Here is a 230,686-nt window from a genome sequence, read left to right as displayed (position 1 = left end):
TTTTCAGAAACAGGGATTTCAATTAAAGTCGTATCTCCCTGGTCCTCGATACTGTCTGGCAACATTTTTTCCAGCATGGCTTCATAGACTGGGGCTCCTTTTAGCAAATCCATGATAATGTAAGCAGTCAGAGTGACCATTCCCAGCGGCATGAGATTACGGATGTCACCAACCATCTCTGTGACCAGAATCATAGCTGTCAGTGGGGCCTTGGAAATTGCTCCAAAGTAGCCACTCATGCCCAGGATAATGAAAATCGGAAATTGCTCCTGAGAAATCAAACCTAGCTGCAGACAGACCGACCCTATTGCTCCGCCCAGCAGTGAACCCAGAGCAAGGATAGGCAGAAAAATGCCACCTGGCAAGCCGCTTCCGTAACTCAACATGCTCCAAACAAAACGCAGAACAAAAAACAAGAGCAAGGTTCCCACAGTGTAATGACTAGCAGTCAAGGATAGAATCAACTGATTGCCCCCGCCCAGCAAGTGAGGCAAGAAATAACCAATTGGAAGAATCAAGACAAAAGCCAGAATAGGATAATAAGCTTCTGAAATTCGAAACAAGCGACCCAAAAACTGATAAACCAGCTGAATGTTCAAAATGACTTTTTCATAAATATAGCCTGACAAGCCCAGCAGCAAGCCCGTGACTAAGTAGATCCAATACTGCTCCAGTCTCATGACCGGAATATTATCCGGCATGTCCAGCACTGGCGTCAGTCCAAACATGGAGAGCGAGACAAAATTAGCAACTAGACTGGCTGCCAGCGTAGAAACCCAGAAAAAGCGTGAAAAATGACGGTAAACTTCTTCTACTACGAAAAGCAGTCCTGCGATTGGTGCATTAAAAGCTGCTGCTAAGCCTGCCGCCGCACCGCTAGCAATGAGCGCTCTCTCCTCAGCAGCACTCAAATTCAGAAATTTAGAGACGCCTTTGCCGCTCATAGCGCCTAGCTGAATACTTGGCCCTTCTCGACCCAACATCAGACCGCTAGCAATGGCTAAAATCCCCAACACAAACTTCTTCCAGAGAACACTCCACCAAGAAAGCGACATCAGGCCCTTCAGCTCTGCTTCAACCTGCGGAATCCCTGATCCCTTGATATTTTTTTCCGACTTTACCCAGCGAGCGTTGAGAAAGACGATGAAAGCATAAAGGAACACCAAGGCCAGTAACCAAAGCAAAGACTGCTGACTCCAATGGTAGACATCCTGCACTAAATGAAAGATTTTTTCAATCAGAAATCGAAAAATGCCCACTACCAGTCCAGCAAAAATCCCAACTAAAACACCTCGCAAAACCTGGGAAATAATCGAATGAGTTGTGAAATTAAATTCTCTCTTGATGTCGTCCTCACGTGAGCTAGACTCTTTTGCCATTCCCAATCTCCTCTAAATAGTTACTTTATCACTATTCTAGCACAAAGCAGGCCTGATAAACAGATGAAATATAAATTTCTTATTTCAGTATTCTTTTTAAAGGCTCTATACAAAAAAGTCTGGAAATTTATTCCAGACTCATTTTCTTATTTTGCTTTCAAAGCTGCTTGAGTAATGTAGTTGTATGGTTTGTTGAAGTGTGGCAGGAAGAAAAGATCCAGCAAGGCCAATTTATCAATTGTAACCTTTTCCTGAATGGCCAATGAGAACATGTGAATACCCATAGACATATCTTCTCTAGAAACCATCTGAGCTCCAAGAACTACACGTGTGTCCTTATCATAGACAATCTTAATTGTAACATCATGATGCTCAACCTTTTCAAGGAAGGTTGGTTTTTGAGTATCTTTAAACTCAACTACAGCTGGGCTATAACCAAAGCGTTTTGCTTTCTCTTCAGTTAGACCAGTTGAAACCATCTTCAAACCAAAGATTTCGATGCCGTTAGAACCTTGAACACCGTTAGACTCCAATTCATGACCGCAAGCGTTGTGAGCTGCTACGATACCAGAGCGAAGGGCATTAGAAGCCAAGGCGATATAGTTTGTGTCGTTGATAGAATTATCGTAGACAGTCGCACAGTCACCGATTGCATAAACATCTTTGATGCTAGTTTCTTGTTTCTTATCCACCAAGAAAGCACCATTGTGGAATGTTTCCAACTTGCCAGCGCCAAGACCAGTGTTTGGTCGGAAACCAACCGCCAGAACAACCATATCTACATCATAGCTAGCCTTATCTGTTACAATGCGTTCTACCTTGTTTTCACCTTCAATAGCTTGAACAGTTTGGCCAAAGGCTAATTGAACACCATTGTCTTCAAGATTTTGACGCATCATTTCAGACAAGTCGTGGTCATAGTAACCCGCCAAGCAAGTATCCACAACGTCAATCAGAATCACTTCTTTACCAAGGCGTTTGAAGGCTTCTGCCAACTCAACCCCAATGTAGCCTGCTCCTACTACTGCCACACGTTCGATATGTTTGCTCTTGTCTTGCAATTTCTCGATAACATCAGCAGCATTTTGATACAATTTAACAAACTGCAAATTTTCCAAGGTTGACTTAAATTCCCGACTGTTAGGATCCATCTCAGCACCTTTAATCGGAGGCAGAATTGGCTGAGAACCTGTTGCCAAAATCAATTTGTCATATGACTCTACATGCTCTTTACCATCTACAATAGCTGTAACTTTTTTCGCATCATAATCAATTGACTCAACTGGTGAATTCATATAAACTTTTGCGCCTTTTGCTTCAAAAGTTTCTTTATCTGCATAAAAAAGTCCATCTGGCTTGCTGATTTGCTGTCCAATCCAAAGGGCCATTCCGCATGCCAAGAATGAAATGTTTGAGTTTTGGTCAAAAATAACTACTTCGTTTTCTGCACCATAATTGTCCAACATTGTATTAATACACGCTGTACCTGCGTGGTTTGCACCAACTACAACGATTTTACTCATAAGAATAGTCCTACCTTAATTTATAATTTACTAGAACAGTATATCATCTCCTGTGAGCGTTTACAAGAAATTTGCTCGAGATTTTCAAAAATTCTTATACAGCCTAAAAAGCTATACCACCGCTGTCTCATCGCTTCGAAAATACAGCTTTATGCGAAAGTTAATTTTCTGAAAATATAACAATTTTAAGATTGTGAAACCGGTATCTTTTTGATATAATAAGGTTAGAGAGGTTAATTTTAGAAAGGTTGTGATAATGTGGACTTTGCTTCTCGCTCACTCCATTTGATGGGGAGTACGATTTGCATATCTCTCTGTCATGAGCGAGCGGAAATACTCTTAGATGAGGCGGTCCAACTGCTTCATGTCTATAAAAATCGCTTCAGTGCCAATGATGAAAACTCAGAACTTATGACTATCAATCATCTGGCAGGAATTGAAAGCGTCTCAGTTCATCCAGAGCTTTTTGAGCTGATTGAGCTGGGAAAATATCACAGCCTAGTAGAAGGCAGCCACTTAAATATCACGATTGGCCCTCTCGTCCAGACCTGGCGGATAGGATTTTCAGACGCCCGTCTCCCAAGTACGGAGGAGATTCAGCAAGCTCTGAGTCTGACCGACACCAACTTGCTTGAGTTGAAGCCAGAAGATTGTAGTGTATTTTTGACTAAGAAAGACATGAAGCTGGATTTAGGTGCCTTGGCTAAAGGCTATATCGCTGATAAGATTAAGGACTATTTGCTGAGTCAGGGAGTGACTTCTGCTCTTATCAATCTTGGTGGCAATGTCCTAACGATCGGGCAAAATGCAGTCAGCCAGCGCGCCTGGCGAATTGGCATCCAAAATCCCAAGCTGTTACGCGGCAATCACTCAGCTATACTTGCTGTCACCAATCAGTCAGTGGTCACATCAGGAATCTACGAGCGAACCCTTACAGTTGAGGGGCAGAACTACCATCACATTCTGGATCGCAAAACAGGCTATCCTATCGAAAATCAATTAGCTAGTCTGACCATTGTTTCAGACAAGTCGGTAGATGGCGAAATCTGGACAACTCGTTTATTTGGCGAAAGTCCGACATCAATTCTGTCCCAGATTGAACAGCAAGCAGGGATTGAAGCCTTGATAATCACCCAAGACAGTCAGCTCTTCTGTAGCTCAGGCCTTTTAGAGCAGATAATTCCTGCATCTTAATTCAAAGATGAATTTGCTACAGCACTAAGCGGTACCTCTATCGCTCTAGCTTTTATAAACAATGCCCATTTAAAAACGCCCTCTCTTTCTTCTAGGTTTTACTTGCCTAAAGAAAAATAAATGCACTTACGAGGGATTTGTATCTTCATTTCAGAAAGGAAATTTTATGTTAAAACTTATTGCAATTGTTGGAACAAATTCTAAACGTTCTACAAACCGGCAACTTCTTCAATATATGTCTAAGCACTTTGCTGACAAGGCTGAAATCGAGCTGGTAGAGATTAAAGATATCCCAATGTTTAATAAACCTGCTGACAGGAACGTCCCTGAGTTGGTATCAGAAATTGCCGAAAAAATCGATGCAGCGGACGGGGTGCTCATTGGAACACCCGAGTATGACCACTCTATTCCAGCTGTGCTCATGAATGCTCTGGCTTGGCTTTCTTATGGTATCTATCCACTGCTGAACAAGCCAGTCATGATAACTGGTGCTTCTTATGGTACACTCGGCTCCTCTCGTGCCCAGTTGCAGCTCCGTCAAATTTTGAATGCTCCAGAAATCAAGGCGAATGTACTTCCAGATGAGTTCCTGCTTTCTCATTCTCTTCAAGCTTTTGACCCAAGCGGAGATTTGGTGGATCTTGATGTTGTCAAAAAATTGGATGCTATCTTTGATGACTTCCGTATCTTTGTCAAAATCACAGACAAATTGCGCAACGCTCAAGAATTGCTTCGCAAAGATGCTGAAGAATTTAATTGGGAAAAATTGTAAGATAGGAGACCGAAAGAATGAAATTTGTTGGAATTGTAGGATCAAACTACGAACAATCATATAACCGAAAATTATTGGAATTCATCCGTCGTCAGTTCAAAATTAAATTTGAATTGGAAGTCTTAGAAATCGATGAAGTCCCAATGTTTAACCAGGATAAAAAATGGGATGAAAGCTTCCAGTTGCGTTATTTGTATAACAAAATCACACGTGCAGACGGTGTCATCATCGCAACTCCTGAGCACAATCATACTATCAGCGCTCCTTTGAAGAGTGTCTTAGAATGGCTCTCTTATGAGGTTCATCCTTTCGAAAACAAGCCTGTCATGATTGTTGGTGCATCATACTACGACCAAGGAACTTCTCGCGCTCAAGTTCACCTGCGTAAAATCCTAGACGCCCCTGGTGTCAATGCTTACACTCTTCCAGGCAACGAATTCTTGCTGGGCAAAGCCAAGGAAGCTTTTGACAATGATGGCAATATCACCAACGAAGGAACTGTGAATTTCCTTGAAACATGCTTAGATAACTTTATCAAATATGTAGAGGTGGTTTCAAAATTGAAAAAACCAAAACCAATTGAACCTGAAGACTTAGACTGCGGAAAACCAATCGCTACGACAATTACAGAAGTTGATCCAGATGATCCAGAATGGGTGGAAAAAGTCGCAGCAATCACTGGCGCTGTTTCTGGTGATACTTATGTCAAACTCGACCATGGTATCTTGACCGTTAATCAAATTGATATGTTCTTGAAAGCTATGCCATTTGAATTGACATACGCTGACGATAACAATCAATTCCTCTACTACAATAACGCCCACCAAGATCCAGACACCATGTTTGCTAAACGTGTGCCACCTCAATCAGGTAGCCGCATGTCAACTGTTCATGGTTCTCTTCCACCAGCTCGGATGAAGAATGTAGAGTGGGTTATTGGAACACTTCGCAACGGAAATCAAGAATACGTACGTACAATCGTCCCAGGTTCACCTGCAGGCGTTATCAATACCCACAACTACCAAGCTATGTACTATCCTGACGGATCATACGCAGGTATCAATGAAATCGTCTTTAATTTCCAACCATGGCTCGACTGGTACTTAAAAGAAACTGGTCAACGTTTGGTTGGAGGCAGCGGACCATTTGCTCCTGCCGGAGGTCATGGAGACGCAGACGCTACTTCTGGTGCTTCTGATGCTGGAGGCGATGGAGGTCATGGAGACGGAGGAGCCGATGCGACATCAGGTGCTAGCGCTTAATTACCTTACAAACTAAAAAAGAATGGATGATAAGTCCATTCTTTTTTGCTTTATTTCATTTCCTTAAAAGCTGCCTCTGCATCAGTATTGCTGATAGCGCCAAACTGGATTTTCCCGATTTTCCCTTGACTGTCAATGAGGATTTCAGTTGGGATGCTACGAATCTGATAGGCTTGGAAAATTTTTCCTGAAGTGTCAAATAGAACTGGTACATCTTTATAACCTTGTTCTTGAAACCATTTTGGGAATTCCTCGGCAGATTTCTCTCCTTGAAGACCTGGTGCTACAACTGTCAAGATTTCGAAATCACGGTCCGTTTTACCAGCTAACTCGACCAATTCTGGCATACTTTTCTTACAAGGTCCACACCAAGAAGCCCAGAATTTTAGATAAACCTTCTTGCCTTTATAGTCAGAAAGTTTGACAGTTTTTCCATCCATAGACTGCAAAGTAAAGTCGGGAGCCTCTTGACCGACAGCTGCTTGGGTGACTGTACTTGTCTGAGCAGCCTCACTAGATGAACTGCTGGTTGTGGGCATAGTCATAGGCTTCTCTTCCTGTTCCGAGCAGGCTGCCAAAAAGGCCACAGCTGACACAGTTGCTAATAATGTAACGATTTTTTTCATATTTCTTTCTCCTTTTATCCAAAAAGTCCCGACAGGGTGTTGAGCTGTCCTAGCATCAGCAGAATTCCCATGAGAATAATCAGGGCTCCGCCGATTTTCTTCATCAGGCCCATATAAGGCTTGATTTTATTGAAATACTGCATAACAAAGCTAGATGCCAAAGCTAAGATTAAGAAAGGCAGGGCCATTCCTAAGGTGTAAATCAAGGTCAAAATTGCTCCCTGGAGTGCACCATTCCCACCCGAAGCTGCTAAGGCTAAAACTGAGCTGAGGATTGGTCCAATGCAAGGAGTCCAACCAAAGCTAAAGGTAATCCCTAGTAAGAAAGCAGACCAAAAATGATGTTTCTGACCGTTCTTTTTGAAAGTCAAGCTCTTTTGAATCTGTAACTGGCGAATATTAATAAGCTCCATCTGGTGCAAACCTAACAGAATGATGAGTCCGCCCATCACATAACGAAAGGTCGAACTGTAAATAATAGTTCCTAAAAATCCGGCTCCAAAGCCAAGCAAAAAGAAGACTGTTGAGATACCCACAATGAAAAAGAGTGTTCTAACCATTCCCTGCCAAGCAAGCTCTCGGCCGAATACTTTCAGGGTCTTGACCTCCTTGTCATCCAATAAAATGCCAATATAAACCGGCAATAAAGGAAAAATACAAGGGGAAAAGAAGGACAAAATACCCGCTAAAAAAACTGAAACAAAAAATAAAGGTGACTCCATTTACTCTCCTCTAACTCCTTACCTAGAATATTCATTCATTTATCATTATAAATGAATCTTATAGATTTTTCACAAATCCGCTACGGTAATTTTCTTGCAAACTCATGAGACTAGTAAAAGAGATAATTTCGCTTGATGAACAGCAAAACCTGTACATTTTTTCAAACAGTAAAAAGCCGGTAGGATTTTCTCCGGCTTTTTGCTGTTCGAAAACTTAATAGACCTAATCATCTGTAACTAGCGGTAAATAAAGACTAATCTTGGTGAATTTATCTGGTTCAGAATCGATTTCCATATGGTAGTCGTCTCCGAACTGCAATCTTAAGCGTTGATCGACATTTTTCAGACCAACCCCGCCTAAGCGAGGGAGAGTCATGTCCGTAGAGTCGCGGAGTTCAAAACCACGGCCGTTATCATAGATAGACAGTATCAGCTGCCCCTCTTCTGCTGCTGACGTCACCCGAATCATGCCTTGTCGGTCAATTTCCTTGATACCATGGTAGATGGCATTTTCAACCAAAGGCTGAAGTACCAGCTTGGGCAGTTTATAATCAGCTATAGATTCACCCTCTTCAATCTCATATTGGAGCTTATCGCCATAGCGCTGCTTCTGGATAAAGAGATACTGACGAACGTGATCAATCTCATCTTTAAGAGCAATCTGTTCATGTCCTTGATTGAGCGCCAAGCGGAAATATTGAGCGAGTGATTTTGTTACCTCAACAACACGTTTGCTGTCATTAAACTCAGCCATCCAGACAATCGTATCCAAGGTATTATAAAGGAAATGGGGGTTGATTTGAGCTGAGAGAGCTCGGAGCTCATAGCGGCGGACATTTTGTTCTTCAGTCTTAACAGCTTCCATTAGCTGTTCGATTTGATCCAGCATTTTATTGAACTGCTGAGCCAAGTCAACCAACTCTGGAGAACCCTTAGCTTCTGCACGCAGATTTGAGTCACCTGCCCCAATCTTCAGAATGACAGCCTGCAGATTCTGAAGAGGCTTAATCCACAAACGTAAGACAAACCAAATACCAGTCAAGCACAGCAGGAGTGCTAAAACGCCCATTCCCACAAATGAATAAAGCATCTGTGACTGAAGCATCTGCAATTGCTCTAAAGAGGCAACGCCAATTAAAGTCCAGTCGCTGTCTGCGATATCAATCTGATAGACAAAAGCCTCTTTCTGGTCTGCGTAACCATCCTTGACCGAGATATAGGGCTGCATAGCTTTCATTTCCTGACTGGAGGAGTAAACACTTTTCTTAGGATGATAGACAAATTCATGCTGGCTATTGACAATAAAACTAAAGCCTTTCTTCCCTAGCTGAAGCCGATCCAGATAGGCTTTGAGACTCTTATAGCCAATATCCAGACGCAAAACACCGAGATTCTGCCCTGCTTCATCCACCACTTCCTGAGTGACAGAAACAACCCACTTCTCCTTCTCTGATGACAGAGATTCCTTGCGAGCAGGAGTCAAGACAGGCATGGCTTTGGTATGAACAGCTTCCTGATACCAATTTTCATTCATCATATCAGAGGATGTCTGCATGCTGATTTGAGAATCTGTCGAGACCACGCGCCCGTCCTTGGTAACCAATACTGCCGACACCAAATCAGGATCTGTCTCAATAATGGTTTTCATCAAAGCCTGAACTGACGTTTCGCTACTTTCTTGATTCTGAGCAAATTTACGAATCGTTTCTTCCTTGCTCAGTGTGGAGGTAGTTTGTTTTAATTTCTGCAAATAGGAAGCTATGAACTGCCCGCTTTGCTCCATACTATTACGCGTCGTCCGCTCTGTCAGCTGCCTAATAGTCCCCGAGCTAGTCTGATAGTAGAGACTTCCAACAAACCCCAAGAGTAAAAGAACCAGCAGAAAAATATAGACAATCAACTGGATAAGAAGCGGATATCGTTTCATTTCTCCTCTCCTTTTTTAAACTGCCGAGGTGTCAGCCCGACCACCTGCTTGAAGCGCTGAGAAAAATAGTTCATATCTTCAAAACCTACCTGCTCTGCTATTTCATAAATCTTCAAATCTGTAGTTAAGAGTAAGAGTTTTGCTTTTTTCATCCGCTCTTGGATCAGATAATCTTGAAAGGGCAAGCCTAATTCCTTTTTGATAAGAACGCTGAGATAGGACGGACTAAACCCCAATTGGAAAGCCAAACTTTTCAGGCTTAATTCTGAATCAGCTAGACGCGCGTGAATAGCCTCTTCCAACTCAGAGCGCTGTCCCTGATCAACCAAGTTTTGAATCTGGGCTTTTTTTCGTTCCTTATCAAGCTTAGTCTGCACCTTGGCCAACATTTCCTCAACATCATCTTTGGAAAATGGCTTGAGAAGATAGTCATCTGCGCCTAGTTTAATGGCGGTCCGAGCATAGTCAAAATCATCATAGCCCGTCAGAAAAACGATATGGCACTTAGGAGCCTGGTCCCTGACTAGCTTGGCCAGTTCGAGGCCGTTCATCTGTGGCATGTTGATATCGGTCAGCAGGATATCAGCAGGATTTTCCTGAAATTTCTGCCAAGCTTCTCTTCCATTTTCAGCCTGGGCAATGACTTGCATGCCAAACTGTTCATAGTCTACCAAGGACGCAATCCCCTGTCTTACCAGATACTCATCCTCTACAATCATAATTGAATACACCAGATTCAACTCCTTATTTTTATTGGATTTATTATAGCAAATTTTCAATCAAAATGCTCTTAAACATAATCCAAAAGATAACCGTAGCCCTTCTCCTCCATCTCGGCTTTTGGAATGAACTTAATGGACAGACTATTGATGCAATAGCGCAAGCCTCCTTTGTCCTTAGGACCGTCTGTGAAAACATGGCCCAGATGGGAATTTCCAACCCGACTGCGAACTTCTGTCCGTGTCATATTGAAACTCTTGTCTTCTTTGTAAGTCGCAACATCTGGACTGATAGGACGTGTGAAACTCGGCCAACCGCAGCCTGAATCAAACTTATCCTTTGATGAAAAGAGAGGCTCGCCTGTCACCACATCCACATAGATACCAGCATCGAACTTATCCCAATAGCGATTAGAAAAAGCCCGCTCTGTGTCATTCTTTTGTGTGACTGCGTATTCTTCAGGAGAGAGCTTAGCCTTAATCTCTTCATCGCTAGGCTTAGGATAGCGACTAGCTTCAATAACAGGGTAGGCAGCTTGATTGACATCGATATGGCAATATCCATTAGGATTCTTTTTTAGGTAATCCTGATGATAATCTTCTGCTTTGATAAAGTTTTTCAGAGGTTCTTTTTCAACAGCTAAAGGCTTATCATATTTCTTAGCAACCTCATCAAAGACCTGGTTAATCGTATCTAGATCAGCTTCATCCTTATAATAAACACCTGTCCGGTACTGAGTACCCTGATCATTTCCCTGCTTGTTTTTAGAAGTTGGATCAATGATGCGGAAATAATGCAGCAGAATTTCTTTTAGCGAAATTTTCTTTACATTGTAAGTAATGTGAACAGTCTCAGCGTGACCAGTTTGAGAGACCAATTCATACTTGGTCGTGTCACCCTTACCATTTGCGTATCCCGACACTGCATCGATTACACCTGGCACACGAGAAAAGTACTCTTCTACTCCCCAGAAACAGCCACCAGCCAGATAAATCTCCTGCTTATCTTCTTCCTTGACGTCTTCTTGCTTTTGTTTGGCTACCGCTTCTGTCTTGCTCATAGAGGCTTTCTTGATCTGCTCAGGAGACGACTCCTTACCATTCCCTGCAATCACATAGACCAGTCCAAAGCAGACAAGCAAGCCAAGCAGAACCAGAAGAATCTTCCATTTACCTTCCATGTTTATTACTCCTTTCTACTTGATTTCTTTCAGTGTTTTCTCAATATCTTCCTTGCTCATATAGCCAATATGTGTCTTGGCAAGAGAGCCGTCGCTGCCTACGAAAAGAGCAGATGGATAAGAGCGAATACCGTATTCTTTCAGCAATTCTCCCTTAGTATCCATGAGAACTGGGAAGTCTTTGTAATCCAAAGATTTGTACCATTCCTTGAAATCATCAGCAGACTTTTCTCCATTAAAAGTCGGAGACACCACCGTCAGCACAACATAATCTTTTCCTGACTGCTCCTTAGCCAGATCATTAGTATCACCAAGTGTAGATAGACAGATAGAGCACCAAGAAGCCCAAAACTTTAAATACACTTTCTTGCCTTTGAAATCAGACAGCTTGTAGGTCTTGCCATCTACTCCTTGCAGACTAAAGTCTTTGGCCATCTTGGTAGATTGCTCAGAATCAGCTTTTGTTTCCATATTGCTTTTATCACTTTTAGAAACTTCCGAGTTCATCTTCTGATTTGAACAGGCTCCCAAAAAGCCGACACAAAGCAGACTGATAGTCAATATTGATAACTTCTTCATCGTTTTCTTTCCTTTCAAAATAAGGAGAAAGCCGACAAAACTGACGACTTTCTTTCCTATGGTGGAATTCTTATTTGTCAGATGACATTTCGGATGAATCTTTCATGTCATCCTTCATGCTCGAATCGCTTGATTTCATATCATCTTTCATGTCAGACTTACTGTCGGACATCATAGAAGAGTCCTTCATGTCATCCTTTTTCATTTTATCATCAGACATGCTGGAGTCTTTCATATCCTCTTTCTTCATATCCTCTTTCTTCATGTCGTCTTTTTTCATGTCGTCTTTCTTCATCATGCTGCTGTCATCCGTCTTCTTCATATCAGAATCTGACTTTTGATTAGAGCAGGCAGCTAGGACAAAGATACTAAGTGCAGCGATTGTAAGTGTAGTGATTTTTTTCATGATGTGTCTCCTTTAATTATATAATTTTTATCCAAATAATGATGCTAAAACGTTTAGATTTCCAAGCATCAGCAAAATTCCCATGAGAATGATGAGTGCTCCGCCGATTTTCTTAAGCGTTCCCATATAAGGTTTGAGTTTTGCAAAGCGCTGTAATACCCAGCCAGAAGCCAAAGCCATTGCTAGAAATGGAAGCGCTAATCCAAGTGTATAAACCAACATAAGCAAGCCTCCCTGAAGAGCGCCGTTACCTCCAGAAGCTGCAATTGCTAAAACAGAACTCAGAACAGGTCCCACACAGGGCGTCCAACCAAAGCTAAAGGTAATCCCCAAGAGAAAAGCGTTAAGAAAGTCACTTCTTTTACTATTCTTTTTAAGTTGGATGCTCTTTTGCTTTTGCAGTTGCTGGATATTGATGATCCCCATCTGGTGGATTCCCAGTAGAATGACAAACCCGCCCAAAAAGTAGCGAAACCAAGGGGCATAGAGAACTTGCCCTAGAGCGCCAGCTCCATAGCCCAAAACTAAGAATACAGTTGATAAGCCAGCTATAAAGCAGAGAGTCTTAGCTAGACCATACCAGGAAATATCTTTTCCCATAAACCGAACCGTTTTCGGCTGATCCGAATCCAGCAAAATCCCCACATAGACTGGCATAAGTGGTAAAATACAGGGCGAGAAAAAAGATAGAATCCCCGCCAGAAAAACAGAAATAAAGAACAAAAAACTTGTTGCCATTTCAAAAACCTCTCTATCAATTTCTGACTCTAGTATAAAATAAAAATCCCCCTAAAAATAGGGAGATAGATTTGAAAAAACTTGAATTTGATGTTATATTGCTTGAGATTTCTGGATTTGGCAAAAACATCCACCACATTGTGGCGTATGTCATCTATTAGCTTTCTATCTCAAAGCGCTCACTCTTCTGCTTATTTGGCAAAAAGAGAGAAAGTAGGATTCCAACTAGAGCTGGCACCAACCAAGGCAGGGAAGTCTGAGCAAACGGAAGGGCATTTACAATATCACTTACCTTTGTAATATTGAACTGCTGCCCAAGAATGCCCGCAAAGGAAATCACAGTCACTGCTGCTACTGTCAATTGCATACCGATTTTGGATAGTGGCAAGAATTTATTGACAATGACAATCAGTACGATAACAATGGTAATTGGATAGAGAATTTGCAAGACTGGAACAGAATATTGGATAATGGCATTGAGGCCAAGATTGGCAATCGCAAATCCAATCAAAGTAAAGACAGTTGCGTAAACTTTATAAGATACCTTAGGGAAAGTTTTATGGAAGAATTCCCCAGTCGATACAATAAGTCCCGCAGTTGTTGTAAAACAAGTCACAGTAACCATAGCTGCAAGGAAAATCTGTGCTGTAGGTCCAAAGATAGCCTGTGTCGCCTGCGATAGGACATAAACACCTGGATTGCCTTTGGCAATAATCTCGGCTGGAACTGGGAAATGATTGCCCAGAAAAGCCAAACCGATATACATGGCGCTAAAACCCAAGGCTACCATCAAACCAACAACCCAGATGGTTAAAACATATTCCTTTTTATTCTTGAAACCTAGCTGGTTAAGAGTTGTTACCGCAATGACACTGAAAGCCACAGAAGCCAAGGCATCCAAAGTGTTATAACCTTCCAAGAACCCTTGCCCAAAAGCTGACGCAGAATAAGCTTCCGCAGCCTGCTGAGGTGTCGTTGTTCCGTATTTCAAAGCTCCTAGAATGACTAAGATGATGATCAAAACTGCAAAAACCGGCGTCAGAATACGTCCAATTCGATCCAAAATCTTAGATGGATTCAAAGAAATCAGATAAGCAGCCGCAAAGTAAAGGGTCGTGAAAACAATCAACCCGATACCTGTCATATTTTTAGACAGCATAGGAGCGATACCAACTTCATAGGCCACCGTCGCAGTCCGCGGGATAGCAAAGAAGGGCCCGATTGACAGATACAAAGCTACAAGATAGACAATAGCAAACCAAGGCGCAATCTTCTGAGAAATCTCGTGGATATAGCCCTTAGGATTGAGCGTTCCAATAATCAAAGTCAGAACAGCAAGTCCAACCCCAGACAGAACAAATCCTGCAATAGCTGGCCAAAAATGCTGGCCAGATAATGTCCCAAGCGAGGGCGGAAAAATCAAGTTCCCAGCACCAAAAAATATTCCAAATAAGAGCAAGCCTGTCAAGGCACCTTTTTTAATCACAGGAATCTCCTTTAAATTTTTTCATGCCTTATCATTATATACGGAAATGGCCCGCTCCGCAAGACTTTTAACTTTTTCAGAATATTGATTCAAATCAAAAAAATATATGATTTAAATCGAATCATTTATCTGGAATTTTGAGCAAATTCCTCGCTTATTCACAGATTTTTTGGAGATTTTGAATGTTATAAAACGAAATAACGCTTTTTGTTTTAAATCGTATTCTGCTAACCCCACTATTACCTATATTTTAGATAGTTTCCTTTATTTAAACGGACACACTCTACTGTTGATTAATTCATGAAAAACGCAATCTTGTACTTCTCGATTCAAAACAAAATAAAAGAGATTTTTCAAGGTGAAAAGGTTGAGACATCCTATCTCAACCTTTTAAAAATGGCTATAAATCATTTAGCACTCTTTATACATCGCTAAATCTTCGGTACTTAATTTCGAATTCAAAAAAGTTCTTCTCTTGCAGCATATGGAAAATATCTCGATAAGCCTCCTCATCAAAGTGGTCTCCCAAATACAGGATTTCAAAGCTTAATCCTTCATATTCCAGAAAGGCATTGGTCGTTCGAAAGCCGTTATGCTTATAGAAATCCATACGTGCTTGACGTTGCTCTAAATTATCACATTCTTCATCGACACGTTCTACCTCAAGAACCATGGTCTTTTGATAAAACTCTGTCAGTTTATGAATAATTTCTCCCCCATAGCCATGGCTGCGAAGGTGCGGCATAATCGCAAAGAAGCTGACATAGAACATTTTTTCGTTATAAACTGCAAAAGCAAAACCAACAAATTCTTCCTCATTGTAGAAGGCAAAGAAATGAGACCGCTTATCGTTTGTATAACGGAGAAATTCGCTGATAGGCACCCATTCCTCTACAGGAAAAGCCTCGCGGTTTAAGGCCTCAACCTTATCCAAATCAGGAAATTCTGCTGTAATAATTTGACTAGTTAAAGACATTGCTACCTCACTTTGCTTAATATTCTAGCAGTTGTCAAAAAATTTAGCAAGCATTATCAAGCTTCTTCTGCTTTTTTAGAAAATTGACTCTGATAGAGGTCATAATAAAATCCTTTATCAGCCAAGAGGCTCTCATGATTACCTTGCTCGATAATCTGACCATCCTTGAGCACCAAAATCTTATCCGCTTCTTGAATGGTCGACAGTCGGTGGGCAATGACAAAACTGATCCGACCCTGCATGAGTGTCTTCATAGCTTTCTGAATCAGGAGCTCCAGCCGTGTATCGACAGACGAGGTCGCTTCATCCAAAATCAAAATCTTAGGATTAGACAAAAGAGCCCTCGCAATCGTAAGCAACTGCTTCTGACCAAGTGAGATATTGCTGGATTCTTGGTTCATTTCCATATTGTAGCCGCCTGGCAAGGTACGGATAAAATGGTCCACATTAGCTGCCTTTGCTGCCTCTACAATTTCTTCATCAGTGGCTTGCAGATTACCAAAACGAAGGTTTTCCTTGATAGTCCCTTCGTAAAGCCAAGCATCCTGCAGCACCATACCAAACTGTTTGCGATAGTCCTGACGGGACAGATGGCGAATGTCATGCCCATCCACAGTAATCGCGCCTTTGGTCACATCGTAGAAACGCATGAGCAAATTAATCAGCGTGGTCTTACCAGCACCAGTCGGACCTACAATGGCGACCATTTCTCCAGGTTTGACCTCCAGATTGAAATTCCGAATAAGCGGCTTGTCTGCTACATACTGGAAGTCCACATCCTTGAAGCTAACCTGACCTGTCAGATCTTGCTCCAGCTTTTCTGCCCTATCATTGACTTCGTCTGCTTCGTCCAGCACTTGGAAAATCCGGTCCAAAGAGGACTTGGCACTCTGTAGCTGACCTGCTAGCTGAGTTAGGTTTTGAATAGGCTGGTTAATCTGCCAGACATATTGAACAAAAGCCTGCATATTCCCGACTGTCAGGCGCCCAGCAATAACCTGAAGGCCACCCAGCAGAGCCAGCAAGAGGTAGGTCAGATCTGAAATAACATTCAAAACAGGCATCATCAAACCAGAAATAAAGCTGGCTTTAAAACCTACTTTCTGCAGGTTTTGCGTAATTTGACGAAAATCTTCCTGAGAGCTTTCTTCTCTGACATAGAGCTTCAAAATATTAAAACCAGTCAGATTTTCCTGAACAAAGCCATTCATAGCTCCCAGTGCATCTGCCTGCTGTTTAAAGTAAGGCTGGGATTTCTTCACGATAAAGCAAGCACTAAGGTAGGTAATCGGAATCGAAACAACCACAATTACTCCCAGTTGCAAATTGAGCACCAATACCATGACGATAACCAAGATCAGAGTGAAGACTGCATTGATAACCTGCAGAAAAGACTGCTGCAAGGCATTTGAAACAGCTTCGACATCGCTGGTAAAACGCCCTAGCAAGTCACCAAACTGATGCTTGTCAAAGTAAGAAACGGGGATACGATTAATCTTATGGCTAAGTTCATTGCGCAAGTCACGAATGGTAGCCTGCACTGCATTGGTCATAAAGAAATTAGAATAGTAAGAACCGATTTCATAAAAAATCGCCCGCACAAAATACAAGACCATGACCCAGCCAACATAGGACACATTAATCTGGGCACCAGCTACTCCCTTTGCCATATCCAGCAAATTATTTGTCAGTTCAGTAATGGCTAAACCTAAGACAAAGGGTTCGACGACACTCATAACGACGCTGAGGATTTTGAGGAAGATCGCAAAGGCGACTGCAAATTTATAAACTTTTAGGTAGCTCCACAGACGAGCAAAACTTGATGTGTTTTTCATGTCAGTCTCCTTTCTATTCCTCTGTCAAAGCTTGATTTTTCAGCTGTGAATCCGCAATTTCACGATAGATATCGTTGGTTTCCATCAACTCTTCATGCTTCCCGCGTCCAACGATTTCACCCTGATCCAAGACGATAATTTGGTCAGCGTCCATGATGGTTCCCACCCGTTGGGCTACAATCAGCACCGTTGCCTGACCTGTCACTTCCTTGAGGCGACGACGAAGCACCGCATCTGTCTTATAATCTAGAGCAGAAAAAGAGTCGTCGAAGATATAAATTTCCGGCTTTTTGACCACCGCGCGGGCGATAGAAAGCCGCTGCTTCTGCCCACCGGATAGATTGCTGCCTCCCTCAGCCAGATGAGTCTCAAAACGCTCTTCCCGACTCTCGATAAAGTCCTTGGCTTGAGCTACATCAGCCGCCTGACTCAGTTCCTCTTGGCTGGCTTCTTCCTTTCCGTAGCGTAGGTTCGCTGCGATAGTTCCAGTAAATAGCAGAGCCTTCTGCGGAATAAAGCCAATCTTCTGACGCAGTGCCTTCAGATTGTATTCACGGACGTCCACACCGTCCACTAAAATCTTACCTAGTGTTACATCGTAAAAGCGCGGAATCAGCTGTACCAGCGTAGACTTACCAGAACCAGTTGAACCGATAAAGGCAATAGTCTCACCCGGCTTAGCCTTGAAGGAAATATTATGCAGCACAGGACTCTCCGTCTCACCTGGATAAGCGAAGGTTACATTGTCGAACTCCAGATAACCCTGCGTCTCTGTCTCGGTTACACCATCTTCATTAGGATTGATTGAAATGGGCATGTCCATGACTTCCTTGAGCCGCTGGCTCGATACCGCCGTCCGAGGATACATAGTAAAGAGATTGGCCAGGAAGAGGAAGGATAGCAGGGCGTGAAAGCTGTATTCGATAAAGGCAACGAGATTTCCGATTTCAAGACTGCCGTCCCGCAAAGGATCTAGGGCAAACCAGACAATGGCCACAATCATCGCAATAATAATCTGCACAAAGAGCGGCTCAGTCAGACCAGTCAGCTTAAAGAGCTTATTGGAGTTTTGCGCATAGACCTCATTTTCGTCAGCAAAACGCTTCTCTTGAAATTCCTCTCTTGCAAAAGCTCGAATAACGCGCAGACCAGTCAGATTTTCCCTCACGTACTGGTTAATCTTATCAAGGGTCTTCTGCTGCTTTTCAGACAAGGGCTTGGTTTTAACCGCCACATAAATGACCACAACAGCCAAGAAAGGCACTGAAACAGCTACAATCCAGGCCAGAGATGGGCTGGTCAGAAAAATCATGAGAATACTGGACAGCATCATCATGGGAGTAATGACACCCATTTTCAGGGTTTGCTCTGCAAACTGCATGAGAACAAAAGCATCTGAAGTCAAGCGCGTGACCAAAGAAGACACTCCAATCTGCTCATATTCATGATGAGAATACTCTTGCAGCTTGGCATAGAGATCATTGCGCATATCCTGCACCATGGTCGTCGTTAGCTTTCCAGCCGCATAAGCCAAAACAATTCGCCCCAGCACTCCTAAGATAATAACGCCAAACATGACCCAAGCCCAGAAAAAGAGCCGATCTGTCTGCTTAGGATTGATTCCCTCATCAATCATCCGAGCCAGTACCGTTGGCAGACCTAGATTGACAATCACAAAAAAGATTGCCGCAACAAAGTCCAAGACCAGCCACTTAGGATATCTCTTCAAATAAGACCAAATGTATAACATAACTCCTCCTTCACCATCTATTCAAAAATAACTCACTATAAAGCACCCAAGTGCTTTTAAAACACAGAAAAGAGCGCGCAAATGCACGCTTTAATACAAATATTATAACAAAAATATGAAGTAGGGTAAAGGTCATTTCAGACTATTTTCTGCTTATCATCAGCCTCATAAATGACTGTCAGCAGCAAACTTCCTGAAAGCAGACTAGCAACTGTTTTAATTGCATGACTTATATAGAAAAACAAACCTAGTTTTCACTAGGTTCGTCATTTCTTATCTGCAAGAAGGTCTGAATCCAAGAGTAATTCAAGCTCTGCCCTAACATTTCAGACTTGCAACTTTGCAGACCATTTGACAGCTCAAACCAATCACTTCTGGTTTTCAAAGATTGATGTTCTGAAATCTTTAGTCTGATCAAGGTAAGCTTTGAAGACTGCTTTTTTAAGCTTGTGGACAGCACTGTCATGTTCTGGTTTATAGCCACTCCAAGAATACCAATTATCATTGGCATCTTTGAGAACAGCTTCATCCATCAAGGTTTGCAACTCCTCAACAGTACTTATAGTCTTAGTAGCAAAACTTGTCCATGGTTGTCTTGTATCATCAAATGTGACCTTGTTCAGGCTGTCGAACTTGTTTTTACGTTCTTCATACATAGCCTTCTTAAACTCAGTCCAATTATTAAACTGACCATTGAAGACCTTGCGTAAAACCAAGTCATCTGTTACCAGACCTCTGGTCTTACCATAGATACTGATTGTTTTTCCGTTTTGCTTAGCATCATCTTCATACTGATTAGAGATATAAGGAACCATACCATCTTTGAAACCTTTGGCTGCCAGAAGCTCATAAGCCATACGCCGTCCCATAAGATCTCCAGGCGTTCCTTTTTCACTGCTTAATGCAGAATAAATTGGAGAGAAGAGTTTAATCGTATGGTAGCCGTTTCTTTCTACATCACCATTTTTGTACTCACGCGCTGAAACAATATCATTTTCAATGAGACTGTCGAATGAGTTTAATTTTTGCGCATCCGCCATTGTAATATTTTTTATCACATTCGTTGCGTAAACATCATTTCCATCAGCATCTCGAACATATTTATTCTCGACTTTTCTCAGAGCGTTCACTTTCTGCACATCGGACAGACGGTTAACGATTGACATCCCTTCTAGGTACTCCAACATATAAATGACATCAAACATGTTATGAACATAATTTTTTAAATCATCCGCATTTTGGAAACGTTTAGTTGGATCCAGGACTTGCAAACGAGATTTTTCAGATGCATCATTCTTGTCATATTTGAGAATTGAATTGACCGTGATTGTCGCATCATCTGGATGGTCCGGTGCTTGCAACAAGCCCTTAGCGAAGAATTCTGGACCAAGTCCACTTCTTCTTCCATATCCGCCTAAATAGATTTCATTATCAGAATCATGCGTCATTTCATGGGTATAGGTAATGGCTCCGTCCTTGTCCAGCATCCGATAGCCCATGTAGTAAACACTATCACCAGTAGCATAGGCACCATGCTTATTGTGTACAACCTTGTTTCCAACCGGTCCAAAGAAATACTTCATAGCTGGATTAGAACTATCAAATTGTGCCTCCACTGTAGCCTTGTCGACAGTGGTATCATCTCCAAACTTATAGGCATCATAGACCAAGATATTTCGATAGAGCTTTTCACGGCCCTGCTCGTCTAATATTCTATACCAATAATCATAATGGTCGCGTTGACGTTTTGCAGTTTCCTGAGCATTATCCTCAACAAACTTATTAAGTTCTGCCCCTGCTCTGTGCTCATTATTTCTATATCTATCATAGGCGCCAAAGCCAAGACTGGATATAGTTGATATGACAAATACCGTTCTTTCAGGCATTGTAAGCAATGGCAGGACCATATTTCGGTATTTCCAAGTGTCGCTGGTAATTCGATCATAGACCCCGATAGAATACTTACTGCCAGCCTGCTCTTGTTTGACCCTCACCTCATCAATAGCTGATTTTTCTTCAACGATATAAGCCTTGGTTTGCTCTTTAAACCATTGATTATTTGTTTTGTTTGGTAAAAATACCTCTCGGTAATTGGCAAGCGTGCTGAACAAATCTTTTGTTGCATTATTATTTGCTAGGCTGATGCTATAAGCATCTACGTTGTTCTTGGCCAGAAGATTGTTAAAGCCAGATTTACCTAATTCAATGATCGTGTCTAGTGGTGATACGTTGCCCTTACCAAAGAAATCCATGTGGTACATGACTAAGTCTTTGATATTCACGTCACCATAGTTAAAGTTGTACCAGCGCTCTAAATAGGTCAAACCTAGAAGCAAGGCTTCCTTGTTGCGTTTGATTTTATCAACGACATAACCATTAATCGTTTGATTTTCACTGGCAATGACTGCATCAGCAGACAACAGTTTTTCCAATGTGTTTGCTAGATTTTCCTTCGTTTTGGCAAACTGCTCTTCTAAGTATAATTCCGTTAATGAAACTCCTGAAGAAATACCTAGGGTGTTTCTGATAGCATCTGACTGATAATCGACTGCTCTCAAATCAGGCAAAACTTCATTGACGATTGAACTATGATTTTGTAAGAATTGATTTGGCGTATAGATGAGACCTGTATCGCCCACGCGATATTCTGCTAACTTACTAAAGTCAGATTGGTAGGTAAGATCTAGCTTTTCAGATGAATGATCCTTATAGTGCAGCAAGAGCTTATTAGCTGCCTCTTTATGTGAAGCAATATCTGTAATCACTTCATTATCCTTCATCATGACTGCAGATAGGACTTCTTTTTTAAACAAAGCGCTATCTTCTTTTACCAGATTACCGTATTTGACAATGGTTGCCTTATTATAAAACGGCAGTAATTTTTCGATATTTTTATATGCTAAAGCTCGACTGGCTTGATAGTCTTCAACCTTAGAAAAATCACTTTCTTTATTAGTGCTAGTCAGTAGGGGTTCAACAATCGGTACAGAAAGAGGGTTGATTTCAGATTTCTTACTTGCGATTTGAGAAGGATCAATGATTGTGCCTCTCTCTTCGAGCGATTCCTTGGTGACAACCTCATCCTTTTCAAGAGTCACTTTGTAGACTCTGTTTTCTTTGTTACTATATGAGTCAGTTATTCTCATTCCTCGATAGTGATAACCACTAATCGCATTCCCGTTCATAACATTGACATCACTAAGAACATTGTGCAATCTTCCAGCACGACTCTCTTCGTTAGAGTCTCTATCCCACAAGTAGCCAGCCACACCAGCAACGCTTCCAAAGCGTTTCACATTATTAATGTTGCCCTCGGCATAACTATTGCTGATAAGTGCATCTTTCTCAACAAGACCTGCAAGGCCGCCGACAGTTTGGTTTGTACTATCCGCATTTGACGAGATGGTAATTGTAGCTTTTGATTTGTCGACCAGTGCATTGATGCCAGTCAGTTGACCTACTAATCCTCCGATATTGTATGGTGCCCTCGTTTCATAGGAGTTGATAATTCTTCCCTTGAAACTGCTGTTCGTAATTTTAGAATTATCAGCCTTCCACACCAAGCCACCAATGCCTCGTTCGCCAGCCAGAACACCGTCTACATGGACATTGTTAATCCTTGTTGCATTATTCGCTTCATTTGCAAGGGCCCCAATGTCAGATTTCCCTGAGATATTTACATCTTTAAGAGCCAGATTTTCTACAGTAGCAGCGCTTAAAGTATCAAATAAAGGCTTCTTCAAATTATAAATAGCATAATTTTTTCCGTCTTTGCTGCCAAAGAGCTTACCAGTAAATCTACCCTTTATATAACTGCTAGCTCCATTTTCTAGTTCGACCTCGTTGGCATTCAGACTAGCACCTAAATAATAGGTCCCTCCAAGATCATTATTTATAGCTTGGACCAAGTTACTAAAGGAAGTGAAGTTTGTGACTTCTCTCTCTGCCTTTTTTGCTAGATAGAAAGTAAAATTGTCCTCGTATTTATTGTCGACGTCCTGTTTTAATTTTTCAGCACTTGCTGTAATTTTATAAACCGGCTGACCATCTTTCGTGCTATCGACTATTGAAGAAATTGGCAAGAAGACATCTTTAAATTTAGAAGATTTTACTTTCACGAAATAATTCTCATGATTGCTTGGAATAGCATCTAGAGAAACGTGCTGTTTGTATTTTCCATCAGTTAGACTATACAACTCCACGTCAGATACATTTCTTAACTCGATATTCTTTTCGGGTTCTTGCTTCTGCTCTTTAGGCACTTGAGCTTTTTCAGTAGGATTTTCCGCTTCTGGCGTTGCTGGTTCGATGTTTCCAGTATACTCTTGAGGAGCTTCTACCTGCTCAGGCTCAACAATCGCTCCAGCTTGAGTTCCTGTGTACTCCGGCAATGGAGTAACTTGTTCAGGTGCTACTATTGCTCCTGCTTGAACGTCTGTATACTCTGGCAATGGAGTCACTTGTTCGGGTGCCACTACTGCACCGGATTGAACGCCTGTATATTCAGGCGATGGGGTGACTTGTTCAGGTTCAATTACCGCACCGGATTGCGTTCCTGTGTATTCAGGTAACGGTGTGACTTGTTCGGGGGCCACTACTGCACCGGCTTGAACTCCTGTATATTCAGGTAACGGTGTGACTTGTTCGGGTGCTACTACTGCACCTGTTTGAGTTCCCGTATACTCTGGCAATGAAGTCGTTTGTTCAGCTTCTACTATGGCCCCAGATTGGACGCCTGTGTACTCCGGCAATGAAGTCACTTGCGTGGGTTCGACAATTGCACCGGATTGCGTTCCTGTGTATTCTGGCAATGGAGCTACTTGTTCGGGTGACACTACCGCGCCTGCTTGAGTTCCTGTGTATTCAGGTAAGGGCGTCACTTGCTCAGGTTCTACTATCGCACCGGATTGGACACCTCCAATCTCCGGTTCAATTTGTTCAGGCTCAACGATGGCTCCAGATAGTGTACCTGAATACTCAGGCAAAGAAGCCACCTGCTCGGGCTCAACGATTGCACCAGATTGGACACCTGTGTACTCTGGTAAGGGAGCAACTTGCTCAGGTTGAACCAAGTTAGAAGTTACTGGTTTTTCGCTAGGCGCTTCAAGCTTTTTAGTACCTTTTCCCACTATTTTAGGAGACGCTTCCTCTATTTTAGTCGAAAGAACCTCTCTTGAAACTTCCTCATTATCTACCGTAAAAATTCGAACGACTTCAATTTTACGGCCTCGTTTGCCTTCTTGTTTTACTCTTACAGTACCTTCGGCTAAATCAGGATTCTCTTGTATTTGTTCTCCAAAGGCTATCTCAGTTTCAACGATCTCTTCTTTGTATAATAGTTCAGGCTTAGCTACTCGGCCAGACAAAACTTCATCTTGAGGCTCAATTGTATTGACGCCAAGCGTTTGATTTTTCAGCCCATTCTTATCAAAAGAAACAGAATAATCTAACTTCTTATTTTGGTTTAAAACTTCTTTATCTAGATTAGCATTTTGCTGACTATCAAGAATCTTATTGTCTAATAATTTTTTAATCGATTCATCTTTTATGTAGCCAACATAGGTATAGCCAGAGATTTCACTTGGTGACGGCAGACTATCCCCAGCCGACACTTGATATTCGGCATTATACTGTAGCAAGATCCCATTTTCCAGCGCATCGACAGATAGTATCAAGCCTCCTCCGACACCAGCACCCACCAAAACAGTCAAGAGGAACTTACTTTGAACCTTTCTTTTTGACACAACAAAAACAACTAATCCTATCGTCGTTAACAGACCAGCCGTCATCATAGTATTTGAATTGTTATTGTCGCCTGTATTCGGTAACGTTTTTGCTCCAACATTTGAATTTAACCTGTAGACAAGATAGTAAGTCTCCTCATTTCCTTCTGACATTTTAGGAAATCCACTTACAATCAACTCCTTTTCTTGCGGAGTTATTTCAGTATCTGTCACGTATTTATATTGTACATTCAACTTTTCCTGCGCTTGAACAGAGTCAACCCCAACGATAGACACAAAAAACAAACTAGAAATAGCAGCCGAAACAAGCCCGACAGCTAATTTCCTAAAAGCAAAACGGGTTTGCTTCTCCCCCAAAAACTTTTTCATTAAAATCCCTTTCAAATTATTCTAAAAAGAATAACAAATCCTTTAACTAGAGAATGAGCAACAGTAAGCCATTGCATTCATTCATCTGAATCCCACTAATAGTACAAACTAGAGCTTCCATATAACATATAAAAACAACGTATGTTTTTAAATTAAAATATAGAGCCTTTATCCCCCTAAATAATTGAAGTATCAAAAAAATCTACTCTTTTCTTGCAACACACTCCTTTAAGTATTCGGACATATTGGAATAAAGTTTTTTACATGAGCCATATTGCCATTCAAAGACAGAACCGTTAGTATCTAACAAAATTAGGATTCCATCAAATCCCAAATCTTCCAAAATAAACATATTTACTGGAAAGTCCGGATATATTTCACGTGCCTCTAGCGTTGATTTTACAACATTCAGATATTCCGGTCCGTTCAAACCTTGCCATTCTGTTCCAAAGAAATTTACTACTCCGAACTCTCTTAAATAATCAATATAGTCTGTAGAAAATTTTATTGTAAGCTTATTTTGAGCCTTTAAAATTTGTTCATCGTTCGCACCTTTGGTAGCTTCTAATCCTGAGATCAGTTTCAATTCATCGCTAATTTTTGACATTATATTTCTTCTCCTCTCATTTTCCAATAATTTGCTTTTTCTTTTGCAAAGGCACTTCTATCAATTTGTGATGTTTGTGGAGGTACTTCGTGTAATAGTCTGTAATTCCCCTTATGCTCATCATGAGTTAATTCAGCTAAAGGGGAATCTTGTTTCTGTCCTATGTGATGAAGCTCAACTGGCTTGCCATCCATTAATGGAGCTTTTCCCTCAAGCATACGCTCTTTATTAGTTTTTCCGAATTCATCCGTTATTTTATAGTCAATATCTATTCTTTGGAAACAGGCTCGGCCATTTACATCTTTTTCGATTACATTTAATCCTTTATAAACAGCCGCCTCTTCTTTCCAGCGGATATTATCAACAATACTCTCTGACCACCCTGTCTCAGTTTTTAACTCTTGCTTATCGTGCTGGTTAAGCGGAGTTTTTTCGTGAAGAGCTGACTCTTCACCTTTTAATTCAGATTCCCTATTTACTTCTAGCCTTTGATTAGGATTAAAAGAAGAATGCTCATTTTCTATTTTCGTCATACTATGCTTTAAATCAGACTGGTTTGTTCTTTCAATACTCATAATAAACCTCCCTGTTGTTTCCATTCTTCTAAACCAGCATCGTTATTTAGCTCGTGAACATATAGCTGTGTTAAAATTGCTTGAATAATATTTAATTGCTCTTGCTGAGTGATTGGTCCATCTACTAGCCCATTGAACTCATTAATGACTTCATCGGTAATAGTTCTTTTATCCTTACTCTTTTGATTTGCTTCTCGCGCCTTTTCTAACAGGCTCGGATAAAACTCCGAAATAATTGGAGCAACCTGAAGCATCTTTACCTCGTAAATAGCCTCATCAAGATACCTTAAAATTTTATGAATAGATTTGCCACTGATAGGAGCTCCAAACAAATCATCTCTTAGTTTTTCAATATCTATATTCTCTATCTTTTCATTTCCGGTCAAAAATTTACTGATTCTCAAATAAACATCTGAATAAAATTTTGATTCAGTCAGTGATTCTTGGCTATATCGATAACTTTCGAGACTGCTATCATACTTCTCCACCTTGCACAAGACCGGCTGAATCCATTCATTTTGATAAACAGCTGCAACACCTTTCGGTAATTTCGCCAATTCCAAAATTTGGTCATCATTTAGATTTGCAGATCTACCAACTAGATCTCGATCGGTGAAATCAGGAAGACGCATTACAATTTTAGTATTGGTATTACGGATAACAGATAAATCTAGAAGTCCTGGTGCTTGATCAGCTATAATAAAGCCTTCTCCATAAGTACGCATTTCTGCAATAGCATTAGCAAGCATCTCAACACTTTTTCCAAGAAGATTGCTTGATTCTGAAAACTGTTCAGTTGAAGTTCTTTTTAATAGGTTATGGGCCTCTTCCAAGACTGTAAGGTGACGAAGTGGAGAATCCATCTCTGCTTGAGACATTCTATATTCTTGCAATTTTAAGACTAATATTCCCATTATTAATGATTTAGCCTCACTAGAACCAATCCGACTTAGGTCTATAATCACATTTGAATCAAATAATTGCTGCTCAGATAGTTCATCTTGAGAAAAAATGATTCCATTTATACCATTTGTTAAAGATTCAATTCTAGTCAATAAAGAACCTTTATAAGCGCCTTTATTTTCGCTATCGTACTCACTTGAGTCAATAATTTCTTTTATATTTTCAGCAACATCTCCAAATGTTGGATAAATTGTACCATAAGAATTTCTTGATTGAATCAAGTCCCATCCACAATCCATGTACGACTTTTCAACTGCTTTTTTTAAGACCGTTGGCATAGCAGCATACATAGGCCAACATACATTGAAAATTTCAATTAAACGATCCAGATGTTCTAAAATATGAATTTCCTTAGAAAAACTAAAAGGGTTCAATCTGAGCAAAGGAGTTAATTTCGGATTCGTGCCATATACTGCTACATCCTTTTCCTGACCAAAGACATGTTTATACTCCCCTTTTGCAGGCTCTACAACAAGAAATTTGACATTATTTTCCCTTGCTTCGCTTAAAAGCTGGTAAATAGTATTACTCTTACCAGATCCTGTACTTCCTGTTATAAAAGCATGAGACGTTAAAGAATTCAAAGATAAATCTACCGGAACTCTTTCCTCGCGGTTCATATGAAAAATATTCCCTAAACGGATGTTTTGCTCAGATTTATCACTCAAATCATAAGAAACAATATTTCGACCAAATTCTGTACATTCTATAATAGGCAGACCTGGAATAGATTTTTGAGGAAAATTCAAAGAATAAGCTAATTCTTGACCAGACAAAGGAACAGTAGGAGTAACTAAAGATGGATAGACATAATAAGTCGCATCATTTTCTAAAACACTAGGATTCAATGCAAATATTGGATGTCGCAAATCCCTCAAATAGTGAACAATTTCTCGAGTATCGGCACTACTCTCTCCCATATCACCACGCCACAGATTAACGGATGATTTACTCATATAGGACTCTTCTCCCTGAGTCAGAGCTAGGTAAGTATGAGCGACATTATTAGCGATATTTTGGTCTTCGCTAAGTACATAAGCAGCAAACTCCCACATGCCCAGAGCAGTTCCTTTTTCAAATCGTTTCATCTGCTCATCCAAAACTGATAATGCATGATGAATATTGTGGTTCATAAAGAACTGATTAATCCCTTCATTCTTACCAACCGTAGCTGTTACATTTGAGGCACGAGCAAAATTTGCTCCGATGTTGGAACCAAAATTGACCGCCCGAGAAACTCCCGCAGTCTTTCCCAAAGTTTCAGAGATAGCTCTACCAGCAGTTTTAGTAACAGCTTTTCCTATTGTCTTAGCGAAGGTTTTACCAGTTGAATCGGAAACAGAAGAGCCTTTAGAAATAGAATGACTATAGTCAGCATGACCACCAAGCTCTACTTCACCTACAAAAGGGAGCTTTGCATTTCCGCTAGCAGATACTCCTCCTCCAAAAGAATCTGATGAACCTTTGTTGCTACCACTAGTATGACTACTGTTAGTTCCGTCAGTCTGACCACTTGAATCTGTCGTTGAATATCCGCTAGATTGTGTCTTCCCTAGGGATTGGTTAGTAGACTGACTTTGGCCGTGTTGAATCCCGGCACTAGCTCCAATATTAACTCCGAAAGTTGCCATAGAAGTCGTTGCATCAGATTCAGTGAAAGTGTAGCTAGTCTGCCATTTCTCGAAAGGAGCTAAAGCAGAATATAACTCAGAAAGCCGCAACTTGCGATTTTCTACATCCTGAATCGGACTCGCCAAAAGAATCAAGCTATAGTCTTGACTGGGTCCCTCAGGAATTATACCGTCAATCAATTTTTCAATTGTTTGGCTAATAAATTTTTCAGATTTCGCAGTTGGAAGGTTAGATACTGTTGCTACAGAATATGATTTTTGATTATTCAAGCAAGGTATACGCCCGCGACCAATCTCTTCTTTGACTGTTGAACCAGGAAAATTTCCTTTTATAGCTTCTAGAAGTCGCTTTTTATAATTGTCAACATTGACATTATCACTAGCATTCTCCGTATTAATTACAGCTAGAAAGACTTTTGTATCATTCTCTGTGCGATGAAAGAGCAGGGCAATATTACATCTCTCATTAGAAAGCACTTCATAGACATTTACTAATTTTTCTAGACTGTTTTCTCGCTTATCTGTAACCCATTTCGTTATATTAAAATAACGGACATTATATGCTGGATTGAAATCTTCGTTATATTCAGCAGAATTTTCCAAAGGAACATACAGCTCTTTTATCTGTTCTAAATAAGAGTTAAACACCTCAACGCCACATGACGCCAATAGTCTGCTAGTAAATTCCTCATCACTAATATCTGGTTGATCTGCAAGATATTTTTCCTTTTGTTCCTCTACATACTTTAGCTGCTCTGGACTCAAGGCGGATAATTTTGCTAATTTGTCTGCAGCTTTAGCTCCCGCTTTACTGATTAAATTTTTTATTCCCATAACTTTTCCCTCGAACTACATCTCCACTTATTTCCAAGATATCATCCGCTTGATTTCATTTACATAAGTTTTAATCTGCTTTTGCTGTTCTTCAAGGCTGTAAATTTCTTTAATAACCTTTTGAATTCTCTGATCCAATTCCTTAAGTTCCGGACTAAATTCAATAATGTTGCTTTTGATAAGACTTCCCAAATCCTGAATCCAATTGTTAAATTTACGTTCGTGTTCTGAGCGAATACTTTCACTGAATTCAGTAAATTTAGCTTTAAATTCTTTATTATAAGTATTAGTCAGACCTGAAATATTTATTTTATTTGATTTTAGTCGATAGTCACCAATTCTAAAAATGTAACTTAATTCATCTCTATTAAACTTCCCTAAATCAAATTGATTAAAATTTATTTCTTCGTAAGAAATAATGATTTCCGAAATAGCTTTTCTTTTCTCTGGCTGAATATCCAAATCGCCTGAAATAACCTTCTCCAATTCTTTTCGAACATCAGATGTAGCATTAACCCAAAATTCTTTTGAAAGTTGGTTGAAACGCTCCTTTGCTACAACCAAATTCTCACTGAACTGCTGCTTGATAACATTTAGCACTTCTGTTGAAGCCTGTTCTTCAAGCTTCCTTCGTCTATCTCCACTTAACTTATAATTATTAAATGAAGTCCCCATATCTCCAACGAATTTTGAAATACCGTTTAATTCTGAATGGTTATCAACAGCTATTTCTTGGGGATATTCAAGAGCTTTTTGTTCATAGAAATCCTTATACAAAGATTCTGCTTTTTCTTTTTTTAAATTCTGGGTCAAACTTTGTAAATAACTCAGCATTTCCTCAGGATATCGGCTAGTATAGTCTTCCCTTTCATGAGATATGCTTTTATCAATTGTTTCAAGAATTTCAGATTTTTGAGAATCGAGTTTATTCTGTAACTCTACCTTGCGACTACCCAATTCCTTATTTTTCTCTTCGATTTCTTTATCAGTAATACCAATCAATTGATTCAAAGTATCTCTAGCTTGCTGACACTTATCATAATGCGAATATTTATTTACAAAACTCTTGATTGCATCTTCAATTGTTAATAATCCACTATTAGCATAGATTATGTTAGAATTGGATTCTGCAGTCTCAACCATTGAAGAAATCATCTGCCTAGGGAGAATATTAAAATCAAACAATCTCTTGTAATAATCGTTTTCTGGATCTGAATATTTAGCTTTATAAGTATTGAATAATTCTGAGTAGAATTCTCCCTTAAGATTCCCATCCAATTTAGCCCCTAAACCAAGTATGGATGAAACATAAAATATCCCTTGAGCATACAGTTCGCGCGGTATCGATTGATTCATAATTTTTTGTTTAAAAGATTCTTTTTTAAATCTTCTCAAGCTAATATCTGCAGTTTCTGCTTTATTTACTACAATCATAGTAAAACGACTGTCTAAACCTGCAACTTTCTTTAACTTATCTTTTAAATTATCATTATCTGTACTGTCCATCGAACTGCTATCTGTCACAAAAATAGGAAGACCATTAGACATCCCTTTCATGGCCTTATCCAAAACATCTGAATGTTGTAAATTAGTAGAAGAATTTGAACCCGGAGTATCAAAAATAGCAATTTTATAATTTATATCATCCAGAGTACTTCTGCCAAAAGGTACTTCTATCTCAATCAAATCTCCTATTTCAGAATCTGAAATATCATTCAATTCCTCTAAAACTAAACGTACCTTTTCAATAATTGAAGCCGGCTTCTCCTCATCTAAAGCCTCTTTGATTGATGTTAATAATTCTTCCCCATCAGTCAAACCATCCACGACTAACTGATAATCTCGAAATTGAATTTTAGCATCTTTTCCTTTAAATGTAATCCTGATACTTGCCCTATCATCATGAGGTGTGGAAGATATTTTGTAAACTTTTGCTGTGACAGGTGTTTCAGCACTTGGTAATAATTCGGAACCAATTAAAGAATTAATAAACGTTGATTTACCGGCACTATAAGTTCCTAAAACACAAATTGGAACAATATCATTAGAAGCATCTGAAAACCTCTTTAATTGTTGCTGTATCTCGCCACTCTCATCCTCAATGTTTTTTGTTATTAAAGGATCTAATTTTTGAAAAATCCGATTTATTTCAGGCAAAACATCTCTAGCATTTTCTAGATAATTTTCTGATTTTTCGAGTTGAATATTCTCAAACTTAATATCCGTAACCAAACGTTCTAGTTCTTGATACTCATCATCACTACCTGAAAAACAGATAGACAGTACATCATCGGGATTAGAATATTCAGTAATTATCTGATTTATAATCTCATAAACTTTAAAAGGAAAAAATCCAATTTGATACTCACTACTAATCAGTTTGCTATTAGAATTACTATCTTCGTCAATAGATGTCCATGAATTCAGCTGATTATTCCAACGCTCAAATAAAACCCTTTTTTCATAAGGATTGCTGATGATTTTTATCTTATTCATAATATCTCCTAAATCGCAATAATCTGTCTAAATTATATCATAGAATCCTATTTTTTGTTAGCGTTTTAACATAAAAATGATTTTTGGATACAAAAAACCAAGTCTTTCGACTTGGTTGATTTCTATGATTGGAAACTCTATTATTTAAGAGTAACTGAAGCTCCAGCTTCTTCCAATTTAGCTTTAAGTTCTTCAGCTTCTGCTGCAGCAACGCCTTCTTTGATAACGTTTGGTGCACCATCAACAAGTTCTTTAGCTTCTTTAAGGCCAAGACCAGTGATTTCACGTACAACTTTGATAACGCCGACTTTCTTGTCGCCAGCAGCAGTCAATTCGATATCGAATGAATCTTTAGCAGCGGCAGCTTCACCAGCACCAGCAGCAGCTACAGCTACAGGAGCAGCTGCAGTTACACCAAATTCTTCTTCGATAGCTTTTACAAGGTCGTTCAATTCAAGGATTGAAGCTTCTTTAATTTCAGCAATAATGTTTTCAATGTTCAATGCCATTGTTATTTCCTCCAAATAATTTTTAAATTTATAATATTTTTTCGTAGCTAGGCCACGCTGCGTAGCTTAAGATTAAGCTGCGTCTTCTTTGTTGTCTGCAACTGCTTTGACAGCAAGTGCAACGTTGCGAACTGGCGCTTGAAGTACAGAAAGGAGCATAGAAAGAAGTCCTTCGCGGTTTGGAAGAGTTGCAAGTGCAAGAATCTCTTCTTTTGATGCGACAGCGCCTTCAATTGCACCACCTTTGATTTCAAGTGCATCAGCGTTCTTAGCAAAGTCGTTCAAGATTTTCGCTGGAGCAACAACATCTTCGTTAGAAAATGCTACTGCAGATGGTCCAACAAAAACAGATGCCAGGTCTTCAAGTCCAGCTTTTTCAGCTGCACGACGCAAGATTGAGTTTTTGATAACTTTGTACTCGACTTCGCTTCCACGAAGCTCACGACGAAGAACGGTATCTTGCTCAACAGTCAAACCACGAGCGTCAACAACGACGATAGATGCAGCAGCTTTCATTTTCTCAGCAACTGCGTCAACCAGTTCCGCTTTTTTAGCAATAATAGCTTCACTCATTTAGTGTTTCACCTCCGTAATTATTTTGCTTGGGGAATTTTCCAAAAGAAAAACGCGCCCAAACCTAGACACGAAAGTACAATACGCTTCTTTTTACATGATACGTTTTGTCCTCGGTAGGATCTTTATGAGTCGAGCTCCCCTACTGTCTTAGGCAGTTTTTTCAAACCATTGATAATTATAGCAAAAGAAAAAAAAGATTGCAAGCTTTTTATACAATCTTTTTAAATTTAGTCATTATTTTCTGCAAATCGCTTACTTGACTAATATCTACTTCTTTCCCTTAGTCGAAAGTCGAAAGTTTCGAGTTCAATATAATCAAAGTTCTCTCTTATATAATCAAATAAGGCATCTTTATGAGCATTCTGATTCATTCCAATAAACTTTCGCAACTCATCTGTCCGGAGTTCAGATTCACTGCCATCAAGGTACCATGCAGAAAAATGAACTCGTCTTACCTCACGAAAACGGGAAAGACGAAAAACAGACGCCTTCATAAATGCACCTATCTTAGAACATTCTGGTAGGTAGACAATATCAAATGTCCTGTAACAAATGAGATGATCGCCATGAACCAAAACTTGCAAATCTTTGTCAAGGTAGTCCGCATCGTTGAGATAGTCCCAGCTATCTTCAAGCTCAGGGTAACAACCTCTCAATTCCTGAATATTGCTGTTTAACAGAAGATTATTTTTTATCATTCTATAGATAGACTCGACTAAACTCATATGGATCCAAATAAAGAAAAGAATAAACATAAAATTATCACGAATCATATCTAGCCAAAATGATAATCCTTCTTTTAATGTATAATAAATAAAACTACACGAATATAAACCAAAGAAGATAGCACTTATTACTGGACCAATCATCATCAAAATTCTAGCTCTAAGCGGCGAAAACTCAAATCTTTTTCCCACTTCCCACAGTTCCTCCTAAACTCAATTCTTTATCTCCTTTTATATCGCATTCCCCCTCTTGTGTATGTAACTTTGTTTATCATAGAAAAAATTTATTCCAGTAGTTTTATGGCATATTAGGAAAAGTCTTTTTAAGTAGACTTCTGCTTTCTTCATCTGCAGGCAGCCATCCATCTTTGAAAACACGATCTTTTATCCAAAAACGATTATAGAAAAAAGTCCAAAAGAAATTAAAGGCTGTTCCAGTTGGCTTTAACAAATCTTCTGGAATGAAAAGCACAGCAATAACAAGCAAAGCGCAGAAAGAACCTAAAATAATACCAAAGTATTTCCAGTCCTTTCGAAAAAGCGGGACAAAAAAACTAAATAGTAACGTTGTAATAGAGTAGGATGGTGACAAGGTTTTGACTTTTCTTCCATCTGGTGACTGAATAGTAATCTTATTCATAACATCTCCTTTTGATTACATAATATACCAAATTAATTTAACAAACTTCGATAATTCTGTCAACTGTTTTGCTTAGATATTAGAGATTGATAGGCAATGAACATTAAAAAAGAGACTAGAAAGTTAGTCAAAGATCGTACTAAAGAACTGAAAGGAATTTAAACTTGGTTTAAATTAGACCTTTAAAGTGTAAAATCCAAATATTTTTTCAAAAAAATACAGCCCCAAGGCTGCATTTTAATCTACGTAATGTTCTTCCTTTTTATTAAACCAAGCGTACGGCAAACCAATGAGTAGGCCACCACCGATGAGGTTACCGATAAAGGTTACGCCCCAGTGGCGTAGGATATTTCCAATACCAAAATTTTGCACTTCCGCTGCTGCTGAGCTGAATTTCACGATAGCAAAGGAAGCAAAGTTGGCTGCCAAGTGTTCGTTAGTCAGGAATACAAACATATAAATGGCTGATATAACTAAGAAGAGCTTAGCTGTACTATCCTTGACCAGAACGAAAGAAAGAATAGCAATATTAACAAAGATATTGGCTAAGACTCCCTCGAGCAAAATCAGCTCATTAGATCGAGCAAGCTTCATCTGCACAACACCAGAAATGAAACTATCTTTGCTAAGTCCCGCATAAGCAGCCGAGTTAGCAAAGAGCCAGCCGGCAATCAAGGCGCCAATCAGATTGAAAAAGGTACAATAAAGCAAAATCACCAAAGCTTTTTTCCAGTCAATCTTCTTCAAAAAGGTACCAGCAGTCAGAAACATCATGTTGGAAGTCACCAACTCTGCATTTAGAAAGACAATGTAAGCCAATCCCCAAGCAAAGATGAAAGGAAAGAGAAAACGCCCAGTTCCTGGAACAATCTTATTCGTCAAATCTGCCGCAATAGCTCCAGCACCAGTACTAAATGTTAGGAAAGCCCCAGCAAAGATGGAACGGACGGCGTACTTGGCCTTGCTTGTATCAAACAAAGCTTCTTTCTTGCGGCAAGCTGCTTCAATTTTAGGGATAAATGTCGATTCAGGCATAAAAAATTCTCCTATTAATTTAAACTATGTATAGTATATCACAAAGTTCTTGCTTTTGATAGCGTTTTCGAGAACCTTTTTAAATTTTCTAAAAAAGGATTGAAAATTTATTTTCAATCCTTTAATCCTTTTGCTAACTGAGCAATATCTTCTGGCCGTGTTCGGCAGCAACCACCAAAAAGACGCACTCCTTGATTTTGCCAAAGTTTACTATTTTCCAGCAAGCTCCGCTCCTGCTCTGGATCGTCGTGCCAAGTCTTGGTCAAGCCATTATAAGTTTCGCCAGAATTTGGATAGGTCAGAAAAGGTTTGTTGCACACTTGTCCAAGCCCATCTAATAGCGGAGCAATTAAATGTGGAGCTGTACAGTTAAAACCAACTGCCAAGACTTGTGAACTTTCTTGAGCCAAGTTTCCTAATTCCTCAATCTTAGTGCCATCTGATATGGCATTCTCCGACTGGGCAACAAAGGACAAATAGGCCTCAGCCTGCGGAAATTCCTCAGCTAAAAGTCGGAGGATTGCTGCCGCTTCTGCCCCATTTGGAATGGTTTCAATAGCCAATAAATCACAGCCTACTTCTAACAAAGCTTGAATACGCGGACGGTGAAACTCTTGGAATTCTCCCTCGCTCAGCTGGTAGTCTCCCGTATACTCCGAACCATCAGCTAAATATGCAGCATAAGGCCCTACCGAGCCTGCAATCAGAGGATAGGGTCGCTGCTTTTGCTCTTCTGGAGATAATTCTTGCCAGACATTTTCGATTGCCTTTTGTGCTAAGAAGACTGTCTCTTTCAAAAGATCATAAGCCTTTTCAGGAGCCAGTCCTGCCTCAATAAATGCTGGAATGCTGGCCTGATAACTGGACGTAGTGATGATGTCACTGCCAGCTCTCACATAGCTTTCATGCACATCTTGAATAATCTGAGGCTGGTCTAATAGGTATTGAGCGGACCAAAGCTTACCAGATACATCATAACCCCGGCTTTCCAACTCTGTACCTAAGGCTCCATCTAAAATAATAATTTCTTGCTTGTCAAGCAAATCTTTAAATTTTCCCATGAAATACTCCTAAAATCTACGATTAAACATAAAAAGAGGTCTCCCTCTTTTTTTGTTGTCTTTATTAAAATCTATTCGCCCAAGCAGTATCCACGTCCAAGATATCTTGAGTAGTGTATTGCTGACGATAGGGATTGTAAACGATATAGCCAGCACCAGACTCAGAGAGTGGCGAATCAAAGCGAGTCAAATCATATTTTTCAATAATATAATTCAATTTAGCATTATAGCTAGTATCTGTCGCATAGACACCGGTTAGGGCAGCTGTTGCATCCTGATAGGTTGGCGCATTGCTCTTCCATGCACCTGCAAAATGGCCTTGCTTGAGCACTGCAACATAGTCTTGCAGAGATTCTACATAGCTAGGATATGAACGGAAACTATCGTTGATGGTGTAGGCATTTCCCTCTCCATCATCTTCCCAAGTCTCCATATTAGCAGATTGGCCATCATAGTGACCTTTGATACCGAAAAGGTTATAATGAGGTTCACCTGACAGACCAGACTGTCCTGAGCCACTTTCTAAAATAGCCTGGGCAATCATAACAGAAGCATAAAGATCATTGTCCTGTCCCAACTGACGCGCTGGCTCACCGATTTGTGAGATGAAGTAGTCTGTTTGATTCATAGGTTGCTGGTCGCTATTATTGGCACTAGCAGGATTAATATGCTTTGCCAAGACGAAGCCAACAGCAATTGTTGTTGTCATGATGAATAAAGCTGAAAGGATTCTCTTACCTTTTTTTGAAATTCTCTTTTTCACAGCACTTCTCCTGAATAAGATATTAATGATACCATTGTAACATACTAAAGATTAAAAAACACTATTGATAATTTACAAGTATATGACATTTTTCGTTTTATTTCAAAAAATCCAACTCGTTTTTTGAGTTGGATTTAATTCGTATTATTAAATTTTTGACAAAATCGCGTCCCAAGAAGCATCTAAGCCATCCTTGGTGACTGAGGAAAAAAGAATGAAATCATCATTTCTGTCAAAGTCCAGCTTTTTCTTAATAGCTGACTCGTGCTTATTCCATTTTCCGCGAGGGATTTTATCAGCTTTGGTCGCTACTAGAATAACTGGAATGTCATAATATTTCAGAAATTCATACATTTGCACATCATCTGCGCTCGGATCATGACGAAGATCAACAAGGCTGACAACCGCTCTGAGATTTTCACGACTGGTCAGATACTCCTCAATCATCCGGCCCCATTTTTCACGCTCTTTTTTGGAAACACGGGCATAGCCGTAACCTGGCACATCGACAAAACGCAGTTTATCATCAATGTTGAAAAAGTTTAGCAGCTGAGTTTTCCCAGGTTTTCCAGAAGTTCGCGCTAAATTCTTACGATTGAGAAGTGTGTTGATGAAGCTGGACTTTCCAACGTTTGATCGGCCAGCTAAGGCAATCTCTGGAATATCATCTTGAGGGTAGTGCGATTTATTGGCTGCACTCAGCAAAATCTCAGCATTGTGTGTATTGATTTCCATAAGCACCTCGTTAGGCAGTTTCTAGAATAGGCTTATCTGTTCCATCTACTGCTTCTTTGGTAATGCGGACAAGCTTGACATTTTCCTGACTTGGAACTTCAAACATGACATCCATCATAGTTTCTTCAATGATTGATCGAAGTCCGCGTGCACCTGTTTTACGTTCAATCGCTTTATTGGCAATCTCCTGCAGAGCATCTTCGTCAAATTCAAGCTTAACATCATCATAAGATAGAAGCGCCTGATACTGCTTAATAAGGGCGTTTCTAGGCTCTTTCAAAATCCGAACCAAATCATCAACTGTTAGTTGCTCCAGAGCAGCAAAAACAGGCAAACGACCAATCAACTCTGGGATAATCCCGAACTTTTGGACGTCTTCTGAGATAATTTCCTGCATATAGGAACTATCTTCGTCGATTGCTCGGTTGTTCTGACCGAAACCAATGATTTTCTCACCCAGACGCTGTTTTACGATTTCTTCGATACCGTCAAAAGCACCGCCAACAATGAAGAGAATGTTCTTAGTATCAACCTGAATCATTTCCTGCTGCGGATGCTTGCGTCCACCTTGCGGCGGTACGCTAGCTACTGTTCCTTCGATAATCTTCAGCAGAGCTTGCTGAACTCCTTCACCCGAAACATCACGGGTGATAGAGACATTTTCGCCTTTCTTAGCAATCTTGTCAATCTCATCGACATAGATAATCCCGCGCTCAGCACGCTCGATATTAAAGTCAGCCGCCTGCAAAAGCTTGAGAAGGATATTTTCAACATCTTCTCCGACATAACCAGCTTCAGTCAGAGCTGTTGCGTCCGCAATGGCGAAAGGCACATTAAGACTGCGAGCCAGAGTCTGCGCCAAGAAGGTTTTACCAGATCCGGTTGGGCCAATCATCAAAATATTTGACTTTTGCAGTTCCACATCTTCTTCTTCACGGCTGTCGTGGTAGTTAATACGCTTGTAGTGATTATAGACCGCTACTGCTAAGGCACGCTTAGCTCGGTCTTGCCCGATAACATAGTGGTTCAAGATATTCAGCAGCTCCTGAGGTTTTGGTACCTCAGATAGATCTGCCAGCACTTCCTCAGCTAGCTCTTCACGGATGATCTCCTGTGCCAGTTCCACACATTCATTACAGATAAAGGCATTGTTACCAGCAATAATCTTCTGCACCTCATCTTGATTCTTCCCACAGAAAGAACAAAAAACCATCATATCATCATTACGACTTGTAGGCATTGTTTACTCCAATTCTAAAATTCTAAATCTATTTATTTTCTTTCATACATGTTAAAAAAGTGTCATATAAAATGCATGAATGGAATTTACCAGATTTGTAAAAGCATTCAGCAAAAATAAAGCTGCCAGTCCAAACCGCTTTTTCCGAAAGGTTTGAACGGCACAAATAAGACAAATGACACATAAAAAGGCCGTAAAAAAACCAAAAATACTACGTTCCATTCTTACGAGTCCTTCCTTTGGTATCTTTTTATAGTGAAATCATAAGGATTCTTTTCATCTTTGGCATGAAATTCACTGCTAACTTCCTGATAAGGAGCCCAGTCAAATGTCTCAGGGAAATAGGTATCTCCTTCAAGTTTAGCAGCAATCTGAGTCTGAATCAATTCTTCCAAATACGGCTCAAAAGCTCTGATAATCTGCGCTCCGCCAATAATATACAAGTTTCTATCCTGCTTGTGGTACCAATCCAAGACATCTTCCACATCGCTGAACAGCAAGACATTTTCATTGTCAACTTGATAGTTCTTGTCCTTGCTCAAAATCAGGCTGATTCGATTTGGCAAAACGCGACGCTGCAGACCATCAAAGGTCACTCGGCCCATCAAAATAGCATGTCCAGTAGTCGTTGCCTTAAAATGCTGCAATTCTGCCGGGAGATGCCAAGGCATGACCTTGTCTTTTCCAATCAGACCATCCTCTGCCTGAGCCCAAATGGCAATAATCTTCTTTGTCATCCTTTTATCCTTTGTATTAGTAACTCTATTCTATCAAATTTGCTGTAAAAAGGCATGTTTAAAGTATGATTCAAGCAGAACTTTTGCAGAGGTTGGCCGTTTTCGCATACACTTATCAAAATCGTTAAATAGCCAAATCAAACTTCAGCTGAGGCTTAACGGGATCATAGTCTAATAACTCAAAATCCTCTGCTTTGATATCAAAGAAATTGGTCCCATCCGGCACATTTAACACGAGCCTAGGGTGACAGTCGCTAGGTTCCCGACGCAATAGCTCCTCCGCCTGCTCGAACTGATTGTCATAGATGTGCAAGTTATTGATAAAGTAAAAGAACTTGCCGACCTTCCAGCCGAAATGCTTGGCAATCATCATCTGCAGAGCCACATACTGCATAGCATTGATGTGGTGAGCAACTAACATATCATTTGAGCGCTGAGTCAGAGTCGCATCCAGATAAATGTCTCCATCTACACGCCGAACGTCAAACATGGTTTGAAAAGCGCATGGAAGCAGGCCGTCACTCTCTTCAAAAGCTTCATAATCCCAGAGAGAGATAATATTACGACGGTTCCAAGGATTGGCTTCCAACTGTTGGAGAATTTTATGGATAATATTATGCTTCTTGACCACAGCTCCGTAGCGCTGCCCGATAGTACACGTATCGCCAACTTCCCAGTCATTCCAATAGTGAACATTATACTTGTCGTTGAGCAGTTCCAGGCTATTGGACTGGTCTTGATAGATCCAAAGAACTTCCTTGATGGCAGATTTGATGGCAATAGGGCGCAGAGTCGTGATTGGGAATTCTCCCTTGCTCAAATCGTATTCCGCAAAAGAACCAGTGATATATTTGGAATTAGCCACATTTCCATCTTTGTAGCGCGGACGGGCATTTTCAGAAAAAACACCCTGCTCCATAATTTTTTTAATATTCTCTTTGAAAATCGTATCTGCTAGCGTCATGATTTCTCCTTCGTTCAGTGAGCTTTTTCTAGTATAGCAAATTTTCTATAAAAATTCTCCTACAGACCATTCTGCAGGAGAACAAATAAAGCATACTTGTAGAATTATTGTAATACCAATGAAGCTGCCCCGATAACGCCAGCATCATTTCCAAGAGTAGCCAAGGCCAACTTGGTTGAAGTACGAACCTGCGGGAAGCTATTCTCTTCATAAACCTTGCGAACGCCATCAAGTAAGAAATCACCTGCAGCTGACACACCACCACCAATAACAATTGTAGATGGATTGAGAATAGAGCCTATATTGGCACAGGCAATTCCTAGATAGCGCGCGAAATTGCGATACACAATCAGAGCCAGCTCATCGCCCTCTTTCGCTAAGTCAAAGACAACCTTTGCATTAACATCTTCACCGTTGTCAATCAGTTTTTTCAGCTCAGCATCACCAGCATATTCATCAGCATAGCGACGAGTCAGATTAACAATACCAGTCGCGGATGCAACAGTCTCTAGGCAGCCTTTCTTGCCACAGGTACACAGAATTGGCTGATCGAAGTCAACAGTGATGTGGCCCAACTCTCCTGCTGCTCCAGCAAGTCCATGCAAGAGCTTGCCTTCGGCAACAATTCCTCCGCCAACACCTGTACCTAGTGTCATGAAGACTACATCAGGCTGGTTTTCTCCAGCCCCCATCCAACGCTCGCCCAAAGCAGCAACGTTTGCGTCATTGTCGATATAGAAAGGAATCCCAGTCGCTTTTTCAATCTTATCCTTGACTGGCTGCAGCGTCTTCCAATTGAGGTTGTAAGCACCAATAACAGTGCCCTTTTCTCGGTCAACAACTCCTGGCGATCCCATACCAATTCCGATAAAATCCTCTGCTGAAAGCTGAAGCAAGTCCAAACGATGCAGGATTGACTCAATCATATCCTCTACGATGTGGCTACCTTCGTCCAAAACATTGGTTTTAATGGACCATTTTTCCTGAATTTCGCCCTCTGAAGTCAAAATAGCAAACTTAATAGATGTTCCACCAAGGTCAATTCCGATTATTTTTTTCGACATGATGTTCTCCTCTGTGTTTTATTTATCATCATTATATCAGATTTTTTCAATAAGGAAAAGGTTTGCATAAAGAAAAATGAAAATCGAATTCTTCTTTATTCCCAAAGTAAACTCACAAGTCTTTTGTATAATAATATCTTTCACCAGTATAGGGGTATTCTTTCAACGCGAACACTTCTGTATAGCCGTGCTTTTTATAAAAATCTGGGGCTTGAAACCGATACGTATCCACAAATGAATATTTGCATTTTCTTTCTCTGGCTTCTTGTTCAGCCCTACACAGTATTTTTGAGCCTATGCCTTGCCCTCGTAAATCCTCACTCACATACAAATATTCAATCTCCAGCCAATTACCAAAAGTTTCGGCCGCCATACCAGCCAGCAGATTTCCTTGTTCGTCTTCTACATAGATGTTAAGAGACTCACTTTTGGAGGGCTCCCTCTTAGAGTGATTGTAGGCCCTGATTAAGTTCCCCAATTCTTGTGACTTCTTTGAGTTGGTATTTTCTAATCTTAGTTTCATAGATGCCTCCGTTCCATCTCTAAAGGTTTTAGATTTACAATTTATGAAACTGTTCGGACTATATCTTCACCTTAAATATCCTTCTGACTTGCTCGCCATTGATTATGGTAATCCATCATCGTTTCATAAATATATTTTGGTTTCTCTTTTTTCAGTAACATAAGAGTAATTTCTAACGGTTCAGGAATACCAAACTTGTATTTTTTGTTCTTTCTAGAAGCAAGCCTACTTCTCTTCAAAACTGCAGGATCCACTGAATGAAAACAAATCGTCAAAATATGACTCTTATTGAATAATTGATATTTTGCATAATGTCGAATACGTTCAATTCTATAGTTTATCCTCTGGATTTCTTCCCAACTATAAAACGAAACTTCTCTAAAAAGAAGGGGGTTAAAGTAAAACCCCTGTTCCGTTAGACGAAGAAAACGTTTATCTCTAAACAAAAAAATCCATACTAAAATAGAGAGAAAATCAAAAACAATTGTACCTATCACTAAAAACATTTTTTCAATCACGGAAATATTGGAGTCGAATAATAGGTATCCATTTTTAGATGGTAATACAAGAACTGCAGTCATAAAGACAGCAAAAGCGCTCGCCAATATAGCTAAAATGAATATTTTCAACCTGCTCTGACTAAACACTATTTCTTTCATCCGTCTAACCCACTTAGGTATTCATAGCGCTCGTATTTTTCCAGCAGCTTGTCATTCTGCTCATCCAATTCTTGCTGGAGTTGAGACAGGCGAGCAAAGTCAGATCCATTCTCCTGCATAGCCGCTTCAATCTCAGAAATCCGCTCCTCAAGCGCCTCGATATCGGCCTCAATAGACTCCCACTCCTGCTTTTCAAAGTAGGTCATGCGCTTTTTCTCCTCGCGCACCTTGGTAGATTTTTCCTTTTCAGTCTTTTGAGAAATAGCAGAGCGTTCTGCCAGAAAGGCTTTTTCGTCTAAGTAATCTGTATAATTTCCGAAAAATTCTCTGATCACTCCATCCTCAAAAGCCAAAATCTTGCTGGCTACCTTGTCCAGGAAATAACGGTCATGGCTGACTGTAATAACTGGCCCGGAAAACCCTTGCAGAAAGTTCTCCAGTACCGTCAGAGTTGCAATATCCAAATCATTGGTTGGCTCGTCAAGAAGCAAGACATTCGGCTTTTCCAAAAGAAGCTTGAGCAGATAAAGGCGCTTTTTCTCTCCGCCAGATAGCTTTTCAATCAAAGTCCCATGAGTAGAACGAGGGAAGAGAAATTGCTCTAAGAGCTCTGCAATGGAAGTCGTTCCACTGCCAATCTTGACCTCCTCAGCCACTTCTTGCAGATAATTGATGACTCGCTTAGACTCATCCAAGCCCTCAATCTGTTGAGAGAAATAAGCCACTCGAACTGTCTCTCCGATAATGAGCTGACCAGCCTGAGGCTGAAGTTTACCGGCAATCAGATTGAGCAAGGTCGACTTACCAACACCGTTATCTCCGACAATCCCAATTCGGTCCTTGTTCTGGATTAAAAGACTAAATTGAGAGAGAATAAGCTTTTGGTCATAAGCAAAGTCTACATTTTGAAACTCGATAACCTTCTTACCGATACGGCTGGTTTCAAAGTTCATTTCCAGATTGCTGTCAGTCGTCTGGTCTGCCAAATCTTTCTTGAGGTCATGAAAACGATTGATCCGAGCCTGTTGCTTGGTTGCCCGAGCCTGAGGCTGCCGTCGCATCCAGGACAACTCCTGCTTGTATAGCTGCTGCTTCTTATGAAGCAAGGCCGCATCTCGCTCATCCTGATCTGCCTTGAGACGGACATAATCTTGATAATTTCCCTGGTATTCAATCAAGCGACCGCCATCCAGCTCAAAAATCCGTGTCGAAATATTATCCAAGAAATAGCGATCATGGGTGATGAAAAGCACGGTCTTCTTTGAATTTTTCAAGAAATGCGTCAGCCATTCAATGGTATCAATATCTAGGTGGTTGGTCGGCTCGTCCAGTAAGAGCAAATCTGCATCACCTAAGAGAACCTGAGCCAGCTGAACTCGGCGACGAAGGCCTCCTGATAGCTGACCAACCTTAAGTGACAGATTAGTCAGACCAAGCTTGGACAGAACCGTCTTGACCTGACTTTCGATTTCCCAAGCATGGAGCGAGTCCATCTCGGTCATAACCGCTTCTAGCCTAGACTGTTGACTTTCATCATAAGCCGTCAGGAGCAGCTCGTACTCTCGAATCAACTGCATTTCCCTTAAATCACTAGACAAGACAGTGTCAAGCACCGTCTGCTCCTCATCGAAATCAGGCTCCTGAGTCAGATAAGCAATCTTATAGCCCGTCTTAGCAGAAAAAGGGCTGACATCTCCGTCAAAGCCCGACTTGCCCGACAACACATCCAGCAGCGTTGTCTTGCCTGTTCCATTGACACCAATCAGACCAATCCGGTCTAGGTCATGAATGATAAAGGAAATATCCCGAAAAACAGTCTTATCTCCTACTGATTTGGTTAGCTTGTCAACGATAAAATCGCTCATTTTTTCTCCTTGATATAGGCGTAAATAGCCTCTAAGTCATTAGGCAAGTGGCCATCTACAATAGCATATTCCAACTCTTTCAAAATTTGGCCGAGTTTTGGTCCTGGCTTAAAATCAAACTCCCGCATCAGCATGCCACCATTGACTACCATTTCCTGCTTATTATGAATAGTTAAACTGGCATCAAGATTCCGAATGGCAGAGAAATCCACTGCCAAACCTTGCGCCTGTCGAAGCTCCTCTGCTTGTTGCAATAAGTCAATATCATAGTCATAGCAGTCTCGCTTGGTCAAGTCTCGTTCTGAGCGAATGGCCGCAATCTCAACCAAGTCTTCTACTTTCTTGGCAAATTCACGAGAAGTCTTCCATTTTTTTAGAAAGTCTTTAACATTTTGCACATCCAAAGCCAGTAAAAGTGCTGCCCAAGCCTGCTCAGATGCTGAAAAGCGAAAATCTGAAGCCAAGTCAAAGAGCCTTTCTAACTTAGCTCTGCTCCCCTTCAAATCTGGCAAAAATTCTATGGCACCGCTTGTCAAGAGTGCTTCTAAGCCCTTGCGCCAAAACGGAGCAAGCAAGAGCTTGTCAAACTCGATAAAAATTCGTTCGACTGAAATTTTTTCCAGCAAGGGAGCACAATCCTTCATAGCCGAGAAAGTATCTTGCTCCAGGTCAAAATCCAAGGCAGCCTGAAAACGAAAGCCCCGCATGATACGGAGAGCATCTTCATTAAAACGCTCTGCTGCCGTTCCAACTGCCCGCAAAATCCGATTTTCCAAGTCATCCAAGCCTTGGAAAAGATCGATGACTTGACCGTTTTCATCCAAAGCTAGGGCGTTGATGGTGAAATCGCGCCGCTTGAGATCTTCTTCCAAAGAACGCACAAAAGAAACCTTGCTGGGCCTGCGGTAGTCCACATAGACATCCTCAGTCCGGAAAGTCGTCACTTCATATTCACGGTTATTTTCCAGAACCAAGACGGTTCCATGCTCAATCCCCACATCAACCGTACGGTCAAAGATACGCTTGGTTTCCTCAGGATAGCTGGAGCTAGCGATATCCACATCGTGAATAGGTCGCTGCAAAAGGGCATCTCGAACAGAACCCCCAACGAAATAAGCTTCAAAGCCAGCCGCTTTTATCTTCTCTAATACTGGCAAAGCCTCCTGAAATTCAGAAGGCAGAGTTTCTAATCTCATAGTAAATGTTCCAATCCATAGACTAATTCTGAGCGTTTGACAATTTCTTTAATGGCAAGATTAACTCCTGTCATAAAGGAAGCGCGGTCATAGGAATCATGCCGCAGCGTCAATCCCTCTCCCTGGCTGCCAAAGATTACTTCTTGGTGGGCAACCAGACCTGGCAAGCGAACCGAATGGATACGCATGCCATCGAAATCGGCTCCGCGGGCGCCAACTATAGACTCTTCCTCATCAGCAGCTCCCTGCTGCTTGCTTGGTCTGACTTGGCTGATGAGCTCAGCTGTCTTGATAGCTGTTCCACTCGGTGCATCTTTTTTCTGGTCATGGTGCAGCTCAATGATTTCTACATTTGGGAAATACTTGGCTGCTTGAGCTGCGAACTGCATCAGCAAAACAGCCCCCAAGGCAAAGTTTGGTGCAATCAATCCACCTAGCTTCTTTTCCCTAGACAGTGTGATCAACTCTTGCAACTGCTCTGAAGTAAAACCTGTCGTTCCGACCACTGGGCAAAATCCCTGCTCCAGAGCAAAACGAGTATTGTCATAAGCTACTTTAGGGGTTGTAAAATCAACCCAGACATGGGCTTCCAGTCCAGCCAATTCTTCCTTGGCATTGAAGACAGGAACACCGGCCACTTCTTTTTCATTTGTAAAAGGATCCAGCAGCCCAACTAATTCTAGTTCAGGATCTTCTGTCACCATTTTATAGGCTGCTTGGCCCATTTTCCCCTTAAAACCAGCAATAATAACTTTGATACTCATGTTTTTCCTCCTTACAGAGACAAGCTCAGACTTTCAAGCAATCAGATCACAGGGATATAACCCAATGCAACACTGCCCTCACCCAAGTGCGTCCCGATGACGCTGCCAAAGGTTACGATAGGAACTTCACCAGTAATACCACTGTCTAGCAGATTCTGCTGAAGCTCAGCTGCTTTTTCTGGCGCATTCCCATGGATAACCATAATCTGATAAGCACCGCCCGCTGTTCTTTCTTGGACGAGTTCCAGCATACGCTTGGTAGCCTTCTTCTCCGTCCGAATCTTTTCAAAAACCTCTATCACACCATGATTGTTAAAATACAGAATAGGCTTGATACTGAGCAGATTTCCCAGAATAGCTGCACCGTTAGACAGGCGTCCTCCTTTGACCAAGTGATCCAAGTCGTCCACCATGATAAAGGCGCTGGTGCCATCAATCTGCTTTTGAACATTAGCTAAAATTGTTTCAAAATCTAGTCCTTCTTCTGCCCACTCTAGAGCAGATTGAACCATGATACCGAGCGGTGCACTGGTAATCTTAGAATCTGGAAAGGCAATTTGCAAACCATGAAACTCATCTTTCAGATACTGAATGTTTTGATAAAAACCAGAAATTCCGCTAGATAGAAAGAGTCCCAGAACATGGGTATAGCCTTTTCCGTCTAGAATAGTAAGAATCTCTTCTAGGTCCGCAATGCTAGGCTGACTGGTCTTGGGCAATTCATCTGACTGAGCCATTTTTTCATAAAATTCACTAGCTGTTAGGTTTCTGCCTTCGACATAAGTCTCACCAGCAATCACGACTGGAATATCCAAGACGAAAAGATTTTCATTCTCCAGTAGGGAAGCCGGCAGATAGGCCGATGAATCTGTGATAACCGCTAACTTCATGATTAAAACTCCAAATTAATGCCCGGCAAATCCAGAGCAATTTCTGTCACTTCATAAGTCAAGCGATTGAGCATAGTTAAGCACGGCCGAGCCAGCTCTTCTACCTCATCGTGGTCAAATTCACTCGGTTCCTCAATAAGACGACCGTGAATGTGGTTGGCTTGCGAAATGGTTCCGCTGATAACAAAATTCTCAAAAACAATCATAAAAGTCAAAATCACAATCAATGAAGTTGTATGGGCTTCGACATCTCTTTTGACCAATTGAAAATTCACATCAACCTTGGTTTCAGGTGTTCCATTTTCTTTTTCCCACTCAAAATTTCGGGCGTCAAAATGGTACTGACTAACAAATTCTTTTTCGCGCTGTATGTTCATTTTTATTCTCCTAAAAATATGCGATAGGCCCATTATACCATATATCGAGCGAAGTTTCCATGCTAAAATTTGCAGGCTGGAACACAAAAAAGAATCTCACTGACAAGCGAGATTCTTTTAGATATTATTTTTTAAGTGGTTTGCGCAGGTAACCAAAGATAATACCGCTGACTACTGCACCAATCAATACATATACCAAGTAAAGGATTGGATTATTTGTCAATCCAATAACGAAGATTCCTCCGTGAGGAGCCATGAGCTTGATACCAGACAAGCCTACAAGAGCACCTGTAAGAGCGGAACCGACGATAAAGCTTGGAATAGCACGAGCTGGGTCAGCAGCTCCAAAAGGAATAGCTCCTTCTGTGATGAAAGACAGTCCCATGACAATGTTTGTCAAACCTGAATCGCGTTCTTCTTCAGTGAATTTATGTTTGAACAAAAGAGTTGCAATAAATACTGCCAAAGGCGGAACCATACCTGCTGCCATAACTGCTGCCATAACTGGCGAACCACCAGTTGAAACAGTGCTTGCCAGTGTACTAGTACCAAATACATAAGCAGCCTTATTGACCGGTCCACCCATATCGACAGCCATCATACCACCGACTAAGAGACCAAGAAGGACAGCAGAGCTTCCGCTCAGACTTGCCAAGAAATCATTCAGGGCTGTATTGATTGCTGACATTGGAATATTGACCGCCAACATCACAAATCCAGTCACAAGAACGCCCAGAAGAGGCAAGAGCAAGATTGAACGGATACCTTCAAGTGAGCGAGGCAGACCTGCAAGAAGCTTACGAAGGAGAAGGATGATACCACCAGCTAAGAAGCCGCCTACCAAAGCTCCAAGGAAACCAGATGATACACCAACTAAATCAAGAGTTTTCTGACCGCCTTCAGCGTAAGCTACACCACCAAATGATGCACCGCTGCTCGCAATTGCTCCAGCTACAAAACCAGAAACCAGACCTGGCTTTTCAGCGATTGAGTATGCGATATAACCAGCTAATACTGGCAACATGAAGCCAAAGGCCGCTCCACCAATTGCTTTAAACTGCGCTGCAATCTCATGATAACTTCCCAGATTAGAAAGCTGATCTTTTGGTACACCTAAGATCTGATCCAGCAAGAATGCAATGGCAATCATAATACCACCACCAATAACGAATGGCAACATTTGGGAAACACCGCTCATCAAGTGCTTGTAAAAAGCGCCACCCAGACTAAGTTTCTCATTGCTGGATTCTGCAGCACCACCACCGTTAGCTGCCTTGTAAACCTCAGCATTTCCAGAAAGGGCCAGATTGATGAGTTCTTCTGTCTTACGAATACCATCTGCAACTGGACGATTGATCAACGGCTTGCCGTCAAAGCGATTCATCTCTACGGCCTTATCTGCCGCGATGATAACAGCTTTAGCTTTTTTAATATCTTCTGCTGTCAGCTTATTCCCAACACCACTAGCACCGTTGGTTTCAACCTTGATGCCGACACCCATTTCAGCTGCGACCTTTTGTAAGGCCTCTTGAGCCATGTAGGTATGTGCAATCCCAGTCGTACAAGCTGTTACAGCTACAAGGAATTCTCCTCCCTCATTGGCAGGTTCGACAACAGCAGGTTCTTCTGCTTTTTCCGAAGCTTGGTCAAAAAGCTCAATCACCTGATCAGGCGAAGTCACTTGACGCAGTTTATCCGCAAAGCCATCCTTCATCAGGTACTGGGACAATTCAGCTAAGGCAGCTAAGTGAGTATCGTTAGCACCTTCTGGAGCTGCAATCATGAAGAAAAGATCAGTTGGCTGGCCATCCAAACTTTCGTAATCTACGCCTTTATTTGACTTGGCAAAAAGTACAGTAGCTTCTTTCACTGCAGCATTTTTGCTGTGGGGCATAGCGATTCCGTCACCCAAACCTGTAGAAGTCAAGGCTTCACGAGCCAAAATCCCTTCTTTGAAAGTCTCAAAGTCTGTCACATAGCCATGATTCACTAGGCTCTGAATCATTTCTTCGATAACAGCTTTTTTCTCTGTTGCCTGCAAGTCTAGCAACATCACATCTTTTCTTAGTAAGTCTTGAATTTTCATATTTTTTCTACCTCTACTTTTTCATAGATTTCTTTTATATAATCAGCTGTCGCCAAATCATCTGAGAAGGTGGTCGCCGTTCCGCAGGCCACTCCCCATTTGAAGGCTTGAATAACATCACCAGAGCGGACAAACTCTCCGGTAAATCCAGCCACCATAGAGTCGCCAGCACCAACAGAATTTTTCACATTGCCCTTGATAGGTTTAGCGAAATAGGCACCCTCTCGAGTTACCAGCAAGGCACCGTCACCAGCCATGGAAATGATGACATGTTGGGCACCCTTGTCTAAGATTTGACGGGCATAACTCTCAATCTGATCCAAGCTTTCGAGCTTGACTCCGAAAATATCACCTAGTTCGTGGTTATTAGGTTTGACCAAGAGCGGCTCAAACTCTAATGAATCAAGCAACGTCTGGCCTTCAAAGTCACAGACGACTTGCGCTCCTGTCTTTCTGGTCAGGCCAATCAACTCCTTGTAGACAACATTTCCTAGATTTTTAGGACTGCTGCCTGCGAAGACTACCGTATCTTCTGAGGTCAGAGAAGAAAGGAACTTCTCAAGTTCTTCTAGTTTCTGACTGGAAATTTCTGGACCAGGTCCATTAATTTCTGTCTCAGCATCTGCTTTAATCTTGACATTGATACGAGTATCCTGCTCAACTTCTACAAAATGGCTTGAGATTCCTTCCTCTTCCAGAGTATCTGTGATGAACTTGCCAGTAAAACCACCGATAAAACCAGTCGCTGTATTCTCAATACCTAGACGTTTGAGAACTCGGCTAACGTTGATTCCCTTCCCGCCAGCGAATTTGTCGTCACTGTCCATCCGATTGACGCTTCCTATAAGGACCTTGTCCAGACGAACAATATAGTCGATGGAAGGGTTTAGTGTGACAGTATAAATCATACCTCAATCACCTCCGTTTTTTCTTTCAGCGCTTGAATCACTTCCGATTCATTTTGAATAGTAATAATGCTTGCTTTGGCAAGAGGAGCGACCTTGACAAAGGACGTCTGTCCTAGTTTAGAAAGATCAGCCAAGACATAAGTCTTCTTAGCATTCTCCAAAATCGCTCTTTTGACAGCTCCTTCCTCCATATCTGGAGTGGTAAAGAAGCCATCGTCAATGCCATTCATCCCAATAAAGGCCTTATCGAAATTCAACTGACCGATTTGATTTAGGGCAACACCGCCAATGCTGGCATCCGTTGAGCGCTTGACCTTTCCGCCGATAATGACTGTCGGGATATTACGCTCTACCAACTTGGTCGCATGGTGAATGGAGTTAGTGACGACTGTCACTCTAGGGTCATGCAGCTCATTAACTAAAAGCTCATTGGTTGTCCCCGCATCAATAAAAATCACATCATGCTCTTGAATCAAGCTTGCTGCCATCTTGGCAATAGCTGTCTTTTCTTGAATGCTTTTGATAGATTTTTCCTGATTACTCTCCTCTTCTTGTAGAAAATGAAGGCTCTCGGCTCCACCATGAACTCGTCGCAGTTTATGCTCGCTCTCCAGTTCATCCAAATCTCTTCTGATAGTTGATTCTGAAGTGTTTAAAGCATGTACTAGATAGTCTAAAGAGACAAATTTTTCTCTTATGACTGTCTCTAGAATAACTTGCTTTCTTTCCGACTTCAGCATAAAGCACCTCCTTTGAAATCGTTTACGATTATTATTATACCTCTTTAATTTTCAATGTCAGGCACTTTCTATCAAAAACTTTCATTTTCTATCTTTTTATCGAACAAAAAAGAGCTGGACTATATCCAACCCCTTTCATATCGTTGCATAGCTGCCAAATAAAAGGCAATTAGCTATTATTAATCAAGGATACAATATAGGCTGCCATGACAGGCAGAAACGTTCCAAGAAAAGTAAACACAACCAAAACCCAGAACCAGACTGATTTAAAAGCCTGTCGGTAAGTCCCTGGGAGCGAACGATTTGTGTCAATGTATTCCTTAAATTTTGGCCATTTCAAGATTAAGAGCAAAAGAAATACTGTACTGCCAGCGATTAGTAGGCCGTAAAAAACGATGTTAACAATAGGCTCTGGAGTTTTTTTTGAAAGAAAAGCTATACCTTCTGCTATGACAAAGTTATTGAGAGCATGAAAAATGATAGACCAGATAATCGAATACTCAAAAGCGATATAGCCAAAACCTAAACCAATCAAACTAGCAAAATAAAACTGATAAAGATTTTCATGAAAGAGACCAAACAAAATCGCAGTCAGAAGAATGGCAAAAATCTTTCCATGCTTCTCTAACGCTCTTAATCCAGCACCTCTGAAAATAATTTCCTCCGTAACCGGAGCCATCAAGGATGAATAAATCAACATGGTCAGTGTTTCAGAACCGCCGCCTCCTGATTCCATACTAGAAAGATCTAGATTGAAGAGTTGCATGATAGCATGCATGATCTGATTGACAACAGCTGTAAACATTTGGGCGAATAAAAGGAAGCAAATCATATAAAAGAAAACTTTAGGAGTCATCTTCCGCCCCTTGCGACGAAGGTCGTATTTAAAGAGCTGCTTACCCCGAGACACCGTAAAAGTAAGAACACCGAGACAGGAAGCTAGAATATAGGCTCCGCCGTCCTTTTCCATGAATTTGGTAACAATGTCTTGCGTCTTTTGAATGTCCATACCTTGTCCTGGCATGATGACAAAAAAAGCAACAAATACGTAAATGAAGACAGCAGCAAGCATAACCCATAAATAAGTGAAGCAAGTCGCTGAAAATCGTCCTAGATCTTTTTTAGGATTTAAAGGTTCGGGTATATAATACATAAAATCTCCTGTTTTAAGTTTACTCTTTACCCTTTCTGCTCAGCAAATACAAGGTCAAAAAGATTCCCTCATAAAGCAAAGCAAAAAGAATAAAGGCGTGCATGAAAAATTCTTCTGGTAGAATCCAAATGACTGGATCATTGGCTGGGTCAAACATCCAGGTATTGTCTCCGGCAAAGAGAACTTGATGAAAGAGTGTAAAAAAACTGTTAAAGCCAATCAGAAAGGCAAGTACACCTAAGGCAAGCGGCAAAAGACTAATCACCAGAAAAGCCCGTCTATAGAGACCTAAAAATCCCTTTTTGACTACTTTTTTGATAAAGAAAATCAAAGCCGGCAAAGTAACTAGAAAAATAGCTTGCGCCAAGTGAAAAAGATACTTGACCGCCTGAAAATGATGCAGACCTGCTGCTGACGAACGAAAATCCGTCATCGCCAGTTTCTGACTAAAAGGATTGGTCAGGTAATTCATCAAAATATTAAAATTATACTGAATGGTCTCTGCTTTCAAATACACCTTATCCGGCAAGTTGAAATAAGAAATCTCCATCGGGTATAAGAGCCAAGCCAGATAAATGGTTAACAAGATAGCTACTGCCAACAAGCACAAGATGCTGGCTGAAAATCTTAACTTATCACGCATCGAAGTCCCACTCCGCTAGACTGGACAAGACATGCGTTGGTTGGATCGGCAGATTGGGCACCTCTTCTGGCAGGGTAAAACCTGTCGTAACCAAGAGGGTCGGAATGCCGTTATCAATTCCCGCTCGAATATCTGTCAGATAGTTATCACCCACCATGATCACTTCTTCACGCGCCAACCCTAGATGCTCTATGGCTTTTTCCATGATGATAGCATTAGGCTTGCCGATAAAGGTCGGCTCAACCCGAGTGGCTGCTTCCAAGAGGGCATTGATAGCACCTGCTCCTGGCTGCAGACCTCGCTCAGTCGGAATATTGAGATCAGGATTGGTCCCGATAAAGTGCGCACCTTTTTGAATGGCTAGCGTTGCTATTGTCAACTTCTCATAGTCTACTTCCCAGTCAAGGCCCACTACTACATAGTCAGGATTTTCTGTGTCCTCTATATATCCAGCTTCTTCAATAGCATGTTTAAGCCCTACATCACCGATAACGTAAACTTTCTTGCCCAGATTTTTCTCCTGCATATAATCAATGGTAGCTAAAGTCGCTGTGTAAATAGTTTCAAGTGGCGTCTCAATATTGAAATTTGCAGCCAGCATGGTCTGCACTGCTTCTGGCGTGCGCGTGGTATTATTGGTCACGAAAAGGCAGGGAATCTTACGCTTCTGCAACTCATGCACAAAAGCTTCGCCAGCCGGAATCCGGCTCTTTCCCTTATAAATCGTCCCATCTAAATCAATTAAATATCCTTTATACGTCATTTCTACTCTTCCTAATTTTCTTGTTTAAACTCTTGCCAGGTCACCAAAGCCTGGGCATTGACTTCGCCGTCACTGGAAATTTGGTGATTGCTCTGCAGACCTTCTAGGTCATAGCTAGAAGCAATCATGCCGCCCGGTCGGACTTCCTTGACATACTTGAGATGGACTTTCTTGGGAATGTGTTTCATTAGGAAGTCTGCACCCATGACCTCAAAGATCCAATCCAGATACTTGCTGTTATTGACATGTCCGTTCATATCTAAGTCGTAAAAGCGTACATGGTAGTCCTTGCTGAAAGGATTTTCCAAGTCTGGATACTTAGGACCGCGCAGTAATTTCTTGGAAAACTCAGATTGATATGGCGCTACAATCTCCGGATCAACGGCACGAACCTTGCGGCTATCCCGATCCATAAGAACAAAAGTTGCCAGCATCTGGATAATGTCTTGACCCGCTTCATCAAAAATTGTAAAGCGACGGTAGCAAAAGAGCCGATTGTAGGTCAAAGCTTCTGTTTCAATAGTAATTTCTTCTGCAAATCGTGGCAGACGTGTCACATCAATATCATAGTCCGTGATAATCCAAACCAGATTATACTGCTCCAGCATATCCTTGTCGCTAACACCTAGCTCAATCGACTGCATCCCCGATACCTGCAAGGATAGCAGGATAACATCTGGCAGCTTGATATGGCCATTCATATCTGCCATATCAAAAGGAATTTTCATTTTCATTTGATAAGTTAAGCCCATGATTTACTCCAATATAAATTTCTCAGCAACCGTATCGCCCAAAAAGAGGCCTTGTTTGGTCATGCGCACGATATCTCTGTCCGGGACTAGCAAGCCTTGATCAGTCAGTTCAGACACAACAGCTCCGTAGTGGTCTTCAAAGGAAAGACCGAATTTTTCCTCAAAACGTTTTTTTGACACGCCTGATTTCTTGCGCAGTCCTAGAAACATCTCTTCTTCCATCTTTTCTTTCAGCGTCAGCATTTCTTCCTGCACACGGGCATTACCCGCTTCAACCGCCTGCAGATAATGGCGAATCGGCCCGTGGTTTTTATAGCGAACACCATCGACATAGCCAGACGCTCCCGCTCCAATACCATAATACTCCGCATTGTCCCAGTACATGAGATTGTGGCGGCTCTCAAAGCTTGGCTTGGAAAAGTTTGAAATCTCATAATGCTCGAAGCCGGCCTTTTCCAGCTCAGCTATAATGTAGTCAAACATCTCCGCTTCCAAATCTTCCTTGGGCAGAGGCAGTTTCCCTCGCCGCATCCGATTCATGAAGACCGTATGATTTTCCAAAATCAAGCTGTACAGACTCATGTGGGGAATGTCTAGGGCAATAGCCTTGGCTACATTGGTTTTCACATCTTCCATGGTCTGCTTGGGCAGGGCATAAATCAGGTCAATCGAGATATTATCAAAACCCGCTTTTTTGAGATTGGCAATATTATCAAAAATGTCCTTTTCCAAGTGACTGCGGCCAATTTGCTTAAGCATGCGGTCATTGAAAGTCTGTACACCCAGCGAAACACGATTGACAGGCGAGTCTTTAAGTACAGCAATCTTCTCTCGGTCCAAGTCCCCAGGATTGGCTTCAATGGTCAGCTCTTCTAGATAAGACAAGTCCAGCTTATCTGTCAGCTTTTCCAGCAAAAAGGCTAATTGAGGCGCCGATAGAGCCGTCGGAGTCCCACCACCGATATAGAGGGTACGAAGCTTTTTGATGTCGTAAGAATCATACTCCTCAATCAAATGCTCCAGATAACTATCTACCGGCTGATTTTTGATAAAAACCTTGGAAAAATCGCAGTAATAACAAATCTGAGTACAAAAAGGAATGTGCACATAAGCAGAAGTCGGTTTGGTTTGCATAGTACTTATTATACCACAGTTTTAAAGAGAGGACTTATTTGAATATTAAACAAAGAAAAAAAGAGTGAGCCTGCAATGACAAAAAATGTCCTCGCAAGCCACACCCTTTCCTATAATCTAAAAAATTGAAGATCTAAATCACTTCTTCCCCAACTCCTGCGTCCTCTTGTAGGCAGCTTGAACGGCATCCATGACCGTTCCTCGAAAGGCATTTTCTTCCAGACTGGCTACCCCAGCGATGGTCGAACCGGCCGGACTGCAGACCTGGTCTTTGAGCAGAGCAGGATGTTGCCCACTGACCTGACTTAGCTTAACAGCACCCAAGAGGGTCTGATTGGCTAGCTGCAGGGATATATCGCGACTGAGTCCTACTCGGACACCTGCATCCGCTAAAGCCTCTATAAAGAGATAGACGAAAGCTGGTCCACATCCAGCAAGTGCCGTGGCAGCATCCAGCTGTTTTTCCTCTAGTTTGACCAAAAGACCAGCCGAAGACAAAAGTTCACACAACAAGTCTTCATCCGCTTGATTCGCCTGCTGGGATAAAGCAAAGCTAATAACGCCCTCACCTACAGCTACCGGTGTATTAGGCATGATCCGAATCCAACGATGGTGGCTAGGCGCCCATTTTCCCAACGTTTCCAAGGTCAGCCCAGCAGCTATCGAAATCAGCAAAAGAGACTCTCGTTTTTCTAGAACTTCCTGATACTCAGCCAGCAAGTCAGCAAATTGAGCTGGTTTGATACCCAGAAAAATCACCTCTGCCTGAGCAAAAACTTCTTTATTACTGACCGGCTGACCACCAACTTCCGCAGCAATCTTTTCAGCCTTGAAACGACTGCGATTAGCCAGGAGTAATTCACTTCTAAATCTTTTATCTTGGGCAACTAGGCGAGCGAGACTGCCACCCATATTTCCCAGACCTATAATTCCAATTTTCATCATTATTTCCTCACTTGACCAGTCCCTTGGATGACGTATTTATAGCTGGTCAACTCTTTCAGTCCCATAGGACCTCTGGCATGCAGTTTTTGAGTAGAAATTCCCATCTCACAGCCAAGTCCAAATTGACCGCCATCTGTAAAGCGGGTTGAGGCATTGACATAAACTGCTGCGCTATCCACCTGCTCTGTGAAGTAAGCTGCCGCTGCCTCATTCTCCGTCACAATGGCGTCCGAGTGATGGGTGCTGTGAGCTTCAATATGCTCCACCGCTTCTTCCAGCGAGGAAACCAGCTTGACAGCTAAGATATAATCCAAAAATTCGGTATCAAAATCTTCCGATTTAGCTTGTGTTCCTGAGATATACTGAGCTGCTTTCTCATCCAAACGCAATTCAACAGACTTTTCTTGCGCAGCATCTCGATCTGTCACCAGCATCTTCTGCACACGTTGCAAAAATTCTGCTGCAATCTCTTCATGAACCAGTAGTACTTCCATGGCATTGCAGACAGAAGGGCGACTGGTCTTGGCATTCTCAATAATCGCCAAAGCCTTGTCTTGATCAGCATCCTTATCTACATAGACATGGACAATTCCAGTACCTGTCTCAATAACTGGCACTGTCGCATTTTCCACGACCGCCTGAATCAGTCCAGCACCTCCGCGAGGAATGAGTAAATCAAGATAGCCCTTGGCCTTCATCATAGCCTGAGCAGAAGCCCGACTGGTATCAGAAACCAACTGGATACAATCCGGCGAAATCTCCGTCTGAACCAAGCCTTCTTTCAAGGCTGTGACAATAGCTAGCGCTGTCTGATAGGCATCCTTGCCGCTTCTGAGGACGACTGCACTACCACTCTTTAGAGCCAGAGCCGCAGCGTCAGAGGTGACATTAGGCCGACTTTCGTAGATAATCCCAATCACGCCCATGGCCACCCGCTTCTTACTGATGACAAGGCCGTTATCAAGCTCGGTTCTTTCCAAGACTTGCCCTACGGGATCCTCTAAGTTAATCAGCTGACGAATACCCTCTGCCATGGCAGCGATGCGATCCTCGTCCAGATAGAGGCGATCCAGCATCACATCTGAAATCTTACCTTTAGCCGCTTCCATATCCAATTCATTGGCTGCTAAAATATCCGCACGAGAAAGCCAGAGCTGCTTTGCCATTTCTTCTAGAGCATGGTTTTTCTCAGCTGTTGTGGCCGTATTAATTGTCTTCTTGACCTTCTGAACCTTTTCAAAAATCGCTTGTGTTGAGGTCATCGCTTCTCCTTTCCTCGTCTTCTAAAATTCTGCAAATAAATCATTCAACTCCGGCGTCAAAGAGATCCAGTCATCCCGATGAATGACAACACCCTTAGGCTTATTGGACTTGAGCATATCTTTAAGAGCAGACTTGCCAAAACGCACGCGCCCTTTACCAAGAATAGCTCCACTGCCTTCTTCATAAACCGTCACCGTATCTTGATAGGCAAAGCTACCCGATACAGATACAAGACCAGACACCAACAAACTTTTTCCCTTATTTCTGAGAGCATCAGCTGCTCCTTGGTCTACATAGATTTCCCCTTGACTTTTAGCATAGAAAGCAAGCCATTGCTTCTGCGTTTTTAGACCCTTTTCCTGGGCTAAAAAGAGACTGCCATCCTTGGTTTCCTCCGCAGCTTCCTGCAGAGCATCGGTCTTGAGCGAGGAGCAGATATAGACCGGAACACCAGACATGGTTGCCAACGTTGCTGCCTTAATCTTTGTCAGCATGCCACCAGTTCCGTTGCTCGTTCCTGCACCGCCAGCCATATCAATCAGCTCAGAGCTGATCTTCTCAATCTTTTCAAGCCGGCGGGCATCTGGATTGTTAGAGGGATTGGCTGTGTAGAGTCCATCTACATCAGTCAAAAGCACCAAGAGGTCCGCCTGAACCATGGCTGCTACTTGCGCACTCAGTGTATCATTATCTCCGACCTTGAGCTCCTCGATGGCCACCGAGTCATTTTCATTGATGATAGGAATAGCGCCGCGATTCAGTAAGACAGATAAGGCTTGATGGGCATTCTTGTAACGCCGCTTATCTGCAAAATCATCCTGGGTCAAAAGAATCTGAGCAGAAATGATTTGCTTCAAAAGAAGATTAGTTGTATATTCCTCGAGGAGCAAGCCTTGTCCAACCGCAGCTGAAGCCTGTTTATCCGCCACCTTGGTCGGTCGCTTTTTAAAGCCCAGAGAAGAAAAACCTGCCGCAATAGCTCCTGATGAGACCAAGATTAACTCATGCCCCGCCTCATGGAGGAGTGCCAACTGCCGAGTAATTTCCTTTACCTTGGCGCGTGACAGACTGCCATCTGCGTTGGTCAATGACGAAGTCCCCACCTTAAATACGATTCGCTTTGCTTTCATTTCCTTTTCCTTCACTGCTAGATTGTCTTATTATACCACGATTTACAGAAAATAAAAACGACCGCGATTGAAGCGGTCAAAGGAAAATTTGTATTTTAATAATAAATGAACTTGCTATCTTTGTCGCAGCTTTTCCAAGGTTTCTTGGAAAATATCTGGTACTTCAGCTGTAAATTCCAGAACTTCACCAGTTCGAGGATGGGTGAAGCCCAGCGTTCGTGCGTGAAGAAACTGGCCGTGTCCTTTTAGGGTCTTGCGCGGTCCATAAACCTCATCTCCAGCCACAGGGTGTTCGATGTAGGCCATATGGACGCGAATCTGATGGGTTCGGCCTGTTTCCAGCTGAAGCTCAACCAAGCTATAGTCACCAAAACGTTCCAAGACTTGGAAACGCGTCAGAGCAGGCTTGCCTTTGGCTGTCACGGCCTGTTTCTTGCGGTCTTTTTCACTGCGCCCAATCGGTGCTTCAATCACTCCACGGTCATTAGACAGATTTCCATGAACAATAGCCCAATACTTGCGTAGGGATTTCTTATCCTTGAGCTCATCAGCCAGAGCCACATGGGCTTGGTCATTCTTAGCAATCATGAGAAGCCCAGAAGTGTCCTTGTCAATCCGATGGACAATCCCTGGTCTTAGGACTCCATTGATGCCAGACAGGTCTTTGATGTGATACATGAGCGCGTTGACTAGCGTACCGCTGGTATGACCCGCAGAAGGATGGACCACCATTCCTTGAGGTTTATTGACGACTGCCACGTCCTCATCTTGATAGACGATTTCTAGCGGAATATCCTCTGCCACATACTCAACCACTTCCGGCTCAGGCAGCTCATAGGAGATGACATCGCCTTCTTTGACAGCGTATTTGGCTTTTTTGGCTTGTCCATTGACCAAAATCCGGCCGTCCTTGATCTGCTCATTAGCCAAACTCCGCGATAAGTCTGTCAGCTCGGCAACCGCCTTGTCCAATCGCTGACCAGCTACCGAAGCCTCAATTCTTACTTCCATCTTTTTCTTCCTTCAAAATCATCAACAGTAAAATAGCTACACCAAAGGTTAGATACATATCCGCCACATTGAAAATAGCAAAATTGATAAAATCTAACTGAAACATATCCACAACAAAACCTTGACGTATCCGGTCGATAAAGTTCCCCAAACCGCCAGCAATCACCAAGGTCAGCCCAGCCAGCATCCACTTTGAGGCATGGAGGTGCTTGATGAGGTAGTAAACAGCTCCGCCGATAACCAGAAATGTCACCAATGTAAAGAGCCATTGTTGATTTTCTAGCATGGAGAAGGCTGCACCAGTATTCTGGAGATGGGTTAGGCTCACCAGACGAGGAATGAAACTCTTGACCTGCCCTAGCTTAAAATCGCTGACGATATACAACTTAACCAGCTGGTCCACAGCAATAAGAACCAAGACTGCAAAAGGAATAATAATTTTTCTTTTCATACTTTATTTTTTCTGTGCAAAATACTCTTTCATAACCGATACAAAGTCTTCCCCGACCTGAGTCAGCTCCACATCTTCACGCTTGACATAGACCATATGGTTGTCCAAGTTGTCACGAAGCTTGATGACAGTAATACCATTTACACTATTGCTGTCCAAAAAGCCAGACCCCGTCGCATAAGCATCGGTACGCTCCAAAATCCCATTCAAAGTCGCTCGGTCCGTCACATTAAACATCTGTGAGCTGGCACTGGTATCGACAAAATTCTCTGAATAATAGAGATACTCGTCCTTTTCCTGAGTGAAACGAACAGTTGGCAAGGCAGCTAAATCTTCCATGACCAGCTCATTCTTCTGAGTCAGAGGATGATCTTCCCGCAGGTAAATGTGGGTCTGAAAAGGAATCAACTCAATTACTTCCAAGCCTAGCTTTTCCACCCGCTGCATAATCCCCTTGGTATTTTGATTATTGAGGTAGATAATGCCAATTTCACTATGGCCCTGCGCTACTTCGTCCAAAATCTGCACGGTTGTTGACTCAAAAATTCGGAAATTCTTATACTCTGGATAGGTCTGAGAAAATTGTGTAATCAAAGGTGGCAGAAAATCATAGTGCTGGCTGGCAATAGAAAACTCATCCCGCTCCTCTTCAGGATTAGCATATTGATTTTGAAAAACATCAAAACCCTTGACCAAGTCTTGAGCCTTTTCATAAAACTCCATTCCTCGGCGTGTCAGAAAAGTCCCGCTGCTGGTCCGACGAAAAATCTTGAAACCCAGCTCTTTTTCCAGATCACGGACAGAGATAGACAGACTAGGCTGACTGACATACATTTTTTCCGCAGCTTCTCGAAAAGTCCCACTGTTAGCAATGGCGACCACATAACGCAATTGTTGAATATTCATAATATTTTCCTTCTTTACATATCGTCTCATTATACCATAAACCAAGGCAGAACAAAAGAAACCAACTGTAAGAAGCCAGTTTCTCCTTTTAAGTTAATGAGTAATCTGAGACAAATTTGCTATTTTTCTTTTAGATAGACAACCTCTGTCATCTCTTTGAAGCCTAGCTTTTTATAAAGTTTCAAAGCTCGGGTATTCTGCTTTTCTACGACAATCTGAAACTCCTGTCCATTGAGTTTATTCAAATCCTGCATACTTGCAAGCAAGAGATAACTTCCTAACCCCTGCCCTTGAAAATCTTGATTAACCGCCAAGCCAAAGAAATAATTAGTGCCAAAATCCGTATCAACCGACACAGAAGCTACAACTCTACCATCTTTCTTCAAGATGTAAAGCAGACTGGAACCACTGCTAACGGCTTCTCTGGCGTATTTCAAGGCAACATCTAGCGGTGTCTCAAAGACTTGGGACTGAAAGGCTGCAATCTCTTCAGCCAAGTCCAAACTCCCCTGCAAAACCTCAATCCCTTCTCTTTCTTCCAGAGGAAAAGCTTGAGCAGGCTGTGCCAGCCAAATTTCCGCTTCATCTGTTTGGTAATCAAATCTCCTAGCAAAATCGGGATGACCATTCAAAAAGACCAGCTCCGCTACATACTCAATCTCGGTCAAATCATACTGATCAGCTACTTTTGCAAAAGCAGCCAGAAGCAGATTAGCCACACCCTGACGGCGATACATCGGCAGAACATAGAGAGAAACCTCAGCTTGGCCAGGTTCATCCGCGTAGACTGATAAAAAGCCGATGGTCTGGCCATCCATCTCAGCCAAGAAGAAGGCTGGCATTTCAGGATCTGCATTATAATTATTATCCAGGTAGGGCAGTCTATATCCTCCGTCCACCTTATTACACTCTTGAACTAATTCAAACAATACTTGCTTTTCTTTCTCAGGCAATGCACTATAAATTCCTATTTGCATCCGTCTCACTTCCTTCCAGTATTTCTTTCTATTTTACTACAAAAACCTCGGTCAAGCCATTCAAAAAGGGGCTGGAAAAATCCAGCCCCAATGTCGCTAAGTGAATCGTTTTTTATTTTTCAACGTGGTCAGCAAGTTCTTCCTGGGCTTTTTTATTTGCCGCAGTAGCTTCTTCTTTCCATTTTTTCTTAGCAGCTTCATATTCTTTGGTCGTTACAACATCCTTCTGAAGCTGAGTCAGCTTGAAGTTGTAAGCTGAACCTTTGACACCAACTGGTGAGTAGGCCTTTGTAAATGGCACTGATTTAGTAACCGACGGCGTTGCCCCTTGTGAAACAGTCGGGATAATTAAGCCACTATCTAGCAACCAAGCTTCCGCTTCTGCATACTTTTCGTAACGCAGCTGCACATCGTTAGTTTCAGCATTGGCATCTTCCAGCATCTTAGTATATGTATCCAAGCCTAGCTCTTTAATCTTATCATTGTCTTGACCAGGTTCAAAACCAAAGTTTTGCAAGCTTCCACCGTTCTTGATATTAAGAGTGTCAAGGTAGGTAGATGGGTCTTGGTAGTCACCAGTCCAGCCACCAGTAGACATATCATAGTCTTTCTGAGCAGCAGAATTAGCAAAATAGGTGATATTATTAAGATCGTCTGTGCTCATCTTTTGCAGGTCAATGACGACATTTTCTGCTCCAAGAGCCGATTCGATAGACTGCTTAGTTGAGCTAGCCCATTGAACGCCAATCGTGCTAGACTGATCCACAGGCATATCTAAGTGAATTGGGAATTCAACTCCTTTAGCCTGCAAGGCTTGCTTAGCTTCTGCAAATTTCGCCTTAGCTTTTTCAGGATTGTAGTAAGGATCTTGAGCGTCAGAAAGATCAATTCCTTGCCATTGGCTACCATAGTTGACTAATTTTTCCCCAACAACGGTTCCAAAGTCCTTGTCGCCAATTTGAACAAAAGTAGGCGGCACTAAGGTGTTTCTCAAGACCTTAGTCGCTCCGTCTTCACCATTTCCTTGCGCACCATAAGATGTACGGTCAAAGGCAAAGTTAATAGCCTGACGGAAGTCCTTGTTCATGATTGCTTCGTTAGTAGCAGATTTTTGAGCGTCTGTTGTTTTAGAAGTATGATTGTAAGACTGACGGTTGTAGTTGAAATTATAGTAATAAGAAGTAGAATCCTGCGGGCTGTATACGATATTGTCCGCATATTTCTTCTTGACTGAAGCAAAGCCAGAGCTATTCGGATAGAGACGAGCCGTGCTGTAAACGCCATCGCTGAAGTTGCGAATCAGCGCTTCCTGATCATTTCCATCATAGTAGGTCAGTTTGATACTATCCAGAGTAACATTGTCTTTGTCATAGTAGTTTTGGTTCTTGACAAATTCCATCACAGACTTGGAAGTCAGAGACTTAAGCAAGTAAGGACCATTGTAGAGGATGCTAGATGGCTTGACTGAGCCAAAATTGCTTCCTTCTGCTTTCAGAAACTCTTCATTGACTGGAAAAAGAATCGTGCTGGTCGTTTTAGAGTTCCAATATGGCTCAGGGCGAGCCAGAGTGTATTGCAGAGTATGGTCGTCAATAGCCTTGACACCAACATTGTCAAAATTCTTATCTTCACCCTTGATATAAGCATCCAAGCCCTTCACAGAGTCCTGAACGAGATAAATAGCTTCAGAATTTTCATCCGCTGCATACTTCAAGCCAGTCACAAAGTCCTGAGCTTTTACTTCTGCATATTCTTCACCATCGGATGTGTACCATTTAGCATCATCACGCAGCTTATAAGTATAGGTCAGACCGTCCTTAGAAACTGTCCATGACTTCGCGATAGAGGGAACCAGATTTCCGTACTCGTCATTTTCAAAAAGTCCATCGACCAGGTTGGAAATGACATCATTTGTCGTTGCACGGTTTGTAGCAAGATAGTTCAAGCTGTCAGGGTCTGAACTATAAACGTAAGTATAATTATTTGTGCTAGATGAAGACTGGCTACAAGCCGTAAGCAATAGCCCGGCACTCAGTGCAACTCCAGTCGCAATCAGCCATTTAGATGCTTTCATGGATAGAACCTCCTTTGATGTTACATTTTATAACATGAACTATTATACCAAAAAGTGTATAAAAAGTAAATAGTAAACTGATGACAGACGAGTAAAATATTCAAGCCTACGTATTTTTAGAAAACTCGCAAAGCTCTCTGCTGCAGCATTCCTACAAATCTCCAAATAAAAAAGGAAGAATCCGCTTTTACTGCAAAGTTACTTTGGATTCTTCCTTTTTGTTATTTTATCAAGAATAAGTAAAACTGTGAGCTCTTCAACACTGCTCGCTCGTTCTTTTATTGCTTATAGTCTGCGAGAGGACAAGTCATACAGATAGACAGCCCCAAACAAGAACAAGGCACCCAACAAGACTAAGAACAAACTGCTGCTATCTCCTGTTTTAGGAAGCTGGCTAGCCTGTGTAGCCTGCTGACTTAGTTGCTGACGAGAACTTACAGGTTCAACAGAACGTAAACTCAACTGCGGAGGAGTTTGTTGGCCTGGAATCGTATTCTGCCCAGCTGCAGCAATCTGAACAAGCTCTTTGTAATAACCTTCTCCCATGCCGAATTCTCTATCTTGACTGTCAATCAAGGTCAAGGAAAGCACTGGACTGAACTGACCTTCTACTAAACCTTTCAAGTTGATCTCAACCGGATTGGTATCATTGGTTTTTTTAGAAATCAAAACAGTTTCACCAGAGATGGTATAGTCTTGACTTGGCAGGATGCTAAAATGCTGAGTATCCATCTTAAGGGCAAGACGGTAGTCATTTTTTTCTAAACCGTTTAGTCCACTCAGGGTAACGGTAGCTGTAAAAGGCTGATCTAGCTGAGCAGATGCAGGGATATTCACTTTGATATCCTTAACTGGATCGGTATAAAAGAGACCATGCCCGATAGGATAGGCTACCTCTGTCTCGGACATGATACCATCCTTGATACTCGGCACATTTACCGGTAACTTCCCAACATGATTTTGACCATTGAAAATAACTTCCACACCTGCTGGGATATTAGGACCGAAGGCATTGTCTGGCTTCAGAGACTCAGTTGGATCCATACCCTTGTTTCCATAAACTGCTACAATAGCCTTGGCATTAGGATAATTCGCTACATCATAAGGTTTGGAAATGCTCATGACAGCTGCCTGTTTTCCAGTTGCATTTGCATAGTCCACGACTTCTGTCGGTACTCTTGTCAACCAGAAATCGCTGGCCAGTTGAGATTGTCGTCCAATTTCAGAAATCAAGACTAGGTGAGTTGCTTGGTCAATCTTCCCTTTCAAATCTTCTAACTTGGTTGTTTTGCTGTAGTTTAGCGCTTCATATGTGACACCTGCTGGAATCACTCCGTCCGCTATCAGACGCTTGACACCCAGCTCTAGTCCAGGCACTTCATCGTCATAAGCAGCTAACAGCAAAATCCTGTCGCCAGATTTGACCTTAAAGGGCAGAACAGTATCATCGTTTTTAACTACGGTCACTGCACTAGCAGCGATTTTTCGTTCAGTATCTCTGTTTAACTCTGAGCCAACAGTTGCTTCAGCCTTAGCTTGGGTACGTTCAGATGGGTCAAAGTCTAAAATACCTCGTTTTTCTTTTAGATTCAAGATGCGAGTCACTGACTCATCCAATCTGCTGACTGGAATATCGCCTCTCTGAACCGCCTGCTCAATATCATTGATAATCTTATCGATTTTAGCTAAATCACTCTTGCTACGTAAGACGGTTGGCATCAGAACTACATCCACACCTGATTTGATAGCCATGATAGCCGCTTCAGATTCTCCGAAGTTTTTGGCAATCGCATCCATCCCCATAGCATCAGATACCACCACTCCCTTGTAGCCAAATTTCTTGCGAACAATGCCGGTAATAATGTCATCAGACAAGGTGGCAGGGATATAGATGGTTTCCCCAGTTTGTTTAGATATAACCGTGTCTTTTTCAATCTGAGGATATTGAATATGAGCAGTCATCAGCATATCAGCATTTTTGTCAATGGCAGCCTTGAAGGGCAGCAGCTCCAGCGCTTCTAATTCAGCATAGGACTTATCCACCAGAGGCAGGCCAGTGTGAGAATCCACCGCCGTATCACCATGCCCAGGGAAATGCTTAGCCGCTACTGCGACATTGTATTTCTGAATCCCCTCCATCATAGCCGTTCCCAAACGGGCAACCACCTTAGGATCTGAAGAGAAGGAACGCAAACCAATAACGGGATTCTGTGGATTATTATTTGTATCAAAAACAGGAGCAAAGTTGACATTCAAACCTAGAGCTGATAGCTCCCGTCCGATGATTTGACCTGCTTGATTAGCCAATTCCGGATCACGCGTCGCGCCAACTGCCATGTTGCCGGGAAGAGCTGTCCCGCTGCCCAAACGATAGACAATACCACCTTCTTGGTCAATAGCGAGCAAGAGCGGCAACTTACCATTATTAGCTTGGTTACCGATAGCTGCTTGCTGCAGGGCTTGCGTCAAGGCCAAGGTTTGAGCAGTTCCTTTCACATTCTCAGCAAAAAGAATAACTCCGCCAAAGTCGTATTTATCAACCGCTTCTGCAACCTCTTTATTAAGCTCCGTCATATCGGACTGGGCAGCTTGGCCCTCTTGCTGCCATTTTCTGAAGTCTGGCATCAGCATCTGGGTAATTTTCTGATGAAGCGTCATATCTGCCACAAGCTCCTGTACTCTCTTAGAAGCTGGTGGCGCATCAGTCGCCGCTTGACCTTGCGCCTGATTGGCATCTGAGGAAACTTCTGCAGACTGAGCGGTCGCTGGTTTGGCAGAATCTTCTACCAAATTACCAGTATTGGCTTCTTGGGTTGAAGCAGCCGTTTCAGTAGCTGCAACTTCCGAAGCATCAGAGACTGGCAAGGCTTTTGCGGCAATTTGACTATCCTGACTTGTCGTGCCACTAGCCCCTGCAACACTATCAGAAGAGTCCGTTACAACTGCTGCACTTGCTTGTTCAGACTGGTTAGCAGATTCTGGCGGCTGATTAACCGAATCTGCTTTTATGGCTCCCAATGGCCAAAAAACTAGTAATGATAAGGCAAGCGCCAATAGCAATTTATACCTTTTCATCATAGGCATTCTCCTTTCATCCCTATAATAATAGCACAAAAAACGATGTTTGTAAACGTTTACATATTATCTAATGATTGTTTGTTTTTATCACCAATTAGTAATACAATCTCTATAAAAATGAAATAGTATTACAATATTATAGAAATGTTACAGAGGTATAATTTTATAGAAATAACATAACCTAACTGTTAAAAACAAGATTCTTTTATCTTGTGCTAACAGTTGCATAGAAAGGATTTGCTATGAGACAAGAAAAGAACACCAAAGCAATGTTCAACAGCCGCTACTGGCTGGGGCTTTCCCTCGCTTCTGCTGCAACTTTGGCCGCTGCTTTGATTTCCACCGGAACAGTTCGAGCGGAGAACAAGTCAATCCCTGACTGGGCTTCTAGACGTGAAGTTGGTATTTACGATCCTAGTGTACCAGACATTGAGGACGACCCTACTATCTTTGATGATCCAGGACCTATCAAGGTTCCGGAAGCACCTAAGAATGATTATCCTAGCGTTATTGATGAAGAAACTGGTGAAAGGATTAGAAATAGAATCGTTCTTTACAAGGGTAAATACTATGCACTTGATCCTATTAGATCTATATACGAAGTTCGGGATGATCCAGGAGAACAAATTCCGACGAATCTAAAAAACTCCTTCTATACTAGCCCAACAGGTAAAGTCTATTATTTTGACGAAAAAGGACGAAGGGTCATCAATCTTTACAGTGTAGACGGCAAGCAATACTTCTTTGATTCTTACGGAGAAATGGTCAAAAACAGATTTGTTAGTTACTCTGAATATACTTATTACTTTGGAGAAGATGGGACACCTTATAAAAACGGACTTTATAAGATTGGCAAGTACTATTATTACTTTACCGAGTATAGCGATCTTTTGAGGCAAGGTTCTTTCGACTACAAAGGAAAGACCTATTATACTAATTGGCATGGCGTTGTCAATATAAAAGACGAAGAAGTTACACCATAACGAAAAATACCAGAAATGAGGACGTATGTCTTCGTTTCTGGTATTTATTTTATTCAAAATCACTCAAATAGAAAATTCATTTTTTATAAGCAGATGGTTATTGTTCTTTTGATTTTCTTACACTAATACCTAGTCCCAATCCAGCCAGAAGCAAACCAAGCCCCACAACACTATAGACTGCCTTTTCGCTACTTCCTGTTTTAGGAAGAGTCTGTTCAGATTTGGCCAAAAGTGTTGGTGCCTGAACATGGTAGACGGTAGATATAGGCATTGTAGTACGACGCTCAAGATAGAATTGATAACTATCTTTTATGATTTTATAGTAACGAGCTTCATTGACACTTTCAACAATCCATGAAGTGGTTCCTTTTGTTAGAGCATCAGCTAGGTTATTTTCGATATCAAGCACTCTGCCTTCTGTTGCAAAATTTTTGTAAATTCCCTCAATCGCTTTTACCGTTGCTACGGTTCTTTCTATACCAGCAGCTTTCAAAGCCGCAAGTGTATCAGCAACCGTTGGAATTGAAGGGTCTTCTTTCATTTCAGCATCTGTTAATAAAACGACGAATTTCTTATTTTTAGATGACTTAGACCAATCATAGGTCGAAATAATCTGGTTCAGGGCAGGAGTTGGTGTTTCTGGAGTATCTCCTCCACTCGCTATACGAATCGCAGCTAACGCTTTTTCGAGCTCAGCCGGATCAGTTGTAAAATAAGATGACCCAAACCGTGTTAGAACCGTATCTTCATCTTTGCTGCCAGAATTACGGCCGTAGACTTCATCGCTAAATGTTGCCAGACCAAAACGTGCTGTAATCCCCTCTTTAGTAATATTTCGCACAAATTCATTAATATTTGCACGAACAATATCAATTGTGCCACCCATGGATCCTGAACGGTCGACAACAAAGACAATATCAGCTGAACCTGCTTTTGTCACAGTTGGTGGCGTTGAGGTGTAGGTGATGGTTGTAGTCTTATCTACTCTCTCATACTGCGTATAGGGATTCCCATTTTCATCTGTGCCAGATAAAGTATTTTCAGTACGTCTAGTTATTGGCTCTGGCGCCTTATCAACCTTTGCCGGAGCCACTTCTGTCTTTGTAACATCAACGGTTGCCGTTTCTACATGGACTGTTTGATTGCCTTCTTGACTTTCTTTGACATCAACAGGCGATACATTTTTTGAGACATCGATCAAATCTCCTGGTTTCGCTGTAGATTCTTCAACAACAGGTTTCGTCGTATCAGCAGCAATTTCAGCACCAGCAGCTTCAATCGGAGAGCTTACTGCTTCAGTTTTTGCTATTCCACTTGAAGGTGGTGTGCTAATCTGATCTGCAAAAACATGCGAAGCTTGTGAAAAGGCAAATAGAAGAGTTGCTGATACTAATCCAACTTTCAATTTGTACAATGAAAAGCCTGGAAGTTTAAATGATTCTTTTTCCATAATTTCTCCTTATCTTTTTAGATTTAGAAACATGATTGCATCTATTTTATATAGAATAACATAAAAAAATAGGAACTGCAAGCGATTTCATATATTTATTAGTCTAAAAATTAAAATTTTAGAATATTATCAGAGTTTGTATGCTAAAATTGATGAGCATCATCATGAATCATTAAACAAATGCTTTATCATGCTGTCTCTAATAAGAAATCCCCATGCTCAATATCCGAGCATGGGGATTTCTTATTAATTATTTAGCGATTGGGTAAACAGAAACTTGTTTCTTATCGCGTCCTTTGCGTTCAAAGCGTACTACGCCTTCAACCTTTGCAAACAAAGTATCGTCTCCACCGCGTCCAACGTTGACACCTGCATGGATGTGAGTGCCGCGTTGACGGTAAAGAATAGAACCACCAGTTACGGTTTGACCGTCAGCTGCTTTAGCTCCCAGACGTTTCGCTTGTGAATCACGTCCGTTAGATGTGGAACCTCCACCTTTTTTGTGGGCGAATAATTGCAAGTTAGCAAGATTCATTTTTAACATAATGTTTTTCCTCCGTGTTAGTTTTCTGTGATAACTCTGGTTTGGACGAACTCAGATGAGTCCTCCGATAAGTTTGCCATTCCTAGGAAAAATGATTCAAAGAAAAGCTGAGTCATTTCTCTTTGGTGTGACGGTATATCCTGAGGAATTTCAACCTTCAGATAACCGCCTTCTATTTCGTTTAATTCTAAGTTTGGTTCGTAGCCTGCGAATTTCTCAACTGAATTGACAAAATTAATGGCGAGCGTCGAAACGGACGCACACACGACATCAAAGCCGTATTCACCACTCGCGGCGTGACCTGTGATTTCTGCACGCCTCAGTTCGCCATCTTCGGCTCTTTCAAAGACTGCTTGTATCATTTAATCTCCTTAAAATTAAGCGTTGATAGCGTTGATGACAACTTTTGTATATGGTTGACGGTGACCTTGTTTACGATGGCTGCCTTTTTTAGGTTTGTACTTGTAAGTAACAACCTTCTTTTGCTTGCCTTGTTTTTCAACAGTTCCGACAACAGAAGCTCCAGCAACAAGCGGAGTTCCTACAACAGTGTTTTCACCACCAACAAGAACAACTTCGTCAAAAGTAACGTCTTGACCAGCTTCAGCGTTCAACTTTTCAACGTAGATTGCTTGACCAACTTCAACTTTAACTTGTTTTCCGCCAGTTTTAATGATTGCGTATGTGCTCATTATGCACCTCCTATGATTTTTAGGGTTTCCCCGAATTTTGTGAAGACTCGCCTAGCATCGTGGGACGAACCACTTAAGAGAAGAGCTCTAAGTATAACAAAGAATAAACTAGGAATTGAGCCGAAGGCATAACTTGTGTTAGGCAAGGCGACAATGACGAAGTTTAAATTTGTTATACGACGAGCAACGATGATCGTGCGGTTGCACAGGAATGTGCATAGTCAACTCTATAAGTATAGCACTTCTGCAGCTCTTTAGCAAGCTTTTTCATCTCATGAAAACGGATTTTCAAGGATTATCTTTAAATTTTATCTACTAATGAACAAAGACTATTTCACCCTTACTATTTACATGAACGGAAATATTTGTTGGCGTTTCAAGATTTTCTTTTAAAAATTCTGCCTCATACTGTGTGGCATCGGAAATGTTCACTTTACGAGTCCCTTCTTTTGTTTCAACTACGAAGATAAGATTACTAAATATCTTTCTTCCATACCTACCAGTCGTAGTATGTATATCTATATCAATTAAGCGAACAATATCAGCGTGCACGTTTTGTTCTTTGAAATATTCATAAACATGTAGAGCTTCTATAGGTCTATGAACTTCATGAAAAACAAGAACAAGAATCGTAATTGGTAAACCAAAACCAAGAACTAATACAGATTTAACCGGGTTCTTTTGATATTCTTTGCTAATAAGAGCTTTCCAAGAACCTGCTTTTAATTTAGCAATATTTAAACCATAAAAAACAAGAAAAGTAATCAATACGGCTAACAAAGAATGCGAGAAGACACCTAACAAATATGATTCCCCTGGCACGTCTCTTAACAAAGCATTGTCATAGCCGTCTTTCCAAGAAAATGATTGAAGCAAGCCTCTCGAAAAATAATCCCAATATCCCATCTCAAACTCCATCTAGTATTAATTTTGTTACAAATCAGATAAATAGTATTTCTATTGTTATCCGCTAACTGCTTTATTAAATAATTATTAGTTCAGAAAATTTCTAAATATAACGCCGTACCCTATCTTGATAGGCTTGATAAGCCTTTCCGAATTTTTTAAGACACCAGCGCTCCTCAGAGTGGATAATCCAGTGGGCCGCAGTCTGAAAAATGACTAAAATTAGAAAGAAAATCATTGACTTAGTCAAAAAAGCTATTCCCCAAAAACAAACAAAGTAAGCTACATACATGGGATTACGGGAATAGCGATAAAGCCCCTTTGTATTCATGCCGTTTTCATCTGGTCTAGCGAAGTCCCTCATACTGATAGCACACAAAGCCAAACCAAGCAGGTAGATAGCCACTCCAGCATAAAAGTAAACAGAAAAATCAAACTTAATTTCAAGCAAAAAAGAAGTTATGAACAAGGCTAGATTGCTCAATTGATAAATCATATAAGCTATCTTTTCTTTTCCTTGGACTGGTGCAAAATAAGCCGCGCGAGACAAAGCGTTTTTGCCGAAATGACTCAATAAAGGAAAACGAATCAGCAAAAAAGGAATTAAGAGAAAAACAGCAAGCATCAACGTCACCTTCTCTCGCTTTTACAGCAGCCCCTCAATCAACTCGTCAACTTCATCAGTCTCTGCTTGTGGTGTGATTTCTGTAATCATGATGCCTGCAACGGCACGTTCTACCAAACCTTCAACATCTAGGTAAGTTTCGTACTTCTCAGCATTCTTGATTTTCGGATTAGTTTTAGGTCGGTCTGGAGCAAAAATAGTACAGCAGTCTTCAAATGGCTGGATAGAAATTTGGAAAGTATCAATTTTCTCTGCAATATCAATGATTTCCAGCTTGTCCATGGTCACGACAGGACGTATAACCGGTGTATTGGTTACAGCGTTAATAGCCTGCATACTCTCAATCGTTTGACTTGCCACCTGACCAAGACTTTCTCCGTTGATAATGACTTGAGCGCTCCGCTTCTCTCGAATCCGGTCCGTAATACGCATCATAAAGCGACGGGTCAGTGTCATGAGATAGGCTTCTGGAGCCTTGGCCTTGATTTCCTCCTGAATCTCTGTAAAAGGCACTTCGATAAACTGGATGTTGCCGCCAAACTTGGTTAATTTCCGAGTCAGATCCTGAGCTTTTTTCAACGCACCTGGACTGGTGTAAGGCGGACTTGCAAAGTGAACCGCCTCAATATCTACACCTCGCTTGAGAGCCAGATAACCCGCCACTGGTGAGTCAATCCCACCTGACAACATAAGCATTCCTTTTCCTGAAGTCCCGACTGGCAGGCCTCCAGCACCGCGAATCGTCTCATAAGAGATATAGGCCGCTTCTTCACGAATCTCGACCCGCAGCTCAATATCAGGCGATTTCATTTTGACCTGAACATTTGGAATGGCCTCGAAAACAGCATCCCCAAGTGTCTGGTTAAGCTCGCGGCTATCCAATTCAAAGCTGTGGTCACTGCGCTTGCTGGAAATCTTAAAGGTCATGCCCTCTTGATAGACTTCCTTCATGATGGTTTGGACAGCTTCGATTAGGGCTGGTACAGATTTTTCGATTTTGTAAGACGGCGAGAAATTCTGAATCCCAAAAATCTGCTTGAGCGACTCAGCGACCGGCTGATAGTCTGTTCCATGCAGATAGACATGGGTCCGGTCACGGTCAGCCTTGACATGGACCTGCGGATAGACTGACAAAACAGCCTGGATATTGCGTTTGAGCTTGTTGATAAAGCGCATGCGGTTCTTGCCCTTGGTTGAGAGTTCACCGTAGCGCACCATAATTTCTGAATATTGCATTGTTTACCTTACTTTTCTGGTTTTTTCGTAAATAATTTTAAAAGTTGTCAAAAACTGCTCCATCTGGCTCATATTGTTGTCAAGATCCAAACTGATACGAACAGCAGTTTGAGCGAGAGACTTTTCGACGCCCATAGCGATTAAAGTCCCCGCTGGCTTTCCAGCCTTAGAAGAACATGCGCTGGTAGTCGAGATATAGATCTCGTAGTCTTCAAATGCATGGACGACGACTTCACCCCGCACTCCCTTGATACCAAAGGTCAGTATATGAGGCGCAAAGTCTTCCAGCCCTGAGAAAATCATCACATCTGGATACTTCTGCAGTTCTTCAAGAAGAATCTTCTTCATCTGAGTCGTCCGCTGGGCAAATGATTCTTGCTTTTCCATGGACAAACGCAGTGCCTTGGCCGTCGCTGCAATGCCAGCTAAATTCTCCGTCGTTGAGCGCTTGTCTGACTCCTGACCACCGCCAGTCAAGAGGGGGCTGATTTTCTTGCCAGACTTGATATAGACAAATCCTACGCCCCGGACACCGTGAAATTTATGACTGGAAAATGTCGCAAAATCCACGCGATCCGTCAGATAAGAAGCTGTCGGAATCTTCGTAACAGCCTGTACAGCGTCCACATGAAAGGAAATAGTTGGTTTATCTGCTAGAAGTTCGGATATTTTCTGAATGGGCTGAATACTGCCGATTTCATTATTGACAGCCATGATAGAGATTAGAGTGGTATCTGGTCGAATCAACTCCGCTAGCTTGTCTACCTCAACAAAACCAGACTTATCGACTGGTGCAAAATCGACTTCAAATCCCTGACTCTGCAACCAGAGGGCTGATTCTTTAACCGCGGGATGCTCAATATTAGATACGATGATGTGTTTGCCAAAAGGAACCTTTTCAAAAGCAACTCCCTTTAGCACCCAGTTGTCCCCTTCTGTCCCTCCGGACGTAAAAAAAATCTCCGAAGAAGACTTGCCTAAAAGCTCTGCTATTTGCCTGCGTGAAGCTTCTAAGAGCCGGGTTGCCTGACTGCCTAAACTGTGCAGACTGGATGGATTTCCCCAGATTTTAGAAGCTACTTCTGTGTAAGCAGCCAAAGCCTCAGGATAAGGCTTGGTTGTCGCTGAATTATCTAAATAAATCATGTTCTTTCCTCTAAATTTCAATACTCCTATTGTAACACGAAAGAGAAACTGGAACAAGAAAGAAAAAGCCCTAAATTCTGTTAAAACTTAGGGCTAAACATCACCGGTCATAAAACTCATGCAATAAGCCAAAGAGTTCCTGTTGTTGAGCTAACAAGCTCTGACCGATGGTAGTAGATTTGATGAGGGTTCGTTCCTCTACATTTTCAATCACCTTTTTCAGGGAGGTTTGAGCAAAGGGCGATTCTACAACTTTCTGAGCGTTTTGGAAAGGCTGATGCGTCACTAGCTGGAAGCCATAGGAATTATTGAGCAGTGAATAGCCAGCCGTTCCAGTCTTCTTCTGATAGACCTTGCAGAGGCCACCATCAATGACAAAAAGCAGACCGCCGCCACGGATAGGTGACTCTCCCTTGCCCGTCTTAACCGGAGTATGGCCGTTGACCATCCTAGACTCTTGAGAAAAGAGGCCAAATTCTTCCAAAATCAGCTGACAGACTTTCTCAGAATTTCGATAAGAAAAATAAGAATTTTCCACTTCCTTGTGGGTGCCCTTATCTTCAATGAAATAGCGCTCCAAGGTAGTCATCTTTTCTTTGCCAAACAGGGGCGATAGCTTACCTTTCCAGCAATACCAAATCAAATCAGTCGACAAATCATCGCCCACTTCCTTGTCCTTGGCCGCCTGCCGAATATGATACTCAAAGAAATCCAGCAATTCCTTGCCTGCATAATGGGCTTGATTGAGAATGAAAGGCTGGAATTCTCCTGACGGCTCCAGAGGAATGCAGCCGTGAAAAAGCAAGTGCTGGTTGTAAATCTTATACATAGAGCCTTTGTTCATCAGAAGACTCATATGCTCTGCCATCTTAAGAGAACTTTGGAATGAGGCCAGCATACTGTCTACAGCTTGATTTTCTTCAGGTGTCAAAACTGACGGATTTTCCGGATTAACCGTTTGGAAGCAGGTATTAACCAGGGGATGCTTGGTATCGTCAATCGTAACACTTTCTTCCCAATAATCAATCTTGTCTAGCATCACATGGTCCTGCATCTGGAACTCAGGCCGTCGTCTGATGAGTTGATTTTCCAGCTTGAACTGGATAATCGCTAAGGCTTGGTGAACCTTTTCCAGCTGCAGAATTTCCTCATCTGAAAACTCCTGCTCTCTGCCTCCAAGAATGGGTCTAAACTTAGGATTAGACTGGTAAGTCTTGTCCGCAAAAAGAGTCAAGGAGCGCAGGTTTAAACCATAATCTTTCTCGATATCCCAGAGATAGCCATAGCGAGCTGCAATGCGCAGCACATTGAGCAAGCATGCCTTAGAGCCAAAAAATGCTCCCATCCAGATAATGTCGTGATTGCCCCACTGAATATCGAGCGAGTGAAAACGCTGCAGTTCATCCATGACCTGAGCACTGCCGGCTCCTCTGTCAAAAATATCTCCAACCACATGAAGATGGTCAATCAGCAACTGCCGAATACTTCGGGCCAAGCCTAGAATAAAAGGCACAGCTTCCCGCAATTCAATCACATAAGTCAGGATATTCTCAAAATAGGACTTTTTATCAGCCAAAGCCCTGTCACTATAGAGCAACTCCTCGATAATATAGGCATACTGGGGCGGCAAAGCCTTTCTGACCTTGGAACGACTGTATTTTGCACCTGCAAAAGCCAGCAAATTCAATAGCTGAGGAATGGTTTCCTGATACCAGTCTTGGCCTTTAGTTTCTTCCCCCAGCACTAGCTCAGGATAGGAAACCAGCGCTGACAGCCGATCCTTATGAGCTTCTGACAAGCTATCCCCAAAACAATCATTAATCTTCTCATTGAGGATACCTGCACAACTTCTCAGAATATAGTCAAAAGCAGCAAACTCCCCGTGAATGTCACTGATATACAGCTCCGTTCCTTTGGGCAGATTCAAAATTGCCTCTAGGTTGGTCAGCTCTGTAATGACCTTCTGGCGACTATCAAATTCTTTCAGTAAAATACGCTTATATTGCTCCATCTTCAGCCCTCACTCTATAACCGCTCTCTCAATCTTCTATCTCAATTTCTTCAAATGATCTTCAATCAAGAAAGCAGTCTCCTCAATTGATTTATCCGTGATATTGATGACATGAGCCCGATACTTTTTAAAGACTTCTTTTGAGTAGTCTAGCTCTTCGTATATCTTTTCCAGATCTGTGTAGCTGGTCGACTGGGTCAATCCCAGAGAATTCAAGCGATTACTGCGTATCTTAGACAGTTTTTCTGGCTCACATAAGAGGCCGATAATCCGCTCCGGATCAACCTTCTCCAAGACCTGAGGCAGAGGGACTTCTGGAATCAAAGGCAGGTTAGAAACCTTGTAGCCTTTATTAGCCAGATAAATACTGAGTGGCGTTTTGGATGTACGGGAGACGCCCAAGAGCACCAAATCCGAATCCAAAAATCCTTGCGGCGCCTTGCCATCATCGTATTTGACTGCAAACTCAATAGCGGAAATTTTATTAAAATACTCAGTGTCCAGCCGGTGCAGAGTACCCGGCACCTCTATAGGACTGGTGCCCGTCTTTTCTCTGATAATCTCAAAAAATGGGTGCATCAAATCCAAATAAGCAAGGCCATTGGCCTGACTGAACTCCCTAGCAGCTGCTGCCAAGCTGCCATCAACCAGTGTACTGATGACAAGGGCATCATCCTTGATGGCATCACGCAGAATTTCCAGCAATTCTTCTTCCTTGTTGATAAATGGAAAACGATAGCTGTTATTAAAAATAATATCTGGGTATTGGGCTGTCACCGCAGACAACAGCTTCTGCGAAGTCCCCCCCAAAGAATCTGAAATGCTGTAAACAATAATTTCTTTCTTCATGTTCATTCCTCTTATCTATTAACCTCAGCGCTTCTGGCCTCTTGAATAATATAATCCAGCAGGGCTGACTTGGTCACAGTTCCTAAAATTTTACGCTCATTATCCTTATCCACTACCGGCAGTGAATCAATCTCAAAATCCTGCAAAACTGCTGCCGCTTCCAAAACGTTCATATCCTTGTAGCAAGTTTTGATATGGGGCATTCGGGTCATGCAGACTGCTACGGGAGTGCTGTCAATGTTGGTATTGAGCGAAGCCCGCAGCAAATCCTTACGCGACAAAATCCCTAAGAGCAGCTTATGCTCATCAATGACATAGAGAACATCCGCATCATACATAAATAAGGTAATAATGGCATCTTGAATAAAAGAATCATGAGATACCAAAACAGGCGAAGTCATAATCTCTGCCACTTCCTTTCGAAAGGTATCGAAAAAGAAAAGCGTCTCTAAATCCGAGCCCGAGTACGTGTAACCAACTTTAGGCGTAGCCTTCAAAATCCCAACCAAGGTCAGAAAAGACAGGTCCGAGCGCAGGGTCGCCCGAGAAATATCGAGTAATTCAGAGATTTTCTCACCGCTGAGTGGCTGGTGTTCTTTTACAATTTCTACAATTTTCTTTTGCCGTTCACTTAATTTCAAATAGGTCTGACTCCTTCGTTCTTTATAATAGATGATTAGCCGAATTTCGCTTAAAATTTAGGAATTATTGCTCATATTTCATTTTTAAACATTTAAATAATCGTCATTTTGTAACACATTATAACAAAAAAAGAAAAATTGTCAATAAAATAGGATGCTTTTTTCTGTTGACAAATATATGTGATGTATATTACAATGTAATTGTCCTACAATATGACACATATTTCATAATTTTGGAGGTAAATATGGCGAAATGGATTTACTCCTTCGAGGAAGGATGTGCAGATGACAAGGCCCTGCTTGGCGGAAAAGGAGCCAACCTAGCTGAAATGACCAATTTGGAACTGCCTGTCCCTCCAGGTTTTACTATTACTACAGAAAGCTGTATTGAATATTTAGAAAGTCCTTATTTCTTTGAATCTTCTTTAAAAGAAGATGTTTTGAAAGCGGTTACTGAATTAGAAGGAAAAACAGGTAAATATTTCAGTGGCAACGACTCAGCCTTGCTCTTAGTGTCTGTTCGAAGCGGAGCCAAGTTTTCCATGCCGGGCATGATGGACACTATTCTCAATCTAGGTCTAAACGATTTAAGAACCCAGACTCTGGCTGAGCAGACCAACGCTGACTTTGCCTACAACTGCTATCGACGTCTGCTGCAAATGTTTGCTGATGTAGTTTATGGCATTTCCAAAGATGAGTTCGATGACCTCTTGGGCTATTTTGAAAAGAATGCTGGGAAACAGGCCAAGGATTTCACACTGGAAGAACATCAAGCATTAATTGAGCAATATAAGCAGCTTTATCGTGAGCATCATCAGGCCTTCCCGCAAAGCTCTAAAGAACAGCTTTATGCTGCTATCAAGGCGGTCTTCAAGTCTTGGAATAATCCCCGAGCTCAGGTCTACCGCAACTTGAATAATATTCCTCATGATTTGGGAACAGCGGTAAATGTCCAAGCCATGGTCTTTGGCAATAGCGACCAAGCCAGTGGTACAGGAGTCGTTTTCACGAGAAACCCTGCCAGCGGTGAGCATCAGTTATTTGGCGAATTTTTGCTCAATGCACAAGGAGAGGATGTCGTAGCTGGCATTCGAACACCTGAGCCTATCGCTGCACTTGAGACAGCTCTCCCTCAGGCCTATGCAGCCTTCCAAGACTATGCTAAGATTCTCGAAAACCACTATAAGGACATGCAAGATATCGAATTTACCATCGAAAAGGGTAAACTCTATATTCTCCAAACTAGAAACGGTAAACGGACTGCCAAGGCATCTTTGAAAATCGCCTTAGATCTGGTAGACGAGGGCATTATCAGCAAAAAAGAAGCTCTCCAGCGTGTATCTCCTGCTACGATTAGCCAGCTCATCCATCCTGTATTTGAAGAAAAAGCTCTGCAAGATGCTCCTTTCTTGGCTCAAGGACTGCCAGCCAGCCCTGGTGCTGCAACTGGCGAGATTGTCTTTACAGCTGAGCGCGCCAAAGACTACCACTCCTTGGGCAAAAAGGTCATTTTAGTACGGCAGGAAACTTCACCTGAAGACATTGAGGGCATGGTCGTCAGCCAAGCCATCGTAACCAGTCAGGGCGGCATGACTTCTCACGCAGCTGTCGTAGCTCGAGGAATGGGAACCTGCTGTGTGGCTGGATGTGGAGAGTTGAACATCAGCGAGGATAGCAAGACCGTTTCCTGCGGAAGTCTTGTCTTGACTGAAGGTGATGTCATTTCAGTTGACGGCAGCTCTGGGCGCATTTATAGCGGTGAGATTCCGACAGTTCTAGTCGAAAATGATCAAGAACTCCACCGCTTGCTTTCATGGGCAGATGAGTTCGCACAACTCAAAGTCCGTGCCAACGCAGAGACCGTTCAGGATCTGAAAACAGCTATTAAGTTTGGGGCAAAGGGCATTGGTCTGGCTCGTACCGAACACATGTTCTTTGGTCAAGAGAGGATTCTGGAAATGCGGCGCCTGATTCTAGCCGACAACGAATTGGAAACCAGATCCGCCCTCAAAAAACTACTGGAGTTCCAAGAAGAAGACTTCTATCAAATGTTCCAAGCAGTTCTGGACAAACCAATGATTATCCGTCTTTTGGATCCACCGATGCATGAATTTCTACCTAAAGATTCACAGGAAATCAAGGCTTTGGCTGACAAGCTGCACAAGTCACCAGAGAAACTGACTCGCCGCATTGAACAGCTACAAGAAAGCAATCCAATGCTAGGCCACCGCGGCTGCCGTCTGGGAATTACGCAACCAGAGATTTACAAGATGCAGGTCGAAGCCGTATTCAAGAGTGCTATCAAGCTGAGTCAAGAAGGATTGACCGTCAAGCCAGAAATCATGATTCCGCTGATTGCGGACAAGGCCGAGCTGGACTCTGTCAAAGCCTTTCTCACCCAACATATCAACAAACTCTTTAGGCATCAAGGTCTGGAGCCTTTCCCTTATGAAATTGGCACCATGATTGAACTTCCGCGCGCCTGTCTGGTTGCAGACCAGCTGGCTCAGGAAGCAGACTTCTTCAGCTTTGGTACTAACGATCTGACCCAGATGACCTACGGTTTCTCACGGGACGATATTGGAAAATTCATTGGCCACTACAAAGAGAAAGAAATCCTTCCTTTTGATCCTTTCCAAACTGTCGATCAAGACGGCGTTGGTGAATTGATGCGGATAGCTATCCGCAAAGGGCGTCAAGTCAAGCCTGAACTTCCTATCGGCATTTGTGGCGAGGTTGGTGGCGATCCAGCTTCCATCCCCTTCTTCCAGGAAATTGGTGTCACCTACGTTTCCTGCTCTCCTTATCGGGTTCCAGCAGCAAGACTGGCTGTCGCTCAAGCCGCACTCCAAGATGAGAAAGCTTAATTACTTTGCTATTCTAGCTCAAGAAGCTGCTCAACCTAAATTTGGGCAGCTTCTTTTCTTGACAGCAATCTTCTGTGTGCGTTTTCATAAATAAAAATTTGATTTTTTAAAGACATTTTCAGATAAAAAACGTATAATGAGAGATGAGAAATCATTGAAATTTTAAAAGGAGATTCTTGCAAGCATGGAAAACTATTCTCGTAGTAATAAAAATAAGACAAAATCATCTAAAAAACCTACTAAACAGCATATTAAAACCGGCCTTTCAGCTTTCCAGAAGACTATTGCAACGGTTGCCAGTATCTTATCTATCATCATTGCCAGCATCACGATTATGAATCTGACTGGCCAAAAGGATGAAAAATCAAAAACTGATACCAGCAGCTCTACTGCAACGACTACCATTATCAAGGAAATCGAAAAAGAAACAAGCAGCCCTGCTTCAACAACTGCAACTGATACAACTGCTTCTAGCAGCGATACAGCAGCGGTTGAGACTAGTGTATCTAGCTCTGCGGCAGATACAGCAGCAGGCGACACTACCGCTTCTAGCCAGAGCCAAGACACGGCAACCAACACTCAGACAGAAGCTTCAAACTAAGCAAGTAGAAAACGCCTAGCTCATTGAGCCAGGCGTTTTTTGTATTCATCAAGTAACCTTATTTGACTATCATTTCCGATACATCTTGACTTGAAGATAAAGGTCGTTGTAAGTCCCCAGCCATTTAGGGCCCAACTGCTCATAAACTTCCAGATGTTTCATCGTTTCCTCAGTCGGATAAAAAGCCTCATCTTCCTGAATTTCCTTAGGCAACATGGCCTTGGCAGGAAGATTTGGTGTCGAATAACCAACATAAAGGGCATTTTTATAAGCATTTTCCGGTCTCAGCATAAAGTTAATAAACTGATAGGCTGCTTTTTTATTTTTGACTGTTTTAGGAATGACAATATTATCAAACCAAAGATTACTGGCTTCTGTTGGCACGACATAGCGCAGGTCTTCATTGGCCTCCAGCATCTGACGAGCCTCACCAGAAAAGGTCACACCAATAGCTGCATTGTTCTGAATCATGTATCCCTTCATCTCATCAGCTACAATCGCCTTGATATTTGGCGTCAGAGTGTAGAGCTTATCAACAGCTTCCTGCAACTGATCTGCATCTTTGGAGTTAAGACTATGACCATCCGAGTTAAGACCAAGTCCCATGACTTCACGAGCTCCATCAATCATCATAATAGAGTTTTTGTATTCAGGTCGCCAGAGATCATTCCAATGCTCAGGAGCTTTATCAACCATTTTTTCATTGTAGACAATGCCCAGCGTTCCCCAAAAATAAGGAATTGAGTATTGATTTCCAGGATCGAAAGGCTGGTCTAAAAAGTCAGATCCGATGTTTTCCAAGCCTTTAATCTGGCTATGATCTAACTTCTCTACCAAGCCTTCTTTCATCATCTTGGCAATCATATATTCACTGGGAATAGCAATGTCGTAGGTTGTGCCGCCCTGCTTCACTTTTGTATACATGGCTTCATTGGAGTCAAAGGTATCGTACTGGATTTGGACACCAGTTTCCTTAGTAAACTCAGTCAGAAGTTCAGGATCGATATAGTCACCCCAGTTGTAAATGACCAGCTTATCGCTCTCCTTGCTCTGCGTCCGACTTTCAATCTGGTAACTGACACCCCACAAAACAAAGATAATCAGCAGAATCCCCGCTAAAAATGAATAGAGCTTTCTCATACAGTCTCCTCCTTCTCATGGGTGATAAAGTAATACCCAATTACCAAAGCAATGCTGAAGAGAAAGACCAAGGCTGACAGGGCATTGATTTCCAGAGAAATTCCCTGACGAGCGCGGGAGTATATCTCAACAGACAGAGTCGAGAAGCCATTGCCTGTAACGAAGAAGGTCACTGCAAAGTCATCTAGCGAGTAGGTAAAGGCCATGAAGTAGCCAGCGATGATGGCTGGAGTCAGATAAGGCAGCATGATTTCTTTCAGCATTTGCAATTGGCTGGCGCCTAAGTCATAGGCAGCCTTAATCATATCATCATTCATTTCCTTCAGACGCGGAAGAATCATCAGCACCACAATCGGAATGGAAAAGGCCACATGACTAGCCAGCACAGAAAGGAAGCCTAGCTGGAATTTAGCAGTAGTAAAGAGAATCAGAAAACTGGCCCCAATCATGACATCCGGTGCTACCATGAGGATATTGTTGATAGACAGAAAGGCATCCTGATATTTCTTGCGGGCTTGATAAATATAGATGGCTCCAAAAGTTCCAATCAGCGTCGCAATCAGTGATGACAGGAAAGCCAGAAAGAAAGTCTGAACCAAAATCAAAATCAGACGTGAATCCTCAAAGAGATTTTGAAAATGACTGAGACTGAATCCTGTAAAGCGATTCATGTCTTCCCCTGCATTAAAGGCATAAGCAATCAGGTAAAAGATGGGGATGTAGAGCACCAAAAAGACAAAGGCCAGATAGAGATTTGCAATTTTTTTCATCGCCCTCTCCTTTCCTTGGTCGCCCACATGGTAAAGAGCATAGCAACAATCAGTACCACTCCGATAGTAGAGCCCATGCCCCAGTTCTGAGTAGTCAGAAAGTGCTGCTCAATGGCAGTTCCCAGAGTAATTACTCGATTACCACCAATTAAGCGAGTCAGCATGAAGAGACTGAGACTAGGGATAAAGACTGACTGCACTCCACTTCTGACACCATTCAAAGACAAAGGGAAAACAACCCGACGGAAAGTCTCCCAGCGATTAGCTCCCAAGTCATAGCTGGCATTGATAAGATTAGGCTCCAAATCATCCAGAACGTTGAAAATAGGCAGAATCATAAAAGGCAGCTCGATGTAGCTAGCTACAAAGATAAATGAAAAATCCGTAAAGAGAATCTGCTGCGGTCCTATTCCGATAAAAGTCAGAAATTGATTAATTGAGCCATTCTGACCAAAAATACCAATGAAGGCATAAGCTTTAAGCAGGAGGTTGATCCAGGTCGGCAAGACAATCAGCATAAGCCAGAGCTGCTTGTGTTTCAACTGAGTCAAAAAGAATGCAGTCGGGTAGGAAATCAGCAGGGTTACGACAGTTATAATCCCTGCATAAAGAACCGAATTCAGACTCATCTTGAGATAGGTCCAGTTCTGCGATGTGAAGTAGGTCTGGTAATTTTCCAGCGTAAACTGGCCTTCAATGTTAAAGAAGGATTTCCAGATAATCATGACAACAGGTGCCAAGACAAAGAAGAAAATCCAGAGCAGGTAAGGCAAGAGAAAAAGATTAGAGGTTGTTTTCTTCATCGCGTTCCTCCTCAATAGCATTGATCAGACCCGCTTCCTGCTCTTCTACTTCAACATATTCTTCGATACGGGCATCGAACTCTTCTTCAGTTTCATTGAGACGCATGATATGGATATCTTCAGGCTCGAAGTGCAGGCCAATTTCTTCTCCGACAATGGCCTTGCGAGTCGAGTGAATCATCCATTCATTGCCCAGTTCATCATAAGCGATAATCTCATAGTGAACACCACGGAAAAGCTGGGTATCAACTTTAACCTGCAACTTGCCTTCTTCTGGAAGAGTAATCCGCAAATCCTCAGGCCGAATCACCACCTCAACAGCTTCATTTGGGCGCATCCCACCATCCACTGCTTCAAAGCGCTTGCCATTAAACTCAACCAGATAGTCCTCAATCATCTTTCCAGGCAGAATATTGGACTCGCCAATGAAGGTTGCAACAAAATGATTAATAGGCTCGTCATAAATATCGACAGGCGTCCCCGACTGAACAATCTCCCCATCATTCATAACGAAAATCCAGTCACTCATAGCCAAGGCTTCCTCTTGGTCGTGTGTGACAAAGACAAAGGTAATGCCCAGACGCTGCTGCAATTCCCGCAGCTCATACTGCATGTCCGTACGCAGCTTCAAATCCAGAGCAGACAGCGGCTCATCCAGCAAAACGACCCGTGGCTGATTAATGATTGCCCGCGCAATGGCTACACGCTGGCGCTGGCCGCCCGACAGTTTGCGAATAGAACGGCGCTCAAAACCTTCCAGCTGAACCATTTTCAGCACTTCTGCAACCCGCTCTTGAATTTCTTTTTTATCAACCTTGCGCAGACGCAGCGGAAAGGCAACATTTTCAAAAACATTCATATGCGGAAACAGTGCATAGGACTGAAAAACCGTGTGGACGTCTCTTTTATTAGTCGGAATATCATTGATGCGGACGCCATCAAGAAAAATATCGCCGTCTGTCGCGTCTAAAAGACCAGCAATGATGTTCAGAATCGTTGATTTTCCAGAGCCGGAAGAGCCCAGCAAAGTATAGAACTTTCCTTCTTCCAGCTCGAAATTAATATCTTTCAGAACGACAGTATTATTATCTTCAAAAACTTTTGAAACGTTTTTAAACTCGATGATTGGTTTTTTCAATTGTCATAAATTCCTTCTTTCTCGTATTAACAGATTAAGGGTTCTGTCAGACCGCTGCTACCTCGTGAGGGCTGTAAAGGCCCTTTATAAATTCCGTGTCGATAGGCTTTCACCCCCTTACTAAGTTGCAGCCAGCTGCAGTTCCTTATCCAGCATACTTCTACTGGAAATCATATCTGTCTTACAGAGATTCACCAATGATGCGGACTTCGCGCTCCAGAGTAATACCTGAATTTTCCCGCACCCTTTCAATCACATGAGCGATAAGATTTTCGTAATCTTGAGCCGTTCCTTTATCGACGTTAATCATAAAGCCGGCATGCTTCTCAGATACCTCTACACCACCGATCCGATGCCCCTTGAGTCCTGCTTCACTAATGAGCTGACCAGCAAAGTGACCCAAAGGACGCTTGAAAACAGAGCCACAGGATGGATATTCCAAAGGCTGCTTGAGCTCCCGCAGATGGGTTAAGCGCTCCATTTCCTGACGAATCGTTCTGTGAACACCAGGTGAAAGAGCAAACTTAGCAGAAATAACGATATCGCCCGTTTCCTGAACCAGTGAATGACGATAGCCAAACTTCATATCCCGAACGTCCAGCGTTTTGACTTGACCCTGAGGAGTCAGTACCTTGCAAGATACCAAGACATGAGCAATCTCGCCGCCATAAGCCCCAGCGTTCATAAAGACAGCTCCGCCAACGCTACCTGGAATACCACAGGCAAACTCAAAGCCAGTCAGACTGTTCTGCAAGGCGATATGGGTTGTCTGAATCAGATTAGCTCCAGCCTCTGCCTCAATCATATAGCCATCCACCGCTACATTGTTGAGCTTGTCAAACATAATCACGAAACCTCGGATACCACCATCTCGCACAATGATATTACTGGCATTTCCCAGCACCATCCAAGGAATGTCTTCTTGATTAGCAAAATTGACAATACGAGCCAACTCATAACGATTGCGAGGGAAAACTAAGAAATCAGCTGCACCTCCGACCTTTGTGTAGGTATATTGGCTCAAAGGCTCATTGAAGCGAATGTCGATTCCCTCTAATTCAGATTTTAATTTCTCTAGTTTTTGCATGATTTTCTCTCTTTTATGTAAACAAAATACACTCTATTATATCAAAAATCTATGGCATTTACGATAGATTACAAAGAAAAAGCTGAGAAAGGTCAGCTTTTTATTGATTATAATTGCCTAGTAGCAAAACGCTGTGTTTGACTAGAAAGGGCATTCCTGATGGCACCGAAAACTAGCTCACTCGCCAGAGCCTGTAATTCTAAATGATCCATAAAGTGAATTATCCTCCTTTAAGCTAGACCCATTATAGCACAGTTAGGTATAAAAAGATAGGGATATCAAATCCTTATTTTACAAAAAGAAAAAAGAGGTTCATAGAAAATGAACCGCACCCCAAAAGTTAGACAGAAAAAATCTAACTTTTGGGAGTCAGTACAAAAACCTCTTGATGATTTATTTTTCTACCCGGACACCCTCTGTGTCTACCTGAAGTCGGAAGATTTGCCCCTTGAAATTCTGTTTTTGCAAAAGCTGGTATATCTTTTCCGTCTTGTGCTTAGGCGAAAGGACCATAACAGTCGGCCCCGCTCCTGAGATATAGGTTGCATAAGAGCCGTTTTTTCTGGCCAAGAACTTAATATCTGAAAATTCCTTGATCAAAGGCTGACGGTATTTTTCGTGGAACAAATCAGACTCGATAGCCCGACCAGCAATTTTCATATCACCTTTTAAAAGAGCTGCAATCGCAACATTGGCAATGGAGCTAGCCGCAACAGCTTCCTTGTAAGAAAGCCGATTTGGTAAGACTTGGCGGCTCTCAACCGTCCGAAGCTCATAGTCTGGGATATAGGCGATGAAGTCTGCGTCCGGAAAGTCCGCTACCACAGCAGATACCTGATTTCTAGATGAGCTAGATACGACCAAATTACCATAAATAGCCGGCGCAACATTGTCAGGATGACCTTCAATCTTTGTAGCAATTTTTAGCTTCTGATAATCTGACAAATTAAGGTGAGCTAGCTGGTTGGCCAATTCAATCCCAGCCACAATGACTGAGCTAGAAGATCCAAGCCCGCGAGCCAATGGAATATCACTGGTCATTTTTAAACGACGCGGCTGAATATCTGGAGCCAACTGCAGCGCAATCTTAACCAGTAAATTACGCCGATCCTTAGGAATTCTCGGATTGAGGTCGTGCTCAATCACCCACTCCTGACTTTCTTCCAAGACTTCAATTTCCAGATATTTTGACAGGGCTACCCCAACGGAGTCAAAGCCAGGACCGATATTGGCACTGGTCGCTGGTACAATAATTTTCATCTTAATCTCCTAATACTTTGAAAGTATTGAGCAAGTCAAACTCAGCAACTTCTTTGAGCTTAGCAGTGACATTTTCCAGCTGTGTCTTGCTGACAGCATGGGTAATAATCACCACGCTAGCCTTCTCACCATCTGTACCTTCCTGCAGAATCTGCTTAAAGGAAATATCCTCAGCATTGAAAATCTCAGCCAAATGCAGAACTTGACCTTTAGAGTCAGGTGCCAAGATAGAGAAGTAATAGCTGCTCTTTACATCTTCTGGCTTAGCTAGCACAAGCTCACGGCTGAATTCATTAAAGGCCTTGCCAACTGTTCCATCATTCAAACGGCGACTGATGCGGACAATATCTGCCACAACACTAGTTGCAGTTGGTTTTTGACCAGCTCCCGGTCCGTAGTACATAGACTCTCCGATACCGATGGATTCGACAAAGACGGCGTTCATCACCCCATTAACACTAGCCAGCGGATGCGCTTTTGGCAGAAAAGTTGGAGCTACTTCTGCTGCAATTCCTGATGGCGTTTCTTCGATAGAACCTACCAGCTTGACTACATAGCCAAGGTCTTGAGCAACAGCCACATCTTCTGGTGTGATATGCCGAATTCCCTGATGACCCACATCTTCAAACTTAACATTCATACCAAAAGCGAACTGGCTGAGAATAACCATCTTGTAAGCCGCATCAATGCCATCTACATCATTGGTTGGGTCGCTTTCTGCAAAGCCAAGGCGTTGCGCTTCAGCAAGAGCGTCTTCATAAGACCACCCCTCTTCCACCATCTTGGTCATCATAAAGTTAGAGGTTCCATTGACCACACCCAAGATACGGGTAATTTTGTCAGAAGCTAATGAATTAACCAAGGTACGGAGGATTGGAATTCCGCCTGCAACAGCTGCTTCATAGTAGAGAGCCACATTTTGCTTTTGAGCAATTTCCAGCAACTCTGCTCCGTGAACAGCCAACAAGTCCTTATTGGCCGTTACTACATGTTTGCCAGCTTCAAGAGCACGAGTGATGAACGTTTTCGCTGGCTCAATCCGTCCCATCAATTCCACAACTATAGTAATCTCAGAATCGTTCAGAATTTCTTCAACATTTGTTACAAAATTAAAGTCATTTCCAGCTGCTAAAAGACGATCTTTTTCGGCATCATCTTTGACCAAGACTTTAGCAACCTCAATCTCTGAATAAGCCGCTTGAACGATTTTTTCTCCGTTTTCTTTCAGCAAAAAAGGCACACCGCTTGCCACTGTTCCAAAACCAAGTAAAGCTATTTTAATAGACATGAAGCACTCCTTGAAAATTTCTTGTATAAAAAATATTATAACAAAATTATATAAAAATGCCTACAAAACTACTTCTTTATTTGTTATAATAGATGTAAATTTCCGCAAGGAATTGTAATTTTTTAAAAAAAGGAGATATTATGACAGGAAAACACCGAGGAAATCGCATGCAGCAACGCAAAGCTAGAAAAAGAGCTATTTTGCTTTCTTTAACGAGTTTATTACTTTTTCTTGTCCTGATTGTAGGTGGCTTTTCTTTACTAGCCAAGCTGCAAAACTCGCACAATCAAAAAGAAGCTAATAACGTGTCAACGAACCAGGTCGATACTTCATCTAAAACTTCGTCAGCACCGACTCGGGAAAAAAAGACTGCTTCGGATGACAGCAGTAAAGACAAGGTCAAATGGGTCAAACAAGACCAGCCAGTTCAAGTTCCTATCTTGATGTATCATGCCATTCATGTCATGGATCCATCAGAAGCAGCTAATGCTGGTTTGATTGTAGATCCAGCTACATTTGAAAGCCATCTGAAAGCCTTGAAAGACGCAGGCTACTATCCACTAACACCAGAAGAAGCATACAAGGTACTGACGGAGAACGTCCTGCCAGAAAACAAAAAAGTCGTCTGGCTGACCTTTGATGACAGTTTAAAGGATTTCTATACTAATGCCTTTCCGCTTCTCCAGAAATATGACATGAAAGCAACAAATAATGTCATTACCGGATTTGTTCAAGCAGGGCGTGAAGATATGCTGACGCTAGATGAGATAAAGGAAATGAAGGAAAAAGGCATGTCCTTTGAAGACCATACCGTCAACCATCCTGACCTCTCAGCGACTGCAGAAGACCAACAAAAAATTGAGTTAAAAGACTCCAAGTCTTACTTAGACAAGGAACTGTCTCAAACCACAACAACTGTTGCCTATCCATCTGGACGATACAGTGATGCAACCTTGCAGATTGCTGAAAGCCTTGGCTATAAAATGGGACTGACAACCAATAACGGACTAGCTTCCTTATCTAATGGCTTGCTCACACTTAACCGAGTACGCGTTAATCCAACCACCACTGCAGAAGACCTGCTAAATGAAATCGCAACAAACTAATCTTAAAAAGCCTGCTTCACCTGAAGCAGGCTTTTTCTATTCCTATGATTATAGCTTCTTTCAAACACCAAAAAACACCAGCTCCAAAGAACTGGTGTAAAGGTTTATTTAGACTTGATATAGTTGATACCATCCGCTTTGGGAGCAACTGATTTACCAAAGAAAGCGGCTAAAACAATGATTGTCAACGCATAAGGCGCGATACGAAGATAAACCGCAGGTATATGAGCAAGGAAAGGAATCTGAGTAGAAACAACAGCTAGGGCTTGGGAAAGTCCAAAGAAAAGACTTGAAAGCATAGCACCTATCGGATTCCATTTACCAAAAATCATGGCAGCTAAAGCAATAAATCCAGGGCCGACAATAGTCGTAGCAGAGAAATTAACCGAAGCAGATTGAGCATACAAAGCTCCACCTACTCCTCCCAAAAATCCTGAAATCAACACTCCATAGTAACGCATGAGATAAACGTTAATCCCTAATGTATCGGCAGCTTGAGGATGTTCACCTACTGAGCGTAAGCGAAGCCCAAATTTCGTCTTAAACATGATGAACCAAGCTAAAAATGAGAATCCAACAGCTATGTAACCCATCAAGCTAGTATTCTTAAAGAAAATATCTCCAATAACAGGAATATTAGACAAAATCGGAAAATCAAATTTACCAAAGGATAAATCAATATTATTAGTTTGTCCTTTTCCATAAATAGCCTTCACAAGAAAGACAGCTAAAGCTGGCGCCAGCAAGTTCAGTACAGTACCGCTAACAACATGATCAGCACGAAAATTAATGGTTGCTACTGCATGAATCGCAGAAAAAATGAGACCAACTAAACCACCTGCGAGAAGAGAAAGCCAAATAGTCATTCCTCCTAAGCTTTCAGCGAAAGTCAGGTTAAAAACAACTCCTGTAAAAGCTCCCATGACCATGATGCCTTCCAAGCCAACATTAACAACACCAGCATGCTCAGAGTAAGCACCTCCAATACTGGTGAAAATGAGAGGAGCGGCATAGACCAGCATATTTGATACAAGTATTGTTAGAATAGCAACAATATTCATCTTTACTCTACTCCTTTCATTCGTTTTTTAGGTTTGATATATTTTTCAATAATGTAGTGAGCACTTACAAAGAAGATAATGGAAGCTGTTACAATATTGACAAGTTCTGGAGGAATAGTAGCTGTTGTCATACCAGGCGCACCAGTTTGCAATGTTCCAAGTAGAAACGCAGCAAAAATGATTCCGATAGGAGAGTTGCTAGCAAGAAGAGCAACTGCCATACCATTAAATCCAACAGCCAGAGATCCAGCTTGAACATAAACGTTCTGGAAAGTACCTATACCCTCAACTGCTCCTCCAATACCACAAAGAGCTCCAGAAATCACCATTGAAAGAATAATAGTACGTTTCGCCGACATCCCTGCATAATCTGAAGCATTTGGATTAAGACCTACTGAGCGAATTTCGAATCCAAGTGTGGTTTTCTTTATGATAAACCAAATTACAGCAACAGCAATCAAAGCAATGAAAATTCCAATATTCATACGTGACTTAGTAAGCTCTGTAAGAAAGTCTAGACGATAGCTAGCGTTTGCCGAAACAGGAATACTCGATTCGGAATCAACCATTAGTTTTTTAGGAAAATTCCGAATAATTTCATTTCCAGCAAAAAGAACAATATAGTTCATCATAATGGTAACAATAACTTCGCTTGTACCTAAAAATGCTCTTAACAAACCCGGAATTAAACCGATTAAACCACCGGCAACTGCTGCTACAAGGACAGTCAGCGGTAACATTGCAAAACGAGGAATGGTTGGAAAAGATAGGGCAAACCAAACAGCTGCAATCCAACCTGCCAAAGCTTGACCAGGTAAACCAACATTGAAAAAACCAGCACGACTAGCCACTGCAAACCCAAGAGCAATCAAAATTAGAGGCCCCATGGTTCGGAAAATTTCTCCAATATTTTTAATGGAACCAAAAGCTGTTTTGAACAACTCTTCATAACCCCACAAGGCATCATAACCAAAAATCCACATGATGATGGCGCCAAGTAAGATTCCTAAAAGAACTGAAATAAAAGGAATAGCAATTTGCTGTGTTTTTTTATCCATTAGAACCCTCCTTGATTTTTCCACCAGCCATGAGAATACCAAGTTCTTGCTTATTAGTTTCAGATGGCTTTACAATTCCTTGAATCTTTCCATCGTGAATAACAGCAATACGGTCTGATAAATTAAGAATTTCATCTAATTCAAAGCTGACAACAAGAACGGCTTTCCCTTTATCACGTTCAGAAATTAAGCGCTTATGAATATACTCAATCGCACCAACATCCAATCCGCGAGTAGGTTGACTGACAATTAATAGATCTGGATTACGATCAACTTCTCGAGCAATAATAGCTTTTTGTTGATTTCCCCCTGACAAAGCACCTGCTGGAACAAGTTCACTAGCTGCTCTAACGTCAAATTCTTCCATCAATTTACGGGCATATGAATTAATTTGATTATAATTCAAAACACCTTTGTTACTGAGCGGTTCTTTATAGTAAGTCTGGAGAGCAATATTTTCAGAAAGCATCATTTCAAGTACCAAACCATCACGATGACGATCCTCAGGTACATGACTTACTTGCATTTCTGTAATCTTTCGTGGAGAAAGTCCTACAACTTCCCTTCCTTTGATTTTAATACTTCCTGATTTTACTTTTCGAAGTCCTGTAATAGCCTGAATCAACTCACTCTGACCGTTACCGTCAATCCCAGCAACTCCTACGATTTCACCTGCATGAACATCAAGAGAAAGCTCTTTAACAGCTGGTACACCACGATTCTCATTCACTATCAAATCAGAAATTTGAAGTACAACGTCTTTCGGTTTAGCTTCTTCCTTTTCAGTAACAAAAGAAACCGAACGTCCAACCATCATTTCAGCCAAATCTTTATTTGAAACGCCCTCAATGCTAACAGTTTCAATTGATTTTCCACGGCGAATAACTGTGACACGATCCGCTACTGCTCGAATTTCATCTAGTTTATGAGTAATCAGGATAATAGATTTCCCTTCTTTAACAAGAGTTTTCATAATATCCATTAATTCCAAAATTTCAGCAGGGGTCAATACTGCCGTTGGCTCATCAAAGATCAAAATTTCGGCACCACGATAGAGGGTCTTCAGGATTTCTACACGTTGTTGGGCACCAACAGAAATATCTTCAACCTTAGCTGTTGGATCAACAGCTAAGCCATAGCGTTCTGATAATTCAAGGATATCTGCATTAGCTTTTTTCAAATCTAATACACCTTTATTCGTTATTTCGCTACCAAGAATAATGTTTTCAGCAACAGTAAATGCTTCAACCAACATAAAGTGCTGATGAACCATTCCTATTCCGAGAGCTGCAGCCCTAGAAGGAGAATCCAATTTTTCCGATTTTCCGTTGACAAAAATTTCTCCACTAGTTGGCTCTAAAAGACCAGCCAACATATTCATCAAGGTAGATTTCCCAGCTCCATTTTCACCAAGAAGTGCATGAATCTCACCTTTACGCAGTTGTAGGTTGATTTTGTCATTTGCGACAAATTCACCAAAAACTTTGGTTATCTCACGCATCTCAATGACATTTTCATGTGCCATTAGAGTATTCCTTTCTAGAAAATTATATTTTATTTCAGTAGAGCCTACTAATCAAGTTAGTAGGTTCTATTGAGACAAAATGTCTCAATACCCTAAAAAAGCAACCCAAGAAGGTTGGGTCGCTTCTGGATCTTTATTATTTTTCAGGTGCTTTTACACTACCATCAATAATCTGTTTCTTAGCATCTTCTACAGCTTTTTTAGCATCTTCAGATAGGTTAGAAGTTGTCAATTCAACTCCACCATCTTTCAAACCAAATGTAATTACTTTCCCACCCGGGAATTTACCATCAGCTGTTTGAGTAGCAATCTCTTGAACAGTTTTGCCAACTTGTTTTAAGCTGGAAGCAAGTACAAAGTTAGATTCCTTACCATCTTTAGACTTGTATTTACCTTCTTCAGCTTGATCACGATCGACACCGATTACCCAAACTTTTTCGTCTTCATTTTTCTTCTCATTCAAGTCTTTTGCTTCTTTAAAGACACCTGCTCCAGTACCACCAGCAGCTTGATAAACTACATCAGCTCCTGCGGCATATTGGGTTGCAGCAATAGTTCTTCCTTTTTCAGGATTATTAAAGTCTTCGGCATATTGAATATCAACTGAAATATCTTTGTTAACAGACTTCACTCCTGCTTCAAAGCCTTTTTCAAAACGAGTGATAACTTCGCCACGTGCCCCTCCAATAAAACCAACTTTGTTAGTCTTCGTAGTTTTTGCAGCAGCAACACCTGCAAGATAAGCAGCTTCATTATCAGCAAAAACAGCAGATGCTACATTCTTCTTGTCTTTGATAACAGAATCAATAATAACATAATTAATATCAGCATTTTCATCAGCAGCAGCTGTAACAGCAGGTGCTAATTTATAACCAACGCCATAAACTAATTTATAACCATTTGTAGCTGCTTGACTGAAGTTATTTGCAAAATCCGCTTCACTTGTAGACTGGTAGTAAGTAAAGCCTTTATCTTTAGAAAGACCGTTTTCTTTACCCCAAGCTTGCAAACCTTCCCATGCAGACTGGTTAAATGACTTATCATCAACACCACCAGTATCAGTTACGATAGCGGCCTTCAAATCAGTTTTCGCATCTGAAGAATCTGAGCGAGAAGCACGGTTTCCACATGCAGCAAGTCCGAATGCTGCGACAGTTGCTAGACCAAGACCTAGACATTGTTTTTTGTTCATTTCTGAACCTCCTAAATAAGATGTGCAACACAGTTGCAAGTTTGAATTTGGTCAGATGACCGATAACAGACTTATGTTAAATCTGTAAAAGAATATGGAAGTAATTCCTTGACCGTCATCACGACCGTCGATTTATCTTTAGCTACCAAGGTCACTTTTAGATCCTCAGCAAAAAATTCTGCCATTACTTGGCGGCAGGCACCACAGGGTGATATGGGTTTTTCCGTCTCACCGTAGACAATCAGCTCCTCAAAATCTAAAGCTCCTTCTGAAACTGCCTTAAATATAGCTGTCCGCTCTCCACAGTTGGTCAAGCCAAAACTGGCATTTTCAACATTAACGCCGGTAAATACTCGTCCGTCTTTAGCGACTAAAACCGCTCCGATGGGGAAATGAGAATAGGGAACATAAGCATTTTTGCTGGCTTGGACAGCCAAGTCAATCAACTCAGTAGTCGCCACTAGCTTCTTCTCCCTTCATAATTGCCACACCGGCTGAAGTTCCGATACGAGTCGCACCTGCTTCAATAAAGGCCAGCGCATCTTCATAAGAACGAGCACCGCCAGAAGCCTTGACGCCCATGTCAGGACCAACTGTTTTTCTCATAAGGGCAACATCTGCGACTGTCGCACCGCCAGTTGAAAATCCTGTAGAGGTCTTAACAAAATCAGCTCCAGCTTTCTGAGCTAATTGGCAGGCCTTAACCTTCTCCTCATCTGTCAGCAGGCAAGTTTCCAGAATTACCTTGACCAAGGTACCGTTAGCAGCTTCTACAACCGCACGGATGTCTCGCTCTACCAAATCATAATCTTTAGATTTCAGAGCACCGACATTGATGACCATATCCACTTCGCCCGCACCCTTTTGAATTGCGTCCTGCGTTTCAAAAGCTTTCACATCGGAAGTGTTGGCTCCTAAAGGAAAACCAATTGGCACACAAACCTTGACGTCTGAGTCTTTCAGCTGCTCCGCAGCAAACTCTATCCAGGTTGGATTGACACAGATACTGGCAAAATCATAAACTTTTGCTTCTTCAATTAACTTCAGAATCTGCTCTTCTGACGCTTCAGGTTTTAAAAGCGTATGGTCTATGTATTTGTTTAATTTCATGTTGGCTTCTCCTAGAATTAAGCAATAACCTCGATAATCTCGCTTACTGCAACGCTTTCATCACCTATTTTAACATTTTTTTGAAAATCTGTAACTAGTTCTTGAGAAATTTTTTCATTTGAATAAATTTTTGCGAAAACTTCTCCAATTTCAACCTTGTCTCCGACTTTCTTTTCGAAAACAATTCCTGTTTCATAATCCAAGTCGTCAGATTTAACTGCCCGTCCTGCTCCAAGTCTCATGGCAAAGAGGCCGAATTCCATAGCAGGCAGTTCAGTTATATAACCTGCCTGTTCTGCTTTCACATCTACAATATGAGCTGCACTTGATGGACGATAGAGATCTTCCAAGTCACCACCTTGAGCTACAACCATAGCTTCAAATTTCTTCAAAGCAGCACCGTTGGTCAGCTGTTCTCTTACTTCTTCCACCGTTTTCTCAACATCTGCCAGTCCGAGCATAATCTGAGCTAACTCACAAATGAAAGTTGTGATGTCTTCACGACCCCTGCCCTGCAAAATATCCAAGGCTTCCAAGATTTCAAGACGATTGCCAATGCTGGTTCCCAAAGGCTGACTCATATCTGTCAGAACAGCTACTGTTTTTCTGCCGACAGCCTTGCCCAAATCTACCATAGTACGTGCTAGTACACGAGCGTCATCAATATTTTTCATAAAGGCGCCTTCACCGACCGTCACATCCAGAAGGATACTGTCTGCACCAGCAGCAATTTTCTTACTCATAACAGAGCTAGCTATCAGCGGAATGGTATCAACAGTTGCTGTTACATCTCGCAAGGCATAGAGCAACTTATCCGCTAGCACCAACTGATCAGACTGACCGATAACGGACAAGCCGATTTCCTGCACCTGCTTGATAAAGTCTTGCTGACTGCGCTCTACCTGAAATCCCTTAATAGATTCTAATTTATCAATTGTTCCACCAGTATGACCCAGACCGCGGCCACTCATTTTAGCAACTGGCACACCGAAGCTAGCTACCAATGGTACCAAGACCAGAGTTACTTTATCACCAACACCGCCAGTAGAATGTTTATCTACTTTTATTCCCGCGATTTCTGACAGGTCAAACTGCTCTCCAGTTCCAACCATGGTCATGGTTAAATCCGAAATTTCCCGAGTCGTCATACCTTTAAAATAGACAGCCATTGCAAAGGCTGCCATCTGATAGTCGGGCACCGTCCCGTCCACATAACCCTCAATCAGCCACTGAATTTCCTGACTGGTTAGCTCCAGACCGTCTCTCTTCTTTTGGATAATATCTACAGCACGCATCCTATTTTTCGCTCCTTAGTATATAGTAGCCTTTGTCCTTCTTAACAATCTCACAATTACCGAAGATAGCTTCCATCTTCGTCTTGGCACTGGGCGCTCCTTGCTTCTTCTGAATCACAAGGGTTAAATCACCGCCTTCTGTCAAATGCTCATAGCTTCCGCTGATGACTTCGTGCACGACTTGCTTACCAGCACGAATCGGCGGATTACTGATAATATGGTCGAAAATGCCACTGACCTTTTCATAAACATTTGACTGGAAGATATGAGCAGATACCTGATTTCTCTCAGCATTCTTCTGAGCTAAGTCCAAGGCCCGCTGGTTGATATCTACCATGGTCGCAGCCACTCCGTACGCTTTGGCTAAAGTCAAACCTAGTGGCCCATAGCCGCAGCCAACATCCAAGACCCGTTCTCCAGCTTCAAAGTCCAAGACAGACAAAAGGACCCGACTGCCATAATCAATCATCTTTTTACTGAAGACACCAGCATCTGTCAAAAAAGTCAGCCGCTGTCCTAACAGTTCCACATTTAATTCATGAATATCGTGTTTGGCATCAGGATTTTCTGCAAAATACATTTTAGTCATACAACCATTTTATCATAATTTTCCTAGATTTGTAAATCGTTTTCATTTCTCCAAAAAGTATGTTATACTAAAGTCCATCATACAGGAGTAACTTATGACTAACGAATTTCTTCACTTTGAAAAAATCAGCCGCCATACTTGGCAAAACCTGCACCGCAAAACAACTCCGCCTCTGACCCAGGCCGAACTTAACTCTATCAAGAGTTTCAATGACAAGATTAGCCTGCAGGACGTGACAGACATTTACCTCCCCTTGACCAATCTCATTCAAATTTATAAACGTTCTAAGGAAGACTTGGCTTTTTCCAAGGGTATTTTTCTACAAAAGGAAAGCCGAAAACAGCCCTTTATCATCGGCGTTTCTGGCAGTGTGGCCGTTGGGAAATCCACCACTAGCCGTTTGCTGCAGATTCTGCTTTCTCGGACTTTTTCAAATGCGACAGTCGAGCTGGTTACCACAGACGGCTTCTTGTTTCCTAATCAAATTTTAGAAGCTAACGGCATTTTAAACCGCAAGGGTTTCCCAGAAAGCTATAATATGGAGCTGCTTCTTTCCTTTCTAGACAGCATAAAAAACGGTCAGAATTTCCAAATTCCCGTCTATTCGCATGAAACTTATGATATCGTCCCTCAGGAAATGCAAGAGGTAAAGGCTGCTGACTTTGTTATTGTCGAAGGCATCAATGTTTTCCAGAATCCTCAGAACGAGCGCCTCTATATGACAGACTTTTTTGACTTTTCTATCTATGTTGATGCAGAAGTCGAAAATATTGAAAACTGGTATCTGGATCGCTTTAAAAAAATGCTGACGCTGGCTGAAAACGACCCAAAAAACTACTACCACCGCTTCACCACGCAATCAGAAGAGGAAGTAGTAACCTTCGCCCATAATGTATGGAAAAGCATTAACCTTGTTAACCTGCTAGACTACATTGAGCCAACCCGCAATCGGGCAGAAATTATCCTGCATAAAGCCGGAAATCATGAAATTGATGAAATTTACTTAAAAAAATAAAAAAGCTTGTCAAATCCTAACTTTTCATATATAATTAGATAGTTAGTATTTTCAATGGAGGTGAAACAACTTGGCAAACATTAAATCAGCTATCAAACGCGCTGAATTGAACGTGAAACATAACGAAAAAAACTCAGCTCAAAAGTCAGCTATGCGTACTGCAATCAAAGCATTTGAAGCAAACCCATCTGAAGAACTTTTCCGTGCTGCTAGCTCAGCTATCGATAAAGCAGAAACAAAAGGTTTGATCCACAAAAACAAAGCAAGCCGCGATAAAGCACGCCTTTCAGCTAAACTTGCTAAATAATGCATACAAAGGGAGCTCTCAGGAGCTTTTTTTGTTTCTAACACAAAGGAGATAGGGATGAAAATAGCAATTATTGGTTATTCCGGTTCTGGCAAATCCACTTTAGCAACACAACTGTCCCACCACTACTCCATTCCCAAACTTCACATGGATAGATTGCAGTTCCAACCTGGCTGGAAGGATAGTGACCGTGATTGGATGAGTGAACAAATGGATAATTTTTTGTCAAAAAATACCGACTGGATTATTGATGGCAACTACTCTTGGTGTTTTTATGAACGTCGGCTGGCAGAAGCCGACCAAATCATCTTTCTGAACTTCTCTCGCTGGAACTGCCTCTATCGAGCTTTCAAACGCTATCTAAAATACCGCAATCGGACCAGAGAAAGCATGGCTCCCGGCTGCCCCGAAAAGTTTGACTGGGAGTTTATCTGCTGGGTTCTTTGGAATGGACGGCGTCAGACAGCACTGGCAAGATATAAGAAAATCCTACAAACTTTTCCTCATAAATTCTACGAATTAAGGAACCAAAAAGAACTGACCAACTTCTTACAGAAGCTAAAAACAAGCGAGCCCTAATGACTCACTTGTTTTTATTTGATTTCTTTTTCTGTGGGAAAAGAGGTAGGCCTAAAGAAGCTATTTTTTCAGCTGGAACCTTCATGCCGTCCTTAATCCACTTGGAGAGAACGGAAACAACTGCCGAACTCCAGAAGGAATTCATATAAGAGTTAGTCGTTTTCTTAGCATTGCGATTGCGTTTTTCCAAAAAGTCAAATACAGCCTGAGTCAGTAGCTTTTCAAAATTATAGTCGATGGCTAGGCTGATAACCCGAGCTTCTTTCTTAGCTTCCTTAAAAAGAAAAAGCCAAATTTGGTACATCTCCGTTTTAAAGTTAAACTCTTCCAATTTATCCGTAATACCTTGAACAGTGTTTTTAAAAATCTCTTCCAGAATCTGCTCTTTAGAGCTATAATTGCGGTAAAATGCAGCGCGGGAAACCCCTGCTCGCTCAACCAGCTCTGAAATCGTAATTTTTTTGAGTTCTTTCTTCTCCAACAGCTGCATGAGAGAGATTTCCAGAGACTCTCTCGTGATTTGATTGGATTCCTGATTGTATTTCTTTAAATTCGCGAGTGATTTTTCCGATATTTTCTTTTCCGACATAACAATTTCTTCCCTCTTGTCTCAGCTGACAGTTTCCGCTTTCTAGTAAGCATTCTTCATGTTATAATTGTAAAAAAAGACAGGTTTTTTGTCAATTTTTTTATTGTACATACTTGACAAAAAAGGAGAAAAATATGACTTGGAAAATTATAGCCGACTCTGGCTGTGACTTTCGTGAAATGGCAAACTTGGCTAAAGACACACAGTTTGAAAGTGTTCCCTTGACCATTCAAGTGGAAAATGAAATCTTTGTAGATAATAAGGAACTTGATATTGACCTGATGATGGAGAAGATGTATGCTTCTTCTGCTGCTTCAAAGTCTGCCTGCCCTAGTCCAGATGACTACCTCAAAAGCTTTGAGGGAGCCGACAAGATTTTTGTGGTGACTATCACTGGAACTCTATCTGGCAGCAATAATAGTGCACAGGTTGCTAAGAAAATCTTTTTAGAAGAACATCCTGATGCCCAGATTCATGTCATTGATAGTCTTTCTGCAGGCGGCGAGGTGGACTTACTTGTGACTAAACTCAATGAACTCATTCAGCAAGATCTCAGCTTTGATGAAGTCGTTGAAGTCATTAATCGCTATCAAGAGAAAACTAAGCTTCTCTTCGTTCTGGCAAAGGTGGATAACTTGGTCAAAAACGGCCGGCTTAGCAAACTTCTGGGAACCGTTGTCGGCTTGCTCAATATCCGCATGGTCGGTGAAGCCAGCCAGACTGGCACGCTAGAGCTTCTGCAAAAGGCACGCGGTCCGAAAAAGGCTCTTGCTTCTGCAATCGAAGAGCTACTCAAAGCTGGTTACAAGGGCGGCCGACTGATCATTGCTCACCGCAATAACCAAAAATTCTGCCAGCAATTTAGTCAACTAGTACAAGAAAAGTATCCCCAAGCTCAAATCGAAACGGTGCCGACTTCAGGCCTCTGCAGCTTCTATGCTGAGGAAGGCGGAATCTTAATGGGCTACGAAATTTAATAAGGTATCTAAAAAAAGTAAAGGATTAGGCTCAAATAATTGACCTAATCCTTTACTTTTTCGATTTAATTCGCTATAATAAAAACAAGTAAAGGAGTTGATATTATGGCCAGAGGACGAGGCGCAGCAAGCCCCCAAGACAAGGAAGCAAGTCTTCTCATTTCGAAAAAACTTAAAGAACTTCTCAAGGAAACAGGCAAAAAACAAGTCGAACTATCGCGTGAAACAGGCATTCCTGCTAGTACGTTGACTGGCTATATCAAAGGGACATCTCTGCCTATCGCTGCCAATCTAGAAAAGATTGCTGATTTTTTTGGTGTCGAGGTAGAAGAAATTGACCCTCGTTATCGCCTCATTGCAGACATCCCTCAGCAATTCCCTGAATTAAATCGTATTTATCAACAACTTGACCAAGACAGACAGGAGAAAGGATTAAAGCTACTAGAAGCTAGCCTGACTGAGCAAGAAACACAAGCCAGCTTAAAGGATGACTACTTCCCCTACTTGGTCTATGAGAATTACTATCTCTCTCAGCATAAGCCAGAACAAGCTGATTTAGTCTGGCTAGATAGAGAAATCGACTACGATATTGCCCTTTGGGTACGAACTGACTCGCTGGAACCCAAGTATCCGAGAGATTCCGTAGCCCTAATCAAGCAGACTCATTTCGAGCTTGCCGGTGCTATCTATGCTATTGACTATGACGGTCAAACCATTATAAAAAGGGTCTTCAACGATCCATCCGGTATCCGCCTGATTTCCCTTAATAAAAAATACAGTGATAAGTTTATCCCGCATGAGGAAGAACCTAAACTCATCGGTCGAGTTATGGCGACTTTCATGCCACTGGATGTAGAAAAAATAAAGAAAAACAAATAACAGTTCTGTACATTTGCAGAACTGTTATTTTTATGATTATCAGTCAAAAAATCAGAAAGCCTTTCGACTTCCTGATGCTCTTTTAATAAAATACTGCTAACTCTTCATTCAGCTTTTTCATGTAATGTTTGTGGACTATGTAAGACAACACAGCTAATCCTACTAGAACTAGAGCCACTATCGTATAAATTACCAGAGGCGCAAGAACATTGGATATAAAGAAGAGAAGAGTAATGACAATCACCATTCCTAAAATAAGAGCGATGGCTAGGAGAGTTTTCATCATATTGTTATCTCGGCTCATCAATTCTGTGACATTGGACCAATTAGTCACCAGATGCTTGTAGTCTCGGTAGTAACCCCAAGAACTCCACATTAGACTAATCAAGGCCCAAACAATCACCATGCCCAAGAAAGTCACTGGATGCATACCGGAAACAAGGCTGGTTATCAAAAGCAAGGTCAGAGGCAGGATAGACTGGACGGCAAAGAGTTGCCAAAACTTCAGATGAATATATTGCTTCAAATCAAAGGGTAAAACCTTGAGATAATCAAAATTTTCCCTTTCCAGAGAAATCCCAATAGCCGTAAGGTTGCTGCCACCTGAGTTTAGTGTTGCAATCAAAACAGCCAGAGCCATCATTGGCAAGAGGAAACGTGGTCCCAGATAAGGAGTTAAAGACAGGCCGCCTTGTATCATCCCCATACTGAAAATGACAATGTAAGGGAGAAAGGCCGACATAAAGATGGCCTGCATAATGACAGAACCCTCGCTCAGGAGCCTGATATTGTAGCGCCAGACAAACTTTTTGAGATTTTTTGCTTCAGCAATATTGATGTCATGCACGCGCTCCCGCTTTCCTACTGAAGAGCCTGTCATGAGAGCTGCCTCATAAAATTCTGGAATTACCTTGGTCTTTACGATGAAAAATAGAAGAGCCGCAACTGCCACCCATCCCAAAAATCCCAGCAAGGACGCTGTATGAAAAGGATGAAGAATAAAATCATAAAAGGCTTGAACTGGCGGGAAGAAAGCTTTAACCTCTGTACGATTTATAACGCTTCTGCTGTTCATTTGATTAATCATAAAATAGAGGAAAAAGGAGCCAACGGAAACAAGAGCCAGAATGACATTGGACAGGATGGTCTTGTACTTTCTGAAAAAGGCTGTCTTGGTAATAAAATGGACGGCAATTAAAATCAGAAAAGTGATGACTGAACTTAAAATGAAAATAGCAAGCAGAGCCAAGGGCAGCCCCAAGAAAGGATTACCACCTTGAAAAGCCAAAACCAAGAAATAACTAAACATAGGCAGAATGGCAATCAGCAAGGTCAGGATAACCGAAATGCTTTTGCCGACGATGATTTCTGCTTCGCTAAAAGCATAGGGACGATAAGACTGCAAGTCCTTGCTTTCATAAAAGACATTGTAAAAAACCAAAAAGCCCTGAGACATAGAAAAGAGAGCAAAAGCGGAAACCAAATTGGCGAAGAAACCAGGATTGCCAACCAGTTGGTTCAGGGAGCCCATCAAACCGAAAAGAAAGAGATAGACCAGTCCTAAAATCAGATACATGCGGATGGCCTTCAGCGATACATTGACCTTGCGCTCAGGATTCTTAGCTTGCATCTTGCGGTACTGCTGCAGCTGAGACGGCTGAATGGCGTAGAGGATGTTGATATCAACGAGTTTTTTTATAGCTTTAATGCGCATCAGGACTCACCTCTTCTCTACGGCCTGCCAGACCAAGATAAATGGTTTCAAGAGACTGTTCTGGATGTTGGCCTTTTAGTTCTTCAATCGTTCCGTAGAAAATCAATTTCCCTTTTTTGAGAATGGCTACCTTATCACAGAGCTGCTCTGCAACTTCCAAGACATGGGTTGAAAAGAGAACTGTATTTCCTTTATCTGCATGCTGGCGCATCATCTGCTTGAGGTCAAAAGCTGCCTGAGGATCAAGACCGGTCAACGGCTCATCCAGTACCCAAATATCCGGATCAGACAAAAGTGCCGCTATGACAAAGACTTTTTGTCTCATCCCGTGAGAGAATGAATCAATAACCTCATATCGATGAGAACCAAAGTCAAAAATATGTAGCAGATTTCCCAACCGCTCTTCGACTTCAGCATTTGTCATATCGTAAGAAGTCGCTACCAGTTCCCAGAACTCATTGGCAGTTAGGCGCAAAAATAAATCTGGTGAATCAGCTACATAGCCGATTTTTTTCTTGACTTCCAAGCGATTAGCAGATAATTCTTTCCCATCTACAAAAATCTGTCCACTGCTAGGATTGATAACGCTGACCAATGACTTAATAGTAGTAGATTTTCCGGCGCCATTGTGACCAATCAGCCCGACGATTTCTCCGCTTTGCAAGGTCAGATTCAGCTGATTGAGAGCTACCGTTCCTTCATAAACTTTAGTGACATCTTTAAATTCAATCATAAGAGAGCTCCTTTACCGATTTCTATACAGATTAGTATACTCTTTTTGCAGCTTTTTGTCTCAGATAAAAATGTTTCATTTTCAATTTTAAAAAGATTTTTCAAAATATAAAAGAGTTAAGTGTTTATGATAGTGAAAGACGCAAACGATTGCGCCTTTCTGCTTCTTTTGGTACAATAAAGCCAATCAGTGAGAATGAAGAGGAAAATTTATATGGAAAACCAAACCTTAATGCAGTATTTTGAATGGTATCTGCCAGATGACGGTCAGCATTGGAATCGATTAGCGGAAGATGCACCAAACTTAGCAGCGAAAGGAATTCGCAAAGTCTGGATGCCGCCAGCTTTCAAAGGAACGGGCTCTAATGACGTCGGCTATGGTGTATACGACCTTTTTGATTTGGGAGAGTTCGACCAAAAAGGGACCGTCCGCACCAAGTATGGATTGAAAGAAGAATACCTCCGAGCGATTGAAGCACTTAGCCAGAACGGTATCGAAGCTATTGCTGATGTGGTTCTCAATCACAAGGCCGCAGCAGACTATAAAGAGCGCTTTACCGTTGTTGAAGTTGATCCTAACGACCGCACAAAGGTCTTGTCAGAACCTTTCGAAATCAAAGGCTGGACTAAGTTTGTCTTCCCAGGCCGCAAAAAAGCCTATAATGACTTTGAATGGCACTGGTACCACTTCACCGGTACTGACTATGATGCCAAAAACAACAAGTCAGGTATTTTTCTCATCCAAGGGGACAATAAAGGTTGGGCAGATGATGAGCTGGTGGACAACGAGAATGGTAACTACGACTATCTGATGTATGCGGATATTGATTTCAAACATCCCGAAGTCATCCAAAATCTCTACGACTGGGCTCATTGGTTCATTGAAAGCACTGGTGTACATGGCTTTCGCTTAGATGCTGTCAAGCACATCGATTCTTTCTTTATGAAAAATTTCATCCGCGATATTACTGAAAAATACGGTGAAGATTTCTATGTTTTTGGGGAATTTTGGAATAGCGACGAAAAGGCCAATAATGATTATCTAGAAAATATTGACTACCGCTTTGACCTAGTCGATGTTAAACTTCATCATAATTTATTTGATGCCAGCAAATCTAGAGCAGACTATGACTTGCGAACTATTTTTGACCAAACACTAGCGAAAAATCACCCCGAATCGGCTGTAACCTTTGTAGACAATCACGATACTCAGAGAGGTCAGGCTCTGGAGTCTACAGTTGAAGAATGGTTCAAGCCTGCGGCCTATGCTCTCATACTTCTAAGAGAAGCTGGGTTACCATGTGTCTTTTATGGAGACTACTATGGCATTAGCGGAGAATTTGCCCAAGAGAGCTTTAAGGATGTGCTGGATAAACTCCTAGACATCCGTCTCAATCTAGCCTATGGTGAGCAGACCGACTACTTTGACGATGCAAACTGTATTGGCTGGACTCGCCAAGGTATGGACGATGGTCAGCCAATCGCTGTCCTTATCAGTAATGACCAAGCAGCCAGCAAATCCATGCTGGTCGGTCCAGAATGGGCTGGCAGAGAATTCAGTGACTATCTAGGCAACAACTCCCAAATCGTAACCATTGACGACCAAGGCTGGGGAGAATTTCCTGTGGAGGAAAAATCAGTTAGTGTCTGGAGTGTTAGATAAGTCACAGCAAACATATGGAAAAAAATAAGACCAGATTGGCCTTATTTTTTTCGTTCTTTCTTGGAATGTAGTAAGCCAACGGAAGCCAAAAGGCTAATGACTGCTGCTCCCAAGAATGATGAAGGTGCACTACCTGTATTTGGTAATGTGTGTTTCGACACTCGAGATAGAACCGGACTAGTCTCAGAGTTTTCAAGCCTTGCAGGACTCTTCTGAGCAGAAGTTTCTGTTCCCAAAGGTGTTTGACTTTGCGTTTTTGGCTTGTAAATATAAGTGCGAACGCCATTGGCATCTGATACAGAAACGAATCCATACTCCTCAATAGCCTTAGCATCTAGCAAACCAAATTCTGCTGCTGCTAAAGGTCTTCCTTCTACATCCACAAAGCGAGTGATTTCAATAGTCGGCTTGTCCTCAACCGGAGCATCTTTCGGCACTTCATGCACGCTGGCACGATAGACATGCGTGCGAATGCCGTCCTCGTCACTGCTGGATTGGAAGTCATAACCAGCGATAGTCTTAGACGCCACCAAACCACGTTCTGGATCTGATAATTCTTGACCTGATTCATTTACAAAGCGAGTCATTTCCATGACTGGGCGCTCTTCACTTGGAGCGTCTGACGGTATTTCATGCACGCTGGCGCGATAGACATGAGTACGAATGCCGTCCTCCTCAGTACTAGACTGGAAATCATAGCCAATGATAGTCTTAGATGCAACTAGACCACGTTCTGGATCTGATAATTCCTGACCTGATTCATCTACAAATCGGGTCATTGCCAAGATAGGCTTGTCTTCGCTTGGAGCATCTGTCGGTACTTCATGCACGCTGGCGCGATAGACATGCGTGCGAATACCATCCTCGTCTCTACTGGATTGGTAGTCGTAACCAGCGATAGTCTTAGACGCCACCAAACCACGTTCTGGATCTGATAATTCTTGACCTGATTCATCTACAAAACGGGTCATTTCTAAGACTGGCCGTTCTTCGCTTGGAGCGTCATTTGGAAGCTGGAACTGGATGAGTTCATACTCATAGACGATTTCTTTGGTTCTTCCTGCTTCATACTCTCCTGATTCAGCATCATAGGCAGTTAGCCGAGATTTATAAGTATAGAGCTTGTTATTATAGGAAATTAGAGGTTTAGGACTGACTGTGTATCTAGTCTTACCTGGCTTCTCATCCGTAATGGGGTTAGCAATAGCATTGCCCTGCTCGTCTTGGTACCGGACAAGAACCTTGCCCGATCCAGTCTCTCCCTCCCTGACTTTCTTAACATCTGAAAGTTTAAAGACGAAGCCTTCAGCTTTGACTGTTCTGAAAAGTTTATCTAGCTCACCTTGATCAGGTTTATAACCAATTGTTGTCTGTTGTCCACCAGGGATAGTTTCGTTTACAAATTTGAAGCCACCATCTGGTGTTTCAGCAATATTAGGAACTCCGGCAATATCAATCCTATAATCCCTATCAATATAATAGCGGGTCTTATCATTAGGTTTCAAAAGATATAGTCTATAGTGGAAGGTCTTGATATTATCTTTACCAAACCAAGGTCTCTCTAGAGAAGGATTTTTACCCAGCCAATCAATATATACCATAGGTTTTTCAAAGAGATTATATTTTTCCAAAATATTATCAACGTCGACACCCATTTTTCCTTTACTCAACCACCAATATTCATTGCCTATAGGATATATAGTGTTATAATCAAAAGAATAAAAATAGATGTGATTTGTAGCGACATTATCCCTTCCATCTACAAATGAAAGATTTTCTCCTTTCCATTTAGCGTATTCATCTCCAGCTTCCTTTCCACTGATAAGCAATTTTTGAAAGAAAGGGTTCATATAATAAATAGATTCTTCAGATCTTGCTTGAATTTGGAATAAATTAGGGTTAGTAAGAATAATCTGCTTAATCTCTTCCATAGACAATACTCTATTTTCTGACTCAGGTAAATACTTTCTAGAAAATGCCTCTTCAAATGTTAAACCTGAGTGTTCCCATACTTTCATCTGCAAAAATCTCTTTGTAGGAAAGGTTTCCTCGACAGTCAAATCCAATTCGGAACGAGGAATAATAGCTTTTGGTATCTTCGCTACTTCTTCTGGCCTTGGATTTGGATTAAATATAGACTTCCACTTATTCAAAAAGAAGAGGGCTGTATTATTTTGAATTAGCGATTGATCGTAATAAACTTCTCCTGAAGGAACTTCTTTAAAGTGTTCATCTCTGACTAGATTTAAATTTTCTACTTGTTTTAAGTCAATGTATTTAAAGGCACCATCTATCTTACGGATAGCATAAGCATGATCATACTTTTTAGCTTCTTCTTGTATTTGTTCGTTTGACTGCATCTCAGGCATGACAGATGTCATGGTTGCAGCCTTAGTTATCTCATCTCTCTCTCCCTTGGTATGATAGTCATAAAATTCCTGAGCTAATTGTTTGATTTCAGGCGTGACTTGGGCCGCCCCCTTCTCTCCTTCTTCTGAGATGGTCAGACCAGAAGCTTCCTCTGCTGGTGTATTTTTGATTGTGCCATCATTCGGCAGTTCTTGATTGACAGGAGGTGTCGTCTGGTTATTCTGGACTTGATTCCCCTCTGTTTCACTAGCTACTTCCTCAGCCTGCACAGCCACTGCCATGGTCCCAGCAAGCAGCAAGGACAGAGGAATTGGGACTAATTTCATTCCCATTTCTACTTTTTTCCCTAAAGTCTTTTTCATCTTCTTCTCCTTTTAATCTCCTATTTTAGATAATTTAAAAACTTTTTCCCATAGATTGACTAGTAATTCTTTGTGATAACGATTGGCAAGTTCTTTGGATCTTGCCGAAAACCCCCTCCATTCTTTTTCTCCAAATTGGCTAAATTGCTCCAGATAGGCAATATATTGATTAGCGTCATTTTGCGGTATCAGCCAGCCATTCTCTCCATGCTTAATATAAGCTCGATTGGCATAACGCACATCCAGACCTATCAGAGGCAAGCCATTGACCAGAGACTCATAGAGCGATGTCGCAAAGGCTTCCGATAAGGAGCTGCTAATATAGGCATCATAAGCTTGATAAGGCACCTGAGACTGATAGCCCTTAAAATGAACCATATCTTCCAAATCATTGAGCTGAACCACATCTTGCAGCATAGCCATGTCAGGACCATCTCCATAGATGTCAAGAGTAAACTGCCTATGGCCTTTAAATTTCAACAAAGCCATAATTTTCAGCAATAACAGAACGTTTTTCTCCTCAGACAAACGACTGACTGTCACCAAGTGAATCTCCTTAGGATCAAAGACCCTCTCTCTTGGATCTTGGACCACTTGATCTGCATAGGTGGTTGGAATAAAGAGCGCCTTTTCCCTCATCTCTTGAGGCAGATAAGCATCTTGGCCTTCCCCAACCAATATCAAAGTGTCTAATACATCCTGATCCAGCCAGCCCATCACCTTTTTATCTAACTCTTGCCCGAGGGCAATCATGTGATCCTGATGAAGGACGCGCGCTACATGAAAATCTTGTCCACGTCTCAAGAGAATATTTTCTGGAATATCCAGACGCTCCATTATCAGCCAGTCTTCTGGCTCAAGCTCCTCCTCAGCAAACTCCTGGACGCTTCGTCCCCCTAACTCTAAACCAAGAAAACGAACCTTGGTCCTATCAATGCCCAAGACTTCATAACTATCCAGCACAAGCTGTCTAGAAGAGGCATTAGCATATATATCTGTATCCGTTTCAGAAACCCACAATTCATAAGGAACTTTCATTTCTTCAAAAAGCTCAAATCGATTGCGGAGGGCTATGTCAATCCCAAACGCCCTAGAACGGATACAAGAATCCACACAAACTACTTTCATTTTCTCCCTTTTAACCTAAAGTAATTCTATATAATAATATCTCACAACTTACAATTTTATGCAAGCGTTTCAGATGATTTTTTAAAAATTTGATTTCTCACTCCACCAAACCACTTCTTAGATATGCATCCACCATACGCTCTGTCGCGACAACCGAATCAATATGGGTACGCTCATAAGAGTGGCTGGATTCGATACCAGCTCCTAGCAGGGCATGCTTAACTTCTGCTCCTGCGCTCATAGCTGCAGAGGCATCTGACCCGTAAAAGGGATAGATGTCCAGCTTGTAAGGAATGTCCTGCTCCTTGGCTAAATTTATCAAATGCTGGCGGAAGCCATAGTGATAAGGTCCTGATGCATCCTTGACACAGATGGAAACCGTATATTCATCCGTCTGCTGGTCATCACCCATAGCGCCCATATCAACCGCTAAGTACTCTACCGCTTGCGCCGGCAGACTGGAATTAGCCCCATGACCAACCTCTTCAAAAACACTGAAAGCAAAATGAGTCGTCACCGGCAGCTGAATATTTTCCTCTTTATAGATGCGCAAGAGATTGAGCAAAATAGCTGCGCTGACCTTGTCGTCCAGAAAGCGGGACTTGATAAAGCCTGACTCAGTAACTGTGGTACGCGGATCAAAGGAAATAAAATCCCCTACTTCGATTCCTAAATCCCGCGTTTCTTTCTCACTCGTCACCTTTTCATCCAAACGGACTTCCATATTGTCCTGAGTTCGCTCAACCGTTCCAGCATCTTTATAGACATGACAGGAAGTCTGGTGAACTAAGATAGTCCCATTGACGGTCTTGCCACTGCTAGCCACATGGACCAGACAGTTTTCTCCTTCAATCATGTTCCAAGGGAAACCGCCAATCCGATCCAACTTGAGACGACCATCTGGCTTAATCGCACGCACAATAGCTCCCAGGGTATCCACATGGGCGGTCACTACCCGATGCTGAGCATCATTTTCCCCCTTAACCACAACATGGACACCACCTTTATTGGTCCGAACAGGCTCATAGCCCAATCCTTCTAGCGTGTGTACCAAATAGTCTGCCACCTCAGCCGTAAAGCCTGTTGGGGAAGGGATAGCCGTTAATTCTTGTATATATTGAACAGTTTGATTCATGAATGTCTCCTCATCGTTTTTCTTTATTATAGCACAAAGAAAGCCTGAGCAAATAGATTTTCAGCATGCTTTTACTGATTAACAACAATAAAAACTCCTCAATTACTATCGCCGTACTCCTATTCTTTCTCCTCCTGGACTTCAATCTTTTGCAACTCCCAAAAGAAGAGATTGCCCAACAATCCTAAAAGAAAAAGCAAGAGAGGAATGGCATAAGGTGCTAGTGGATTATAAGATTCTCCAGCACTAATTTTCATCTGAGGGCCGTATGGAGCTATCAACTGATAATAATTAAGACCGCAAAACAAAATCGAAAAGAAAAAAATAGAAAAATAAAGCCGATAGAGATGCCCTAGTAGCTGTCCTTTGAATAAAAAAGTAACTTCCCCCATCAGTGTTGCAAAATTCATAACAGCAAGTACAAAATAAGCAATGACAACAGGAACTAAAAAAAGAAAAAGGTAAAGATAACCATAAGCAACCTTCGGCTCTGGCTCGATTCCCGAATAACCGTACAGATACACCAGTAGATACAAAACTAGGGGCAAAAAAGGAATCACCCTAAACTTCCTATTTTTCATCAACATCTCTCTTTAAACAAAGAAACTTTTTCTTATTTTATTATAACAAATCTTCTTTATAAAACAAGAATTCACTTTTATTTTCAAGTATTCATTGACTGTAAAATCAAGTTTAGCAAATATTAGCCACCGTAAAAACATCCATTTGAATGACTGCTTGCTTTAGAGTTTATAAATTTAACCGTCAGTACATTATCAAGGATAGATGATGACAAAGACAAGAAAAAATCATCTCAGCTAGCTGAGATGATTCGTTTGGCTAATATTAATTAGCTTTTTTGAAATGATAGACAAGAGCTGATAAAAGAATCAGAGCAAATCCTGCTGCTATCGCAAAGATAGATGTTTGACTGCCAGTTTTCGGCAAAACTTTTTTGCCAGCTGCTGATCCAGTAACATCTTTTCCATCTTTATCTGTCGAATTACCTGGGGTTCCATTTGTCGAACCGCCTGGTTTATCACCAGATGATGACGGTGGTGGTGTCGAACCTGAAGAAGGTGGTGGTGTACCTGGTCCTTGTGGACGTCTAGCTTCAAATGTCCATGTGCCTGTAAATTTGACATCTGCGCCTGCAATAGTTTTACTATCTGCATCATATTTGAGGAATTTCCAAGTACCATCACTTGCTTCAACAGTTTTCTTAGCTGGCTGAACCGCTTGAACGGCAGCACCGTCTGCATATTCAGTGGCATCATTTGGTAACAATGCTGTGACTTCTGCTGGCAAGCTACGGTTCGGATCTGCGCTTACAAATTCATAAGTTGCCTTATATTTCGGTGCTGGAGTGAAATTCCATTTACCGGTAAATTTAAGGTCTTTATCTGCAACAGTCTGGCTATTCGTTTCCGCATAGCCTTCAAAAGTCCATGTGCCTTCAGTAACTGTAACACTTGTTTTAGCAGGCTGCTTAGCGTCTACATTAGTACCACTAGTGTAGCGATTAGCATCTGCTGGAAGCAAATCTGTTACTTCTTTTGGCAGATTTGGATAGGCTGCATTGCTGCTGAGAAACTCATAGCTAACACCAAAGTCTTTATAAGTGTTTGTGAATACTGGATTATTTCCTTCGACGGTAGCTTCCAACTTGCCCTTGCTTGCGGTCACTGTGACAGTCACTGTATGTTCTGTACTGTCATAAGTCACTCCAGCTTCATTTCCAGCTACTTCCGTCAGCTTGTAAGTATAAGTGCCTTCTTTATCATAGTTGATTCCAAGGAACTTGATATTACCATTGGCATCGTTAGCTGCTTGAAGCTCCAAGTTATTTCCGCCAACCTCAGTTAGTTTGAAAGTATACTTTTCAGCTTCAAGTGCTTTACCATCCAGAACTTTCTTAGCGGTAATCGCTGCAGTTGCTGGCTCTAACTTGTATGTATTGGTAAAAGCATCACGGTCATAGGTAACCGCTGCTGTCTTAACGCCGTTGTTGTCTGTTACAGTAACAGTAACATTGATGTCTGAATTGGCATCGTTTGTCACACCTGGCAGATTACTTGCTCGTTCACGAATGACGTAGTTAAAGGTTCCTTCTTTTTTGAAACGAAGTTTCTTAAAGGTTACGGCACCAGCTTTATTAGTTACCGTTTGAACAACTTTGTCGTTGTCATCCTTATTAATCAAATCAAAAGTAAATTCACCATCTGCCAAATTGCGGCCAGTCAATTCCTTTTTGACTTTAAAGATAACTTCATCAGAACGGGTACCTTCGCCAACACCATCAAGAGTTGTCAAAGGCGCGAATGGACGTGCTAACAAATCAGGTAACTTTTGCCCATTAGATGTAACGGTTACATCGTTAAAGGCTTTTTTGGTCACCTTATCAACTGGCTCTGTCAAACGTGTCCGGTAGATAACATAAATACCTCTTCCACTCAAATCCCCAGCATTAACTGTGAAATGATTGGAGTCTGTAATTGAAACGACATCGCTTGGGTTAAAGGATTTACGTGTGCCAGAAGCACCTTCCCACTCAGTAAAGTAGTAACCTGTAATCCCTGAATCTTCATCCAGCTCTTGACCTTCTGGAATAGCGTCCTCAATGACAACTTGACCAAGATTTTGGACATCACGATTGACACGGATACGCCAGTTGACGTAGTTTGGATCCTTAGAATCCTGAACACCCCACTTGGAATACCCCTGAGGTTCTTCATCAACCTTGATACGCTTCAGCCTATAGGTTCTAGCACCTGGGAAATTAACTTCTTGCTCTTGATCATAAGGCATATTATCAGCCCAAACCACTGTGAAAGAAGATTGAATACGCTTGGTATCTGGCATTTTCGCAAAATACTCAGCATTTGTGACAGTAATGGTCGCTGTATTGGTAACAGGATCTGTCACCAACTTGGCAACAACAGTACCATCCGGTGCACTTATGTTTTCCTCCAAAGTTCGCTCAATTTTGAACTGTGATGGAACACGATAAACCATGGTATCACCATTATTTAATACTTTGCTATCTGCAAATGTATAGGTCGGAGCAATGTAAAATTTACCTTCACCGTAGCCTGTATCCTTTAAAGGATTAGTATTAATAGTGACATCTGTAGTTAGCTGATAATCACTTTCACCTAACTCTGCAGCAGAAACCCTAGGACTTGAGCTTAACAAGGGAAGAAAGGTTGATACCAAAAGCAGCAAAGTCATCAGAGCATGAGACACTTTATGATAAGTTTGTTTCACCTTGAATGCGGTCCTCCTTCTTTTTATATTTTATTTTAGACAAATGCTGGCAGGCACACCATCACCTGTCTACCCCCTCATTTTCAGCCGATTTTAAATCAAGATTTATTACCAAACTAAAAATGATAGTACTCGTATATGATAAGCAAATATGACATATACATATCAATTATAACATAAAAATTATAATTTACGCCCTGTAAACTATTATTTTTATTATCATTTTTCTATTCTTTGTCTACTATCGTTACAAAAAAGTCACAAAAAATTGTTTTATTCAGACTCGGATGGATTATTATTGATATATTAGAAATAAATGGCAGAAAAAATACCTAGACTTTTTTAGTCTAGGTATTTTTAAACATATACTGAAAACAACTTATTGCTTACTTATTAAAGATTGACTGTCTGAAGTCGTCTGTTTCACGAAGATAAGCATTATAAATCTTCTTCTTGAGCAGGTTGACCCAGCTGGCATCGACACGGCTTGTAGCATTGGCAATGTTGCTCACATCCTCTGCTACTGCTGCGTCCATCAGCCTTTGCATATCTGCATAAGAGCGAATGGTTACTTTCTTAGTACTGTTTGGATTTCTAAGCTCGTACTCAATGGTGATTGGCTTGAGCTTGGTCAGCTGATCAATCCGCTCTTTATACATAGCTTTCTTGAAGGCTACCCAAGAGTCATATTCACCCTTGAATACATTTTCCAAGACTTTCTGGTCTGTTATCAGACCAACATCTCTTCCGGACCATCCATCCCATGTTTTCTTACCTTCATCAAAGGCTTCCTTAGAGTACTTACCAGAAACATAAGGGACAAATCCTTCATGGTAGCCCTTGGCTGCCAGTAACTCGTAGGCTGTGCGGCGGAACATGACATCACCCGGCGCTCCATTTGGATTGCTCAAGGCTGAGTAGATTGGTGAGAAAAGGCTGAGACTGAGGTAGCCATTTCGGCCATATTTCCCACTATCCTTGTTCTCCCGACGAGTGATAACATCATTTTCAATCAGGGAGTTAAAGGTCTTCAGCTGCTTGATTTCTTCAGCAGTAAAGCTTCGCGTCTGGTTACCAGCATGAGTCTCCTTACCATACTTATCTGTAACATAGTAATTCTCCATCTTTCTGAACCACTGAAGCTTGGCATCATCACTCTGCTTCAGCATAGAGGTACCTTCTAGGTAATCTAGGGTGTAGATCATGTCAAACATACCATGAACATAGTGTTGCAGGTCTTCTGCATTTTGAACGCGTTCCTTGAAGTTATATGTGTGTAGACGCGTCTTAGAATCCTTGTCCACCTTGAAGAGGGTATTGAGTGTAATGGTTGCCTCATCTGCACTTGGAGTGGACTGCAGGAGTCCGCGAGCATAAAGCTCAGCTCCCAGACCTTCGCGGCGGCCATTGCCCTCAAAGTAAATGCCACCGTCAGAATTATGGGTCATTTCATGCGTGTAGACAGAGTTACCATAGTCTTCTAACAATTTAGCTGCATCAAAGTGGGTTACACTTCCTGTAGCATAGGCATTATAGCCCTTGCTAGGATACCACTTGCCGGCTGGTCCAAAGAATTCCTGCATAGCCAGTGATTTTTTGTCATTAGCTGGAGCCCAATATTTTTGACCATTCTTGTCAACCAATGAGAATCCATCGTAAACCAGAACAGAACGGAAGAGCTTGTCCTTGCTTTCATCGCTTAGAATCTTATACCAGAAGTCATAGTGATCGCGCTGGTATTCAGCTGTTTTTCTCACTCGGTCTTCGACAAATTCAGCTAGCTCTGCATCTGTCCGAACCCTGCCATTGGCATCAAGGCGATAACGATCATAAGCCCCCATAGAGATGGTAGACATATTAGAAATAGCATAGACACCCTTCTCAGTCATGGTCAAGAGCGGCAGAAGCATGCCCTTGTGTTCCCAATTATCAGCAGTAATCTTGTCGTAAACGCCGACAGAATACTTACTCTTACCCTCGGCTGCATCCTGAAGCTGTCTCGCTTCTGCAACATCCGACTTGGCCTCAACGATGTAGGCTTTTGTATTGGTCTTGAGCCATTCATTATTGCTCTTGTCCGGCAGGAAGAGCTGACGATAGCCTTCTAAGTAGTTAAAGAGCCCTCGCTTACCAGTCGCTTCAGAGAGCGAGGTATCATAAGCCATATAGTTATTCTTGGCTTTAAGATTATTAAAGCCTGACTGACCTAGTGAAATAATGGTATCCAGCGTTGAAGCGTTATGATTTCCAAAGAAGTCAAACTTATAGGCCGACAAATCCTTGACATTGATATTGTCATAGTTGATATTATACCAACGGTTGAGATAGGTCAGACCAAGAAGGAAGGCTTCCTTATTAGCTGTAATCTTCTGAGCTACATAGTCAGCGACGACATCGCCTTCAGTATTAATGGACTTGTCCATAGCCAGAACTTTGCGCAACTCTTCTGACAGCTTGGTCTTGACTTGATCAAAGGCGGTATCCAGATAGAGATCATCCAGAGAAGTGTCAGCATTCACGCCTAAAACAGTTCGCATAGTTGGTGAGTCAAGGACAACCTTGTTCAACTCTGGCAGCACTTGATTGAGAATTCTGCTATAGTCTGATAGGAAAGCTTCTGGTGTATAAAGGAGGTCTAAGCCGTTTACACTGTACTCTGCAATTGCCTTATATTTGAAATCTCCCTTATAGGTCAGATCCAGGTAGTCAACCGTATTATCCTCAAAGTGCAGCATCAGACGGTTAATTCCGGTCTTGTTGCTATTGATATCAGTGATAATCTGGTCACCTTTCATTGGAACAACATCCAGTAAGTACTCCGTATTGAGCTTGTGATTATCTGGAAGTTTATTTCCATAGGCAACGATGGTCTCCTTATTGTAGAATGGAAGGAGTTTTTCCATGTTAGCATAAGCTATCAGACGGTCTTCTCGGGCATTCTTTTCCTGAGCATAGTTGACAGAATAAATATTGAGATTCGTGTCTTCTAGCGTGGTCGTAATGTCTAAACTAGCTAGCTTCTCTTCTGCCTCGTTCAGAGTCAGTGTTGAAGTGACAAACTTGTCATTTTCCAGTGTTTTATTTCCTTCAACGGCATAAGCTTCTGTGATACGGTTGTTCTCATATCCCTGATCGCCAGAAATACTGTAAACATTTGTACCGCTGATGTTGCTGATGACATTATCAATTAAACCATTGAAGTAATTGGAGCCAACCACACCACCAATCTGACCGTTCTTAGTAGAGTTTTGAATCTTTCCAGTTACATAAGAACGGCTGATGCGGGCATTGTTTTCCAAACGGCCAACCAGACCGCCAAAACGTTGGTTGTTGGCTCTAGCGCCTGCTAGAATGGTCACATCTGCCCTGCTTTGACTAATCAAGGAGTTTCCTCCCTTAAGATTGGCAACCAAACCACCGACATTATATTCTTTACCCTGTTTATCATTTGATACGATAGTTCCAGTAAAGGAGCTATTGGTGATTTGGGTATTGTTAGCAATAACTACCAAACCTGCTACCTGTGAAGCATTTTCTTTTACTTCTACTCTACCTTGGACTGAAACATCTGTGATTCGAGCATTTTCTGCATTGCGAGCTAGGGCAGCTGAGTCGTAAGTACCGACAATATTGACCTCTTTCAGATCCAGATTGGAAATAGAAGAACCACTCTTGAGGTTTTCAAATAAAGGCTTGACCAGATTATAAATCGCATACTGCTTGCCATTATGGTTACCTGTCAGACTGCCTGTGAAGTTCCCTTTGAGGTAGACATAATCCGCAGGTGCCAGACTAACTTCGCTAGCATCCAAATCAGCCCCCAGAACATAGTTGCCAACCATATTTTGCTTCATAGCGTCTATCAAACCAGCAAAGCTAGTGTAGACATTTTGCTGGCTAGGGACTGCCTTACTGATATAGAAGTCATAGCCAGACTTATAGCCTGTCTCACCTTCTTGGACCAGCTCAGGCAGAGATACTGTCACCTTATAGACGTCCCTGCCATCCTTATGACTTTCCGCTATGTTGTGAACCGGCAGAAGCATTTCCTTAGATTCACTTGATTTGACTTTGACGAAGTAGGTAGACAAATCCGTAGGCATAGAACTCATAGATACGACGCGCTTAAACTGGTCGTTTTCTTTTCTGTAAAACTCGGCCGAATCAATATCTCGGAAGGCAATCTTCTTGTATTCCAATTCGAAATTGCGGCTGTCCGTTTCAAGGTCTGTGAAGCTGCCATTATCCAGTTCATAAGTCAGCTTGGTTTTCAGGGTATAGCCTGTATAGTAGTCTAAGTCGCCGATTTTTAGACTTCCTGCGAAATTGGTAATCGGAAGAGTTCGGACGAGCTGATCTCCCTGGTACAATTCAGCTGTCGCTGAACGGAAGGACTGGGTCTGGTCTTCTAATCTATATTGGACAGTCACTGACTTGTCATCTGCATTTTCTGTCAGACTTAGAATGGAAACCATTGGCTTGACTTTAGGCACTCCATTTAGAGCTTCTTTGGCTGCTGTCAGGCTAGCAAATGCTTGATTGACCTGCACTTGTGTTGCAGTTTGATTATTCAGAACTCCTTCTGCCTTAGTCAATTCATCAGTATAAGATGTCTGCTTATCTGAATCCGCATTTTTAAATTTAGCAGTTGTTTTAACGGTTGGATTTAAATCGTACTCATTTTGAAGAGCCGTTTTGACAACCTCAAGACCACTTAACTGAGCTTTGGCTTGATTGATTTGTCCCACTAGTTGGTTAACTTCTGCTTGGCTAGCATGTGATTGACTTAGAAGCGTCTGCCCCGCCGTCAAAGCAGTATCATAGCTAGATTGATGACTCAGACTATCATTGAAATAACGTGCCTGAGCTTTAATCTGATCTGCTTCCGCTAATAGATTATGCAGTGGAATTAAATCGAATTCTTCTAAAACTTCTGCTTTTGGTGCTTCGTTCGGTACCATGTTCGGCTTAGCTGTACCAACTTTAACAATTTGTGTTACTGGAGCCAAAGTTTCTTTATTAGAAAGCTCTTGACGATCAATTTCTTGACCATTGGAGCTGTAAATACGAGTCTTAATCGTCCGCTCGCCTTGGACACCTGGAGTCGCAATTTGGCGAGCATCTCGAACAAGTTCGTCCGTTTCTTCTTCACGAATAGTGAAGTTAATCTTCTCAACACGCGTTTCGTCGGTGTAAGTTAGCAGATACTCTGGCAAAGCATCGGCTTTCGGAGCTTCATTCGGTACCATATTTGGTTTAGCCGTACCAACTTTTACAACTTGCGTTACTGGAGCGAGAGTTTCCTCATTGGAAAGTTCTTGGCGGTCAATTTCTTGTCCATTGGAGCTGTAAATACGAGTCTTAATCGTCCGCTCGCCTTGGACACCCGGAGTCGCAATTTGGCGAGCATCTCGAACAAGTTCGTCCGTTTCTTCTTCACGAATAGTGAAGTTTATTTTCTCCACTCGAGTTTCATCCGTGTAAGTTAGCGGATACTCTGGTAACGTGTCTGCTTTCGGAGCTTCACTTGGTACCATGGTTGGCTTAGCTGTTCCGACTTTAACAACTTGTGTTACTGGAGCCAAGGTTTCTTCATTAGACAGCTCTTGGCGGTCAACTTCTTGACCGTTGGAGCTGTAGATGCGAGTCTTAATCGTACGCTCACCTTGAACTCCCGGTGTTGCGATTTGACAGGCATCTCGAACCAATTCGTCCGACTCTTCTTCACGAATGGTGAAGTTGATTTTTTCTACTCGAGTTTCGTCGGTGTAAGTCAGTGGATATTCTGGCAGAGCTTCTGCTTTTGGTGCATCATTCGGTACCATGTGCGGCTTAGCTGTACCAACTTTAACAACTTGTGTTACTGGAGCTAGAGTCTCTTCATTAGATAGTTCTTGACGATCAATTTCCTGACCATTGGAGCTGTAGATACGAGTCTTGATAGTTCGTTCACCCTCAACACCTGGGGTTGCGATTTGGCGAGAGTCCTGAGGCAATTCATCAGTGTATTGTTCCTCGATGTTAAAGGCTATTTTCTCAATACGAGTCTCATCCGTATAAGTCAACGGATACTCTGGCAAAGCTGCTTCTTTCGGTGCATCGTTTGGAACCAGGGTTGGCTTAGCAGTACCAACCTTAACAACCTGCGTAACTGGAGCTAAGGTTTCTTCGTTAGACAGCTCCTGACGGTCAACTTCTTGACCGTCTGAACTGTAGACACGGGTCTTGATGGTTCGCTCGCCCTGGACACCCGGAGTCGCAATTTGACGAGCATCTCGAACAAGTTCGTCCGTTTCTTCTTCACGAATAGTGAAGTTGATTTTCTCCACTCGAGTTTCGTCCGTGTATGTTAATGGATACTCTGGCAAAGCGTCTGTTTTTGGTGCATCACCTGGTACCATGGTTGGCTTAGCCGTGCCAACTTTAACAATTTGCGTTACTGGAGCTAGAGTCTCCTCATTGGATAACTCTTGGCGGTCGATTTCCTGACCATTGGAACTGTAAACACGAGTCTTGATGGTTCGCTCGCCTTGCGCGCCTGGAGTTGCGATTTGACGGACATCTTGTGGTAATTCATCCGTATATTGCTCCTCGATGTTGAAAGCTACTTTCTCTACTCGAGTTTCGTCGGTGTAAGTCAGCGGATACTCTGGCAAAGCCTCTGCTTTCGGCGCATCATTTGGTACCATGGTTGGCTTAGCAGTACCAACTTTAACAATTTGCGTTACTGGTGCTAATGTTTCTTCATTAGATAGCTCTTGGCGGTCAATTTCTTGACCACTGGAGCTGTAGATACGAGTCTTAATGGTCCGCTCGCCCTCAACACCCGGTGTTGCGATTTGACGGGCGTCTTGTGGCAACTCATCAGTGTATTGTTCCAAAATATTGAAGGCTACTTTTTCAACACGCGTTTCGTCCGTGTAAGTTAATGGGTACTCTGGAAGAGCATCGGCTTTTGGTGCATCGTTCGGTACCATATTTGGTTTAGCCGTACCAACTTTGACAACTTGCGTTACTGGGGCTAGAGTTTCCTCATTCGATAACTCCTGACGGTCAACTTCTTGACCATTGGAACTGTAGACACGAGTCTTAATAGTTCGCTCACCCTCAACACCTGGAGTTGCAATTTGACGAGTACCTTGGACTAGCTCGTCAGTCTCTTCTTCACGAATAGTATAGTTAATTTTCTCTACTCGAGTTTCGTCCGTGTAAGTTAGCGGGTATTCTGATAGCTCTTCTACCTTTGGTGCGTCAGCTGGAATCAGACTTGACTTACTTGTTCCGACCTTAATAATCTGAGTGACTGCTGCAAGAATTTCTTCATCCGATAAAACTTGGCGGTCAACCTCTTGTCCATTCGAGATATAGATACGAGTGGTAATAGCCCGCTCGCCTTGTACACCTGGTGTGACGATTTGACGGCTGCCTTCTGGAATCTCATCTGTATACTGTTCTTCGACAGAAAAATCTATCTTTTCTCTTCTTGTTTCATCTGTCGCAGTCAGTTCTAATTCTTGGGCTTGATGCACGGGTGCTTCATCTGGTGCGGTACCATAAGTTGTTAGTTCCGGAACTTCTTGTACTGGAGCGGTGTCTGGTGCAGTGCCATACGTTGTCAAGTCTGGGACTTCTTGAACCGGTGCAGTATCCGGTGCAGTGCCATAAGTCTTCAATTCTGGAACTTTTTGCACTGGTGAGTCATCTGGTACGGTACCATAAGTAGTTAGTTCTGGAGCTTCTTGTACGGGAGCAGTATCGGGTGCAGTGCCATAGGTTGTTAGTTCTGGAGCTTCTTGTACTGGTGCGGTATCTGGTGCAGTGCCATACGTTGTCAATTCTGGGACTTCTTGGACTGACGCTGTATCGGGCGTCGTTCCATAGGTCGTCAATTCGGGAACTTCATTTACGGGTGCGGTATCTGGTGTAGTTCCATAGCTGGTAAGCTCTGGGACTTCTTGCACTGGTGCTTCTTTTGGTACAGATTTGACTGCAGCAGTTCCAACCAACACAATTTCCGAAACTGGCTCTGCAGTTACCTGGTCTGAAACCACTTCGCTTTTTACAATTTCTTTACCTGCAATATAATTGCGAGTGACGACAGTACGTGTACCAGCGACACCTGCGCGAATAACCTGAGATTGCCCCTCTGCGAGTTCATTTGAATATCGATATTCTGTTTGATAAGGCAGGACTTGGGTTTGGCTGCTTTCTTGGCTCTTGAATTCCAGTTCTGGTACTTCATTGACAGGAGAAAGCCGAGCAAATTCACGTTCTTTGGCAGCAATAATCTCTTTTTCTTGCTCGGTCAGTCTCTCTGTTTCACTAGATACAGGCTTATTGGAAGTACTCAGATTCCCAGAAAGACTAGCAGATTTGCCTGCCTGCTGATCAACTTCAACAGCTGACAAGTCCTTTTGTGCCGTAGGAAGCTGATGACTTCCTGCTGCGTTTTCCTTGCCTTGTTCAGCGCTTTTAAGATAGCCTACATACTCAAAACCAGCAATCTCTAAAGGCTCCGGCAGCTTATCTCCCACTGTCAAATTTAGCCTTTGATTGTAGGCGGCTAATTCAATATTGGTCACTGCAAATACAGAAGGAGCTAAGAGAATAGAGCCTAGACCCGTCACCAGCAAAATAGAAGACAGGTATCGCTTGCCATTTCGGCCTCGTGCAATTACTAAGACTGCTAAAGTCAGTCCAGCAGCTGCAAAAGTTGCTTCCCACAGACTTGAGTAGCCCGTCTTTGGCAAACTTTTTGCCGAAAGTCCCTGGGTCTTAGGACGGTAAACTAGATAATAAGCATCAGAGTTTTCTTCCACAAATTTTGGAAGCTCCTTAACAACTGCATTCTTCTCAGCTTCAGTCAGTTCAGACTCTACTACGTAGTGATACTGGACTGGAACGGTTTTTCCGGCTGAGACTTCTGCAGCCTCAACCGTGCTTATATTTCCCCCTATTGCGGTACTCAAAAAGAAGCTTCCGATAGTGGCAGAAACCAATCCTACTGATAACTTTCTAAAAGAATAGCGCTGGAGCGTATCGCCAGTGATTCTTTTTTCCATAATAATTCCCTTTTCTCCATATAATAATCTCTTAAAATTTTACAGAATTTCCTACAAAAATTCAATGCTTTTGCTTAAAAATATATCTTTGAAGACTGAAATCTTTTGATTTCTGAACAACCTGAAAATAGTGTTCATTTTTAACTAAAAAAATAAAAAAACAAATCTTCGGATAGAAAATCTGTTTTTTAAAGTGTGATTTATTTTGTTGGTCAGGAGTTCAAATCCAACTCAAAGAGACCATACTCATGCTTATCCCCTTGCAGTTCTGCCGCATAGTGGCGCGTGACGGTTTTTTGATGAATCAAAGCTCCAATAGCTGAAGCCTGTCGCTTCTGTGCTTCTTTAAAAATCGGATAGGCCAAGGCAGAGCCCAACCCCAAGAATTGCTCATCTACTCCTAGATACATAATCGTATAACGTTTTGGAAAACGCTTGGTCCAAAAAAGCTTGGCTAGGTTAAGAGGAGTCAGTTTTTGATAAACCAGAGAACCGTAGTCCGGCATGGCAATCAGAAAACCAGCCAGCTTGCCCTCCTTATAGGCCAGCTTAACCATTGAAAAATCAAGAATATACTGGTATTTTTGAAAAATCTGACTGAACTTCTGACTAGAAATTGACCGATAAATCGGAAAATCTTGATAGAGACGATTGAGAAGCTCAAAAACCTGCAGCGAGGCTTCTTCCCAGTCCTTCTTTTTGGGAGAGCAAATGGTGAAACCCGCTTCTTCAAAAGACTCAAAGCGATGAGCCAGCTTGTCCTGATGAGTTTTATTGCTGACCTTGGGATAAAAATTGGACAGATAGCGCTCCTTGAGCTCAAAACCAGCAGACTGCCACAGCTCAGGATAATAGTCTGGATTATGAGGTTCTCCAGTAAAAGGAAGCTCCTCTGTTCCAGTCAGCTGCATTCGATAGCCCAGCCAAAAACTTGCCTGTACGGGACCTATTATCTTAATCGCTCCGAGACTGCGAGCAAAACCTGCTAAATGCTCGATAAAAACAGATGCAATCTGTTGGTCATTGATCGACTCGAAAAATCCCAAATAAGCAGCCTCATCCCCTGGATAGAAGGTCAGGAGGCCTCGAATACAAGGCCGACTGTCTACATAGCCAATAAAGCCATAGGTTTCTATGTCAGAACTCAACGGGTGACTGCCCTCAATCAAAGCCAGTTCTTCCTCTTCCGACTGTATGAGGTGGTCCGGTTGGTAAATCTGCTTGGGCAGGGCTAGAAAATCGTCCAGCTCTACAGTATTTGCTTTGACTGGTTTAATTTCCAGCATGATCTTCCTCCTTAATCAGTCGAATCTTGCCAGTAAGGCCATCCATCTCAATCCAGTCACCATTTTGCAGCTGGCTGCAGGCGCCTCTGACATTGACAATGGAAGGAATACCCAACTCGCGGGAAATAATGGCCGTGTGCGAGAGCAAAGACCCCTGCTCGGCAATGACACCCTTGGCTTGGGTCAGAAGATAAACCCAGCCCGGATCGGTCATCTTGGTCACGATAATCCGGTCCTGAGCAGACTCAATCTCCTGCACATCTTCCACGAGCAAAACCTGAGCCTTAACGCAGCCAGGTGAGCAGCCAATCCCTTGTAAGGCTTGATTGCCCGTATTATGACTGCTGGTACGATTTTGCGGTTTCAGGTATTTCTCAAAGACCTGTCCAGCAAAAACATAGCGACTAAAGCTTGGCAGTTCCTTATCAGCCTCCAACTTCTCCCGACGCTCGGCTATCAATCCACTAACATCTCTGGGCTTTCTGGTCAGCTCAAACAACTCTTCCTTTGTCAGGTAAAAAACTTCTTCAGGCGTAGCCAGCAGCCCTTGCTCGGCTAATTGCTGCCCAAGCGTTCGGAAAATCTGTCGCATCATGCCGTAGATCCGAGTACGATTTAAGCGGGAGCTTTCCCGATATTTAACTCCCGTCATGGCTCGCTTGCGAAGAAAATTCGTCCACCAGCCTGATTTTTGCTCCTCTTCTTCAAATTTCTGAGGAGCCAGCTTCTTCTCCTCTTGCTGGCACATTTGCAGCAGGAGCTTGAGCAGACGCTCTGGATGCGTTCGGAAGGTTGGTGTTTCTAACTTCAACTCTTCCGGAGCCCGATCGCCAAATTCATGGATAAAATGGGCAATTTCTTGGACCAAAGGGTGCTGGCGACTTAGAAAGACTGCTGGACTTTCACTTGCCATGGCCTGTCTAATCTCTGCATTTTCTTCTGCTTTCAGCTGAGCTGTTAAAGCCTGCAGAGCCAAAGCCGGCTGCATACTTTCAATCTGCTCAATTCCTGCAATCTCAGCCTGAACAGCCCCGCCGCGACGCGACTTCTTCAGGAGTCCAGTATAGACAAAAGCATAGAGATCATTTACCAGGGTAATGTCCCAGTGAGACAGAATATCCTCTTTTAGCTTACTGACCAAGGCAATCAAGGTCTCAGCATCTGCGTCGGGAGAAAAGTTCGCTTCGTATTCGCGCTGAATCTGGGCAAACTGCTCTTCCAATTGCCGCATTTGCTTGGGCGCTGTCCAGAACTCTCGAATGATTCGGAGCATGATTTGCAGGCGTTTGAAAGCAGACAGGTGCACTGGCATCTGAGGCACCTCTGTCTCTCTCACTCCCAGCATATCCTGCCAGATAGGAATGATTTTCTTAGAAAAAGGCAGAAGCTGCAAGAGCTGATACCAGCTCTGAATCTGGTAATAAACACGACTATTGACCGGCTGCAGCATATTTTGAAAAGTAGCTTCATAGGCAGCCAACTCAGGGGCACCCTTGCCAACCAAGCGCTGGGCCAGACTGCGGAAAATGCTGGCATAAGCCTCTTGGATAAAACTAATAGTCAGAGGACTGGAAACGCCCGGATAGCTCTCGACAATGTTGCTGTTATCCAGAATAATCCGCTGACCCTCTGGCAAGGTAGTAATAGGTCGTGCCTGCAAGAGATAGAGCTGGCCATTGGCGAAGGTAAACTCCATATCCATATAAGGTCCGAAAAGCTGACTTACCTGACTTGCCAAGCCTTGTAACTCCGCGAGTTGTTCCTGTGATACGTCTGGTGAGTCCTCCATCTGCTCTGTATAAAAGAGCTGGTCCTTGGGATGGAGTGTCACCATTGTTGTAGGAATCTTATCCTCGACAACCTTACTGCCCAAGCCCCTACCAATGACAATGATGTGCTCATTCAAAATGCCCTTGGGATTAGCTGTGAAGTAAATCCCAGACAAGTCTCCCTCCTGCATAACCTGAACAAGGCAAATCATCTGCGCCTGCTCCAAGGATAGTCCTTGCTCAAATAGATAACTAAGAGCCGACTCCTGATAAAGAGAGAGCAAGGTCGCTTGGATAGCTTCTTTAAGTCCATCTGGCTTCACATTGAGCTGGCTCTCAAACTGACCGGCAAAGGATGAAGCCTTCCCATCCTCAATGGTTGCTGATGAGCGAACCGCAAAGCGACAGTCTGTCTGAGAAAACTCCTGATGAATCCAGTTTTCTGCTGCTGTCAGATCTTCTTGCGCAAACTGCTCTTTAGCCCAGTCCTGCAATTGCTGACTGAGCTGAGACAAGTCCAATTCTCCAGCCCGATAGGCTGCTTCCATCCGCTCCAAGTCAGCAGAGCTGGCAGATTTTTGAAAAAAGTCAAAAGCAAACACTGCAAAGTCAGGAACCGGCAAACCAGCAGCCTGCATTTTCAGCAAATGATAGGCCTTGCCTCCGACCTGGTCAAGCCCTGTCTGCTTGATTCTTTTCATCAAAGTACCCCCATCAAGAGATAAACAGCAACGGACAGAACCATTGTCGTCTCCGTGATATAAGTATAGCGCTCCACCCGCTCCCGGATATTAAAACGGGTCGGATCCTTGATAAACTGCTCAAACTGGACGGTCATCCAGATGACATTCAGCACCAAGACTACCACTCCGACATGGGAAATATTCCAGAGCAGAGCGAAATTGGTCAAGATATCCAGCAGAGTCACTACCTCGATAAAACGAGTGGCTTTTTTGTAGCCAAAAAGCTTAGAATAGGTCACATACTCTGTCTCGTCTTTTGGTGCTCGAATCTTGCGGCAGACTTCCCAGATCAGACTTGGGAAATACATGGTAAAGGCTAGCAAGACGGTCGGCAGGGACAAGAGAGGCAGATTGTACTTGTAGCAAACAAAAGAGATAGTATAGAGATTCAAAATCATCATGACTGGATTATGGGTCACTAGAGCCAGTGGCAGAGAATTTTGAATCTTGTCACGCTTGAAGAACCAGAAGGACATGAGGGTTCCGTAGATATAGAGAAAAAGGAACCAGCCGATATTGTTCATAAAGAGGATATTGAGAAATACAGACACCGCTACGATAAAGCTGAGGGCAATAGCCAAGTCCTTCTTTTTCACCCGACCAGATGGCAGAGCCCGATGAGGAAAGAGCCGTCTGTCGGTCTCGTAGTCTTTGAAATCATCCGCAATCCGCAAAATCATCAGAAAGACGAAAATCGTAAAAATCCCAATCAACTCCTGATGATCAAAGTGAAACTTGGTCACTCCGTCATTGAGCAAGAGGACAAAATAAATCTCAAAAAACATGATAGCAGCCACAAAAAAACGCGGCAGCAAGGGAAACATTTCCTTATAATAAACAGCTAATCGTTTAAACATAGCTTTTCTCCAATCTTTTCACCCATTTGAATCTGGGTTTCTATTCCAAGGTCTGAGTAAGTCAGGATATCCTGATCCAAGCGAATCGTGCATGCTGGATAGAGAACAAGAATGGTTGAGCCGCCCAGACCAAAGCAGCCCTTCTCCTGTCCCCTGACCAAATGCTCCTGACTGTGATTGTATATTCTTCCGACCAAGAGAGCCCCTACTTCCATCTGCAGGACAGGTCCTAGGTCGGTATCTAAAAGACAGTATTCTCTTTTATTTTCCTTGTAAATCAAGCGCCGCTTCTGGGCTACCTGCCTGACCGTATGCAGGCGTCCCTTGATTTTTCGACTTTGGGTAATTCTGCCGGATTCAGCCGCCAGATAGCGGTGCAGGTCTTCTACTCCCAAGCGATAGACCAGCGCTGTTCCGCCAGTGAACAGCTGAGCTAACTCTTCATCCAACAGTAAGTCAGCTAGCCTGTATGTCTGACCCTTTATCGTCAGCTGCAAGTCCTGACTAATGGTAAAAGCCTCCAGCTTGGCATCTGTCACAGCCAGTACTTGACTGTCAGGACAGACCGGACGTAGAGCGGGCTTGATTTTCCTCTGGAAGAAAGCCGCGAAGCTAGGATAGGGGCTATCTTCATAGTCAGCCAGATTCAGCTGATAATTTTCAACAAAAGCTGCTATTTTCTTGCGAGAAAAAGGAGTGTAGTCTTTCAAAGTCAGAAGATAAGACAGGCTAGGTCGGGTCAAGATAGGCAACAAGAAGCGACCCCAAGTAGTCCCATAAAGCTTGTCTAACAGACCCGCCTTGTATTCTGTCGGTTCAACTACTTGGCCAGTCCTTCTCTGATAGACCTTAACCATGCGGGAGAACCCCCAGACCAATCAGACTTGTAACAGCTAAAATCGCAAAGACCAGATAGGCCAGCTTATTGGGCTTGGGAATCCGGCAGTTGTAAACAAATAAGAAGGTCAGCAAAAGAGATAACCCCAGCCACACCCAAGCAAAGAGACCAGGCGCTATCCATTGACAGACCAGATAGGTCAGAGGGAAAAAGAGGGCGCTGTAAGTCACGGGCAAGCCGATAAAATAAGAGCCAGATCCTTCATCATGTTTGGCCAAGCGATTAAAATGAGCCAAGCGCGTAACTGCAGCTAAGACATAGAGGACAGCCAAGATGATATTGGCCGCTCCCAAGGGCAGCTGGGTCATGAGAAGCACAGCCGGAAGAGCCGCAAAGCTAATCATGTCGCAGAGCGAATCAATCTCAATACCGAAGCGCTTCTGGCTTTCAGTTCGCTTCATCCGCCGTGCCACCACACCATCAAAGAGGTCACAGATACCGCTAACGATAAAGGCCATCATGGCTAGCCGTAGCTGGGACTGAATGATGGCGTAGACTGCCAACAGTGCAAAAGCAGCGCCCATATAGGTCAGGATAACAGATTTGTCGTATTCACCGATAAACAAAGGTTCATTCTTCTTCATGAATTCTTATTTCTCCTCTTCTTCCATCTAAGGTAACCAGCATGCCAGTTTCTAGCAGCTGAGTTGCATTCTTGGCGCAAACCAGAGCTGGAATACCGCATTCCCGAGCGACTATGGATGCATGGCAGAGAACCCCGCCATACTCTGTCACAAGACCGCCTAGAATACCGAAAACATAACTCCAACCCGTATCTGTATAGCGAGTAACAAGGATTTCTCCCGGCTCAATCGTCTCAATATCAGCCAAATCCAAGAGGACTCGAACCCGACCGGTCACCTGACCGCTGCTGGCTGGCATTCCCGTCAGCAGGGCCTGACTCTCATGGGCCACCTCTTCCACGCTCATCTCTTTGTCGGTCAAATCGCCTACTGGCTCAAAATTCCGATAGGTCTGGCAATAATGCTGATTATCAGCAGCCTCTTCTTGAAGCTGGTCTGCTGTCTTTTGCCCTTTCATAAAGTCAGTCAGACTTTCTTTCTTAATGTAAAAAACATCTTGTTTATTTTTCAGAAAGCCTCTCTTTTCATAGGCTCGGCCAAGTTTAAGGCTAATCTGACGAATGAGGTGGTAATAGCGTGTGGAAATGTCCTTGAACTCCTCCCGCCACCAGAGCAAGTTCCGCAGGTCTTGACTGATTTTTTCTATCTTTTTCCGCTTGGCTAGAGATAGATGAGCCAAATCCAGCTCAGACTCTGAGACAGGACTGAGCGAAGCTTTGGCCGCTTGGTAATACGCTGAATCAGCAACCAACTGTTGGACCGCTGTCAGAACCTGATGAGCATCTTCTTCATAACTTGCTACTCGTAAGTCCAGCTCCCGAGCTGAGTGATAGCCAAAGTCCCTTTGAAAATCCTGAATCTTGATAAAATCTGCTCGCTCAGGATATTGTGCTGCCAGTCCCTGCAACTCTTCCACCGATAACTTCAGCCAATCGTCTGTCAGTTTCTCGTCTGCCAAAACAAAATCCGCAGCTTCCAGCATTCGAGCCAAAGGCTTGGTATGCGAAACATTTCCTAACTTAGCTATCAGTTGGAAAAATTCATCGACCGTCAGCCATTTGAGGAGACTGGTCTTTTTCATGGACAGCTGGACCGTATTGATGTAGGCCTGCCAGAAATAAGTTCCCTCACTGTCTAAATAAGCCTGATTTAGCACTAACTGCCAAAGACTCTCGACCTGATACAGCGGGCTTTGGTCGTTCAGTTCTCGTATTTCTTGATTCAGGCGGTTAAATTGCTGACGCAGCTCTTGCAGCCTGTCTGGCGCCTGATATAGAAAAGTCTTAGTTACTTTTTGCGTTTTCAAGGCTACCCGCAGGAAATTCAAGAGCAAGGCTGGATTTAATTTACTGGTAAAACCTTGACCTTGGTAGTCTTTATTAACTCCCAGCTCATCATCAAAGTCTCGCTCAATATAGCCTGGAATCTGCTCCATACCTTGCTTGACCACTCCTAAGTTCCAGAAAGGCCGAGCATAATGCAGGCGCATCAGCGGCGGCATCACACCATCTGGCTCTAGGCCAATTGCCAGCAAAAAGCTGGAGAGTGCCTCTTGCCAAGAATAGCGATAAAGGCTCCACATCAGATTTGGACAGGGCTGGGCCGCGACGCCACCGTCCCGAAAATTCGCTGTCGTCCAGCGGCCACTGTAGATTTTAGTTGGCACTGTCGTGATGGGCCGAGCCTGCAGCAGATAGACTTGCTCTTGTACGGCACACCACTCAATATCCATCGGCCGACCAAAATACGCTACAATCTGCAAAACTTGCTCGTGTAGCTTCTGCAAGACTGCCATAGGCATTTCAACTTTTTCAAGCTGGCTCCAGTCCGGCTTGTACCAAGAAAGAGTCAGTTGCTCAGGATTAACTTGACCGCTAACCAAGCTCTCAGCTGAGCCTTTTACATACTCCAATAGCATGGTCTGGTCCTGATTTGTTGCCACGTCTAGGGAAAAGCAGACACCGCTAAAGTCAGGCTTTATCTGCTCCTGAATCAGCACCGCCATGGCAAAATCCTGTTCTGCCAGACCCTGACGCTGCCAGTAGGCCAAGGCTTCAGGATTAAAAAGGGAAAGCAGACAGGAACGAATGCCTTGCTCAATTTCTGACAGTGTCCGGCAGTTGCCGATCGAGTCATATTGGCCAGCAAATGACATGGCCTGTCCGTCTTCTAAGAGGGCACTGCTGCGAACGATATAAGCTTGATTTTGCTGACAAAAGGCTGCTAACTCCCGCTGCCAAGCTGGATCCAAGGGATAGTGCTGCAAACGCTCCGCAATTTCCTCCTTGCCCAGTTCGATGAATTCTTTAAGTCCCTGTTTTGAGTATTCTGGCAGAGCTGCTCTTAGCCAAGCCATTACTTGGTCCGCAGGCAAAATCAGACCCTTAGGAACCGAAAGCCCCAGCTGACAGAGGTTGATTAACTGATTGATTTTACCGCCATAGACGGCCGAAGACTCTTTTTCCAGCCATAATTCTTTCATCAAATACTCCCATCTCACATACGATTTTTTCTAAGCTTAGCCCAGTAGAGCAGACGATTGACTCCTAGATGCGTGCCCGCCCCTAGGATGAGAATGCCCAGCATCTGCTGCCAAGACAGAGGGATATAGAAAAGCAAGAAAATAATACAGCCAATCAAAGAATCAATCTGGTCTATCCAGATAAAAGTCCATTTCCAGCCATTTTCCGCTGTCTTGCCCTCTCTGATTTCCAAACGGCGCTTGATAAAGCTATTGGGCAGCTCAAACAAAACATAAGCCAGCCCCAAAAGAGCCCCAAGGACCAGATTAAACAGCACGGTATTTTCGTAGAAAGCATAGACCATGTGCAACTTCTCTAGGCTAGGAATATTCTTCAAGAACAATCCCCAAAGGATCTGCGCCAAAGCTCCCCAGACAATCATGCCAAAGAAACCTTTCCAGGTCTTGTTAGCTCCAAAAAGCCTCTTCCCATCCTTTAAAATCAGCCCAGCATCCATCGGTTGGTATGCCCCCTCTAGCAGTGGAGACTTGCAAAAGATCATATTCAGAACCCCAGCCAAAATGACTGGCATCAGGGTGATATATAAAGCAAGAATCGAGCGCATAGTTATTTCCTATTCTCTTTATGAAAATCTGCTTGAAAAGATTAAGAGACTTCTCAAACTTTTATGACTTCATTATATCATAAGTCTCTAAAGCCCTTACACAACAAACTGTCAACAACTGTCACATCTGATTGTAGTACAAAAAAAAATTCGCTATTCTAACATTCTTATCTCTCCTTGCATCTATAACTGCCTGATTTTTCAAGACATACTAAGAGTTAGTAGCAACTAAATAAAATTGTAGATAATATATCAATCAATCTTCCTTTTATTATAAAAGGCTTTTAAAAAATTGTAAAGAAGTGCTCTTTATGATTCAAAGTAAAAAACCAGCTTTTCTAGCTGGTTTGTCAGTTTATCCTCTGTCATCATAGCCGTTTGGATGACTGGAATGCCATTTCCAAGCGGTTTCGATAATGGTTTCAATATTGTCGAATTTCGGCTGCCAGCCCAGAATTTTTCTTGCTTTCTCAGAAGAAGCAATCAGCGTATCCGGGTCCCCTGGGCGTCGCTCTGCTATTTCCAAAGGAATAGGATGTCCGGTCACCTTGCGGGCCGCTTCTACAATCTGAAGGTTGGAAAAACCAGTCGAAGAGCCAAGGTTAAAGGCATCTGAAGGATGTCCAGCACGCAGATGCTCGACAGCCAGAATATGGGCGTCAGCCAAGTCGAAAGGATGGACATAATCGCGGACATTAGTCCCGTCCGGAGTATCGTAATCATCACCAAAAACGGCAATCTTCTCACGTTTGCCCTGAGCCACCTGAAGCACAATGGGTAGGAGATGGGTTTCAGGTCCGTGGTCCTCGCCGATTGAGCCGTCGGGCTTTGCACCGGCTACATTGAAATAACGCAGGGCTACAAACTTGATGCCATAGGCCTGGTCTGCCCAGCGCATAATGGTCTCCATCATGAGTTTGCTCTCACCATAAGGATTAATCGGCTTTTGCGGAGTCGTTTCTAGAATCGGAACTTCCTCAGGAATGCCATAAGTTGCAGCAGTTGAAGAAAAGACAATGTTTTTAACGCCGCATTCCTGCATGACCTCCAAAAGAGAAACCATGCCGGCTGTGTTATTATCAAAATACTTGAGCGGGTCCGCCATGGACTCTGCGACCAACGAAAAGGCAGCAAAGTGAATGACTGCATCGATGGATGGATGTTTGGCAAAAACGCCACGCATAAAGTCCTTATCCGCCAAATCCCCCTCGTAAAAGACTGCTTGTGGATGGACGGCCGCCCGATGACCAGTCACCAAATTATCAACGACGACTACCTCTTCCTTGCCTGCCGCTACCAGACGGTCTACCATGTGCGAGCCGATATAGCCAGCACCACCTAATACTAAAATTGCCATAAAACTTCCTTTCCCTGTTACGCTAGATTCATTATAACACATTTCCTAAGGCTGGATGCCGACGGATTGGACGAAGCGCATGAAAGCCTCCTGCCCTTCCTCTGTTCGCTTATAAACTCCAGCATCCTCCAATACACGGCTGAAAATTTGCCCAACCGATGCCTGAACTACTACTTCCACCGTCTCAGCGGTAACATCTGGATTCTGGTCTTTGAGTTGATTGGCCCACTCCTGATGATAGGCAGCAACCTGACAGTTTTCTCCTAGTAGGAAAAGTTCTACCTGTTTGAGTTCTTCCTTGAGACGAGGTGGCAGAATAGCCAGCCCCATCACCTCAATCAGGCCGATATTTTCTTTCTTAATATGCTGCACATCCTTATGAGGGTGATAAATGCCGTCTGGATGTTCTGGGGAAGTTTGATTGTCCCGCAAGACCAAGTCTAGCTCAAAACGTCCATCTTTTCTGCGCGCAATCGGTGTGATGGTATGGTGAGGCTCACCCTCAGAATCTGCCAACACCTGCACACTTGGGTCAGAATAGGTCCGCCAAACTTGCAAGATCTTGTCAGCCAACTCAATCAACTGTTCCTTCTTCTCAGACCTTAGACGAATGACGGACATGGGCCACTTGACAATGCCTGCCTCCACCTCTTCAAATCCGCTAAAAGTAAAGCTGCAATCCAGCTCTGCTATTTCCATAGGGAAGGTATGACGTCCGCCCTGATAGTGGTCGTGGGTCAGGATAGAGCCGCCGACAATAGGCAGGTCGGCGTTAGAACCTGCGAAATAGCCTGGAAAGGTCTCAACGATGTTCAGCAGGCGCTCAAAGGTCAGCCGGCTGATGGACATAGGAAGGTGCTGGCTGTGCAGAAAGATGCAATGCTCATTAAAGTAGGCATAGGGCGAATACTGGAAGCCCCACTCCTGTCCAGCCAAGTCAAAGCGAATAATCCGATGATTGGCGCGAGCTGGGTGGTCCAAGCGCCCTTGGTAACCTTCATTTTCCATGCAAAGCTGGCAGGCTGGATAATGGCTGGTCTTTGCCTTTTTAGCTGCCGCAATTTCCTTGGGATCCTTTTCTGGCTTAGAGAGATTGATGGTGATTTCCAAATCTCCATAAGCGGTCGGTGCTTTGAAAGCAATGTTTTTAGCAATAGCTTTGACCTTGATGTAGTCATTCTTTTGACTAAGCTGGTAAAAATCAGCCACAGCTTGCTGAGGACTTGAGGTATAAGTCGTCCAGAAGTCCCGATTGAGCTGGCTAGGAGCTGGTGTAATCAAGTCCATGAGCTCAGCTCCCAGTATATCCTGCTCAGCCAGAGTATCGCCAATCTTCCCATTCTTTACAGCCACAGCTACCAAGTCATCCTTCAGGTCAATTAGCTGATCAGCCTCCGTATCCTGCTCTGCCACTGCCTCTCCGACTAAAGCCATGACACGATTGCTCAGATAGATGGTGTCCATTTCCTCAAAAGTGCTATTGTTAATCACTGCTGATACAAAAGCATCCAGTAACTTCTTGGACATAGATTTTCCTTTCTCTTGCTAGTAAAGAGTGTGGGACAGAAATCGGTAATTCGTTAGAATTCGATTTCGTCGTCCCACCTCCGCACAGTTGATTAGGGCTGTAAAAGCTGATGAAATCAGCGTAATAGAGCCCACTCAACCACTGCGTCTTGCTCGACAATCCAAAGACAATTGAGAGGCTAGGACTTTTGTCCCAGACCCAAGTTCCTTTTCTCTGATTTAGTCCAGCACTCGGCTTCCACCAGCTACTTCTGCTATATAAAAACTAGGGGCATAGCCAACGACTTCTTGATACTTGCGGCCGACATTTTCTTTGAAAGATTCCACCGCATCCTTAGCAACTAAAGCAATGGCGCAACCACCGAAGCCTGCTCCAGTCATACGTGCCCCCAGAACACCTTCTTGCTCCCAGGCCGTATGAACCAAGGTGTCCAGCTCTAGACCAGTCACTTCATAATCATGCTCCAATGAAACGTGGGACGCATTCATGAGACGGCCAAACTTATCAAGAGCACCTGCCTGCAAAGCTGCCCGCGCTTTCAAAGTGCGTTGATTTTCTAAAACAGCATGGCGAGCCCGTTTGAGACGATTTTCGTCCTCTATCAGATAGCTATACTCATCAAAGGCCCACTCGTCCAACTCACCCAAGGTAGCGATAGACAGCTTGCGATTGAGCTCTTCAACAGCTTTTTCGCACTCCGCCCGACGCTCATTGTATTTAGAGTCAGCTAACTCACGACGCTTGTTGGTATTCATAATCACTACGACATTATCCTTGAGATCAAGCGGCACCAAATCATATTCGAGAGTATTGGTGTCTAAGTAAATAGCCCGCTGGTCAGCACCCATTCCGATAGCAAACTGGTCCATAATGCCAGAATTAACCCCGATAAACTCATTTTCAGTTAATTTACCGATTTTCACTAGGTCCAAACGTTCCAACTGCAAATCAAAGAGTTTCTCAGCAATGACACCCGTCAAAAGCTCTAGCGATGCAGAAGATGATAAGCCAGAACCATTTGGAATATTTCCATAAACATAGACATCCATGCCTCGGTCAATTGTATGGCCTGCCTCCTGCAGAAAATGCAGAACTCCTTTCGGATAGTTGGTCCAGTTATGCTCAGGCTCAAAGTGCAGGTTTTCCAGCGACACTTCAATAATCCCTTTTTCTACAAAATTTCCTGAGAAGAATCTCAAGAGCTGATCGTCCCGCTTGCGAGCCGCTCCATAAGTTCCTAGAGAAATCGCAGCAGGAAAAACATGGCCGCCGTTATAGTCCGTATGCTCACCAATCAGATTAATCCGACCGGGTGAAAAGAATGTGTGGTCCGCTTCTACTCCAAAAATCTTGGCAAAATCTGCGCGAACTTGCTCCGCTGAAAGTAGGTTTGACATAAGCTAAACTCCTTTAAAATGAATAATCGATATTGTAATCGCTTTCTTGGTTTTATTATAACTGTTTCCGAGTAAAAATTCAATAAATTTAGTAAAATTTTACTAATTTTATAGATAGATTTTTTGTAATAATCCAAACAGTAATCTGTCTGGATTATTTTATAAGGAGCAATAGATTAGAAAATATTGTCTTCCGTCTCAGCATCAAAGTAATGCGCCTTGTTTAGGTCGAAGCCAAGTTTAATACTGCTTCCCGTATTCATATGATCACGTGCATCAACTTTGGCAACAAACTCACTGCCACCAACCGCACAGTATAGGTGAGACTCCGCTCCAAGCAACTCAGAAACAGAAATCTTCGCAGTTAGAACCGACTCAGGGAAGGTTTCCAGAAAGGCTGGTTCCATATTGATATCTTCCGGACGAATACCAAAAATCAACTTATTTCCTTCATAGCCCTTCTCCCGCAACCTCTTAAGATTGCCCTCTGGGACTTGGAGACTGAAGTCTCTGTTCGGTCTGACAAGACGGCCATCTTCCAGTGTCACTTCAAAGAAGTTCATAGCTGGGCTACCAATGAAGCCGGCCACAAACTTATTTGCCGGATGTTTATAGACTTCCTGCGGTGTACCAATCTGCTCCACTCGTCCAATCGTTCCAGTTCCGGCAGGATTCTTGGTCGCTGACATGATAACGATACGATCCGCCAAGGTCATAGCTTCAGTCTGGTCGTGGGTAACATAAATAGTTGTTGCCCCGATACGGCGGTGAATCTTGGCAATCTCCGCCCGCATAGAAACACGCAGCTTAGCATCCAAGTTAGACAGAGGCTCATCCATAAGGAAAACCTTTGCATCCCGAACGATAGCGCGTCCCATAGCTACCCGCTGACGCTGACCACCAGACAAATCAGCTGGCTTACGCTGCAAGAATTCCTTCAAGCCTAGGATTTCTGCCGCTTCATTGACCCGTTTTTCAATATCTTCCTTGCTATACTTGCGCAGCTTGAGACCAAAAGCCATGTTGTCGTAGACAGTCATGTGAGGATAAAGGGCATAGTTCTGGAAGACCATGGCGATATCACGGTCTTTGGGCGCTACATCATTGACCACTGTACCGTCAATAGAGGCAGTTCCTTCTGTGATGTCTTCAAGACCCGCAATCATACGCAGCATAGTTGATTTTCCGCAGCCGGACGGACCGACAAAGACGATAAACTCTTTGTCCTTGATATCAAGATTGAAGTCTTCCACTGAGTAGTGGTCGCTGTTGGGATATTTTTTATAGATGTTTTTCAGATTTAATTCTACCATTCTTCTTCTCTTTTCTTATCTCTATTCAAAAGTGATAGCTTGGCCATTTTCACTAGCGCTATATGTCAATTCTTTGAGGTTGATAACTACTTGAGCAGTGACCGACTTTTCTGCATTGCTACGGACAATACGGAGGCTATTTTCATCCAATAGATTCACTTCAATAGTGCCATCTAGGTCAAAGGCAGCAGACTGGTTGCGGTAACGGAAAAGCTTGAGCAAGGCTTGCACAACTGGACGCTTGACTTCTTCAGCAATCTCCTCATTACTGTAATAATGACGGTTGATATTGCGGCCTTCCTTAGTGTTTTCTAGCAGTTCAAGGTCATTTTTCCCAGCTAAGAAACCAACATAATAGACCTGTGGAATCCCTGGAGCAAAAGCCTGAATCAGACGGCTAATGAAGTACTTCTTGTCGTCATCGCCCAAGGCTGAGTAGTAAGTCGAGTTAATCTGGTAAATGTCCAGATTATTGTACTCAGCTGAGGAATACTTACGCTTGACATTAGCTCCTACCTTATATAGTTCATTGGTTGCAAAGTCAATTTCTTTATCAGTCAGAATATCCTTAACATCAACAACCCCAATACCATCGTGGGTGTCCAGTGTTGTGAATTGCTTCATAGGACTCATTTCAAGCCACTTGACTAGACGCTCAGCTTTACCACTGTATAGAGAATAAAGAGTTACCATCGGTAGCGCAAAATCATAGACAAAGTAGCCATGCTCTGCAATCTTGAACTGGATAGAATAATGCTCATGAATTTCTGGTAAAATATCCGTCCCAAACTCAGTCGCTTGCTGCTGGACTTTTTCTAAGAGATCCCAGATTTCTGGCTCAACAAAGAAATCATTGGTATCTAACTTTTTGACCGCATAGGCAAATGCATCTAAACGAATCAGATCACAGCCATGCTCTGACAGTTGACGCAATGTTTTCTTGATGAAATCATTAGTTACCTGACTGCGAACATCTAGATCAATCTGCTCTTCACCAAAGGTGTTCCACAGATACTCAGTGCTTCCATCTGCAAAGACGATTTCCTGCTTAGGTGCCCGATCCTTACGCTTATAAATCAAATCAACATCAGCTTGCGTCGGACGATTTTCTGGCCAAAACTTATCCCAGCTGAGAAAGAGGTCACGATACTCACTCTGATCCCTCTTTTCCTGAAAATCCTTATAATACTTGGACTGGCGTGAGATGTGGTTGATCATAAAGTCAAACATGAGATAATATTTCTCGCCCAGCTTTTCTACATCCTCCCAGTCACCAAAGGCTGAATCAACCTCTTCATAGTCTACTGGGGCGAATCCCCGGTCACCAGTTGATGGGAAGAAAGGAAGCAAATGCACTCCTCCAACCGCATCCCCAAAATGCTTTTCTAAATTGTCATATAAATCTTTTAAATTCTCCCCCAGGCTGTCTGAGTAAGTAATCAGCATGGTCTTATTTTGAATAGCCATAGTCTTCTCCTCTAAAATCTTGTCTTATATACTCTTTCCCGTGCGCTGAATGGAAAACGCCCTAAGCTCTGTATGAAAAAGCTGAAGCTTCTTTTTCCAATTCCCTATTTTTCCACAGGCGTTACAAATTCAATAGTTTACGGATGTGGTTGCCTTTGTATGCACTGTGAGCTTTTTACAGTCTTTGTATCTTGAGCTTACTTCACTGCCCCGTTGCTCATTCCAGCAATAATGTTGCGCTGGAAGATGAGATAGACGATAGTAATGGTGATAATCCCAACAACATAAGAAGCAAAGCTCGGTCCATAATCATTAAAGTATTGACCTGTGTAGTTATATTGGAAGAGTGGCAGAGTCCACATTTTGGAGTCTTTATTGAGTACCAAGAGAGGAAGCATGAAGTCATTCCAGAACCAGAGGGCATTGATAATCATGGTTGTCGCATGCATGGGTTTCATCATAGGAAAGATAATCTTGAAATAAGTTGTAAACTTTCCAGCACCGTCAATTTCTGCTGCCTCATCCAGACTGTCTGGAATGGAAATCTTAATGTAGCCTACATAGAGAAAGAGAGTCTGTGGAACAGCGTAAGCCAGATAGAGAATAATTAATCCCCAAGTGTTGGCTAGTCCTAGCTTACTCATCATAACTGTAATAGGAATCATGATAACTTGAAAAGGAACAAAAATCCCTAAAATCAAAAGCGTATACATAATACCAAAAGCTTTTCTCTTAGACATATTACGAGCGATAGAGTAAGCAGCCATGGGAATAAAAATCATGACAACAGCCAAAGATAGAACCGTGATTACAATTGAATTCCAATAGTAGCCTCCGATACCATCAGCCAAAAGGCGTTGGAAATTTTCTAAGGTCGGTTGAGTCGGAAATCCGAAAAAATTATTAACGATGTCTTTTGTAGACTTAAAGGAACTAAATATTGTTGCTAAGAGTGGAATTAAAATGATAATAGACCCCAGTGTTAGCAAGATATATTTACTAAAATTAGCTTTTCTTTCTGCATTTTTCATCGGGCTTCTCCTCTTAGATTTCAAATTTCTTAGATACTCTCAACTGGATAATAGAAATAACCGCAATCAAGAGAAACAAGATAACAGCAATGGCATTGGCATAACCAAATTGATTGCTCTTAAAAGCATAGTTGTATACCAGAAGTCCTAGAGAGGTGGTCGCATTATTCGGACCTCCGCCTGTCATGGCAAAGACCTGGTCAAACGCTGTCAAACCACCTTTTAGAGCCAAGATAAAGACCATGGAAACACTTGGTAGGAGATAAGGAAGTTCCACCTTCCAAAAAATTTGTTTGCTGCTAGCTCCATCAATTCGAGCTGCTTCTGTAATCTCAGTCGGGATAGACTGAAGACCAGCTAAGAAGATGATAATAGGCATGGCTACCCCTTGCCAAAGCAAGACGAAGATTGCTGCAAAGATTGCACCGCCATTCGTTCCTAGAAGGCTGGTTTTAAGAAATTCAATTCCTAAGGTATTCCCTATAGCTGGCAACCCGTAGTTAAAAAGTTGCTTAAAGATAAGAGCCACAGTCAATCCAGATAGGACAGCGGGGAAGAAAAACCAAGCTCGGAAGAAAGTTTTCCCCTTTATCTTCGAGTTGAGAGCTCGTGCTATCCAAATTCCCAGCATAATCTCACCAACCACCATACAGATAGTAATGATAAATGTAAAGCCTATTGCGTTCATAAACTTAGGATCGCTCATGAGGAGCATAAAGTTATTGAGTCCGACAAACTTATAATTATAGGTCAAACCAGTCCAGTTTGTCAGGCTGTAGAAGGCACCTTGAAACATGGGCACATAGAAGAATACAGCCTGTAGTACAAGGGGAACAAGGACAAAGAGCCAGCCCCAATATTTCTCAATCAATTTTTTCATAGTAGATCTACTCCTACTCTACGTCTGCTTTCATCGGATTGAAGAAGGCATTTAGTGCTTTCGCCATATCCTCTTTGTCTCCAGTTGTAATATAATTTCCAGTCAAGGTATAAAAATCACTTTCACTGGTCCAGTCTTGAGCTAGCCAAACGAGGTGTCGGTCTGTAAATGCTAGTTCAGCAAGACCGGCTAGCGGTGCATCTGACCCAGCTTCCTTGACACCTTCAATAGCTGTTGGTGAGCCGTCCACATCATAATATTTCTGCATAACTTCTGGACGCGACATATATTCAACAAAAGCATTGGCTTCTTTCTTGTGCTTACTACTTGAAGAGATAGACCAAGCTAGGTCTCCTGCTCCAATGGTCAAGCTTTGTCCTTTTTGCTTTCCAGGGAAAGGGAAAGTTCCAACATTAAACTTAGGATCTTGCGCATTGATTGCTGTGATAGCCCAAGAACCATTTGGAGTCATCAGGGCATCGCCCCTAGCAAAGGCACCGACAACATCAGTATAACCTGCTCCCTGCCAGTTGGTTTGCATGGCTCCTTTTTTGCGGAATAAATCTAACAGCCTGAAATCATCTTTAAGCACTGAATCTGAAGACTTAATGGCATTTGGCTTGGAAAAACGTAGGTAATCATTCGCTTCCTTACCGCCACCTGTTGCAGTGGCAAGAGCTAACTGATGATAACCATTCAAGGTCCAAGTATCTGCTCCTGCAATGGCAAAAGGCGTTTCCCCTTTTGCTATAATCGTATCAACTAATTCTTCAAATTCCTCCCAAGTCTCTGGAACTTTCAAGCCCAGTTCTTTAAATTTATCTTTGTTGTAATAGATACCATAAGCATTAGCAGTATAAGGAATATTGTAAATTTTCCCGTCAATAGCATATTTATCTGAGTAATGATTCTTAACTCGCTTGAGATAATCTTTATTAGATAAATCTTCAAAGTACCCAGCTTTAGCCCATTCTTGCAATTCAATAGACTGGGGAAAGATATTGACAACATCTGGGATATCTCCAGCCAGAACGCGCGTTTTGAGTACTTCCCCAGCATTAGGGACGTTTACCACTTTCACATGCACATTCGGATTTTCTTTTTCGAAGTCTTTGGCAATCTCACGAAGGGTATCAACCATTTCACCCTTCTGATTAAAATACTCAATCGTTACCTTGCCATCTGTCGACTCCCCTTGGCTACTGCAAGCTGACAGCCCCAAAAGGGACAGTCCTGTAATAGCAGCTAAGCTCATCTTTTTATACCATTTCATGGTCTAGCCTCCTTATTTTTTAATAAAATGCAACTGTCTGCTAAGATAATCTCCTTGCGGAAGATTCATAGTGATACCAGCATACATGAGTTCTGCACCTGAGTAAACTGCGCCATTTCCCTGCAGCTCATAAAGCCCTTCTTCTTCTAAGTCTTTTAGTTTCAAGGTTGTTTCCATCGTTTCCACAACTGATAAGACTCGGACGTAGGTTACAATCGTTTGATCTTCATAGTTAAATTGAACCGCTGCTTCATTGGAGTCAACATCTGGATTGATTAGCCTATACTGACGTCCTAGCTGGACCACTGGCCGTAATTCTTTATACAACTTCACCTGGTCTGCAATCGCCGCTTTCTCTTCATCTGATAAACTAGTCAAATCAAGCTCATACCCCAGATTTCCCATCATAGCAACATGACCACGAGTTGCCAACGGAGTAATTCGTCCCATCTGATGATTAGGCACTGCCGACACATGGGCACCCATTGAAATAGTCGGATAAAGATAAGAAGATCCATATTGGATTGGCAAACGAGCTATGGCATCGGTATTGTCACTAGCCCAGACTTGAGGGAAATACCGCATCATACCAAGATCATTTCGTCCACCACCACCTGAGCAGGACTCAAATAAAATATTCTCATATTTCTCTGTCAAATATTTTACAATTTCATAAAGCCCCAAGATATACTTATGCGACTGCATTTTGGTCGCCAGATAGCTAGTGCCATTCCCAAGATTGGTAATATTACGATTCATATCCCATTTTATGTAGTCAATATCGTGCTGACTAAACAGCTGATCCAGTGTTTCTTTGATATAGGCTACCACATCTGGATTAGCATAATCCAATACGAGTTGATTGCGAGAGTAAGTATGATCCCGATCAGGCACTTGAATAGCCCAGTCTGGATGTGCCCGATAAAGCTGACTGTCTACGGAAATCATTTCTGGCTCAACCCATAAACCAAATTTCAATCCTCTGCTATGAACTTCTGCTATGAGCTCTGTCAAACTGCCACCTAGCTTATCTTCATTGACAAACCAGTCGCCCAGAGCCCTATTGTCATCAAAACGGTTGCCAAACCAGCCATCATCGAGAACAAAGAGCTCAATACCAACTTTCTGTGCCTCATCTGCTAACTCTAGCAACTTCTCTTTTTTGAAATCAAAGTAAGTTGCTTCCCAGTTATTGATTAAAATTGGCCGCTCTCGCTTCGCAAAAGCTTTAGGAATGATATGCTCTTGAACAAAAGCTTGGCTCTCATGACTAAGACCAGTCAAACCCTGAGCCGAATAATTCAACAGCGCAACAGGACTATAGAAAGTCTTCCCCGCTTCCAGTTTCCAAGCAAAGTTATCTTCATTGATACCGATACCTAGCCGAACTTCATTCAACTGATTTTGCTGAATCCAAGCTTCAAAGTTTCCGCTATAAAGGAGCTGAATTGCCCAAACTTGACCAGCCTCTTCCGTCGTTTCACTATCACAAAGGATAAGGCTTGGAGTCTGCGCGTGACCAGAAGCTCCTCGGTTAGAAGCTATTTTGAAAATTCCCTGTTCTAACTTGTGACGACGAACTGTTTTCTCCCTAGCATAAGCTCCTTGTAAACTAATCACATCATAAGTACCTGCCGGCAAATCTGCCATTAAGCTCAAGTTCTTATGTATGACTGCTGTCTCTCTACCGATATTTTCCAGCTTAGTAAAGGTTGCAATGGTATTACTATCCTCAAAAGCTGTGTAATAGAGAGTGAGACGTAAGTTAGCTACTGAATCCTCTAAAATAAAGGCCAGTGTTTCTGCATCTTCTGTACTGTGAGGGCTAGGAAGTCCTGGAACTTCCAAACCTCCCTTAATCAGCTGACTCTCAACAAACCGAAAATCTGTTACTTCATTATTAGCATGTTGGACTTGCAGAGAAGGTTGCCGAAAGTCTCCTAAACCATGCTGACCCAAAACCTGTCGCTGGGTATCTAAGCTAAAACTCCGCTCATTCGACCTCGGATTACCAGAAAATGCATGATCTCGCTCAAATACTGTATTGGAAAAATGATAGGATTCGATTTTTCTGCCTAAGTGTTTAAGCAAAAGGTAGCCATCCCTTTCCTCAATGATAAGACTGGAATTTTTTGTATTGATGTAGAATAGATGTTTGTCTATTTTGATAGCCATTTCTGAACCTCCATATTTACTAATATTTTACCTTATGAAATCGCTTCCTAAAATAGAATTATGTTAGGGAAATATGGTAAAATGTTAGGTAGGAGGTGAATTATGCTCGTTTTTTCAGAATACCAAACCGGAACAATTGATCTCGCACTTAGCTTCTACGGATACGAAGAGTGCACTCCTAACTACTCTTTTGGGCCAGCAATTAGAGATACCTATGTGCTTCATTACGTTACCAAGGGGAAAGGAAGATTTCACTACAAAGGTAAAATTGTCGATTTAAAAGCGGGAGATCTCTTTCTGCTCAAGCCAAATGAACTTACCTTTTATCAGGCAGACAAAGAAGAACCTTGGTCCTACTACTGGCTGGGAATGACTGGAGGTAGGGTTTATGACTACTTCAATCACTCACAGATTTCCGAAGACTGCTACCTACTTGCTAACCAGGAACGAAAAACAGATAGGATTGGGAAAATTGTTGAGAACTTAGTTTACTTCGCCGAGCAGACCAAATCTAACCAACTAGCTCAACTCCACATTATGGGCCAACTTTATGAACTCATCTTTCACTTGGGTAGCGTTGCCTGTAAGCCCCAAGCAAATACCCTATCTGCAAGCCAGCAACTCTATCTAGCCTGCAAGCAGATAATCGACACTCAATATCCCAATCCTAACCTCAGCATTCAAGATATGGCAATTAAGTTGTCCGTTCATCGTAGCTATCTAACAACCATTTTCAAGGAGGAGCACCAAAGCTCACCTAAAGAATATCTGGAATATGTCCGAATGCATCGAGCTAAACAACTCCTCAAAAACACCCGTGAACCTATCCAATTTATCGCCTATTCTGTCGGTTTCTCAGATCCCCTTTACTTTTCAAAGGCTTTTAAAAAATATTTTGGCTTTTCACCCAGTTCATTTCGAGAACAAAGTTAAGTTTTACTAAACATATCTTTGTTATTTACTAATTTTTGAGTTATAATTTATGTAGACAGTAAATTAAAAAGGATCAAATCAAATGGCTACTATCAAAGATATCGCCCAAACTGCTGGTGTTTCTCCCGCAACTGTTTCTCGGGTTTTGAACTATGACAAGTCCATGTCTGTCAGCGATGAGACGCGCAAAAAAATTTTCGATATCGCTGAACAGCTCAACTACAAAAAAAGCAACAGGCAGAAAAAGACTGCATCTCAAACCCATCGCATCGCTATCGTGGAATGGTACACCGAGCTGGAAGAACTAGATGATCTTTACTACTACTCCATACGCCTAGGCATTGAAAAGAAAGCCCGGGAACTGGGCTATGATATCGTACGGATTTTCAACAACGACTCTCTAAGCCAGCTAGAACAGATTGACGGCATCATTGCCATCGGAAAATTCAGCAGCAAGCAAGTCAAGGAGCTGGAGCAATACAGTCCTGCACTGGTTTTCGTGGATAGCGATACGCTCGACCAAGGCCACAGCTGTGTGACAACGGACCTTGAGCATGCCGTTACTCATGTTCTCGACCATTTTCTTCAGCAGGGCTTTCGAGAAATCGGTATGATTGCTGGACGTGAAGAGACCGCAGACGGAACGACAAGTCTTGACGATCCGCGCTTGGCCTGCTTCTGCCGTTACCTTAGTGACAAAGGTCTTTATCAGCCGACTTATGTCAAGACAGGCAAGTTCTCCTCAGAGTCGGGCTACCAGCTGATGAAAGACATGATTGACGAACAAAAAGAACAGATGCCCAAAGCATTTTTCATAGCCAGCGATGCTCTGTCTGTCGGTGCCCTCCGTGCTCTTCAGGAAGCGGGAATAGCTGTTCCCCAAGATGTCCAGATTATTTCCTTTAATGATACATCCATTGCCAAATACGTCTATCCGCCTCTCAGCACTGTGACAGTCTTTACAGAGGAAATGGGCAAGCAAGCTCTGCAAATGCTAGACCAGGTGATTAAAACCGACGAAAACCTCATCCCTTACATGATTAAGCTCTCAACCAAGCTGACACTAAGAGAAAGCAGCCTTTAAGCTAGAAAGACCGCCTATGAAAACCTACGAAAAAATCTTTGACATCCTCAGTCAGGCTGACGACTATGTCAACGGCGAAAAAATAGCCCAAGAATTGGGCGTTTCACGAACTTCCATTTGGAAAGCCATTCAAAAACTGGAGAAAGAAGGCATCCAAATCGAGTCAGTCAAAAACCGAGGCTATCGATTGACAGCGGGTGACTTGCTGATTCCTGATTGGATTGAAGCAAATTCCCCTGTTCAGGTCTCCTTTAATCCTGACTGCCAGTCCACTCAGATGGATGCCAAGGCTGGCATGGAAGCCGGACGCCCTGCCGACACTCTCTATCTAGCCGCTGCCCAATCTGCTGGCCGTGGCCGTTTCGGTCGTGCCTTCTTCTGCCCCAGCCAGGGCGGCTTTTACATGTCTCTCCACCTCAAGCCTAACCTCCCCTTCGACCAGCTCCCCTCCTATACTATCTTGACCGCAGGAGCTATCTATAAAGCAGTAAAAAATCTAACCCTTATAGAGGTTGATATCAAGTGGGTCAATGACATTTACTATCGAAACAAGAAAATTTCCGGCATCCTGACCGAGGCTACAACTTCTATTGAGACAGGGCTCGTCACTGATGTTATCATTGGTGTTGGCTTTAATTTTTTCATTAAAGACTTTCCAGCTGACATCAAAGAAAAAGCAGGTTCCCTCTTTGAAGAGAAACCAGCCATTAGTCGCAATGAGCTCATTGCCGAGATTTGGAAATGCTTCTACGAAAGTGACCCAGAAGAGCTCATCTATCTCTACAAGCAGCGTTCCTTGGTGCTGGGACGACAAGTGACCTTTAGCCAAAAAGGCGTGGACTACCAAGGTTTAGCAAAAGACATCTCAGACAGCGGGCAACTCTTAGTCCAGCTGACTGATGGTCAGGAAATCTGGCTCAACAGCGGTGAAGTCTCGCTGACTAGTTGGTAATCAAAAATTTCATTTCAAAAGGACTGAGTTATAAGACTCAGTCCTGTTTTCATTATTTCGGTCCTAAATGTTTATCGATTTCATCCACAATCCGCCCCATGACATAGGAAATCTGCAGATTGCGCAGCACCAAAACTGCCCAGAAAGCAGCCATAAAATAGCGCCCCGCCATGATAGATTCATTGAAAAAATAGGTTTCTAAGGCTGTGAAAACAGCCATCACAATAAATTGTCGTCTGTTCATAGATTTATTATAACACGAAAGCTTAGAAAAATCTTTTTTTAATCCTCTTGAATGGTAATTTTTTCTGCTAAAAAGTCAAATCCTTCTGGAATCAGGTTTTCCTCTTCCTTTTCTTCAGCCACAGCCTTATCATTACGATTGCGAGCTGAAAAGTCCGCCCGAATCTTGGTCCACTCTTCCAAGGAAATAGCCAAAATCTCTGGTGAAAATCCTGCCGCATTGCTGAGGATATTGCCAAACATGGTATTGAGATTGTCCCGCTTCATGGTCTGCTCAGCGTTGAAATTAGACTCAAAAGCTAAGATAGCATGACTTTCATTGGCCGCCACCGGCTGCGAGCCTGCTAGCAAAGCCTTATCAGCTCCAGCCAGACTTTCGATAATTTCAGCCCAGGCATTCTGCAGCTTGGTCAGGTTGCTGCGAGCCAGACTAGGATTCTCAACAGCCTCTTCTAGGATGGCATTGACCTTATTGCGGTCTGCTCGGTAGCCCTTAGATTTCTGCGGTCGAATATCCGAAGTTTTGACAGCCGCTACAGGTTTCCCATTGCCATTAGCCAGCTGCTGTTTAAGACTATCTATCTCTTGTCTCAGACCCTTGAGCTCATCTGCTAGATTATCCGGAATGGATGCCGCTGCAGGAAGACTGCTGGTCTCTGCCAGTCGAATGGTCATCATTTCTGTATAAATCTTGGGCTGCAGGCTGTTCTTGATGTCTGCCAAACTCTTGGTCGCCATATCTATCATGGCAAAGAGAGTGTCCTGCGGTGTCTTGAGATTTTCCAGAAAGAGCTCGCTGGCATGATGATTTTCCCCGCCAGTTTTGACAATGATCAAGTCACGCAGGTATTGCAGGAGGTCTGTCACAAAACGAGCCATGTTTTTACCGCTATCAAAAATCAAATTGAGATTATCCAAGGCTGCTACTGCATCATGAGCAATCAAGGCTGCTACATAGCCATCCAAGGCTCCCAAGCTGATAGAGCCAGTGATTTCTTCAGCTATGTCTGTAGTCAAACGATTTTCCTGAGTCAAGCTAAGAGCCTGGTCAAGTATAGATAGGGCATCCCGCATACCGCCCTCAGCTCGACGGGCAATAATCTGCACACCTTCTTGCTCAAAATCAATACCTTCCTGCTCTAAAATCCACTCAATATGACCAATAATGTCCTGCGTCTTGATAGACTTAAACTCAAAACGCTGGACGCGGGAAAGAATGGTCGCTGGAATCTTATGTAGCTCTGTCGTCGCTAGGATAAAAACCACATTTTCCGTTGGATCTTCCAAGGTCTTGAGCAAGGCGTTAAATGCTCCTGTTGAGAGCATGTGCACCTCGTCAATAATATAGACCTTGTGCTTAGCTAGACTGGGCGCATAGGTGGACTTGTCCCGAATATCACGAATCTCATCTACCCCATTATTAGAAGCTGCGTCGATTTCTATGACATCTTCAAGGCTCCCCTCAGTAATAGCCTGGCAGATATAGCAGTCATTGCAGGGCTCACCGTCCTTTTGATTCGGACAATTCATAGCCTTGGCAAAAATCTTGGCAACACTGGTTTTTCCTGTTCCACGTGGACCAGAAAAGAGATAGGCATGGCTGATTTTTCCTTGCTCCACAGCCTGACGCAGAGTGGTAGCCACTACTTGCTGTCCCACCAGCTGACCAAAGGTCTGACTGCGATATTTCCGATATAAAGCTTGATACATTAGGCTTTTTCTCCAAACATTTCAAAATTCCAAATCGTTTTTTCAAGCAAAATCTGGACAAACTTTTCCAGATATTCCTGATCTACCTTATCATAATCACCCGTCAAGGCTGAGTCCAAATCTAGCACTCCAAGCAGGCGACCATCTTTTACCATGGGCACCACAATTTCGCTCTTAGCCCGGCTATCACAAGAGATATAATTGGCATGCTGGGTCACATCATCTACGATAATCGTCTCTTTTTTCTCAGCAGATTCCCCACATACACCCTTACCTAAGGTAATATAGACACAGGAAACACCTCCCTGAAAAGGCCCCAAAATCAGCTCTTTCCCATCAAAAAGATAGAAACCTGCAAAAACAGAATTAGGAAGAGCTTGATTGAGCAGGGCGCTAGCATTGGAAAGATTGGCCAAAGCATTGGTCTCACCCTCCAACAAAGCTTCCAGCTGTGCCAGTAAAAGTTGATAATTTGAAATTTTTTCTTTTGTGTTCATAGAGTCTATTATATCAAAAAAACAGTCTGATGACTGTTTTTGAAATAAAAATAAGAAGTACAACTAAAATAAACTTTAAACTTTTCGTCAAGTGAAAATCCCAATAGATAAAGCAAAAACATCTCTCACCTTTAAGATTCTATTTACACCTTTTTTGTAAATCATCAATCGCCCGAATAAAAATCTCAGGTTTTTCAGCATGAATATCATGCCCACTCTTGATATTATCTATTAGATGATTGTTCAACAAAAGTTTGTCTACTCGCTTAGCATCTTTGTCATCCATAGCACTCAAGAGAATCCCATTTTTATCATAGTAATTTTTCTGATTCAAAGGCCGAGCCACATGAAGCAATATAGATGGACATTGAACTTTTTTCAAGATTTCTTCCTGTTCAAATCCCTTGAACCAAGAAAAATCATAAAATGTTGAGCCAAAACGAAGATCGTAATCTCCTGTTCCATCCTGTAAATTAGCTGTTAAGTCATAGATGAGATTCACTTGTAATTCTGGCGGATAGTACCAAATTCTAGGAATCTTTCCTGGATGATTTTTCATATAGTTCAGAGCTGGTTTTTTGACAATTTTATTAAAATTTTCCTCACCAAAAAGTTTTTTTAAATAAGTATGTTCTAAAAAATAGGCAGTATAATTTTTTTTACCGCTTTTTAAGAAATCATACATATCTTTAAATCCTAACCAAGAAAAAGTAGAAAGTGCTCGACTAGGCTCTGTTGAAAAGAACGGTGCATCTTCTATCAATAGTCCTCTAACAGTATCAGGAGCTAGTGCAGCTACCATTGTTGCCAGAAGCCCTCCTGATGAATGTCCTGAAATGAACACAGGAGCTTTTATAATATTATGAATAAACCAAATGAAATCCTGACTATTTTCCAGTGCTGAATATTTAGCAGGATTTTTACTAGACCCACCATGTCCATAACAATCTACTGCATATACATGATATCGCTTAGACAATTCTCCAAAAACCTTGGCGTAGTCCTCCCAAGATACTTGCTGGCCATGGATCAGGAGTAAAGGGGGACCATTTTTGGGACCTTCGCCATAATTTATAAGAGATCCATCTGGTAAAGTCACTTGCTTTTCTATCATCCCAGCTTGTCGGATATATTCAAGATTAGCCTTATCATAGTGAAGATTACGATAAGCAAACCACCCTGCACTTACCAATATAACAGCTATCAATATCAAAATAACTAACATCATTTTCCTTTTCATTCATTGCCTCCTACTTTTCTGAAAAATACTTAGGAGTTTCTAGAAAAAAATTCGGATCTAATAACGCCAATCCTTGATTTTCATCTCCTAGCAAAAGAAGCTGATCTCCCGCTTTTATTTGAAAAATATTTCGTGCCCGAGGGGGTAAGTGGATTTCACCACGCTCTCCCACCGTTACTGTTCCAAAAATATATTTCCCTTTGAAACTAGGAGTTGTCAATAAATTGCTCTCTAAATGTACTAGTTCATCCAAACTCACATCAAAATAATCAGCTAATTGAGAGGAATAAATCACATCTGGAACGCTTTCTCCTGCTTCCCATTTTGCTATAGTCTGTCTTGATACACCTATTTCCTCGGCCAGTTTTTCCTGAGAAATATTCTCTCTTTTTCTTAAAATAGCAATATTTTTAGAAATCATTTTTTAATCTCCTTTTTATGATTACACTGTTAGTATAGCAAAAAAGCTGGTTACTTCAACCAAGCTTTTCTTACTTTTTATAGACCTTTTGTTAAAAATCGTAGCAAAAATATTTTATTACTCCTCCAAAACTTTCACTTCTTCACCCTCCACAAGCAAAGCTTGGTGATTATTAAGGCAAGGCTTGATTGAGCAAGGCGCTAGCATTGGACAGATTGGCCAAAGCATTGGTCTCACCCTCCAACAAGGCTTCCAACTGAACCAATAAAAGTTGATAATTTGAAATTTTTTCTTTTGTGTTCATAGAGTCTATTATATCAAAAAGCCGGTCTTTCAACCAAGCTTTTCTTTAATTTTGTTATCCAAAAATTCATCAATCAGTCTATTTACAACATCGGGTTGGTCGGTATTAGAATTATGCCCCGCCTTATCAATCCATTGAACAGGCTTCCCAGTATTTCTTTCATAGGCCCTCAAATATCGTATACAAGACCCTGCACGATCTTCTTTTCCACATATAACCAATTGTGGACATTTTACTTCATAAGAAAACTTCTTCTCTACTGCTTCTGAAAATATCTTATATCCGTATCCCGCAAGACGAGCATACCTTTCTTGATCGCCATCATAAACCATCATCATATCATACATCAGTTTTCTTCCATAATCTGTTGTTGATACGCTTTTAGGGCCTGATTTCAAAAGAGAGTTCCATGGATAGATTCTATAAATTGCCTCCATATTTTTTAAGAGCCACAATTCCATAGCTGTATAATACTTCCTTTGAAGGGATGGTGAATCAATCATAACAAGACCTTTTAATTTCTCAGGAAAAAGTTGAGCATAAACCTGTCCTACATATCCTCCCATTGACTGACCAATTACTATTGGATTTTCTATTCTCTCTTTGACAAATATTTCATCCAGCCAAGTTGCTAAATCAAATAAAGTAAAATCAAGACGAAATGGATAAGATGAAGCGTGTCCAGGTGCGTCCCAAACCAAGACTCTATATGTATCTTTAAAATATTCTATTTGTTTTTCAAATAACCTATGATCAGCAATTAGCCCAGGTAAAAAGATAAGATTGCTTTGGGTTGATTCAACAGCATCATTTGTCCAATAATGAATTATTCCACTTGGTGTTTCATATGTTTTTTCAATCAAAGTTCAACACTCGCATTCTAATTTGTTTAATCTAGTTTATCGCAATTGCACTCATTCCTCTTATTAGAGTTTCTCGAGTAGGTCCACTAGAAAATATACCCTGCTTACTTATTCTCCTCCAAAACCTTCACTTCTTCACCCTCCACAAGCACAGCTTGGCGATTATTGAGGGGAAGCAGATTCAGCTGGTCGCTGTATGTATCCAGAGTTGCCTGAGCGCTTTCGACAAAGGGTTCTTCGCCAACATGAGGCAGGACATAAAAATCCACCTCGTTTAGTGCCTCTGTATCATTCAGTTCCTTAGCAACCGCCTTATCGTCCATAATCTTATTATAGTCAATGTCTTTGGCTGTGATGATAGCACCAGCAGATTCACCCACATAAACCATGCCATCCGCAATCTGCTCTTTTATCAAGGACAGAAGTTGCTTTTTCTTAAGTTCTTGCAAAAGGTAAAAGGTATTGCCGCCAGAGACATAGAGGAGTTTGCTTTGGAAAATTTTGGCCTGAGCTGTTTCTCTATCACAAGCTGAAATATCCAAGACTTCTACTTGAAATCCCAAGTCCTCAAAGGTTTGCAGGGCTTCGTCAATATAACCCCTATAGTCTTCTACATTTCCAGCCGTCGGGATAAAAAGTACCTGATTGCCCAATTGCTTTTCAGACGCATATTGTCTGAACAAGTCCTTGACTCCCGCAAAATATGAACATAAAAATAATTGTTTCATAGGATACCTCCTTATTTTTTCTTAATTTTATAAAGAATCCATTGACCATTTCTTTGGCTATCGATGAGATGTAAGTCCAAATTAGACAAATAATGCTCCAGTTTTTCTTGCTTTCTAAAGTCTGGTAGGTAGTAAGCTAATTTGCTCCATTCACATGCCAGTAAGATGATTCCATCAGGCTTGAGAATTCTCTTTAATTCCAAAAAAGCTTGAGTTAAATCTGACCAATGAAAATGGGTCTGAAATGCTGTAATCAAATCAAATTCCTCAACCGGAAGATTTGTATTCTCAACATTTTTCACCTCAAATGCTAGTCCAGGCCCAGCAAATTTTTCAGCTTCTCTAATGGCTGTAGTGGAAATATCAATCCCCAACACTTGGCTATTAGGAAAGTGTTTTTTCAAATATTTTGAGGATGCTCCATTTCCAACTCCAACATCCAAAATAGCATGAAATGGCTTCTTATGATCTAGCTGATTGACCGACCAGACAACCATAGGTAAATAGGCACGATTCCACAATTTCATCATCCATAAGCCGACAAAACCTGATGGTTTCTTAGATTGGTAAATTAAGTAAGGAAAAATAAGAATAATCAGAATGGCTATTATCACAAGATAAATCATAGGACTTCCCTCTCATATCTTCTGTCATAAAGCCTTTGAGCTTCCTTGGTGAATTTCTTGATAAAATCCGTCTTGGAGTCGGTATAGGCATCACGATTGTGCTCATATTGCTCCCACAAGGATAGCTTAAGTTTTTCATAGTCTTTAGCTACAGCAGGGTGCTCCTGTAAATAGTCTCTAAAGTAAAGTTCATCATGATCACCCTCATAGCGCAGATGCAGATGGAAAACCCGCTCGGCAAAACCACTCGGTGTGTAGCCTTTATTGAATGACATCCGCCCTTGGCTTTCTGACATGAGCAGATAACCATTTTGCAGCAACAAGTCTCTCGTTACCGTCATATCTGTTTCTTTAGGAATTTCCAGTAAAATATCCACTATAGGCTTAGCCCAGATGGTCTTTACCGATGTTGAGCCAATATGGCTAAGACGAACGATCTGATGTTCTGGCAAAAAACTCAAGAGTTGAAGCCGTTCCTCCTCATACCAATCTTTCCACTCATCCTGATGCTCTCTTAAAAAAATCGGAAAAAGCTGCCACAGCTCCTCTAGTGACATTTCCTCTAAAGATGGACTCATAAGCACCTCCTTAGGTAATTTATACAAGCGTTTTCTCTAGTTATGATTATAGGAAAAATACACATCCTAGTCAAACCTCGCACTTATTGAACAGATATTTATTTTTGTAACATTTTTAAAAAGTTTTAGTTGTCAAACAATCTATTTTTTAGTAGAATGATGTCGGAGATATATTATTTAAAAGGAGTTCTTTATGAAAAAGTTTAGGTTTGGCACTTGGCTTGTCCTGTCAGCCGGCTCTTTGTTGTTACTTTCACAGGCTCTTCCTGCAGAAAATGTTGCTGCTAATCAGAAGAACCAGATTAAGGTCCAGCTGCTTAACCATAGCGATGAAACAGCTATCGGGACTCTGGAGTTGAATGGGGAGTATCAGCTAAAGCTTGGGAAAAAGGACAAATACGGTCGGGCTACTGCTGCTCATGTACAAATGCAGGAGCAACACAAAGCCAAAAAGAAAAAGGAGACCAAGGTCACTTACAATCCCATCGGTTGGCACAATTACAAATTTTACTACGGTAATGGAGATGATCGGTCTTGGCTCATGAATCGCGCTCATCTGATTGGCTTCACTTTCAGCGGCCTCAATAACGAAGGGAAAAACCTCGTTCCGATGACCGCTTGGCTCAACTCTGGCAGTTTCCAAGGACTGGATGACAATAACCCAGATAGCATGCTCTATTATGAACATCGCTTGGAGCGCTGGTTGGAGGAAAATCCAGATTACTGGCTGGATTACAAGGTTACTCCGATTTACACGGACAATGAGCTTCTTCCTCGCAAGATTGAGATCCAGTATGTCGGGCTTGATGCAGAAGGCAATGTTGTCAGCATCCAGCTAGGGGGCAAGGAAACAATAGATGAAGACGGAATGTCTCATGTCCTCTTGGACAATGTCTCCCCAAATGCAGAGATTGACTACCAAACAGGCACTGCTGTCAATACTATGATTGAGTAGGGTTACAAATAAGAACACAAAAACAGACCATCGCTATGATGATCTGTTTTTTTTATTTATTTTTACCAATACAGACAGCCGTAAACCAACAAGACTGCAATCATACTGAAAAGCGAGCCAATCAGGTAGTATTCAGCAAAGGACTGGCTTTCTGAAATCTTATTATAGCGGGCGATAGACTTAGCTGTAAAAACTAGCCCAATCGCAGTAAACTGCCCGAAAATAAGGGAAAGTCCCATAATCAAGCGCTCCAAAATCCCAATCATGGCACCAGCCCCCGCAATAGTCTCTCCGCTGTCTTCCCCCGCCTGATACTTGCTGAAGAAGAGTTTAAAAAGGATATTGACCGGCTTACCAGTAAGTGCGAAGAAAAAGAGAGCCTGCAGCATGAGATAACGCTCAGACAGCCAATTAGGAGCTGGAATTTGCTGTTGACCTAAGAGAAAATAAAGAGCAAAAATGCTAATCAGATGCAAGACCTGATCCAGTATAAAGGCAAACTTTTGAGCATGATGCCGGACAATCAATGAATTCAGCCTATACTTCAAGAAGTCAATAAGCGCATGGCTGAGCCAGACCAAGGCGAAATATAGCAGATAATTAGGTAAGATAAGACCCAAGAGCAACAAGGGTAATAGAACAATTCCCAAGTGAAGAATCAAAAAATTTAACCGTCGGCTTTTAAGGTCGGCCATTTTCTGACTTTGAAGCTGAAAATCAGCTAGTACATGAGCCAGCAAAGTCAATACAAGAATCGGATTCTGCATGAAAAATTCTGAAAATCCCATAAAATTTGTCATTCTTCAGCCTCCTTTGCCGCCTGTAGAATCATTCTCATAGCTAAACGGCGATTTCTCAGATAGATCTTCAGACCAGACGACTTGAGCCGCTTACTAAGCGCACTGGGACTAATCTGCAGCAGCTCTGCTATTTCCCCATGAGAAAAATTCTCGTCATAGATATATTCCATGAGCATCCGCTCCAGAACTTCTCTCTGACTGTTATTCCACTTGCTCTGAATAAATGAAGTAGCTGCCAACACCGTATTGACCGACTGACTGAGCTCTTCATCTCCCAAGGATACAGCTATACGGCTGCTGCCGTAGTCGTTCTTCTCATGAATAGCCTCAATGGCTGCACGCGCCCTCCAGTAGGCCGGACCGTCCGCACCAATACTCTGCTCCCGATTGATATCCGTCACAATCTCCCCCAGACCAAGTCCAAAGCGAATCGGATGAGGAAAGCCCAAGGCAATCTGATCAAGGAGCTGCATAATCTCTGGATTAGGTCGCAGCAAAGCCTGAAACTCATCTCCAGTCGTTACCGTGAAAGGTGACACCAGATAATCCTGATAATCCTGATTTAGCACCGCCATCATGTCCTGCAGGTCCTTCTGGGCCTGCTTACGATTTTTCAGCTGTTTGGATTCAATTAAATCTCCAATAAGAGCAATATAAAGCATACCAAACCTCCTTTAAGTCCATTATAAAGGAAAATTTAAAAAATGTCTATTCAAACGGCAACTTTTTAGAATATCCATTGTAAAGGAAAGACTATTTTTTCTTTTTTGGTGCTGGTAAGGCAGGATAGGCAGCTTCAATCAAATTACAGAGAAAGGCAGCATCTTCTACTTCTTTTATATGAAGCATTGGCTTTGCGCCTGGATAAGGAAACTCATAAACCGGATTTTCAAAAAAATCCAGGGCTGGCTGGACTGACTTAAGCAACAAGCGATTGTCATAAATCCCGCCAAGTAAGCGCCCCCGATAATAGAGCAAATACTCTCCCATCATCTTGCGAAAGCTAATTTCTTGGCCTAAGCCCTGCAGCTGCTTCAGAATAAAATCCAAATATTCTTGACTAGATGCCATCGGAACACCTCCATGAATTGTTACTTTATTATACCAGAAATGAATGAAGATTTCCTGACTAAGAGATAAACACATCTCCTTCAATCCGTAGTCTATCTATCCTCAAGTAAGCAAAAAAGCTAGACCTTACAAGTCTAACTTTTTTACTTATTATTTTTTTAAAAGTCCTTCCTTTACCAGATAATCACGCGCAACAGCTTCCGCTTTTTTACCTTCGATGCCAACTTGATAATTCATCTGGCTCATCTGGTCTTCCGTAATTTTACCAGCCAGCTTATTGAGAATACCTTCCAACTCAGGGTGTTTTTCTAGCAGTTCAGCTTTCAGGAGAGGTGCCCCTTGATAAGGAGGGAAAAGGTGATTATCGTCTTCTAAAATCTGAAGTTGATAGCGCTCAATTTCAGGGTCAGTTGAGTAAACTTCCATAATCTGGATATCACCTGATTTAATTGCATCATAGCGAAGGGCTGGTTCCATGGTTGACACATTGAGATTCAGGCCATAGACAGATTGAAGTCCCTTGTTTCCATCTTCACGGTCGTTAAATTCCAAGGTAAACCCTGCCTTGAGCTTATCTTGGACTGCTTTAAGATCAGAGATGGTTTTAAGATTGTATTCTTTGGCGACACTCTTAGGTACTGCGATGGCATATGTATTTTGATAAGCCATGTGATTGAGCAAGACTAGATTGTCTTGTTTTTTGATTCCATCACGCGCTGCTTCAAAAACTTCTTCAGCATCATTGCTGACCTTTGGAGCAGGCTGCAAGAGAGTTCCAGTAATCGTACCGGTAAACTCAGGATAGATATCAACATCACCTTTTTTCAGAGCTTGATAAAGGAAGTCAGTCTTCCCAAAATTAGGCTTGACTGTCACAGTCATATCAGTATTTTCCTCGATGAGGAGTTTATACATATTCATGAGAATTTCTGGCTCTGGACCTAATTTCCCAGCAATAACCAGATGCTCCTTCTCCTGCTTGGGAAAGAGACTCGGTGTGTAAGAAGCGCCGAGGCCGAGGATTAAGACCGCAAAAGCTGTAAATACTGTCCGAAGCTTAGCCTTTTCCATACATTTAAGGAGACTGTTGAAAAGAATTGCCAAAACTGCAGATGAAATTGCCCCAATCAAGATCAGACTGGCATTGCGACGGTCAATTCCTAGAAGGATAAAGGAACCTAGTCCACCAGCTCCGACAAGGGCCGCTAGAGTTGCTGTTCCGATAATCATAACCGTTGCTGTCCGAACTCCTGACACGATGACGGGCATAGCTAGAGGCAGTTCAAACTTCTTGAGTCGCTCCCACTTGGTCATCCCAAAGGCGATTCCAGCTTCTTCTAAACTAGGATCAATCCCATTCAAAGCCGTGACAGTATTTTCTAAAATCGGGAAAATAGCGTAAATCACCAGAGCAGTCAGTGCCGGCAGTGTGCCAATCCCCATAAGAGGGATAAAGAGTCCCAACAAGGCCATTGAAGGAATGGTTTGAAAGATTCCTGCAATTTGCAGCACCCAATTGGCTGCCTTTTTGTGACTATGAAGATAGATAGCGAGCGGAATGGTCAGGAAGATGGCCACTAATAAGGTCAGAAGAGATAGCTGGAGATGTTGCCCTAAGGCTGCCAACCATTCGTCAAAGCGCTCCTGAAAGGTAGAAAACAAATTAGCCATGTTGAACACCTCCAAATAAATCTGCTACGAAGCTGGTCGCAGGTGCAGATAGGATTTCCTCAGGTGTCGCCACTTGACGAATCTCCCCATCCTGCAGAACAGCAATCCGATTGCCCAATTTCAAGGCCTCATCCGTATCATGGGTCACAAAGATTGTTGTCATCCCAAACTGGTCATGGATACTCTTGGTCAAGCTCTGCAATTGCTTACGTGAGATAGCATCAAGAGCTGAAAAAGGCTCGTCCATCAGCAGGATTTTGGGTTGAGCGATAATGGCGCGGACAATGCCCACCCGCTGCTGCTCACCACCAGACAGCTCACTCGGAATACGCTGAGCATAGTCTTCAGCAGGCAAGCCTACTAGCTTCAGCAATTCATTGGTCTTCTGCTGAATCTCTGCCTTGCTCCATCCTTTCATTTCAGGAATGAGAGCAATATTTTCAGCCACCGTTAGATTTGGAAAGAGGGCAATCGCTTGTAAGACATAGCCTGTGGAAAGGCGTAGCTCACGCTCATCATAGTCTTTGATGCGCTTGCCATCCATATAGATGTTGCCATCTGTTGGCTCTAAAAGACGGTTGATCATCTTGAGCATGGTTGTCTTACCAGACCCAGAAGGACCCACTAAAACCATAAATTCACCATCCTCAATCTGTAGGTTGACATCTCTCAAGACATCCTTTTCTGTATAGCGTAGCGCTACATTTTTATATTCAATCATTCTTTGTCCTCATTTTAAAACTTCCCTCGATTGGTCAAGTCTTCTACCTTAGGCATGACTTCTTTATTGTCCCAATGCTCTACAATCAATCCATTCTCTAAACGGAAGATGTCATACTGGGCATAAGCCACCCCATCTATCTGAGTCTGTCCATAGCTAACCACATAGTTTCCTTGTCCCAGAAGCTGGAAAACAAAGTCAAAAGTAACCCCGTGCTCTGCAACATAGTTTTTAAAAGCCTGACTTCCTTGACCAATCTCATGATTATGCTGAATCAAATCTTCTGCCACATAATCATCCCACTGCTCTAGTTCGCCGTTTTGAAAGATTTCTGTCAAGAAACGACGAACGGTTTTTTTATTTGCTACTGTCTTGTCCAAATCCATAATTTCAAAATCTCCAAAGATCTGATCTAACTGTCCATTTTCTGGAACACGATAGTAGTCAATGACATCCCAATGCTCCACGATACGGCCATTCTCATCCGCACGGAAAGTATCCGTCGTCACCCATTGAGCTTCCCCGCCATTGAGATATTGATGAACATGGACGAAGACTAGATTGCCGTCTTCAATGGTGCGAACAATCTTCATCTCACGCTCGGGATGGCGCTCAAAGAAATTTGCAAAGAAAGCCGCAAACCCTTCTTTCCCATCTGGCACACCTGTCGAGTGTTGAATGTAGGTATCCCCTACAGACTGAGCTTGAGCCTCGGCAACGCGCCCATCTTGAATGGCATGAATGTATAAATTTTGTGCATTTTCAACTTGTTTTGAAATGTATAAATTTTGTGCATTTTCAACTTGTTTTGACATGATTTATGCCTCTTTTTCTTTTAAATTCGCTAAGATGCGTTCCTGATAACTTTCAAACTGGCGAATTTCTTCCTCTGAGAAGCCTTTATAAAAAATAGCATCCAATTTTTGACTGACACGATGGCCAACTTCTTTCTGAGACCAACCTTGCTCCGTCAACTTGACATATTTTTTTCGCTTGTCTAAACCACACTGACTAAAGGTCACCAAGCCCTGCTCTTCCAACTTTTTCAGCATAGTCGTCAGCGTATTATTGGCAAGTCCCGTCGCCAGCGCAATGTCTGTCGCCGTCGCACAGCCCGTTTCACTATTCCATAAAACTGTGAGAATCTTGCCCTGTTCACTGCGATAAAGAGCTTCTGGATCTTGACTCAGTAACTTTTGAAAAATCCGCCCATTCAACAAACGAATGTGGTGGGCTACTAAATGACTATCTTTCATGATTTCTCCAATTCATTTCTATATCGAATTGATTTTTTATTTATTGTAACACTTGCAGTTTCATCTGGCAAGAATTTTGTTCTATTTGGAAATAATTTTAAACTGGGTAAAGAAAAAAAGCAGGTTCAACCTGCTTTAAAATCTAAAATTTATTGTTTCCGATTGATGTATCTGTTGAACAAAATGGTCATAACTTTCAGATTCTTGAGGAATAAGAATGGACCACTTTTTCAAGAGCGCCCCGTAACCTGATAATTTACCTATGTCGTTATCAACAACCTTCTCCACGCTTGGGAAAATAAGACCGGCTGTTTTAGCTTCTAAAATGTATGTATAGGAAATCAGTTGATATAAATCCTCACGATTGATTCCTTTTTCAGTAAATTCTAGCTTTTTATATTTGGCATCTAGTACGATTTTTAAATCTTTATGATAGAAGTCTGGATAAATTTTTCGAACATGACTGCTAAATACAGAAATGCCATCCGTCTTTTCTTTGTTTCGTGGGTGGATAAAACCTTCTGGCAACAATGTCTGGACATACTCTTCCCAAAGCCAAGCTACATCAAAGAGAACACCGTGTATTTTTTGCTCTTGAAGTCCTAAACCGTGCTTTTCTCTATTCATAATCAACAGACAGAGTTCCTGTAATTTTCTATATTCTCGAAAATAGGCATGACGGACAGGTTTAGTTTGATTTAGTCTGATAATCTTAACACGATCAGCTAGTTTATAAGACGGAGTCACACGAATGATTTCTGTTACATTTTCACGATTAGCATCAAATACTCCACTTCCAATTATTTTCTGATTCTTAATATACTCAATAGTGTGTCGAATCAGCTGCATCAATGGATTATCATAAGCAAACTCTCTAGTAGTGTAGGAAATATTTCCTATAAAAGGAACATTTTTCTTAAGATGATTTCCTACATCAATCGCTCCCTTTACATGGCTATCATTATGGAAAAACCTCTGGTATTCCTTATAAAGCCCTTTTCTCAAAGCCGCTTGCAGATATTTTGGAAAGAGGTAAACCAATAGTTGATAGAGTTTATCTTCGCTAGATAAACCAACATCCAAGTTAGTGAGATTGATATTTAGGACCTTCTGCAAGAGATAATGTAAAAAATAGTCGTTATTAGCATTTGAAAAACGAGAGGAAATCGTTAATCTTTCCTGACCGTAACCCAGAAAACCAATCACATTTCCTGTTTTAATGTTCTGATTTACAGTTTCAAAAATTTTATGGTCCTTGTCCAAGTCAGAAATATTTTTCAAGTCATTTGGGAAAATGAAAATACTATCCTCTTGAGAAAGGCTTTCTAAAGTTCTATCTAAAAGTACCTGACTAATTTTTGGGTAGATTTCAACAAAATCCTCTTTTTTTATAAATTGCTGATTATCAGTAATCCTCATTATCATTCTCAACGCCTTCATTGTTATCAGTTATTGACTGATTGGTTTGCTCATTGCTTGTCTTATCAAATGCCTTTTTCAAAGTTTCCAAAGTTTCAACTTCTTCATAAGAACCTCGCAAGTAGTCTTCTAGAAGCGGCTTAATATAATCAGACCAGAGCAATTCATAGTCAAAGTCTACATCCTGCAACTTAAGGAAATAACTTGGTCCAACATGGTAATGACTATTGAGCTCTTCTACTTTTTCTATGGCAGCATTCAAGTTTCTTAGACGAATTTTCGCTTCTTCAGCACCATCTCCAAGAAGTTTATCAAGCATTCCCAGCTGACTTTCAGCCGTGATTTCTACAAAACGGAAACGACGGCGCATGGCAAAATCAAAGGTATCCACCGAGCGGTCAATATCATTCATTGTTCCGATGATGTAGACATTTTCAGGAATATAAAACTTCTCATTAGTTTCATGCAAATTAGCATATTGGGTCGAAACCTCTCCATCCTTACCACGATAGCCCGGATCAATGGAGAAAAAAAGTTCGCCAAAAATCTTAGAAATCTCACCACGATTGATTTCATCGATGATGAATACGAAGTTTTTATCCGTATCAATCTCTGTTGGAAAAATATAGTCTTTTAGACCAAACTTTTTTCTTAACGTTTCAAGAACTTTTTTTCCCTGACTACGATAATAAGTCTGTTTTAAATAATTTTCATCTTTATAGAGTTCATAGACATAGGATTTAGTCAAGACTGTCCCTTGACTTTTGCTCTCATAATTGACATTAAAATTATTCCGGCTATTAACAGTAAGATAAGAAAAATCTGTCAAACGCTCTTTTTCATCTCTATTATTTACATATTCAAGATAGGCATTCCAAGCTTCATCAAAATTATCTTGTCCTCCTGTTTTTTGAGCTTCGTTAGCTTTCTGACAAAACTTCTTAAAAATTCCATCTTGTAACTCAAAACTTATCTGGCTATTATCATTAGAAACAGGTCGCAACCCCTCTACAAAATCTGTATAGTCATAAGAGGGATGGAATTGTACAAAATCAATTTGTTCCTCATTTCCTCCGGTCAACATATTAGCAATTTGTCTGGCAAGATAAGTTTTCCCCGTACCAGGAGCACCACGGAGGATGAGGTTTTTGGATTTTTCTAGTTTTTCTATATAATTATTTATATTTTTATTCATAACAGATGTTTCTTTCTTTTTTTCATACGTGCCATTCAAAATAGATTTATATAAATTAATACGCTCGGTAGATCTATCCCAATTTACAGTCTGCCTAGCTCCTTTTTTATTTTGATATCTCCACTCACCATCTGCTTTTAACCAATCAACTCCAATACAATGTCTAAATTTTTGCTTTCTATCATCATAATAATAACTTTCTACACATCGCCCAATACCAAAAATTCTATCAAATCCAGAAGTTGCAATAATATAATCATTTACCTTTATATCATGAGCAAATTGCCAGATAAACTGATTTTGTCTAGTTCCTTGATTTAAATCTTCTGGACTCGTATAGTCTAAAAGACTTCCTAGATCAGAACTAAAATCAATGCACGCAATCTTCTCTTTTTTAAAAAGCTCCCATAAGCTTCCACCACTTCCGGCTACTATCATCCAGTAATCTACTTTATTTTCCATAAAAATCCTCCAACTTTTTAACCTGTCCTTTAAAATCTTATATTCATTTTCTAATCCTTTGCGTTGCTGCGAAAACAATATAGATAGCGCTCTACATTATGATATAAGAATTAAAAATCCTAATTTTAAAAGGATAATATATTTTTTCTTTATCATAGCATAATTATAGGAAAAATAAAAGAAATTATAAGCAAAAAAGCCCAGTGTAAAGAGGAAATATCCCCCCACACACTGAGCTTATTTTTTTATCTTAGTAATATTCACCCTGACGGTAATCCCATGAGTTGAAAGTATCGGACAGGTGCATCATGATTTTATCGATATCCAAGCCTTTGCGGATAACCACAGGCGCTGGTGAGATGGAACGTTGACCACCTTGTTCTGGAATTAGTTTTCCATCCTTGTCCACCATGGAGACCATAACACCTTGCTCGTAGCGAGTTTCAATGGTCTTGTCTGGCTGGATAGAGGCTACATAGTCATCTGCTTCAATGACCAAATCAACAGCATTTTCGATGCGCTCGCCAATTCCTTCAACCTTGCCACGGTTTCCTTTACCGGATGGGTTAGCTGAGGATGCATAGACCATCTTGCCTTCTTCCCAAAGCTTAGCTGCCAGCTGCTCGCCTGCCTTACCAAACTTAATAACAAAACAGCTAGTGCCACGAACATCTGTCATCAGCTCTTCCCGACCGTCACCATAGGCTTTAAGCTTTTCAAATGCTTCTGGCTTCCATGGAAGGATACAGCCCAAGAGGATGTCTTCATCCCAATGCTTTTGATAAAAAGCTTCAATTTCCGGATTTAGCTGAGCCAAAGCACGGAGCTCATTCATACTGCCACAGAGAACAACACCTGGCTTATTACGGTTACGAGACTTAGCTTCGAACTTACGCTCCAAACCTGCCTTATCGCTGGTCATAATGATGTACCCCACCTTGGTCGGGCAAACGATACAGCCGCCGTCGCCTTTCAAGATGTCATAACCTTCTTGTGAAAGCTGTCCGTTCCATTGAATGTGTTTTGTCATAAGTTTCTTCCTTTTCTATTAAATTAAGATTTATTTTACCATATATTTTTATCGGAGACAAGGTTTTTTCAGAATTTTCTCAATATAGCAAAAATATGGTTACTGCCAATAAGATGGACGATTTTTTTCATATTCCGCAATCAAATCCTCATACTGCAGCGTAATGCCGATATCATCCAGACCGTTGAGGAGCTTGTGCTTCCATTCTCCATCAATGTCAAAGGAGAATTCTCCAACCGGCGAAAAAATCTTCTGTTGCTCCAAATCCACCGTCACTTCATCTGTCGGCTTCAGGTTAGCCAAGGCTTGTCGGACTTCCAATGGCTGGACGATCGGCAGCATACCGTTATTAAGCTCATTGTTATAGTGAATATCCCCGAAAGATCCAGCAATGACTACCTTGAAGCCATAGTCAGCCAAGGCCCAGGCAGCGTGCTCGCGAGAGGAACCCGCTCCGAAATTATCCCCTGATATCAGAATAGTCGCCTTACGGTACTCCGGTCTGTTAAAGACGAAATCAGGATCTTCAGTGTACTGATTGTCCAGATAGCGCCATGCGTACATGAGATACTTGCCAAAGCCTTTTTTGTCAATCAACTTGAGAAACTGCTTGGGTAAAATTTGGTCCGTATCAATATTATCGTTCATGAGGGGAACCGTTGTCCCCGTATAGATTGTAAATTTTTCCATAAAACTTCCTTACTGGACCTCCGGTAGCTGGCGGACATCTACAAAGCGCCCGGCAATGGCTGCCGCTGCTGCCATGGCTGGACTGCAAAGATGGGTCTTAGCACCAAATCCCTGACGATCCTCAAAGTTCCGATTACTAGTAGAGGCACAGTGAACTCCATCTGGTACCTTGTCTGGATTCATCCCCAGGCACATGGAGCAACCTGGATCACGCCACTCAAAGCCTGCATCCATGAAAATTTTATCCAGTCCCATCTTTTCAGCAGCCCGCTTGACCGGACGAGAGCCTGGTACGACGATAGCTGTCAGATTGGGGGCGATATGCTTGCCAGCGACAAACTTAGCTGCCAGCTGCAAATCGCTGAGTCTGGCATTGGTACAGGATCCGATAAAGATATAACCTAGGTCAATATCTTCTGCTTTCTTACCCGGAGAGAGGTCCATGTAATTGTAGGCCCGCTCGTCGTTCATATCGCGAATTTCTGGGAAAGCCGCGCCGAACTCTACTCCCATAGAAGGATTGGTTCCCCAAGTTACCATAGGTGCTAGCTGGGAGACATCAATCTCAATGACCTTATCATAGACAGCATCAGGATCACTGACTAGAGTCTTCCAATCAGCTACTGCCGTCTCAAAATCCTTGGGAGCTCCCGGACGCCCTTTAACGTAATCATAGGTCTTCTGGTCAGGGTTCATAATGCCTATCTTTGAGCCAAACTCTATAGACATATTGCAGATGGTCATGCGCTCTTCCATGGTCAGATGCTCAATCGCATCACCAGCATACTCGACCACATGACCGACACCTGCAGCCACACCATATTGGGCAATCAGAGCTAGGATAAAGTCCTTAGAATAGACACCTTTAGGTGGCACTCCGGTAAATTTGACCAACATTTTCTTAGGCTTGACCTGCCAAATGGTCTGCGTGGCAAAGACGTGCTCTACCTCCGAAGTACCGATTCCAAAAGCAATAGCTCCAAAAGCTCCGTGAGTGGCCGTGTGACTATCGCCACAGACGATGAATTTGCCCGGCTGAGTCTTGCCCGTTTCGGGTCCAACCATATGAACAATCCCCTGCAGTTCCGATCCGTGAGCCGCATGCTCGATGCCAAAATCTTTGACATTCTCAGAAAGTTTATCAATCTGTGCCTTGGAAATCACATCCCGAATATCATAGATATTGACCGTAGGAACATTATGGTCAAAGGTTCCAAAGGTCAAGTCCGGCCGTCTAACTTTGCGCCCTGCATCTCGAAGACCTTGAAAAGCCTGAGGGCTGGTTACTTCATGAATATAATGCTGATCCACATACATAAGCTGGGGTTGGCCTTCTTCACCAGTTATCAGATGCCTTTCCCACAGCTTATCAAAAATCGATTTTCCAGCCATACTAGCTTCTCCATATGTAATATAAAATTCCGATTTCCACTATTATTCCGCAAATCCAAGCCAACCAGAAATACCATTTTCTGGTCTTATGGTGAAAGAGGCGACCGCCTAATAAAGCGCCCAAACCTGCGGCTGCCAAAGCTGACAGTAGCAAAGTTTTCTCTGGAATGCGATAGTGATTTTTCTTAGCCTTTCGCTTATCCCAACCATAAAGCAGGAAAACGACAAGGTTCCATAGCAGGCAAATACCCGTTAATATCCATTTCATAAGTTATTGATAATGGCCTCCGTCATTTGAGCTGTTGTCGCCTGACCGCCAAGATCTCGCGTTAAAATCCCTTGAGCCAAAGTCTTTTCCACCGCTGCTTCAATCGCTTCTGCAGCTTCAAGCTCTGCAAAACTATCCCGCAGCATCATGGCTACTGAAAGAATCATACTGATAGGATTGGCAATGCCTTGCCCTGCAATATCTGGAGCTGAACCATGGATAGGCTCGTAAAGACTGGGTCCTGCAGCCGAATGACTGGCCGATGGCATAACTCCCAGCGTTCCCGACAAGACGCTGGACTCGTCTGAAAGAATATCCCCAAAGAGATTTTCCGTTACGACGACATCAAACTTAGCAGGATTGGTAATCATGAGCATAGCAGCGCTGTCCACCAGCTGGTGCTCCAAGGTCACGTCTGGATAATCCTTGGCCACCTCATCTGCTACTCTGCGCCAGAGTTTGGATGTCGCTAACACATTTTGCTTGTCAATACTGGTCACGCGCTTTCTGCGACCACGCGCAATGTCAAAGGCCTTACGGACAATCCGCTCCACCTCTTCATAGCTGTAGTCGTTGATATCCCGCGCGGTTCTATCCTCCAAAATATGCTCACCAAAGTAAATCCCACCAGTCAGCTCGCGCACGACCACAAAGTCCACACCAGCAATTCTTTCAGCCTTCAAAGGCGACAAATGCTTCAGAGCATCGAAAATCTTAACTGGACGGATATTGGCATAGAGTTCAAGTTCCTTCCGCAGAGCAAGCAAACCTTGCTCCGGCCGAACTGGAGCATTATCATACTGGGGACTACCGATAGCTGCTAGGAGAATAGCATCCGCCTCCTTGGCTGCTACCAGAGTTGACTGAGGGAGAGGATGACCTTCCGCATCAATACCAGCACCCCCAAAAGCTTTCTCCGTGATATGATAAGTAAAACCGAACTTGTCCGCAACAGCAGCCAGTACTTGGAGACCGGCTTCCATGATTTCTGGACCGATACCGTCACCCGCCAGAGCTACAATTTCTTTTGTCATAGTTGCTTCCTTCTAATTATTTGCAGGCAGATCGCGATAAGATACCTGATGGCCGATTTCACCAGCATTTTCCTTTTGCACAAAGGTATTGGCATGGATATAGGCAATGGCGCTGGCCTTAAGAACATCAAAGTCAATACCAGAGGAGTTGAAAATCGTATCTGTATCCGTATTTTCAACAGCTACCAAGACGCGTGCCTGAGAGTCAATACCATCCGTTACCGCCTCGATGTTATAAGACAAAAGTTGGACGGACTGGTTAAAGAATTGGTCAATGGCATTAAAGATAGCTTCGACACTTCCCTTACCTTCTGCCACACAGCTGACCGTCTCGCCGTCGCCATTAACCAGCTGCACATCCGCTGTGATGGTATGGTCGTCGTTGGTCGTGAGCTGCAGATCATCAAAGTGGAAGCCTTCAGGATTTTCGACGGTCGTTCCAGCAATCAGAGCCCGAATATCAGCATCCGTGACTTCATTTTTCTTATCAGCCAAGACCTTAAATTTAGCAAAGAGATCATTGATTTCAGATTCCGCAAAGTCCAGAGCCAGTTCTTTGAGTTTTTCGACAAAGGCATGGCGGCCAGACAGTTTGCCAAGCGGCAGTGAATTGCTCTTGACTCCAACCAACTCTGGTGTGATGATTTCATAGGTCAGTGGATTCTTAAGAACACCATCCTGATGGATACCGGACTCATGAGAGAAGGCATTGCCACCAACAACCGCCTTGTTCTTAGGCACTGGAATACCTGAGAAGCGGGATACCAGCTCTGAAGTGTTGATGGTTTCATTAAGGACAATGTCTGTCTCAACCTGGTAATAGTCCTGGCGAATCTCTAAGGCAACTGCTACTTCTTCCAATGCTACATTTCCAGCGCGCTCACCGATTCCATTGATAGTTCCCTGAACACGACCAGCACCATGCTTGATAGCCGTCAAAGTATTGGCCGTTGCCATACCAAGGTCATCATGGCAATGAACACCAAATACCACCTTATGATCAGAAGTCACATTTGCCACTAGGTAGTCGAAAATATTTGCAAACTCTTCTGGCGTGGTAAAGCCGACTGTATCTGGAATATTGATATAAGACGCACCTGCATCAACCGCTGTTTGTACCACCTGAAAAAGGAAATCCAGCTCTGTTCGTGTCGCATCCTCTGGTGAAAACTCGACTATATCGAACTTGGAGCGCGCGTAGGAGACATGCTCTTTCACAGCTTCTAAAATCTCTTCCTTGGACTTTTTCAGCTTAAACTCTCTGTGAATAGGACTGGTCGCAATGAAGACATGAATCTGTGGATGCTTGGCATCCTTGAGCGCCTCGTAGCAGGCATCAATGTCAGATTTAACCGAACGCGCCAGACCAGTGACGGAAGCTTTAGTGATGACTTTAGCAATCTCCTGCACCGCCGCAAAAGAATCTGGACTCGCAGCTGGAAAACCGGCTTCAACGACTGAAATCCCCCACTTCTCTAACTGCTTGGCAATAGCCACCTTCTCCTTGATAGAGAAATTCACTCCTGGTGTCTGCTCACCATCCCGGAGGCTGGTATCAAAAAACTCAACTTTGCGTGTCATAGACAACTCCTTTTCTAAGATACATAGACCATTTAGGAAAAACTCTTCCCCAACTTCTAGGTCGTGTTCAATGACTGAGACGGTATGAGACAAATTGATTTCAGAAAAATCAAGATGTAGCCCCACTCCCGTCGCTCCTTTAGAAACCATTTCTTCCTCATCAGAGTTTGAGGTAAGATAGGTGAAATAAAAAACATCTCACTTGAGGAACAAGCGAGATGTTGATTTACTCCCGCTTGGTAAGCCAAACAGGACTAATGCTTTTGCACTAGCCCGAGTAACGCAACAACAAAGCAAAGCTTGAAGATTGGGTTGACTTCATGTTTGACTAACTCCTTTTTGAGATGGTTTCTTATTGTTTAGTATTTTAACACAGTATCATAAACCTGTCAAGAAAAAGTCGATATTTTCTGAAAATTTTTAATATGCTGGATTATTTTTGAGGAGATTAGCAAAAATAAGAGAAAGAAAAAGAAGCAGGGTAAGTCTCACTTCTTCCAATTTTCTTAGTATTTTGATTCATTTACTCACTTCATCCAGCTTATTCTGAAAGCGTCTGTTCTCCTGATAGCGAGCTTCTAGAACATCGTCTATGCGCCTTTTGTATTGCTGATGGTATTGATCCAGATTATCCTCTATTTGAAAAATATAAGGTTGAACCGCTGTCAAAGGAACCTCTCTACATGCATAAGAAATCGCATCTAAGAGTTTGTTCGTCTCTCTGTCAAACTTATAGTAGTATGTATCTAAGTCTGTCTCTGCTCGATCAAACTCACGCATTTTTAGAGCATGTTCATCTTCCAGTTCCTGAAGCTTCTTTTTATTCAGCATTGCCTCACCTCCTAACCCTTAATCGGGCTATCCAAAGAAGGCATCTGCATCGTCTGAGTTAGATGAGTTTCAGCAGCTTGCGCTGCCTTACCTTCAAATCCACCCTGAATGTTTTTAACATAGTTAGTAGAAGCATAATTTTTCATATCCAAAGCCGCCGCCTGTAGCTGAGTTGCTAACTCCGCTCCTTTAGCAAGAATAAGCTGCTCTTTGGCTGCTATCAAAGCCTTGATAGCTTGCCGCTCCTGCTCTTTCATCTTTTCTTTAAACTGTTTTGCCAACTCCGCTTTAGTTATGAGGGCATCATCATTTACTATCAGAACCATTCTTACCCCTCCATGTTCCTTTTACATCTGCCAAGAGATTATTGAAATCCTCAGCTTGCTGAGTATCGACTGCTGCAAAATCTCCACTAGCTCTAACCAAAGTCATTCCCAACTGTTCAATCTCTGTCATAAAGCCTTTTGCAGATGTCTCTGTGTTGCTTTCAATCGTATCATCCCAAAAACGAGAAACATTAAAATCAGCCAATAAACTCGCTACCTCTGTACCACTCAGATAGGTCACCATTCCCATCGCCTCTGTACTCGTATCCTTTACTGTATTTTGGACAAATTCTTTGGCATCCGACAATAAGGTTTGGACATGCTTAACTTTATCTTCCATTTCAAAGATAGCCAGCTGTGCTGCAGTCTGAAGGAGACGAGCACGAACCAAAATTCTATCTTCTCCTGTAAGATTGCCATTTCCCAACTGTTCCTGATAGCGAGTAATAGCTTCACGATCCCAAGCCATAGATTCCAAGCGAGCAACCCTAATAATTTCCTTGTATTCTGTCTCAAATTGATGATAGAAGGCATACCCCAAAACAGCCCTATCAGGAAGATCTCCTTTCATTAGAGAATTGAATATATTTGAAGCGGTTTCTTCATCAACTCCCAGTTTTCGAAGAGCATCCAGAGTTTTAGCAATTAGACGAGCTAGCTTTTCACCCGCTCTCAGCAGTTCTGGATGATAATCAGCAGAAGCGGTCAAAAAAGAACTTTTACCGTCTCCCTGAAAAACACCAAAATCATGGGCACTCTCAGAATCGAAACTCTGGGTATAGTATAAGGGAACCACAATATTAACTTTACCAACAGGTCCACCTTCACCTCTTACATGATATTGCTCACCGTCCTCAGGTAAATGAGCAATTGTATATTCTCTATTAAGCATACTCACCATGTCAAAGGGATTGACATAATATTCAATTTTTTTACCTATGGCTTTGATTTGATCGGGAGTTAATCCCATTTTTAAAAGGCTTTTGGTAGTATCCGGACCATCAAAGAGGACCACTCTTCCAATCTTATCTAAATCATTACTGCTCAATCCAGCTATTCCTTGAACCGTCACCATGGTCCCTAGCGAATGTGCTGAAAGATCCATTGTTGCATTAGGCGCTTTCTCTCTCATTTCTTGGATACGAGTTTTCATGGCCTCGGTTGCCAAAGGAGCTTGTGGAATATGGATGTGATTAAACGCAAACTGAGCGTCATTATCTATCCAATCATTCAAATTTAGTGCTTTGATGCCCCGCTCAAGTATCTTATCTAAGTTAAAACCATCGCTACCTCGAATAGCCATATAAGTTTTCTTGGTATCTTTTCCCAACGTCGGCGTATCCGTTAAAAAATAAGAATTAAAGCCCGCTTTTTCGTCAGTCATTAACCCCTTTTGATAGCTGTCTACAATACGTGGCTCACGTCTCATACCGTTCGTATCAGGTACTGGTACGGTGGTAATTTTATTGACATCGTGCAAATCAGAATCAGGTTGTAAATAGACCCTGCCATCATAAGGAAGATTCTTACCTCCAGGGGTGATTTCTTCATCATAAATTACTTCTTTTGAGAAATCAAATACTTTTACTTTGGTTGAGTTATTTTTAGGTGGAAAATTATTAGGACGACCAGTATAAGCCGACTGCGCTAAATCTCCATAAAAATTATCAAAAGTTTTTAAATTACTATTACTCATAAATATCCCATACATTGCCTTTCAAGACTCTTATCGGTTGCATTTCAGAAATTCTCTTAATATCAGGAATACTGTTTCTATTATGTTCTAGCGGGAAACCCAGAGTAAATTCAGAATCTTCAATATTATTAATTCTTCCGCTTAAAGTTAGTATATTCCCCCCACCTTGAGGAGTTCCGTTACCTATATCCTCAATTGTCAAACTACCCCAGTCAAACTGAACACTTTTAACTTTAGGATTTCTGGATTTAACAAATTCAGCCATTTCTTCTTCATGCTTTTTTAAATAAGCTAGCTGTTTCTCTTTTGGACTTCTCAAATCGAAAGTCTCATCTGTGAATAAACTTTTGTTTTGAACTGTCATAATCGTCCCTCCTATGACTAGAGTGGTTGCTATCGCAAGAATAGCTAATCTATTTTTTTTCATTATTTATCCTCCAAAGTAAAGAGAAGTTACTATTATTATATCATGAATGCATTAAAAAATAATTTTGAAAAGTATTCCGTAAAATATGAAATTTACAAACTGCGCTAAATTTGCGTAGAAATTATGAAAGTTTTTTAAATTACTCTTCGCCAAATCCTCTTCCTCCTACACGAAGCGGACTCCCACTTCCAATTCCTTCAATAAAATCTTCTTTATTGTTCTTTCCATCTTTTATGTAAACCAAAACACTCCAACTTGAATCTTTGATATGATTAAAACCACCAAAAACTCGAATAACATTACCTTCACCCTGCGGTGTTCCATTTCCTATTTCTTCCCAACGTGTTTCTTCCCAAGCAATTTGAACAGACTCCACTTTAGGATTTAAAGACTTCACAAAATCTTCTATTTCTTTTTTATGCTCCTTCAAATAAGCTAGTTGTTTCTCTCTTGGACTTCTTAAATCGAAAATTCCATCTGTGAATAAACTTTTGTTTTGAACTGTCAGAATCGTCCCTCCTACGACCATAGAAGTGGTTAGCGCTACGATTGATAGAGTAGCCATTTTACTTTTTTTCATCATTTTTTCTTATATTCTACTACTTTCTATGAATTTCACAGTATCACTTCTTAAGTCACTTCGTTTCTAAGAAGAATATACACCCTCATCTCCTCATATATTGAATGCCTCGGAAAACGAGAAAGGCTGTTAGAATCAGAGAAACAAGCCAGATGGTCTTCAAGAGGTAAAACTGAATCAGATAGGTAGAGATGATGGCTCCAACTACAAAGCTTGCCAGTAGGGCTACAAAGAAAAGGCCTTCTTTCAAATCTTTCCCTTTCTTGTTTCGAGCATAGTTGCCAAAAGCTACCATGGTTTTCTTGATATTCCCCGTCATAAAAGAATTGTTATAGACAATGCCATCCACCTCGCCAAAAGCGGTCGCAACTAGGCCCATACAGAAAGCCAGTGGTGGCACGATATAGAGATGGGGTACATTTGCTGGCAAAAATCCAGCGATAACTGTCGTCAATATCAGAGGAAAAACACTGGACAGTCTGCGCCAAGAATGCTCAAAGTGATGCTGAAAAACGGTCATCAGAAAAATCCCCAGCATAAAGGCCAGCATAGTTGCCAATTTAACTTCAATTCCTCTTGTCTCTTGATTGATGAGTTCAACCGAAAGGAAAACGACATTTCCCGTCTGACCTGCCACCAAGGTGCCTCCCCTCTCAATGAAGGTATAGGCGTCAATAAATCCTGCACAAAAGGTCAAGAGGCAGGCAAAAAATTTTGAACGAGAGTGAAACTCTCTTTTTACAAATTGTTTCATAAACCACCTACAAAATAAGGGAGTGACCAGACTCCGAAAATCCTAGATTTCAGTCCGTCCACTTCCCCTTGCTAGATTATATTTCAAAACCTTGCAGCTACTGCGATTCACCAGATTCACAAACTTTTATTTCCTCAAATGACAGAGCTAGAAAGCTGCCTGTCCTAGCCTTCTCTGGCTTCCTTAAGGATTTTTTCAATCTTGGTCGTAATCAGGTCAATAGCCACCTTATTAGAAGCTCCCTCTGGAATGATGACATCCGCATAACGCTTGGTCGGCTCGATGAACTGATGGTACATAGGCTTAACGACACCCAAATACTGTTCGATAACGCTATCCAAACTGCGGCCGCGCTCTTCCATGTCCCGCTTAATCCGACGGATAATCCGAACATCATCATCTGTGTCCACAAAGATCTTAATATCCATCAAATCTCTCAGGCGCTGGTCCTCTAAGACCAAAATCCCCTCAACGATGAACACATCCTGAGGCTCCTGACGATAGGTCTTTTTGCTGCGGGTATGCTCCGTATAGTCATAAGTAGGAATATCCACAGGCCGACCAGCCAAGAGCTCCTTGATTTGCTCAATCATCAGGTCCGTGTCAAAGGCAAAAGGATGGTCATAGTTGGTCTTCACCCGCTCCTCAAAAGTCAGATGTGTCTGATCCTTATAGTAGGAGTCATGCTCAATCATGGCAATATTTTCGTTTGGAAAATTAGCCAAAATTGCTCGAGAAACACTGGTCTTTCCGCCTCCGGAACCACCAGTTACACCAATAATAATAGGTCTATTTTGCATTATAAGCTCCATCTCTTGTTATCTTATCTATTTTACCGCAATTCATGTTATAATGAAAGAGCTAAAATAAAAAAAGTACATGCTTAAAAATAGAAAAAGGAGGTTTTTATGTTCAAACTTGGAATCATCGGAACAGGTTCTATTTCTCATGAGTTCATCAAGGCCGCTCACTCAACAGGCGACTATCAGCTGGCAGCTGTCTACTCTCGTGCTCTGGCTTCTGCTGAGCGCTTTGTGCAAAACTATGAAAATACGGCCATTTTTACTGAAATGCTGGACTTTCTGTCGTCTGATATCGATGTCGTTTATATCGCCAGTCCCAACAGCCTGCATTTCAAGCATGCCAAGGTAGCCATTCTGGCTCGTAAACATGTCATTGTTGAAAAGCCGGCAGTTTCTCGTCCCAAAGAATGGCGGGAATTGATCAAGCTGGCTGACGACCACCAAGTCTATCTCTTTGAAGCTGCCCGCAACTATCATGAGCAGGCCTTTGATACGATTAGTGATTTCCTCAAGGACAAGACTGTCTTAGGAGCTAACTTTACCTACGCCAAGTATTCTTCAAAAATGCAAGCTCTGCTTGCAGGAGAGCAGCCCAATGTTTTCTCAGCTAAGTTTTCTGGCGGTGCTTTGATGGACTTGGGTGTCTATCCTGTCTATGCGGCTATCAGACTCTTCGGCCATCCTCGCTTCGCTCGCTACAGCGCCCAGCAGCTAGCCAATACGATTGATTTAAATGGAGCCGGCTGTCTCATCTATCCAGATTTTCAAGTTCAGATTCAGGCCGGTAAAAATATAAACAGCAATCTACCTGCAGAGATTTACACGGATCAGGGAACTCTGACTTTAGATGGGATTGAATTTATCAGCTCTGCTATTTGGCAAAGTCTGGACGGTCAAGAGGAGGTGCTGACTATCCAGCGTGCTTCCCACACCATGCTGGAAGAGGCTCAGGCTTTCGCCCGAGTGCTCAAGGGTGGACAGGATGCGGATTATGAGAAATGGTTGAATGCGGCAGCGGCTGTTCATGAAAGCTTATTTGCCATGCGCAAGGACGCTGGCATTAGATTTGAGGTTGATGATGATTAAGGAACAATTTCCCCCTAGCTGGCACAATCAGCTGGCTCAGCTAGGCTTTGAAGATTTGACGGCTATTCAAGAGAAGATGTTTGAGCCTATTTCTGCAGGTGATACGGTGCTGGGAATCAGTCCGACTGGTACTGGCAAAACTCTGGCCTATCTCTTTCCCAGTCTGCTCAAGCTGACACCTAGAAAAGCACAACAGCTCTTGATTTTAGCTCCTAACACCGAGTTGGCTGGACAAATTTTTGAGGTCTGCAAGACTTGGGCGGAACCTTTAGGGCTGACAGCTCAACTCCTGCTCTCCGGTTCCAGTCAGAAGCGACAAATCGAGCGCCTCAAGAAAGGTCCGGAAATTATCATCGGAACGCCTGGACGGATTTTTGAGTTGGTCAAGCTCAAGAAAATCAAGATGATGAATGTCGAAACCATCATTTTGGACGAATTTGACCAGCTGCTCAGCGATTCTCAGTATCACTTTGTAGATAAAATCACCCACTATGCGCCTCGTGACCACCAGCTGGTATATATGAGCGCCACCGCTAAGTTCGACCACGATAAGATTGCTGAAAACACTCTAGAAATCAGCATTGACGACCAAGTTTTGGACAACATCCAGCACTTTTACATGCAAGTCGAAAAACGTGATAAGGTGGACTTGCTCCGTAAGTTATCCAATGTTGAAGATTTCCGCGGACTGGTCTTTTTCAACGCTCTGTCAGACCTAGGCAGTGCTGAGGAAAAACTCCAATATCATGAAGCCAATGCCGTTTCTCTTGCCAGCGATGTCAACGTTAAGTTCCGCAAGGTGATTCTGGATAAGTTCAAAGAACACCAGATTACTCTCCTGCTAGCAACTGACTTGGTTGCTCGCGGCATTGATATTGACTCGCTAGAATGTGTCGTCAATTATGAGCTTCCGCGCGATTTAGAAACCTATACCCACCGCTCTGGACGAACCGGCCGCATGGGCAAGGAAGGCTATGTGATTACCTTCATCAGCCATCCAGAAGAGCTGAAAACATTGAAAAAATACGCCACCGTCCGAGAAATTGTATTAAAAAATCAAGAGCTTTATGTAACGAGTTAAGCTAAAAAAAGCTTTGGAAATCTCATGTTTCCAAAGCTTTTTGCTTTTACTCATTGCCAACAACGATTTCAAACATCTAACCCCAAGACCGTCTTAGTCTCTGCCGTAATAAATACGATGCGGCTCTATCTGGCCTTCCAGCAGCTCATCGACCGTTACCAAAGTATAGCCATTACTCTTCAGATATTCGAGGACACTTGGCAGAGCGTCAATACTGGTCTGGTGAATATCATGCATGAGGATAATTGAACCTGGCTGGGTTTTAGCAATCTCTTGCATAATAGCTTTAGTATTGCGTGTCTTCCAGTCTAGGCTGTCCACATTCCACATGATAAAGGACTGGTCAACCGAATTTTGAATTGTAGCATTAATAGCTCCATAAGGAGGCCGCGTAATCGTTGGCTTGATGCCTATGACATTGTTAATAGCGGTCTGTGTATCAAGGATTTCTTTTTGGGCTGTCTCCAGAGGTAGTTTGGTTAAGACTGGATGGTCCCATGTATGAATCCCAATCTGATGACCTTCATTGTGCACGCGCTTGACAATCGCTTCATTACCAGCAATGTTTTGCCCAACCATAAAGAAGGTCGCCTTGGCACCGTATTTCTTAAGGATATCCAGAGCCTGCGGTGTTGTCTTAGGATCTGGACCGTCATCAAAGGTCAGAGCAACCATTTTCACATGCTTCTTAGCCTCGAAACTCTGATAAGCTGCCAAGTCATCTCCAGTCAGATAGTCCGCATTGATCTGGTCATAGAAGCTAGACAAAGGAACGTCAATGCTAGTTAAGCCTTGCACTTCCTTACTCAGCTTAATAGAAAAATGGCTGTACTCATAACGGAAGGACAACTGACCCAACTCCGTCCCATTGAGGGTGTTGAGAATTTCCGTCTGCACCGCCTCATCGGCCTGTCTAAAGGTCAGCTGGCTGGATATTTCGTTGATGAAGATTTCCTTAGCTGCATCAGGATCCTGAAAGAGCTTATCCAGAGTGAAAGGGCTGCCGTCTGCACCAAGGTAGCTGTCAGCAACTTCCCGCTCTTCTCCTTTACTGATTTTCATCTCTTTGACATGATAGTCCTTGCGATGCACCAGTACTTCTTTAACATCCTTCAGGCTCGTTTCTTTTTCCTCGGCATAGTAGAAGGTCAATTCCTCAATCTTATCGCCCTTCTTCTGATTATCCTTAATCGTCTGGCTATCTGCGTCCATCTGCTCCTTGACGCTTGCCACGACCTGTCCATCTAGCAGAGGATAAAAGGACTCCACATAGTGGCTGCCAATCATCTTGCTCTGCTTTTCAGTATTTTCAGCGTGGAGGGTCTCTTCTTGGGCAATCAGCACACTAACTTTCTCTTGCAGTTCCTTTTCTTGGAAAATAGCGTAAATTTTTACAGCACCCAGAAATAGAGCAGCAACAAAAGCTAAACCTAGCAAGCTGAGAACAATGAGTGTTTTCTTACCGTGTTTCTTGTTATTTTGTCTTTTCATACACCTGTCCTAAATGAATAAAATTCATCATTTATCTTGCAAAATTAACTGCAGCTAGATGTTAGAGACTCTTCTCACGAATGACTTCCACCTTGTAGCCATCAGGATCTTTTACAAAATAATAATTAGGCGGGTTGCCAGGAAGACCTTTTGGATCTGTCACTTCATAGCCTTTGGCCTTGTGCTCAGCGTGCAGACCTTCCAAGTCTGGCGTGCTAAGTGCCACATGAGCAAAACCGTCCCCAATCACATAAGGACCATGGTCATAGTTATAGGTCAGTTCAAGCTCATAATCATCACCTTCCAAACCTAGATAAACGATAGTAAACTGATAATCTGGAAAATCCTTGCGACGAAGCTCCTTAAAACCAAAAGCCTCTGCATAAAAAGCAATAGACGCTTCCAAATTCTCCACACGCAAACAAGTATGTAACATTTTTGATGCCATAATTTCACCTCATTCTTTCTTGTCTATTATTATACCCTATTTTGGGCAAAACTTATATTAAATTTTTAAAAAAGTAAATAAAAGCAGATAAAAAGCAAGCCATTAAGGCCTGCTAAGAATTGTTTTTCAAAAACTGTTCAATGAAGTCGCTATACGAATTCCATTGAGGCATGGGAATGCTTTCTTTCTCAGCACTTCTTTTGATTTCAAAATATTGATCAACCCATTCGGCATAGCCTGAATGCATATGATTTGTGACCATTTCGGCAACCAACGGCTGACTCAACATGAACTTCATTACTGGAACCAAGAGAAATAGGGGCAGGGATAGATATTTAGTAGGTTTATAACGATGTTTAGGAATGCCATATCGCTGACAGAGTTCTAAACCTTCTCGCCAAGCGCAAATCATCTTTCGAATTGCTTTTTTATCTTTCAAGAGTGCATCAAAACTCCCCGCTTCTGCAACTGCACCTGCCATTACCGCCTCCTGAAGGCAGTGAACCTTCATCCAAGAAGCCAAGTCAGGCATAGCATCAATGCCTATCCCACTAGCTGTGAAGATAGAAGACAACTCTGATATGTAAGAATCATCATCAAGTAACGTAGCTTCTTTGAAAATGATAGCTTGGATCCGACCATCACTCTTTCGCCCTCCTCCAACAGAAGAAGGAAAAGCTAACGACACCTGCTTTCTGTCCAAATAAGAAGGAATCTTGGAGTTGATATTCCAGTTATTCTGTAAAATAAGTAAATGAGCTTTTTCCTTTATAGCCGCCAAATGATCCAATGCCTGCTCTAGTTGCAAACTATTTACCGTTAAGAGAATCAGGTCATAGTCTTGATCAATGCTCGTCACCAATGGCGGTTGAAAATGATGTTCTTTATAGACCTGTTCGTCTTTCCTTAAATCTTTAATAGAAAGTGTGAAGCCTTGCTCTAAAGTCGACAGCTTATGCTCTCTAACTAAGACAGTAACTTGATGTTGATTAGACAGTAACCAAGCGTATGTCAAACCAATTGTGCCAGCACCATAAACCAAAATGTTCATATTAGGCCTCTTCTGCTATTTAACAGAGCGCTTTTTCGTTTCCTTCAGTAGCAGTTTAACTTCAAAGACCGTACCTTTTGGTTTATTGTCCTTGACATAAATAGTGCCCTTGAAAGCATCGACAATCTGCTTGGCCAGAGAAAGTCCCAGACCAAAGCCACCTTTCTGACGGGTCCGAGCCTTGTCCACCCGATAAAAGCGATCAAAAATCTTCTTCTTATCCTCGTTGCTGATACCAGGTCCATTATCTGCTACCCGAAAGATGAGATAACGATCGGTTGAAGCAGCCATGACACTGATTTCGCCGTCATCATCTGTGTACTTGATAGCATTGTCAAATAGAATGGTCATCAGCTGCTTGAGGAAAATTTGATCTGTCACAATAGGGTGCTTGATCATATTTTCTGAATGAAAAGCTTTTTTATTTTCCCTTGCGATAATGCAGTAATTAGCAAAGGTTGTATCAAAAAATTCCGGTTCAACTTCACCATATTGGGGCTTGATACCATCATCACGACGAGCCAGATTGAGAAGATTGGTCGTCAATAGGCGCATATTGCGTACTTCATCCAAGCTAGAAGCGATATTTTCACTGCTCTGCATGATTGTAGCTTCAGGCTTACGAAAGAGCGTTTCTAAGCGGCTCTGCAATACCGCCAGAGGAGTCCGCAGCTCGTGGCTGGCATTTTCCACGAAAGCCTTCTGCTTCTGAATACTTTCCAGCAAGGGCTTAACACTCATCCGAGCCAGATAAATACTGGCAATCAGGGAAATTCCCCAAAAGCTGACCATGACCATGGCAATCAACTGCTCATGCTTGCCGCTAGTCTGCTCCAGCTGGCTGATGCTAGTCATGACAACAGCATACTTGATATCAGGATACTCATTATTGGGGTCAATGTCAAAGAGATAAGCCCGGTAGCTTTCTGTCTGGCCAAAGCTGTTGCCAATCACAACTTCCTTGATCTGATTCAAATAGGACTTGTTAAAGTCCAGCGAGTTGAAGTCCAGAAAGCCATCGCTCTTGCTGGTGGAAATATTTTTATAATTATCATCCAAAAGCAAGGCGAAAGTGTTAGAACTGAAATTTGGCGTCGTCAGATTGTCAGGCTTAGGCTCTTCGTTTGGATCGCCATCTGGCTCTTTACTGCTTTTAGGACTTTTAGTGTTGACCTTATTGCTCGGATTAGACTGCTGACCTGTCGTCCGATAGGCCAAATCTGCTACCGAACTAGGATCATTACTCAGGTTTTTCAGATTTTCATCAACTGACGTATAAAGGCTGGAGCGCATAACCTGAATAATAATCAAGGTCATGGCTGAAAAGATTAATGTAAACAACCCAAAATAGCGAATGAAATAAGAGAAATCATCCGCATAAAAGGTCTTCTTGATTTTATTCAGCATCTTTTAAAATGTAGCCGACACTACGAAGAGTATGTAGGTTTTTCGCAAATGCCGTTCCTTTCAGTTTTTTACGAATCTTGGAAACGTACACTTCAACAACGGAAACAGTGGTATCACTGTCAAAGCCCCACAGACGGTCAAAAATTTGGGTCTTAGGCAAGATTACATTTTGATTTTGCAGGAAATAAACCAAGAGGTCGAACTCTTTACCAAGCAACTCAACGTCTTTACCGTCTTTCAATGTTGAATTTGTGGATAGATTGACTGTCACATCACCATAAGAAAGAGTATTCTCGTTGAATTTACCAGCACGTTTCAAGAGCGCCTGGATCCGCATTTTCAGTTCTTCCAAATAGAAAGGTTTTGTCAGATAGTCATCAGCCCCGAGCTCAAAGCCATGTCCTTTGTCATCCAAGCTTTCCTTAGCCGTCATGATGAGAACAGGGGTTGTGACTCCTTTTGCTCGGAGATCTTTCAGCACTTGGAAACCGTCCTTTTCAGGCAGCATGAGATCCAGCAAGATGAGGTCATAAACACCGCTTTCTGCTTCATATAGACCTTCTTCACCATCAAAAACCTGCATTACATCTGCAAAATCATCTAAAAAATCAAAAACTGAGTTTGACAGTCCAAGGTCATCTTCTACCAATAGAATTTTAATCATTTTTCTTTCCTCCAATAAAACTTTCCAAGATTATGTCTTTTGGTTTTTGTTTTATTTGCTATTCTTATTATATCATGACTTGGGTCAAAATCAGTAAGTTTTTTCTACGACTGCGACGTTTTATTTTCTTTTGTCGACTTATTATTGTTCTTGTCCGATTGTTCGTTTGTGTTCGTTGAAGACTTTTTCTTGTTTTTCTTCCCGTTGTCATTTTGCTGAGCAGAAGAATTCTTGCTCTTGTCATTGTCAGACTGCTGGCCGTCTTGAGGCGGCATTCCTTGGTCTTGACCGTTCTGTCCTAGACCACCATCCTGCGGCTGCATGCCATTACCTGGTCCACCATTTTGACCATTCTGACCAACTTGTGGCGGCATTCCATTTCCTGCATCCTGGCCATTCTGACTCTGCTCCGGTGCTCCAGGCATAGTAGCCGGCTGTTGAATAGCTGATTGCTGATTGTTTGTACCGTGAATAGCTGTCGCAAGACCATAACCGCCCAGAAGTCCGACTGCTAGAGCACCACCCGTTGCAACCGTCAGCCACCATTTAGTGCTTTTTTCTACAACAATCATTTTTTCCATATCCATTTAATATGTTCCTTCTTTCTTTTGTAAATTTTTCTATCTGTTTCTATCAAACAAGAAGCTAATGCAGCTTACAAGTCATCCCATACACATCCTTTCACTTGAATAGCATTATCATATAGATTTTTACTTAAACAGGACTGAATTTTTTCTTAAAAAAGGCTGAAAGATAGGGAAAATAGTTTATGAAAAGTGCTTTTTCAATATACGGCTATATTTATCTAATAAAAGAAAATCAGCTAATCTTGAAGACAGAAGATTGAGTTTAGCAAATAAAGATGCCCCCCGCCCCATCAGGATGACTCTTTGATGAGACTTAATACCTTTTAGCAAAGCTAGGCAAACCTCGTCTGTAGTTGAAATCTTAATCCCCATCTCTTTCCAAACAGGATGGTAAGGCTTTTCTGAGGGTGTATCCGCAGCATTGGGACAAAAATAGGTTAAATACACCTTTTTCCGCTCCTGTTTTAATTCGCGATTCATTGATTCAATAAAAGAAAAAATCCCTGCGCGACTAGCCACATCTACGCTATAGTAAGGGAAAGCGAGCCGCCCATCTGCAAAACCGCCAGAATGCACAATTGTAGCACCTTTTTCATTTGCTAATAAGGGCAGAAAAATCTTGCTAATCAGAATGGCGCCAGATAAATTGATTAACAGTGTCTGCTCTATGTCCTCAAAGGAATGCGCTGACAAAGACTTTCTTACATCAAAACCAGTTGCATTGATAACAATATCTATACATTCCGACCACTCTTGTATCTCTGATACTACATTTTTTAGAGACTCTTCACTTGTTATATCCACTGATCTTATTGGAATAAAAGACGAAAATTCTTGCACAAATATCTTTAACTTATCTATATCTCTTCCTAAGAGAAATAACCTAGCACCTGCTTGATGAAAAGCACGTGTATAGACTCTTCCCAAACTGCCACTTGCACCAATAATTACAACCTTTTTATTTTTAAAATAATTATCAAACATATAATTCCCCATTCTCTAGTGAGTCTTTTGTGATAAATTCAATAAAACAAGTCCGACAATAACTAGACTTATCCCTAAAAGGCTTACAGCTGTTACTTTTTCGTGCCAAAGCAGAATAGATAATATCGTTGTCCCTACTAGACCTATTGCAGACCAAATAGCGTAAGCTAGATTTAACTGAATGCCCTTTAAAGATAGAGATAAAAAGAAAAAGCACAAGCCATAAAACATCAAAGCAAGGCAACCGAAAAATAGTTTCGAAAAACCTTGAGATAATTTTAAAAGGCTTGTGGCGGCAATTTCAAATAGAATTGCGAGAGATAAATAAAAATAGTAAAACATTGTTTTCCTCCTAATATTCTAAATAACTAAAAAGTTAGCAGGAAAATCAATAGAATTATCCGAGAGATGAAACAAAGCAAGTCCAAAGTGTACAGGCATTTGTCAAAATCATTGATTTTATGCTCGAATCTTTGGAGATAGATAAAGCATTTCGACCACATAGCTCATCTAATGAAATCTGGTAAAAATTGGCTAGACGAATAAGACTTACACTATCTAGAATCGTCTTATCATTTTCCCAGTTCGAGATGGTCTGCCGAGTCGTCCCTAGTGATTCTGCAATCTGAGCTTGACTATAGCCTTTTTGCTCCCGTATAAACTTCAATTGTTTTCCTAACATTATCTTTTCCTCCTCATCATACTTATTTTTTAGTTGTTTGGCTAGATGAAATTCTTTAACATTAGTGATTATTGTAAGTAAAAATTCTTTGACATGGCTATTATAACACGATTTACGTTCATCTTAAAATACTTGCCTATCTAAAACACTTGATACATCTATCGACCATTTGCTCAAAAAATCCGCAGCAAAAAAGACTGGGGCGAAATTGTCTCAGTCTTGATTTATCATGTTCAAAAGCTCTGGATGCAGGAGCTGCTTATCTTTTTATGACTTTTTCTTAGAAAGACGGAAGCCAGCTGACGCTAGCAAGGTCGCAAATCCAAGATAAGTGAGAAGAGCACTCGAATTGCTTCCAGTTTTAGGCAGTTGCCCTTGAGAAGCTCTCTCTTTGGTTTGGTAGCTGACAGATAGCTGCAAGTTGCTTGTTTGCTTACTTGCAAATCTTTGATGCTGCCAAGTTCGGTTTGAAAGAAGCTCAAATTTTTGCGCTGTTTGAACAGTAATTTCTGCAGGAGGTGTCGAAACACTAACCTGATTGGATGCTATCCGGTATTGATTATTAATCAGCAAGCTGAAATGATTGGTATAGGTTCTGCCTGGATACAAGAGTCGACCAACTGCTGCTGGAGCTAGCGTTTCGGTAGCAGTATTCAAATCAGCATTGTAGCGTTCAAGCAAACCTGGTGCAGCAACAAAAGTCAAGACTCTGGTGCTCGGGTCATAAGAAACCTCATAACCAGGACTTTTCACTCTGGTTGCTTCTAGATCCAATTCAAAACCTTCTGGCAGGCGATCTTCCAATACGAAAGAATGAATTGGCAGTCGATAAGCAGGCAAAGCATCTGTTACCAAATTAAGGACAGCAAAACTTCCCTGGCTAACCTCTTGTTGATGAATATTCTTCTTGGACTCATTCTCCAGCTCTTCTCTGACTTTTAACTGGATAAAGAGCTGGTTAAAGTGATAAGTTTGAGTCGGCGCTTGCGGACGGCTTGGCAAATCTTGATAGCTAGGTTCAGCCGGCTTTTGAGGAAGCTCTTTATAGTTCGGCTTGTCAGGCTCCTCCATCAAAGGCAGGTCACTTTCTCTGATAGGTGACTGGGGCTCAGGCTGAAGAACAGGTTCTTGAGGAAGCTGTGATTCCTGCAAATAGCTTGGTTCCTGAGGCAGGTCCTCTAAAGCAATTTCTTCTTCATAAACAGGTGGTTTCGGAGCCTCACCAGTGTTTACTTCAGGATCTTTTTGAGGTTTTTCTGGTTCCTTCAAATAAGAAGGTCGTTGAGGTTCCTGTGGCAGCGCTTCTTCAACCGGAGTTTGCGGAAGGCTCAGCAAGGGCAGCTCCTCCTCATAAGTTGGCTCTTCAACTGCAGCCGGCTCTATCAATAGAGGAGGGGAGCTAGGTTCTTCTGGCACCTCTTGATAAACAGGCTTTTGAGGTTGTAGAGGCTCAGCCAGATAAGTTGGCTCTTTCGGCAGACTTTCCAAATCTCTTTCCGGTAGGGCTACTGGCCCCTCAGGCCGATTTGGAAGGGGAAGAGGCTGAGTTTCTGTCGGCTGGCTAGGAAGTTCTTGATAGGCCGGCTGAGCTGGCTCTTCTGGCAAAGGTTGATAGACTGGCTGACTCGGAAGAGGCTGCAGTGCCTTGAGCTCTTCATAGGTTGGCTCTTGTGGTTGAGCGATCTCAGTCGGAGCGACAGGCTTCATTGGGACACCTTTAGCTTTAATATCTGAGTTAAATACAAACCAAGCAGAACCCCGATTTCGTGAACCAATATCAAATGAAATGACATCGCCCTGTGCCTTACCGACAATAGCGCCATACCAGTTATAAGGACTAGTAGGTGTATCCCACTTGTTGTGCTCAAAGCGAGAACCTTCCCGCTCAAAGTTAATTGAAATATCAGCGTGAACACTAGTATCTGGGTGAACATTAATGGCAGAACCTGTAATAGGGATATATTCACCATTAAAATTCTTAATGTACTCAATCGCAACTTTGTTCGTATTTAAAGATGAGAAGCTGACAAGCGAGCCTGTCATATCAAGCCTTTCTCCAGACTCATCAAAAAACTCTGCTTGAACATTGACCCGAGAATGGCCATAAAAATCCAAGGTCCAGACAGTCAAGGTCGGATCCTTAACTAAGAAAACTGGCAGTTTATCCTGACTCTTCGTTGATTCTTTCAGAGTATAAGTGTAGACAACTTTAGCGATTTTCTTGCCTTGAATACTGGAATTTTTGATATTGGTATAAGTAGCTACCAGAGGCACATCTTTCTGTAAAATGACTTTAGTCTGATGCTCTTTCCCTTTTAAAACACTGGTCAAAGCAGTCATTCCTGATTGATCCATTCCCCAAGAACGAACCTCATCAGTCAGCTCATCATTGGTATAGGTTCTAATAGAGGGATCAAGCGTCAAGACAGCCTGGGGCTCAGATTTGAAAACAAAAGGCTGGCTTTCAACCTTACTGAGATAACCTTCTTCATTTTTCTTAGCTTCAGCTTCTTGCAACTCTCTCTCAAAAGTTACAAGAGCTGCATCATACTTAGTTTTGGCTGTATCATAGGCAGCTTTCAAGCGGGCATTTTTTTCCTTAATGCTTGCATTTTCCTGCTCAATCACTGCGTTCTGCGCTGAAATAGCCGCAAGGTTTGCCTCATAGTCTTCTTTTAGTCTTTGATTTTCTGCTTCAATCCTTGCAAGATTTGCTTGGTAGGTCGCTAAGTCTGCCTGATAAGCAGCTAGTTTATTCTTGTTTTCTGTCTCAATCCGAGCAGTCGCCTCCTGGTAGGTAAGCAAGGCTTCCTCATATGCTTCTCGACTTTTCTGATTGCTTTCGGTGATTCGAGCCACATCCTGCTCATATTGAGCTAATTGATTTTTATAAAGCTATTGTTTTTCCTGATTTTGCTGACGAATCTGGGCATTTTCAGATTCAATGGCAGCATTACGGACTGTTACTTCTGCTTTTTCGGTCTCATAGGCAGTTTGCCGCTTCTTATTTTCAGCTTGGACACGCTCAAGTTCAGATTGATAGGCAGTCAAAGCTGCTTGATGATCTCTCGCTTTGGCATCATTGGCCGCCTCGATTTCAGAGCGATTCTTTTGATAAGCAGCTAATTTGCTCTCATAGTCTTTCTCTGCCGCTTGATTTTTTTGACGAATCTCAGCCAATCGCTCTTGATAAGCAGCTAAATCAGCCTGATACTGCTCCTTTAAGGCTATATTTTTCTTCTGAACAGCTAGATTTTGGGCCTCAATCTCTTTGTTCTGCTCCTGGATTTTAGCCAAGGATGTCTCATAAGATTGTTTTGCAGCTTGATTGTCTCTTTGAATGCGTTCTACTTCCTGCTGGTAAGCCCTTAAATCTGACTGATACTGCTGTTCTAGCTCGGCATTGTCTTTCTGAACTCTAGCCAACTCTTTCTCATAATCAGCCATGGCTGCTTGATAAGCAGCTTCTTTTTCTGCCTTAACCTGAGCCAGTCGGGAAACCTCAGTTTCATACCGATTGACTGCTTCCTGATAGGCCTTTTCAGCTGCCTGATTTCGTTCTGCAATGGCTGCATTTTCAGCTTGGGCAGCTTTATTGTGAGCTGAGGCCTGAGCAAGCTTTTCTTCATAGCGACGCTTTGCTTCTGCATTCTTCTCCTGGGTAGCTTTCAGCTCTGTAGTATAGCTCTCCATAGCAGTTTGGTAGTCTGCTTTCGCTTGAGCATTTTCCTGTAAAATCCGTGAACGCTCCTCTTGATAGGCTGCTAAAGCTGCTTGATAGGAGGCTTCTTTCTCTTGATTGATTTTTACTATACGGCTCAATTCTGACTGATAAGCCGTCCGTTTCTGCTCATAGTCTGCCTGAAGCTGAGTATTTTCAGCCTGAATGCGACTGGACTCTTGTTCATAGGAAGCCAGAGCCTTGTCATATTGGTCTTTCAAGGCTTGATTTGCAGACTCTTTCTGACTGAGTTCTTTCTCATAAGCCTTCAGTTGCTCTTGATAAGCTGCTGTGGTTTCACGTATTTCCTTGACTTGGGTCGCATAATCTGTTAGCGCTGTCTCCCGTTTACTCGCAGCTTCTTCTGGATTTCTAGCTGTTCCTAAATCAACAGTCGGCTCCTGCTTTAGCTGAACTCTTGCTTTCCCGGCCTCTGCCAAAGCTTGGTCCATTTCTGCATGAGAAACCTCCAAAGGAAGCTTGTCTTGACTTACTGGCTCTGATTGAGTAGGGGCAGCAGTTGGCTGGGACGCTTTGGTTGGCGAAAGAGCAGCTTCAGAAAGGGCAGACTGATCTGCTGCTGAAGATACCTTTTCCTCTGCTTTAACTGATCCGGCAGCTACCAACAAAGCCGCACCCAAAACAGCTCCGCACAAGCCCTTAGAAAGGCGGCTCTTGCGGAAGCCATAGACTATTTTCTTTTCCATATAAACTCCATTTCTCCTTTAAACAGTTGCCTGTTTATTTCACATACTTTTCTATTTTATCAAAGCAAAGGCATATTAGCAATGTTTAAATACTCAAAATGATAAAGAAAAAGCCTGAGATAGGATAATATCTCAGACTTTCTAGTCATTTTAATTAAATCTATCAGATAGCAGCTCGAATTGCTTTTTCTACTGCTTCTTTCTCACGCTTCACCAGTTCAACACGCGCAGCGATTTCCTTGATTCCCATGCTGATGTTTCGGCTAATCGCCATATCGTCCAACTGCGGTTCAAAGAAGGCTTTGTACTCTGCCAATCTCTTCTCTGTCTTGAAGACCACTGCCGGGCTAATGACAAAGCTATCAAAGCTCATGTCACCACCTAGCGCTGCCTTAATCCAGTCCCAATTCTCACGCGCCCAAGTCCACACTGCTTCTTGAGTAAAATCACGGCTGAGGAAACGGGCATACCAAGCTGACAAATCCTGCGGTTTCACAGTAAATTTATCCTTCCAAGTCGCTAACAGTTCATCCAAGGTTTCCTTGTTCTTCGTATAAGAAAGGGCTGTAGAAAGAGCATTTTTGAAGCTTCCGTCATTTGAAGCGACATATAGGTCCAGATAAAGCTTAGTCAGCTCCTTGCTTTCATGATGCTTGATTTGGTTGACCAGCACCTGCAGGCGAATAGCCGCAGGGAGTTTTTCCAAATTATCACGATAGCGGTCAAAAATCTGGCTAGCTTGAGCTTTAGCTGTCTCGTTGTCGGCCTTAATCATATTGCCCACAATCAGCTGACGAACCATCTCATCCTCATCGCTTTCACCTTCCTGCTTTTCAAAACCAAGGCGGTCAAAATTACTTTGACTGAGAACTTTCAACAGGGCTTTGTAATCTTCTTCTGTCTGACTGCCTTCATCCACAAAGCGGTTCAAGCCTTCCAGCACTTGGGAAACAGCTGAAACTACCATATAAGAAGTTTCGTTCGCCAGCTTGCTGATAACTGGCAGCAGGTCCGCATAGGAAATCTTACCTGACTCTGCTAGAAGTCGGCGCTCCTGCACGATTTGCAGTTTACTGATATTGTCCAAAGAGCTAAGATTATTCAGAAGAGCATCCAGCAACTCACCCTGATAATCTGTAATATAGTGGGCAGTGTTTTCTGTATTGAGACGCAGGGCGCCTTCATTTTGCGCTGCCAAGTCTGCATAATTAGGAATTTCCAGTCTTTCTGTCGTCAGTGTATCAGGGAGTCCTTGCCAGTTACTATTGAGCGGTACTGGCCAGAGGCGGCCTTTTTCTTCGTGCTCCCCAATGAAGAACTGCTTCTGCGTCAAAATCAAGCAGTCGTTTTCGACCTTAGCAGTGACAACTGGATAACCCGGCTGCTCCAGCCAAGCATCCATAAAGGCAGCTACATCACGGCCAGAAGCTTGAGAAAGAGCGTCCCAAAGATCACGACCGATAGTATTGCCATACTGATGCTTCTCAAAGTAGGCACCTAGCCCCTTACGGAAAGCATCATCTCCCAGCCAACGGCGCAGCATGTGCATGAGACGACTACCCTTGGCATAGACAATCGCTCCATCAAAAAGAGTATTGATTTCATCTGGGTGCTTGACCTCTACATGGACCGACTGAACGCCATCTGTCGCGTCACGCTTGAGGGCATAAGGAGCTCCGCTGGTCTGGAAATCTTCAAAAATCTTCCAGCTAGGCTCAATCGCATCAACTGAGACATACTCCATCATATTGGCAAAGCTTTCATTGAGCCAGAGGTCGTCCCACCACTTCATGGTCACTAGATTTCCGAACCATTGGTGAGCTAGTTCGTGTGCAACAACCAAGGCAACTGTCTGGCGGCTTAAGGCTGTTGAATTTTCATCCACCAGCAGATAGATTTCCCTATAGGTTACCAAGCCCCAGTTTTCCATGGCTCCAGCAGAAAAGTCAGGCAGGGCCACATGGAGTGACTGAGGAATAGGATACTTGACTCCATAGTATTCTTCGTAAAATTCAATACAGCGAACCGCAATGTCCAAAGCAAACTCTAGATTGCTGGCTGGGTGGGCCTTTGTCGCATAAACTCCTACCAAGGTTCCATTCTTGGTTTTAGCAGTAATTCCTTGCATATCACCAGCTGCAAAAGCCAAGAGATAGGAAGACATACGTGGAGTCGTTTCAAACTTCCAAACGCCAGTCGCTTTGCGGTTTTCAACATCAATTTCCGGCATATTAGACAGGGCCAACTCACCCTCTGCTTGGTCAAATTTCAAAGCCAAATCAAAAGTTGCCTTAGCCTCTGGCTCATCTACACTCGGAAAGGCTTCGCGGGCAAAATGGCTCTCAAACTGCGTAGAAATAATCTCTTTTTTCACACCATCTACCGTGTAGTAAGATGGATAAATCCCTGTCATATTGTCCGTAATCTTACCAGTATAAGTTATTGTCACCACTACAGGACCAGCTGCTTCCAGCTCGATATAAAGAGCTTCATTGTCCTTATCAAGAGTGAAAGGACGAGCTTGGCCAGCCACCTCTACAGCTTCAACTGTCAAATCTTTTTGATGTAGGGAAATCTTACTCGTCTTAGCTTCCCCAGTAATGGTCACCTTTCCTGAAAAAGTCTTGTCGGCACGATTCAGATCCAAAAAGAGATCATAGTGCTCAGGAACAAATGTTTCAATAAAATGTTTAACTGCTTGCATCAGCTTCTCCTCATCTAGCGAACAACGAAGCAAGATTAATCTGACATTCTTGTCCGCTTATAATCTGTTATTATTGTATCATATTTAGAAGATTTCGTTGCAGAATAAATGCAAACAAAAAGACAGGGGAATAACCTGTCCGTTTGGTTTATGATAATAGAAGAAAGGTTCCCATTCAAATAGCTAGGAAAACTATCACATTCCCCAGTTAGTGCCACATCATCCTTCCTCTTTACTTAGCTTAACATTGTAAATGATTTCAGCTTCTGGGGTTCCTTTTCCATCCTTAACAACATCCTTTAACTGACCATCTTCTACTAATAATTCAATATTCAAATCAGTTCCCTTAGCCCTTGTAAGCTTTGCTTCGTCTGGCAAATGTTTTGCATTTGAAACATCAATCTCATTACCGTGTGAGTCCATTAATTCTATAACATCATTTCCTGCACCATCAAAATCAAGAAATATATGAGTAACTAAACCATAGCTATTAGGTGTGTAGTTCTCTATTGTTGTTCCTAATGTTGCTTTATTCCCATATTTATCATAAATCGTCGGACGTACATAGGCATTTAGCATAGAACCACCATTATCCCCTTCAATATAAATCGGAGAAAATTTAATCTTCTCAATACCTTTATAGTGTTCTTTGAAATAGGTTCCATATTGTTCTTCTAAGAGTCGAAAGCCTCGCTGATAGAGCTTGGTTGTTTTGGGACCTAAGTTAGGTTTTGTTAGTTTGTTGTATATATAGATTCCGCCTGAAATTACAATGAATAGAATTGTTAAAACAATAATAATCTTCTTTTTCACTAATATATCTCCATTATAACGCGTTTTCATAGTTCTTTTCTAATAGAATAGCATAATACCTTAGTATTGTCATATAAAATCTTTTCATTATTTTTAGCAAACTTCTATCCTCAACTACCTAAGAAAATAGTTGTATTTGTCGCTTAGTTCACGCCACATCATCCTTCCTCTTTGCTTAGCTTAACATTGTAAATGATCTGAGCTTTTGGGCTTCCCTTTTTATCCTTGACAACATCTTTTAGCTGACCGTCTTCTACTAACATTTGAATATTTATATCTATACTTTTTGCATCTCTTAGTTTTGCTTCTTTAGGTAGTTTCTTTGCATTCGAAACATCAATTCTCTCGTCATCTGAATCAAATAATTCAATTACCTCGTTACCATCCCAGTCAAAATCAACGATTAAGTCAGTAACAATACCAAAACTATTTGGGACATATTTTTTTATTTGTGTACCCAAAGTAGCCTTATTCCCATATTTATCATAAGTTGTCGGACGTACATAGGCGTTCAACATAGAAGAATCCTCATCTCCAGTCACATAAATTGGAGAAAATTCAATTTTTTCAATACCTGAATATTTTTCCTTAATATAAGTGCCAATTTGATCTTCTAAGAGTCGAAAACCTCGCTGATAGAGCTTAGTTGTTTTGGGACTAAAGTTGGGTTTAGTTAGTTTGTTATACATATAGATACCTCCTGAACCTAACATGACCAAAACAGCAATCATTATAAGGATTTTTTCTTCATAAACATTCTCCATTTTTTGCTCATATAAAAAAACAATTTTTGACGCTACTTCCGTATTATAACATAGTTAGTTGTAAGTTAAAACACAAAATAGAATGCTAACCATACTTGAGATTATACAAAAAAGACACGAAATAAATCGCATCTTTTGATGATTACAACTCAATAATTTTACCTGTTTCAAAGTAAACAACCCATTCACAGATATTCTTGGCATAGTCGCCGATTCGTTCCAGATAAGAAATAACTTGGAAATAATCACGGCCAGTCACAATCAGCTCTGGATTTTGTTTGATTTCCTCAGTAGCAAGATCGCGAATATCATCAAAGTATTGATTGATTTTCTCATCTAGAGCTGCAACTGCATAGGCTTGGTCTACATTTCCATTGAGGTAGACGTTTAGGGTTTCTTCAACGAAATTCTTAACATCGCGCCCCATCTTGCTGATGGCATCTTCTACAGACTCGATGCGGACCTCTCCCTTCATCCGAACAGTGGCTTTGGCAATCGATACGGCGTGGTCACCCATGCGTTCCAAGTCACTGCTGGCTTTCAGCACGGTGATAACAGTCCGCAAATCCTGAGACACAGGCTGCTGCAGGGCTATGATTTCTAGAGATTTCTTCTCCAGTTTCACCTCGTATTCATTGACTTCAGCATCGTCTTCAATGACCTGACGAGCCAGTTCACGGTCATGCGTGACAAAGGCACGCACTGTCCGGTTAATCTGCGATAGAACTTCATTTCCCATCGCGTAGAATTGATTATGAAGTTTTTCTAAATCTTCTTCAAATTGTACTCTAAGCATAAGATTCCTTTCTGTTATCCGAATTTACCAGTAATGTAATCTTCGGTCTCTTTATGGGCTGGATTGAGGAACATCTTCTTGGTTTCATTAAATTCAATCAAGTCTCCACCAAGGAAGAAGCCGGTCTTTTCAGAAATCCGAGACGCCTGCTGCATGGAGCGAGTGACTAAAAGCATGGTATATTTGTCTTTCAAACTGTAGAGGGTTTCCTCGATTTTCCCAGCTGAGATTGGGTCCAAGGCTGAAGTCGGCTCGTCCAAGAGAATAATCTTAGGGCTAGTAGCTAGCACGCGGGCCACACAGACCCGTTGCTGCTGACCACCGGAAAGACCGATAGCGGAATCATGCAGACGGTCCTTGACCTCGTCCCAGATAGAAGCTCCAATCAGGGAGCGCTCTACTGCTTCGTCCAAAACAGCCTTGTCCTTGACACCATTAATCCGAAGTCCATAGACCACATTTTCATAGATAGTCATAGGGAAAGGATTGGGCTGCTGGAAGACCATTCCGATTTCCTTGCGAAGCTCTACCGTATCTGTCCTCGGGCCATAGATATTGTGACTGTTATAAATGACCGTTCCTGTAGTTGTTACTTCTGGATTCAGGTCGCCCATTCGGTTGATAGCCTTGAGCAAGGTTGACTTACCTGAGCCTGACGGTCCAATCAAAGCCGTAATCTCATTTGGCATGAAATCAAGTGAAACGCTATTAAGGGCTTTCTTTTTATTATAATAAACCGACAAGTCCTTGACTTGCAAAATAGGTTCTGTCATACGTTTTTCCTTCATTTTATTTTACATTCAACCAAAGACTAAGCTTGTTGAATCGTGATGAATACGGACGGCAGCTTAACCAAAGTGGCCTGAAACATAGTCATTAGTGGACTGAAGCTTGGCATTTTGGAAAATATTAGCCGTCTTATCGTACTCAATCAAGTCGCCCAGATAGAAGAATCCAGTGTAGTCACTAGCACGGGCAGCCTGCTGCATATTGTGGGTCACAATGATAATGGTATAGTTGTTCTTAAGTTCGAACATGGTTTCTTCCAGCTGCATGGTCGCAATCGGATCCAAGGCTGACGCTGGCTCATCCATGAGCAGAATGTTTGGCTTGACCGAAATAGCACGGGCAATGCAGAGCCGCTGCTGCTGACCGCCAGAGAGAGTCAGGGCTGACTTGTGCAAGTCATCTTTGACTTGATCCCAAAGAGCTGCTTGCTTAAGCGAGGTCTCCACAATTTCATCTAGAACCTTTCTATCTCTTACACCAGCCCGTTCATGGGCAAAGGTGATATTTCGATAGATGGACTTGGCAAAAGGATTTGGCCGTTGGAAAACCATGCCGATATGCTTACGCATTTCATAAACATTGATTTCAGGGCGGTTGACATCAATCCCCTCATAGAGAATCTCTCCAGTCACATTGGCAATATCAATGGTATCGTTCATGCGGTTGAGGCTGCGAAGATAGGTTGATTTACCTGATCCAGAGGGGCCAATCAAAGCAGTGATTTTGTTTTTTTCAAACTGCATATCAATGCCCTTGATGGATTCCTTTTTACCGTAGTAAACATGCAAATCCTTGGTCGACAGGGCTACCTTTTCTTCAGGAAAAGTAATGATATGTTTTTCATTCCAATTATATTCTGTCATTTCTTCTCCTTTAAGCAGAGGTTAATTTCTTATGCAGATAGCTGCCCAGTTTGCGGGCTCCCAGATTGAAAATCAAAATGAAGATCAGGAGAACTGCTGCTGAACCAGCAGAAACAGCCGTTCCATCAGGAATTGTTCCCTCGCTGTTGACCTTCCAGATATGGACAGCCAAGGTCTCAGCCTGACGGAAGATAGAGATAGGACTGGTGACACTGAAAATATTCCAGTTGGACCAGTCAAGAGCCGGCGCTGACTGACCTGCTGTATAAATCAAGGCTGCTGCCTCACCAAAGATACGACCGGAAGCCAGTACAATCCCTGTCACAATACTAGGCAAAGCTTCCGGGATGACCACATGCAGGACCGTTTCCCAGCGGGAAATTCCCAAGGCCAAACCAGCTTCACGCTGGGTGTGATGGACATGACGAAGACTATCTTCGACGTTCCGCGTCATCTGAGGCAGATTGAAGACTGTCAGAGCCAAGGCACCAGAAATGATTGAGAAGCCATACTCAAACTGGACAACAAAGATCAAATAACCAAAGAGCCCAACTACTACCGAAGGCAGTGAAGACAGAATTTCAATACAGGTGCGGACAAAATTGGTTACTGGGCCTTTCTTAGCATACTCTGATAGATAAACCCCAGCCCCCATAGAAAGAGGCACAGAGATAATCAGAGTAATTACCAGCAGGAAGAAGGAATTGTATAGCTGAATCCCGATACCACCGCCAGCTTGGTAAGAAGAGGATTTCCCTGTCAAGAAAGACCAGGAAACATGCGGCAAGCCTCTAACTAAGATATAGAGGATGAGAGAGGCAAGGATAGCAACAATGATACTCGCTATTGTGTAGAGAACACCAGTCGCCAATTTATCTAATTTCTTAGCGTGCATAGTTTTTCTTACCTCTTTCTTTTGTAATTAGTTTAATCACACTGTTAAAGGCTAAGCTCATCATCAAGAGCACCAGAGCCAGAGACCAGAGAACGTTATTATCCACTGTTCCCATAACGGTATTTCCGATTCCCATAGTCAGGACAGAGGTCAGTGTAGCTGCTGGTGTTGTCAAAGAAGTTGGAATCACCGCAGAGTTACCCACGACCATCTGGATAGCTAGAGCTTCACCAAAGGCACGCGCCATTCCAAAGACCACAGCTGTAAAAATACCTGAGCGAGCAGCCTTGAGTGTTACCCGCCAAATGGTCTGCCAGCGCGTTGCGCCCATAGCCAGACTAGCTTCACGGTAGTGACGTGGCACAGCACGCAGACTGTCCGTCGTCATAAAGGTTACTGTTGGCAAAATCATGACAAAGAGCACAAAAATACCAGACAAAATCCCAAAACCCGTACCGCCAAAGACTGTACGGACAAAAGGTACTACGATTTGCAGACCGATAAATCCATAAACAACAGACGGAATACCAACTAAAAGCTCAATCGCAGGTTGCAGTATCTTTGCTCCTTTTGGAGAAACCTCTGTCATAAAGACAGCTGCACCAATCGCAAAAGGAGTTGCTATCAGAGCAGATAGAATGGTAACGATAAAGGAGCCTAAAATCATTGGCAGGGCACCGAATTCCTTACCAGAAGGATTCCAGACACCACCAAAAAGAAAATCAAAAACATTAACGCCGTTGACAAAGAAAGTAGATAGACCTTTCTGAGCAACGAAGATTAGAATCATAGCCACAATCACCACAATCAGTGACAGACAGGCAAAAGTCAGATAGCGACCAAACTTCTCCAAGCGAGAATTTTTAGAAGGCGATAACAACTTTTTGGTTAATTCCTCATTTTTCATTTTGAATCTCCTTCTATTGCTGTGACATTCCCATCAGCGTCCTTGCTAACTTTCATATCGTTGATTGAGATATAGCCCATTCTTGTAACAACCCCTTTTTGAACATCATCTGACAGCATGTATTCAAGAAACTCAGCAGCCAGACCAGTCGGCTTGCCTAGTGTATACATATGCTCATAAGACCAGAGCGACCAATTATTGGTAGCAACATTTTCTGCTGTTGGTTCGTAGTTGTTGAGTTTCAAGGTTTTAACAGACTCGTCAACATAGGCAAAGGCCAGATAAGAAATCGCACCAGGAGTTTGCGAAACGATATTTTTTACCATACCGTTGGAATCCTGCTCCTGGCTCTGAACAGCTGATTTCCCATCCATGATGACACTGTCAAAGGTTGCTCGGGAACCAGAACTAGCCGCACGATTGATAATCGAAATCTCCAAATCCTTACCGCCCAGTTCTTTCCAGTTGGTGATTTCACCAGTGAAAATTTTCTGCAGCTGCTCGGACGTTAGATTATCCACATCAACTTCTTTATTGACAATCACAGCAATACCGGCCACAGCGACCTTATGATCCACCAAGTCAGATGCCTTAATCCCTTCCTTCTCTTCAGCAAAAACATCAGAGTTCCCGATTTCAACAGCTCCTGACTGCACTTGAGACAGACCTGTACCAGATCCACCACCCTGCACATTGACCGTTTTACCGATGTTGTTAGAGCCAAAGTCATCAGCTGCCGCTTCAACTAAAGGCTGCAGAGCAGTTGATCCTACTGCTGTCATAGATTCACCACGGTCAATCCAAGATGAGCAAGCTGATAAGGTGAGTCCTAAGCCCAGAGCTGTCAGCGCTAAAGCAAATTTTTTCAATTTGTTCAAAAGATTTCTCCTTTAATAAAATCAAGAGGATGGGAAGTATCTTTAGTATTTCTTACTTAGCAGAAAGAAGCTTTTTTCAATACATTCACATCTTCAACTATATCATATAATACCAGCTTTTCCTAATATTTTATCTAAATCTCAGGCCTTTTGGAAAATAATTTTTCAGAGTTTTTCCAGTGACTTTTGCAAAGCCCAGGCCGTTCCCGCCAAGGACTAGTTGGTACCAACCGTTTGGCTGCGGTTCTGCCAGTTCAATCGTCTCGCCTGCCGCATATTTCTTGAAGTCCTGATTATTGATTTCAACTTGATTCAGAACTTCGCTGGGCTTCATAGCCAAGCCTAGAGCAAAGCTAGGCTCAAAGCGATTCTTCTTAAACGTTCCTAGATGCAAACCATTTCGAGCAATCTTTAGCTTGGACAGGTCTGGCAGTCCAGCTGGCAATAAATAAAGATTGTCCCCAAAGGTCTGCAGCTCTCCAGTCAAGACTGTTTTTAGATGCTTTGTCTCGAAGTCCTGCCATAGCTTTCTTTGCTCGCTCGTCAAGCGATGCTTAGCTGATTTAATTTTCTTGCAGCTATTCTCATCCGTAAAGCGAAAATGGGCTGCAAACTGACCCTCACCTTTGAAGCGATGCGGATACATCCGAGCTGTCTCAGGAAAGCCAATTCCTTCAGTCATCCCGTTTATCTTAGGAATATCAATCAGTTCAAGTGGAAATTCTTCCAGTAACCAAGCAACGATGTCTTCATTTTCTTCAGGAGCCCAAGTACAGGTCGAATAAACCAGACGACCGTCCTTGGCAAGCATGCTCATAGCAGCTGTCAAAATTTCTCGCTGGAGCTGGGCGCATTGGGCTGGATAATCCGGAGTCCAATACTGGGTAGCATCCGGCTGCTTACGAAACATGCCCTCGCCCGAACAAGGGGCATCTAAAACAATCAGATCAAAATAACTTTCAAAGACCTGAACCAACCGCTCAGCAGATTCATTGGTAACAACCACATTTCTAGCACCAAAGCGCTCAATGTTCTCCACTAAGATTTTAGAGCGTTTACTATTGATTTCATTGGAAACCAGTAAGCCAGTATTATCTAAAAAAGATAAAAGATGGGTTGACTTGCCACCTGGTGCTGCAGCTAAATCTAGGACCTTCATACCCTTAGATGGCGCTGCTATCTGAGCCACCATCTGAGCTGCTGGCTCCTGCGAATAAACCAGACCAGTCACATGCTCAGCAGACTTGCCAGACACCTTGCCATAAAAGCCCCAGTCTGAATGAGGAATGGCATCTGAGAAATTCTGCTGGCCTTCTTTTAGAGGATTACTGCGAAAGGCCGAAATCGGCTCCTCGTCAAAGGTTGCAAAAAAATCCGCCGCTTCTGCGCCTAAAATCTGCTCATATTTTTCTTTAAAACCTTTAGGAAAGTCCATCTACTGCTTCCCCTTTTCTAAATAAGGCTTCAGAGCCGATAGTTTGCACTTAGGCACCATCATGACAGGCTGCCGAGTCTGGAAATTTAGCTGACTGCCATCCAAGGTCTGGACGATAAAGCCTAGCTTCTCCGCCATAATCGAAGCCGCCGCATAATCCCAAGGCCAGTTGTAGGAAAAATAAGCCAAGAGACCGCCAGACAGCACCTTGCTAAAGCTAATCCCAGCACTGCCATAAACCCGAACCCCTAAACATTCCCGGGCCAAGTCTGCCAAGCCCCAATCATTGGCTTGCAGCATACCGGCATTGGAAGCCATGAGAAAATCTTGAAAAGGCCGGTCCTCAAAAGCAGGAAGTTTCCGGTCGTTACAATAGACATCAAAGTCTCCGCCACCATGGTAGAGCTGTTCTCTGGTCACATCATAGATCAAGCCAAAACGACCAATGCCCTTTTCAAAATAGGCAATCATGACTGCAAAATCAGCCTTCTGAGTAATAAAGTTGGTGGTCCCATCAATCGGATCAATCACCCAGACTTTGCCATCAGTAATATTATGTCGGAGTCCATTTTCCTCCGCTAAAATAGCATCCTGAGGATAGCGGTCTAGAATCTTTGCCACCAAGTCATCCTGAACCTTCCGGTCCATCTGGGTGACCAAGTCAGTGGCACTGGTCTTTTGACTCACATCCAAATCATCATAGAGATGTTCCCTCAAAAAAGCACCAGCTTGGTAGATGATTTCTTTAGCAAAATGAAATTTATTTTCCAAGAGAAATGCTTCCTTTACCTTTACTTTTTGCCTCTTGAACAGCACGATAAAGTGAATAACCGCTGACGTTTTCGAACTCACGGCCGATTCGCTTCTCTTGGCCCTTGCTCGGAACAACTTGCTTGAAAGCCGCATAGGACTTCAAGAGCTTTTCCGCTTGGACTTTCTGCTCATAAGCTGCTTCTACATCATTAAAAAAAGAGAGCACCGAAGCAAGCTCTTCAGTGCTCCACGATAAATCTAGTGGGTAACTATAATTTTTGTTCATCTTTACTGAATATCTGCCCGCATGGTTGCGGATCTTAACTCTTCCTTACGATAACTACGAGGTAGGAAAGCACGAATTTCATCCTCGTTAAAGCCGATTTGCATCCGTTTGCCGTCTAAAATAATTGGGCGTCGCAAAAGACTGGGATTTTCCTCAATCAACTGAATCAAGGTTGAAATGGACAAATCCTCCACATCCAAATCTAATTTCTGAAAAATTTTTGAGCGAGTTGAAATAATGTCGTCTGTACCGTTCTCTGTCAGAGAAAGAATGTGTTGCAATTCGGGAGCTGACAGAGGGCTCGTCATGATATTATGTTCCTGAAAGGGCACTTCATGATTTAGCAGCCAAGCACGCGCCTTACGGCAAGAAGTACAACTCGGCGATAAAAATAATGTAATCATGCGTTTCTCTTCTAATTCTGTATAATAACTACCTCTATTATACTAAATTTTATTTGGCTTGACTATATTTTTTTGAAAATTACTGCCGAATGTCATGAAAATATAACTTTTTCAACTATTTCGATAACCAGTCCAACTTCTAGCAATCCGTTCATCACTCTGCAGCTGAGCAACCAAACTTTCAATACCTTCAAACTTAACCATCTCGCGAATCTTATCCAGCCAGAAAATCCGAATGGTATCACCATAGATATCCTGAGAAAAATCAAAGATATTAACTTCAAAACGGAGTTCATCACCATCAAAAGTTACATTTTTCCCAACACTAGCCATACCGCGATAGCGCTGACCATTGTGCTCAACGTCCGCGACATAGACGCCATCTCCTGGAAGAAGGACTCGATCCAAGGGAGCTAGATTGGCTGTTGGATAGCCAATCGTCCGTCCTCTGGCATTACCATGAACCACAATACCACGAGTGGATAGAGGATAACCCAGCAATTCTTGAGTTTTCAGCATATCTCCGACGGCAATCGTCTCCCGAATCCGAGTGGAAGAAATCTTCTGATTATCCAGATTAACTGAGGGAACGATAACAATCTTGCCATTAAAATAATCTCTCAGCTCATGTGACTCTTTGCGGTCTGAGCCAAAATGATAGTCAAAGCCAGCTACCACAGCCTTGGCGCGCAGACGAGACACGTATTTCTCAAAAAAGTCTCGGGCAGTATTGCCTGCAAAATGGCTAGTAAAGTCAATCAGGTAAAGATAGTCAACACCTAGATTTTCCAGCTGCGTCATCCGGTCTTCCGGACTAGCTAGATGCAGCATGAGCTCAGACTGATAGCGGACAAAGGCTAACTTAGGCGACTCCGGGAAAGTCATCACTGCAATCTTTAGACCTTGCTCCGCAGCAATTTCTCTTGCTTTCTCAAAGAGTGCCTGATGCCCCTTATGCAGCCCATCAAAATAGCCTAGAACAAGGACCGTATCTTCTGTCTGATCAATCCCTTTTTCATCTATAATTCTCTTGGTTATCATCATTCCTCTATTTTACTACGCATTTGCTATTTTTACAATATCCGTTCCGCTCGAAACCGCAAAATATTCAAAAAGATTTTTACCGTTCTAAGACAGGATGTTTGTCAAAATCTGAAAAAAGCAAAACAAAAGGACAGCAGTTGTGCAGTTGCTGTCCTTTTGTGAGGTTTAATGAGATTATTATAACATGCAAGCGCACATTTCATATTACAAAAGAGTAACAATCTTTTGACAATTCTAATGCCATATTAAAGGAAGACCTTGCGGGGCTTGTAGGCGGTTTTCCGCTTTTCCAAAATGGCTACTAACTTCTCCTTATAAAAGCCAGCTAGCTCAGCTTCTTCTGACATCAAGCTGATAAAACGACCGTTTCTCACATCCTCGACCTGCTCGTCTGAGAGCTCAACTTTCACTAAATCTCCGATTCCCAATTCGAGTGGTTGGAGAAAGGAGAAATCTTCCACTTCTACTCGCTCTGCTATTTCATCCAGGGTCAAGGCATCATCTAAGCTCATACCTGCAGAGGAAGTCCGTGTCAGCTTGGACATGTGACTGGCAAAGCCAAGCTTAGCTCCCAAATCAACAGACAGGGTTCGGACATAGGTCCCCTTGCTGCATTTCACTCGAAAACGAAAGCGGGCTTCCTCATCTTCGTAGGAAATCGGACTGGTGCGCTCAAAGCTATAGATAGTCACCTGCCGCTCTGGCCGCTCCACTTCTTGACCCGCTCTAGCATACTCATAAAGCTTGCGGCCATTGACCTTGACTGCAGAGTACATGGGCGGAATCTGGCGAATCTCACCAGTCATGGACTCCATCGCTTCATCGATAAGGGCTTCTTCTAAAAGCTCTGTCACTGGCGTCCGCTCTAAGATGTCTCCGCTGGCATCCTCTGTCGTCGTTGAGCAGCCTAGAGTAATCTCCCCCTCGTAGACCTTGCCTTCCTCCTGCATAAACTCGACCAAGCGCGTCGCCTTGCCCACAGCAATCGGAAGCACCCCTACTACATCTGGATCCAAGGTTCCCCCATGACCGATTTTCTTGGTTTTTAAAATTTTGCGCAGCTTAAATACCGCATCGTGCGAGGTCATACCCGCTTCTTTTCTTAAGTTGATAATTCCGTTCATTGGTTAACTTTCTAAAAATACTAAAACTCTCTTTTGGAAATCTTTATGCCCTTCATAGAGTGCGTGGCCACAATCTGGCAAAATAGTGAGCTGGCTATCTTTGATATGGTGATGCAATTCGAGCGAAGCTTCTACACCTAGAACGTCATCTTCTTCTGCTCCGATGACTAGTGTAGGACAGTTGATCTTTTCCAGGACTGCCATACTATCATGTCTTAAGCAAGATATGGCCTGAATAGCAATCCGATGTTTATCTTTAATGCGACCTAAGATTCCCATTATTCGATAAAGGTATTTAAACTTTCCAAAGGATTTAGGTGTATAAGAGTGACTTGCAATATCCAACATCAGTTCCTTATAGGATCCCGTCTGACTCAACTCAAGCCAGCAAGTAATCCTCTCCCTACCAAGATTATTCAGTTTCGCAGTAGTAACTGTCAAAATCAATTTTTCAACTCTTTCTGGGAAATCTGATGCCAACCATTGGGCAATCATACCGCCTTGGGAAATTCCTAGGACAGCTACCGTTTTCAGACCTAAAACATCCATAGCTTCAGCTATATCAGTCGCCATATCTCGTGTTGTATAATTTTCTGGCAACTCATTGATTCTGCTAAAAACATAGACCTGGTAAGCTGTTGCGAAGCCCCTATAAGCTAGGGCAAGCATTTGCGCCATTCTCTTAACAGTCGCTAAACCATCCCCTAGACCTGGAATGATGAGCAGCGGCTTCTTCCCTTTTCCAAAGGTCACATAGTCCATGCTTTTATTTTTAAAATACAGGACATGATTTTTTGCACGATAGACCATATTCAGAATCCTCTCAAAAGCGTACTTAAAAGAATAAGCAAAAACCAATTGTTAGTTTTTCAAAGCCATAGTTTTCGTAAAACTGATAGGTTCCCCGTATAGCATCCGCGAGCCAACTGTTTAAGGTCAGTACCTCGGCCACATTCTTGTAGGACGATTAAGTAGCTGTTTGAAAATGTTCGATTTAATTCAAAATCGCTTTCAAGTCCTAGTCAATCTCCCATCTCTGTCTTGACAAGCAATGTCGGACAGGAAATCCTTGTCTGCTCTTGCATCATATTCTTGAAAGGTCTGAGACTGAATCAGCAGTCGCTTTTTGTTCTTGATTTTTTCCAAAATTCCATCAGTTTATATGGATGCTAATGATTGACTAGAAAAACATAACGAAATAGTCACACTTCTATCCGACTTTCAAAAATCTGATAAAGCTGTTCAAGGCGGTAGTCCTCGGTAGACGTTATTTCTTCCTCCGATAGGAGAACATTTTCCAATATTGGAAAAAAACCTTGAGCCAGTTCTCGACTGTTCAGCCAATCTGTCATCTGCTGGTTAAAGGCAGGATTGTCCGAAAAAATATAGTCAAAGTGAGCATAATTCTTGGTGTAATTGTAGTAAATCTCCTCCAGAGCAAGTAGTGCCTTGATGGTATCAGCTTCCTCCAGCCAAAGACTCCTATCTAGCAGATGGCTGGTTTCAAGGCCAGCCAGATCAAACATAACCAGATAGACCGCCACACCATCAGCTTGACTGGGGCTAAAGTTAATTGTATCAAGGATAAACTGACGTGAGAAGCGCCACATAAAATCTAACTCCTGTGGCTTCCAACTGTCACTTTCAAAGTGACACCGATTCAGATTAAGAGAGTCATCGACTCTGATTTCAATGTAGTGAGCAATCATCTCTAAAATCCGAGGCAGAAAATGCCTGATTTGGTAGTCGTCATCACTCTTATTAACCACCGCGTTGAGGTATTCATAGATTAACACCTCACTCAGTTCCCTGACAGGAATGGTTTGCAAAGCTCTGAGATTCTCCTCGGAGATGCAGACGGGGCAGGTACAAAGGGTCAGAGGAAAGTGTAAATCGCAATTAAACAGGGTGTAGGCCTCTTCTAAAAGGGCTTGCATAGCAGGGCTGAGGTCGGGCTCCTTCGGTATTTCCGGTCTAGTCTTAGCTTTTTTCTTTCCCATGCTCATCCTCCTCTACGTTCATCGCAAAAGCTAGGCTAGTCTGACGAAAGCCATAATTTTGGGCATGCTCAGCCAACCGTTCATCATTGGCACCATCTTGACTAGCTATCTTCTTGACCTTGTCCATCAAAGCTGTCGCAATTCCTTGCCGCCTGGCATTTCGACTGACCGCCAGAGCTAAGATCCGATAGTAGAAAGCTGTGGACTCGAAAAAGTAAAGCTTAACATAGCCGATAAAGCCAAGAATCTGAGATTCTTTCTCAGCAACTAAACAGCCGTAAGCTGGATTAACAAGAATATCCCTGAGTCTACTTTGCAATTCATCTTTTTCTGCTGAATAGCCCAATACTTTATACAGGGGTGGCAGAACTTTTGTGTCTTCTTTCTCATATTCTCGAACAGTCAATCGATCTATCATTTTTCTATTTTTCTTTCAAAATACTGCTTATAAATAGTTACTGCTATCTGACGTTTTTTCTTAATAACTAAGTCAGTCGCCTCTTCATCGTCCATAAATCCAATCCCTGAAAAAACTAACAAACCTAGTCCAAGATAAGGTAAATCCTTAACAGATAAGGACATCCCTTGAAAAAAGACTAAATAGCAAAGTACTAAAAAATAAACTACATTAGCTAACAGTACTTGTTTGCCTCGTTCAATCCAAATTTCTTTACGTAATTCTGAAGAAGCAGCCTGCCATTGCTGATAAAAAATTTCCTTCCCTTCTTGTGGCAGTCTTTCTATAATTCGATCAATCTCAGCAAATTTGGTTGATTGTATCCAACGGGTTGTTAAGTCCATTTTTCTCACTCTTTCAAAGCTTCAAACTTAGCTTTCATGGTAGGGTTTTTACGTGTCAATTTTTTGACAGAGACATCGTCCAGTTTGTTGTTTGCCAATCGTAGCTGGTTTTCAGAGGTCGTCAGGAATTTCTTGATTTCTTCCATCCGGCGGATGGCCTTATCAATCTCCTCGATAGCCTTGCCAAAGTTGGTCGAAGCGGACTGATAGTTCTTGGCGAAAGCTACTTTAAAGGCATCCAAATCTTCCTCAAAATGCGTAATATCAATGTTCTGCTCCCGCACCAAGGCCAGTTCCTGCTTGTACTGGAGCGAGTTAAGCGCAGCATTGCGCAAGAGGGTAATCATGGGCAAGAAGAACTGTGGTCGGATAACATACATCTTCTCATAGGCATAGGACACATCGACAATACCCGAATTGTAGAGCTCGCTGTCAGCCTCAAGAAGTGTCACCAGAATAGCATACTCACAGCCTTTCTCCCGCCGGTCCTTATCCAGCTCTTTGAAAAAATGCTCATTTTTCTTCTTGGTCGCTGTCTCATCGCCTTCATTTTTCATCTCAAACATGATAGAGAGGATTTCTACACCATTTTCATCCACCTCACGGTAAATGTAGTCACCCTTGCTGCCTGTTCTGGCATCATTGTCTTTGCCAAACTCCGCTCGTGGAAACATGGCCATGCGGTTCTTGTTAAACTCGTACTCGCAGTGCTGTTCCAAACTCTCGCCAATCATCTTAGTGGACTGCTTGGCTTTAAAATCCTTGTAGAACTCTATGGTCTCATCTTTCTGCCGCAGCTCTACCTCATAGCGCTCTTTGAGCGAGGTCTGAGCTAGCGCTGCTTCCTTTTCTTGCAAAACTAGCTGATTCTTAACCTCGTCTCGCTCTTTTTCCAGCGCAGATAAGGTCTTTTGCAGTTGATTTTCATGCTCCAAGCGCAGAGTAGTCAACTGACTTTCCAATTGCTGAACTTCCTTTTCCTTCTCCTGCAATTGAAGACTAGCTGCTTGCTCTGCCTCTTTCTTAGCCAACTCCTGCTGGGTCTCAAACTGAGCAATTTGACTTTGAAGATTGCTAATCTCCTGCTCTTTCTGCGATAGCAGGGCTTGTTGGGTATTCTGGAATTTTTGCTCTGCTAAAGCCAGCTCCTGCTCAATCCGAGCATGAATCTCCTTGTCAAACTCTGCAGTTCGAACCTGCGACAAAAGCTCACTGTACTGGCTCTCATTGACAGTAAAAACCTCCCCACAGTTGGGGCATTTGATTTCATTCATGGGGTACCTCTTTATTTAAAATTAAACATTTTATTCCTTGTTTTTTTCAAGCTGATAGATTATATCGCTATCATTTATTCTTTGTTATTCTTTTTTCAATATTCTCCCAAATTCACTAATCTACTTCTCACGACTATCAACTATTATACCATTCCTGCCAATAAATGAAAAACAGCAAGCCATTGGCTTGCTCGATTTTCACGGAATTAAAATGCTATGTCCATGTTCCTCTGGGAGGTAATAAGATATGTCCCCTGCACTGCTTCCTAGTCTACTCTTACTAAAAATGGAATAGAGTTTTGAATTATTCTCAGAATCAATGACAAAACGTCCATTGTCAAAATTTATAGATGCAGACGCTGAAGAATCTTGAAAGATAGATTGTTCACTCTGAGAACGAACCACTCCTTTTATGGTTGCAACTTCTTCAGGATATTTTTCAAAGGATATATCGAAACTAAGTTCTCTGGAAGAAGATGGAAAATAGGACTGATGTTCACTCAGACGAATACTTTGAATCTTTCCCAATGATTGTTCGAGTTCTGGAAGTTCCCTATACAGTTCTGATTGAATCGCTGATTTGAAATTTTCCTGATGTACTTGCAGCCACTCATTAAAGAAACGTGTCGCCCTTTCTTTTTGAACTCGATACACGATATTCTCTCCTGAATCAGCAAGAGCATTCGAAAAATTATACAAGGCTTCCTTTGCCTCATCCTGCTCTCGCTTCCAATCCCAAGAAGAGTCTTCCGATATTTCAATCTCGCCCATATACCAGGTACTCATATCCTGACTTTTGTCTTTATAAGGGTTAGGATGGATAAAAGTAAAGGGTGCAATGCCTGCATCTGGAAAAGACAATTCAGCTCTTAATGATTGTTCTTTATTATCATTGACATAGGCTGAAAAATAGATATGATAATTCCCACTCACGTCACCGCCATTGTCATACTCTCCGCTAGCAGAACCTGGCAAAAGTGTCACAGATTTTATGCGTTTCTTTTCGAAATCCAAGTTTTCAATTATCTCTTTTTTAATAGAATCTTGATGCTCAAGAATAAACTTACCATCGTTACTATATTGAGGCTTAGTCAAAAATGGTAGATTTATAATAAGAATCGGAAGGGCAATAACAATGAAAAGAATAAAAATCCACTTTTTCGATTTAAACATAGGACCCCTCTTATTTTAATTAACAAAGATAGTTTTATTATACCATTCTTTTCTTAGATGAAAAACAGCAAGCCAAGTGACTTGCTGTTTCAGGTTATCACTCCTCCATCTCAATCCGCCAGCTAGAGGCTGTTTCTCTTTCTTGGATAAACTTACTATAGATGCCTTGTTTGGCCAGTAAGTCTTGGTGTTTGCCTTGCTCAACAATGCGGCCTTGATCCAGCACCAAAATCTGGTCTGCATGCTCAACCGTCTTGAGCCGGTGGGCAATCATGATGATGGTCTTATCGCGAGTCAGAGACTGGATAGCCTGCATGAGGGCTTCTTCGTTTTCTGGGTCAACATTGGCTGTTGCTTCATCCAGAATGATAATAGGTGCATCCTTGATAATAGCCCGTGCAATGGAAATGCGCTGACGCTCACCTCCAGAAAGACTAGCACCTCCTTCACCAATCTTGGTGTCATAGCCATCAGGCAGCGATAGGATAAAGTCATGACAGGCCGCTTTCTTAGCAGCCTCTATCACTTCTTCCTGACTGGCCTCCGGCTTGCCAAAACGAATGTTATTGGCAATGGTATCCTCAAAGAGATAGACACTTTGGAAGACAAAGCTGAAATTACGAATCAGGCTGTCATAGCTGTAATCCCTGACATCATGCCCGTCCAGACTGATACTTCCCTGGTCCACATCCCAGAAGCGGGCAATGAGGTTGCAGAGCGTTGTTTTGCCTGATCCAGAAGGTCCGACCAAGGCAGTTGTCGTTTTTTCGGGAATGGTGAGGGAAACCTGGTCAATGATTTTCTTATTTCCATAAGAGAAGCTAACGTCTCTCAGCTCAATCCGGCTACTCTTAGGCTCAATATCCTGACCACTGATGTCCATCGGCTGGATAGCCAAAACTTGATTGACCATATCAACCGACAAATCAACAATGCGCAGGAGAGAAGAGAAAGAGCCAACGCCGTCTAGATTTTCATAAATCATAAAACCACTGACAATCATCATAATGGTTACCAGCAGCTCCATACTGCCATTGAGATAAAAATAGATAGAGAAAAGACCCATAAAGAGACCGGTCAGCTTGGTCACTATGCCTTGGAGGGCAATGTAAGGTGAAGTCACTAGTGTCATTTTGGTATCTAGCTGACTCTTGCCTTCAATAGCCTTGGACAGTTTCTTAGCAGAACGGTTGACCAGATTGTAGTTCTTAACTTCAGCAATCCCTTGGCTGTACTCCAAAACAACGGCTACTAGGTCCATATCCGCCTGATACTTGTCATCAGAAACCTTGCCAACTTGCCAACGCATGAGGGTATTGGACAGGAGAAAGAGGACGAGACCCACCAAGAGAACCAGTCCAACCCGCCAGTCATAGAGAAAGACCAAAATAGTGATGAGACCAGTCGTTAGAAATCCCTGCACAGTCATCATAACCACTCGCGTAGCTACATCAGACAACCCTTCCAGCGTATTAGTCGTAACACTGATAATCTTGCCCAAGCTATTTTGATTAAAGTAACCCATGGGTAGATAGCGCATGTGCTCGGCAATTTCAATCCGCTTCTGAGCACAGGTATGATAGCCTGCTTCCGTCTGCAGCATGGTAATTTTCAGGGTAATCCAGACGTTTAGGACAGTTGATACCAACATGGTACTCAGAGCCAGCCAGAAGGTCTGCATAGAGAGATTCTTCTCAATCAGTCCCATAACGACTAGGCCGATTGCTGGAATACGCAGAGCAATGATAAAGGACTTGATGACGCCCAGATAAATGGATTGATAAAATTTCCTACGGTCCTCTGCCGTACAGAAATCAAAGAATTTCTTCAATATGTTAAGCATGAGTCAGCCCTCCTTCCATTTCACCACTATCCCTAGTAGCAATATGGGCTTGCCACATGGAAGCATAAAGCGGACTTGCTGTCAGCAATTCTTCATGCCGACCTCTAGCTTCAATCCGACCATCATTGACCAGGACTATCTGGTCTGCACTCATAATCGTAGACAGCCTATGGGCAATGACAATCAAGGTCCGCCCCTCAATCAAACGAGCTAGACTGGACTGGATCCGTGCTTCATTTTCCGGATCTGTATAAGCAGTCGCTTCATCCAAGATAAGAATCGGAGCATCCTTGAGCATGGCACGGGCGATAGCAATCCGCTGACGCTCCCCACCAGATAGATGACCGCCGCCAGAGCCTACTTGAGTTTCAAAGCCGTCTTCTAAGTTCATGATAAAGTCATAACAGCCGCAGCGACGAGCAATTTCGATGACCTCTTCGTCAGAAGCTGCTGGATTTCCCATCCGGATATTTTCCATAATAGTCTCATCAAAGAGATAGTTATCCTGGGTCACGTAAGCAATCTGCCGACTATAATAGTCTAGTGGAAGCTGACGAATGTCCAAGCCACCATAGGTAATCTGACCAGAACTGACATCCCAGAAAGAAGCCAGAAGCTTGGCAATTGTAGACTTACCCGAGCCTGATGGGCCGACTAAAGCATTGATGCTGCCAGCCTTAATATCTAGCGAAATACCGTGTAGTACTTCCTCTTCATCTGTATAGCCAAAGCTGACATCCGTCATGACCAGATCCCTTCCTTTTGGAAGTTCTCGCAGCTCCTGAGGCCTTTTCAAATCAGGCCTTTCCAAAATATCAATGACTTGACCAAAAATAGTGCCGATTTTCCGTAAATCGTCCATATAGCTAGCCACTAAAATCAGAGGAGTTAGAAGACTGAGCGAAAGAATAATCATCAAAATGAAATTGCCAGCAGTCAAGCTACCTTGCAGATAGAAATAACAGCCAGCCGGAAGCAGAAAGAGCAAGCCTGATGGCAGAAAAGCAGTCACAATGCCCATCTCCAGATTGAACTTACGCATCCACTCAATAAAGCAGTCTGCTCCTTCTCTAGCAGCCGTCACAAACTTATCGTATGAAAATTTTTCCTTGCCAAAGACCTTGATGACCTCAATCCCATTGATGTATTCCACCGCTGTATCATTGAGTTTTTTGGTCTTGACCAGAGTATTTTGATAGTCCGCTTCGCTATTGGCAGCCATCCGTATATAAGCAAATGCCACAATAGGAATTGTCAGGAGAGACAGCAAGGTCAGCCGCCAATCGATGACCAGCATGGCAATGAGGACAATAATCGGACCAAAAATTCCAGCAGTAAACTCTGGAATCAGGTGAGCCAAGGTCGTTTCGGTCGCATCCACCCGCTCAACGATAATGTTCTTATAACTGCCTGATGACTGACTAAGCACTATACCTAGAGGCAGCCTAGCTAGCTTGTCTGTCAGGCGGCGCCGCATTTCCGCTAGAATCTTAAAAGTAGCCGTATGCGACAGCATGGTGGAAATACCGTGAAATCCCCAGTAGCCAATCCAGGCCAGACCTGCCCAAGCTGACTGCTGCAAGTAGAAATTCCAGTTTTTATTGCCAGCCAAGAGCTGATTAATCATCCCGCCAATAAAGAAATAAGGCAGAAATCCTGAAAGCACAGAGGCAAAAGCAAAGATCAGACTGAGCACAAAATATATCTTATGAAGGGAGACAAAGTCCCAGATCCAAGCAAGAGTAGATTTTTTCTTCATAGAATTTCCTTCTTTCTATCAAAAACCTAGCAAACCTCCCCAGTCAAACAAGTCCATGATGGAATGGCAAAATTCCAGCGCCTGCTCTTGGGGCCAGTCTTGAGCCAAAGGCTCAAATACAGCTGTATAATAAGCTGTCATGCACGATCGCAGAAACTCGTATTTGACCAAATGATTAATTCTCTCCTCTTTGTAAGCCAGCTCCAAATAGCGATAAGTCTCGTCTGAAGCCAAATGAGGCAGACGCGTCCTGAAGTCCGCTTGCGAAGAACCCTGAGATTTAAAGAGCAAGAGCTGCATAATATCCTTATGCTCATAGAGAATCCGCATCAGGGACTGGAGATCTTCCAAGCGATGGTCCCACATATCAGACAGATGTCCCTCTTCTAGGAAAGCATAGTCACGTCGCTTCTGCTCTTGTCCATACTGGTCTAAGGCTATCAGAGTAGGCTCAAGCAGGGTAGCAAAGAGAGTGTCCTTACTTTCATAGCGCTTATAAAGAGCCCCAGTCGTCAAGCCAGCAGCGCGACAAATTCTCCGCAGTGAGGCATCCTGATAGCCATAAGTCAAGAACTCACTCCTCGCGCTTTCCAAGATTTTTTCATTTAACTCATCTGTTTCTTTTTTCATGATTTAAATTCGATAACACTGTTATCACCTTTCTTCTTTTATTATAAATTCTGACAATTTAACTGTCAAGGAAAAACAAAAGAGACCGAGAAATATTTTCATCGGTCTAGCTCTATACCTTATCCCCTTGTAAACATGACAAAAGGAGCTTGCGAACAAGCTCCTCTAGAATTTTACTTTTTATCAGATGCATAAATCATGCCAGTACAGTCGAAATCTTCCTGTCGGCGAAAGCCGAGCTCTCGATAAAAAGCTAGATTTTTATCTGACTGCTCCGTTGCCAGCTGGATTTGGTAAACATCCTTAAATCGTTCCAGCGTCTGCTGAAGAAGGCTTCTGCCAATCCCCTGACGCTGATATTTTGGATACACCAGCAAATCTTGAATAAAGACAATGGTGAGCCCATCTCCGACCGCTCGGATCAAACCAACCAACTTGTCTTCGTCATAGGCCGCCATCACAAACAAGGACTGATGGAAGGCTTGCTCTAAACGCTGAGGATGATTAGTGTAATTGCTCCAAGCAACTGAAGCATAGAGATCTAGTACAGCTGCAAAATCTAGCTGAGGATTTGTTTTATAATGAATCATAGTCCTCTCCTTGTTTTTTAACTCCTACTAATCCATTAAGCCACTTCTATAAAACTTAATCGACGCCAGGTTGGCCTCCAATCACAACTTTTTCAGCTTTATTATTTTTATCAAAAATAATAAAATAATATAATTTTCTTTTTGTCCCAAAAAAATTATTATCTTGGCCTATGTAGTATCCCAGTCGTCCACCCGACTTTGTATTGTAATCAAAGCTACCATATCGTTCCACTATTTCATTCTCTGTCTTTCCAATAATCCACTGGTCATCATATTTCCAATATACTCGATTGGAAAAATAGAGGAAAACTGAAATAACAATTGATCCAAAGAACAAAAGAAACAGGGAAATTTTACGCTTATAGCTCACCGTGGGCCTCCTTTTGACTTTGAACGCTACTATCTTCTAGATTATAATACTTATCTTCTATACCACTTTCAGACTCCTCTCCCAAAGCCATATCAGCCCGAATAGCCCTTTCTTTTGTGTTAAAGACAAAATTAGAAATCCAATTATTTTTCACCCAATCTTCTATAGCATCTGCGTGATATTCAACTTCTGCTGCAAAAGAATTATAGTTAACATTCGCTGTATTAATTGCCAATAGGGCTTGTCGCTCATAGTGAGTAGGATTTTGGGGATCTTTTATTGTAACCTCACCAGTATCTGGATTGTAAATCTGATAACCCGCTTGATTGTTTAAAGAATTTAAGTAATCTGGAATTCGACTCAATTTGCTTTTTTCAATATAAAGAGAAGAAAGAGGACTAGGACTATAAGGATAAATAATTGTTGGATTATGTTGAATTTCTTCAATTACTTCATCAATTTGATTAATTTTTGCAACCAATTTTTTCATCTGTTCAGATGAAAAAGTATTTTGACCACTATTGTCCGCAATTAATTTATTAGTATAAACATCTGCAATTAGATAAGGTGCTTTACTTTCAGTCTTTTTGAAATAATTCACTAATGTTGAATCTGCTTCTTGCCCTGAGTCATCCACTATCCTCTGGAACTCATTAAAAAAATAATCTTCTGTTGTAATTCGTGAATCTTTATCAGAAAAAGTGAATAACGAATCTAATCTCGTAGAAATGAAAGGAATTGAGACACCAGAACTGCCAACTGAATCTCCACTTTCACGCATTTTTAAAATACTAAATACAAACTGCTCACCATTTCTCACTCCATAGATAAAGTGGTCATCATATACTTCATCAACTGGTTTAACACCAATGTCTCCACCTAAGTCTACCTCAGTTTTCCCCATAGCTTTAAGTATTTCGGAAAAAGGTTTATTAAGCATAACAAAGCCGTCATCCGTTGCTTCTATATCGTCAACAGTGACATATTTCCTGACTTCTTGAGGAAGTGAATTATAAAATTCTAAAGCCAATTCTGCCTGTTTTTCATTCATTCCTCTTTTTTTCATCAGCCATTGCTTATTCACTTCTTGGGTCCACTCCATCTTCTCCATGCTAGGCAGAATAAAAGTACCATTAAAGCTGGCGAAGTTCTCAGTCATTAGAGTCAGAGCCTGACTGAGAGCCGATTTGAGACTATCCACGCTATCAAAGATACTAGGTGAGTTAGCATCAAAAGTGATTAGCTTATCTAGCTTTTGCTGAAGATTGTCTCGCTTGCTTTGAATCATATCAATACTTGATTGGATACTTTCCTTAGTAGTAACTGACACACCTATTCGCTTGTCAGCTTCATCTAAAGCTGATTGCTGGGCAACAATCGCTTGGTCATAGGCGTCAATCTGACTCTGTAAAGTATCCTGATCCAGACTTTCACTACTGACTTCATTGGTATAGCGACTTGGAAGATTATTTACGGACTCTGTTAACCCCTCTTCAAAAAGCATTGCAGCCTGAAAAAGCGGCATAAACATCCCCTTAGCATAGGTCTGAGCACTGTCATATGCTTGCCCCTTAAGTTCTCTCTCAGAGCTAAAACTATCAATAGATGTTAGAGCTGATTCGTAAGCCGTGACACGACCCTGAGATGCTTCAGAGACTGATGAGGCTTGAGTATTTGAAGCACTTAAATCCATCTTAATTCCCATAGTTTAACACCTTATCTTTCTAATTCATTCTATCCTCTTCATCTAGTGCTTGATTATATTCCCGTTGAAGATTCTGAAGTCGTTCTTCTATAGCTTTCTCTTCTTTCTTAAGTTCAATCCTCTGATCTTCTATATCCAAGCTCAGCAGATGATGATTACGCTGCACGGAGAAAAGAATGTCATCAAAATCATATGCATCCATCCGGTTCATAGGTAAATTCTCAATTTGAGAAAGAGAGAATACAGCATTTCCATAAAGATCATCTATTGCCTCCTCAAAACGCTTCACTTGCCGAACCTCAACATCAATCTGATCCCAGCGCTGAAAGAATTGCTTTCGTTCTTTTGAAAGAGTATCCAAATTACTTTTAGAAATCATGGAGTGGAGCCTCCATTGATAGACTGAGCGGCCGCTTGATCCACGGCCTCAAAATCCTCTGCAACACTATGCAATAGGTTTATAAAAGTTGACAACTGTTCTGAAATCGTTGCTGCTGTACTTGCAGAATCATCAATGTAAGTACCAGCTACCTCATTTCCTTGAAGCACACTACTTGAATCTTTAATTACTTCTATCCCAGTTGCAATAGAGCTAGCATTGCTACTGAGAGTGCTAGCATGAGTAGAAGCTACGCTAATATCACTTTGAATCTGATTGGTCATTCTAAACTCCTTTTTAAAAGACTCCATGTTTTATAGTTATATTATACCAAAGAAACAACCTGTCAACAATAAAAAGGTTGTCAATAGCATAAGCTTTGTATAAATTTATCGAACTTGAGTCAACACTCCGTCTTGCATCTCATAGACCTTGTCAACCTCGTCCAGCAAGCGGGTATCATGAGTAATCATGACCACACTCTTATGGAATTTCTGGGTCACTTCTTTGAGCAGATGGACCACGCGCTTGGCCCGCTCCGTATCCAGACTAGCTGTCGGCTCATCAGCCAAGATAATATCAGGACTATTGTAAAGCGCTCTAGCGATAGCAGCTCTCTGCCGTTCTCCGCCGGACAATTCTTTCGGATACTGCTTGAGAGTTCCTTTTAAATCTAGCAACTCAATCAGACTGTCTAGATCCGTCCTTTCCTTTTTAGATAAGCGGTCAATCAGCTGGAACTGGTCTTCGATTTTCAAAAAAGGTATGAGATTGGAAGCCTGCAAAATAAAGCCGAAATCATTGAAGCGTAGAGCAGCCCGTTCCTTTTCCTTGAGCTGGGAAGTATCTTTCCCATGCAGGAGAATCTGTCCTTTTGAGGGAGTTTGCAAATGCCCCAGCAAGGTCAGAAAGGTTGTTTTACCCGAGCCTGACGGACCAATAATAGCTACAAACTGCCCCGCTTCCAGTTGGAAATCAGTTGGTTTCAGGGCTTGAACCAGCGTATGCCCCTGACCATATTCTTTTGTAACCCCTTTTAGTTCTATGATTGACATTTACTCACCTCCGATTGCTGTGATAGGGTCAATTTTCAGAACCCGATGAATGGACAAAAGTCCGCCAGCCAGTGACATGAAAATAATGAGGATAATTAAACCAGCATAAGCTCTCCAGTCACTGTAAAAAGGCATAGAAGCCGGCAAGACTAGCTGGGTTCCCAAGAGAGCCAAGACAGCTAAGCTGATTCCCAGAGTAGACAGGATGAAAATCTGCCAAAAAATAGAAGCAATAATCTTCCCACTGGCAATCCCTTGGGCGCGCATAATACCATAAAGATGCGTCTTTTGGATGGTAATGATATACATAAAAATTCCCAATACCAAAAATGTAATCAGAACCATGGCGCCAATCATAAAGGAAAAAGTCAGTACCTGAGGCTGATAACCAGGGATATTTTCTATAAAATCACTCATAGAGAGCTGACTAAGTCCAGCTTCTTCAATCTTCTGACCATCCTTGACCACAAGTGCGCTGATATTCTTAACCTGACTTGAGCCGTACTTTAATTCCCTGAAATCATCTAGATCCATAAAAATTACAGGTTGCGTAAAAAAGCTATTATCCTCTGTGAAACCAACAACCTGATAGAGGCGCTCACTTCCATTAAGCTGAAGCTGGTCGCCTAGTTTCACACCTTTTTGCTGCAGACGCTTATCCGCAATAACTTCATAAGCATTCTCAGCAGGACGTCCCTCAATAATGTCAGGCGCTAGAAAACTATCCCAAGAGAGACCAAAAACCTGAGCATTGAGCTTATCAGTCCCATCTTCATAATTGGCCACTGCTGACGTCTGTCCCAAAGCCGCAATTGAGTCCCCTTGAAACAGGCGGCTATACTCTTCTTCCTTGAGAGTCGAAGCTATTAGATTCTTATTGGCGTACTCTGACAAAACGATCGACTCAGCCTGCCATTGGTCCAAAGCCAAGCGATTGAGCCTAGCCAAACCGACGGAAAGACTGGATAAAAAGAAAACCATATAGGTAATGAGAAAGACCACAGCAACCACTAAACGATAGCGTCCGCGACTGTAGACAATCTCTTTAAAAGCTAAAAACAAAGCTGTCCTCCTTTGAGATATTCGAGACTATTATACCATAAAGAAGCAAGCTGGAAAAACTATCCTGTCAATCCCCCTCCATATGCTCTCTGACAAAGCCTGCCAGACCGACAGCGGTCACCCTAGCATGAAAATCACTCATTTGCTGAGCCTTATAGCAAGGATGAGCCAGCCAGTAAGTCAGAGTTCCCATGAAGGATGCGGCTTGATGATTCAGGAGCAAGTCCACCTCAACCTCCTCTAAATGTGGATCAGCCAAGGAAATACTCTGCCAGAAAATCTCCCTCAAAGCTTCCTGCAACCGCTGCGAACTAGTTGGACTGCCATTCGGCCCTAAAAGAATGTCTAAGTCTTCCAAGTAAGGCTCAAAAAAATGAAAAAGATTTTGTTTCTCATGGATATAGTCCTCCACTTTAAAATCCTTTTCTAACTTGAACAAGCAGGCAGATTCTAGAGCCTCTTGATAATAGGCCTGCAAATCATCTAGCAAGCGGTCTTCTATCTTCTCCAGCAGATCATATTTATCCAGATAATGCCGATAAAAAGTACTGCGATTCACCTCTGCCAAATCAATCAGCTGACGAATACTGATAGTCTCAAAAGTCTGCTCTTTCATCAGCTGCAGCAAGCTATCCTCTATCTGCTTTTCTGTCTTTCTTCTTTTTTTCTCATACATGTCATTCACCTCAAAATGCAACAGTCTCTCTAAAATTGATGCTTGTATGCCATCCAGCTCCCACTATATAATAAATATAAGCAGAAGACAAGAACAAGAGGATTAAAAGATGAAGATTATGATCAATCAAAAGGAAGTCGGTCAAGAAAGAATTGAGCAATGGCGGAAGAAGAGAATCCATAAAGCAGCTAAGATACTTAATCTACAGCTGCCCAATACTGACAACACGGAGATTTTAGACCAAGCCCTACTGGAAGCAAAAATGAAGCTGACATACGAAGAGCTAATCCAGCACATCGGAACCAAACTCAAATGGAGCCAATATTTAATGAAATGGGCAGCCAAATGGTCCAAGAAACCTAGAAAAAAAGCAATCATCACGATTTTTGCAAGTGGACTGACTGCTGCTTCTTTCAGTATAATGCTAGAAAAGTTGATGTTAGAAAAGACAAATGTTCATAAACGAGTCAATCTTGGTGCCTGTCCGGATCATTATGCCTTGCAGCCGTACGGGGACAAACTTGAAGTCATTGAGACTGCAGGAAATAGCCCGCTACCGACACAGTTTTTTCTTGACCTTGGTGGTGAAGCTGAGATAGAGGAGCCTCGTGATGCGTCTTACCCCTTCCAAACTGTCGGTGCCGCGAGTCTAGCGGATGGTTGCAATATCGGTGGTATTCGCCATCAGTTTCGCGACACGGAAAAAGGCCTAGAAGCCCGATTCTGTGTTGAATTCCCCAGCCTTTGTCCAGACAGCCTTATCAAAGAACATCAGCTCCACCTGGCTGCCGAATGGTCAAAGTGGATAGCTTGGTGCAAAGAGCATAAAGAATGAATTTCCTTTCCTAAAAAATACCTATCAAGCCATGCAAAAACAGCCTACTGCCATCTTAAAGAGACTGCAGCAAGGCTGTTTTCTTCTACACCTAATCAAAGACAATCATGGACTTAATGGTCTTGCGTTCATCCATATCCTTATAAGCTTGATCGATATCTTCCAGTTTGTAACTTGAAGTAAAGACCTTTCCCGGATTAATATCACCGTCAAGAACTGCCTTGAGCAAGATTTGCTTGTCGTAAGTTGTGACTGAGGCTGCTCCGCCTGCCACTGTAATATTTTGAGCAAAGGTAGAACCAAGTGCTCGGTTATTATAGTGAGGCACACCGACAAAGCCTAAGCGACCGCCGTTGTGAAGGACTCCCAGAGCTTGTTCAACAGCTGCTTCTGTTCCGACACATTCCAGAGCTGCATCTGCACCACCACCAAGGATTTCACGGACCTTGGCAATTCCTTCTTCACCGCGTTCAGCCACAACAGCTGTCGCCCCTGATTCCAAGGCCATCTTTTGTCGATCTTCGTGACGACTCATAAGAACTATTTGGGAAGCGCCACGCATTTTAGCAGCAATCACAGCGCACTGTCCCACAGCCCCGTCACCAATCACGACTACCTTATCACCAGGCTTGACGTCTGCCACTCGCGCAGCATGATAGCCAGTCGGCATGACATCAGCCAATGTCAAGAGTGATTTGAGCATGCCTTCTGTATAATCAGAGGGCTGGCCCGGAATTTTGATAAGAGCCCAGTTAGCAAATTCGAAGCGCATATACTCAGCTTGCACCCCATTTGACCAGTTATTCCCAATATGAGAATCACAGGTACCGTCAAATCCTGCACGGCAGGCATCACATTGCCCGCATCCATGAGTAAATGGAGCAATAACAAAATCGCCAGGTTTAACAGTCGTTACTGCATCGCCAATTTCTTCGACAATTCCAATAGCTTCATGCCCGCTATTTTGATGGCCTGCTTCAATATCTGGACTGCGGTAGCGCCATAGGTCAGAGCCACAGACACAGGTCCGAACAATCCGAATAATGGCATCATCTGCCTCAATGATTTGCGGGCGACCTATTTCTGCTAGACCAACTTGGCCAGCTTTTGTATAAACTGCTGATTTCATAGCTTCCTCTCCTGTGATATTTTTATAATAACTATTATAAAAATAGAGCAAACTTCAAGTCAAATTTTTGGCATCATTTAAGAAAAATTCTTATAAAAAAGGAAACTCCTTTCTCAGAGTTTCCTAGTTTGATTCCCTCACTGCTCATCCTGTTGTCCTGAGCAGAATGAGAAGCTCTTTACTGCTTGGTAAAGGTCAGAGTGTCTGGATCATCATCCAATTCGTCCACAATCAGCTGATTGCCATTTTGGCGGTAACTTTTGACATCATCACCGACAATCAGTCTTTGATTAGCAGCATCTACTTGTACCTGCTTGATTTCCTTACTGCCATCGACCTCGGTTTCAGTCCAGGTACCAGTCGTACCATTGATTTCTAGGACATGTTGGTCGCCATCATGGTCGGTTGCTTGGTAGCGCCCGTCTAGATTTGTAGCCTGCCCTGCATTTGATGATGACGAAGGCTGATTAGAGGATGATGCAGCTGATGACTGCGAAGTCTGATTCTGCGCAGATTGTGATGTCTGGCCTTGCGTATTCTGTGATGAACTAGTATTCCCTCCTTGGTTAGTATTGCCTGAGCAGGCAGCCAATAGGACTGCTGCTGTCAGAGATAGAATTCCGATAAAGGCTTTTTTTGTAATCGTCATATCGCTTTCTCCTTTTTCTACATTTGTAGTTTATACTTATATTCTACACTTGTCTGTTTCATTTGTCAAGAAAAAGCAGTTTTTATTATAAGGAAAATACACCTTGAGCGCTAGCAATAGTTTTCGGCTATACCCTACCAGCAGAATTAACTATTTTATTCGCCTAGGAATTTTCGATACAATAGACCATAATGCCTAATGAAAGTGAGAAATCTTATGACAAAATCAAAATTCCAACTGGTTGGATCTCTTCTGCGCCCAGAAAATCTCCGCCAGTATAAAACAGAAATTGAGCACCGCGACGACATTCAATACCCCTTCTACGACAGCTTCCCAGGCTACCATGAGACGGAGACAGCTGACATCAAGGAGATTATCGCTGAGCAAAAGTCTAAGGGAATTGACATCCTGACGGATGGAGAATACTCCAAGTCTATGTGGCATCTGGACTTTGTCTGGGGACTTAAGGGAATCGAGCGCTACATTGCTGACCACGGCTATACCTTCAAGGACCACGACGGTGGGCAATACGAGACCCGCAAGGATATTGGTATCCGTATCACAGCACCACTCTCTGGTAAAAACCATCACTTTATCGAAATTTATAAGCTAGTCAAGGAAGACGCTGCTGGTGAAGATACTAAGCTGACTGTCTGGGGACCTGCCCATGCTTATACTGAGTTAGCTGTCTTTGACCGCTTGGCTGGACCAGGACAAGTTTACGAGACCAATGAAGATTTGAAAAAAGGCTTGATTCAGGCCTACAAGGAATTTTTGGACGACTATAAGGCTGCTGGCGGACAGATTATCCAGTTTGACGACTGCCTCTGGGAACTCTTTGACGAGTCCAATCCTGCTAGCTTCTTTGCTGAAGGCAATGCCAGTCTGGCTGACCTGGCAGACGAGTTTGTCGCTATTAATAACGAAGTCGTAGACTACGCTCATGAGCTTGGACTGACTGTCTGGACCCACAACTGCCGTGGTAACTACGAAAGCCGCTCTGCTGCTGAAGGTACCTACGAAGCTATCGCGGAAAAATTCCTGCGCGACCAACACTATGATCGCTACTTCCTAGAGTGGGACAGCGATGTAGCTGGTGATGTATCAGCTCTAGCAGCTTTGAAAGACAAGGATGCTGAAGTTGTTTTAGGACTGCTTTCCAGTAAGACGACAGGCTTGGATGATGAAAAGCGTGTCCTAGACCTCCTCGAGAAAGCAGCAACCGTTCTACCGAAAGAGCGTCTCCTGCTCTCCCACCAATGCGGCTTCGCCTCTTGTGACTCTGGAAACGAACTCACCATTGAACAACAATGGGCCAAAATCAAACAAGGCCAAGAAATCGCCCAGAAATTCTGGGGATAATAAGCAAAAAAAAGCGGTGTGACCGCTTTTTTCTATGCTTTTAAAATCAATTGCGGATTGTATTAGATCTCTTAGATAAACTCCAGTTTCATCTGCATCTGTTCAACATATTAAATCTTGGAGTATCAGGAAAGTTCAATTCGCTTGAGCCAATTTTCAACCAAGGCCGTAAAGAGAGCCTCTTGATCTATCTGTGCATTGTGGCCAGCAAGATCCATTACAGCATGAGTTGCCCTTGGATAATAGTGAGACAGTTGCGCTAACTGCTGGAAGCCCACGACTTGGTCCTGCTTTCCTGCTATAAAAAGGCTGGGTTCGTCATAGCCCTTTTCCTGTATCTCTTGATCCACTTCAAACGAAAAAGAATAGTTTTCTTGCAGCTTTTGGACAAAGGGAGTATTCATCATCTGAAGCCCTGCTAGGATTTCTTTTTCAAACCGTTGATAAGTTTCTTTAGTCTGTAAAATAGCTAAATCAACGAAATTTTCGCTTTTGCCTGCTATATCAAAACCTACCTCTCTAATTAACAGGCTGTCTTTTGGCAGAATTCTTTCTCGCGGATTGGGTGCAACTACTGGACAAATAAGCAGCAAACCATCAATCTCCGACCTTTTCTTAGCCAAAATTCCTCTAGCAAGATAGCCACCATAAGACTCTCCAGCTAAGAGAAAGGAGTGTCCGCTGATTACAGTCTCTATAAAGTTCAAGAGCATCTCTAAAATCGCATCCGCACTTGCAAAAGCAGGATTGGCATCAGACCTACCCATGCCAGGCAAATCTAAATAAATCCTTTTATAGTCAGCATGTTTCTCAAAAATAGGTTCCAAACATCCTTCCATCAATTCAGATGAACAGCCCAAACCATGAATTGCCAAGACTGGCTTTCCTTGACCAATCACTTTATAATATAATTTATTTCCCTGATAAGTAAAAAACATTTTTTCTCCAATCATACCTTAAAGACACGTTTTGCTCGAGGCGGAGCCTGTATCGAAACCAGTCAAAATAATATTGTTTATGAGCCTAACAAATTATTCTTATCATCTACACCCCTCAAAGCTACTAGACGAGCAAGCTTATTATTTCCCCTTGATTTCAGTTCCTCATTCTTCATCACCAAATAACAAAGTGGATTTCTGCAGATAAGGATTGGGATACTTGACTAGCAGGTCCCTTACAGCTCTTACCAAGTCTTTTTTCTCAGCCTGACCTGATTGATATCGAAGCAAAAGATGCATAAAATCTTCTTTTTCAGTTGTACTGGCTTTTTTCTTAAAATATCCCCAGATATGTTGAAAGGCATTGCAGACCTGACCGCGGTTTTCAGGCAAGGCTACCGCCTGGTCAATCAAGCCTTGAACATGTGCTGCTTCCACCGAGTCACTTTTCAGATATTGGCGGATTTCCAGATAAATCTTACTGGAATGACTGAGAACCAGATATTTATTTCTAGCCCAAAGAGTCTGACATTGGGAGATTTGGTTTACATTTTCCATGATTACTTTTCCTACTGATTTTCAATTTCGAATACTTCTCGTTTCGTCTACATCATTGCTCGCATCCCAGTAATAAGCTTGCCAAGATAGAAAGCAAATCAAATAAGATTTGAATAGGTTTTCGAAGAGTATGAATCAAAATCCCCAATCACATGACTGGGGAATAGTTCATTAACGCACCTCTGCGCCGAGTTTTTCGGTCAGGGATTTTTCGATTTTTTCCATGTATTTAGCCACTTCTTCGTCAGTCAGGCTAGATTCTGGATTTTGGAAAGTCAGGCTGTAGGCCATGGATTTGAGGCCGACACCCAGCTTGTCACCAGAGAAGATATCAAAGAGCTTAATATCTGTCAAGCGCTTAACACCAGCTGCTTGGATTGCATCAAGGACCTCTTGGTGAGTGATTTCAGCCTTGAGCAAGAGGGCCACATCACGGCTGACAGCTGGGAATTTAGTGATTTCTGTAAATGGCTGTGCTGGCTGGAGCTGCTCTTCGATGGCAGACAGGTTGAGCTCAGCAACATAGGTTTCAGGAATATCGTAAGCCTTGGCTGTCGTAGGATGGACTTGGCCGACAAAGCCGACAGGCTGGCCATTGATAGAGATTAAAGCAGTCCGACCAGGATGCAGGCTCTTAATCTGGTTGCTAGCCACGTATTCAGCTGTCAAGCCCAACTTAGCAAAGAGTGCTTCCACTACACCCTTAGCATAGAAGAAATCAACTGCTACTGGTTTAGTCTGGAAGTCTTTTTCATTAACCAGACCTGTCAAAGCAAAGGCAAAGCTATTGATTTCATTCGGCAGCTCTTCCTTAGGATTGCCAGTTTGCTCAAAGATTTTTCCAATCTCATAGAGGGATAGATTCTTATTTTTGCGAGCCACATTGTAGGCTAGAGAGTCCAAAATGCCGGAAACCATGTTCTGACGAAGAACAGAGCGCTCCACTGTCATTGGCCACATGAGCTCAGTCAAGTTGCTAGGATTGAGAGTGAACTCAACCGCCTTTTCTGGCGTCGTCAAAGCGTAGGTGATGATTTCTGTCAGTCCAGCTCCCTCTGCTAAGGTCCGTACTCGACGGCGCAGTTGCTGCGTTGCAGTCAATTCACCAGCAGTTCCGTCATCTTTTGGCAGGCTAGCTGGCAATTTGTCATAGCCGTAAATGCGGGCAATTTCTTCATAGAGATCCGCTTCGATTGAAATATCCCAGCGACGGCGAGGGACACTGACAGTGAACTGTTCAGCATTTCCTGATAAGCCAAAGCCAAGTCTGCGGAAGACATCCACAATATCTGTATAAAGCAAGTCTGTTCCCAAAACTCGGTTGACATCCGCAAGACTGGACACCACTTCTACATCGCTAGTATCTAAGCTGCCAGCGGATACGATCCCAGCCTGAACAGTCGCTCCTGCCAAGTCCGCAATCATGCTTGCTGCCGCATCCAAAGCTTCATTAACAGTTGCCACATTGATGCCTTTTTCAAAGCGGGAAGATGATTCCGAGCGCAGGTTAAGGCGACCGCTGGTCTTGCGGATTGATTTTCCATCAAAGACAGCTGCTTCCAGAACAACACGAGTGGACTGGCCAGAGATTTCTGTTGCTTGACCACCCATAACACCAGCCAGTGCAACTGGCTTATCCGCCACAGTAATGACTAGGTCGCTCACTTCCAGATCCCGCTCTTCGCCATCCAGTGTCACCAGTTTTTCACCAGCACGCGCTTCCCGCACAACAATCTGGTCACCCTCAAACGTATCCAGATCAAAGGCATGCATGGGCTGACCAAAGTAGAGCAGGATATAGTTGGTCACGTCCACTACATTGTTAATCGGACGGATTCCTTCGTTCATGAGGAGATTTTGCAGCCACTGAGGACTTGGGGCAATAGTGATATTTTCCAAGATACGAGCCGCGTAGTAAGGGGCTTTCTCTGTCTCAAGGGCTACTGAAAGACTGTCAGCTGCTTGCTTTTCATTCTCCACCAGCGGAAAATCTTTAAAATGTACTGACTTGTCATAGATGGCAGCCACTTCATGAGCCACCCCACGCATAGACAGAGCATCAGCCCGGTTTGGTGTGATGGAAAGCTCGATAATCTCATCGTCCAAGTCCAGATAAGAGAAGACTTCCTCACCTGGCACTGCTTCTTCAGGCAGGATTTGAATGCCATCCGCAAATTCCTTTGGCACGACAGAATCAGAAATGCCCAGCTCACCGAGAGAGCAGATCATGCCCAGTGACTCCAAGCCACGGATTTTTCCTTTTTTAATCTTATAATTGTCGGCAATGCGAGCACCTGGCAAAGCCACCATAACCTTGATGCCTGCGCGAACATTTGGAGCACCACAGACAATCTGACGGTTCTCCTCTTCTCCGACATTGACTTGACAGACATGCAGGTGGGTATCTGGAACATCCTCACACGATACCACCTCACCAACAACAATTTTCGACAGGCCAGCAGCTGGTGATGTCACACCTTCCACTTCAATTCCTGTCGTTGACATTTTCTCAGCCAGCTCAGCGCTTGCCACATCAATGTCCACTAACTCTTTTAACCACTTATAACTTACTAGCATATTTAAGATACCAAGGGCGTCAAAAACGACTGAAAAATAGGAGATTTGCTAAGCATTCGATGAATGATCGCAAGTCTATCTTTTTTCCGAGTTTTTAGCCCTGGTTCAATTCCTTTCTCTATTCTATCGCTGAGGAACTTTATCGACCAAATTTTAGGGATTTGTCTGAAAGCCTGATTCCAGAAACAAATCATCTCAATTTAGAGCTTTTAGGTCGTATCATTTCCTCTCTTTAAATTTTCTTGTTTATTTCAATTTCTTGCGCAGCAGCCAGTCTGTGTCTACCGTCTCACCAGTGATATAGTCGTGCTGGCTAAATTTTTCAAAGCCGTATTTGAAGTAAAAATCTTGAGCTCTAAAATTCTTTTCCCAGACGCCCAGCCAGACCCAGTCAAAGCCTCGTTTCTCGGCTTCATCTAAGGCAAATTCAAACATTTCCTTGCCCAAACCTTGACTATGATAAGCTTTCAAAACATAGATTCGCTGAACCTCAAAGGCTTGTGGTAGTTCTTGCTCCGTTTGAGCATGTCCCCAGTTAAACTTGAGAAAACCAGCAATTTCACCGTCTTTGACAACAAAATAAGTCTCTGACTCAGAGTCTGTCAGTTCCTTTTCGATGGTCGCAAGCGACAGCTCATTGTCAAAATAATGAGCCATATCAGCTTCCTTGATAAATGGACCAAAGGTTTCTTGATAAGTCGCGACCTCCAACTCTCGTAAGAGACTCGCTTCTTCTTTTTTGACTCTGACTAGCATACTGCACTCCTTTCTCAGAAAAGCTGCATCTA

Annotated in this window: 205 protein-coding genes, 2 pseudogenes and 2 other annotated features (1 of these 209 running past the window's edge); of the genes and pseudogenes, 21 read left to right on the top strand and 186 right to left on the bottom strand. The window is 42.4% G+C overall.

What is annotated here, in order from left to right; genetic code table 11:
* Both PCY71_RS01425 and nox read right to left on the bottom strand, forming a co-directional pair.
* Window positions 1–1,379, bottom strand: partial view of a ClC family H(+)/Cl(-) exchange transporter gene (locus PCY71_RS01425; protein ID WP_048773400.1) — the 5' portion only. The gene continues 178 nt to the left of window position 1, outside the view; only the first 1,379 of its 1,557 coding nucleotides appear in the window; its start codon is at window positions 1,377–1,379; its stop codon lies beyond the left edge, outside the window.
* Between the two features lie 146 nt (window positions 1,380–1,525).
* Complete coding sequence (gene nox / locus PCY71_RS01420) at window positions 1,526–2,902, bottom strand: H2O-forming NADH oxidase (RefSeq protein WP_048773398.1); 1,377 nt, start codon at window positions 2,900–2,902, stop codon at window positions 1,526–1,528.
* Between the two features lie 258 nt (window positions 2,903–3,160).
* On the opposite strand from nox, the gene PCY71_RS01415 reads away from it, so the two are divergent.
* From PCY71_RS01415 to PCY71_RS01405, 3 genes are all read left to right on the top strand, one after another.
* On the top strand, window positions 3,161–4,096 hold the full coding sequence (locus PCY71_RS01415; protein WP_048773396.1) for an FAD:protein FMN transferase: 936 nt from the start codon (window positions 3,161–3,163) through the stop codon (window positions 4,094–4,096).
* A gap of 166 nt (window positions 4,097–4,262) precedes the next feature.
* Window positions 4,263–4,868, top strand: coding sequence for an NADPH-dependent FMN reductase (locus PCY71_RS01410; RefSeq protein ID WP_002904465.1), 606 nt, complete (start codon window positions 4,263–4,265; stop codon window positions 4,866–4,868).
* Window positions 4,869–4,885: 17 nt separating this feature from the next.
* Window positions 4,886–6,130 (top strand): NAD(P)H-dependent oxidoreductase, encoded by a 1,245-nt coding sequence (locus PCY71_RS01405; RefSeq protein WP_048773394.1) that lies wholly within the window; start codon window positions 4,886–4,888, stop codon window positions 6,128–6,130.
* Window positions 6,131–6,180: 50 nt separating this feature from the next.
* Here the strand turns inward: PCY71_RS01405 and sdbB are convergent, their stop codons facing one another.
* From sdbB to PCY71_RS01140, 53 genes are all read right to left on the bottom strand, one after another.
* Window positions 6,181–6,756, bottom strand: a complete 576-nt coding sequence (sdbB, locus tag PCY71_RS01400) for a thiol-disulfide oxidoreductase-associated lipoprotein SdbB (RefSeq protein WP_002909783.1) — start codon at window positions 6,754–6,756, stop codon at window positions 6,181–6,183.
* A 14-nt stretch (window positions 6,757–6,770) separates the two neighbouring features.
* Window positions 6,771–7,478, bottom strand: a complete 708-nt coding sequence (ccdA2, locus tag PCY71_RS01395) for a thiol-disulfide oxidoreductase-associated membrane protein CcdA2 (RefSeq protein ID WP_301412389.1) — start codon at window positions 7,476–7,478, stop codon at window positions 6,771–6,773.
* Between the two features lie 223 nt (window positions 7,479–7,701).
* Window positions 7,702–9,405, bottom strand: a complete 1,704-nt coding sequence (locus PCY71_RS01390) for a sensor histidine kinase (protein ID WP_002909785.1) — start codon at window positions 9,403–9,405, stop codon at window positions 7,702–7,704.
* Window positions 9,402–10,136: a response regulator gene (locus PCY71_RS01385; RefSeq protein WP_002909786.1), complete on the bottom strand. Its 735-nt coding sequence runs from the start codon at window positions 10,134–10,136 to the stop codon at window positions 9,402–9,404. Before PCY71_RS01385 ends, PCY71_RS01390 begins: the two co-directional genes overlap by 4 nt.
* 59 nt (window positions 10,137–10,195) lie before the next feature.
* Window positions 10,196–11,305: a peptide-methionine (R)-S-oxide reductase MsrB gene (gene msrB / locus PCY71_RS01380; RefSeq protein WP_002909789.1), complete on the bottom strand. Its 1,110-nt coding sequence runs from the start codon at window positions 11,303–11,305 to the stop codon at window positions 10,196–10,198.
* 15 nt (window positions 11,306–11,320) lie between these two features.
* Window positions 11,321–11,884 carry a redoxin family protein gene (locus PCY71_RS01375; RefSeq protein ID WP_002909791.1) on the bottom strand — a complete coding sequence of 188 codons (564 nt, stop codon included), beginning with the start codon at window positions 11,882–11,884 and terminating at the stop codon, window positions 11,321–11,323.
* Window positions 11,885–11,954: 70 nt separating this feature from the next.
* Window positions 11,955–12,290: a hypothetical protein gene (locus PCY71_RS01370; protein WP_048773391.1), complete on the bottom strand. Its 336-nt coding sequence runs from the start codon at window positions 12,288–12,290 to the stop codon at window positions 11,955–11,957.
* A gap of 27 nt (window positions 12,291–12,317) precedes the next feature.
* On the bottom strand, window positions 12,318–13,028 hold the full coding sequence (ccdA2, locus tag PCY71_RS01365; RefSeq protein ID WP_048773389.1) for a thiol-disulfide oxidoreductase-associated membrane protein CcdA2: 711 nt from the start codon (window positions 13,026–13,028) through the stop codon (window positions 12,318–12,320).
* 157 nt (window positions 13,029–13,185) lie between these two features.
* Window positions 13,186–14,514 (bottom strand): branched-chain amino acid transport system II carrier protein, encoded by a 1,329-nt coding sequence (brnQ, locus tag PCY71_RS01360; protein WP_002906622.1) that lies wholly within the window; start codon window positions 14,512–14,514, stop codon window positions 13,186–13,188.
* A gap of 421 nt (window positions 14,515–14,935) precedes the next feature.
* Window positions 14,936–15,490, bottom strand: coding sequence for a GNAT family N-acetyltransferase (locus PCY71_RS01355; RefSeq protein WP_002906625.1), 555 nt, complete (start codon window positions 15,488–15,490; stop codon window positions 14,936–14,938).
* A 56-nt stretch (window positions 15,491–15,546) separates the two neighbouring features.
* Window positions 15,547–17,325, bottom strand: a complete 1,779-nt coding sequence (locus PCY71_RS01350) for an ABC transporter ATP-binding protein (protein WP_048773387.1) — start codon at window positions 17,323–17,325, stop codon at window positions 15,547–15,549.
* Between the two features lie 13 nt (window positions 17,326–17,338).
* Window positions 17,339–19,075 carry an ABC transporter ATP-binding protein gene (locus PCY71_RS01345; protein WP_002906627.1) on the bottom strand — a complete coding sequence of 579 codons (1,737 nt, stop codon included), beginning with the start codon at window positions 19,073–19,075 and terminating at the stop codon, window positions 17,339–17,341.
* Between the two features lie 368 nt (window positions 19,076–19,443).
* On the bottom strand, window positions 19,444–25,188 hold the full coding sequence (locus tag PCY71_RS01340) for a ZmpA/ZmpB/ZmpC family metallo-endopeptidase (RefSeq protein ID WP_301412388.1): 5,745 nt from the start codon (window positions 25,186–25,188) through the stop codon (window positions 19,444–19,446).
* Window positions 25,189–25,390: 202 nt separating this feature from the next.
* The gene (locus PCY71_RS01335; RefSeq protein WP_002909811.1) at window positions 25,391–25,795 is read right to left on the bottom strand and encodes an SMI1/KNR4 family protein; all 405 of its coding nucleotides are present in this window, start codon (window positions 25,793–25,795) and stop codon (window positions 25,391–25,393) included.
* Window positions 25,795–26,394 carry an HNH/ENDO VII family nuclease gene (locus PCY71_RS01330; RefSeq protein ID WP_032912456.1) on the bottom strand — a complete coding sequence of 200 codons (600 nt, stop codon included), beginning with the start codon at window positions 26,392–26,394 and terminating at the stop codon, window positions 25,795–25,797. Before PCY71_RS01330 ends, PCY71_RS01335 begins: the two co-directional genes overlap by 1 nt.
* Entirely contained in the window at window positions 26,367–29,798 is a 3,432-nt protein-coding gene (locus tag PCY71_RS01325; protein WP_301412387.1) for an ATP-binding protein, read from the bottom strand. Before PCY71_RS01325 ends, PCY71_RS01330 begins: the two co-directional genes overlap by 28 nt.
* Window positions 29,799–29,825: 27 nt before the next feature.
* Window positions 29,826–32,294 (bottom strand): dynamin family protein, encoded by a 2,469-nt coding sequence (locus tag PCY71_RS01320; RefSeq protein WP_048773380.1) that lies wholly within the window; start codon window positions 32,292–32,294, stop codon window positions 29,826–29,828.
* Between the two features lie 140 nt (window positions 32,295–32,434).
* A complete protein-coding gene (rplL, locus tag PCY71_RS01315) occupies window positions 32,435–32,803 on the bottom strand; it encodes a 50S ribosomal protein L7/L12 (RefSeq protein WP_002900419.1) in 369 nt (122 codons plus the stop codon).
* Between the two features lie 72 nt (window positions 32,804–32,875).
* A complete protein-coding gene (gene rplJ, locus PCY71_RS01310; RefSeq protein WP_002897628.1) occupies window positions 32,876–33,376 on the bottom strand; it encodes a 50S ribosomal protein L10 in 501 nt (166 codons plus the stop codon).
* A gap of 37 nt (window positions 33,377–33,413) precedes the next feature.
* Window positions 33,414–33,549 (bottom strand) — a sequence feature (ribosomal protein L10 leader region).
* A 90-nt stretch (window positions 33,550–33,639) separates the two neighbouring features.
* Window positions 33,640–34,296: a hypothetical protein gene (locus PCY71_RS01305; RefSeq protein ID WP_002909817.1), complete on the bottom strand. Its 657-nt coding sequence runs from the start codon at window positions 34,294–34,296 to the stop codon at window positions 33,640–33,642.
* A 106-nt stretch (window positions 34,297–34,402) separates the two neighbouring features.
* A complete protein-coding gene (locus PCY71_RS01300) occupies window positions 34,403–34,744 on the bottom strand; it encodes a hypothetical protein (protein WP_002906630.1) in 342 nt (113 codons plus the stop codon).
* A gap of 237 nt (window positions 34,745–34,981) precedes the next feature.
* The gene (locus tag PCY71_RS01295; protein WP_002909818.1) at window positions 34,982–35,779 is read right to left on the bottom strand and encodes a formate/nitrite transporter family protein; all 798 of its coding nucleotides are present in this window, start codon (window positions 35,777–35,779) and stop codon (window positions 34,982–34,984) included.
* A gap of 113 nt (window positions 35,780–35,892) precedes the next feature.
* The gene (gene mmuM, locus PCY71_RS01290; protein ID WP_002909819.1) at window positions 35,893–36,840 is read right to left on the bottom strand and encodes a homocysteine S-methyltransferase; all 948 of its coding nucleotides are present in this window, start codon (window positions 36,838–36,840) and stop codon (window positions 35,893–35,895) included.
* Window positions 36,841–36,904: 64 nt separating this feature from the next.
* Window positions 36,905–37,603: a glucosaminidase domain-containing protein gene (locus PCY71_RS01285; protein ID WP_002909820.1), complete on the bottom strand. Its 699-nt coding sequence runs from the start codon at window positions 37,601–37,603 to the stop codon at window positions 36,905–36,907.
* Window positions 37,604–37,750: 147 nt separating this feature from the next.
* Window positions 37,751–38,338: a ribosome biogenesis GTP-binding protein YihA/YsxC gene (gene yihA, locus PCY71_RS01280; RefSeq protein ID WP_002906637.1), complete on the bottom strand. Its 588-nt coding sequence runs from the start codon at window positions 38,336–38,338 to the stop codon at window positions 37,751–37,753.
* A 10-nt stretch (window positions 38,339–38,348) separates the two neighbouring features.
* The gene (gene clpX / locus PCY71_RS01275) at window positions 38,349–39,578 is read right to left on the bottom strand and encodes an ATP-dependent Clp protease ATP-binding subunit ClpX (RefSeq protein WP_002895582.1); all 1,230 of its coding nucleotides are present in this window, start codon (window positions 39,576–39,578) and stop codon (window positions 38,349–38,351) included.
* Between the two features lie 224 nt (window positions 39,579–39,802).
* Window positions 39,803–40,315 carry a dihydrofolate reductase gene (locus tag PCY71_RS01270; RefSeq protein ID WP_002909821.1) on the bottom strand — a complete coding sequence of 171 codons (513 nt, stop codon included), beginning with the start codon at window positions 40,313–40,315 and terminating at the stop codon, window positions 39,803–39,805.
* 124 nt (window positions 40,316–40,439) lie between these two features.
* Window positions 40,440–41,279 carry a thymidylate synthase gene (locus PCY71_RS01265; protein ID WP_002909822.1) on the bottom strand — a complete coding sequence of 280 codons (840 nt, stop codon included), beginning with the start codon at window positions 41,277–41,279 and terminating at the stop codon, window positions 40,440–40,442.
* A 104-nt stretch (window positions 41,280–41,383) separates the two neighbouring features.
* Entirely contained in the window at window positions 41,384–42,343 is a 960-nt protein-coding gene (locus PCY71_RS01260; protein WP_002909823.1) for an ROK family glucokinase, read from the bottom strand.
* A gap of 112 nt (window positions 42,344–42,455) precedes the next feature.
* Window positions 42,456–42,866 (bottom strand): GNAT family N-acetyltransferase, encoded by a 411-nt coding sequence (locus PCY71_RS01255; protein WP_002909824.1) that lies wholly within the window; start codon window positions 42,864–42,866, stop codon window positions 42,456–42,458.
* 71 nt (window positions 42,867–42,937) lie between these two features.
* Entirely contained in the window at window positions 42,938–43,525 is a 588-nt protein-coding gene (locus PCY71_RS01250) for a hypothetical protein (RefSeq protein ID WP_002909825.1), read from the bottom strand.
* Entirely contained in the window at window positions 43,522–45,390 is a 1,869-nt protein-coding gene (locus tag PCY71_RS01245; protein WP_048773314.1) for an ABC-F family ATP-binding cassette domain-containing protein, read from the bottom strand. The genes PCY71_RS01250 and PCY71_RS01245 overlap by 4 nt, the downstream gene beginning before the upstream one ends.
* Window positions 45,387–46,586 (bottom strand): CCA tRNA nucleotidyltransferase, encoded by a 1,200-nt coding sequence (locus PCY71_RS01240; RefSeq protein WP_048773313.1) that lies wholly within the window; start codon window positions 46,584–46,586, stop codon window positions 45,387–45,389. The genes PCY71_RS01245 and PCY71_RS01240 overlap by 4 nt, the downstream gene beginning before the upstream one ends.
* Window positions 46,583–47,350, bottom strand: a complete 768-nt coding sequence (gene dapB / locus PCY71_RS01235) for a 4-hydroxy-tetrahydrodipicolinate reductase (protein WP_002909828.1) — start codon at window positions 47,348–47,350, stop codon at window positions 46,583–46,585. Before dapB ends, PCY71_RS01240 begins: the two co-directional genes overlap by 4 nt.
* Before the next feature lie 41 nt (window positions 47,351–47,391).
* Window positions 47,392–48,240, bottom strand: a complete 849-nt coding sequence (locus tag PCY71_RS01230; protein ID WP_002909829.1) for a DegV family protein — start codon at window positions 48,238–48,240, stop codon at window positions 47,392–47,394.
* 2 nt (window positions 48,241–48,242) lie between these two features.
* Window positions 48,243–48,617: a DUF1149 family protein gene (locus PCY71_RS01225; protein WP_002915309.1), complete on the bottom strand. Its 375-nt coding sequence runs from the start codon at window positions 48,615–48,617 to the stop codon at window positions 48,243–48,245.
* Window positions 48,618–48,741: 124 nt separating this feature from the next.
* The gene (locus tag PCY71_RS01220; RefSeq protein ID WP_002909831.1) at window positions 48,742–50,703 is read right to left on the bottom strand and encodes a fructose-specific PTS transporter subunit EIIC; all 1,962 of its coding nucleotides are present in this window, start codon (window positions 50,701–50,703) and stop codon (window positions 48,742–48,744) included.
* Window positions 50,700–51,611, bottom strand: coding sequence for a 1-phosphofructokinase (gene pfkB, locus PCY71_RS01215; protein WP_002906648.1), 912 nt, complete (start codon window positions 51,609–51,611; stop codon window positions 50,700–50,702). The genes PCY71_RS01220 and pfkB overlap by 4 nt, the downstream gene beginning before the upstream one ends.
* Window positions 51,608–52,351, bottom strand: a complete 744-nt coding sequence (locus tag PCY71_RS01210; RefSeq protein WP_002897650.1) for a DeoR/GlpR family DNA-binding transcription regulator — start codon at window positions 52,349–52,351, stop codon at window positions 51,608–51,610. Before PCY71_RS01210 ends, pfkB begins: the two co-directional genes overlap by 4 nt.
* 169 nt (window positions 52,352–52,520) lie before the next feature.
* Window positions 52,521–53,504: a CPBP family intramembrane glutamic endopeptidase gene (locus PCY71_RS01205; RefSeq protein ID WP_048773311.1), complete on the bottom strand. Its 984-nt coding sequence runs from the start codon at window positions 53,502–53,504 to the stop codon at window positions 52,521–52,523.
* Window positions 53,505–53,523: 19 nt separating this feature from the next.
* Window positions 53,524–54,147 carry a TIGR01906 family membrane protein gene (locus tag PCY71_RS01200; protein ID WP_048773309.1) on the bottom strand — a complete coding sequence of 208 codons (624 nt, stop codon included), beginning with the start codon at window positions 54,145–54,147 and terminating at the stop codon, window positions 53,524–53,526.
* Window positions 54,140–54,910 carry a TIGR01457 family HAD-type hydrolase gene (locus PCY71_RS01195; protein ID WP_048773308.1) on the bottom strand — a complete coding sequence of 257 codons (771 nt, stop codon included), beginning with the start codon at window positions 54,908–54,910 and terminating at the stop codon, window positions 54,140–54,142. Before PCY71_RS01195 ends, PCY71_RS01200 begins: the two co-directional genes overlap by 8 nt.
* 11 nt (window positions 54,911–54,921) lie before the next feature.
* Window positions 54,922–55,662 (bottom strand): acyl-[acyl-carrier-protein] thioesterase, encoded by a 741-nt coding sequence (locus PCY71_RS01190; protein ID WP_048773306.1) that lies wholly within the window; start codon window positions 55,660–55,662, stop codon window positions 54,922–54,924.
* A gap of 3 nt (window positions 55,663–55,665) precedes the next feature.
* The gene (hemW, locus tag PCY71_RS01185; protein WP_048773304.1) at window positions 55,666–56,796 is read right to left on the bottom strand and encodes a radical SAM family heme chaperone HemW; all 1,131 of its coding nucleotides are present in this window, start codon (window positions 56,794–56,796) and stop codon (window positions 55,666–55,668) included.
* 138 nt (window positions 56,797–56,934) lie between these two features.
* On the bottom strand, window positions 56,935–57,738 hold the full coding sequence (gene proC / locus PCY71_RS01180; RefSeq protein WP_048773302.1) for a pyrroline-5-carboxylate reductase: 804 nt from the start codon (window positions 57,736–57,738) through the stop codon (window positions 56,935–56,937).
* Between the two features lie 2 nt (window positions 57,739–57,740).
* Window positions 57,741–59,003 (bottom strand): glutamate-5-semialdehyde dehydrogenase, encoded by a 1,263-nt coding sequence (locus PCY71_RS01175; RefSeq protein ID WP_048773300.1) that lies wholly within the window; start codon window positions 59,001–59,003, stop codon window positions 57,741–57,743.
* Window positions 59,004–59,024: 21 nt separating this feature from the next.
* Window positions 59,025–60,134, bottom strand: a complete 1,110-nt coding sequence (proB, locus tag PCY71_RS01170; RefSeq protein ID WP_032912457.1) for a glutamate 5-kinase — start codon at window positions 60,132–60,134, stop codon at window positions 59,025–59,027.
* Window positions 60,135–60,248: 114 nt separating this feature from the next.
* The gene (locus PCY71_RS01165) at window positions 60,249–61,145 is read right to left on the bottom strand and encodes an RluA family pseudouridine synthase (RefSeq protein ID WP_002909844.1); all 897 of its coding nucleotides are present in this window, start codon (window positions 61,143–61,145) and stop codon (window positions 60,249–60,251) included.
* Window positions 61,129–61,596, bottom strand: a complete 468-nt coding sequence (lspA, locus tag PCY71_RS01160; protein WP_002909845.1) for a signal peptidase II — start codon at window positions 61,594–61,596, stop codon at window positions 61,129–61,131. The genes PCY71_RS01165 and lspA overlap by 17 nt, the downstream gene beginning before the upstream one ends.
* Before the next feature lie 3 nt (window positions 61,597–61,599).
* Window positions 61,600–62,502, bottom strand: a complete 903-nt coding sequence (locus tag PCY71_RS01155) for a LysR family transcriptional regulator (RefSeq protein ID WP_032912458.1) — start codon at window positions 62,500–62,502, stop codon at window positions 61,600–61,602.
* 119 nt (window positions 62,503–62,621) lie between these two features.
* The gene (locus PCY71_RS01150; RefSeq protein WP_048773299.1) at window positions 62,622–63,479 is read right to left on the bottom strand and encodes a GNAT family N-acetyltransferase; all 858 of its coding nucleotides are present in this window, start codon (window positions 63,477–63,479) and stop codon (window positions 62,622–62,624) included.
* A 112-nt stretch (window positions 63,480–63,591) separates the two neighbouring features.
* Window positions 63,592–65,553 (bottom strand): peptide ABC transporter substrate-binding protein, encoded by a 1,962-nt coding sequence (locus PCY71_RS01145; protein WP_048773297.1) that lies wholly within the window; start codon window positions 65,551–65,553, stop codon window positions 63,592–63,594.
* 285 nt (window positions 65,554–65,838) lie between these two features.
* Window positions 65,839–68,637 (bottom strand): glycoside hydrolase family 3 N-terminal domain-containing protein, encoded by a 2,799-nt coding sequence (locus PCY71_RS01140; protein WP_048773295.1) that lies wholly within the window; start codon window positions 68,635–68,637, stop codon window positions 65,839–65,841.
* A gap of 236 nt (window positions 68,638–68,873) precedes the next feature.
* Here PCY71_RS01140 and PCY71_RS01135 point away from each other — a divergent pair, with 236 nt between their 5' ends.
* A complete protein-coding gene (locus PCY71_RS01135) occupies window positions 68,874–69,614 on the top strand; it encodes a hypothetical protein (RefSeq protein ID WP_048773293.1) in 741 nt (246 codons plus the stop codon).
* Window positions 69,615–69,711: 97 nt separating this feature from the next.
* Here PCY71_RS01135 and PCY71_RS01130 read toward each other — a convergent pair whose 3' ends face one another.
* The 11 genes from PCY71_RS01130 to PCY71_RS01080 all read right to left on the bottom strand — a co-directional run bounded on the left by PCY71_RS01130 (window position 69,712) and on the right by PCY71_RS01080 (window position 79,714).
* Window positions 69,712–71,064 carry a vWA domain-containing protein gene (locus PCY71_RS01130; RefSeq protein ID WP_048773290.1) on the bottom strand — a complete coding sequence of 451 codons (1,353 nt, stop codon included), beginning with the start codon at window positions 71,062–71,064 and terminating at the stop codon, window positions 69,712–69,714.
* 250 nt (window positions 71,065–71,314) lie between these two features.
* Window positions 71,315–71,608: a 50S ribosomal protein L27 gene (gene rpmA, locus PCY71_RS01125; protein WP_002895619.1), complete on the bottom strand. Its 294-nt coding sequence runs from the start codon at window positions 71,606–71,608 to the stop codon at window positions 71,315–71,317.
* Between the two features lie 17 nt (window positions 71,609–71,625).
* Window positions 71,626–71,970 carry a ribosomal-processing cysteine protease Prp gene (locus PCY71_RS01120; RefSeq protein WP_002900460.1) on the bottom strand — a complete coding sequence of 115 codons (345 nt, stop codon included), beginning with the start codon at window positions 71,968–71,970 and terminating at the stop codon, window positions 71,626–71,628.
* Between the two features lie 15 nt (window positions 71,971–71,985).
* A complete protein-coding gene (rplU, locus tag PCY71_RS01115; protein WP_002904398.1) occupies window positions 71,986–72,300 on the bottom strand; it encodes a 50S ribosomal protein L21 in 315 nt (104 codons plus the stop codon).
* A 33-nt stretch (window positions 72,301–72,333) separates the two neighbouring features.
* Window positions 72,334–72,513 (bottom strand) — a sequence feature (ribosomal protein L21 leader region).
* A gap of 102 nt (window positions 72,514–72,615) precedes the next feature.
* On the bottom strand, window positions 72,616–73,206 hold the full coding sequence (locus PCY71_RS01110) for a hypothetical protein (RefSeq protein ID WP_223310264.1): 591 nt from the start codon (window positions 73,204–73,206) through the stop codon (window positions 72,616–72,618).
* Window positions 73,207–73,309: 103 nt separating this feature from the next.
* The gene (locus PCY71_RS01105; protein ID WP_048773288.1) at window positions 73,310–73,831 is read right to left on the bottom strand and encodes an isoprenylcysteine carboxylmethyltransferase family protein; all 522 of its coding nucleotides are present in this window, start codon (window positions 73,829–73,831) and stop codon (window positions 73,310–73,312) included.
* A gap of 21 nt (window positions 73,832–73,852) precedes the next feature.
* Window positions 73,853–75,067 (bottom strand): tRNA uracil 4-sulfurtransferase ThiI, encoded by a 1,215-nt coding sequence (gene thiI / locus PCY71_RS01100; RefSeq protein WP_048773286.1) that lies wholly within the window; start codon window positions 75,065–75,067, stop codon window positions 73,853–73,855.
* 3 nt (window positions 75,068–75,070) lie between these two features.
* Window positions 75,071–76,213, bottom strand: a complete 1,143-nt coding sequence (locus PCY71_RS01095) for a cysteine desulfurase family protein (protein ID WP_048773283.1) — start codon at window positions 76,211–76,213, stop codon at window positions 75,071–75,073.
* A 100-nt stretch (window positions 76,214–76,313) separates the two neighbouring features.
* Entirely contained in the window at window positions 76,314–78,224 is a 1,911-nt protein-coding gene (locus tag PCY71_RS01090; RefSeq protein ID WP_048773281.1) for a fructose-bisphosphatase class III, read from the bottom strand.
* A 36-nt stretch (window positions 78,225–78,260) separates the two neighbouring features.
* Window positions 78,261–79,079 (bottom strand): pyruvate, water dikinase regulatory protein, encoded by an 819-nt coding sequence (locus PCY71_RS01085; protein WP_075202686.1) that lies wholly within the window; start codon window positions 79,077–79,079, stop codon window positions 78,261–78,263.
* Window positions 79,080–79,084: 5 nt separating this feature from the next.
* The gene (locus tag PCY71_RS01080; RefSeq protein WP_048773277.1) at window positions 79,085–79,714 is read right to left on the bottom strand and encodes a CBS domain-containing protein; all 630 of its coding nucleotides are present in this window, start codon (window positions 79,712–79,714) and stop codon (window positions 79,085–79,087) included.
* A 245-nt stretch (window positions 79,715–79,959) separates the two neighbouring features.
* Here PCY71_RS01080 and ppdK point away from each other — a divergent pair, with 245 nt between their 5' ends.
* Both ppdK and PCY71_RS01070 read left to right on the top strand, forming a co-directional pair.
* On the top strand, window positions 79,960–82,581 hold the full coding sequence (gene ppdK, locus PCY71_RS01075; RefSeq protein WP_048773276.1) for a pyruvate, phosphate dikinase: 2,622 nt from the start codon (window positions 79,960–79,962) through the stop codon (window positions 82,579–82,581).
* 184 nt (window positions 82,582–82,765) lie between these two features.
* A complete protein-coding gene (locus PCY71_RS01070) occupies window positions 82,766–83,182 on the top strand; it encodes a DUF6556 family protein (RefSeq protein WP_002921437.1) in 417 nt (138 codons plus the stop codon).
* 69 nt (window positions 83,183–83,251) lie between these two features.
* Here the strand turns inward: PCY71_RS01070 and PCY71_RS01065 are convergent, their stop codons facing one another.
* The 7 genes from PCY71_RS01065 to PCY71_RS01035 all read right to left on the bottom strand — a co-directional run bounded on the left by PCY71_RS01065 (window position 83,252) and on the right by PCY71_RS01035 (window position 90,668).
* Window positions 83,252–84,322, bottom strand: coding sequence for an ABC transporter substrate-binding protein (locus PCY71_RS01065; protein WP_002909866.1), 1,071 nt, complete (start codon window positions 84,320–84,322; stop codon window positions 83,252–83,254).
* Window positions 84,319–85,092 carry an ABC transporter permease gene (locus PCY71_RS01060; protein WP_002909868.1) on the bottom strand — a complete coding sequence of 258 codons (774 nt, stop codon included), beginning with the start codon at window positions 85,090–85,092 and terminating at the stop codon, window positions 84,319–84,321. The genes PCY71_RS01065 and PCY71_RS01060 overlap by 4 nt, the downstream gene beginning before the upstream one ends.
* Window positions 85,089–85,895 (bottom strand): ABC transporter permease, encoded by an 807-nt coding sequence (locus PCY71_RS01055; protein ID WP_048773274.1) that lies wholly within the window; start codon window positions 85,893–85,895, stop codon window positions 85,089–85,091. Before PCY71_RS01055 ends, PCY71_RS01060 begins: the two co-directional genes overlap by 4 nt.
* A complete protein-coding gene (locus tag PCY71_RS01050; RefSeq protein ID WP_002906676.1) occupies window positions 85,876–87,033 on the bottom strand; it encodes an ABC transporter ATP-binding protein in 1,158 nt (385 codons plus the stop codon). The genes PCY71_RS01055 and PCY71_RS01050 overlap by 20 nt, the downstream gene beginning before the upstream one ends.
* 181 nt (window positions 87,034–87,214) lie before the next feature.
* Window positions 87,215–88,120, bottom strand: a complete 906-nt coding sequence (gene murB / locus PCY71_RS01045; RefSeq protein ID WP_002897679.1) for a UDP-N-acetylmuramate dehydrogenase — start codon at window positions 88,118–88,120, stop codon at window positions 87,215–87,217.
* A 393-nt stretch (window positions 88,121–88,513) separates the two neighbouring features.
* Window positions 88,514–89,380 carry a homoserine kinase gene (gene thrB, locus PCY71_RS01040; RefSeq protein WP_002909872.1) on the bottom strand — a complete coding sequence of 289 codons (867 nt, stop codon included), beginning with the start codon at window positions 89,378–89,380 and terminating at the stop codon, window positions 88,514–88,516.
* Window position 89,381: 1 nt separating this feature from the next.
* Entirely contained in the window at window positions 89,382–90,668 is a 1,287-nt protein-coding gene (locus PCY71_RS01035) for a homoserine dehydrogenase (RefSeq protein WP_048773271.1), read from the bottom strand.
* 140 nt (window positions 90,669–90,808) lie between these two features.
* Between PCY71_RS01035 and PCY71_RS01030 the strand changes: the two genes are divergently transcribed.
* Entirely contained in the window at window positions 90,809–91,774 is a 966-nt protein-coding gene (locus PCY71_RS01030; protein ID WP_048773268.1) for a polysaccharide deacetylase family protein, read from the top strand.
* 104 nt (window positions 91,775–91,878) lie between these two features.
* On the opposite strand, the gene PCY71_RS01025 is transcribed toward PCY71_RS01030, so the two are convergent.
* The 8 genes from PCY71_RS01025 to PCY71_RS00990 form a co-directional block, all read right to left on the bottom strand.
* On the bottom strand, window positions 91,879–92,835 hold the full coding sequence (locus PCY71_RS01025; protein WP_002900479.1) for an ABC transporter permease: 957 nt from the start codon (window positions 92,833–92,835) through the stop codon (window positions 91,879–91,881).
* 2 nt (window positions 92,836–92,837) lie between these two features.
* Window positions 92,838–93,893: an ABC transporter permease gene (locus PCY71_RS01020; protein ID WP_002906683.1), complete on the bottom strand. Its 1,056-nt coding sequence runs from the start codon at window positions 93,891–93,893 to the stop codon at window positions 92,838–92,840.
* Window positions 93,886–95,418, bottom strand: a complete 1,533-nt coding sequence (locus PCY71_RS01015; protein ID WP_002900481.1) for an ABC transporter ATP-binding protein — start codon at window positions 95,416–95,418, stop codon at window positions 93,886–93,888. The genes PCY71_RS01020 and PCY71_RS01015 overlap by 8 nt, the downstream gene beginning before the upstream one ends.
* A 136-nt stretch (window positions 95,419–95,554) precedes the next feature.
* Window positions 95,555–96,610 (bottom strand): BMP family protein, encoded by a 1,056-nt coding sequence (locus tag PCY71_RS01010; RefSeq protein WP_048773266.1) that lies wholly within the window; start codon window positions 96,608–96,610, stop codon window positions 95,555–95,557.
* Window positions 96,611–96,681: 71 nt separating this feature from the next.
* On the bottom strand, window positions 96,682–97,071 hold the full coding sequence (locus tag PCY71_RS01005; protein ID WP_002906685.1) for a cytidine deaminase: 390 nt from the start codon (window positions 97,069–97,071) through the stop codon (window positions 96,682–96,684).
* Window positions 97,058–97,720: a deoxyribose-phosphate aldolase gene (deoC, locus tag PCY71_RS01000; protein WP_048773264.1), complete on the bottom strand. Its 663-nt coding sequence runs from the start codon at window positions 97,718–97,720 to the stop codon at window positions 97,058–97,060. Before deoC ends, PCY71_RS01005 begins: the two co-directional genes overlap by 14 nt.
* Before the next feature lie 17 nt (window positions 97,721–97,737).
* Window positions 97,738–99,015, bottom strand: a complete 1,278-nt coding sequence (locus PCY71_RS00995) for a pyrimidine-nucleoside phosphorylase (protein WP_048773263.1) — start codon at window positions 99,013–99,015, stop codon at window positions 97,738–97,740.
* 1 nt (window position 99,016) lies between these two features.
* On the bottom strand, window positions 99,017–99,604 hold the full coding sequence (locus PCY71_RS00990) for a class I SAM-dependent methyltransferase (RefSeq protein WP_048773261.1): 588 nt from the start codon (window positions 99,602–99,604) through the stop codon (window positions 99,017–99,019).
* Window positions 99,605–99,698: 94 nt separating this feature from the next.
* On the opposite strand from PCY71_RS00990, the gene coaA reads away from it, so the two are divergent.
* The 3 genes from coaA (at window position 99,699) to PCY71_RS00975 (ending at window position 101,505) form a co-directional block, all read left to right on the top strand.
* The gene (gene coaA / locus PCY71_RS00985; protein ID WP_048773260.1) at window positions 99,699–100,619 is read left to right on the top strand and encodes a type I pantothenate kinase; all 921 of its coding nucleotides are present in this window, start codon (window positions 99,699–99,701) and stop codon (window positions 100,617–100,619) included.
* A 70-nt stretch (window positions 100,620–100,689) separates the two neighbouring features.
* On the top strand, window positions 100,690–100,926 hold the full coding sequence (gene rpsT / locus PCY71_RS00980) for a 30S ribosomal protein S20 (RefSeq protein WP_002895661.1): 237 nt from the start codon (window positions 100,690–100,692) through the stop codon (window positions 100,924–100,926).
* A 57-nt stretch (window positions 100,927–100,983) separates the two neighbouring features.
* Window positions 100,984–101,505, top strand: a complete 522-nt coding sequence (locus PCY71_RS00975) for a DNA topology modulation protein (RefSeq protein ID WP_048773258.1) — start codon at window positions 100,984–100,986, stop codon at window positions 101,503–101,505.
* Between the two features lie 4 nt (window positions 101,506–101,509).
* Here PCY71_RS00975 and PCY71_RS00970 read toward each other — a convergent pair whose 3' ends face one another.
* Window positions 101,510–102,094 carry a TetR/AcrR family transcriptional regulator gene (locus PCY71_RS00970; RefSeq protein WP_002906696.1) on the bottom strand — a complete coding sequence of 195 codons (585 nt, stop codon included), beginning with the start codon at window positions 102,092–102,094 and terminating at the stop codon, window positions 101,510–101,512.
* Window positions 102,095–102,228: 134 nt separating this feature from the next.
* Between PCY71_RS00970 and PCY71_RS00965 the strand changes: the two genes are divergently transcribed.
* Window positions 102,229–103,071, top strand: a complete 843-nt coding sequence (locus tag PCY71_RS00965) for a DegV family protein (RefSeq protein WP_048773255.1) — start codon at window positions 102,229–102,231, stop codon at window positions 103,069–103,071.
* A 105-nt stretch (window positions 103,072–103,176) separates the two neighbouring features.
* A complete protein-coding gene (locus PCY71_RS00960) occupies window positions 103,177–103,950 on the top strand; it encodes an XRE family transcriptional regulator (protein ID WP_048773253.1) in 774 nt (257 codons plus the stop codon).
* A gap of 82 nt (window positions 103,951–104,032) precedes the next feature.
* On the opposite strand, the gene PCY71_RS00955 is transcribed toward PCY71_RS00960, so the two are convergent.
* Window positions 104,033–105,664 carry a membrane protein gene (locus PCY71_RS00955; RefSeq protein ID WP_048773251.1) on the bottom strand — a complete coding sequence of 544 codons (1,632 nt, stop codon included), beginning with the start codon at window positions 105,662–105,664 and terminating at the stop codon, window positions 104,033–104,035.
* Window positions 105,654–106,397 carry an ABC transporter ATP-binding protein gene (locus tag PCY71_RS00950; RefSeq protein ID WP_011836877.1) on the bottom strand — a complete coding sequence of 248 codons (744 nt, stop codon included), beginning with the start codon at window positions 106,395–106,397 and terminating at the stop codon, window positions 105,654–105,656. The genes PCY71_RS00955 and PCY71_RS00950 overlap by 11 nt, the downstream gene beginning before the upstream one ends.
* 195 nt (window positions 106,398–106,592) lie before the next feature.
* Between PCY71_RS00950 and PCY71_RS00945 the strand changes: the two genes are divergently transcribed.
* Window positions 106,593–108,059, top strand: coding sequence for an alpha-amylase (locus PCY71_RS00945; protein WP_075202684.1), 1,467 nt, complete (start codon window positions 106,593–106,595; stop codon window positions 108,057–108,059).
* Between the two features lie 41 nt (window positions 108,060–108,100).
* Here PCY71_RS00945 and PCY71_RS00940 read toward each other — a convergent pair whose 3' ends face one another.
* The 22 genes from PCY71_RS00940 to PCY71_RS00835 form a co-directional block, all read right to left on the bottom strand.
* Complete coding sequence (locus PCY71_RS00940; RefSeq protein WP_048773247.1) at window positions 108,101–110,791, bottom strand: MucBP domain-containing protein; 2,691 nt, start codon at window positions 110,789–110,791, stop codon at window positions 108,101–108,103.
* A 12-nt stretch (window positions 110,792–110,803) separates the two neighbouring features.
* Entirely contained in the window at window positions 110,804–111,919 is a 1,116-nt protein-coding gene (locus tag PCY71_RS00935; protein WP_048773246.1) for a glycosyltransferase, read from the bottom strand.
* A gap of 97 nt (window positions 111,920–112,016) precedes the next feature.
* Window positions 112,017–113,054, bottom strand: a complete 1,038-nt coding sequence (locus PCY71_RS00930) for a M42 family metallopeptidase (protein WP_048773244.1) — start codon at window positions 113,052–113,054, stop codon at window positions 112,017–112,019.
* A 119-nt stretch (window positions 113,055–113,173) separates the two neighbouring features.
* Complete coding sequence (locus PCY71_RS00925; RefSeq protein ID WP_048773242.1) at window positions 113,174–113,641, bottom strand: hypothetical protein; 468 nt, start codon at window positions 113,639–113,641, stop codon at window positions 113,174–113,176.
* Window positions 113,642–113,900: 259 nt separating this feature from the next.
* Window positions 113,901–116,321, bottom strand: coding sequence for an SHIRT domain-containing protein (locus PCY71_RS00920; protein ID WP_301412386.1), 2,421 nt, complete (start codon window positions 116,319–116,321; stop codon window positions 113,901–113,903).
* Window positions 116,322–116,707: 386 nt separating this feature from the next.
* Window positions 116,708–125,383 carry a ZmpA/ZmpB/ZmpC family metallo-endopeptidase gene (locus PCY71_RS00915; RefSeq protein WP_125342254.1) on the bottom strand — a complete coding sequence of 2,892 codons (8,676 nt, stop codon included), beginning with the start codon at window positions 125,381–125,383 and terminating at the stop codon, window positions 116,708–116,710.
* Between the two features lie 212 nt (window positions 125,384–125,595).
* Window positions 125,596–126,669 carry a hypothetical protein gene (locus PCY71_RS00910; RefSeq protein WP_048773235.1) on the bottom strand — a complete coding sequence of 358 codons (1,074 nt, stop codon included), beginning with the start codon at window positions 126,667–126,669 and terminating at the stop codon, window positions 125,596–125,598.
* Window positions 126,656–129,139 (bottom strand): phosphoenolpyruvate synthase, encoded by a 2,484-nt coding sequence (locus PCY71_RS00905; protein ID WP_048773234.1) that lies wholly within the window; start codon window positions 129,137–129,139, stop codon window positions 126,656–126,658. The genes PCY71_RS00910 and PCY71_RS00905 overlap by 14 nt, the downstream gene beginning before the upstream one ends.
* Window positions 129,139–130,038 carry a UbiA family prenyltransferase gene (locus tag PCY71_RS00900; protein WP_048773232.1) on the bottom strand — a complete coding sequence of 300 codons (900 nt, stop codon included), beginning with the start codon at window positions 130,036–130,038 and terminating at the stop codon, window positions 129,139–129,141. Before PCY71_RS00900 ends, PCY71_RS00905 begins: the two co-directional genes overlap by 1 nt.
* Entirely contained in the window at window positions 130,023–130,895 is an 873-nt protein-coding gene (locus PCY71_RS00895) for a phosphatidylserine decarboxylase (RefSeq protein WP_048773230.1), read from the bottom strand. The genes PCY71_RS00900 and PCY71_RS00895 overlap by 16 nt, the downstream gene beginning before the upstream one ends.
* Window positions 130,888–131,520, bottom strand: a complete 633-nt coding sequence (locus PCY71_RS00890) for a CDP-alcohol phosphatidyltransferase family protein (protein ID WP_048773229.1) — start codon at window positions 131,518–131,520, stop codon at window positions 130,888–130,890. The genes PCY71_RS00895 and PCY71_RS00890 overlap by 8 nt, the downstream gene beginning before the upstream one ends.
* A complete protein-coding gene (locus PCY71_RS00885) occupies window positions 131,507–134,002 on the bottom strand; it encodes a PEP/pyruvate-binding domain-containing protein (protein WP_048773227.1) in 2,496 nt (831 codons plus the stop codon). The genes PCY71_RS00890 and PCY71_RS00885 overlap by 14 nt, the downstream gene beginning before the upstream one ends.
* 14 nt (window positions 134,003–134,016) lie before the next feature.
* Window positions 134,017–134,607 (bottom strand): CDP-archaeol synthase, encoded by a 591-nt coding sequence (locus tag PCY71_RS00880; RefSeq protein WP_048773226.1) that lies wholly within the window; start codon window positions 134,605–134,607, stop codon window positions 134,017–134,019.
* A gap of 355 nt (window positions 134,608–134,962) precedes the next feature.
* A complete protein-coding gene (galE, locus tag PCY71_RS00875; RefSeq protein ID WP_032912469.1) occupies window positions 134,963–135,964 on the bottom strand; it encodes a UDP-glucose 4-epimerase GalE in 1,002 nt (333 codons plus the stop codon).
* A 45-nt stretch (window positions 135,965–136,009) separates the two neighbouring features.
* Complete coding sequence (gene galT, locus PCY71_RS00870) at window positions 136,010–137,491, bottom strand: UDP-glucose--hexose-1-phosphate uridylyltransferase (protein WP_002909908.1); 1,482 nt, start codon at window positions 137,489–137,491, stop codon at window positions 136,010–136,012.
* 219 nt (window positions 137,492–137,710) lie between these two features.
* Window positions 137,711–138,889 carry a galactokinase gene (locus tag PCY71_RS00865; protein ID WP_301412385.1) on the bottom strand — a complete coding sequence of 393 codons (1,179 nt, stop codon included), beginning with the start codon at window positions 138,887–138,889 and terminating at the stop codon, window positions 137,711–137,713.
* A 176-nt stretch (window positions 138,890–139,065) separates the two neighbouring features.
* On the bottom strand, window positions 139,066–140,202 hold the full coding sequence (locus PCY71_RS00860) for an ABC transporter ATP-binding protein (protein ID WP_301412384.1): 1,137 nt from the start codon (window positions 140,200–140,202) through the stop codon (window positions 139,066–139,068).
* Between the two features lie 21 nt (window positions 140,203–140,223).
* A complete protein-coding gene (gene gtfA, locus PCY71_RS00855) occupies window positions 140,224–141,669 on the bottom strand; it encodes a sucrose phosphorylase (RefSeq protein ID WP_301412383.1) in 1,446 nt (481 codons plus the stop codon).
* A gap of 197 nt (window positions 141,670–141,866) precedes the next feature.
* Complete coding sequence (locus PCY71_RS00850; RefSeq protein WP_002912289.1) at window positions 141,867–142,700, bottom strand: carbohydrate ABC transporter permease; 834 nt, start codon at window positions 142,698–142,700, stop codon at window positions 141,867–141,869.
* Between the two features lie 13 nt (window positions 142,701–142,713).
* The gene (locus PCY71_RS00845; RefSeq protein ID WP_002924989.1) at window positions 142,714–143,580 is read right to left on the bottom strand and encodes a carbohydrate ABC transporter permease; all 867 of its coding nucleotides are present in this window, start codon (window positions 143,578–143,580) and stop codon (window positions 142,714–142,716) included.
* A gap of 13 nt (window positions 143,581–143,593) precedes the next feature.
* A complete protein-coding gene (locus PCY71_RS00840) occupies window positions 143,594–144,853 on the bottom strand; it encodes an extracellular solute-binding protein (protein WP_301412382.1) in 1,260 nt (419 codons plus the stop codon).
* A gap of 12 nt (window positions 144,854–144,865) precedes the next feature.
* Window positions 144,866–147,028 (bottom strand): alpha-galactosidase, encoded by a 2,163-nt coding sequence (locus PCY71_RS00835; RefSeq protein ID WP_301412381.1) that lies wholly within the window; start codon window positions 147,026–147,028, stop codon window positions 144,866–144,868.
* 102 nt (window positions 147,029–147,130) lie between these two features.
* Here PCY71_RS00835 and PCY71_RS00830 point away from each other — a divergent pair, with 102 nt between their 5' ends.
* The 3 genes from PCY71_RS00830 (at window position 147,131) to birA (ending at window position 149,997) form a co-directional block, all read left to right on the top strand.
* The gene (locus PCY71_RS00830) at window positions 147,131–147,961 is read left to right on the top strand and encodes an AraC family ligand binding domain-containing protein (protein WP_301412380.1); all 831 of its coding nucleotides are present in this window, start codon (window positions 147,131–147,133) and stop codon (window positions 147,959–147,961) included.
* Between the two features lie 82 nt (window positions 147,962–148,043).
* Complete coding sequence (locus PCY71_RS00825; RefSeq protein WP_301412379.1) at window positions 148,044–149,045, top strand: LacI family DNA-binding transcriptional regulator; 1,002 nt, start codon at window positions 148,044–148,046, stop codon at window positions 149,043–149,045.
* A gap of 16 nt (window positions 149,046–149,061) precedes the next feature.
* Complete coding sequence (gene birA / locus PCY71_RS00820) at window positions 149,062–149,997, top strand: bifunctional biotin--[acetyl-CoA-carboxylase] ligase/biotin operon repressor BirA (protein ID WP_301412378.1); 936 nt, start codon at window positions 149,062–149,064, stop codon at window positions 149,995–149,997.
* A 52-nt stretch (window positions 149,998–150,049) separates the two neighbouring features.
* Here the strand turns inward: birA and PCY71_RS00815 are convergent, their stop codons facing one another.
* The 10 genes and pseudogenes from PCY71_RS00815 to PCY71_RS00770 form a co-directional block, all read right to left on the bottom strand.
* Window positions 150,050–150,241: a DUF3272 domain-containing protein gene (locus PCY71_RS00815; RefSeq protein ID WP_002895701.1), complete on the bottom strand. Its 192-nt coding sequence runs from the start codon at window positions 150,239–150,241 to the stop codon at window positions 150,050–150,052.
* A gap of 38 nt (window positions 150,242–150,279) precedes the next feature.
* Window positions 150,280–151,950, bottom strand: a complete 1,671-nt coding sequence (gene dnaX, locus PCY71_RS00810) for a DNA polymerase III subunit gamma/tau (RefSeq protein WP_301412377.1) — start codon at window positions 151,948–151,950, stop codon at window positions 150,280–150,282.
* On the bottom strand, window positions 151,950–152,447 hold the full coding sequence (locus tag PCY71_RS00805) for a GAF domain-containing protein (RefSeq protein ID WP_301412376.1): 498 nt from the start codon (window positions 152,445–152,447) through the stop codon (window positions 151,950–151,952). Before PCY71_RS00805 ends, dnaX begins: the two co-directional genes overlap by 1 nt.
* A gap of 139 nt (window positions 152,448–152,586) precedes the next feature.
* Window positions 152,587–153,687, bottom strand: coding sequence for an alpha/beta hydrolase (locus PCY71_RS00800; protein WP_072073844.1), 1,101 nt, complete (start codon window positions 153,685–153,687; stop codon window positions 152,587–152,589).
* A gap of 10 nt (window positions 153,688–153,697) precedes the next feature.
* Window positions 153,698–154,108: a helix-turn-helix domain-containing protein gene (locus PCY71_RS00795; protein WP_301412375.1), complete on the bottom strand. Its 411-nt coding sequence runs from the start codon at window positions 154,106–154,108 to the stop codon at window positions 153,698–153,700.
* A 175-nt stretch (window positions 154,109–154,283) separates the two neighbouring features.
* Window positions 154,284–154,412 (bottom strand): annotated as a pseudogene (locus PCY71_RS00790) (GAF domain-containing protein); the annotation flags it as partial.
* A gap of 29 nt (window positions 154,413–154,441) precedes the next feature.
* Window positions 154,442–155,275 carry an alpha/beta hydrolase gene (locus tag PCY71_RS00785; RefSeq protein ID WP_002906734.1) on the bottom strand — a complete coding sequence of 278 codons (834 nt, stop codon included), beginning with the start codon at window positions 155,273–155,275 and terminating at the stop codon, window positions 154,442–154,444.
* 104 nt (window positions 155,276–155,379) lie between these two features.
* Window positions 155,380–156,003, bottom strand: a complete 624-nt coding sequence (locus tag PCY71_RS00780; protein ID WP_301412374.1) for a Type 1 glutamine amidotransferase-like domain-containing protein — start codon at window positions 156,001–156,003, stop codon at window positions 155,380–155,382.
* Between the two features lie 11 nt (window positions 156,004–156,014).
* On the bottom strand, window positions 156,015–156,629 hold the full coding sequence (locus tag PCY71_RS00775) for a class I SAM-dependent methyltransferase (protein ID WP_301412373.1): 615 nt from the start codon (window positions 156,627–156,629) through the stop codon (window positions 156,015–156,017).
* Window positions 156,626–157,207: a GrpB family protein gene (locus PCY71_RS00770; protein WP_301412372.1), complete on the bottom strand. Its 582-nt coding sequence runs from the start codon at window positions 157,205–157,207 to the stop codon at window positions 156,626–156,628. Before PCY71_RS00770 ends, PCY71_RS00775 begins: the two co-directional genes overlap by 4 nt.
* A 193-nt stretch (window positions 157,208–157,400) precedes the next feature.
* Between PCY71_RS00770 and PCY71_RS00765 the strand changes: the two genes are divergently transcribed.
* Complete coding sequence (locus PCY71_RS00765; protein ID WP_301412371.1) at window positions 157,401–158,162, top strand: DNA/RNA non-specific endonuclease; 762 nt, start codon at window positions 157,401–157,403, stop codon at window positions 158,160–158,162.
* A 62-nt stretch (window positions 158,163–158,224) separates the two neighbouring features.
* On the opposite strand, the gene PCY71_RS00760 is transcribed toward PCY71_RS00765, so the two are convergent.
* The 22 genes from PCY71_RS00760 to udk all read right to left on the bottom strand — a co-directional run bounded on the left by PCY71_RS00760 (window position 158,225) and on the right by udk (window position 178,166).
* A complete protein-coding gene (locus tag PCY71_RS00760; protein ID WP_125337324.1) occupies window positions 158,225–158,962 on the bottom strand; it encodes a DUF3307 domain-containing protein in 738 nt (245 codons plus the stop codon).
* On the bottom strand, window positions 158,959–159,624 hold the full coding sequence (locus tag PCY71_RS00755) for a SatD family protein (RefSeq protein WP_301412370.1): 666 nt from the start codon (window positions 159,622–159,624) through the stop codon (window positions 158,959–158,961). Before PCY71_RS00755 ends, PCY71_RS00760 begins: the two co-directional genes overlap by 4 nt.
* Before the next feature lie 91 nt (window positions 159,625–159,715).
* Complete coding sequence (locus PCY71_RS00750; RefSeq protein ID WP_060976812.1) at window positions 159,716–160,033, bottom strand: competence protein TfoX; 318 nt, start codon at window positions 160,031–160,033, stop codon at window positions 159,716–159,718.
* A gap of 150 nt (window positions 160,034–160,183) precedes the next feature.
* Window positions 160,184–161,704, bottom strand: a complete 1,521-nt coding sequence (locus PCY71_RS00745; RefSeq protein WP_301412369.1) for an ABC transporter permease/substrate-binding protein — start codon at window positions 161,702–161,704, stop codon at window positions 160,184–160,186.
* The gene (locus PCY71_RS00740) at window positions 161,697–162,425 is read right to left on the bottom strand and encodes an ABC transporter ATP-binding protein (RefSeq protein WP_301412368.1); all 729 of its coding nucleotides are present in this window, start codon (window positions 162,423–162,425) and stop codon (window positions 161,697–161,699) included. Before PCY71_RS00740 ends, PCY71_RS00745 begins: the two co-directional genes overlap by 8 nt.
* 14 nt (window positions 162,426–162,439) lie before the next feature.
* Window positions 162,440–163,204, bottom strand: coding sequence for a nuclear transport factor 2 family protein (locus PCY71_RS00735; RefSeq protein ID WP_004187200.1), 765 nt, complete (start codon window positions 163,202–163,204; stop codon window positions 162,440–162,442).
* Window positions 163,205–163,243: 39 nt separating this feature from the next.
* Window positions 163,244–163,681, bottom strand: coding sequence for a MarR family winged helix-turn-helix transcriptional regulator (locus PCY71_RS00730; RefSeq protein WP_301412367.1), 438 nt, complete (start codon window positions 163,679–163,681; stop codon window positions 163,244–163,246).
* 135 nt (window positions 163,682–163,816) lie between these two features.
* The gene (locus PCY71_RS00725) at window positions 163,817–165,100 is read right to left on the bottom strand and encodes an McrC family protein (protein WP_301412452.1); all 1,284 of its coding nucleotides are present in this window, start codon (window positions 165,098–165,100) and stop codon (window positions 163,817–163,819) included.
* Window positions 165,087–166,757: an AAA family ATPase gene (locus tag PCY71_RS00720; protein ID WP_301412366.1), complete on the bottom strand. Its 1,671-nt coding sequence runs from the start codon at window positions 166,755–166,757 to the stop codon at window positions 165,087–165,089. The genes PCY71_RS00725 and PCY71_RS00720 overlap by 14 nt, the downstream gene beginning before the upstream one ends.
* 250 nt (window positions 166,758–167,007) lie before the next feature.
* Window positions 167,008–167,787, bottom strand: a complete 780-nt coding sequence (locus tag PCY71_RS00715; protein ID WP_301412365.1) for an L-threonylcarbamoyladenylate synthase — start codon at window positions 167,785–167,787, stop codon at window positions 167,008–167,010.
* Between the two features lie 99 nt (window positions 167,788–167,886).
* The gene (gene leuD, locus PCY71_RS00710) at window positions 167,887–168,477 is read right to left on the bottom strand and encodes a 3-isopropylmalate dehydratase small subunit (RefSeq protein ID WP_148876990.1); all 591 of its coding nucleotides are present in this window, start codon (window positions 168,475–168,477) and stop codon (window positions 167,887–167,889) included.
* Between the two features lie 9 nt (window positions 168,478–168,486).
* Entirely contained in the window at window positions 168,487–169,869 is a 1,383-nt protein-coding gene (gene leuC, locus PCY71_RS00705; protein ID WP_301412364.1) for a 3-isopropylmalate dehydratase large subunit, read from the bottom strand.
* 1 nt (window position 169,870) lies between these two features.
* Window positions 169,871–170,137: a DUF1294 domain-containing protein gene (locus tag PCY71_RS00700; protein ID WP_101771275.1), complete on the bottom strand. Its 267-nt coding sequence runs from the start codon at window positions 170,135–170,137 to the stop codon at window positions 169,871–169,873.
* Window positions 170,134–171,171, bottom strand: coding sequence for a 3-isopropylmalate dehydrogenase (leuB, locus tag PCY71_RS00695; RefSeq protein ID WP_301412363.1), 1,038 nt, complete (start codon window positions 171,169–171,171; stop codon window positions 170,134–170,136). The genes PCY71_RS00700 and leuB overlap by 4 nt, the downstream gene beginning before the upstream one ends.
* A gap of 12 nt (window positions 171,172–171,183) precedes the next feature.
* Window positions 171,184–172,752: a 2-isopropylmalate synthase gene (locus PCY71_RS00690; RefSeq protein WP_301412451.1), complete on the bottom strand. Its 1,569-nt coding sequence runs from the start codon at window positions 172,750–172,752 to the stop codon at window positions 171,184–171,186.
* 519 nt (window positions 172,753–173,271) lie between these two features.
* A complete protein-coding gene (locus PCY71_RS00685) occupies window positions 173,272–173,583 on the bottom strand; it encodes a hypothetical protein (RefSeq protein ID WP_009660319.1) in 312 nt (103 codons plus the stop codon).
* Window positions 173,584–173,594: 11 nt separating this feature from the next.
* On the bottom strand, window positions 173,595–173,909 hold the full coding sequence (locus PCY71_RS00680) for a hypothetical protein (RefSeq protein ID WP_009660286.1): 315 nt from the start codon (window positions 173,907–173,909) through the stop codon (window positions 173,595–173,597).
* On the bottom strand, window positions 173,890–175,605 hold the full coding sequence (locus PCY71_RS00675) for a cutinase family protein (RefSeq protein ID WP_048773184.1): 1,716 nt from the start codon (window positions 175,603–175,605) through the stop codon (window positions 173,890–173,892). Before PCY71_RS00675 ends, PCY71_RS00680 begins: the two co-directional genes overlap by 20 nt.
* On the bottom strand, window positions 175,598–176,032 hold the full coding sequence (locus tag PCY71_RS00670) for a hypothetical protein (protein ID WP_002909948.1): 435 nt from the start codon (window positions 176,030–176,032) through the stop codon (window positions 175,598–175,600). The genes PCY71_RS00675 and PCY71_RS00670 overlap by 8 nt, the downstream gene beginning before the upstream one ends.
* A 139-nt stretch (window positions 176,033–176,171) precedes the next feature.
* Entirely contained in the window at window positions 176,172–176,612 is a 441-nt protein-coding gene (locus tag PCY71_RS00665) for a hypothetical protein (protein ID WP_009660452.1), read from the bottom strand.
* A gap of 85 nt (window positions 176,613–176,697) precedes the next feature.
* The gene (locus PCY71_RS00660; RefSeq protein ID WP_048773180.1) at window positions 176,698–177,366 is read right to left on the bottom strand and encodes a YoaK family protein; all 669 of its coding nucleotides are present in this window, start codon (window positions 177,364–177,366) and stop codon (window positions 176,698–176,700) included.
* Window positions 177,367–177,530: 164 nt separating this feature from the next.
* Window positions 177,531–178,166, bottom strand: coding sequence for a uridine kinase (gene udk, locus PCY71_RS00655; RefSeq protein WP_032909529.1), 636 nt, complete (start codon window positions 178,164–178,166; stop codon window positions 177,531–177,533).
* Window positions 178,167–178,274: 108 nt separating this feature from the next.
* On the opposite strand from udk, the gene PCY71_RS00650 reads away from it, so the two are divergent.
* Together PCY71_RS00650 and PCY71_RS00645 are read left to right on the top strand one after the other, a co-directional pair.
* Complete coding sequence (locus PCY71_RS00650) at window positions 178,275–179,255, top strand: Gfo/Idh/MocA family protein (protein WP_048773176.1); 981 nt, start codon at window positions 178,275–178,277, stop codon at window positions 179,253–179,255.
* Window positions 179,245–180,336, top strand: a complete 1,092-nt coding sequence (locus tag PCY71_RS00645) for a DEAD/DEAH box helicase (RefSeq protein ID WP_048773173.1) — start codon at window positions 179,245–179,247, stop codon at window positions 180,334–180,336. Before PCY71_RS00650 ends, PCY71_RS00645 begins: the two co-directional genes overlap by 11 nt.
* Before the next feature lie 93 nt (window positions 180,337–180,429).
* On the opposite strand, the gene PCY71_RS00640 is transcribed toward PCY71_RS00645, so the two are convergent.
* The 42 genes and pseudogenes from PCY71_RS00640 to PCY71_RS00435 all read right to left on the bottom strand — a co-directional run bounded on the left by PCY71_RS00640 (window position 180,430) and on the right by PCY71_RS00435 (window position 221,850).
* Window positions 180,430–181,827: a polysaccharide deacetylase family protein gene (locus PCY71_RS00640; protein WP_048773170.1), complete on the bottom strand. Its 1,398-nt coding sequence runs from the start codon at window positions 181,825–181,827 to the stop codon at window positions 180,430–180,432.
* A 61-nt stretch (window positions 181,828–181,888) separates the two neighbouring features.
* On the bottom strand, window positions 181,889–182,275 hold the full coding sequence (locus PCY71_RS00635; RefSeq protein WP_002895748.1) for a VOC family protein: 387 nt from the start codon (window positions 182,273–182,275) through the stop codon (window positions 181,889–181,891).
* Between the two features lie 112 nt (window positions 182,276–182,387).
* Window positions 182,388–183,326 carry a ketopantoate reductase family protein gene (locus PCY71_RS00630; RefSeq protein WP_125342270.1) on the bottom strand — a complete coding sequence of 313 codons (939 nt, stop codon included), beginning with the start codon at window positions 183,324–183,326 and terminating at the stop codon, window positions 182,388–182,390.
* Window positions 183,327–183,341: 15 nt separating this feature from the next.
* On the bottom strand, window positions 183,342–184,733 hold the full coding sequence (locus PCY71_RS00625) for a cell wall metabolism sensor histidine kinase WalK (protein WP_125342271.1): 1,392 nt from the start codon (window positions 184,731–184,733) through the stop codon (window positions 183,342–183,344).
* Window positions 184,723–185,397, bottom strand: coding sequence for a response regulator transcription factor (locus PCY71_RS00620; RefSeq protein WP_002895755.1), 675 nt, complete (start codon window positions 185,395–185,397; stop codon window positions 184,723–184,725). The genes PCY71_RS00625 and PCY71_RS00620 overlap by 11 nt, the downstream gene beginning before the upstream one ends.
* A gap of 104 nt (window positions 185,398–185,501) precedes the next feature.
* Window positions 185,502–185,984 (bottom strand): hypothetical protein, encoded by a 483-nt coding sequence (locus PCY71_RS00615; protein WP_048773164.1) that lies wholly within the window; start codon window positions 185,982–185,984, stop codon window positions 185,502–185,504.
* Between the two features lie 180 nt (window positions 185,985–186,164).
* Window positions 186,165–186,980 (bottom strand): SDR family oxidoreductase, encoded by an 816-nt coding sequence (locus PCY71_RS00610; RefSeq protein WP_002909957.1) that lies wholly within the window; start codon window positions 186,978–186,980, stop codon window positions 186,165–186,167.
* 3 nt (window positions 186,981–186,983) lie between these two features.
* Complete coding sequence (locus PCY71_RS00605) at window positions 186,984–187,310, bottom strand: multidrug efflux SMR transporter (protein ID WP_002900559.1); 327 nt, start codon at window positions 187,308–187,310, stop codon at window positions 186,984–186,986.
* A gap of 55 nt (window positions 187,311–187,365) precedes the next feature.
* The gene (locus tag PCY71_RS00600; protein ID WP_048773161.1) at window positions 187,366–187,650 is read right to left on the bottom strand and encodes a helix-turn-helix domain-containing protein; all 285 of its coding nucleotides are present in this window, start codon (window positions 187,648–187,650) and stop codon (window positions 187,366–187,368) included.
* A 267-nt stretch (window positions 187,651–187,917) separates the two neighbouring features.
* Window positions 187,918–192,078 (bottom strand): annotated as a pseudogene (locus tag PCY71_RS00595) (GbpC/Spa domain-containing protein).
* A gap of 163 nt (window positions 192,079–192,241) precedes the next feature.
* Window positions 192,242–194,782 carry a M1 family metallopeptidase gene (locus tag PCY71_RS00590; protein WP_002909960.1) on the bottom strand — a complete coding sequence of 847 codons (2,541 nt, stop codon included), beginning with the start codon at window positions 194,780–194,782 and terminating at the stop codon, window positions 192,242–192,244.
* A gap of 219 nt (window positions 194,783–195,001) precedes the next feature.
* Entirely contained in the window at window positions 195,002–195,625 is a 624-nt protein-coding gene (locus PCY71_RS00585; RefSeq protein WP_048774384.1) for a hypothetical protein, read from the bottom strand.
* Between the two features lie 128 nt (window positions 195,626–195,753).
* The gene (locus tag PCY71_RS00580; protein ID WP_002909964.1) at window positions 195,754–196,359 is read right to left on the bottom strand and encodes a hypothetical protein; all 606 of its coding nucleotides are present in this window, start codon (window positions 196,357–196,359) and stop codon (window positions 195,754–195,756) included.
* Window positions 196,360–196,501: 142 nt separating this feature from the next.
* On the bottom strand, window positions 196,502–197,155 hold the full coding sequence (gene phoU / locus PCY71_RS00575; protein ID WP_002897761.1) for a phosphate signaling complex protein PhoU: 654 nt from the start codon (window positions 197,153–197,155) through the stop codon (window positions 196,502–196,504).
* A 14-nt stretch (window positions 197,156–197,169) separates the two neighbouring features.
* Window positions 197,170–197,928, bottom strand: a complete 759-nt coding sequence (gene pstB, locus PCY71_RS00570) for a phosphate ABC transporter ATP-binding protein PstB (RefSeq protein WP_009660526.1) — start codon at window positions 197,926–197,928, stop codon at window positions 197,170–197,172.
* A gap of 75 nt (window positions 197,929–198,003) precedes the next feature.
* On the bottom strand, window positions 198,004–198,807 hold the full coding sequence (pstB, locus tag PCY71_RS00565; RefSeq protein WP_002895769.1) for a phosphate ABC transporter ATP-binding protein PstB: 804 nt from the start codon (window positions 198,805–198,807) through the stop codon (window positions 198,004–198,006).
* 10 nt (window positions 198,808–198,817) lie between these two features.
* Entirely contained in the window at window positions 198,818–199,702 is an 885-nt protein-coding gene (gene pstA / locus PCY71_RS00560; protein ID WP_002895770.1) for a phosphate ABC transporter permease PstA, read from the bottom strand.
* The gene (pstC, locus tag PCY71_RS00555) at window positions 199,692–200,609 is read right to left on the bottom strand and encodes a phosphate ABC transporter permease subunit PstC (RefSeq protein ID WP_002895771.1); all 918 of its coding nucleotides are present in this window, start codon (window positions 200,607–200,609) and stop codon (window positions 199,692–199,694) included. Before pstC ends, pstA begins: the two co-directional genes overlap by 11 nt.
* A complete protein-coding gene (locus PCY71_RS00550) occupies window positions 200,606–201,487 on the bottom strand; it encodes a phosphate ABC transporter substrate-binding protein PstS family protein (protein ID WP_002904301.1) in 882 nt (293 codons plus the stop codon). Before PCY71_RS00550 ends, pstC begins: the two co-directional genes overlap by 4 nt.
* Window positions 201,488–201,617: 130 nt before the next feature.
* The gene (locus PCY71_RS00545) at window positions 201,618–202,922 is read right to left on the bottom strand and encodes an RsmF rRNA methyltransferase first C-terminal domain-containing protein (protein WP_048774381.1); all 1,305 of its coding nucleotides are present in this window, start codon (window positions 202,920–202,922) and stop codon (window positions 201,618–201,620) included.
* Window positions 202,923–203,693: an inositol monophosphatase family protein gene (locus PCY71_RS00540; protein ID WP_048774378.1), complete on the bottom strand. Its 771-nt coding sequence runs from the start codon at window positions 203,691–203,693 to the stop codon at window positions 202,923–202,925. It abuts the gene before it with no gap.
* Complete coding sequence (locus tag PCY71_RS00535; protein ID WP_002897770.1) at window positions 203,683–203,961, bottom strand: UPF0223 family protein; 279 nt, start codon at window positions 203,959–203,961, stop codon at window positions 203,683–203,685. The genes PCY71_RS00540 and PCY71_RS00535 overlap by 11 nt, the downstream gene beginning before the upstream one ends.
* A 2-nt stretch (window positions 203,962–203,963) precedes the next feature.
* Window positions 203,964–204,365, bottom strand: a complete 402-nt coding sequence (locus PCY71_RS00530) for a Spx/MgsR family RNA polymerase-binding regulatory protein (RefSeq protein ID WP_002906786.1) — start codon at window positions 204,363–204,365, stop codon at window positions 203,964–203,966.
* A gap of 111 nt (window positions 204,366–204,476) precedes the next feature.
* Entirely contained in the window at window positions 204,477–205,406 is a 930-nt protein-coding gene (locus PCY71_RS00525; protein WP_301412450.1) for a bifunctional riboflavin kinase/FAD synthetase, read from the bottom strand.
* Between the two features lie 248 nt (window positions 205,407–205,654).
* Window positions 205,655–206,533, bottom strand: a complete 879-nt coding sequence (gene truB / locus PCY71_RS00520; RefSeq protein ID WP_048774375.1) for a tRNA pseudouridine(55) synthase TruB — start codon at window positions 206,531–206,533, stop codon at window positions 205,655–205,657.
* A gap of 3 nt (window positions 206,534–206,536) precedes the next feature.
* On the bottom strand, window positions 206,537–207,343 hold the full coding sequence (locus tag PCY71_RS00515) for an alpha/beta hydrolase (RefSeq protein WP_301412362.1): 807 nt from the start codon (window positions 207,341–207,343) through the stop codon (window positions 206,537–206,539).
* Window positions 207,344–207,735: 392 nt separating this feature from the next.
* Window positions 207,736–208,533, bottom strand: coding sequence for a hypothetical protein (locus tag PCY71_RS00510; RefSeq protein ID WP_048774372.1), 798 nt, complete (start codon window positions 208,531–208,533; stop codon window positions 207,736–207,738).
* Window positions 208,514–208,951 carry a GNAT family N-acetyltransferase gene (locus PCY71_RS00505; protein ID WP_048774370.1) on the bottom strand — a complete coding sequence of 146 codons (438 nt, stop codon included), beginning with the start codon at window positions 208,949–208,951 and terminating at the stop codon, window positions 208,514–208,516. Before PCY71_RS00505 ends, PCY71_RS00510 begins: the two co-directional genes overlap by 20 nt.
* A complete protein-coding gene (locus PCY71_RS00500) occupies window positions 208,948–209,334 on the bottom strand; it encodes a hypothetical protein (RefSeq protein ID WP_048774367.1) in 387 nt (128 codons plus the stop codon). The genes PCY71_RS00505 and PCY71_RS00500 overlap by 4 nt, the downstream gene beginning before the upstream one ends.
* 5 nt (window positions 209,335–209,339) lie before the next feature.
* The gene (locus PCY71_RS00495; RefSeq protein ID WP_002909979.1) at window positions 209,340–210,608 is read right to left on the bottom strand and encodes a DUF2130 domain-containing protein; all 1,269 of its coding nucleotides are present in this window, start codon (window positions 210,606–210,608) and stop codon (window positions 209,340–209,342) included.
* Window positions 210,609–210,806: 198 nt separating this feature from the next.
* The gene (locus tag PCY71_RS00490) at window positions 210,807–211,781 is read right to left on the bottom strand and encodes a hypothetical protein (protein ID WP_048774365.1); all 975 of its coding nucleotides are present in this window, start codon (window positions 211,779–211,781) and stop codon (window positions 210,807–210,809) included.
* 97 nt (window positions 211,782–211,878) lie between these two features.
* On the bottom strand, window positions 211,879–213,624 hold the full coding sequence (locus PCY71_RS00485) for an ABC transporter ATP-binding protein (protein WP_048774364.1): 1,746 nt from the start codon (window positions 213,622–213,624) through the stop codon (window positions 211,879–211,881).
* Window positions 213,617–215,383, bottom strand: a complete 1,767-nt coding sequence (locus tag PCY71_RS00480) for an ABC transporter ATP-binding protein (protein WP_048774362.1) — start codon at window positions 215,381–215,383, stop codon at window positions 213,617–213,619. The genes PCY71_RS00485 and PCY71_RS00480 overlap by 8 nt, the downstream gene beginning before the upstream one ends.
* Window positions 215,384–215,401: 18 nt before the next feature.
* Entirely contained in the window at window positions 215,402–216,013 is a 612-nt protein-coding gene (locus PCY71_RS00475; protein ID WP_048774361.1) for a TetR/AcrR family transcriptional regulator, read from the bottom strand.
* Between the two features lie 173 nt (window positions 216,014–216,186).
* The gene (locus PCY71_RS00470) at window positions 216,187–216,603 is read right to left on the bottom strand and encodes a GNAT family N-acetyltransferase (protein WP_048774359.1); all 417 of its coding nucleotides are present in this window, start codon (window positions 216,601–216,603) and stop codon (window positions 216,187–216,189) included.
* Window positions 216,604–216,658: 55 nt separating this feature from the next.
* Window positions 216,659–216,973, bottom strand: coding sequence for a hypothetical protein (locus PCY71_RS00465; protein WP_048774355.1), 315 nt, complete (start codon window positions 216,971–216,973; stop codon window positions 216,659–216,661).
* The gene (locus PCY71_RS00460) at window positions 216,963–218,678 is read right to left on the bottom strand and encodes a hypothetical protein (RefSeq protein ID WP_002909989.1); all 1,716 of its coding nucleotides are present in this window, start codon (window positions 218,676–218,678) and stop codon (window positions 216,963–216,965) included. The genes PCY71_RS00465 and PCY71_RS00460 overlap by 11 nt, the downstream gene beginning before the upstream one ends.
* Before the next feature lie 19 nt (window positions 218,679–218,697).
* On the bottom strand, window positions 218,698–219,057 hold the full coding sequence (locus PCY71_RS00455) for a hypothetical protein (RefSeq protein ID WP_002909991.1): 360 nt from the start codon (window positions 219,055–219,057) through the stop codon (window positions 218,698–218,700).
* Entirely contained in the window at window positions 219,054–219,341 is a 288-nt protein-coding gene (locus PCY71_RS00450; protein ID WP_032912480.1) for a TIGR04197 family type VII secretion effector, read from the bottom strand. Before PCY71_RS00450 ends, PCY71_RS00455 begins: the two co-directional genes overlap by 4 nt.
* Window positions 219,342–219,446: 105 nt before the next feature.
* Window positions 219,447–220,112: an ABC transporter ATP-binding protein gene (locus PCY71_RS00445; RefSeq protein WP_002909993.1), complete on the bottom strand. Its 666-nt coding sequence runs from the start codon at window positions 220,110–220,112 to the stop codon at window positions 219,447–219,449.
* Window positions 220,113–221,174 carry an ABC transporter permease gene (locus tag PCY71_RS00440; protein ID WP_023916100.1) on the bottom strand — a complete coding sequence of 354 codons (1,062 nt, stop codon included), beginning with the start codon at window positions 221,172–221,174 and terminating at the stop codon, window positions 220,113–220,115.
* Between the two features lie 67 nt (window positions 221,175–221,241).
* Entirely contained in the window at window positions 221,242–221,850 is a 609-nt protein-coding gene (locus tag PCY71_RS00435; protein WP_002909996.1) for a TetR/AcrR family transcriptional regulator, read from the bottom strand.
* Between the two features lie 109 nt (window positions 221,851–221,959).
* Here PCY71_RS00435 and PCY71_RS00430 point away from each other — a divergent pair, with 109 nt between their 5' ends.
* Entirely contained in the window at window positions 221,960–222,685 is a 726-nt protein-coding gene (locus PCY71_RS00430; RefSeq protein ID WP_048774351.1) for a hypothetical protein, read from the top strand.
* Between the two features lie 91 nt (window positions 222,686–222,776).
* Here PCY71_RS00430 and PCY71_RS00425 read toward each other — a convergent pair whose 3' ends face one another.
* Both PCY71_RS00425 and PCY71_RS00420 read right to left on the bottom strand, forming a co-directional pair.
* Window positions 222,777–223,814: a Zn-dependent alcohol dehydrogenase gene (locus PCY71_RS00425; RefSeq protein ID WP_048774349.1), complete on the bottom strand. Its 1,038-nt coding sequence runs from the start codon at window positions 223,812–223,814 to the stop codon at window positions 222,777–222,779.
* A gap of 178 nt (window positions 223,815–223,992) precedes the next feature.
* On the bottom strand, window positions 223,993–224,463 hold the full coding sequence (locus tag PCY71_RS00420) for an SP_0198 family lipoprotein (RefSeq protein ID WP_002917416.1): 471 nt from the start codon (window positions 224,461–224,463) through the stop codon (window positions 223,993–223,995).
* Between the two features lie 216 nt (window positions 224,464–224,679).
* On the opposite strand from PCY71_RS00420, the gene PCY71_RS00415 reads away from it, so the two are divergent.
* Window positions 224,680–225,825, top strand: a complete 1,146-nt coding sequence (locus PCY71_RS00415; RefSeq protein WP_048774348.1) for a cobalamin-independent methionine synthase II family protein — start codon at window positions 224,680–224,682, stop codon at window positions 225,823–225,825.
* Between the two features lie 125 nt (window positions 225,826–225,950).
* Here PCY71_RS00415 and PCY71_RS00410 read toward each other — a convergent pair whose 3' ends face one another.
* From PCY71_RS00410 to PCY71_RS00395, 4 genes are all read right to left on the bottom strand, one after another.
* Window positions 225,951–226,778 carry an alpha/beta hydrolase gene (locus PCY71_RS00410; RefSeq protein ID WP_048774346.1) on the bottom strand — a complete coding sequence of 276 codons (828 nt, stop codon included), beginning with the start codon at window positions 226,776–226,778 and terminating at the stop codon, window positions 225,951–225,953.
* A gap of 150 nt (window positions 226,779–226,928) precedes the next feature.
* A complete protein-coding gene (locus PCY71_RS00405; protein ID WP_048774345.1) occupies window positions 226,929–227,321 on the bottom strand; it encodes a YbgA family protein in 393 nt (130 codons plus the stop codon).
* A 171-nt stretch (window positions 227,322–227,492) separates the two neighbouring features.
* Window positions 227,493–229,898, bottom strand: a complete 2,406-nt coding sequence (gene pheT, locus PCY71_RS00400) for a phenylalanine--tRNA ligase subunit beta (RefSeq protein ID WP_048774343.1) — start codon at window positions 229,896–229,898, stop codon at window positions 227,493–227,495.
* A 246-nt stretch (window positions 229,899–230,144) separates the two neighbouring features.
* Window positions 230,145–230,654 (bottom strand): GNAT family N-acetyltransferase, encoded by a 510-nt coding sequence (locus PCY71_RS00395; RefSeq protein ID WP_048774339.1) that lies wholly within the window; start codon window positions 230,652–230,654, stop codon window positions 230,145–230,147.
* Window positions 230,655–230,686: the final 32 nt, after the last annotated feature.

The sequence above is a fragment of the Streptococcus sp. SN3 genome (assembly GCF_030439905.1).
This window is presented reverse-complemented; position numbering and strand designations above follow the sequence as displayed.

Coding starts and splice junctions, on each gene's coding strand:
- nox (WP_048773398.1), bottom strand. CDS start 2,902: ATGAGTAAAATCGTTGTAGTTGGTGCAAACCACGCAGGTACAGCGTGT.
- PCY71_RS01410 (WP_002904465.1), top strand. CDS start 4,263: ATGTTAAAACTTATTGCAATTGTTGGAACAAATTCTAAACGTTCTACA.
- PCY71_RS01405 (WP_048773394.1), top strand. CDS start 4,886: ATGAAATTTGTTGGAATTGTAGGATCAAACTACGAACAATCATATAAC.
- sdbB (WP_002909783.1), bottom strand. CDS start 6,756: ATGAAAAAAATCGTTACATTATTAGCAACTGTGTCAGCTGTGGCCTTT.
- ccdA2 (WP_301412389.1), bottom strand. CDS start 7,478: ATGGAGTCACCTTTATTTTTTGTTTCAGTTTTTTTAGCGGGTATTTTG.
- PCY71_RS01390 (WP_002909785.1), bottom strand. CDS start 9,405: ATGAAACGATATCCGCTTCTTATCCAGTTGATTGTCTATATTTTTCTG.
- msrB (WP_002909789.1), bottom strand. CDS start 11,305: ATGGAAGGTAAATGGAAGATTCTTCTGGTTCTGCTTGGCTTGCTTGTC.
- PCY71_RS01375 (WP_002909791.1), bottom strand. CDS start 11,884: ATGAAGAAGTTATCAATATTGACTATCAGTCTGCTTTGTGTCGGCTTT.
- PCY71_RS01370 (WP_048773391.1), bottom strand. CDS start 12,290: ATGAAAAAAATCACTACACTTACAATCGCTGCACTTAGTATCTTTGTC.
- ccdA2 (WP_048773389.1), bottom strand. CDS start 13,028: ATGGCAACAAGTTTTTTGTTCTTTATTTCTGTTTTTCTGGCGGGGATT.
- PCY71_RS01355 (WP_002906625.1), bottom strand. CDS start 15,490: ATGTCTTTAACTAGTCAAATTATTACAGCAGAATTTCCTGATTTGGAT.
- PCY71_RS01350 (WP_048773387.1), bottom strand. CDS start 17,325: ATGAAAAACACATCAAGTTTTGCTCGTCTGTGGAGCTACCTAAAAGTT.
- PCY71_RS01345 (WP_002906627.1), bottom strand. CDS start 19,075: ATGTTATACATTTGGTCTTATTTGAAGAGATATCCTAAGTGGCTGGTC.
- PCY71_RS01340 (WP_301412388.1), bottom strand. CDS start 25,188: ATGAAAAAGTTTTTGGGGGAGAAGCAAACCCGTTTTGCTTTTAGGAAA.
- PCY71_RS01335 (WP_002909811.1), bottom strand. CDS start 25,795: ATGTCAAAAATTAGCGATGAATTGAAACTGATCTCAGGATTAGAAGCT.
- PCY71_RS01330 (WP_032912456.1), bottom strand. CDS start 26,394: ATGGAAACAACAGGGAGGTTTATTATGAGTATTGAAAGAACAAACCAG.
- PCY71_RS01325 (WP_301412387.1), bottom strand. CDS start 29,798: ATGGGAATAAAAAATTTAATCAGTAAAGCGGGAGCTAAAGCTGCAGAC.
- PCY71_RS01320 (WP_048773380.1), bottom strand. CDS start 32,294: ATGAATAAGATAAAAATCATCAGCAATCCTTATGAAAAAAGGGTTTTA.
- rplL (WP_002900419.1), bottom strand. CDS start 32,803: ATGGCATTGAACATTGAAAACATTATTGCTGAAATTAAAGAAGCTTCA.
- rplJ (WP_002897628.1), bottom strand. CDS start 33,376: ATGAGTGAAGCTATTATTGCTAAAAAAGCGGAACTGGTTGACGCAGTT.
- PCY71_RS01300 (WP_002906630.1), bottom strand. CDS start 34,744: ATGAATAAGATTACTATTCAGTCACCAGATGGAAGAAAAGTCAAAACC.
- PCY71_RS01295 (WP_002909818.1), bottom strand. CDS start 35,779: ATGCCTGAATCGACATTTATCCCTAAAATTGAAGCAGCTTGCCGCAAG.
- mmuM (WP_002909819.1), bottom strand. CDS start 36,840: ATGGGAAAATTTAAAGATTTGCTTGACAAGCAAGAAATTATTATTTTA.
- yihA (WP_002906637.1), bottom strand. CDS start 38,338: ATGGAAATCAATACACACAATGCTGAGATTTTGCTGAGTGCAGCCAAT.
- clpX (WP_002895582.1), bottom strand. CDS start 39,578: ATGCCTACAAGTCGTAATGATGATATGATGGTTTTTTGTTCTTTCTGT.
- PCY71_RS01270 (WP_002909821.1), bottom strand. CDS start 40,315: ATGACAAAGAAGATTATTGCCATTTGGGCTCAGGCAGAGGATGGTCTG.
- PCY71_RS01265 (WP_002909822.1), bottom strand. CDS start 41,279: ATGACGCTAGCAGATACGATTTTCAAAGAGAATATTAAAAAAATTATG.
- PCY71_RS01260 (WP_002909823.1), bottom strand. CDS start 42,343: ATGTCGAAAAAAATAATCGGAATTGACCTTGGTGGAACATCTATTAAG.
- PCY71_RS01255 (WP_002909824.1), bottom strand. CDS start 42,866: ATGAAACTAAGATTAGAAAATACCAACTCAAAGAAGTCACAAGAATTG.
- PCY71_RS01250 (WP_002909825.1), bottom strand. CDS start 43,525: ATGAAAGAAATAGTGTTTAGTCAGAGCAGGTTGAAAATATTCATTTTA.
- PCY71_RS01245 (WP_048773314.1), bottom strand. CDS start 45,390: ATGAGCGATTTTATCGTTGACAAGCTAACCAAATCAGTAGGAGATAAG.
- PCY71_RS01240 (WP_048773313.1), bottom strand. CDS start 46,586: ATGAGATTAGAAACTCTGCCTTCTGAATTTCAGGAGGCTTTGCCAGTA.
- dapB (WP_002909828.1), bottom strand. CDS start 47,350: ATGAGTATCAAAGTTATTATTGCTGGTTTTAAGGGGAAAATGGGCCAA.
- PCY71_RS01230 (WP_002909829.1), bottom strand. CDS start 48,240: ATGAAGTTAGCGGTTATCACAGATTCATCGGCCTATCTGCCGGCTTCC.
- PCY71_RS01225 (WP_002915309.1), bottom strand. CDS start 48,617: ATGAACATACAGCGCGAAAAAGAATTTGTTAGTCAGTACCATTTTGAC.
- PCY71_RS01220 (WP_002909831.1), bottom strand. CDS start 50,703: ATGAAAATTCAAGACTTACTAAGAAAAGATGTGATGTTGCTAGACTTG.
- pfkB (WP_002906648.1), bottom strand. CDS start 51,611: ATGATTTATACTGTCACACTAAACCCTTCCATCGACTATATTGTTCGT.
- PCY71_RS01210 (WP_002897650.1), bottom strand. CDS start 52,351: ATGCTGAAGTCGGAAAGAAAGCAAGTTATTCTAGAGACAGTCATAAGA.
- PCY71_RS01205 (WP_048773311.1), bottom strand. CDS start 53,504: ATGTATTATATACCCGAACCTTTAAATCCTAAAAAAGATCTAGGACGA.
- PCY71_RS01200 (WP_048773309.1), bottom strand. CDS start 54,147: ATGCGTGATAAGTTAAGATTTTCAGCCAGCATCTTGTGCTTGTTGGCA.
- PCY71_RS01195 (WP_048773308.1), bottom strand. CDS start 54,910: ATGACGTATAAAGGATATTTAATTGATTTAGATGGGACGATTTATAAG.
- PCY71_RS01190 (WP_048773306.1), bottom strand. CDS start 55,662: ATGGGCTTAACTTATCAAATGAAAATGAAAATTCCTTTTGATATGGCA.
- hemW (WP_048773304.1), bottom strand. CDS start 56,796: ATGCAAACCAAACCGACTTCTGCTTATGTGCACATTCCTTTTTGTACT.
- proC (WP_048773302.1), bottom strand. CDS start 57,738: ATGAAAATTGGAATTATAGGTCTGGGAAATATGGGTGGCAGTCTCGCT.
- PCY71_RS01175 (WP_048773300.1), bottom strand. CDS start 59,003: ATGACCTCAACACAAGCGATTTTTGAAAAGGTTCAGAAGGTCAAGAAG.
- proB (WP_032912457.1), bottom strand. CDS start 60,134: ATGAAAGCAAAGCGAATCGTATTTAAGGTGGGGACTTCGTCATTGACC.
- PCY71_RS01165 (WP_002909844.1), bottom strand. CDS start 61,145: ATGGAAGTAAGAATTGAGGCTTCGGTAGCTGGTCAGCGATTGGACAAG.
- lspA (WP_002909845.1), bottom strand. CDS start 61,596: ATGAAAAGAAAAATTATTATTCCTTTTGCAGTCTTGGTTCTTATTGCT.
- PCY71_RS01155 (WP_032912458.1), bottom strand. CDS start 62,502: ATGAATATTCAACAATTGCGTTATGTGGTCGCCATTGCTAACAGTGGG.
- PCY71_RS01150 (WP_048773299.1), bottom strand. CDS start 63,479: ATGCAAATAGGAATTTATAGTGCATTGCCTGAGAAAGAAAAGCAAGTA.
- PCY71_RS01145 (WP_048773297.1), bottom strand. CDS start 65,553: ATGAAAGCATCTAAATGGCTGATTGCGACTGGAGTTGCACTGAGTGCC.
- PCY71_RS01140 (WP_048773295.1), bottom strand. CDS start 68,637: ATGCCTATGATGAAAAGGTATAAATTGCTATTGGCGCTTGCCTTATCA.
- PCY71_RS01135 (WP_048773293.1), top strand. CDS start 68,874: ATGAGACAAGAAAAGAACACCAAAGCAATGTTCAACAGCCGCTACTGG.
- PCY71_RS01130 (WP_048773290.1), bottom strand. CDS start 71,064: ATGGAAAAAGAATCATTTAAACTTCCAGGCTTTTCATTGTACAAATTG.
- rpmA (WP_002895619.1), bottom strand. CDS start 71,608: ATGTTAAAAATGAATCTTGCTAACTTGCAATTATTCGCCCACAAAAAA.
- PCY71_RS01120 (WP_002900460.1), bottom strand. CDS start 71,970: ATGATACAAGCAGTCTTTGAAAGAGCCGAAGATGGCGAACTGAGGCGT.
- rplU (WP_002904398.1), bottom strand. CDS start 72,300: ATGAGCACATACGCAATCATTAAAACTGGCGGAAAACAAGTTAAAGTT.
- PCY71_RS01110 (WP_223310264.1), bottom strand. CDS start 73,206: ATGGGATATTGGGATTATTTTTCGAGAGGCTTGCTTCAATCATTTTCT.
- PCY71_RS01105 (WP_048773288.1), bottom strand. CDS start 73,831: ATGCTTGCTGTTTTTCTCTTAATTCCTTTTTTGCTGATTCGTTTTCCT.
- thiI (WP_048773286.1), bottom strand. CDS start 75,067: ATGCAATATTCAGAAATTATGGTGCGCTACGGTGAACTCTCAACCAAG.
- PCY71_RS01095 (WP_048773283.1), bottom strand. CDS start 76,213: ATGATTTATTTAGATAATTCAGCGACAACCAAGCCTTATCCTGAGGCT.
- PCY71_RS01090 (WP_048773281.1), bottom strand. CDS start 78,224: ATGGAGCAATATAAGCGTATTTTACTGAAAGAATTTGATAGTCGCCAG.
- PCY71_RS01085 (WP_075202686.1), bottom strand. CDS start 79,079: ATGAACATGAAGAAAGAAATTATTGTTTACAGCATTTCAGATTCTTTG.
- ppdK (WP_048773276.1), top strand. CDS start 79,960: ATGGCGAAATGGATTTACTCCTTCGAGGAAGGATGTGCAGATGACAAG.
- PCY71_RS01070 (WP_002921437.1), top strand. CDS start 82,766: ATGGAAAACTATTCTCGTAGTAATAAAAATAAGACAAAATCATCTAAA.
- PCY71_RS01065 (WP_002909866.1), bottom strand. CDS start 84,322: ATGAGAAAGCTCTATTCATTTTTAGCGGGGATTCTGCTGATTATCTTT.
- PCY71_RS01060 (WP_002909868.1), bottom strand. CDS start 85,092: ATGAAAAAAATTGCAAATCTCTATCTGGCCTTTGTCTTTTTGGTGCTC.
- PCY71_RS01055 (WP_048773274.1), bottom strand. CDS start 85,895: ATGAAGAAAACAACCTCTAATCTTTTTCTCTTGCCTTACCTGCTCTGG.
- murB (WP_002897679.1), bottom strand. CDS start 88,120: ATGCAAAAACTAGAGAAATTAAAATCTGAATTAGAGGGAATCGACATT.
- thrB (WP_002909872.1), bottom strand. CDS start 89,380: ATGAAAATTATTGTACCAGCGACCAGTGCCAATATCGGTCCTGGCTTT.
- PCY71_RS01035 (WP_048773271.1), bottom strand. CDS start 90,668: ATGTCTATTAAAATAGCTTTACTTGGTTTTGGAACAGTGGCAAGCGGT.
- PCY71_RS01030 (WP_048773268.1), top strand. CDS start 90,809: ATGACAGGAAAACACCGAGGAAATCGCATGCAGCAACGCAAAGCTAGA.
- PCY71_RS01025 (WP_002900479.1), bottom strand. CDS start 92,835: ATGAATATTGTTGCTATTCTAACAATACTTGTATCAAATATGCTGGTC.
- PCY71_RS01020 (WP_002906683.1), bottom strand. CDS start 93,893: ATGGATAAAAAAACACAGCAAATTGCTATTCCTTTTATTTCAGTTCTT.
- PCY71_RS01015 (WP_002900481.1), bottom strand. CDS start 95,418: ATGGCACATGAAAATGTCATTGAGATGCGTGAGATAACCAAAGTTTTT.
- PCY71_RS01010 (WP_048773266.1), bottom strand. CDS start 96,610: ATGAACAAAAAACAATGTCTAGGTCTTGGTCTAGCAACTGTCGCAGCA.
- deoC (WP_048773264.1), bottom strand. CDS start 97,720: ATGAAATTAAACAAATACATAGACCATACGCTTTTAAAACCTGAAGCG.
- PCY71_RS00995 (WP_048773263.1), bottom strand. CDS start 99,015: ATGCGTGCTGTAGATATTATCCAAAAGAAGAGAGACGGTCTGGAGCTA.
- PCY71_RS00990 (WP_048773261.1), bottom strand. CDS start 99,604: ATGACTAAAATGTATTTTGCAGAAAATCCTGATGCCAAACACGATATT.
- coaA (WP_048773260.1), top strand. CDS start 99,699: ATGACTAACGAATTTCTTCACTTTGAAAAAATCAGCCGCCATACTTGG.
- PCY71_RS00975 (WP_048773258.1), top strand. CDS start 100,984: ATGAAAATAGCAATTATTGGTTATTCCGGTTCTGGCAAATCCACTTTA.
- PCY71_RS00970 (WP_002906696.1), bottom strand. CDS start 102,094: ATGTCGGAAAAGAAAATATCGGAAAAATCACTCGCGAATTTAAAGAAA.
- PCY71_RS00965 (WP_048773255.1), top strand. CDS start 102,229: ATGACTTGGAAAATTATAGCCGACTCTGGCTGTGACTTTCGTGAAATG.
- PCY71_RS00960 (WP_048773253.1), top strand. CDS start 103,177: ATGGCCAGAGGACGAGGCGCAGCAAGCCCCCAAGACAAGGAAGCAAGT.
- PCY71_RS00955 (WP_048773251.1), bottom strand. CDS start 105,664: ATGCGCATTAAAGCTATAAAAAAACTCGTTGATATCAACATCCTCTAC.
- PCY71_RS00950 (WP_011836877.1), bottom strand. CDS start 106,397: ATGATTGAATTTAAAGATGTCACTAAAGTTTATGAAGGAACGGTAGCT.
- PCY71_RS00945 (WP_075202684.1), top strand. CDS start 106,593: ATGAAGAGGAAAATTTATATGGAAAACCAAACCTTAATGCAGTATTTT.
- PCY71_RS00940 (WP_048773247.1), bottom strand. CDS start 110,791: ATGAAAAAGACTTTAGGGAAAAAAGTAGAAATGGGAATGAAATTAGTC.
- PCY71_RS00935 (WP_048773246.1), bottom strand. CDS start 111,919: ATGAAAGTAGTTTGTGTGGATTCTTGTATCCGTTCTAGGGCGTTTGGG.
- PCY71_RS00930 (WP_048773244.1), bottom strand. CDS start 113,054: ATGAATCAAACTGTTCAATATATACAAGAATTAACGGCTATCCCTTCC.
- PCY71_RS00925 (WP_048773242.1), bottom strand. CDS start 113,641: ATGTTGATGAAAAATAGGAAGTTTAGGGTGATTCCTTTTTTGCCCCTA.
- PCY71_RS00915 (WP_125342254.1), bottom strand. CDS start 125,383: ATGGAAAAAAGAATCACTGGCGATACGCTCCAGCGCTATTCTTTTAGA.
- PCY71_RS00910 (WP_048773235.1), bottom strand. CDS start 126,669: ATGCTGGAAATTAAACCAGTCAAAGCAAATACTGTAGAGCTGGACGAT.
- PCY71_RS00905 (WP_048773234.1), bottom strand. CDS start 129,139: ATGAAAAGAATCAAGCAGACAGGGCTTGACCAGGTCGGAGGCAAGGCC.
- PCY71_RS00900 (WP_048773232.1), bottom strand. CDS start 130,038: ATGTTTAAACGATTAGCTGTTTATTATAAGGAAATGTTTCCCTTGCTG.
- PCY71_RS00895 (WP_048773230.1), bottom strand. CDS start 130,895: ATGGTTAAGGTCTATCAGAGAAGGACTGGCCAAGTAGTTGAACCGACA.
- PCY71_RS00890 (WP_048773229.1), bottom strand. CDS start 131,520: ATGAAGAAGAATGAACCTTTGTTTATCGGTGAATACGACAAATCTGTT.
- PCY71_RS00885 (WP_048773227.1), bottom strand. CDS start 134,002: ATGAAAGAATTATGGCTGGAAAAAGAGTCTTCGGCCGTCTATGGCGGT.
- PCY71_RS00880 (WP_048773226.1), bottom strand. CDS start 134,607: ATGCGCTCGATTCTTGCTTTATATATCACCCTGATGCCAGTCATTTTG.
- galE (WP_032912469.1), bottom strand. CDS start 135,964: ATGGCAATTTTAGTATTAGGTGGTGCTGGCTATATCGGCTCGCACATG.
- galT (WP_002909908.1), bottom strand. CDS start 137,491: ATGTCCAAGAAGTTACTGGATGCTTTTGTATCAGCAGTGATTAACAAT.
- PCY71_RS00865 (WP_301412385.1), bottom strand. CDS start 138,889: ATGTCAAACCTACTTTCAGCGGAGCAAGTTCGCGCAGATTTTGCCAAG.
- PCY71_RS00860 (WP_301412384.1), bottom strand. CDS start 140,202: ATGGTAGAATTAAATCTGAAAAACATCTATAAAAAATATCCCAACAGC.
- gtfA (WP_301412383.1), bottom strand. CDS start 141,669: ATGGCTATTCAAAATAAGACCATGCTGATTACTTACTCAGACAGCCTG.
- PCY71_RS00850 (WP_002912289.1), bottom strand. CDS start 142,700: ATGAAAAATGCAGAAAGAAAAGCTAATTTTAGTAAATATATCTTGCTA.
- PCY71_RS00845 (WP_002924989.1), bottom strand. CDS start 143,580: ATGAAAAAATTGATTGAGAAATATTGGGGCTGGCTCTTTGTCCTTGTT.
- PCY71_RS00840 (WP_301412382.1), bottom strand. CDS start 144,853: ATGAAATGGTATAAAAAGATGAGCTTAGCTGCTATTACAGGACTGTCC.
- PCY71_RS00835 (WP_301412381.1), bottom strand. CDS start 147,028: ATGGCTATCAAAATAGACAAACATCTATTCTACATCAATACAAAAAAT.
- PCY71_RS00830 (WP_301412380.1), top strand. CDS start 147,131: ATGCTCGTTTTTTCAGAATACCAAACCGGAACAATTGATCTCGCACTT.
- PCY71_RS00825 (WP_301412379.1), top strand. CDS start 148,044: ATGGCTACTATCAAAGATATCGCCCAAACTGCTGGTGTTTCTCCCGCA.
- birA (WP_301412378.1), top strand. CDS start 149,062: ATGAAAACCTACGAAAAAATCTTTGACATCCTCAGTCAGGCTGACGAC.
- PCY71_RS00815 (WP_002895701.1), bottom strand. CDS start 150,241: ATGAACAGACGACAATTTATTGTGATGGCTGTTTTCACAGCCTTAGAA.
- dnaX (WP_301412377.1), bottom strand. CDS start 151,950: ATGTATCAAGCTTTATATCGGAAATATCGCAGTCAGACCTTTGGTCAG.
- PCY71_RS00805 (WP_301412376.1), bottom strand. CDS start 152,447: ATGAACACAAAAGAAAAAATTTCAAATTATCAACTTTTACTGGCACAG.
- PCY71_RS00800 (WP_072073844.1), bottom strand. CDS start 153,687: ATGAAAAGGAAAATGATGTTAGTTATTTTGATATTGATAGCTGTTATA.
- PCY71_RS00795 (WP_301412375.1), bottom strand. CDS start 154,108: ATGATTTCTAAAAATATTGCTATTTTAAGAAAAAGAGAGAATATTTCT.
- PCY71_RS00780 (WP_301412374.1), bottom strand. CDS start 156,003: ATGAAACAATTATTTTTATGTTCATATTTTGCGGGAGTCAAGGACTTG.
- PCY71_RS00775 (WP_301412373.1), bottom strand. CDS start 156,629: ATGATTTATCTTGTGATAATAGCCATTCTGATTATTCTTATTTTTCCT.
- PCY71_RS00770 (WP_301412372.1), bottom strand. CDS start 157,207: ATGAGTCCATCTTTAGAGGAAATGTCACTAGAGGAGCTGTGGCAGCTT.
- PCY71_RS00765 (WP_301412371.1), top strand. CDS start 157,401: ATGAAAAAGTTTAGGTTTGGCACTTGGCTTGTCCTGTCAGCCGGCTCT.
- PCY71_RS00760 (WP_125337324.1), bottom strand. CDS start 158,962: ATGACAAATTTTATGGGATTTTCAGAATTTTTCATGCAGAATCCGATT.
- PCY71_RS00755 (WP_301412370.1), bottom strand. CDS start 159,624: ATGCTTTATATTGCTCTTATTGGAGATTTAATTGAATCCAAACAGCTG.
- PCY71_RS00750 (WP_060976812.1), bottom strand. CDS start 160,033: ATGGCATCTAGTCAAGAATATTTGGATTTTATTCTGAAGCAGCTGCAG.
- PCY71_RS00745 (WP_301412369.1), bottom strand. CDS start 161,704: ATGGCTAATTTGTTTTCTACCTTTCAGGAGCGCTTTGACGAATGGTTG.
- PCY71_RS00740 (WP_301412368.1), bottom strand. CDS start 162,425: ATGATTGAATATAAAAATGTAGCGCTACGCTATACAGAAAAGGATGTC.
- PCY71_RS00730 (WP_301412367.1), bottom strand. CDS start 163,681: ATGAAAGATAGTCATTTAGTAGCCCACCACATTCGTTTGTTGAATGGG.
- PCY71_RS00725 (WP_301412452.1), bottom strand. CDS start 165,100: ATGAGGATTACTGATAATCAGCAATTTATAAAAAAAGAGGATTTTGTT.
- PCY71_RS00720 (WP_301412366.1), bottom strand. CDS start 166,757: ATGGAAAATAAAGTAGATTACTGGATGATAGTAGCCGGAAGTGGTGGA.
- PCY71_RS00715 (WP_301412365.1), bottom strand. CDS start 167,787: ATGACAAAACACATTCAATGGAACGGACAGCTTTCACAAGAAGGTTAT.
- leuD (WP_148876990.1), bottom strand. CDS start 168,477: ATGGAAAAATTTACAATCTATACGGGGACAACGGTTCCCCTCATGAAC.
- leuC (WP_301412364.1), bottom strand. CDS start 169,869: ATGGCTGGAAAATCGATTTTTGATAAGCTGTGGGAAAGGCATCTGATA.
- PCY71_RS00700 (WP_101771275.1), bottom strand. CDS start 170,137: ATGAAATGGATATTAACGGGTATTTGCCTGCTATGGAACCTTGTCGTT.
- leuB (WP_301412363.1), bottom strand. CDS start 171,171: ATGACAAAAGAAATTGTAGCTCTGGCGGGTGACGGTATCGGTCCAGAA.
- PCY71_RS00690 (WP_301412451.1), bottom strand. CDS start 172,752: ATGACACGCAAAGTTGAGTTTTTTGATACCAGCCTCCGGGATGGTGAG.
- PCY71_RS00685 (WP_009660319.1), bottom strand. CDS start 173,583: ATGCTGAATAAAAAGAAGCTTCAGGAACTGGAAGATGAACATGCTCTA.
- PCY71_RS00680 (WP_009660286.1), bottom strand. CDS start 173,909: ATGGTTCTGATAGTAAATGATGATGCCCTCATAACTAAAGCGGAGTTG.
- PCY71_RS00675 (WP_048773184.1), bottom strand. CDS start 175,605: ATGAGTAATAGTAATTTAAAAACTTTTGATAATTTTTATGGAGATTTA.
- PCY71_RS00670 (WP_002909948.1), bottom strand. CDS start 176,032: ATGAAAAAAAATAGATTAGCTATTCTTGCGATAGCAACCACTCTAGTC.
- PCY71_RS00665 (WP_009660452.1), bottom strand. CDS start 176,612: ATGAAAAAAAGTAAAATGGCTACTCTATCAATCGTAGCGCTAACCACT.
- PCY71_RS00660 (WP_048773180.1), bottom strand. CDS start 177,366: ATGAAACAATTTGTAAAAAGAGAGTTTCACTCTCGTTCAAAATTTTTT.
- udk (WP_032909529.1), bottom strand. CDS start 178,166: ATGCAAAATAGACCTATTATTATTGGTGTAACTGGTGGTTCCGGAGGC.
- PCY71_RS00650 (WP_048773176.1), top strand. CDS start 178,275: ATGTTCAAACTTGGAATCATCGGAACAGGTTCTATTTCTCATGAGTTC.
- PCY71_RS00645 (WP_048773173.1), top strand. CDS start 179,245: ATGATGATTAAGGAACAATTTCCCCCTAGCTGGCACAATCAGCTGGCT.
- PCY71_RS00640 (WP_048773170.1), bottom strand. CDS start 181,827: ATGAAAAGACAAAATAACAAGAAACACGGTAAGAAAACACTCATTGTT.
- PCY71_RS00635 (WP_002895748.1), bottom strand. CDS start 182,275: ATGGCATCAAAAATGTTACATACTTGTTTGCGTGTGGAGAATTTGGAA.
- PCY71_RS00630 (WP_125342270.1), bottom strand. CDS start 183,326: ATGAACATTTTGGTTTATGGTGCTGGCACAATTGGTTTGACATACGCT.
- PCY71_RS00625 (WP_125342271.1), bottom strand. CDS start 184,733: ATGCTGAATAAAATCAAGAAGACCTTTTATGCGGATGATTTCTCTTAT.
- PCY71_RS00620 (WP_002895755.1), bottom strand. CDS start 185,397: ATGATTAAAATTCTATTGGTAGAAGATGACCTTGGACTGTCAAACTCA.
- PCY71_RS00615 (WP_048773164.1), bottom strand. CDS start 185,984: ATGGATATGGAAAAAATGATTGTTGTAGAAAAAAGCACTAAATGGTGG.
- PCY71_RS00610 (WP_002909957.1), bottom strand. CDS start 186,980: ATGGGGAATTATATGTTTGATAATTATTTTAAAAATAAAAAGGTTGTA.
- PCY71_RS00605 (WP_002900559.1), bottom strand. CDS start 187,310: ATGTTTTACTATTTTTATTTATCTCTCGCAATTCTATTTGAAATTGCC.
- PCY71_RS00600 (WP_048773161.1), bottom strand. CDS start 187,650: ATGTTAGGAAAACAATTGAAGTTTATACGGGAGCAAAAAGGCTATAGT.
- PCY71_RS00590 (WP_002909960.1), bottom strand. CDS start 194,782: ATGCAAGCAGTTAAACATTTTATTGAAACATTTGTTCCTGAGCACTAT.
- PCY71_RS00585 (WP_048774384.1), bottom strand. CDS start 195,625: ATGAAAACGCGTTATAATGGAGATATATTAGTGAAAAAGAAGATTATT.
- PCY71_RS00580 (WP_002909964.1), bottom strand. CDS start 196,359: ATGGAGAATGTTTATGAAGAAAAAATCCTTATAATGATTGCTGTTTTG.
- phoU (WP_002897761.1), bottom strand. CDS start 197,155: ATGCTTAGAGTACAATTTGAAGAAGATTTAGAAAAACTTCATAATCAA.
- pstB (WP_009660526.1), bottom strand. CDS start 197,928: ATGACAGAACCTATTTTGCAAGTCAAGGACTTGTCGGTTTATTATAAT.
- pstB (WP_002895769.1), bottom strand. CDS start 198,807: ATGACAGAATATAATTGGAATGAAAAACATATCATTACTTTTCCTGAA.
- pstA (WP_002895770.1), bottom strand. CDS start 199,702: ATGCACGCTAAGAAATTAGATAAATTGGCGACTGGTGTTCTCTACACA.
- pstC (WP_002895771.1), bottom strand. CDS start 200,609: ATGAAAAATGAGGAATTAACCAAAAAGTTGTTATCGCCTTCTAAAAAT.
- PCY71_RS00545 (WP_048774381.1), bottom strand. CDS start 202,922: ATGGACTTTCCTAAAGGTTTTAAAGAAAAATATGAGCAGATTTTAGGC.
- PCY71_RS00535 (WP_002897770.1), bottom strand. CDS start 203,961: ATGAACAAAAATTATAGTTACCCACTAGATTTATCGTGGAGCACTGAA.
- PCY71_RS00530 (WP_002906786.1), bottom strand. CDS start 204,365: ATGATTACATTATTTTTATCGCCGAGTTGTACTTCTTGCCGTAAGGCG.
- PCY71_RS00525 (WP_301412450.1), bottom strand. CDS start 205,406: ATGATAACCAAGAGAATTATAGATGAAAAAGGGATTGATCAGACAGAA.
- truB (WP_048774375.1), bottom strand. CDS start 206,533: ATGAACGGAATTATCAACTTAAGAAAAGAAGCGGGTATGACCTCGCAC.
- PCY71_RS00515 (WP_301412362.1), bottom strand. CDS start 207,343: ATGGTCTATCGTGCAAAAAATCATGTCCTGTATTTTAAAAATAAAAGC.
- PCY71_RS00510 (WP_048774372.1), bottom strand. CDS start 208,533: ATGGGAAAGAAAAAAGCTAAGACTAGACCGGAAATACCGAAGGAGCCC.
- PCY71_RS00505 (WP_048774370.1), bottom strand. CDS start 208,951: ATGATAGATCGATTGACTGTTCGAGAATATGAGAAAGAAGACACAAAA.
- PCY71_RS00500 (WP_048774367.1), bottom strand. CDS start 209,334: ATGGACTTAACAACCCGTTGGATACAATCAACCAAATTTGCTGAGATT.
- PCY71_RS00495 (WP_002909979.1), bottom strand. CDS start 210,608: ATGAATGAAATCAAATGCCCCAACTGTGGGGAGGTTTTTACTGTCAAT.
- PCY71_RS00490 (WP_048774365.1), bottom strand. CDS start 211,781: ATGTTTAAATCGAAAAAGTGGATTTTTATTCTTTTCATTGTTATTGCC.
- PCY71_RS00485 (WP_048774364.1), bottom strand. CDS start 213,624: ATGCTTAACATATTGAAGAAATTCTTTGATTTCTGTACGGCAGAGGAC.
- PCY71_RS00480 (WP_048774362.1), bottom strand. CDS start 215,383: ATGAAGAAAAAATCTACTCTTGCTTGGATCTGGGACTTTGTCTCCCTT.
- PCY71_RS00475 (WP_048774361.1), bottom strand. CDS start 216,013: ATGAAAAAAGAAACAGATGAGTTAAATGAAAAAATCTTGGAAAGCGCG.
- PCY71_RS00470 (WP_048774359.1), bottom strand. CDS start 216,603: ATGATTCATTATAAAACAAATCCTCAGCTAGATTTTGCAGCTGTACTA.
- PCY71_RS00460 (WP_002909989.1), bottom strand. CDS start 218,678: ATGGGAATTAAGATGGATTTAAGTGCTTCAAATACTCAAGCCTCATCA.
- PCY71_RS00455 (WP_002909991.1), bottom strand. CDS start 219,057: ATGATTTCTAAAAGTAATTTGGATACTCTTTCAAAAGAACGAAAGCAA.
- PCY71_RS00450 (WP_032912480.1), bottom strand. CDS start 219,341: ATGACCAATCAGATTCAAAGTGATATTAGCGTAGCTTCTACTCATGCT.
- PCY71_RS00445 (WP_002909993.1), bottom strand. CDS start 220,112: ATGTCAATCATAGAACTAAAAGGGGTTACAAAAGAATATGGTCAGGGG.
- PCY71_RS00435 (WP_002909996.1), bottom strand. CDS start 221,850: ATGTATGAGAAAAAAAGAAGAAAGACAGAAAAGCAGATAGAGGATAGC.
- PCY71_RS00430 (WP_048774351.1), top strand. CDS start 221,960: ATGAAGATTATGATCAATCAAAAGGAAGTCGGTCAAGAAAGAATTGAG.
- PCY71_RS00425 (WP_048774349.1), bottom strand. CDS start 223,814: ATGAAATCAGCAGTTTATACAAAAGCTGGCCAAGTTGGTCTAGCAGAA.
- PCY71_RS00420 (WP_002917416.1), bottom strand. CDS start 224,463: ATGACGATTACAAAAAAAGCCTTTATCGGAATTCTATCTCTGACAGCA.
- PCY71_RS00415 (WP_048774348.1), top strand. CDS start 224,680: ATGACAAAATCAAAATTCCAACTGGTTGGATCTCTTCTGCGCCCAGAA.
- PCY71_RS00410 (WP_048774346.1), bottom strand. CDS start 226,778: ATGATTGGAGAAAAAATGTTTTTTACTTATCAGGGAAATAAATTATAT.
- PCY71_RS00405 (WP_048774345.1), bottom strand. CDS start 227,321: ATGGAAAATGTAAACCAAATCTCCCAATGTCAGACTCTTTGGGCTAGA.
- pheT (WP_048774343.1), bottom strand. CDS start 229,898: ATGCTAGTAAGTTATAAGTGGTTAAAAGAGTTAGTGGACATTGATGTG.
- PCY71_RS00395 (WP_048774339.1), bottom strand. CDS start 230,654: ATGCTAGTCAGAGTCAAAAAAGAAGAAGCGAGTCTCTTACGAGAGTTG.